The sequence below is a fragment of the Kaistia sp. MMO-174 genome (assembly GCF_037147815.1).
Taxonomy (GTDB): Bacteria; Pseudomonadota; Alphaproteobacteria; order Rhizobiales; family Kaistiaceae; genus Kaistia; species Kaistia nematophila.
Genome location: NZ_JBBCUO010000001.1, coordinates 115,343 through 346,028, shown reverse-complemented (window position 1 = coordinate 346,028; position 230,686 = coordinate 115,343). Strand labels below are relative to the sequence as shown.

The 230,686-nt window shown below is 66.7% G+C and carries 200 protein-coding genes and 4 pseudogenes (2 of these 204 cut by a window edge); 124 read left to right on the top strand and 80 right to left on the bottom strand.

Going from position 1 to position 230,686, the window contains the following annotated elements:
- On the top strand, positions 1 to 1,327 hold the 3' portion of the coding sequence (locus tag WFK98_RS01455) for a M81 family metallopeptidase (protein WP_336799029.1). Its footprint begins 164 nt before the window's first position; only the last 1,327 of its 1,491 coding nucleotides appear in the window; its start codon lies off the left edge, out of view; the stop codon is at positions 1,325 to 1,327.
- A gap of 60 nt (positions 1,328 to 1,387) precedes the next feature.
- The gene (locus WFK98_RS01450; protein WP_336799028.1) at positions 1,388 to 1,789 is read left to right on the top strand and encodes a RidA family protein; all 402 of its coding nucleotides are present in this window, start codon (positions 1,388 to 1,390) and stop codon (positions 1,787 to 1,789) included.
- 74 nt (positions 1,790 to 1,863) lie between these two features.
- On the opposite strand, the gene WFK98_RS01445 is transcribed toward WFK98_RS01450, so the two are convergent.
- From WFK98_RS01445 to WFK98_RS01410, 8 genes are all read right to left on the bottom strand, one after another.
- A complete protein-coding gene (locus tag WFK98_RS01445) occupies positions 1,864 to 2,877 on the bottom strand; it encodes an aldose epimerase family protein (RefSeq protein ID WP_336799027.1) in 1,014 nt (337 codons plus the stop codon).
- A 55-nt stretch (positions 2,878 to 2,932) separates the two neighbouring features.
- Entirely contained in the window at positions 2,933 to 3,715 is a 783-nt protein-coding gene (locus tag WFK98_RS01440) for an SDR family NAD(P)-dependent oxidoreductase (protein ID WP_336799026.1), read from the bottom strand.
- An 80-nt stretch (positions 3,716 to 3,795) separates the two neighbouring features.
- Positions 3,796 to 4,626 carry a carbohydrate ABC transporter permease gene (locus tag WFK98_RS01435; RefSeq protein ID WP_336799025.1) on the bottom strand — a complete coding sequence of 277 codons (831 nt, stop codon included), beginning with the start codon at positions 4,624 to 4,626 and terminating at the stop codon, positions 3,796 to 3,798.
- Positions 4,626 to 5,501, bottom strand: coding sequence for a carbohydrate ABC transporter permease (locus WFK98_RS01430; RefSeq protein ID WP_336799585.1), 876 nt, complete (start codon positions 5,499 to 5,501; stop codon positions 4,626 to 4,628). The genes WFK98_RS01435 and WFK98_RS01430 overlap by 1 nt, the downstream gene beginning before the upstream one ends.
- Positions 5,502 to 5,571: 70 nt before the next feature.
- Entirely contained in the window at positions 5,572 to 6,810 is a 1,239-nt protein-coding gene (locus WFK98_RS01425; RefSeq protein WP_266340939.1) for an ABC transporter substrate-binding protein, read from the bottom strand.
- Between the two features lie 521 nt (positions 6,811 to 7,331).
- Positions 7,332 to 8,468 (bottom strand): amidohydrolase/deacetylase family metallohydrolase, encoded by a 1,137-nt coding sequence (locus WFK98_RS01420; protein ID WP_266340938.1) that lies wholly within the window; start codon positions 8,466 to 8,468, stop codon positions 7,332 to 7,334.
- A gap of 434 nt (positions 8,469 to 8,902) precedes the next feature.
- Complete coding sequence (locus WFK98_RS01415) at positions 8,903 to 9,868, bottom strand: GntR family transcriptional regulator (RefSeq protein ID WP_266340937.1); 966 nt, start codon at positions 9,866 to 9,868, stop codon at positions 8,903 to 8,905.
- Positions 9,869 to 9,906: 38 nt separating this feature from the next.
- Positions 9,907 to 11,439: a UxaA family hydrolase gene (locus WFK98_RS01410; protein WP_420909671.1), complete on the bottom strand. Its 1,533-nt coding sequence runs from the start codon at positions 11,437 to 11,439 to the stop codon at positions 9,907 to 9,909.
- Between the two features lie 243 nt (positions 11,440 to 11,682).
- On the opposite strand from WFK98_RS01410, the gene WFK98_RS01405 reads away from it, so the two are divergent.
- From WFK98_RS01405 to WFK98_RS01385, 5 genes are all read left to right on the top strand, one after another.
- Positions 11,683 to 12,366: an amino acid ABC transporter permease gene (locus WFK98_RS01405; protein WP_266340935.1), complete on the top strand. Its 684-nt coding sequence runs from the start codon at positions 11,683 to 11,685 to the stop codon at positions 12,364 to 12,366.
- 47 nt (positions 12,367 to 12,413) lie between these two features.
- Positions 12,414 to 13,058, top strand: coding sequence for an amino acid ABC transporter permease (locus tag WFK98_RS01400; protein WP_336799024.1), 645 nt, complete (start codon positions 12,414 to 12,416; stop codon positions 13,056 to 13,058).
- Between the two features lie 58 nt (positions 13,059 to 13,116).
- Positions 13,117 to 13,857 carry an amino acid ABC transporter ATP-binding protein gene (locus tag WFK98_RS01395; RefSeq protein WP_266340980.1) on the top strand — a complete coding sequence of 247 codons (741 nt, stop codon included), beginning with the start codon at positions 13,117 to 13,119 and terminating at the stop codon, positions 13,855 to 13,857.
- A gap of 53 nt (positions 13,858 to 13,910) precedes the next feature.
- Complete coding sequence (locus tag WFK98_RS01390; protein WP_336799023.1) at positions 13,911 to 14,705, top strand: transporter substrate-binding domain-containing protein; 795 nt, start codon at positions 13,911 to 13,913, stop codon at positions 14,703 to 14,705.
- A gap of 103 nt (positions 14,706 to 14,808) precedes the next feature.
- Positions 14,809 to 15,609, top strand: coding sequence for a shikimate dehydrogenase family protein (locus WFK98_RS01385; protein ID WP_266340932.1), 801 nt, complete (start codon positions 14,809 to 14,811; stop codon positions 15,607 to 15,609).
- 20 nt (positions 15,610 to 15,629) lie between these two features.
- Here WFK98_RS01385 and WFK98_RS01380 read toward each other — a convergent pair whose 3' ends face one another.
- Positions 15,630 to 16,376: a GntR family transcriptional regulator gene (locus tag WFK98_RS01380; RefSeq protein ID WP_266340931.1), complete on the bottom strand. Its 747-nt coding sequence runs from the start codon at positions 16,374 to 16,376 to the stop codon at positions 15,630 to 15,632.
- A gap of 644 nt (positions 16,377 to 17,020) precedes the next feature.
- Here WFK98_RS01380 and WFK98_RS01375 point away from each other — a divergent pair.
- From WFK98_RS01375 to WFK98_RS01360, 4 genes are read left to right on the top strand one after another with little or no spacing between them, the layout of a single operon-like run.
- Complete coding sequence (locus WFK98_RS01375; RefSeq protein WP_266340979.1) at positions 17,021 to 17,698, top strand: ABC transporter permease subunit; 678 nt, start codon at positions 17,021 to 17,023, stop codon at positions 17,696 to 17,698.
- 14 nt (positions 17,699 to 17,712) lie between these two features.
- The gene (locus tag WFK98_RS01370) at positions 17,713 to 18,360 is read left to right on the top strand and encodes an amino acid ABC transporter permease (protein WP_266340930.1); all 648 of its coding nucleotides are present in this window, start codon (positions 17,713 to 17,715) and stop codon (positions 18,358 to 18,360) included.
- Positions 18,347 to 19,135 (top strand): amino acid ABC transporter ATP-binding protein, encoded by a 789-nt coding sequence (locus WFK98_RS01365; protein WP_277614375.1) that lies wholly within the window; start codon positions 18,347 to 18,349, stop codon positions 19,133 to 19,135. The genes WFK98_RS01370 and WFK98_RS01365 overlap by 14 nt, the downstream gene beginning before the upstream one ends.
- Before the next feature lie 21 nt (positions 19,136 to 19,156).
- The gene (locus WFK98_RS01360; protein WP_266340929.1) at positions 19,157 to 19,951 is read left to right on the top strand and encodes a transporter substrate-binding domain-containing protein; all 795 of its coding nucleotides are present in this window, start codon (positions 19,157 to 19,159) and stop codon (positions 19,949 to 19,951) included.
- A gap of 170 nt (positions 19,952 to 20,121) precedes the next feature.
- Here WFK98_RS01360 and WFK98_RS01355 read toward each other — a convergent pair whose 3' ends face one another.
- Positions 20,122 to 20,382, bottom strand: coding sequence for a helix-turn-helix transcriptional regulator (locus WFK98_RS01355; protein ID WP_266340928.1), 261 nt, complete (start codon positions 20,380 to 20,382; stop codon positions 20,122 to 20,124).
- Between the two features lie 90 nt (positions 20,383 to 20,472).
- On the opposite strand from WFK98_RS01355, the gene WFK98_RS01350 reads away from it, so the two are divergent.
- The 7 genes from WFK98_RS01350 (at position 20,473) to WFK98_RS01320 (ending at position 27,717) form a co-directional block, all read left to right on the top strand.
- The gene (locus tag WFK98_RS01350) at positions 20,473 to 23,391 is read left to right on the top strand and encodes a monovalent cation/H+ antiporter subunit A (RefSeq protein ID WP_336799022.1); all 2,919 of its coding nucleotides are present in this window, start codon (positions 20,473 to 20,475) and stop codon (positions 23,389 to 23,391) included.
- Positions 23,391 to 23,732 (top strand): Na+/H+ antiporter subunit C, encoded by a 342-nt coding sequence (locus tag WFK98_RS01345; protein WP_266340926.1) that lies wholly within the window; start codon positions 23,391 to 23,393, stop codon positions 23,730 to 23,732. The genes WFK98_RS01350 and WFK98_RS01345 overlap by 1 nt, the downstream gene beginning before the upstream one ends.
- Positions 23,732 to 25,372, top strand: a complete 1,641-nt coding sequence (locus tag WFK98_RS01340; RefSeq protein ID WP_266340925.1) for a monovalent cation/H+ antiporter subunit D — start codon at positions 23,732 to 23,734, stop codon at positions 25,370 to 25,372. The genes WFK98_RS01345 and WFK98_RS01340 overlap by 1 nt, the downstream gene beginning before the upstream one ends.
- Positions 25,369 to 25,854 (top strand): Na+/H+ antiporter subunit E, encoded by a 486-nt coding sequence (locus WFK98_RS01335; RefSeq protein ID WP_336799021.1) that lies wholly within the window; start codon positions 25,369 to 25,371, stop codon positions 25,852 to 25,854. The genes WFK98_RS01340 and WFK98_RS01335 overlap by 4 nt, the downstream gene beginning before the upstream one ends.
- Positions 25,851 to 26,132, top strand: a complete 282-nt coding sequence (locus WFK98_RS01330; RefSeq protein ID WP_266340923.1) for a K+/H+ antiporter subunit F — start codon at positions 25,851 to 25,853, stop codon at positions 26,130 to 26,132. The genes WFK98_RS01335 and WFK98_RS01330 overlap by 4 nt, the downstream gene beginning before the upstream one ends.
- Positions 26,129 to 26,515 carry a monovalent cation/H(+) antiporter subunit G gene (gene mnhG / locus WFK98_RS01325; RefSeq protein WP_266340922.1) on the top strand — a complete coding sequence of 129 codons (387 nt, stop codon included), beginning with the start codon at positions 26,129 to 26,131 and terminating at the stop codon, positions 26,513 to 26,515. The genes WFK98_RS01330 and mnhG overlap by 4 nt, the downstream gene beginning before the upstream one ends.
- Positions 26,516 to 26,643: 128 nt before the next feature.
- Complete coding sequence (locus WFK98_RS01320) at positions 26,644 to 27,717, top strand: NAD(P)-dependent alcohol dehydrogenase (protein WP_336799020.1); 1,074 nt, start codon at positions 26,644 to 26,646, stop codon at positions 27,715 to 27,717.
- A 45-nt stretch (positions 27,718 to 27,762) separates the two neighbouring features.
- On the opposite strand, the gene WFK98_RS01315 is transcribed toward WFK98_RS01320, so the two are convergent.
- The 3 genes from WFK98_RS01315 to WFK98_RS01305 form a co-directional block, all read right to left on the bottom strand.
- Positions 27,763 to 29,193, bottom strand: coding sequence for an arabinose isomerase (locus WFK98_RS01315; protein WP_336799019.1), 1,431 nt, complete (start codon positions 29,191 to 29,193; stop codon positions 27,763 to 27,765).
- Positions 29,194 to 29,203: 10 nt separating this feature from the next.
- Complete coding sequence (locus WFK98_RS01310; RefSeq protein WP_336799018.1) at positions 29,204 to 29,848, bottom strand: SGNH/GDSL hydrolase family protein; 645 nt, start codon at positions 29,846 to 29,848, stop codon at positions 29,204 to 29,206.
- Positions 29,849 to 30,256: 408 nt separating this feature from the next.
- A complete protein-coding gene (locus tag WFK98_RS01305; RefSeq protein WP_336799017.1) occupies positions 30,257 to 31,351 on the bottom strand; it encodes a mandelate racemase/muconate lactonizing enzyme family protein in 1,095 nt (364 codons plus the stop codon).
- Between the two features lie 226 nt (positions 31,352 to 31,577).
- On the opposite strand from WFK98_RS01305, the gene WFK98_RS01300 reads away from it, so the two are divergent.
- The 18 genes from WFK98_RS01300 (at position 31,578) to WFK98_RS01215 (ending at position 48,223) form a co-directional block, all read left to right on the top strand.
- Entirely contained in the window at positions 31,578 to 32,777 is a 1,200-nt protein-coding gene (locus tag WFK98_RS01300) for a sugar ABC transporter substrate-binding protein (protein WP_336799016.1), read from the top strand.
- A 59-nt stretch (positions 32,778 to 32,836) separates the two neighbouring features.
- Positions 32,837 to 34,363 carry a sugar ABC transporter ATP-binding protein gene (locus WFK98_RS01295; RefSeq protein WP_336799015.1) on the top strand — a complete coding sequence of 509 codons (1,527 nt, stop codon included), beginning with the start codon at positions 32,837 to 32,839 and terminating at the stop codon, positions 34,361 to 34,363.
- Between the two features lie 12 nt (positions 34,364 to 34,375).
- Positions 34,376 to 35,371, top strand: a complete 996-nt coding sequence (locus WFK98_RS01290; RefSeq protein ID WP_336799014.1) for an ABC transporter permease — start codon at positions 34,376 to 34,378, stop codon at positions 35,369 to 35,371.
- Between the two features lie 10 nt (positions 35,372 to 35,381).
- Entirely contained in the window at positions 35,382 to 36,095 is a 714-nt protein-coding gene (locus WFK98_RS01285) for a FadR/GntR family transcriptional regulator (RefSeq protein WP_266340914.1), read from the top strand.
- 13 nt (positions 36,096 to 36,108) lie between these two features.
- Positions 36,109 to 37,152 (top strand): Gfo/Idh/MocA family protein, encoded by a 1,044-nt coding sequence (locus tag WFK98_RS01280; protein WP_336799013.1) that lies wholly within the window; start codon positions 36,109 to 36,111, stop codon positions 37,150 to 37,152.
- Positions 37,153 to 37,157: 5 nt separating this feature from the next.
- Entirely contained in the window at positions 37,158 to 37,970 is an 813-nt protein-coding gene (locus WFK98_RS01275) for a sugar phosphate isomerase/epimerase family protein (RefSeq protein WP_336799012.1), read from the top strand.
- Positions 37,967 to 38,770 (top strand): SDR family NAD(P)-dependent oxidoreductase, encoded by an 804-nt coding sequence (locus WFK98_RS01270; RefSeq protein WP_336799011.1) that lies wholly within the window; start codon positions 37,967 to 37,969, stop codon positions 38,768 to 38,770. The genes WFK98_RS01275 and WFK98_RS01270 overlap by 4 nt, the downstream gene beginning before the upstream one ends.
- Positions 38,770 to 39,549, top strand: a complete 780-nt coding sequence (locus WFK98_RS01265; protein ID WP_266340910.1) for an acetoacetate decarboxylase — start codon at positions 38,770 to 38,772, stop codon at positions 39,547 to 39,549. The genes WFK98_RS01270 and WFK98_RS01265 overlap by 1 nt, the downstream gene beginning before the upstream one ends.
- A 9-nt stretch (positions 39,550 to 39,558) precedes the next feature.
- Entirely contained in the window at positions 39,559 to 39,873 is a 315-nt protein-coding gene (locus WFK98_RS01260) for an L-rhamnose mutarotase (protein ID WP_336799010.1), read from the top strand.
- Positions 39,874 to 39,884: 11 nt separating this feature from the next.
- A complete protein-coding gene (locus tag WFK98_RS01255; RefSeq protein ID WP_336799009.1) occupies positions 39,885 to 40,649 on the top strand; it encodes an SDR family NAD(P)-dependent oxidoreductase in 765 nt (254 codons plus the stop codon).
- A 111-nt stretch (positions 40,650 to 40,760) separates the two neighbouring features.
- Entirely contained in the window at positions 40,761 to 41,033 is a 273-nt protein-coding gene (locus WFK98_RS01250; protein WP_266340907.1) for a helix-turn-helix domain-containing protein, read from the top strand.
- Positions 41,034 to 41,136: 103 nt separating this feature from the next.
- Entirely contained in the window at positions 41,137 to 41,337 is a 201-nt protein-coding gene (locus WFK98_RS01245; RefSeq protein ID WP_266340906.1) for a hypothetical protein, read from the top strand.
- Between the two features lie 219 nt (positions 41,338 to 41,556).
- On the top strand, positions 41,557 to 41,970 hold the full coding sequence (locus WFK98_RS01240; RefSeq protein ID WP_336799008.1) for a DoxX family protein: 414 nt from the start codon (positions 41,557 to 41,559) through the stop codon (positions 41,968 to 41,970).
- Positions 41,971 to 42,054: 84 nt separating this feature from the next.
- Positions 42,055 to 42,606, top strand: a complete 552-nt coding sequence (locus WFK98_RS01235) for a sorbitol dehydrogenase family protein (protein WP_336799007.1) — start codon at positions 42,055 to 42,057, stop codon at positions 42,604 to 42,606.
- Positions 42,599 to 44,245 (top strand): GMC family oxidoreductase, encoded by a 1,647-nt coding sequence (locus WFK98_RS01230; RefSeq protein WP_266340903.1) that lies wholly within the window; start codon positions 42,599 to 42,601, stop codon positions 44,243 to 44,245. The genes WFK98_RS01235 and WFK98_RS01230 overlap by 8 nt, the downstream gene beginning before the upstream one ends.
- Positions 44,242 to 45,660 (top strand): c-type cytochrome, encoded by a 1,419-nt coding sequence (locus WFK98_RS01225; RefSeq protein WP_336799006.1) that lies wholly within the window; start codon positions 44,242 to 44,244, stop codon positions 45,658 to 45,660. The genes WFK98_RS01230 and WFK98_RS01225 overlap by 4 nt, the downstream gene beginning before the upstream one ends.
- 92 nt (positions 45,661 to 45,752) lie before the next feature.
- Positions 45,753 to 47,618 (top strand): FUSC family protein, encoded by a 1,866-nt coding sequence (locus tag WFK98_RS01220; RefSeq protein ID WP_336799005.1) that lies wholly within the window; start codon positions 45,753 to 45,755, stop codon positions 47,616 to 47,618.
- Positions 47,619 to 47,836: 218 nt separating this feature from the next.
- Complete coding sequence (locus tag WFK98_RS01215; RefSeq protein WP_266340900.1) at positions 47,837 to 48,223, top strand: DUF983 domain-containing protein; 387 nt, start codon at positions 47,837 to 47,839, stop codon at positions 48,221 to 48,223.
- A gap of 87 nt (positions 48,224 to 48,310) precedes the next feature.
- Here WFK98_RS01215 and WFK98_RS01210 read toward each other — a convergent pair whose 3' ends face one another.
- Positions 48,311 to 49,702: an aspartate aminotransferase family protein gene (locus WFK98_RS01210; RefSeq protein WP_336799004.1), complete on the bottom strand. Its 1,392-nt coding sequence runs from the start codon at positions 49,700 to 49,702 to the stop codon at positions 48,311 to 48,313.
- 82 nt (positions 49,703 to 49,784) lie between these two features.
- Positions 49,785 to 50,474, bottom strand: coding sequence for a cysteine hydrolase family protein (locus WFK98_RS01205; protein WP_266340898.1), 690 nt, complete (start codon positions 50,472 to 50,474; stop codon positions 49,785 to 49,787).
- Between the two features lie 116 nt (positions 50,475 to 50,590).
- On the opposite strand from WFK98_RS01205, the gene WFK98_RS01200 reads away from it, so the two are divergent.
- The 11 genes from WFK98_RS01200 (at position 50,591) to WFK98_RS01150 (ending at position 61,231) form a co-directional block, all read left to right on the top strand.
- Positions 50,591 to 51,472, top strand: a complete 882-nt coding sequence (locus tag WFK98_RS01200; protein WP_336799003.1) for a MurR/RpiR family transcriptional regulator — start codon at positions 50,591 to 50,593, stop codon at positions 51,470 to 51,472.
- A 146-nt stretch (positions 51,473 to 51,618) separates the two neighbouring features.
- Complete coding sequence (locus tag WFK98_RS01195; protein WP_336799002.1) at positions 51,619 to 52,938, top strand: glutamine synthetase family protein; 1,320 nt, start codon at positions 51,619 to 51,621, stop codon at positions 52,936 to 52,938.
- 1 nt (position 52,939) lies between these two features.
- A complete protein-coding gene (locus WFK98_RS01190; protein WP_336799001.1) occupies positions 52,940 to 53,743 on the top strand; it encodes an N-formylglutamate amidohydrolase in 804 nt (267 codons plus the stop codon).
- Positions 53,740 to 54,384: a cysteine hydrolase family protein gene (locus tag WFK98_RS01185; RefSeq protein WP_266340894.1), complete on the top strand. Its 645-nt coding sequence runs from the start codon at positions 53,740 to 53,742 to the stop codon at positions 54,382 to 54,384. Before WFK98_RS01190 ends, WFK98_RS01185 begins: the two co-directional genes overlap by 4 nt.
- 176 nt (positions 54,385 to 54,560) lie before the next feature.
- Positions 54,561 to 55,346, top strand: a complete 786-nt coding sequence (locus WFK98_RS01180; RefSeq protein WP_266340893.1) for an ABC transporter ATP-binding protein — start codon at positions 54,561 to 54,563, stop codon at positions 55,344 to 55,346.
- Entirely contained in the window at positions 55,333 to 56,061 is a 729-nt protein-coding gene (locus tag WFK98_RS01175) for an ABC transporter ATP-binding protein (protein WP_336799000.1), read from the top strand. Before WFK98_RS01180 ends, WFK98_RS01175 begins: the two co-directional genes overlap by 14 nt.
- A complete protein-coding gene (locus tag WFK98_RS01170; RefSeq protein ID WP_336798999.1) occupies positions 56,058 to 56,960 on the top strand; it encodes a branched-chain amino acid ABC transporter permease in 903 nt (300 codons plus the stop codon). Before WFK98_RS01175 ends, WFK98_RS01170 begins: the two co-directional genes overlap by 4 nt.
- The gene (locus tag WFK98_RS01165; RefSeq protein WP_266340890.1) at positions 56,957 to 58,006 is read left to right on the top strand and encodes a branched-chain amino acid ABC transporter permease; all 1,050 of its coding nucleotides are present in this window, start codon (positions 56,957 to 56,959) and stop codon (positions 58,004 to 58,006) included. Before WFK98_RS01170 ends, WFK98_RS01165 begins: the two co-directional genes overlap by 4 nt.
- Positions 58,003 to 59,178 carry an ABC transporter substrate-binding protein gene (locus tag WFK98_RS01160; protein ID WP_266340889.1) on the top strand — a complete coding sequence of 392 codons (1,176 nt, stop codon included), beginning with the start codon at positions 58,003 to 58,005 and terminating at the stop codon, positions 59,176 to 59,178. Before WFK98_RS01165 ends, WFK98_RS01160 begins: the two co-directional genes overlap by 4 nt.
- Positions 59,179 to 59,183: 5 nt before the next feature.
- Positions 59,184 to 59,930, top strand: a complete 747-nt coding sequence (locus WFK98_RS01155) for a cyclase family protein (RefSeq protein WP_266340888.1) — start codon at positions 59,184 to 59,186, stop codon at positions 59,928 to 59,930.
- 32 nt (positions 59,931 to 59,962) lie between these two features.
- Positions 59,963 to 61,231, top strand: coding sequence for a cysteine desulfurase-like protein (locus WFK98_RS01150; RefSeq protein WP_336798998.1), 1,269 nt, complete (start codon positions 59,963 to 59,965; stop codon positions 61,229 to 61,231).
- Between the two features lie 282 nt (positions 61,232 to 61,513).
- Here the strand turns inward: WFK98_RS01150 and WFK98_RS01145 are convergent, their stop codons facing one another.
- Positions 61,514 to 64,978 (bottom strand): ATP-binding protein, encoded by a 3,465-nt coding sequence (locus tag WFK98_RS01145; protein WP_336798997.1) that lies wholly within the window; start codon positions 64,976 to 64,978, stop codon positions 61,514 to 61,516.
- The gene (locus tag WFK98_RS01140) at positions 64,975 to 66,237 is read right to left on the bottom strand and encodes a metallophosphoesterase family protein (RefSeq protein ID WP_336798996.1); all 1,263 of its coding nucleotides are present in this window, start codon (positions 66,235 to 66,237) and stop codon (positions 64,975 to 64,977) included. The genes WFK98_RS01145 and WFK98_RS01140 overlap by 4 nt, the downstream gene beginning before the upstream one ends.
- Positions 66,238 to 66,587: 350 nt before the next feature.
- Here WFK98_RS01140 and uxuA point away from each other — a divergent pair, with 350 nt between their 5' ends.
- From uxuA to WFK98_RS01090, 10 genes and pseudogenes are all read left to right on the top strand, one after another.
- On the top strand, positions 66,588 to 67,784 hold the full coding sequence (uxuA, locus tag WFK98_RS01135; RefSeq protein WP_266340884.1) for a mannonate dehydratase: 1,197 nt from the start codon (positions 66,588 to 66,590) through the stop codon (positions 67,782 to 67,784).
- Entirely contained in the window at positions 67,785 to 68,702 is a 918-nt protein-coding gene (locus WFK98_RS01130; RefSeq protein ID WP_336798995.1) for a sugar kinase, read from the top strand.
- Positions 68,702 to 69,331, top strand: a complete 630-nt coding sequence (gene eda, locus WFK98_RS01125) for a bifunctional 4-hydroxy-2-oxoglutarate aldolase/2-dehydro-3-deoxy-phosphogluconate aldolase (protein WP_336798994.1) — start codon at positions 68,702 to 68,704, stop codon at positions 69,329 to 69,331. Before WFK98_RS01130 ends, eda begins: the two co-directional genes overlap by 1 nt.
- 106 nt (positions 69,332 to 69,437) lie before the next feature.
- Positions 69,438 to 70,223 (top strand): annotated as a pseudogene (locus WFK98_RS01120) (SDR family NAD(P)-dependent oxidoreductase).
- A gap of 4 nt (positions 70,224 to 70,227) precedes the next feature.
- Positions 70,228 to 71,331, top strand: a complete 1,104-nt coding sequence (locus WFK98_RS01115) for an ABC transporter ATP-binding protein (RefSeq protein WP_336798993.1) — start codon at positions 70,228 to 70,230, stop codon at positions 71,329 to 71,331.
- A 34-nt stretch (positions 71,332 to 71,365) separates the two neighbouring features.
- A complete protein-coding gene (locus WFK98_RS01110; RefSeq protein WP_336798992.1) occupies positions 71,366 to 72,604 on the top strand; it encodes an ABC transporter substrate-binding protein in 1,239 nt (412 codons plus the stop codon).
- 62 nt (positions 72,605 to 72,666) lie between these two features.
- Positions 72,667 to 73,614, top strand: coding sequence for a carbohydrate ABC transporter permease (locus WFK98_RS01105; protein ID WP_266340878.1), 948 nt, complete (start codon positions 72,667 to 72,669; stop codon positions 73,612 to 73,614).
- Positions 73,615 to 73,623: 9 nt separating this feature from the next.
- Positions 73,624 to 74,514, top strand: a complete 891-nt coding sequence (locus WFK98_RS01100; protein WP_336798991.1) for a carbohydrate ABC transporter permease — start codon at positions 73,624 to 73,626, stop codon at positions 74,512 to 74,514.
- Between the two features lie 10 nt (positions 74,515 to 74,524).
- On the top strand, positions 74,525 to 75,313 hold the full coding sequence (locus WFK98_RS01095) for a GntR family transcriptional regulator (RefSeq protein ID WP_277614374.1): 789 nt from the start codon (positions 74,525 to 74,527) through the stop codon (positions 75,311 to 75,313).
- A 109-nt stretch (positions 75,314 to 75,422) separates the two neighbouring features.
- Complete coding sequence (locus WFK98_RS01090) at positions 75,423 to 75,995, top strand: NADPH-dependent FMN reductase (RefSeq protein WP_266340875.1); 573 nt, start codon at positions 75,423 to 75,425, stop codon at positions 75,993 to 75,995.
- Positions 75,996 to 76,023: 28 nt separating this feature from the next.
- Here WFK98_RS01090 and WFK98_RS01085 read toward each other — a convergent pair whose 3' ends face one another.
- From WFK98_RS01085 to WFK98_RS01060, 6 genes are all read right to left on the bottom strand, one after another.
- A complete protein-coding gene (locus WFK98_RS01085) occupies positions 76,024 to 77,280 on the bottom strand; it encodes a Xaa-Pro peptidase family protein (RefSeq protein WP_336798990.1) in 1,257 nt (418 codons plus the stop codon).
- Between the two features lie 2 nt (positions 77,281 to 77,282).
- Positions 77,283 to 78,962, bottom strand: a complete 1,680-nt coding sequence (locus tag WFK98_RS01080) for a hydantoinase B/oxoprolinase family protein (protein WP_336798989.1) — start codon at positions 78,960 to 78,962, stop codon at positions 77,283 to 77,285.
- Positions 78,959 to 81,052 carry a hydantoinase/oxoprolinase family protein gene (locus WFK98_RS01075; RefSeq protein WP_336798988.1) on the bottom strand — a complete coding sequence of 698 codons (2,094 nt, stop codon included), beginning with the start codon at positions 81,050 to 81,052 and terminating at the stop codon, positions 78,959 to 78,961. Before WFK98_RS01075 ends, WFK98_RS01080 begins: the two co-directional genes overlap by 4 nt.
- A 94-nt stretch (positions 81,053 to 81,146) precedes the next feature.
- On the bottom strand, positions 81,147 to 82,892 hold the full coding sequence (locus tag WFK98_RS01070; RefSeq protein ID WP_266340871.1) for a hydantoinase B/oxoprolinase family protein: 1,746 nt from the start codon (positions 82,890 to 82,892) through the stop codon (positions 81,147 to 81,149).
- Positions 82,885 to 84,360, bottom strand: coding sequence for a hydantoinase B/oxoprolinase family protein (locus WFK98_RS01065; protein WP_336798987.1), 1,476 nt, complete (start codon positions 84,358 to 84,360; stop codon positions 82,885 to 82,887). Before WFK98_RS01065 ends, WFK98_RS01070 begins: the two co-directional genes overlap by 8 nt.
- Positions 84,360 to 86,450, bottom strand: a complete 2,091-nt coding sequence (locus tag WFK98_RS01060) for a hydantoinase/oxoprolinase family protein (protein WP_336798986.1) — start codon at positions 86,448 to 86,450, stop codon at positions 84,360 to 84,362. The genes WFK98_RS01065 and WFK98_RS01060 overlap by 1 nt, the downstream gene beginning before the upstream one ends.
- A 317-nt stretch (positions 86,451 to 86,767) precedes the next feature.
- Here WFK98_RS01060 and WFK98_RS01055 point away from each other — a divergent pair, with 317 nt between their 5' ends.
- From WFK98_RS01055 to WFK98_RS01035, 5 genes are all read left to right on the top strand, one after another.
- A complete protein-coding gene (locus WFK98_RS01055; protein WP_336798985.1) occupies positions 86,768 to 88,357 on the top strand; it encodes an ABC transporter substrate-binding protein in 1,590 nt (529 codons plus the stop codon).
- 97 nt (positions 88,358 to 88,454) lie between these two features.
- Entirely contained in the window at positions 88,455 to 89,315 is an 861-nt protein-coding gene (locus WFK98_RS01050; RefSeq protein WP_336798984.1) for an ABC transporter permease, read from the top strand.
- 1 nt (position 89,316) lies between these two features.
- Positions 89,317 to 90,342 carry an ABC transporter permease gene (locus WFK98_RS01045; protein WP_336798983.1) on the top strand — a complete coding sequence of 342 codons (1,026 nt, stop codon included), beginning with the start codon at positions 89,317 to 89,319 and terminating at the stop codon, positions 90,340 to 90,342.
- On the top strand, positions 90,339 to 91,373 hold the full coding sequence (locus WFK98_RS01040; protein ID WP_336798982.1) for an ABC transporter ATP-binding protein: 1,035 nt from the start codon (positions 90,339 to 90,341) through the stop codon (positions 91,371 to 91,373). The genes WFK98_RS01045 and WFK98_RS01040 overlap by 4 nt, the downstream gene beginning before the upstream one ends.
- The gene (locus WFK98_RS01035; protein ID WP_336798981.1) at positions 91,370 to 92,380 is read left to right on the top strand and encodes an ABC transporter ATP-binding protein; all 1,011 of its coding nucleotides are present in this window, start codon (positions 91,370 to 91,372) and stop codon (positions 92,378 to 92,380) included. The genes WFK98_RS01040 and WFK98_RS01035 overlap by 4 nt, the downstream gene beginning before the upstream one ends.
- A 51-nt stretch (positions 92,381 to 92,431) precedes the next feature.
- On the opposite strand, the gene WFK98_RS01030 is transcribed toward WFK98_RS01035, so the two are convergent.
- Positions 92,432 to 93,265 carry an MBL fold metallo-hydrolase gene (locus WFK98_RS01030; protein WP_336798980.1) on the bottom strand — a complete coding sequence of 278 codons (834 nt, stop codon included), beginning with the start codon at positions 93,263 to 93,265 and terminating at the stop codon, positions 92,432 to 92,434.
- A 390-nt stretch (positions 93,266 to 93,655) separates the two neighbouring features.
- On the opposite strand from WFK98_RS01030, the gene WFK98_RS01025 reads away from it, so the two are divergent.
- The gene (locus WFK98_RS01025) at positions 93,656 to 94,474 is read left to right on the top strand and encodes an IclR family transcriptional regulator (RefSeq protein WP_266340862.1); all 819 of its coding nucleotides are present in this window, start codon (positions 93,656 to 93,658) and stop codon (positions 94,472 to 94,474) included.
- An 11-nt stretch (positions 94,475 to 94,485) separates the two neighbouring features.
- On the opposite strand, the gene WFK98_RS01020 is transcribed toward WFK98_RS01025, so the two are convergent.
- Positions 94,486 to 94,986, bottom strand: a complete 501-nt coding sequence (locus WFK98_RS01020; RefSeq protein WP_266340861.1) for a RidA family protein — start codon at positions 94,984 to 94,986, stop codon at positions 94,486 to 94,488.
- A 231-nt stretch (positions 94,987 to 95,217) separates the two neighbouring features.
- On the opposite strand from WFK98_RS01020, the gene WFK98_RS01015 reads away from it, so the two are divergent.
- Positions 95,218 to 96,006 (top strand): SDR family NAD(P)-dependent oxidoreductase, encoded by a 789-nt coding sequence (locus WFK98_RS01015; RefSeq protein WP_336798979.1) that lies wholly within the window; start codon positions 95,218 to 95,220, stop codon positions 96,004 to 96,006.
- A 119-nt stretch (positions 96,007 to 96,125) separates the two neighbouring features.
- Here the strand turns inward: WFK98_RS01015 and WFK98_RS01010 are convergent, their stop codons facing one another.
- Positions 96,126 to 96,773, bottom strand: a complete 648-nt coding sequence (locus WFK98_RS01010) for an MBL fold metallo-hydrolase (protein ID WP_336798978.1) — start codon at positions 96,771 to 96,773, stop codon at positions 96,126 to 96,128.
- A 136-nt stretch (positions 96,774 to 96,909) separates the two neighbouring features.
- On the opposite strand from WFK98_RS01010, the gene WFK98_RS01005 reads away from it, so the two are divergent.
- The 5 genes from WFK98_RS01005 to WFK98_RS00985 all read left to right on the top strand — a co-directional run bounded on the left by WFK98_RS01005 (position 96,910) and on the right by WFK98_RS00985 (position 102,300).
- Positions 96,910 to 97,914 (top strand): succinylglutamate desuccinylase/aspartoacylase family protein, encoded by a 1,005-nt coding sequence (locus tag WFK98_RS01005; protein WP_336798977.1) that lies wholly within the window; start codon positions 96,910 to 96,912, stop codon positions 97,912 to 97,914.
- Positions 97,915 to 98,196: 282 nt separating this feature from the next.
- On the top strand, positions 98,197 to 99,531 hold the full coding sequence (locus WFK98_RS01000) for an extracellular solute-binding protein (protein WP_266340857.1): 1,335 nt from the start codon (positions 98,197 to 98,199) through the stop codon (positions 99,529 to 99,531).
- A gap of 65 nt (positions 99,532 to 99,596) precedes the next feature.
- Positions 99,597 to 100,469, top strand: a complete 873-nt coding sequence (locus tag WFK98_RS00995) for a carbohydrate ABC transporter permease (protein WP_336798976.1) — start codon at positions 99,597 to 99,599, stop codon at positions 100,467 to 100,469.
- Between the two features lies 1 nt (position 100,470).
- The gene (locus WFK98_RS00990; RefSeq protein ID WP_336798975.1) at positions 100,471 to 101,316 is read left to right on the top strand and encodes a carbohydrate ABC transporter permease; all 846 of its coding nucleotides are present in this window, start codon (positions 100,471 to 100,473) and stop codon (positions 101,314 to 101,316) included.
- Between the two features lie 39 nt (positions 101,317 to 101,355).
- Positions 101,356 to 102,300, top strand: a complete 945-nt coding sequence (locus WFK98_RS00985; RefSeq protein WP_336798974.1) for a threonine ammonia-lyase — start codon at positions 101,356 to 101,358, stop codon at positions 102,298 to 102,300.
- 99 nt (positions 102,301 to 102,399) lie between these two features.
- On the opposite strand, the gene WFK98_RS00980 is transcribed toward WFK98_RS00985, so the two are convergent.
- The 4 genes from WFK98_RS00980 to WFK98_RS00965 all read right to left on the bottom strand — a co-directional run bounded on the left by WFK98_RS00980 (position 102,400) and on the right by WFK98_RS00965 (position 106,686).
- Entirely contained in the window at positions 102,400 to 103,290 is an 891-nt protein-coding gene (locus WFK98_RS00980) for a carbohydrate ABC transporter permease (RefSeq protein ID WP_336798973.1), read from the bottom strand.
- Between the two features lie 140 nt (positions 103,291 to 103,430).
- Positions 103,431 to 104,705, bottom strand: coding sequence for an extracellular solute-binding protein (locus tag WFK98_RS00975; protein WP_336798972.1), 1,275 nt, complete (start codon positions 104,703 to 104,705; stop codon positions 103,431 to 103,433).
- A 40-nt stretch (positions 104,706 to 104,745) separates the two neighbouring features.
- Positions 104,746 to 105,543: a carbohydrate ABC transporter permease gene (locus tag WFK98_RS00970; RefSeq protein ID WP_266340851.1), complete on the bottom strand. Its 798-nt coding sequence runs from the start codon at positions 105,541 to 105,543 to the stop codon at positions 104,746 to 104,748.
- Between the two features lie 12 nt (positions 105,544 to 105,555).
- Positions 105,556 to 106,686: an ABC transporter ATP-binding protein gene (locus WFK98_RS00965; protein WP_266340850.1), complete on the bottom strand. Its 1,131-nt coding sequence runs from the start codon at positions 106,684 to 106,686 to the stop codon at positions 105,556 to 105,558.
- Between the two features lie 469 nt (positions 106,687 to 107,155).
- Here WFK98_RS00965 and WFK98_RS00960 point away from each other — a divergent pair, with 469 nt between their 5' ends.
- From WFK98_RS00960 to WFK98_RS00950, 3 genes are all read left to right on the top strand, one after another.
- Positions 107,156 to 107,920, top strand: coding sequence for a DeoR/GlpR family DNA-binding transcription regulator (locus tag WFK98_RS00960; protein WP_266340977.1), 765 nt, complete (start codon positions 107,156 to 107,158; stop codon positions 107,918 to 107,920).
- Positions 107,921 to 107,960: 40 nt separating this feature from the next.
- Complete coding sequence (locus tag WFK98_RS00955) at positions 107,961 to 108,761, top strand: BtpA/SgcQ family protein (protein ID WP_266340849.1); 801 nt, start codon at positions 107,961 to 107,963, stop codon at positions 108,759 to 108,761.
- A 308-nt stretch (positions 108,762 to 109,069) separates the two neighbouring features.
- The gene (locus tag WFK98_RS00950; RefSeq protein ID WP_266340848.1) at positions 109,070 to 110,158 is read left to right on the top strand and encodes an Ldh family oxidoreductase; all 1,089 of its coding nucleotides are present in this window, start codon (positions 109,070 to 109,072) and stop codon (positions 110,156 to 110,158) included.
- A gap of 225 nt (positions 110,159 to 110,383) precedes the next feature.
- Here the strand turns inward: WFK98_RS00950 and WFK98_RS00945 are convergent, their stop codons facing one another.
- Positions 110,384 to 111,421 carry a C-terminal binding protein gene (locus tag WFK98_RS00945; protein ID WP_336798971.1) on the bottom strand — a complete coding sequence of 346 codons (1,038 nt, stop codon included), beginning with the start codon at positions 111,419 to 111,421 and terminating at the stop codon, positions 110,384 to 110,386.
- A gap of 84 nt (positions 111,422 to 111,505) precedes the next feature.
- On the opposite strand from WFK98_RS00945, the gene WFK98_RS00940 reads away from it, so the two are divergent.
- The 14 genes from WFK98_RS00940 (at position 111,506) to WFK98_RS00875 (ending at position 125,445) form a co-directional block, all read left to right on the top strand.
- Positions 111,506 to 112,195, top strand: a complete 690-nt coding sequence (locus WFK98_RS00940; protein WP_266340565.1) for a GntR family transcriptional regulator — start codon at positions 111,506 to 111,508, stop codon at positions 112,193 to 112,195.
- Between the two features lie 133 nt (positions 112,196 to 112,328).
- Positions 112,329 to 113,642 (top strand): ABC transporter substrate-binding protein, encoded by a 1,314-nt coding sequence (locus WFK98_RS00935; RefSeq protein ID WP_336798970.1) that lies wholly within the window; start codon positions 112,329 to 112,331, stop codon positions 113,640 to 113,642.
- 319 nt (positions 113,643 to 113,961) lie between these two features.
- Positions 113,962 to 114,882: a carbohydrate ABC transporter permease gene (locus WFK98_RS00930; protein ID WP_266340567.1), complete on the top strand. Its 921-nt coding sequence runs from the start codon at positions 113,962 to 113,964 to the stop codon at positions 114,880 to 114,882.
- Positions 114,879 to 115,718, top strand: a complete 840-nt coding sequence (locus WFK98_RS00925) for a carbohydrate ABC transporter permease (protein WP_336798969.1) — start codon at positions 114,879 to 114,881, stop codon at positions 115,716 to 115,718. The genes WFK98_RS00930 and WFK98_RS00925 overlap by 4 nt, the downstream gene beginning before the upstream one ends.
- Positions 115,719 to 115,747: 29 nt before the next feature.
- Positions 115,748 to 117,019 (top strand): mandelate racemase/muconate lactonizing enzyme family protein, encoded by a 1,272-nt coding sequence (locus WFK98_RS00920; protein ID WP_336798968.1) that lies wholly within the window; start codon positions 115,748 to 115,750, stop codon positions 117,017 to 117,019.
- Positions 117,013 to 118,131, top strand: coding sequence for an NAD(P)-dependent oxidoreductase (locus WFK98_RS00915; RefSeq protein ID WP_336798967.1), 1,119 nt, complete (start codon positions 117,013 to 117,015; stop codon positions 118,129 to 118,131). Before WFK98_RS00920 ends, WFK98_RS00915 begins: the two co-directional genes overlap by 7 nt.
- Complete coding sequence (locus WFK98_RS00910; RefSeq protein ID WP_336798966.1) at positions 118,128 to 118,922, top strand: HpcH/HpaI aldolase family protein; 795 nt, start codon at positions 118,128 to 118,130, stop codon at positions 118,920 to 118,922. Before WFK98_RS00915 ends, WFK98_RS00910 begins: the two co-directional genes overlap by 4 nt.
- Positions 118,923 to 119,260: 338 nt before the next feature.
- A complete protein-coding gene (locus tag WFK98_RS00905; RefSeq protein WP_336798965.1) occupies positions 119,261 to 120,040 on the top strand; it encodes an SDR family NAD(P)-dependent oxidoreductase in 780 nt (259 codons plus the stop codon).
- 2 nt (positions 120,041 to 120,042) lie between these two features.
- Entirely contained in the window at positions 120,043 to 120,894 is an 852-nt protein-coding gene (locus WFK98_RS00900) for a transketolase (RefSeq protein WP_336798964.1), read from the top strand.
- On the top strand, positions 120,887 to 121,867 hold the full coding sequence (locus WFK98_RS00895) for a transketolase family protein (protein WP_336798963.1): 981 nt from the start codon (positions 120,887 to 120,889) through the stop codon (positions 121,865 to 121,867). Before WFK98_RS00900 ends, WFK98_RS00895 begins: the two co-directional genes overlap by 8 nt.
- Positions 121,864 to 123,036, top strand: a complete 1,173-nt coding sequence (locus WFK98_RS00890) for a mandelate racemase/muconate lactonizing enzyme family protein (RefSeq protein ID WP_336798962.1) — start codon at positions 121,864 to 121,866, stop codon at positions 123,034 to 123,036. Before WFK98_RS00895 ends, WFK98_RS00890 begins: the two co-directional genes overlap by 4 nt.
- A 166-nt stretch (positions 123,037 to 123,202) precedes the next feature.
- Positions 123,203 to 124,021 carry a transporter substrate-binding domain-containing protein gene (locus tag WFK98_RS00885; protein ID WP_266340576.1) on the top strand — a complete coding sequence of 273 codons (819 nt, stop codon included), beginning with the start codon at positions 123,203 to 123,205 and terminating at the stop codon, positions 124,019 to 124,021.
- 67 nt (positions 124,022 to 124,088) lie between these two features.
- Positions 124,089 to 124,757 (top strand): amino acid ABC transporter permease, encoded by a 669-nt coding sequence (locus WFK98_RS00880; RefSeq protein ID WP_336798961.1) that lies wholly within the window; start codon positions 124,089 to 124,091, stop codon positions 124,755 to 124,757.
- 13 nt (positions 124,758 to 124,770) lie between these two features.
- On the top strand, positions 124,771 to 125,445 hold the full coding sequence (locus WFK98_RS00875) for an amino acid ABC transporter permease (protein ID WP_266340578.1): 675 nt from the start codon (positions 124,771 to 124,773) through the stop codon (positions 125,443 to 125,445).
- A gap of 4 nt (positions 125,446 to 125,449) precedes the next feature.
- Here WFK98_RS00875 and WFK98_RS00870 read toward each other — a convergent pair whose 3' ends face one another.
- From WFK98_RS00870 to WFK98_RS00835, 8 genes are all read right to left on the bottom strand, one after another.
- On the bottom strand, positions 125,450 to 126,487 hold the full coding sequence (locus tag WFK98_RS00870) for a substrate-binding domain-containing protein (RefSeq protein WP_336798960.1): 1,038 nt from the start codon (positions 126,485 to 126,487) through the stop codon (positions 125,450 to 125,452).
- Between the two features lie 195 nt (positions 126,488 to 126,682).
- On the bottom strand, positions 126,683 to 127,822 hold the full coding sequence (locus WFK98_RS00865) for an extracellular solute-binding protein (protein WP_336798959.1): 1,140 nt from the start codon (positions 127,820 to 127,822) through the stop codon (positions 126,683 to 126,685).
- Positions 127,823 to 127,965: 143 nt separating this feature from the next.
- Positions 127,966 to 129,123 (bottom strand): CaiB/BaiF CoA transferase family protein, encoded by a 1,158-nt coding sequence (locus tag WFK98_RS00860; RefSeq protein WP_336798958.1) that lies wholly within the window; start codon positions 129,121 to 129,123, stop codon positions 127,966 to 127,968.
- A 7-nt stretch (positions 129,124 to 129,130) separates the two neighbouring features.
- Positions 129,131 to 129,691 carry a MaoC family dehydratase gene (locus WFK98_RS00855; RefSeq protein ID WP_266340582.1) on the bottom strand — a complete coding sequence of 187 codons (561 nt, stop codon included), beginning with the start codon at positions 129,689 to 129,691 and terminating at the stop codon, positions 129,131 to 129,133.
- A gap of 102 nt (positions 129,692 to 129,793) precedes the next feature.
- On the bottom strand, positions 129,794 to 130,873 hold the full coding sequence (locus tag WFK98_RS00850; RefSeq protein ID WP_336798957.1) for a Gfo/Idh/MocA family protein: 1,080 nt from the start codon (positions 130,871 to 130,873) through the stop codon (positions 129,794 to 129,796).
- Positions 130,874 to 130,954: 81 nt separating this feature from the next.
- Positions 130,955 to 131,284, bottom strand: a complete 330-nt coding sequence (locus tag WFK98_RS00845; protein ID WP_266340584.1) for an L-rhamnose mutarotase — start codon at positions 131,282 to 131,284, stop codon at positions 130,955 to 130,957.
- A gap of 161 nt (positions 131,285 to 131,445) precedes the next feature.
- Positions 131,446 to 132,276 (bottom strand): amidohydrolase family protein, encoded by an 831-nt coding sequence (locus WFK98_RS00840; RefSeq protein WP_336798956.1) that lies wholly within the window; start codon positions 132,274 to 132,276, stop codon positions 131,446 to 131,448.
- A 101-nt stretch (positions 132,277 to 132,377) separates the two neighbouring features.
- Positions 132,378 to 133,169, bottom strand: coding sequence for an IclR family transcriptional regulator (locus WFK98_RS00835; protein WP_266340586.1), 792 nt, complete (start codon positions 133,167 to 133,169; stop codon positions 132,378 to 132,380).
- Positions 133,170 to 133,337: 168 nt separating this feature from the next.
- Here WFK98_RS00835 and WFK98_RS00830 point away from each other — a divergent pair, with 168 nt between their 5' ends.
- The 8 genes and pseudogenes from WFK98_RS00830 to WFK98_RS00795 all read left to right on the top strand — a co-directional run bounded on the left by WFK98_RS00830 (position 133,338) and on the right by WFK98_RS00795 (position 140,643).
- Positions 133,338 to 134,666: an extracellular solute-binding protein gene (locus WFK98_RS00830; protein ID WP_266340695.1), complete on the top strand. Its 1,329-nt coding sequence runs from the start codon at positions 133,338 to 133,340 to the stop codon at positions 134,664 to 134,666.
- Positions 134,667 to 134,830: 164 nt separating this feature from the next.
- On the top strand, positions 134,831 to 135,733 hold the full coding sequence (locus WFK98_RS00825) for a carbohydrate ABC transporter permease (RefSeq protein ID WP_336798955.1): 903 nt from the start codon (positions 134,831 to 134,833) through the stop codon (positions 135,731 to 135,733).
- Between the two features lies 1 nt (position 135,734).
- A complete protein-coding gene (locus tag WFK98_RS00820) occupies positions 135,735 to 136,580 on the top strand; it encodes a carbohydrate ABC transporter permease (RefSeq protein ID WP_266340588.1) in 846 nt (281 codons plus the stop codon).
- Between the two features lie 6 nt (positions 136,581 to 136,586).
- Positions 136,587 to 137,690 carry an ABC transporter ATP-binding protein gene (locus WFK98_RS00815; RefSeq protein WP_266340589.1) on the top strand — a complete coding sequence of 368 codons (1,104 nt, stop codon included), beginning with the start codon at positions 136,587 to 136,589 and terminating at the stop codon, positions 137,688 to 137,690.
- Between the two features lie 22 nt (positions 137,691 to 137,712).
- A pseudogene (locus WFK98_RS00810) lies at positions 137,713 to 138,819 on the top strand (mandelate racemase/muconate lactonizing enzyme family protein).
- A gap of 30 nt (positions 138,820 to 138,849) precedes the next feature.
- On the top strand, positions 138,850 to 139,584 hold the full coding sequence (locus WFK98_RS00805; RefSeq protein ID WP_266340591.1) for an SDR family oxidoreductase: 735 nt from the start codon (positions 138,850 to 138,852) through the stop codon (positions 139,582 to 139,584).
- 156 nt (positions 139,585 to 139,740) lie between these two features.
- The gene (locus tag WFK98_RS00800; RefSeq protein WP_336798954.1) at positions 139,741 to 140,193 is read left to right on the top strand and encodes a MaoC family dehydratase; all 453 of its coding nucleotides are present in this window, start codon (positions 139,741 to 139,743) and stop codon (positions 140,191 to 140,193) included.
- 81 nt (positions 140,194 to 140,274) lie between these two features.
- On the top strand, positions 140,275 to 140,643 hold the full coding sequence (locus WFK98_RS00795; protein WP_266340593.1) for a PRC-barrel domain-containing protein: 369 nt from the start codon (positions 140,275 to 140,277) through the stop codon (positions 140,641 to 140,643).
- Positions 140,644 to 140,729: 86 nt separating this feature from the next.
- Here WFK98_RS00795 and WFK98_RS00790 read toward each other — a convergent pair whose 3' ends face one another.
- The 5 genes from WFK98_RS00790 to tal form a co-directional block, all read right to left on the bottom strand.
- Positions 140,730 to 141,761: an NAD(P)-dependent alcohol dehydrogenase gene (locus WFK98_RS00790; protein WP_336798953.1), complete on the bottom strand. Its 1,032-nt coding sequence runs from the start codon at positions 141,759 to 141,761 to the stop codon at positions 140,730 to 140,732.
- A 108-nt stretch (positions 141,762 to 141,869) separates the two neighbouring features.
- Positions 141,870 to 142,886 (bottom strand): 4-hydroxyproline epimerase, encoded by a 1,017-nt coding sequence (locus tag WFK98_RS00785; RefSeq protein ID WP_336798952.1) that lies wholly within the window; start codon positions 142,884 to 142,886, stop codon positions 141,870 to 141,872.
- Positions 142,887 to 142,888: 2 nt separating this feature from the next.
- Positions 142,889 to 144,133: an NAD(P)/FAD-dependent oxidoreductase gene (locus WFK98_RS00780; protein WP_336798951.1), complete on the bottom strand. Its 1,245-nt coding sequence runs from the start codon at positions 144,131 to 144,133 to the stop codon at positions 142,889 to 142,891.
- A 112-nt stretch (positions 144,134 to 144,245) separates the two neighbouring features.
- The gene (locus WFK98_RS00775; RefSeq protein ID WP_336798950.1) at positions 144,246 to 146,171 is read right to left on the bottom strand and encodes a glycoside hydrolase family 127 protein; all 1,926 of its coding nucleotides are present in this window, start codon (positions 146,169 to 146,171) and stop codon (positions 144,246 to 144,248) included.
- Positions 146,172 to 146,402: 231 nt separating this feature from the next.
- Complete coding sequence (gene tal / locus WFK98_RS00770) at positions 146,403 to 147,374, bottom strand: transaldolase (protein WP_336798949.1); 972 nt, start codon at positions 147,372 to 147,374, stop codon at positions 146,403 to 146,405.
- A 205-nt stretch (positions 147,375 to 147,579) separates the two neighbouring features.
- Here tal and WFK98_RS00765 point away from each other — a divergent pair, with 205 nt between their 5' ends.
- Entirely contained in the window at positions 147,580 to 150,018 is a 2,439-nt protein-coding gene (locus WFK98_RS00765) for a beta-mannosidase (protein ID WP_336798948.1), read from the top strand.
- Positions 150,019 to 150,086: 68 nt separating this feature from the next.
- Here WFK98_RS00765 and WFK98_RS00760 read toward each other — a convergent pair whose 3' ends face one another.
- Complete coding sequence (locus tag WFK98_RS00760) at positions 150,087 to 150,410, bottom strand: twin-arginine translocation signal domain-containing protein (RefSeq protein ID WP_336798947.1); 324 nt, start codon at positions 150,408 to 150,410, stop codon at positions 150,087 to 150,089.
- Between the two features lie 105 nt (positions 150,411 to 150,515).
- Entirely contained in the window at positions 150,516 to 151,403 is an 888-nt protein-coding gene (locus WFK98_RS00755; protein WP_336798946.1) for a hypothetical protein, read from the bottom strand.
- A gap of 191 nt (positions 151,404 to 151,594) precedes the next feature.
- Here WFK98_RS00755 and WFK98_RS00750 point away from each other — a divergent pair, with 191 nt between their 5' ends.
- The gene (locus WFK98_RS00750; RefSeq protein WP_336798945.1) at positions 151,595 to 153,271 is read left to right on the top strand and encodes a thiamine pyrophosphate-binding protein; all 1,677 of its coding nucleotides are present in this window, start codon (positions 151,595 to 151,597) and stop codon (positions 153,269 to 153,271) included.
- Between the two features lie 14 nt (positions 153,272 to 153,285).
- Here the strand turns inward: WFK98_RS00750 and WFK98_RS00745 are convergent, their stop codons facing one another.
- From WFK98_RS00745 to WFK98_RS00735, 3 genes are all read right to left on the bottom strand, one after another.
- A complete protein-coding gene (locus WFK98_RS00745; protein ID WP_336798944.1) occupies positions 153,286 to 154,971 on the bottom strand; it encodes an ABC transporter permease in 1,686 nt (561 codons plus the stop codon).
- A 64-nt stretch (positions 154,972 to 155,035) separates the two neighbouring features.
- Positions 155,036 to 156,076 carry a Fe(3+) ABC transporter substrate-binding protein gene (locus WFK98_RS00740; RefSeq protein WP_442907354.1) on the bottom strand — a complete coding sequence of 347 codons (1,041 nt, stop codon included), beginning with the start codon at positions 156,074 to 156,076 and terminating at the stop codon, positions 155,036 to 155,038.
- Between the two features lie 246 nt (positions 156,077 to 156,322).
- On the bottom strand, positions 156,323 to 157,096 hold the full coding sequence (locus WFK98_RS00735) for a 16S rRNA (uracil(1498)-N(3))-methyltransferase (protein WP_266340605.1): 774 nt from the start codon (positions 157,094 to 157,096) through the stop codon (positions 156,323 to 156,325).
- 135 nt (positions 157,097 to 157,231) lie between these two features.
- Here WFK98_RS00735 and xseA point away from each other — a divergent pair, with 135 nt between their 5' ends.
- A complete protein-coding gene (xseA, locus tag WFK98_RS00730) occupies positions 157,232 to 158,782 on the top strand; it encodes an exodeoxyribonuclease VII large subunit (protein WP_336798943.1) in 1,551 nt (516 codons plus the stop codon).
- 223 nt (positions 158,783 to 159,005) lie between these two features.
- Here the strand turns inward: xseA and WFK98_RS00725 are convergent, their stop codons facing one another.
- On the bottom strand, positions 159,006 to 160,982 hold the full coding sequence (locus WFK98_RS00725) for an acetoacetate--CoA ligase (protein WP_336798942.1): 1,977 nt from the start codon (positions 160,980 to 160,982) through the stop codon (positions 159,006 to 159,008).
- A 205-nt stretch (positions 160,983 to 161,187) separates the two neighbouring features.
- Between WFK98_RS00725 and WFK98_RS00720 the strand changes: the two genes are divergently transcribed.
- Positions 161,188 to 163,008, top strand: a complete 1,821-nt coding sequence (locus WFK98_RS00720; protein ID WP_266340608.1) for an AsmA family protein — start codon at positions 161,188 to 161,190, stop codon at positions 163,006 to 163,008.
- A 39-nt stretch (positions 163,009 to 163,047) separates the two neighbouring features.
- Here the strand turns inward: WFK98_RS00720 and WFK98_RS00715 are convergent, their stop codons facing one another.
- From WFK98_RS00715 to WFK98_RS00690, 6 genes are all read right to left on the bottom strand, one after another.
- Positions 163,048 to 164,406, bottom strand: coding sequence for an MATE family efflux transporter (locus WFK98_RS00715; protein WP_336798941.1), 1,359 nt, complete (start codon positions 164,404 to 164,406; stop codon positions 163,048 to 163,050).
- Between the two features lie 6 nt (positions 164,407 to 164,412).
- Positions 164,413 to 165,015, bottom strand: a complete 603-nt coding sequence (locus WFK98_RS00710) for a DUF2239 family protein (protein ID WP_266340610.1) — start codon at positions 165,013 to 165,015, stop codon at positions 164,413 to 164,415.
- A gap of 81 nt (positions 165,016 to 165,096) precedes the next feature.
- A complete protein-coding gene (locus tag WFK98_RS00705) occupies positions 165,097 to 165,918 on the bottom strand; it encodes an ABC transporter permease (protein WP_266340611.1) in 822 nt (273 codons plus the stop codon).
- A 63-nt stretch (positions 165,919 to 165,981) separates the two neighbouring features.
- Entirely contained in the window at positions 165,982 to 166,890 is a 909-nt protein-coding gene (locus WFK98_RS00700; RefSeq protein ID WP_336798940.1) for an ABC transporter permease subunit, read from the bottom strand.
- Between the two features lie 4 nt (positions 166,891 to 166,894).
- Positions 166,895 to 168,064 carry an ABC transporter ATP-binding protein gene (locus WFK98_RS00695; protein ID WP_336798939.1) on the bottom strand — a complete coding sequence of 390 codons (1,170 nt, stop codon included), beginning with the start codon at positions 168,062 to 168,064 and terminating at the stop codon, positions 166,895 to 166,897.
- 73 nt (positions 168,065 to 168,137) lie between these two features.
- The gene (locus WFK98_RS00690) at positions 168,138 to 169,199 is read right to left on the bottom strand and encodes a polyamine ABC transporter substrate-binding protein (RefSeq protein WP_277614356.1); all 1,062 of its coding nucleotides are present in this window, start codon (positions 169,197 to 169,199) and stop codon (positions 168,138 to 168,140) included.
- 250 nt (positions 169,200 to 169,449) lie between these two features.
- Between WFK98_RS00690 and WFK98_RS00685 the strand changes: the two genes are divergently transcribed.
- From WFK98_RS00685 to WFK98_RS00635, 11 genes are all read left to right on the top strand, one after another.
- Positions 169,450 to 170,850: a glutamine synthetase family protein gene (locus WFK98_RS00685; protein WP_266340615.1), complete on the top strand. Its 1,401-nt coding sequence runs from the start codon at positions 169,450 to 169,452 to the stop codon at positions 170,848 to 170,850.
- An 84-nt stretch (positions 170,851 to 170,934) separates the two neighbouring features.
- Complete coding sequence (locus tag WFK98_RS00680; protein WP_336798938.1) at positions 170,935 to 172,317, top strand: aspartate aminotransferase family protein; 1,383 nt, start codon at positions 170,935 to 170,937, stop codon at positions 172,315 to 172,317.
- 8 nt (positions 172,318 to 172,325) lie between these two features.
- Positions 172,326 to 173,600, top strand: a complete 1,275-nt coding sequence (locus WFK98_RS00675; RefSeq protein WP_336798937.1) for an NAD(P)/FAD-dependent oxidoreductase — start codon at positions 172,326 to 172,328, stop codon at positions 173,598 to 173,600.
- 233 nt (positions 173,601 to 173,833) lie between these two features.
- On the top strand, positions 173,834 to 174,766 hold the full coding sequence (locus WFK98_RS00670) for a substrate-binding domain-containing protein (protein WP_266340618.1): 933 nt from the start codon (positions 173,834 to 173,836) through the stop codon (positions 174,764 to 174,766).
- Positions 174,767 to 174,879: 113 nt separating this feature from the next.
- On the top strand, positions 174,880 to 175,866 hold the full coding sequence (locus tag WFK98_RS00665; RefSeq protein WP_266340619.1) for an ABC transporter permease: 987 nt from the start codon (positions 174,880 to 174,882) through the stop codon (positions 175,864 to 175,866).
- A gap of 2 nt (positions 175,867 to 175,868) precedes the next feature.
- The gene (locus WFK98_RS00660; protein WP_266340620.1) at positions 175,869 to 176,651 is read left to right on the top strand and encodes an ATP-binding cassette domain-containing protein; all 783 of its coding nucleotides are present in this window, start codon (positions 175,869 to 175,871) and stop codon (positions 176,649 to 176,651) included.
- Between the two features lie 367 nt (positions 176,652 to 177,018).
- Positions 177,019 to 177,978, top strand: coding sequence for an NAD-dependent epimerase/dehydratase family protein (locus WFK98_RS00655; protein WP_266340621.1), 960 nt, complete (start codon positions 177,019 to 177,021; stop codon positions 177,976 to 177,978).
- Between the two features lie 267 nt (positions 177,979 to 178,245).
- Positions 178,246 to 179,025, top strand: a complete 780-nt coding sequence (locus WFK98_RS00650; RefSeq protein ID WP_266340622.1) for a CerR family C-terminal domain-containing protein — start codon at positions 178,246 to 178,248, stop codon at positions 179,023 to 179,025.
- Between the two features lies 1 nt (position 179,026).
- Positions 179,027 to 179,986 (top strand): HlyD family secretion protein, encoded by a 960-nt coding sequence (locus WFK98_RS00645; protein ID WP_336798936.1) that lies wholly within the window; start codon positions 179,027 to 179,029, stop codon positions 179,984 to 179,986.
- A 2-nt stretch (positions 179,987 to 179,988) separates the two neighbouring features.
- Positions 179,989 to 180,954: an ABC transporter ATP-binding protein gene (locus WFK98_RS00640; RefSeq protein WP_266340624.1), complete on the top strand. Its 966-nt coding sequence runs from the start codon at positions 179,989 to 179,991 to the stop codon at positions 180,952 to 180,954.
- Positions 180,951 to 182,087: an ABC transporter permease gene (locus tag WFK98_RS00635; RefSeq protein ID WP_266340625.1), complete on the top strand. Its 1,137-nt coding sequence runs from the start codon at positions 180,951 to 180,953 to the stop codon at positions 182,085 to 182,087. The genes WFK98_RS00640 and WFK98_RS00635 overlap by 4 nt, the downstream gene beginning before the upstream one ends.
- A gap of 19 nt (positions 182,088 to 182,106) precedes the next feature.
- On the opposite strand, the gene WFK98_RS00630 is transcribed toward WFK98_RS00635, so the two are convergent.
- From WFK98_RS00630 to zwf, 8 genes are all read right to left on the bottom strand, one after another.
- Positions 182,107 to 182,439 carry a 2Fe-2S iron-sulfur cluster-binding protein gene (locus WFK98_RS00630; RefSeq protein ID WP_266340626.1) on the bottom strand — a complete coding sequence of 111 codons (333 nt, stop codon included), beginning with the start codon at positions 182,437 to 182,439 and terminating at the stop codon, positions 182,107 to 182,109.
- Between the two features lie 11 nt (positions 182,440 to 182,450).
- A complete protein-coding gene (locus tag WFK98_RS00625) occupies positions 182,451 to 182,972 on the bottom strand; it encodes a DUF934 domain-containing protein (RefSeq protein WP_266340627.1) in 522 nt (173 codons plus the stop codon).
- 1 nt (position 182,973) lies between these two features.
- Positions 182,974 to 183,726 carry a phosphoadenylyl-sulfate reductase gene (locus tag WFK98_RS00620; RefSeq protein ID WP_336798935.1) on the bottom strand — a complete coding sequence of 251 codons (753 nt, stop codon included), beginning with the start codon at positions 183,724 to 183,726 and terminating at the stop codon, positions 182,974 to 182,976.
- On the bottom strand, positions 183,713 to 185,371 hold the full coding sequence (locus WFK98_RS00615; RefSeq protein ID WP_336798934.1) for a nitrite/sulfite reductase: 1,659 nt from the start codon (positions 185,369 to 185,371) through the stop codon (positions 183,713 to 183,715). Before WFK98_RS00615 ends, WFK98_RS00620 begins: the two co-directional genes overlap by 14 nt.
- Positions 185,372 to 185,374: 3 nt before the next feature.
- On the bottom strand, positions 185,375 to 185,695 hold the full coding sequence (locus WFK98_RS00610) for a DUF2849 domain-containing protein (RefSeq protein WP_266340630.1): 321 nt from the start codon (positions 185,693 to 185,695) through the stop codon (positions 185,375 to 185,377).
- Between the two features lie 22 nt (positions 185,696 to 185,717).
- Positions 185,718 to 187,154 (bottom strand): siroheme synthase CysG, encoded by a 1,437-nt coding sequence (gene cysG / locus WFK98_RS00605; protein WP_336798933.1) that lies wholly within the window; start codon positions 187,152 to 187,154, stop codon positions 185,718 to 185,720.
- 300 nt (positions 187,155 to 187,454) lie between these two features.
- Positions 187,455 to 189,269, bottom strand: a complete 1,815-nt coding sequence (gene edd, locus WFK98_RS00600) for a phosphogluconate dehydratase (protein ID WP_266340632.1) — start codon at positions 189,267 to 189,269, stop codon at positions 187,455 to 187,457.
- 162 nt (positions 189,270 to 189,431) lie between these two features.
- The gene (gene zwf, locus WFK98_RS00595) at positions 189,432 to 190,913 is read right to left on the bottom strand and encodes a glucose-6-phosphate dehydrogenase (RefSeq protein ID WP_266340633.1); all 1,482 of its coding nucleotides are present in this window, start codon (positions 190,911 to 190,913) and stop codon (positions 189,432 to 189,434) included.
- 205 nt (positions 190,914 to 191,118) lie between these two features.
- On the opposite strand from zwf, the gene WFK98_RS00590 reads away from it, so the two are divergent.
- Positions 191,119 to 192,015, top strand: coding sequence for an SMP-30/gluconolactonase/LRE family protein (locus WFK98_RS00590; protein WP_336798932.1), 897 nt, complete (start codon positions 191,119 to 191,121; stop codon positions 192,013 to 192,015).
- Between the two features lie 112 nt (positions 192,016 to 192,127).
- Complete coding sequence (locus WFK98_RS00585) at positions 192,128 to 192,682, top strand: cysteine rich repeat-containing protein (RefSeq protein ID WP_336798931.1); 555 nt, start codon at positions 192,128 to 192,130, stop codon at positions 192,680 to 192,682.
- 73 nt (positions 192,683 to 192,755) lie between these two features.
- Here the strand turns inward: WFK98_RS00585 and WFK98_RS00580 are convergent, their stop codons facing one another.
- The 6 genes from WFK98_RS00580 to WFK98_RS00555 all read right to left on the bottom strand — a co-directional run bounded on the left by WFK98_RS00580 (position 192,756) and on the right by WFK98_RS00555 (position 199,555).
- Positions 192,756 to 193,403, bottom strand: a complete 648-nt coding sequence (locus WFK98_RS00580; protein ID WP_336798930.1) for a glutathione S-transferase family protein — start codon at positions 193,401 to 193,403, stop codon at positions 192,756 to 192,758.
- Between the two features lie 180 nt (positions 193,404 to 193,583).
- Positions 193,584 to 194,672, bottom strand: a complete 1,089-nt coding sequence (locus WFK98_RS00575) for an ABC transporter ATP-binding protein (protein ID WP_336798929.1) — start codon at positions 194,670 to 194,672, stop codon at positions 193,584 to 193,586.
- 30 nt (positions 194,673 to 194,702) lie between these two features.
- Positions 194,703 to 196,367 (bottom strand): beta-galactosidase BglA, encoded by a 1,665-nt coding sequence (gene bglA / locus WFK98_RS00570; RefSeq protein ID WP_336798928.1) that lies wholly within the window; start codon positions 196,365 to 196,367, stop codon positions 194,703 to 194,705.
- A 4-nt stretch (positions 196,368 to 196,371) separates the two neighbouring features.
- Positions 196,372 to 197,202 carry a carbohydrate ABC transporter permease gene (locus WFK98_RS00565; RefSeq protein ID WP_266340639.1) on the bottom strand — a complete coding sequence of 277 codons (831 nt, stop codon included), beginning with the start codon at positions 197,200 to 197,202 and terminating at the stop codon, positions 196,372 to 196,374.
- Positions 197,202 to 198,170, bottom strand: coding sequence for a carbohydrate ABC transporter permease (locus tag WFK98_RS00560; protein ID WP_266340640.1), 969 nt, complete (start codon positions 198,168 to 198,170; stop codon positions 197,202 to 197,204). The genes WFK98_RS00565 and WFK98_RS00560 overlap by 1 nt, the downstream gene beginning before the upstream one ends.
- A gap of 137 nt (positions 198,171 to 198,307) precedes the next feature.
- The gene (locus WFK98_RS00555; protein WP_420909664.1) at positions 198,308 to 199,555 is read right to left on the bottom strand and encodes an ABC transporter substrate-binding protein; all 1,248 of its coding nucleotides are present in this window, start codon (positions 199,553 to 199,555) and stop codon (positions 198,308 to 198,310) included.
- A gap of 421 nt (positions 199,556 to 199,976) precedes the next feature.
- Between WFK98_RS00555 and WFK98_RS00550 the strand changes: the two genes are divergently transcribed.
- From WFK98_RS00550 to WFK98_RS00525, 6 genes are all read left to right on the top strand, one after another.
- Positions 199,977 to 201,002: a substrate-binding domain-containing protein gene (locus tag WFK98_RS00550; RefSeq protein WP_266340642.1), complete on the top strand. Its 1,026-nt coding sequence runs from the start codon at positions 199,977 to 199,979 to the stop codon at positions 201,000 to 201,002.
- A gap of 64 nt (positions 201,003 to 201,066) precedes the next feature.
- Entirely contained in the window at positions 201,067 to 201,486 is a 420-nt protein-coding gene (locus WFK98_RS00545) for a lysozyme inhibitor LprI family protein (RefSeq protein ID WP_336798927.1), read from the top strand.
- A gap of 84 nt (positions 201,487 to 201,570) precedes the next feature.
- Positions 201,571 to 202,506 carry a 2-dehydro-3-deoxygalactonokinase gene (locus WFK98_RS00540; protein WP_336798926.1) on the top strand — a complete coding sequence of 312 codons (936 nt, stop codon included), beginning with the start codon at positions 201,571 to 201,573 and terminating at the stop codon, positions 202,504 to 202,506.
- A gap of 10 nt (positions 202,507 to 202,516) precedes the next feature.
- Positions 202,517 to 203,149, top strand: coding sequence for a 2-dehydro-3-deoxy-6-phosphogalactonate aldolase (locus WFK98_RS00535; protein WP_336798925.1), 633 nt, complete (start codon positions 202,517 to 202,519; stop codon positions 203,147 to 203,149).
- Positions 203,150 to 203,288: 139 nt separating this feature from the next.
- Positions 203,289 to 205,475: a right-handed parallel beta-helix repeat-containing protein gene (locus tag WFK98_RS00530; protein WP_336798924.1), complete on the top strand. Its 2,187-nt coding sequence runs from the start codon at positions 203,289 to 203,291 to the stop codon at positions 205,473 to 205,475.
- Positions 205,476 to 205,615: 140 nt separating this feature from the next.
- Positions 205,616 to 205,819 (top strand): hypothetical protein, encoded by a 204-nt coding sequence (locus WFK98_RS00525; RefSeq protein ID WP_266340647.1) that lies wholly within the window; start codon positions 205,616 to 205,618, stop codon positions 205,817 to 205,819.
- Here the strand turns inward: WFK98_RS00525 and urtE are convergent.
- The 6 genes from urtE to urtA all read right to left on the bottom strand — a co-directional run bounded on the left by urtE (position 205,809) and on the right by urtA (position 211,890).
- A complete protein-coding gene (urtE, locus tag WFK98_RS00520; RefSeq protein ID WP_266340648.1) occupies positions 205,809 to 206,504 on the bottom strand; it encodes an urea ABC transporter ATP-binding subunit UrtE in 696 nt (231 codons plus the stop codon). The two genes, WFK98_RS00525 and urtE, sit on opposite strands and share 11 nt — an antisense overlap.
- A 3-nt stretch (positions 206,505 to 206,507) precedes the next feature.
- A complete protein-coding gene (locus WFK98_RS00515) occupies positions 206,508 to 206,666 on the bottom strand; it encodes a hypothetical protein (RefSeq protein ID WP_336798923.1) in 159 nt (52 codons plus the stop codon).
- Between the two features lie 3 nt (positions 206,667 to 206,669).
- The gene (gene urtD / locus WFK98_RS00510; protein ID WP_336798922.1) at positions 206,670 to 207,452 is read right to left on the bottom strand and encodes an urea ABC transporter ATP-binding protein UrtD; all 783 of its coding nucleotides are present in this window, start codon (positions 207,450 to 207,452) and stop codon (positions 206,670 to 206,672) included.
- 4 nt (positions 207,453 to 207,456) lie between these two features.
- The gene (urtC, locus tag WFK98_RS00505) at positions 207,457 to 208,617 is read right to left on the bottom strand and encodes an urea ABC transporter permease subunit UrtC (protein WP_266340651.1); all 1,161 of its coding nucleotides are present in this window, start codon (positions 208,615 to 208,617) and stop codon (positions 207,457 to 207,459) included.
- A gap of 172 nt (positions 208,618 to 208,789) precedes the next feature.
- Positions 208,790 to 210,415: an urea ABC transporter permease subunit UrtB gene (gene urtB / locus WFK98_RS00500; RefSeq protein ID WP_336798921.1), complete on the bottom strand. Its 1,626-nt coding sequence runs from the start codon at positions 210,413 to 210,415 to the stop codon at positions 208,790 to 208,792.
- A gap of 185 nt (positions 210,416 to 210,600) precedes the next feature.
- Positions 210,601 to 211,890 (bottom strand): urea ABC transporter substrate-binding protein, encoded by a 1,290-nt coding sequence (gene urtA / locus WFK98_RS00495; protein WP_420909665.1) that lies wholly within the window; start codon positions 211,888 to 211,890, stop codon positions 210,601 to 210,603.
- A gap of 514 nt (positions 211,891 to 212,404) precedes the next feature.
- Here urtA and WFK98_RS00490 point away from each other — a divergent pair.
- The 5 genes from WFK98_RS00490 (at position 212,405) to WFK98_RS00470 (ending at position 225,377) form a co-directional block, all read left to right on the top strand.
- Complete coding sequence (locus WFK98_RS00490; protein WP_336798920.1) at positions 212,405 to 215,761, top strand: hybrid sensor histidine kinase/response regulator; 3,357 nt, start codon at positions 212,405 to 212,407, stop codon at positions 215,759 to 215,761.
- The gene (locus WFK98_RS00485) at positions 215,754 to 216,677 is read left to right on the top strand and encodes a response regulator transcription factor (RefSeq protein WP_266340655.1); all 924 of its coding nucleotides are present in this window, start codon (positions 215,754 to 215,756) and stop codon (positions 216,675 to 216,677) included. The genes WFK98_RS00490 and WFK98_RS00485 overlap by 8 nt, the downstream gene beginning before the upstream one ends.
- Positions 216,678 to 216,854: 177 nt before the next feature.
- Positions 216,855 to 222,377, top strand: coding sequence for an alpha-2-macroglobulin family protein (locus tag WFK98_RS00480; RefSeq protein ID WP_336798919.1), 5,523 nt, complete (start codon positions 216,855 to 216,857; stop codon positions 222,375 to 222,377).
- Positions 222,378 to 222,524: 147 nt separating this feature from the next.
- Positions 222,525 to 224,693, top strand: coding sequence for a penicillin-binding protein 1C (gene pbpC / locus WFK98_RS00475; RefSeq protein WP_336798918.1), 2,169 nt, complete (start codon positions 222,525 to 222,527; stop codon positions 224,691 to 224,693).
- 21 nt (positions 224,694 to 224,714) lie between these two features.
- Positions 224,715 to 225,377, top strand: coding sequence for a DUF1345 domain-containing protein (locus WFK98_RS00470; protein ID WP_336799583.1), 663 nt, complete (start codon positions 224,715 to 224,717; stop codon positions 225,375 to 225,377).
- A gap of 40 nt (positions 225,378 to 225,417) precedes the next feature.
- Here the strand turns inward: WFK98_RS00470 and WFK98_RS00465 are convergent.
- Positions 225,418 to 225,552: pseudogene (locus WFK98_RS00465) on the bottom strand (IS5/IS1182 family transposase); the annotation flags it as partial.
- A 93-nt stretch (positions 225,553 to 225,645) separates the two neighbouring features.
- Complete coding sequence (locus tag WFK98_RS00460) at positions 225,646 to 228,024, bottom strand: arylsulfatase (protein ID WP_336798917.1); 2,379 nt, start codon at positions 228,022 to 228,024, stop codon at positions 225,646 to 225,648.
- A 401-nt stretch (positions 228,025 to 228,425) separates the two neighbouring features.
- Here WFK98_RS00460 and WFK98_RS27320 point away from each other — a divergent pair.
- Positions 228,426 to 228,557: pseudogene (locus WFK98_RS27320) on the top strand (TrbI/VirB10 family protein); the annotation flags it as partial.
- Here WFK98_RS27320 and WFK98_RS00455 read toward each other — a convergent pair.
- Positions 228,557 to 229,096 carry an MgtC/SapB family protein gene (locus tag WFK98_RS00455; protein ID WP_336798916.1) on the bottom strand — a complete coding sequence of 180 codons (540 nt, stop codon included), beginning with the start codon at positions 229,094 to 229,096 and terminating at the stop codon, positions 228,557 to 228,559. The pseudogene WFK98_RS27320 and the gene WFK98_RS00455 sit on opposite strands and share 1 nt — an antisense overlap.
- Before the next feature lie 126 nt (positions 229,097 to 229,222).
- The gene (locus WFK98_RS00450) at positions 229,223 to 229,612 is read right to left on the bottom strand and encodes a response regulator (RefSeq protein WP_266340660.1); all 390 of its coding nucleotides are present in this window, start codon (positions 229,610 to 229,612) and stop codon (positions 229,223 to 229,225) included.
- Positions 229,613 to 230,050: 438 nt separating this feature from the next.
- On the opposite strand from WFK98_RS00450, the gene WFK98_RS00445 reads away from it, so the two are divergent.
- A protein-coding gene (locus tag WFK98_RS00445) for a polysaccharide deacetylase family protein (RefSeq protein WP_336798915.1) crosses the window boundary here: on the top strand, positions 230,051 to 230,686 show its 5' portion. The gene runs 105 nt beyond the window's last position; 636 of the gene's 741 nt are visible here — the first part of the coding sequence; it begins with the start codon at positions 230,051 to 230,053; the stop codon falls past the right edge of the window.

Below are 230,686 nucleotides of genomic sequence, written 5' to 3'. Positions count from 1 at the left end.
GGAGACCGAGGGCTGGGATGTCGTGCCGGTCGTCGAATATTCGGCGCTTCCCTCCGGCACCACCGACCAAGCCGTGTTCGAGCAGTTCTGGCGCGAGCTTGAGGCGGGCCTCCGCGCCGCGCTCGACAATGGCGGCCTCGACGGCATCTGGCTGGCGCTGCACGGTGCCATGGTGACGACGGAGAGCGTCGATCCGGAGGGCGAACTGCTCGCCCGCATCCGCGCCATCCCCGGCGCCGAGACGCTGCCGCTCTATGCCGTGTTCGACCTGCACGCGACCTTCACCGCCGCCATGGCCAAGAACGCTAACGGCCTCGTCGCCTACCGCGAGAACCCGCATACCGACGCGCGCGATTCCGCCGTCCGCTCCGCCGAACTACTGGCGCGCGCGCTGCGCGAGCATACCAGCCCGATCATGCATGCCCGCAACGCCGCCATCGTCTGGGCGCCGCCCGGCACCGGCACGGCCGACCGGCCGATGCGCGATCTCGAAGCGCTTGCCCGAGAGATCGAGGCCGAGGACGCCGAGATCTGGGCCGTCAACATCATCGGCGGCTATTCCTTCTCCGACGTGCCGGATGCCGGCGTCGCCTTCTCGCTGATCACCACCGGCAGCGCCGAGCGGGCGGAAGCCGCGCTCGACCGGCTGGAAGCGCTGGCGGTCGAGTTGCGCGAGCTCGGCCAACCGAAGGAATGGGACCTCGACACCGCGCTCGCCGAGATCCGGACGCTGGAAGGCGGGCCCTATATCGTCGTCGAACCGGCCGACAATATCGGCGGTGGCGCGCCCGGTGATGACACGGCGATCCTGCGCGGCTTCCTGCGCCACGGCATCCGCAATGCCGCCGTCGCCATCGCTGACGCCGAGACCGTCAAGGCGTTCGCCGACGCGGTTCCCGGCGAGGTGCGCACCGTGCGCCTCGGCGGCAAGGCCAGCCGCCTCGGCGCCGGCCCGCTCGAAATCGAGGCCGCCTTCGTCAGCCGCAGCGACGGCGAATTCACGCTCGAGGACCGCAACAGCCACCTCGCCGCCATGCAGGGCATCCATATCAGCATGGGCCCCTCGGTCGTGCTGGAGGCGGACGGCGTCAGGATCCTCGTCAACAGCCGCAAGACGCCCCCCTTCGACCTCGGCCAGTTGCGGTCGCAGGGCATCGTTCCGGAGGAACTGACGGCGATCGGCGTCAAGGCGGCCGTCGCCCATCGCCGCGCCTACGACCCGATCGCGGTCCGGAGCTACACGGTCGCGACGCCGGGTCCCTGCACCAGCGTGCTGACCTCCCTGCCCTATCGCCGCCTGCGCCAGCCGGTCTTCCCGCTCGGCTGAGCACGGAGGGAAATCCAGCCTCCCTCACCTCTCCCCGGGGGAGAGGTGAGCACATCCGCCATGATCACGGAGACCCGCATGATCGAATATCCGAGCGAGCCCGATACCCCGCGTTCGCACCTGCCCTTCAGCCCGTCGACCAAGTTCGGCGATTTGATCTTCGTGTCTGGCCAGGCCTCGGTCGACGCCACCGGCCAGATCATCTCCGACACGTTCGAGGGCGAGATGCGCCGCTCGATGGAGAACATGCGCAAGGTGCTGGAGACGGCCGGCAGCGACTTCAAGCACGTGCTGCAGACGCGCAACTACGTGCAGGATCCGGCCGACATCCCGCTGTTCAACAAGCTCTATCGCGAATATTTCAGCGAGCCGTTCCCGGCCCGCACGACGATCACCAACTGCCTCGGCGCGGCGTTGCGCTACGAGGTCGAGTGTATCGCCATCGCCAGGCCGAAGGCCTGATCGGTCCGAGTTGCCGAGAACGAAAAAGGGCGGCCTCTTCCGGGGCCGCCCTTTTCGCATTTGCTGCTGAAAACTTACCCGAAGCGGTATTCCGTCACCTGCCGGTAGATCTCGCCCGGGCGCAGGATGGCGGAGGGGAAGGTCGGCTGGTTGGGGCTGTCGGGGAAGCGCATCGGCTCCAGGCAGAGCCCGGCATGCGCCTGGTGGCCGACGCCGTCGAGGCCGCGCCAGTCCGGCGCCAGGCCGGCGCCGTCATAGAAAACGATGCAGGGTTCCGTGGTGTGGACCTCCATGGCCAGGCTGCCGTCCGGCGCCTCCAGCCGCGCGGCGCGGACAAGCCCCTCGCCGTCGCGGTCGACCACCAGACAGCAATCATAATCGAAACCGGCGTCGCCGGCCGGATCGGCGATCGGGCGGATCGTCCGGAAATCATAAGGCGTGCCGGCGACGTCGGCGATCTCGCCGCTCGGCACCAGCGCCGGGCTGAACGGCGTATAGCCGGAAGCGGCGAACTGCAGCTTGTGCTCGCGGCTGGTCGCGCCCGGAAGCAGCGAGAAATAGGAGTGGTTGGCGAGGCTGACGACGGTCGGCGCGTCGGTGGTGGCCGTCAGCGTGATGTGGATCGTGCCCGGCGCCAGCAGGCGGTAGGTGCAGCGCACGTCGAGCTCGCCCGGATAGCCGTCGTCGCCATCCGGCGAGATCAGGCCGAGCGTGACGGATTCCTCGTCCGATTCAAGGATATGCCAGGGCTTGCGCGAGAAGCCGGTGACGCCACCATGCAGGTGGACGCCGCCCTCGTTCAGCGACAGCTGGTATTCCTTGCCGTCGATCGCGAGGTGGCCGTCGCCGATGCGGCTGGCGTGGCGGCCGGCGGTGACGCCGAGATAGCGGTTGTTTTCGAGATAGCCGTCCAGCGTCTCGAAGCCGAGCACGACGCGGCGCGGCTCGCCGCCCTCGACCGGGACGACGAGGTCGCGCAGCGCCGCGCCGAAGGTCAGCACCGAGGCGGTGGCGCCGCTGGCATTCGCCAGCCGGATCTCGGAAATGGCGGTGCCGTCGGGCAGCCGGCCGAAGAAATGGATCGACACGATGTCTCCGTGAAGCGCGATGTTGCCGTATGGTAAGCCGGCTCAGGGATTGAGACTACCAGAGGGTGTAGCCGCCATCTATGACATAGGCGGCGCCGGTGACATAGGAGGCGGCGGGGCTGGCGAGATAGACGGCGAGCGGCGCGATCTCCGGCGGATTGCCGGGCCGGCCCATCGGGATATGGGCGACGATCGCCTCGATCACGTCCGGCCGGCGCTCGTTCCAGCTCCGGTTGGTGTCGGTCATGAACAGGCCGGGGCAGATCGCGTTGACGGTAACGCCATGCGGCGCCCAGTCGGCGGCGGCGCAGCGGGTGAAATGGATCACCGCCGCCTTGCCGGTCTCGTAGTCGCGCCCGCCGATGCCGCGATTGGCGATCAGGCCGCTCATCGAGGCGATGTTGATGATGCGCCTGCCCTGCCCGCGCTCCAGCATGGCGGCGCCGAAGATCCTGGTGCCGAGGAAGCAGCTCGTCAGGTTCATGTCGAGCGACTGCTGCCAGGTCTCGAGCGTCTCCTCGACGATCGGCATGCTGGCGATGCGGTTGCCGACATTGTTGATCAGGATGTCGACCGGGCCGTACTCCCGAAGGATCGCCTTGCAGGCGGCCTCGCATTGCACGGCCTCCGACATGTCGGCCATCACGCCCCAGGCCTGTCGGCCGAGCGCGCGAATGTCGGCTACCGTCGCGTCGAGCGTTTCCTGCGTGCGGCCGGTGATGATGATGTCGGCGCCCGCCTCCGCCAGCGCCAGCGCCATTTCGCGGCCCAAGCCGCGGCTCGCGCCGGTCACCAGCGCGCGCTTGCCTTCCAGCCCGAACCAGTCCTTCAGTCCCATCTCGGCCTCCGGTTTTCTCTTGGCATGGTGGAAGCGGCGGGCTGGCGCCCGCCGCGAGATCGCAGCCCTTCACGGGAACTCTACTTCACGGCGCCGACCGTCAGCCCGCTGACCAGCGAGCGTTGCAGCAGCGCGAAGATCACGGCGACCGGCACGCTGGCGACGAGCGTCGCCGCCATGACATGGTCCCACTCGACCTGGTAGCGCCCGCCGACCAGCGAGAAGGTCTGCAGCGTCAGCGTGCTTTTCTCCGGCGTCCGCAGCAGCGTCATCGCCAGCACGAACTCGTTCCAGCAATAGATGAAGATGAACACGGCGGTGATGCCGATCGCCGGGATCGCCAGCGGCAGGAATATCCGCCAGAGCCGCTGGATCGCCGAGGCGCCGTCGAGGGTCGCCGCCTCCTCCAGCTCGCGCGGGATGGTCTGGAAATAGGCCTGCAGCATCCAGACCGAGAAGGCGAGGTTGAAGGCGACATAGGCGAGCACCAGCGCCGGCAGCTGGTCGACGAAGCCCATCTTCGCCATCAGGCGGAAGATGCCGAGAACCAGCACGATCGGCGACAGCATCTGCGTGACCAGCAGGAACTGGCGGAACAGCTTGCGCCCCGTGAACTCCATGCGCGCCGCCGCATAGGCGGCCGGTATCGCGACCAGCAGGCAGAGGACCGTGGCGGCGATGCTGACGATCAGGCTGTTCAGAACCGCCGGGCCGAGACGCGTCGCCTGCCACATGTCGACGAAGTTCTGCAGCCGGATCTCCGACGGGAACCAGCTCGGCGGATACATCAGCACCTCGACCCTCGGCTTCACGGCCGTCGAGATCATGACGGCGAACGGGAAGAGGATCAGGATCACCAGCGGCGACAGGCAGAGCCACATCAGGATGGATTTGCGGACCGGATTCTCCATCAGACGGTGCTCCGCTCGTTGCGCATGGCCAGCGCCGCGTAAGTGATGGTCAGCGCCAGCAGGATCAGGAACATGACGATCGACAGCGCCGAGGCGATGCCCAACTCGCCATAGCGGAAGGCGAGCTTGTAGAGCCAGGTCACCAGGATGTCGGTGCTGTTGGCCGGATCGCCCTGCGTCATCACCCAGATCAGCGGGAAGGAGTTGAAGACGTAGATGAAGTTCAGCACCAGCACGATGTTGAGGAACGGCCGGATCAGCGGCAGCGTCAGGTAGCGGAAGCGCTGCCAGCCGCTGGCGCCGTCGATCTTCGCCGCCTCGAAGACATCCGCCTGCAGCGAGGCGAGGCCGCCGAGGATGACCGTCACCGTGAACGGGATCGAGACGAGGATGCCGATGGCGATCAGGAACGGGAAGGCCGTCGTCGAGGTCGCGAGCCATTCGACCGGCGCGCTCAACACGCCGATCTCGCTCAGCGTCGCGTTGACCATGCCGAACTGGCCGTTCAGCGACCAGCGCCAGACGATGCCGGTCATGGTCAGCGACACCGCCCAGGGCAGCATGATGATGATGCGCGCCAAGGTCCGGCCGTAGAACTTCTCGTTCAGGATCAGCGCGATCGGCACCGAGAGCAGCACCGTGCCGCCGACGACGAACACCGTCCACACAAGTGTGCGGATCAGGCAGCCGATGAAGAGCTGGTGTGAGAACAGCCGCTGGTAGTTGGCGAAATCGTTGAAAGCCGCCGTCTTGCCGAACCGATTGACCGCGTGAACCGACATGTTGGCCATGTCGTAGATCGGATAACCGATGATCCAGAAGGCGAACAGGATGGAAGGGAGGATGAGAAGATAGGGCGCGCTGGCGCGCCCTATCTTGCCGTTGGAGGACGCCGAGACGCGGCTTTTCGCGCGTCCGACGCCCGCCTCGGGTGCCTTGCCGGCGTTACTGCTGGATAAGGCCATCGATCGTCGCCGCGGCTTCCTGCAGGGCGGCTTCCGGCTGGGCCTGACCGATATAGACCTTCTGCAGCGAAGCGATCACCGCGTCGACCATCTGCTCCCAGTTCGCCACCGGCGGGGCGAAGCGGGCATAGGGCAGCATGTCGGTGAAGGCCTTGAGCTGCGGGTCATTGGCGAAGACGGGCGCAGCGGCCTCTTCCTTCATGACCGGCAGGAAGCCTTCCTTGGTCGAGAACTCGATGCGCCATTTCGGGCTGAAGGCCGTTTCCGTCAGGAACTTCATGGCGAGTTCCTTGTTCTTGCTCGACTTGAAGACCATCAGCGTGTCGGTGACGCCATAGGTCGCCTTGGTGGTGCCCTCGGGGATCGACGACAGGCCGTAGTTCAGCGTCGGGGCGTCGGTCTTGATCTGGCCGCGCAGCCACGGGCCGGTCAGGATCATGCCGATGCGGCCCTGCTTGAACAGGCGCTCGATGTCCTGGCGGTTCAAGCCGCTCGGATCGGGCTCGGTCAGGCCCTCGTCGATCATCGACTTGTAGAGGGTCAGCGCCTTCACCGCCTCGGGGCTGGCGACGCCGGACTTGCCGTCCTTGATGATGTCGCCGCCATGGCTCCAGAGCGAATAGTACCAGTAGGCGTCGGTCTCGATTTCCTTGCCCTGCAGCGCGAAGCCATAAGCGTCCGAACCGAGCGCCTTGATCTTCTTCGCCGTGTCGACGACGCCGTCCCAGGTGGTCGGCGGCTCGTTGACGCCAGCCTTGGCCAGCAGGTCCTTGTTGTAATACATGGCGCGCGCCGAAGCGGCGACCGGCAGGCCGTACATCTTGCCGTCGAAGGTCGAGGGCGAGAGGAAGGCGTCGATGAAGCCGCCCTTGAATTCCGGCGTCATGTAGCCGTCGAGCGGCTCGGCGATGTCGTTCTTGACGTAATCGACCAGCCAGCGCGTGCCGATCATCGAGATGTCCGGCTCGGTGCCGCCGGCGATGTCGGTGGTCAGGCGCTGCTGGAGGTTATCCCACTGGATGACCTCGATCTTGACCTCGTCGCCCGGATGCTTGGCCATGAAATCCTTGGCCATGCCTTCGAACAATTCCTGGGTCGCGGCGCTGTAATAGCCGAGCACGACGCGGATGGTCTCTGCCTGCGCGCCAGTCGACGCGCCGAGCATGACGGCTGCGCCCGCCAGAAGACCGAGAACCCTGCTTTTCTTGATTTGGTACATTCAGCTGATCCTGCCGTATTCACGTTGTGAATCTTGAACGAACTAGGTAGAGGCTCATGTAACCTTGCATTCCACAGCGGCTGGCCGGCGCTATTGTTTTGTTTCCCCGCGCTACCGTCCCTGCAGAATGAAACGTCATCCCCTCGGGATGACCTCGCGGCGAAGTCCCGCTTCGCCGACGATTGACGAGCCGAAGATGCGGCCCGTGCGGTAGCCCACCCCTCCTCTGCTTCCCCCGGACGAGCCGGGCATGCACTTACCGGCGCGGGAAAGAACGTGTCCCTGGGGCCTCCAAGGCATCCGCCGAAGGCCGCTCCCGCGTCTGGTTCTCGATCATGTGTCGCCCGGACGGTTTCTGCCAAGCGATTTCTTTCTTCTTGGCAGAGACGATGAAAAATGCCCGATAGACCGGCGCTCGCTGAGAATTATTTGTTCAGCAAAACTAAATCCGGGCAGCGTCTGCCGTTGATCTAGCCGCCCGCGGCCGGCGCGGCCGGAAGGCGCGCCGGCGGTCCGCCCGCTCAGTTCGAATGCCACCAGCGGCCGGCGACGACGACGCCATCGGCCACGATTCGCTCCTTCGCAGCGATGATCCCGCCGCGCGAATCCTCGAGCGGGAAGCTGCCCTCGCGGATCGAGAGGATGCTGGCGTCGCCGGGGCTGCCCGGCTTCAGCGTGCCGAGCTCGGGCCGGCCGAGCGCCCTGGCGGCATTGAGGGTCGAGGCGGCGATCACCTCGCCGAGCGGCATGCCGAGATGGAGGAATTTCGACAGCGTCGTCACCTGGTCGAACGCCGGCCCGTTGATGCAGAGCGCATGGACGTCGGAGGAAATCGTGTCCGGCGCGAAGCCCTGGTCGAGCATGGCGCGCGCCGTCTTCCACGAGAACGAGCCCATGCCGTGGCCGATGTCGAAGATCACGCCGCGCTCGCGCGCCGCGATCACTTCCGGCTTGATCGCGCCCCTGCCGGTGATCGGCGCGTTCGGGAACGGACGGAAGCAGTGGGTCAGCACGTCGCCCGGCCGGAGCCGGTCGACGACGGCTTCATAGGAAGGCGGTGGCTCGTCGATATGCACCATCATCGGCATGCCGAGTTCGTCGGAGACCTGCAGCGCGATGTCGAGCGGCGCGATGCCGCTGTCGCCGCTGGCATGACGGCCGATTCGCACCTTGATGCCGACGACGACGTCGCGATTGGCGTCCGCCACCTCGACCGCGTCCTGCGCCGCCATCAGGCGCATGTCGTGGCTCTCGCCGACCATGATGCGGTTGGAGAAGGCATAGATGCCGGCAAAGGAAACATGCAGGTAGGCGAGGATGCGCACCGCGCTCGGCTCGATCACATGCTTGCGGAAGCCCGGGAAGTTGCCTGGCCCGGCGCTGCCGGTGTCGACGGACGTCGTCACCGCGCTCCGCCGCGCGTAGTCCTCGGCATCGACGCCGAGCGAGGTGCCGCCCCAGTAGACATGGGTGTGCAGGTCGATCAGGCCTGGTGTGACGATCTTGCCGGCGACATCGCGCCGGTCGACGCCGACAGCGGCGAGATTGTCGCCGATCGCCGCCACCTTGCCGTCGGCGAAGGCGACGTCGGTGATGCGGTCGATCCCCTGCGACGGGTCGATGACGCGGCCATTCGCCAGGATGAGATCAAACGCCACGGCGTGCACCCTCCGCAAGCGCCATCTCCCCGCCTGTCGCCGCCGACTGCCTGGCCGTCATGATCCGGATTCCCCGATTGCCCCGATGCACTGACGATTGCACAGCCGATGCGGATGCGGAAGCCTCGTCGAACAGGCGGCGCAGGCCTGCCGGTGTCGCCCGAGGGCGGGGCGAGCGTCAGACGCTGCCCCGGCCCCCGATCCGGCATCTCCCCCCGAAAACACCGGAACAGCGCGCCTTTTCAGGGGCGCGCGGGCTTGGCCGGCTACGGACGCTCACAAAGAAGGAACTGTCCCGCACCGGCGGATCGCGAACACATCGTCGACCCGGGCGACGGCGCGCGCAGAATGGTCGGAGTTGGCCACGCGTGCAACATCATTCCTTCGTAAGGCATTTAATCCATGCCGTGACGGAATGACCGGCCGCCGGTTGTTCACACGAAATAGGAAGTCGGCGAAACGACATGGGTGGCGCGGAAGGCAGCGAGACGCTCGGCCGCCTTCTCGCTCGAGGCCAGCAGATGCGCCTTCAGGAGATGCTTGGCGGCGGCGACATCGCGCCGGCCGATCGCCTGCATGATCTCCAGATGCTCCTCCATGAACGAATCAAAGAAGGGCTGGCGCTGCAGCGCCACCTGGAAATGCTTGCCGGAAACGAGGATGCAGCGGGTGCGCTTCAGCGCCTCGACGATCTCGGGATTGCGGCCATAGGAGAGGCAGCCGATATGCAGTTCCTCCTCCAGCACGTCGAGTTCGGCGATGCCGGCGTCGCCGGCGTGATGGATGCCGTCCTCGAGCCGGCCGGCCATCGCCGAAAGCACCGAAGGCGGGATCGCGCCGACCGCGGTTTCGAGCGCCGCCGGTTCGAGCAGGATGCGCAGGTCGTAGAGGTCCTGGAAGCGCGCCTCGTCGAGCGGGATGATCCACCAGTGCGATTTCTCGCCCTTGGCGACGATGCCGACCTGCTGCGCATGGATCAGCAGGTCGCGCGCCACCGTGCGGCCGACGTCGAAATGGCGCGCCAGCGCCAGCTCGTTGACGCGGAAGCGGCCGAAGACGGAGCGCAGGATCACCTCGCGCTCGAAATCGTAATAGAGCGACTGCCAGGCGAAATGCTTGGCGGCCGGCATGGCGGCGGCGTCGAGATCGAACATCTCGGCCGTGATCTTCAGCCGCTTCGGTTCGCCCGTCGCGCCGACCAGCAGGCCGCGACCATCGAAGCGGCGAAGCAGCCCCTCCTCCTCCAGTTGGGCCAGCGCCTGCTTCACCGGCGAGCGGCTGGACCCAAAGATCGACGCGAGCGGCCCTTCGAGCAGCACCGCCCCTTGCGGCAGGCTGCCGCTCTCGATGCCGAGCCTGAGCCGCTCGGCGATCGAGGCATAGGCGGGGGTGCGGTCCACGCCGCCCCCGCCCGCATTCCGTCCGTTTCGCGCGACCTTCAGGTCACCGCGCCGATTTGCCATGGCACGAACTCATTGTCCCCAAACCCGAAATCTTCGCTGAGGGTATACTGGCCCGACGCGGTGGCGATGACGGCTTCGAAGATGCGCTGACCGGCCGCCTCGATCGTATCCTCGCCCGTGACGATGCCGCCGCAGTTGACGTCCATGTCATCCTGCATGTGCTCGTACATCTCGCTGTTGGTGGCAACCTTGATGCACGGCGCAGGCTTGAACCCGGAGACGGAACCGCGACCCGTCGTGAAGACGATGACGTTGCAGCCGCCCGCGACCTGCCCCGTCACCGCGACGGGATCGTAGCCGGGCGTATCCATAAAGACAAACCCGCTCTGGTTGATCGGCTCGGCATATTCATAGACCGCCTCGAGCGGCATGGTGCCGCCCTTGGCGACGGCGCCGAGCGACTTTTCCAGGATGGTGGTCAGGCCGCCCGCCTTGTTGCCATGCGAGGGATTGTTGTTGAGTTCGGCGCCGTTGCGCTCGGTGTAGTCGCGCCACCAGTCGATCCGGTCCATCAGCTTCTGGGCCACGGCCGGGGTGACGGCGCGGCGGGTCAAGAGGTGCTCGGCGCCGTAGATCTCCGGCGTCTCGCTCAGCACGGCGGTGCCGCCGTGGCGGACGATCAGGTCGGCCGCGTAGCCGAGCGCCGGATTGGCCGAAATGCCGGAATAACCGTCCGAGCCACCGCATTGCAGCGCCAGCTTCAGCCCCGAAAGCGGCACGGTGGTGCGCCTGGCGGCGTTGGCGATCGGCAGCATCTCGCGGATGATCTCGGAGGCGATCTCGACCGTCTTGCGCGCGCCGCCGAGGCGCTGGATCGTCATGGTGCGCAGCAGCGGCCCCTCCTCCAGACCAAAGCGCTCGAGGATCGGCTCGATCTGGTTGGTCTCGCAGCCGAGCCCGATCATCAGGATGCCGGCGAAGTTCGGGTGCTTGGCGTAGCCGCTCAGCGTGCGGGTCAGGTAGGTGTAGCCCTCGGCCTTGGTCGAGATGGCGCAGCCCGTGCCGTGCGTCAGCGCGACGACGCCATCGACATTCTCGAACGCGTCGAGCGCGCCGCCGCGATTGAAGGCGTCGGCGATGGCGCGCGACACGGTCGCCGAGCAGTTCACCGAGGTGATGATGCCGATATAGTTGCGGGTGCCGACCTGGCCGTCGGCGCGGACATAGCCCTCGAACGTCCGCCGCTCCGCTTCCGGCAGCAGCGGCGTCGGCCGCGCGTCGGCGGCGAAATCATGCGTCACGTCGCTGTCCTGCATGGCGAGATTGTGCAGGTGCACGTGGTCGCCCGGCTGGATGGCGGCGCTCGCCGTGCCGATCACCTGGCCATATTTCAGCACCGGGTCGCCGGCCTCGATCGGCTGGGTGGCGATCTTGTGGCCGGAGGGAATCTCGTCCCGCGCCACGACATTGCTGCCGGCGAGCACGGTGCCGGCGGGAATGACCGCGCGCGCCACACTCACATTGTCTTGCGGATTGAGCTGGATCGCAGGGGATGACGGCGTCGGCAGCGACATGATCATTTCCGTTAAAATGGTTATTGCGTGCATCAATCAATCATGTTAGACCTGCTCTAGTCAACAGAAAAACAACAATAATATTCCGGATATGGGAGCACTGTCGGCACGCCTGTGCCGCCAGAGATCGGATCTTCACGTAGATCTCGATCCAGGACGCACCAGTTCCAAACTTAAATTCCAGATATACGGGTCCGTTTCGATGCCTCATCGTTACGGAATGTGCGGGGTTGCGCCTTGTCATATGAGTTCGATTTCTCGTTCCTGAACGACTATCTGCCGGATCTGTGGCATGGAATCTGGCTGACGCTGGGAATGACCGTCGTTTCGATCGTTCCCGGCTTCGCGCTCGGCACCGGCTGCGCCATCGGCCGGCTTTATGGGCCGCCCTGGGTGCAGCGGATCGTGACCATCTATGTCGAGGGCATCCGCAACACGCCGCTGATCATCCAGGTGTTCTGGCTGTTCTTCGGCCTCGCCGTGCTGCAGGTGCGGGTCGGGCCGTTCCCGGCCGCCGTGATCGCGCTCGTCATCAATGTCGGCGCCTATACGGCCGAGATCATGCGCGCCGGCTTCCAGAGCATTCCGAAGGGCCAGATCGAGGCGGCGGCCTGCCTGGCGCTGAAGCCGAGCCAGAGCCTGTGGTCGGTGCAGCTGCCGCAGGCGGTCGAGCGGGTCTACCCGGCGCTCGTCAGCCAGTTCGTGCTGATGATGCTCGCCACCTCGATCATGTCGCAGATCTCGGCCGAGGAACTGACCGGCGTCGCCTACATGATCCAGTCCTTCACCTTCCGCGGCTTCGAGGTCTACCTCGTCATCGCCGGCGTCTACCTGGTGATGGCCTGCCTGCTGCGGCTGACGCTGCTCGGCGTCGCCCAGGTCTCGTTCCCGCGCCGCCGGCGCCTCGGCACGCCGCTCTAGCAGCGGCCGAACCCGCCCGCCCCCTCCTCGACGCACGGATCCCGCCCATGTTCGGACTGACCATCGAGCAGATCGCCTTCCTCTTCCGCGGCGCCGGCTGGACCATCGTCCTGTCGCTACTCGGCTTCTTCGGCGGCACCATCGTCGGCCTGCCGGTGGCGCTGGCGCGCGCCTCGCGCCGCCGTGGCCCCAGGCTCGCCTCGGCCGCCTTCGTCCAGCTGGTACAGGGCATCCCGCTGCCGGTCATCATGTTCGTCGTTTATTTCGGCATCTCGATCGGTGGCTATGACGTGCCGGCGCTGATCGCCGCCGGCGCGGCGATGACGCTCTATTCCAGCGCCTATCTCGGCGAGATCTGGCGCGGCTGCATCCAGGCGGTGCCGAAGACGCAATGGGAAGCGGGCGAGTGCCTGGCGCTGACCAACACGCAGCGCTTCGTCTACGTGATCCTGCCGCAGGCGATGCGGATCGCCGTGCCGCCGACGGTCGGCTTCCTGGTCCAGATCGTCAAGAACACGTCCTACGCGGTGGTGATCGGCTTCTTCGACCTCACCTACTCGGCCAAGGTCATCAACAACTCGACCTTCATGCCGTTCACCGTCTTCACCATCGCCGCGCTGATCTATTTCGCCATCTGCTTCCCGATGTCGGTCATGGCGCGCCGGTTCGAGCGCCGGCTGAACCGGAGCTGAGGAGAACCTCATGAACATCGCCGCCCCTTCGACGAAACATGCGACCGAGATCCCGAGCATGACCCGATCCAACGTCCCCCTCGTGCGCTTCCACGGCGTGCGCAAGAGCTTCGGCGAACTGGAAGTGCTGAAGGGGATCGACCTGGAAGTCGCCCCCGGCGAGGTGGTGGCGCTGATCGGCCGCTCCGGCTCCGGCAAGAGCACGGCGCTGCGCTGCGTCAACGGGCTGGAGCGGATCAATGCCGGCGAACTGACGGTCTGCGGCCGCGAGCTGCATGGCGGTAAGGTCGACCTGCGCGAACTGCGTCAGGACGTCGGCATCGTATTCCAGAGCTACAATCTGTTCCCGCACCTGACCGTCGAGCAGAACGTCACGCTCGCCCCGCGCAAGGTGCACAAGATCGGCGCCGGCGAGGCGCGCGACCTCGCCGCCCGCGTGCTGGCGCAGGTCGGCCTCTCCGACAAGGCGCAGAACTATCCCGAGCAGCTTTCGGGCGGCCAGCAGCAGCGCGTCGCCATCGCCCGCTCGCTCGCCATGCGTCCCAAGCTGATCCTGTTCGACGAGGTGACGTCCGCCCTCGACCCGGAGCTGACCGGCGAGGTGCTCAGGGTGATCGAGCAGTTGGCCTCCGAGGGCATGACGATGATGCTCGTCACCCACGAGATGGCCTTCGCCCGTTCGGTCGCCGACCAGGTGGTGTTCATGCACCAGGGCCGGGTCTGGGAGACCGGAACCGGCGACATGCTCGCCAATCCGCAAACGCCGGAGCTGCGCCAGTTCGTCGGCAACGGTCTCTGACCGGCGCCCCGGCGCCGGCACGATTTCTACCCAGTGGAGGAAGACCTATGAACATGAAACGTCTCGTCGGCGGCGTCGCCCTGACCTTCGCGCTCTGCGCCGGCGCGGTCTCGGCCCATGCCGACACGCCCGAGCAGATCAAGACGCGCGGCACGCTGCGCGTTGCGGTCGACATCAGCCACCCGCCCTACGGCATGCTCGACCCGCAGGCGAAGGCGACCGGCTCGGACATCGAGACGGCGCAGCTGCTCGCCGACGATCTCGGCGTGAAGCTCGAAGTCGTGCCGGTCTCGGGCGCCAACCGCGTGCCGTTCCTGCTCGCCAACAAGGCGGACATCGTCATCGCCTCCTTCTCGATCACCGAGGAGCGCAAGAAGGTCGTCAATTATTCCAAGCCGTACGGCGTGGTTCCGGTCGTCGTCTCGGCGCCGAAATCGGCCACGCTCGCCTCGACCGCCGACCTCGCCGGCAAGAACGTCGCCGTGGCGCGCGGCACCACCGCCGACATCGAGCTGACGCGCGCCGTCAAGGAAGCCGGCGCCGCCGCCAACATCGTCCGCTACGAGGACGAGGCGACCGCCAACACCGCCATCGCCACCGGCCAGCAGGACGTCCTCGCCGCCGCGCTCTCGACCGCCAATTCGGTCGCCGAGCAGAGCCCCGACAAGAACCTCGAGATCAAGCTGACGCTCGCCGCCTACCCGATGGCGGTCGGCCTGCGCAAGAACGATCCCGAGCTCAAGGCCTGGATCGACGAATGGGTCGGCGCCAATCTGAAGAACGGCAAGCTGAACCAGATCTACGTCAAGTACTTCAACCAGAACCTGCCGGAATCCATCCCGGAATAAAGAGGCGATGCGGAGGGGCAAGCGCCCCTCCGCATTGATCCGGAGCGCAGCCGGCCGCCCGCGTCGCCGGCTGCCCACAGCAAGACAAACAGAGACAGCGACCATGACCCAGACCGGAGAGATCACCGGCACGACCCGCGTGCTCGGCATCCTTGCCGACCCGATCGCGCATGTGAAGGCGCCGCCCGGCATCAACCGCATCGCCCGCGCGCGCGGCCGCGACGCCGTCATGGTCCCCTTCCAGGTCGCCCCCGGCGATCTCGCGGCCTTCGCCGACGCGCTGCGCACGCTGAAGAGCTTCGACGGCGCCATCGTCACCGTGCCGCACAAGGGACCGATGGCCGCGCTCTGCGACGCGATCAGCCCGAGCGCGCGCGCCATCGGCGCCATCAACGTGATCCGCCGCGAGCCGGACGGCCGGCTGGTCGGCGACATGCTCGACGGCCACGGCTTCGTCGCCGGGCTGGCGGTCGCCGGCATTTCGATCGAGGGCCGCCGCGCCTATCTGGCCGGCGCGGGCGGCGCCGCCAACGCCATCGCTTTCGCACTCGTCGCCGGCGGCGTCGCGAGGCTGACGATCGCCAACCGCACCCGCGCCAAGGCCGAGGCGCTGCGCGAGCGCATCCTGACGCTGCACCCGCAGGCGACCATCGTCGTCGGCGACGACGACCCGAGCGGCCATGACCTTGTCGTCAACGGCACCTCGCTCGGCATGAGGCCGGACGATGCCGCGCCGCTCGACACGACACGGCTGACCGCGGACATGATCGTCGCCGAAGTGATCATGCAGCCGGTGATGACGCCGCTCCTGCAGTCGGCCGAGGCGGCCGGCAGCCGGATCCATCTCGGCAAGCCGATGCTCGACCAGCAGCTCGAGCTGATGGCCGATTTCCTGGGGCTGTGAGGCGCGGGCTGGCTGGGACGCTAGCGGGCGGGCGAGCGCCGGACGATCGGCGGCCGCTCCTCGAAATAATCGGGATATTGCTCGCGTATGCTGTCGAGGCGCGGCAGCAGGTCGCGAACATGCACGCGCATCGCCTCGCGCGCGTCCTCCGGGCGATGCTCGCAGATCGCCTCGACCACCGTCGTATGCTGGGCGACGACCCGCCGCGACGTGTCGAGCTCGGGCAGCGTCAGGTAGCGCACGCGGTCGAGATGGCCGCGCGCCTGCTCGACCGGACGGCCGAGACCGCGCAGGCCAGCCATCTCGCAGATCAGCCGGTGGGTCTCCTCGTCGAGCAAGTGGAATTCCGGCCATTTCTCCGCCTGCAGCGACGCGGCATGGCGCGCCAGCACGGCGCGCAGGCGGATGATGCCGTCCTCGTCGATGATGCGCGCCGCCCGTTCCGCCGTGGCGCATTCGATCGCCTCGCGAAGGAACTGCGCTTCCAGCAGCGCCTCCATCCGGATCGGCGCGATCACGGTGGTAAGCTGCGGATAGCTGATCAGCAGCCCCTCCTCCGCCAGGCGGATGAACGCTTCGCGCACTGGCGTCCGGCTGATCGAGAGCCGGTTGGCCACATCCTGCTCGGATATGGGCCGATTGGGCTTCAGCTCGAGCGAGATGATCGCCCGTCGCAAAAGTGCATAGACCTGAAGTGATGCCCGCCGTTCCCGACTGAGACTGGCGTCATCGAGAATCGCTCCGAGCGACTGGTTTGCCAATTCCATCTGCGTCCCGCCCTAATTTTTTTATTCGGCTTTTCGCGTCCCCGCCTGGCTGGATACGACGAATCTTAGAATGAAACCAAACGTTTCCGCCGTTCCTGCCGCAGAGGCATGCCGATTGTGCCCGCATATTGTCAATGTCAGTGGACTAGAATACTAGTGCCGAGACGCACAAAGAGGCAAACAGCGGCCCAATTGGCAGCCGGATCCGAGCGGTCCGGAGGTCATGGCAGAGGTCAGGCTGCGCGAAAATTCGCGGCGGCCGATCCGGTGGCTCTTCAACGCCCGCGCGCACCGGTCCCGGCCGGAGCATCCAACTCATGCCTCCGGGAGGAGGTCTTTGACCAAGGCGATGGAATGAACACCACACATCCTATGGCTCTCGCGACGGAGCGCCCGGTCCAGAACCGGGCATCGATCGGGACCCTTACGAACCCGACCATGTCGGATTGCCACAGCCAGGTGGTGTTGCGGTCGCGGCCGGAGGGGAATATGCCGCCTTCGACCGACCCGGCCGCTGCCGTGCCATGACGCGCCTCGCCATGACGCGCCACGCCGCCTCGACGATCCGCGCCCCGTAGCTGCCAGCCGCCGCTCCGCGCGATCTCGCCCTCCTACAGAGCCCACCAACAGCAGGCGACGGGATGATCTCATACTCGTTTGACTTCTCATTTCTCCTGGACACCTGGCCCGCCTTCCTGCGCGGCGCCTGGCAGACGATCCTGCTCGCGGGAGCGTCGATCGCCATCGGCTTCGTCGTCGCCCTGGTCTGCGCCATCATCCGTTCCGGCAAGAACAAGTGGGCGTCTGCGCTCGTCGGCGCCTATGTCGAGGTGATCCGCAACACGCCCCTGCTGGTCCAGATCTTCATCGTCTATTTCGGCCTGCCCAGCCTCGGGCTGCGGCTTTCGGCCGAGACCGCCGCCGTGATCGCGCTGGTGATCAACACCGGCGCCTATGGCAGCGAGATCATCCGCGCCGGCATCGAGTCGATCGCCAAGGGCCAGCTCGAGGCGGCGGAATGCCTCGGCCTCAACAAGCTGCAGGTCTACTGGCACATCATCCTGATCCCGGCCGTCGAGCGCGTCTATCCGGCGCTGTCGAGCCAGTTCGTGCTGCTGATGCTGTCCTCCTCGATCACCTCGCAGATCTCCGCGCAGGAGCTGACCGCCGAGGCGAACATGATCCAGTCGGAGACGTTCCGCTCGTTCGAGGTCTACCTGATCGTCGCGGCGGTCTATCTCGCCCTCTCCGTCCTCTTCCGCGTCGTCCTCTGGGCCATCGGCGAAGTCGCCTTCGTCCGCCGCCGCAAGCTGCGCACATGAGGTGAGGTGAAGTCATGATCACGTTCTCCACCACCCATCTCATCTACCTCATCGAGGCGGCGCGCTGGACGCTGCTGCTGTCGGTGATCGCCTTCATCGGCGGCGGCATCGTCGGCCTGGCGCTGGCGCTCGGCCGCGTCTCGCAGTTGAAGTGGCTGCGCTGGATCTCGGCCGCCTACATCCAGATCATCCAGGGCACGCCGCTGCTGGTGGTGCTGTTCCTGGCCTATTTCGGCCTGTCGATCCTCGGCCTCGACATCCCGCCGATCGTCGCCGCCGGCCTGTCGCTGACGCTCTACACCTCCGCCTTCCTCGGCGAGATCTGGCGCGGCTGCATCCTGTCGGTGCCGAAGACGCAGTGGGAAGCCTCGAACTGCATCGGCCTCAACCGCATGCAGCAGTATCGCTACGTGATCCTGCCGCAGGCCTCGCGTATCGCCATCCCGCCGACCGTCGGCTTCATGGTGCAGATCATCAAGAACACGTCGATCACCTCGATCATCGGCTTCGTCGAACTCGCGCGCGCCGGACAGATCGTCAACAACTCGACGTTCGAGCCGTTCATCACCTTCGTCTTCGTGGCGATCATCTATTTCGCCATGTGCTACCCCCTCTCCCTCGCCAGCAGACATTTCGAAAGGAAGCTCAATGTCGGTAAGTGAAGCAGCCGGCACGCGTCCCCGGAACGAAGCCGTTCCGGTCGCCGAGCCGATCATCGTCGTCGACAACGTCTCCAAGAGCTTCGGCCCGCTCCAGGTGCTGCATGGCGTCTCGCTCACCATCGAGCGCGGCACCATGGTCGCCATCGTCGGCCGCTCCGGCTCGGGCAAGAGCACGCTCCTGCGCTGCATGAACGCGCTGGAAGAGATCAATGGCGGCACCATCCAAGTATGCGGCAACCGCGTCGCCATGGAAGACCGCGCCTCGGTCAAGCGCCTGCGCTCCGAAGTCGGCATGGTGTTCCAGAGCTACAACCTGTTCCCGCACCTGACCGTGCTGCGGAACATCACGCTGGCGCTGACGGTCGTGCAGAAGAAGTCGCGCGCCGACGCCGACGCGATCGCCCACAAGGTGCTCGGCCTGGTCGGCCTCGCCGACAAGGCGGAAGCCTATCCGGAACAGCTCTCCGGCGGCCAGGCGCAGCGCGTCGCCATCGCCCGCTCGCTGGCGCTCTCGCCCAAGGTGCTGCTGTTCGACGAAGTGACCTCGGCGCTCGACCCGGAACTCACCGGCGAAGTGCTGAAGGTGATGGAGGACCTCGCCCGCGACGGCATGACCATGGTCCTCGTCACCCACGAAATGGCCTTTGCCCGCCGCGTCGCCGACATCGTCGTCTTCATGCACCAGGGCAAGGTCTGGGAGGCTGGCCCGCCCGCAGAGATTTTCGCGGATCCGAAGACACCGGAACTGCGGCAATTCCTGAGCAGCGGTCTCTGAGTTCTAACTGGAGGTAACAGAATGAAGTTCCTGACCCGCGTCGCGCTCGCCGCGACCATGGCGCTCGGCGTTGCCGGCGTCGCCAAGGCCGATCTCCTGGCCGACATCAAGGCCAAGGGCGAGATCGCCATCGCGATCGACCTCGGCGCGCCGCCATGGGGCATGACCGACGCCAACCTGAAGCCGGCAGGCGCCGACGTCGAAGTCGCGAACAAGCTGGCCGCCGACCTCGGCGTCAAGATGAAGCTCGTCGAAGTGACCGGCCCGAACCGCGTGCCGTTCCTGCTGACGAACAAGACCGACATCGTCATCTCGTCCTTCGCGATCACCCCCGAGCGCGCCAAGGTCGTCGACTTCGTCCCCTACTCGGTCAACCGCCTGATCGTGTTCGGACCGAAGGGCGTCGAGATCAAGTCGCTCGAGGACCTCTCCGGCAAGCGCGTCGGCGTCGTCCGCGGCAATTTGCAGGACACCGAGCTGACCAAGAAGGCCCCGGCCGACACCAAGCTCGTCCGCTTCGACGATGACGCGACCACCATCACCGCGCTGATGTCCGGCCAGGTCGACGCCATGTGCGCGCCCTACGGCATGTACCTGACGCTCGCCGAGCGCTACCCGGCCAAGGAGCTGGAGCCGAAGGCGGACGTCGTCCAGCAGCCGCTCGGCATCGGCCTGCGCCAGAACGAGCCGGAGCTGAAGGCCTGGCTGCAGGACTGGGTCAAGAAGGGCGCCGCCGATGGTTCGCTCTCGACCATCTTCGAGAAGTACATGGGCGCCAAGCTCGACCTGACCCCGTACCTCGCGGAAGCCAAGTAAGCGCGCCAGCGCCGCTAGGCACGAATCAAGAGGCCGCCGCGCATCCGCGTGGCGGCCTTTTTTTTTCATTTGGGACCGCCCCTGCCATCCTCGATCCGCATCATCCTGAGGCGCCGCCGCAAGGCGGCCTCGAAGGACGCAGAAAACCGGCTGCCGTCAGAGGCAAAAGCTCAGTTGACCAGGCCAGATCCCGGGCCGCAACGGCAGGCGAGGCGGACGCCGGGGCCCTCCCCCTCGGCGGGAATGAGGCGCACGCCGCCCCCCTCGAAGGCCCGCACCAGCAGGGCCTCGGTGGCGCGGTGAATCGCATGGCGATTGCACTCGAAGTCCTTGATTGTGCTGCGCGACACACCCGCGACATTCGCGAGATGCTCCTGGGTCCAGTTAAGCAGTCCCCGCGCCGCCCGACATTGCTCCGGAAGCAAATTCATCGTTTCAAAGCCTTGCCTAACCTCCCCCAAGTCAACCATAATGGGTGAGATCAGGCAATGGGGCCTGTGTAGGCGCGGGCCACGGCAGGTATGACGGACGACACATCGCTCATCTTGATGGTCGGCCTGCCATTTGCCGGAAGCTTGCTAGCGGCCCTGCTGCCCACCCATGCCCGCACCGCAGCGGCGGGACTGGCCGGGCTGGTCACGCTGATCTGCCTCGCCTCCGTGCTGATGCTCTATCCGCACGTCGCCTCGGTCAGCGCGGTCCGCAACGAGATCGAGTGGATCCCGGCGCTCGGCCTCAATTTCTCGCTCCGGATGGATGGCTTCGCCTGGATGTTCGCGCTGCTCGTCAGCGCCATCGGCCTGCTCGTGGTCATCTACGCGCGCTACTACATGTCGCCGGAAGACCCGGTGCCGCGCTTCTTCTCGTTCTTCCTTGCCTTCATGGGCTCGATGCTCGGGATCGTGCTCTCCGGCAACCTGATCCTGCTCGTCGTGTTCTGGGAACTGACGAGCATCTTCTCCTTCCTGCTGATCGGCTACTGGCACCACAATGCCGGCGCCCGTGACGGCGCGCGCATGGCGCTGACGATCACCGGCATAGGCGGCCTCGGCCTGCTCACCGGCGTGCTTCTGATCGGCCACATCGTCGGCAGCTACCAGCTCGACACGGTGCTCGCCTCCGGCGACCTGATCCGCTCGCACCCGCTCTATGTGCCGACGCTCTGCCTGATCCTGCTCGGCGCGCTGACCAAGAGCGCGCAGTTCCCGTTCCATTTCTGGCTGCCCAACGCCATGGCGGCGCCGACGCCGGTTTCGGCCTTCCTGCATTCGGCCACCATGGTGAAGGCAGGCGTCTTTCTGCTGGCGCGGTTCTGGCCCGTGCTCGCCGGAACCTATGAATGGTTCTGGATCGTCGGCTTCGCCGGCATGATGTCGTTCCTGCTCGGCTCCTATTTCGCGATCTTCCAGCAGGACATCAAAGGCCTGCTCGCCTATTCGACCATCAGCCATCTCGGCCTGATCACCCTGCTGCTGAGCCTCGGCAGCCCGCTCGGCGCCGTCGCGGCCATCTTCCACATGATGAACCACGCCACCTTCAAGGCGTCGTTGTTCATGGCCGCCGGCATCATCGACCACGAGACGGGCACGCGTGACATGCGCCGGCTGAGCGGGCTGTTCCGCTTCATGCCATTCACGGCGACGCTCGCCATGGTGGCGAGCGCGGCGATGGCGGGCGTTCCGCTCCTGAACGGCTTCATCTCGAAGGAAATGTTCTTCGCCGAGACGATCGAGACACATGCCAACTCGATCCTCGATACCGTCGCGCCCTATGCCGCCTTCGTCGGCAGCGCCTTCGCGGTCGCCTATTCGGTCCGCTTCATCCACTCGACCTTCTTCGGCCCGCCACCGACGGACCTGCCGCGCACGCCGCACGAGCCGCCATTCTGGATGCGCTTCCCGATCCTGCTGCTGGTGCTCGCCTGCCTCGTCGTCGGCGTCATTCCGGGCATCACGATCGGTCCATATCTGCACACGGCCGTCACCTCGGTGCTCGGCGCGCGCACGCCGGTATACAGCCTCGCCGTCTGGCACGGCTTCAACCTGCCGCTGATCATGAGCCTCGGCGCGCTCGCCGTCGGCCTCGTCCTGTTCGCGCTGCTGAAGAACTACCTCGCGACCTCGGAGGAAGGCCCGCCCTATTTCCGCCGCCTCAAGGGACAGCGCATCTTCGAGCGCGCCATGGTCACGGTTTCCTGGCGCTGGGCCCGCTTCCTCGAAGGCTGGCTCGGCACCCGCCGCCTGCAGCCGCAGCTTCGCTGGCTGGTGCTGGTGGCGCTGTTCGCTGCGATCTGGCCCCTCACCGTGCTCGGCTTCAACCGGGACAAGCTGACGCTCGCCGGCGCGGACCCGGCCTTTGTCGGCCTCTGGACGATCGCCATCGCCTGCGCCATCGGCGCGGCATGGCAGGCCAAGTTCCATCGCCTCGTCGCGCTGACGCTGATGGGCGGCGCCGGCCTCGTCACCTGCCTGACCTTCCTGTGGTTCTCGGCGCCCGATCTCGCGGTCACCCAATTGCTGGTCGAGGTGGTGACGACGGTGCTGATTCTGCTCGGCCTGCGCTGGCTGCCGAAGCGCTCGCAGGAGATCGTCAACGGCGACGTCACGCTCGGCGCCAAGCTCCGCCGCTATCGTGACCTCATCGTCGCCGTCGCCGCCGGCGTGGGCATGATGCTCGTCTCCTATGCGATCATGACGCGCGCCGCGCCCGACACGATCTCCGACTTCTTCCTGCAGAAGGCCTATTCGGAAGGCGGCGGCCGCAACGTCGTCAATGTCATCCTGGTCGATTTCCGCGGCTTCGACACGATGGGCGAGATGACGGTTCTCGGCGTCGTGGCGCTCACCGTCTATGCGCTGCTGCGCCGCTTCCGCCCGGCCGCCGACAGCGTCGAATCGCCGGAACAGCAACGCATCCAGAACGCCGATGACGACGCGCGGCCCGACCGCAAGCTCGGCGACACCGTCAGCGACTACCTGCTGGTGCCCGCCGTCATCATGAAGTGGCTGTTCCCGGTGATCATCGTCTTCGCCGCCTACCTGTTCATGCGCGGCCATGACCTGCCCGGCGGCGGCTTCGCGGCCGGCATCGCGATGGCGGCCGCGTTCATCCTGCAATACATGGCCGCCGGAACGGTGTGGGTCGAGGACCGGCTGCGCGTGCTGCCGGTGCGCTGGATCGCGATCGGCCTCCTCCTCGCTGCCGTCGTCGGCTGCGGGTCCTGGGTGTTCGGCTATCCGTTCCTGACCTCGCATTCGCAATATGTCGATCTGCCGCTGATCGGCGCGGTTCCGTTCGCCAGCGCCCTGTTCTTCGATCTCGGCGTGTTCTCCCTCGTTCTCGGCGCCACCACCCTCATGCTGATCGCCCTCGCCCACCAGTCGATCCGCCGCCTGCGCGCGCCGCGGACGGCCCCGGCCACCAGCGAGGAGGCCGCCTGATGGAGCTCGTTCTCGCCATCGGAATCGGGGTCCTGATCGGCTCGGGCGTATGGCTGCTGTTCCGGCCGCGCACCTACCAGCTCATCATCGGGCTGTCGCTGATCGCCTATGGCGTCAATCTCTTCATCTTCTCGATGGGCCGGCTGAAGGTCGCCGCGCCGCCCGTGCTCGCCTCGGGAGCGCCCGTGAATCCTGCCGACTATGCCGACCCCATCCCGCAGGCACTCGTGCTGACCGCCATCGTCATCGGCTTCGCCACCGCCGCGCTGTTCCTCGTCGTGCTGCTGGTTTCGCGCGGCCTGACGGGCAGCGACCATGTCGACGGCCGGGAGCCCAACTGATGACGTGGCTCGATCATCTCGTCATCGTCCCGATCCTGCTGCCGCTCTTCACCGGCGCGCTGCTGCTGATGTTCGACGAACGGCGCCACCAGGTGAAGGCGGCGATCAACATCGTCTCCACCATCTGCCTCGGGCTGGTGGCGCTGACGCTGCTCGAAATGGCCGACACACCGACCGCCACGAACCAGGCGGCCGCCAGCGTCTACCTGCTCGGCAACTGGCCGGCGCCGTTCGGCATCGTGCTGGTGCTCGACCGGCTTTCCGCGCTGATGCTGGTGCTGACCGCGCTGCTGGCGCTGCCGGCGCTGATCTATTCGCTGGCGCGCTGGCACAAGAGCGGCCCACACTTCCACACCCTGTTCCAATTGCTGCTGATGGGGCTGAACGGCGCGTTCCTGACCGGCGACCTGTTCAACCTGTTCGTCTTCTTCGAGGTACTGCTCGCCTCGTCCTATGGGTTGATGCTGCACGGCTCCGGCCAGGCGCGCGTCAAGGCGGGCCTGCACTATATCGTCATCAACCTCGCCGCCTCGTCGTTGTTCCTGATCGGCGTTGCCATGATCTACGGCGTCACCGGCACGCTCAACATGGCGGATCTGGCCCTTCGCGTCGCCGCCGTGCCGTCCTCCGACCGGATGCTGCTCGATGCCGGCGCCGGCATTCTCGGCATCGCCTTCCTGGTCAAGGCCGGCATGTGGCCGCTCGGCTTCTGGCTGCCGACCGCCTACAACGCCGCCGCAGCGCCGGTCGCCGCCATCTTCGCCATCCTCTCCAAGGTCGGCATCTATGTGCTGATGCGGCTGTCGCCACTGCTCTTCGGAGCCGGCGCCGGCGATTCGACCGGCGTCGGCGACAACTGGCTTCTCGTCGGCGGCATGGTGACCATGGCCTTCGGCATCATCGGCGTGCTGGCCTCGCAGGCGAAGGGGCGGCTCGCGGGCTATTATATCCTGGTCTCGTCCGGCACGCTGCTCGCCGCGATCGGCATGGCCAATGCGCCGACCACGGCCGGCGCGCTCTACTATCTCGTCAGCTCGACCCTCTCGGTCAGCGCCTTCTTCCTGCTGATCGAGCTGGTCGACCGCGTGCAGGATCCGGCCGCCAACGTGCTCGCCGTCACCATGGACGCCTATGGCGACGACATGGAAGAGGAAGAGGCGGAGGAGGAGATCGGCGTCGCCATTCCCGCCACGCTCGTCATCCTCGGCATCTGCTTCGCGAGCTGCGGCCTGCTGCTCGCCGGCCTGCCGCCGCTCTCCGGCTTCATCGGCAAGTTCGCCATCCTGACGGCGGTGTTCAACCCGAACGGCCTCACCCAGGGCAGCACGCTTTCGCTCGCGAGCTGGGTCTTCGCCGGCCTGCTGGTGATCTCCGGCCTCGCGGCGATGATCTCGATCACCCGCTCGGGCATCCAGACCTTCTGGGCGCCGATCGAGGGCCGCGTGCCGCGCGTGCTGCTGATGGAAATCGCGCCGGTCGCCTTCCTGCTGGCGCTCTGCGCCGGCCTCACCATCTATGGCGGCCCGGTGATGACCTACATGGAGCAGACGGCGCAGTCCCTGCATTCGCCGCAGACCTATATCGAGGGCGTGATGCGCGCGCCGCGCGTCTTGCCGCCGGCGGCGGAGGTCGCGCCATGAGAAAGGTCCTGCCCTATCCGCTGCTGACGGCGTCGCTGCTGCTGATGTGGCTGCTGCTCAACAAGTTCTCACTCGGCCACCTGCTGCTCGGCGCGGCAATCGCCTATGGCGCCTCCTGGGCAATGACGGCCCTGCAGCCCTCAAAGCCGCGCATCCGGCGCTGGGACCTGATCCCTCGCCTCTTCTTCCTGGTGCTCGGCGACATCTTCCGCTCCAATATCGCGGTTGCCACCATCATCCTCAATGGCAAGCGCCGGCCGCGCAATCCGGGCTTCCTCACCATTCCGCTGCAACTGCGCGACCCGACCGCGCTGGCGGTGCTCTCCTGCATCCTGACCGCAACGCCCGGCACCGCCTGGATCGAGTACCATGCCGACACCGGCCGACTGATGATCCATGTGCTCGACCTGGTCGACGAACAGGCCTGGGTCGACCTGATCCGCAACCGCTACGCCCGGATGCTGTCGGAGATTTTCGAATGAGCGCGACGATCCTCCTCTGGTCCGTGACGCTGTCGCAGTGGATGCTGGTGGCGGCGATGGGCTGCGCCGCATTCCGCGTCATCCGCGGCCCGCGCGCGCAGGACCGCGTGCTCGGCCTCGACGCGCTCTATGTCGCCGCCATGCTGCTGATCCTCACTCTCGGCATCCGTTCCGCCAGCACGATCTATTTCGAGGCCGCCCTGGTGATCGCGCTGCTCGCCTTCGTCTCGACGGCGGCGCTCGCCAAGTTCCTGATGCGCGGCGAGGTGATCGAATGACCGGCCTCGACGATTTCCCGCTCTGGGCGGCGATCCTCGTTTCGCTGCTGCTGCTGCTCGGGTCCGGGCTGACGCTGCTCGGCACCATCGGCCTCGTGCAGTTCAAGAGCTTCTACGAGCGCATCCACGCGCCGACGCTCGGCACCACCTGCGGCGCCGGCGGCGTGCTGATCGCCTCGATCCTGTTCTTCTCGGTGCTGCAGTCACGCCTCGCCCTGCACGAACTGCTGATCACCGTCTTCGTGACCGTGACGACGCCGGTGACGCTGATGCTGCTCGGCCGCGCCGCGATCTACCGCGACCGCATCGAGGGCAAGGCGGGCATGCCGGAATTCGACACCGGCGCGCCGCCGCCCCGCGACGAGGCGGTCGAGAAGGGCTGAGCGCGCGGCACAGCCGACACCCGGCCTGGTAGCAGGGTTCAACTCTGCGTCATCTTGACGTGCATCAATGCCGACTGACGGCGCTTGCCGTTAGCCTTGGCCCGTCCATCGGGTAGCAGGAGGTCCAGATGCCACGCATGAAAGCCGCCATCTTCGTCGAACCGGGGCGCATCGTCCTCGACGAGAAGCCCATTCCCGACGTCGGCCCGCGCGACGCGCTGATGCGCATCACCACGACGACGATCTGCGGCACCGACATCCACATCCTGAAGGGCGAATATCCCGTCGCCAAGGGCCTGACCATCGGCCACGAGCCGGTCGGCGTGATCGAGAAGCTCGGCTCCGCCGTGGAGGGCTACACCGAGGGCCAGCGCGTCATCGCCGGCGCGATCACGCCGAGCGGCCACAGCTATGCGTGCCTCTGCGGCTGCGGCTCGCAGGACGGCCCCGGCACCAAGCACGGCTTCAAGGCCACCGGCGGCTGGAAGTTCGGCAACATCATCGATGGCTGCCAGGCGGAATACGTGCTGGTTCCGGACGCCGCCGCCAATCTGAGCCCGGTCGCCGAGGGGCTTTCGGACGAAGAGATCCTGATGTGCCCCGACATCATGTCGACGGGTTTCGCCGGCGCCGAGAGCGGCGGCGTCAGGATCGGCGACACGGTCGTCGTGTTCGCGCTCGGCCCGATCGGCCTCTGCGCCGTCGCCGGCGCCAAGCTGATGGGCGCCACCACGATCATCGGCGTCGACACCGTGCCGGAGCGGCTCGCCGTCGCGAAGAAGCTCGGCGCCGACATCGTCGTCGATTTCAAGAAGGGCGACCCGGTCGAGCAGATCATGGCGCTGACCGATGGACGCGGCGTCGACGTGGCGATCGAGGCCCTCGGCACCCAGGGCACCTTCGAATCGGCGCTCCGCGTGCTGCGCCCCGGCGGCACGCTTTCCAGCCTCGGCGTCTATTCGAGCGACCTGAAGATCCCGCTCAGCGCCTTTTCGGCCGGTCTCGGCGACAACAAGATCATCACCTCGCTCTGCCCGGGCGGCAAGGAACGCATGCGCCGGCTGATGAACGTCGTCGCCTCCGGCCGCGTCGACCTGAAGTCGCTGGTCACCCACCGCTTCAAGCTCGACGACATCGAGGCGGCCTACGACCTGTTCGGCCACCAGCGCGACGGCGTGCTGAAGGTGGCGATCACGCCCTGAGCCCTGAGGCGGGCGTCCCCTCCGTCTCGGGTCGCCCGTCCCTTTTTAGCAGACCTTGACGGTGCGGATGCCGAGCAGCTGGCCGAGCTTCTCGATCCGGTCGGCGATGTGGCCGACGCCGATCGCGCAGTGATGCGCCGGGCATTCGGCGTTCCACGTCTCGACGAACTTCCGTGCGCCGATCGAGAAGCGGTAGCGGCTGTTGGTGTTGCCGATCTCGAGGATCGGGCCCGGCACCGATTCGGCTTCGGCCACCACCAGCTTCAGCCCGCCGGCGCCGTCCTCGGCGACCGAAAGCAACGTCACCGGGCCATGCTTCACCGACATCTCGACGCTGACGCCCGAGCCGACCTTGCCGTGATAGACCTTGAGCGGCCGGACCTTGGTCTTGCCCTCGGCGATCCTCGTATGGCCGGGGCCGTCATGGCCCATCAGCACGATGTCGTCGTTGAAATCGATGCCGTAGTACTCGGTGAACGAACCGCCGATGCCGAACGTATCGAGGATCTTCATCGCCTGGGCGTTCTTCACCTCATACTCGCCCGCCACCGGCACGCCCCGCGCCGTCAGGTAGGAGCAGCCGAGGATGACCGAGGAGATGACGTCCTCGTGGTCATGGCCGGGCGTCGATTCGTAGTAATAGGCGAGCGAGCCGAGCTTGTGCTTCGCCACCAGCCGATCGAGCGCGACAGACGTCCGCGCCGCGCGAAGAAGCTCGGCCGGGTCGCAATCGGGCTGGATGTCGAATTCGGCGCGGAACGCGTCGACGCGGGCGGCCGCCTCCAGCTCCGTCACCGATTTCCGCAACGCCGCCAGTTCGTCGATCTCGACGATTTCGAGATGGCCGCCGAAGGTCGCGACCTGCGCCGTCGTGTCGGAATAGATGTCGAGCATGCCGTTATAGTAGCGGCCCATCAGGCCGAGGCGGTTGTGCGACATGACATAGGCGACGCGCGCCGCCTCGATCCAGGCCTCGATCTCGCGGTCGACATGCGGGTCGCCGTCGAGCACGCCGGTCACCTGGTGGAAATCGATGCCGGCGCGGCGGAAGACGTTGGCGATCTCCGGCACCGGGCAGGCCGCGCAGAAGGCGAGCCACTCGCCGGTCATCTTGGTGCGGTCGTCGAGCGCGTTGAAGCTCGCATAGTCGATCGCCGCCTCCGGCTGCAGGTTCAGGATGACGACCGGCACCTTGGCCCGCTGTACCACGGGCAGCACGGTCGAGGAGACGGCATAGGTCGTCACATGCAGGAAGATCAGGTCGACATCGGCGGCCCGCAGCTGGTGGCCGGCATCCATCGCCTTTTCCGGATCGTCGATCAGGCCGAGATTGACGATCTCGACGCCGGGACGCGCCAGCTTTTCCGCCACCCGCTCGATATAGCCGCGCAGGCGCGGCTCAAGGCCGGCGAATTGCGGCCAGTAGGCGTTGAGGCCGATGCCGAACAGGCCGACCTTGAGCGTGTCATGCGCCATTTCTTCTTCCTCAATCCGCCAGCAGGGACTGGACGCGGCCGGCAAGCGCCTCGCCCAGGATGCGATGCGCTTCTGCATCGAGATGAATGCCGTCGACCTCGCTCGAGGTGATCACCGAGCCGGCGTCGAACAGCGGGACATCGCGGGCCGCCGCAGCGCGGGCGAACTCGCCGGCGAGCTTCCGCGACTTTTCCGTGCCGCCCTCGAACATTTCCTTGAGCCAGCCGAGTTTCGAGATCGGCGCCGGCACGACGAGCAGCACCCTGGGCGCCCTGCCCTGCGGCCCCGTCGCCGAACCGAGCACGATATCGGCGAGGCGGCCCGCGCCGTCGGCGATGTCGCCGGCCTGCATCGAAAGCCGCGTCTTCAGGTCGTTGGTGCCGAGCTTGATGATGACGAGGTCGAGCGGCATGTGCGTCTCGATCGCCACCTGCAGGAAGCGGGCGCCGTTCTTGTGGTGTCCCTCGACGGGGTCGTCGACGCAGGTGGTGCGGCCGTTCAGCCCCTCGGCGATCACCTGCACGTCCGCGCCAAGCGCCTTCTGCAGCACGCCCGGCCAGCGCACGTCTGGCGCGAAGCGGCCGCCGACGCCGCGCTCGGGCTGCGGCTCGGCGCCCCAGCTGTTGGAATCGCCATAGACGAGAACGGATTTCATGGGGGTTTCCTCGGCACCAGCCATCTCAATTCTCACCTTCAATTCTCAAGAGGGAGACTCAATAAATCTGCGAAACCGGGCCTGAATGGATGCCTCGGGCCCTGCCTCCGACCCCTCCCCACCCTCGCGTCATCCCTGCGAAAGCAGGGATCCAGACGGCCGGAAACCAGGAACCCTATCGTCGGAGGCTTCCGCTGCATGGATCCCTGCTTTCGCAGGGATGACGGAGCATTGGCGCCCCACGTTCAGTCTCTCCGGCGGTGAAGAAAGCTCAAGCAAGCCCCTCACCCCACCCTCTCCCGCCGGCGGGCGAGGGCTTTTCCGGCGGCGCGGCGGAGGCGGCGAGACCGGCTCGACCTGCCCCCTCTCCCGCTCGCGGGAGAGGGTTGGGGTGAGAGTCTTTTCACATCAGTTCGCCCGATACCGCGCCAGCACGTCGGCGCGCGGCTCGGCGCCGTGGCCGGGACGGTCCGGCGCGAAAATCAGGCCGCCTTCGTGCCAGAACGGCTCGTCGATCAGCTCGAACTGCATCGGCCCCGGCAGTGGCTTCAATTCGAACAGTTCCGCCGTCTTCGATGCGAGCGAGAGATGCAGGCTGGCGCCGGTCAGAACCGCCGTGCTCCAGGCATGGGCGTTGACCACCTTGCCGGCCGCCTCGATGACAGCGGCCGCCTTGCGGAAGCCGGTGACGCCCTCGATGCGGGCCGGATCGAGGCCGAGCACGTCCGCGGCGCCCGTGTCGAGCCAGCGCTGGTAGCCGGCGACCGTGAATTCGCGCTCGCCGACTGCGACCGGCGTCGAGATCGCCGCCTTCAGCGCGACATGATCGGCGACCCGGCTCGGCAGGAACGGCTCCTCGATCCAGGCGATGCCAGACTCTTCCATGCGCCGGACGGTGCGGATCGCGGTGTCGAGGTCCCATTTCGTGCCGTTGCCGGCATCGACCATGATGCCGGCTTCCGGCCCGATCGCCGCGCGCAGGCTTGCTACCAGCGCGACGTCGTAGTCAGGATCGCGCCCGGCCCTCGACAGGCCGCGCTTGGCAAGGCCGAGCTTGGTGGAGCGGAAGCCGCCGGCGATGTGGCCGGCGATATCGCGCACGCTTTCCTCGATCGTCGCCTGGTTGACGTGCAGGCTGGCGCAGACCGGCAGCGACTGGTGATGGCGGCCGAAGAGATCGACCAGCGGCTTGCCGGCTTCCTTGGCCTTGATGTCCCAGAGCGCCATGTCGAGCGCCGAGATTGCCATCGAGGCAATGCCGCCCTCGCCGTACCACCAGCAATGGTCCTTCATGGCCTGCCAGCAGCCCTCGACGTCGGCAAGATCGCGCTCGGCGAGCAGCGGCAGCAGCCCGTCGCGGATCACCGTCTCGGTGGCCCGCAAGGCTTCCGGCCACATGGCGATCGCCTCGCCCCAGCCGGAAATCCCGGCCGTGGTGTCGAGGCGGACCAGCAAGGTCATCCGGTCGTGATTGAAGTCGTTCGGCTCTGGCCAACGCAGCACAAAGCACTCAGCCCCGCCGAGGCGCATGCGATTTCCTCCCATGGTCGCGCTTGCCGCGCGATCGATTGCAGCAAGGCTAAATTCAAAACCGGGAGGCCGTCAATCGAATTGGTCAGGCCAATTATTGCAAAGTGACCCTTGCGTGATCCGGAATGTCGTGCCAGTTTTGCCGCCAAGAAATTGGCCTTACCAATTCAAAACGCTCTTTGAGGGAGGAGACTTTTCAATGCACGCTCGGACTCCGTTCCACGCCATGCGCCGCGTCGCCAGCTTCGCGGTCATGTCGCTTTTGCTCGGCAGCGCGGCTTATGCCGAGGATTTCCACGGCTTCGACCCGGCGAAATTCGACGGCGCCATGCTGAGCGCCGACCAGCTCAAGGCGATGGTCGCCGACGCCACCGCCGCCCATAAGCCCAACAACGGCAAGAACCTCGTCCTCGGCTTCGCCAATCTGCAGCGCGACGTGTCGTTCTGCCTGAAGGTCGAGAACGGCATGGTCGAGAACGCCAAGGCCGCCGGCGTCGACCTGCAGATCACCGACAACCGTCTCGACGGCGCCACAGCGCTCGCCAATGCGCAGAGCTTCCTGCAGCGCCAGGTCGACCACGTCACCGAATTCCAGACCGACGCCAATTTCGGCGCCACCATCATGCAGCAGATGAACGAGGCCAACACCAAGGTGGTGGCGATCGACATCCCGATGCCGGGCGCCACCTTCTTCGGCGCCAACAACCCGCGTTCGGGCTTCATGGGCGGCGCCTATCTCGGCCAGGCGGCGATCGCCAAGTTCGGCGCCGACAAGGTCAAGGAAGGCTTCTTCGTCGTCGGCGAACTGCCGCAGTCGGGCGCGATCCCGGCCATGCGCACCGGCGGCCAGGTCGCCGGCTTCAAGGCCGCCGTCGAAGGCTTCTCGGACGATCACGTCATCAAGATCGACACCAAGAACACGCTCGAAGAGAGCTTCACCCAGATGAACAACGTCATCGGGCGCATTCCCGAAGGCGCGCCGATCATGGTGACGGCGATCAACGACCAGGCAGCGACCGGTATGCTGCGCGCCGTCAAGCAGGCCGGCCGCGAGGCGGACCTGATCGTGGTCGGCATGGGCGCCGACGAAATCCAGACCATGATTGACGAACCGGCCTTCGTCTCGTCGGTAGGCTACTTCCCCGAGCGCTATGGCAACTACCTGATCCCGCTCGCGCTGATGCAGCTGGCCGGCAAGGAAGTGCCGGACACCGTCCTGGTCAACCACGTCATGGTCACCAAGGACAATGTCTGCAAGTTCTACGACAAGTTCGCCTGCGCCGATGGCAAGGACCCGATCCAGTTCACCTTCCCGCAGGAAGCCTTCGAGAAGCATCTGGCCGAGATCCGCACGCTGCCGGACCTCGCCGACTACCAGAACCTGATCCCGACCAACTGATCGGCTGGCGGGCGCCCCCGGGCGCCCGCCTTCTTCTCACCCTCTGCAGGAAGGGCCGCATGGCGACCACCGTTCCCCGCCTCGGCATGCATGGCATCGGCAAGTCCTTCGGACGCGTTCCGGTGCTGACGGATGTCGATCTGACCGTCGACCCCGGCGAAGTCGTCGCGCTGCTCGGCTCCAACGGCGCCGGTAAATCGACGCTGATGAAGATCCTGACCGGCCTCTACACTCGCGACGGCGGCTCGGTCCGCATCGATGGCAGCGAGGTCGACTTCAAGGATCCGGCCGCCGCCGTCGCCGCGGGCGTCAAGCTGCTGCCGCAGGAAATCTCCGTCATGCCGGACATGACGGTGGCCGAGAATATTTTCTTGGGCGACATGCCGCTGAAACGCCGCTTCGGCATCCTGCAGGTCGACAAGGACACGATGCGGACGCGGTCGCGCGAACTGCTCGACCAGCTCGGTTTCGCCAACATCCTGCCCGACATGCTGGTGAAACACCTTTCCGTCGCCGAGCAGCGCATCGTCGAGATCGCCCGCGCGCTCGCCGGCAAGGCCAGCATCCTCGTCATGGACGAGCCGACAGCGGCGCTGACCGAGCAGGAAGCGAAGATGATCTTCAGGATCATCCGCCGCCTGAAGGAAAACCGCGTCTCCGTCATCTACATCTCGCACTACCTGTCGGAAGTGTTCGAGATCTCCGATCGCATCGTCGTGCTGCGCGACGGCCGCAATGCCGGCACCTTCAACACCGCCGACACCAAGCGAGGCGAGGTCCTCGCCGCCATGCTCGGCAACACGGTCGACGATCTCTACGATGTCGGCGCGCCGGGCGTCGCCGGCGCCGAGATCCTCGCCGTCGAGAAGCTTACCATCCCGCGCAAGCTCGAAGACGTCGCCTTCAGCCTGCACCAGAACGAGATCCTCGGCATTTTCGGCCTGGTCGGCTCCGGCGTCGAGGTGCTCGGCCGCGCGCTCTATGGCGCGCTCGGTCCCCTCAAGACGGCCGAGGTCCGGCTGGGCGGCCAGAGCTACCGGCCGATGAGCGCCCGCGACGGCAAGCTCGCCGGCATCGGCTTCGTCGCCGCCGAGCGCAAGAAGGAAGGCATCATCGCCGACCTGACCGTGCGCGAGAACATCGCCCTCCCCTTCGAGGAGCGCTTCGAGCGTGGCCTGTTCATGTCGCAGGCCGAGGAGGCGCAGCACGCCATCCGCTGGATCGGCGAGCTCGGCATCCGCACCCGCGGCCCCGAGCAGAAGATCCGCACCCTTTCCGGCGGCAACCAGCAGAAGGTCTGCATCGCGCGCTGGCTGGTCGAGGGCGTCAAGCTGCTGATCCTCGAGGAACCCACGCGCGGCGTCGATGTCGGCGCAAGGCGCGAGATCTACGGCAAGCTGCGCGAACTCGCGAACCGCGGCTATGCCGTGCTGATCCTCTCCTCCGACGTCGAGGAAGTCGCGGGGATCAGCGACCGCTCGCTGGTGCTCGACCGCGGCCGCGTCGTCGGAACCTTCGAACGGGGCGCCAAGCCCGCCGAACTCATGGCCGCAACCGGCAACGATCCTGCCTTTTCGGCACCCTGAAGGACCCATTCCATGGCCCAATCCATCGAAACCCACTCCGCCGGCGGCGCCAGGGAACAGATGCTCTCGCTGTTCGGCAAGCCTTGGTCGGGCGTCGCCATGCTCGGGATCTTCTATCTGATCCTGATTGCGGTCTTCTCCGTCCTGTCGCCCTATTTCCTGACGCTCAGGAACATGCTGCAGATCGGCGGCAACGTCGCCTATATCGGCCTGATGGCCGCGGCCGGCACGCCGCTGATCATCGCCGGCGGACTCGACCTCTCGGTCGCGGCCATCGCCGGCCTGACCGGCGTCGTCATCTCGATGCTGCACGGCATGGGCTTCCCGATCTGGATCGGCGTGCTGCTCGCGATTGCTGTAGCTGGCGCCATCGGCGTGGTTAACGGACTGTTTACGACCCGTCTGCGCCTGAACCCGCTGATCGTGACCCTCGGCATGATGAGCATCATCTCCGGCATCGCCCTGGTGTTGACCGGCGGCCTGACCCGGCCGCTGATGGTGCCGGGCTTCAACTGGGTCGGTTCGGGCCGCGTCGCGGGCATCCCGATCCCGTTCCTGATCATGATGGTCACTTTCGTCGGCCTCTGGGTTGTCATGACGAAGATGCGCTTCGGCCGCTACATCTACGCCGCCGGCGGCAATGCCGAGGCGTCGCGCCTGATCGGCATTCCGCTCGAGAAGACCGTCATCATCCTCTACGTGATCTCGGCCGTCTCCGGCGCCGTCGCCGGCACCATCCTCGGCGCCATGCTGGGCGCGGCCGGCCCGACCGCCGCCGGTTCGCAACTCCTGACCGTCATCGCCGCCATCATCCTCGGCGGCACCAGCCTCAACGGCGGTCGCGGCAGCGTCTGGGGTACGCTGCTGGCCGTGCTGATCCTCGGCACGCTCAATAACGGCCTGACTTTGCTCAATGTTTCCAGCTTCTGGCAGGACGTGACGCGCGGCGTCGTGTTGATGCTTGCCGTCAGCCTCGACCAGATCCGAACCCGCGCGCTGGGGGAATAGGATGGCGGAAATGATCCCGGCCGACTTCGAACCGATCGAGCGCAGCTCGGTAGCCGAACAGGTTGCCAAGAAGCTGCTCGACCTGGTGCGGACGAAGAACCTTCGGCCGGGCGACCAGCTTCCGCCCGAGCGCGAGCTGGCGGCCGCCATGCAGGTGAGCCGGCCGAGTGTGCGCGAAGCCCTGCGCGGCCTGCAGATCCTTGGCGTGCTCAAGGTCCGGCAGGGCGGCGGCATCTATGTGTCGTCGCTCGAAGCCTCCGACCTGCTCGGGCCGCTGCAGCTCCTGATCACGCTCAACGAGCACAACGTCAATGCGCTCTACGAGTCGCGGAAGCTGATCGACGGCGGCATCGGGCGCATGGCGGCCGAGCGGATCACGGCGGAAGACCTGACGCGGATGAAAAACATGCTGATCGTCCAGCGCGGATTGATCAACGATCCCATCGGCTTCCGCGTCTCCGACGTCGAGTTCCACCGCGTCCTCTCCGACGCGACGGGCAACCCGTTCCTCGTGCGCGTCTCGACCTCGCTCTACGTCCTCGGCATGGAATACCGGCGGATCGCCGCCGAGACGCCGGGCGTCCTCGGCCAGTCCTTCAGGGATCACGAACTGATCGTCGCGGCGCTGGCGGCGCGCGACCCGGACGCCGCCGAGGCCGCGATGGTCCAGCACATGACCAACGTGCACCTTTCGACGGTCAACGCCATGGATATCACTCCCTGATGGAACGAAACTCATGAAGCGCGCCAGGATTGGCATCATCGGGACCGGATGGTGGGCGGTCGAGAACCACATTCCGGCGCTCAGGGACAACCCGCATTGCGAACTGGTCGCCGTCAACCGGCTCGGCAAGGCGGAGCTCGGGCAGATCCAGAGCCGCTTCGGCATCGAGCACGGCTATGAGGACTATGCCGCGATGCTGCGCGAGGTGCCGCTCGACGGCGTCATCGTCGCCTCGCCGCATGTGCTGCACCACGAACATGCGCTGGCCGCGATCAAGGCCGGCTGCCATGTCCTGGTCGAGAAGCCGCTCGCCACGACCGCGTCCGATGCGCGCGAGATCGTCGCCGCGGCGGCGGAGCACGGTCGCGAGATCGTCGTGCCCTATGGCTGGAACTTCAAGCCTTTCAGCGCGCGGGCGGCCGAGCTGATCGCCTCGGGCGCGATCGGCCGGGTCGAGCACGTCGTGCTGCAGATGGCCTCGGCGCTCGGCGACCTGATGGCCGGCGAGCCGATGAAGGAGACCGAGGGCGCGATGTTCCGCCCGCCGGCCTCGACCTGGGCGGATCCGAAGCGTGCCGGCGGCTATGGCTGGGGCCAGCTCGTCCATGCGCTCGGCCTGCTGTTCAAGATCGCCGATATCGCGCCGGAAGAGGTCTTCGCCATGGTCGGCCGCTCGCCGGCGGGCGTCGACTACTACGATGCCGCCGTCGTCCGCTTCGCCAATGGCGCCACCGGCTCGCTTTCCGGCTCGTCCACCGTGCCGAAGCATCGCGGCTTCCAGATCGACCTGCGCATCTTCGGCTCGGAAGGCATGCTGCTGCTCGACATCGAGCGCGAGCGGCTGGAAGTGAGCCGCCGCAACGGCACGGACGAGATCGTGCCGATCGCCGCCGGCGCCGGCGCCTATAGCTGCATCGAGCCGGTCACCCTGCTGGTCGATATCTGCCGCGGCCTGCATCCGCGCAACGAGTCGCCGGGCGTCGTCGGCATGCGCGCGGTCGAAGTGCTCGACGCGCTCTACCGCTCGGCCGAGAGCGGCCGCGTCGAGAAGGTCTGACGCGGATGAAGCTCTCGCTCACCACCTGGTCGCTGCGCGGCCTGACGCTGGACGAGGCGGCCGGGCTCTCGCGCGTGCTCGGAATCGGCGCGCTCGACCTCGGCTATTTCTACAAGCCCGGCCTCGACAGGGAAGCGCTGATCGCCGATCCCGACGGCATGGCCGAGCGCGTGCTGAAGCTCGGCGTCGCGCTGCCCAATCTCTACCACCTGTTCGGCGGCTCGCTGTCGGACCGGAACCTGGCCGATCCCCGCCATCGCGCGCAGAACGAGGCGGATTTCCGCCGGGTCGTCCGCTTCGCCAGGCGCGCCGGCCTCGGCAGCGTCTTCGTGCTGCCCGGCGTGGTCAATCCCGGCCAGGACCGGGCCGCGGCACTCGTGGAATCGGCGGAGAGCCTGCGCCGGCTTGTGGCGATCGCAGCGCCGGAAGGCATCCAGCTCACCATCGAGCCGCATGTCCATTCCTATCTCGAAAGCCCGACGCTGGTGCTCGACCTGCTCGATCGCGTGCCCGGGCTGAAGCTCGTGCTCGACTACGCGCATTTCGTCTGCCTCGGCTACCGGCAGGAAGAGATCGACGTGCTGGCGCCGCATGCCGCGCACGTGCATCTGCGCCAGGCACGCATGGGCGTGCTGCAATGCAAGCTGTCGCTCGGCACGCTCAATTTCCCGGCGATGCTGGGAACGCTCAGGGCGGCCGGCTATGACGGCTATCTGGCGATCGAATATGTGCATCAGGACTACATGGACGGGCTGCACGACGACGTGCTGACCGAAACCATCGACATGCGCGACTGCGTGAGGGAGTGGCTGGCGTGACGGAAAAAGGGATTGCGCTCGTGACGGGCGGCGCGGGCGGCATCGGCGCGGAGATCGTGCGCCGGCTGGCTGGGGACGGCTACCACGTCGTCGCCGCCGATCACAACGAGGCGCTGGCGGCCGAGGTCGCTAATGGCGTCGGCGGCAGCGCGGTCGGTATCGACATCACCGACGCGAACTCGGTCGACCAGGCATTCGAGACGGTCCTCGACCAGCATGGCCGCCTCGACATCCTCGTCAACGCCGCCGGCATCCACCTGCAGAAGCTGGTCGTCGACACGACGCCGGAGGAATGGGACCGGATCCAGAGCGTCAATGCGCGCGGGCCGTTCCTGACCTGCCGCGCCGCGGCGCGGGCGATGATGCGGGCCGAGCGCGGCCGCATCGTCAACATCATCACCCGGCTCAACTTCGGCAATCCCTATTCCAGCGCCTACATCTCGTCGAAGAACGCGCTCTGGGGCCTGACCCAGTGCCTCGCCGTCGAGCTCGCCTCCTACGGCATCACCGTCAACGGCGTCGCGCCCGGCCATGTCGGCCCCGGCACCGGGATGGAGAAGCAGTTCCGCGAGAAGGCGGAAAAGCTCGGCCTCAGCTGGGAGGCGTTCGAGGCGCAGGTCTTGAAGACGATCCCCGTCGGCCGCTGGTGCCGGCCGGCCGACGTCGCCGCCGCCGTCTCCTATGTCGTCTCGCCGGAAGCCTCGTTCGTCACCGGCGAACTGATCAACGTCACCGGCGGCTTCGTCGGCTACGGCATCGCACCGCCGAAGGAAGAACGCTTCGGAAGGGATGCCGGCTGATGAGCAAGGATCTGCGCAATGGCGGCCTCGACCGCCTGTCGGTCGACGACATCCTGAAGCCCGGTTTCTCGACCCCCTGGGACGCGCCGATGGTGCCGCCCTATCCGTTCACCTTCCGCAATGTCGACGTGCTGACGCTGGTCTGGCGCACGACGGAGGCGGCCGTCGCCCGGCTGCTGCCGCCGCCGCTGGAGCCGACCAGCGACATCGTCATGGCGCATATCTACAAGATGAACGACACGGAGTGGCTCGGCCCCTATGGCGAGAGCAACGTCTCGCTTGGCTGCCGCCTGCCGGGCGTCGCCGAAGGGTCCTACTCGCCCTATCTGTTCCTCTCCTCCGACGCGGGCGTCGTGCATGGCCGCGAGTTGCACGGCCAGCCGAAGAAATATGGCGAGCCGAAACTGGAGCTGCGCGGCGATCTCGTCGTCGGCACGGTGGCGCGGAACGGCATCGACGTTCTGACCGGGACGCTGCCCTACAAGCAGCGCACCGACACGCTCGCCAGCCTCAACAAGCATTTCGACTTCGCCGAGAACATCAATCTGAAGGTGATCGACCACATCGACCAGCGCCCGGCCATCCGGCAGCTGACGGCGCGGCGGCTCGCCAATGTCGTCGTGCATGAATGCTGGGGCGGTCCCTGCACCGTCGAGCTGCGGCCCAACGCGCAGGCGCCGATCCACCGCCTGCCGGTGGTCGACATGCTGGACGGGCTGCACTGGAAGGCCGATTTCACGCTGGTGCCCGGCCGCATCGTTCACGACTATCTCGCCTGAGAGGAAATCATGGGGCACTACGCCTGGGTTCTGGAAGTCCGTCCGGGATGCGAAGAGGAATACAAGAAGGCGCATGACGAGATCTGGCCGGAGATGCTGGAGACGCTGAAGGCGGCCGGCATCCGCAACTATTCGATCTTCCGGCTCGGCCTGAAGCTGATCGGCTATTTCGAGACCGATGACCTGCAGAAGACGATCGCCTATCTCAAGGATGATCCGGTCAACAAGCGCTGGGGCGAGGCGATGGCGCCGATCATGAAGCTCGAGGGCGACCCGCGCACCGGCTTTGCCTATATGCTTCCCCTGCAATGGCACATGGATTGATCGGACCCACCATGCTCGACGGAGAAATCGCCCTCGTCACCGGCGCCAAGGGCGGCATCGGGGCGGCCGCCGCCAAGGCGCTCGCCGAAGCTGGCGCCCGCGTCATCGTCACGGCGCGGCGGCTTGCCGACGCCGAGGCGGTCGCAGGGCAATGCGCAGAGGGCCGAGCGCTCGGCCTCGCCTGCGATGTGGCGGACCCGGAAGCGGTCCGCGCCGCCGTCCGCGAGGCGACCGCCCTGGTCGGCGCGCCGACCCTCCTCGTCAACAACGCCGGCACGGTGCAGCCGATCGGCCTGCTGCACGAGACCGACGCCGACGCCTGGGCCGCCAACATCAACGCGACGCTGATCGGCGCGGCGGCGATGGCGCGGGCGGTCCTGCCCGCCATGCTCGACCGGGGCGGCGGCGCCATCGTCAACCTGTCCTCCGGTGCGGCGCACCGCGCGATGGAGGGCTGGAGCGCCTATTGCGCCGCCAAGGCCGGGCTCGCCATGGTGACGAAGTCGCTGGCGCTCGAATATGGGGCACGCGGCATCCGCGCCTTCGGCTTCGCGCCGGGGATCGTCGATACCGGCATGCAGGTCGAGATCCGCGCCTCCGGCATCAATCCGGTCAGCAAGCTGCCGCGCGAGGGGCTCGCCTCGGTCGATGATCCGGCGAAGGCGATCGTCTTTCTCTGCACCTCGGCGGCGGGCGATCTCGCCGGGCTCGAGGTCGACATCCGCGAAGCCTCGTTCCGTGAACGGGCCGGGCTGCCGGCGCTGCCCGCCGCCTGATCAACTTCGCAAAACGGGTCCTTCCGGCGCACGAAGGTCTGGAACATTTCAGATTTTCGTGCGTTCCTTCTGAGAGGCGGCAGGGGGAGTGCCGCCGGTTGGGAGGGTAAGATGGAGCTTCGTCACTTCCGTCAGCAGCCCAATATAGGGCCGCGCGATACCGCCGGGCTGCCGAACCATGTCCTCGAGAAGATTGCGGCCGGCGAGCAGCCGTTGAAAGCCATTCGTGAATGGCGCTGCATCAGCCAGACCGACCTGGCCGACCGGACCGGCGTCGCCGTGACGCAAATCATGCGCTGTGAATCCGGCTGGCTGATTTCCAAGGAAGCGCTGCGCCTGTTGGCGCGTGGATTGCGCGTGCACGACGAGTTGCTCGTCGACTAGCACTGGCTGGTTCGCTGAACGCGACCGAACATCGGAGCCCTGCCCGCCCGTCGCCGCCTTGGGCGGCACGGGGAGCGTTGCCTGTCGCATAAGGAGAAAAACGATGGATCCGAAGAAGCCGATCCCCGATCCGCTGCAGCCCGACCCCTCGGACCTTCACCGGGTGCCCGATGTCGATGACCGCGCCAACCAGGCTTTTCTCGACGCGCTGATCGATACGGATGGCCGGCCGATGCGCGACGCGATCGACATGCCGGAAGACGACGAGGAAGACGAAGACGAAACCGACGAGGACGAGCCCTAGCGTCTCGGGGCCTCTCGAAGCCAGGCGACGGATGCACCGCCGCCCGGCAAGCGGCCGAATTATCCTCTTTACACCTTGCCGCCCAAGGCGCTGAATCGATCGACTGGAAGCGTGAAGGCGTAGCGATCTTGATCGCGATCATCCCTTTTCCGTCAACCCAGAGGCCTGTATTCGCGGCCCGTCGTTGTTTCACCGACGCCTTCCTCGCGGTGGCCCGGCATGATTGATCTCGTCAATGCCCCCTACGCCATTCTTCTTCTGCGGATCAGCCTCGGCATCCTTTTCATCGCACATGCCCTGCTGAAGTGGCGCGTCTATACGATCCCCGGCACGATGGCCTTCTTCCGGTCGCTCGGCCTGCCCGGCTGGTTCGCCTATGTCACGATCACGGTCGAGCTCGGCGGCGCCGCCTGCCTGATCCTCGGCATCTGGCCGCGCATCGTGGCGCTGCTTTTGATGCCGCTGATGATCGGCACCATCGTGACGGTCCACGGCAAGAAGGGCTGGCTGTTCAGCAATCCGGACGGCGGCTGGGAATATCCCGCTTTCTGGACCGCGACGCTCTTCATCCTCTTCCTGCTCGGCGATGGCGCCGCCGTCCTGCTGCACTCGCCTTCGCTCTTCGGTTCGTGATGAGCGCGGCAAGGCGACATCGCTAGAATAGCCTCGACACAAGTTCGTCTCCGCCGTCGAGCCGTCGCAGGCTGGAGTTTCGACATGGGACCACACCACATCCCGCCGACTTCCCCGCCCCTTGCGATCGATGCTCCGCCCGATCGGCTTCGGCGGGCGCTTCTGGTCGGCTTCGGAGCGACCTATGTTCTCTCGCTCCTTCCCTTTGCCCTAGCGCAGGAGGTGCCCGACGCGGCGATGGCGCCGTTCATGGCGCTTTCGGCGCTACTGGTCGGACGTACGTCGCTCGATACGGGACAGGCCAGGCGCCTGCATGACGCGCTCGCCGCCAACGATGCCGGCTTCGCGGACAGGACCCGGCAGCTGCTCCAGTTGATCGAGCAGCGCAAGATCGACCCGATGCAGTTGCAGCAAACGTTGAATGACGAGAATTCGCCGTTGAAGGACCTGCCCGGGCAGATCGTGACGGCCTGGTATCTCGGCATCGTCGGCAGCGGCGTGCGCGCGCGCTGCATCGCCTTCGAGACGGCGCTCAACGCCCAAATCGTCGCCGATGTCCTGAAGCCGCCGACCTATGCCTATGGCGGCTACGGCAGCTGGTCCCGCCATCCGGCCGAGGGTCCCGACCATGGCTGACACCCTGTCTGCGGACTATGTCGTCATCGGCTCCGGCATCATCGGCTCGCAGGTGGCGCGCAAGCTGGCGTTGGCCGGTGCCTCGGTGATCATCCTCGAGGCCGGGCCGCGGGTCACGCGCGGCGAGATCGTGGCGCGCTTTCGCAACTCGCCGCGCCGCAGCGACTGGATGTCCCCCTATCCGCCGGTCGACTGGGCGCCGCATCCCGTCTACCAGCCGACGGACAATGGCTATCTGATACAGGGTGGTCCCTATCCCTACCCTGCGGAATATATCCGCCAGGTGGGCGGAACGACCTGGCACTGGGCGGCGCAGGCGTGGCGCAACGTTCCCAACGACTTCCAGATCAAGAGCCTGTACGGCGTCGGCGTCGACTGGCCGATCCGCTACGAGGATCTCGAGCCCTTCTACCAGGAGGCCGAGGAGATCATGGGAGTCTCGGGCGCGCCGAACACCGGCTCGCCACGGCAAAAGCCCTTTCCGATGGAGCCGGTCGCCGAAGTCTACGCGATGCGCCGGCTGCGCGAGCGGCTCGCCTCCGACTTTCCGGTGGTCTCCAACACGACGGCGCGCAACAGCCGGCCCTATGACGACCGCCCGGCCTGCGTCGGTAACAACAGCTGCCAGCCGATCTGTCCGGTCGACGCGCAATATCATGGCGGCCTCGCCGCCGCCGCGGCCGAAGCGGCGGGCGTACAGCTGATCCCAAACGCCAATGTCTACAAGCTGGAGCATGACGAGCGCGGCCGGGTCGCCGCCGCGCTCTACTACGATCCGGACAAGGCCTCGCATCGCGTCACCGGCAAGACCTTCGTCGTCGCCGCCAACGGCATCGAGAGCCCGCGGCTGCTGCTGCTATCGACCAGCGACAAGTTTCCCAAGGGCCTCGCCAACGGCTTCGACATGGTCGGCCGCCATCTGATGGACCATCCGAGCACATCGCTGACCTTCGACGCGGACGAGGATGTCTGGCTCGGGCGCGGACCGCAAAGCCCGAGCTCGATCAACACGATGCGCGACGGCGCCTTCCGCAGCGAGCATGCGCCCTATCGGCTCGACTTCACCAATATCTCGCGCGTCGACGGCGCCACCACCTCGCTCATCAAGCAGGGCGTCTTTGGGCCCGAACTGGAAAAGCGCCTGCGCCACAGCGCGGCCCGCGAGATGAGCGTCAAGAACGTGCTGGAGGTGCTGCCCAACCCCGATCACCGGATCATGCTGAGTTCGGAAAAGGATGCGATGGGCATCCCCAAGCCGGAAACGCACTACTCGATCGAGGACTATACCCGTCGCGGCGCGGAGCGGTCGCAGCAGGACTTCCGCCGCATCGCCGAGCTGATGGGCGGCACCAACCTGCGCTTCAGCAAGGATGGCGACTTCGCCAACAACCAGCATATCTGCGGCACGCTGAGCATGGGCAGCGACCCCAAGGTCTCGGTCTGCGACGAGTGGGGCCGCACGCATGACCACGAGAACCTGTATCTCGCCGGAACCGGCGTCCTGCCGACCTCGGCGACCTGCAACTCGACCGAGAATGCGCTTGCCGTCGCCCTGCGCGCCGTGCCGCACATGCTGGCGCAGCAGGGGGCGGCCTCCACCCCGCCGCCGCGCGACGCCGCCGAGCGGGTGCCATCGTGAGACGGCCGCGTCGCCGCGCGGCCGCGCCTGCCTGGCTGGCGCTGGCGCTTTCGGGCCTGATCGGCGCCGCCGCTCCCGGGCCGGGCCACGCCGCCGACGCCGACACCATCGCGCGCGGCAAATATCTCGCCATCGCCTCGGACTGCACGGCCTGCCACACCCTTCCCGGCGGCAAGCCGATGGCGGGCGGCCTGCCGATCGAGACGCCGATCGGGGCGATCATCGCCACCAACATCACCCCGTCCAAGACGGCCGGCATCGGCAATTACACGCTCGACCAGTTCAGCGCCGCCCTTCGCAGGGGCGTGCGACGTGACGGCCAGCTGCTCTACCCGGCCATGCCCTACACCGCCTATGCGAAGCTCTCGGACGAGGACGTCGCCGCGCTCTACGCCTATTTCATGAACAGCGTCGAACCGGTGGACCAGAAGCCGGCCGAGACCAAGCTGCCGCTGCCGTTCAACATCCGCCTGTCGATGGCGGCGTGGAATCTCCTGTTCCTCGACGGCAAGCCGTTTTCATCGGACCCGTCGCAGAGCGCCGAATGGAATCGCGGCGCCTATCTGGTCCGCGGGCCGGCGCATTGCGGCACCTGCCATACCCCGCGCAACCTGCTGATGGCGGAGCAATCCTCGCGTGAGATGGCCGGCGGCGATGTCGGCTTCTGGCACGCTCCCAACGTGACCTCCGACGCGAACAGCGGCATCGGCGGCTGGAGCGTCGACGAACTCGTCGCCTACATGCGCGACGGTCATGCTAGCGCCAAGGCGCAGGCGGGCGGCCCGATGGCGGAAGCGGTCGAGAACAGCCTGCGCTTCCTGACCAACGCGGATCTTCGCGCCATCGCCGTCTACCTGAAATCCGTGCCGGCGATCCACGATCCCGCCGACACCAGGCCGACCTATCTCTGGGGCAACCCGACGGACGATCTCGCCAAAATCCGGGGCGTGCCCTTGCCCGGGGATCACGACCAGTGGAGCGGCGCGCAGATCTATGACGCCTATTGCGCGAGCTGCCATCAGGACAAGGGCCAGGGCAGCTTCGACGGCAGGCTGCCGTCGCTACTGCACAACACGGCTCTCGGCACGACGAACACCAACAATGTCGTGGCGGTCATCCTGCAGGGCCTCCGCCGGCAGCCGGACGTGCTGATGCCGGCCTTTGCCGATGCGCTCTCCGACCAGCAGGTGGCCACGCTCGGCGCCTACCTGATCGAGAATTTCGGCAATCCGGCCGCCAAGGTGACGGCCGATCAGGTCAAGGCCATCCGCGCCGGGGCGGCCGCCCCGAACTCAACGCTCATCCTCGGCGCGCAGATCGCGACGGTCGCCGCCCCTCTGGTCGTGATCGCCCTGCTGCTCGGCTGGATCGGCCGGCGGCGGAGCCGGGGGGAAAACGCCTCCGACATGGGATAGGCCCCGACGCCAAGGGCCGGGCGGTGCCTTTCCATCCTTCCGCTGCTACCCTGCGGACCAGCCCTCCCCGCCACGCACGAAACGCCCGCGACATGCCCTCGACGCAGCCCACATCGGTCCTTCCCATACCGCCGCCGCCGCCGCGCAGCACGCTGAGCCTCGGCATGATGTTCCGGCTGCGCGATGCCAAGCGGCGATGGCCCTTCGCGATGCGCGCCGCGCTCTGCATGGGCATACCGGTGGTGGCGGGCTGGGCTCTCGGCGACACATCGGCCGGGCTGATGGCGACGACGGGCGCCTTCACCGCCCTCTATGGCAGCGACCGGCCTTATCTCAACCGCGCTTATTATCTCGCCCTGATCGCGCTGGCATTCACGATCGCCGTCAGCCTCGGCGTCTGGGCGCAGGCGACGCCCTGGATGGTGGTGCCCGCCATCGCGCTGATGGCCATGGTCGCCACCTTCCTCTGCAACGCGCTGCGCGTATCGCCGCCCGGCGCCTACATGTTCACGCTCGCCTGCGCCGCGGGCACCGCGATCCACGCACCGCACCTAACCGTCGGCCACACCGCGCTGCTGGTCTCGGCCGGCGGCGTCGTCGCCTGGATCGCGCACATGATCGGCGCCTTCTTCTGGCCGCGCGGGCCGGAGCGAAAGGCGGTCGCCGCCTCCGCCGAGGCCGTAGCCCGGTTCATCGAAGCGATCGGAACCCCGGCTCAGGACGCGGCCCGCCACAATGCGGCGCAGTCGATGCAGGAATCCTGGACGACGCTCGTCAGCTTCCAGCCGCCGCGGCCGCGACCGGACGGCACGCTGAGCCGGTTGCGGGCGATCGGGCGCGAGCTTAACCAGCTTTTCGCCGAAGCGATGAGCGCGACCGGACCGCTGCCGGCCGCCGCCATCGACCAGGCGCGAGGTCTCGGCGCGGAGGCGCTGAGCCCTCAGCCCGGCGCCGAGCGGACGGATCCGGGCCATGTTCCGCTCGGCCATCATGGCGTCGTCGACTCGCTGCGTGAAAGCCTTGCGCCCTGGTCGCCGGCGCTGCTCGTGACCGCGCGCGTCGGCGTCGCCACCGCGGTCGCCGGAACGCTCGGCGCCATGCTCGGTCTCGAACGCGCCTATTGGTGCATCGCCGCCGCCATGCTCATCCTGCACCAGGGTCTCGACTGGGCCCGCACACTACAGCGCGGCGTCGAGCGCATGGCCGGGACCATGGTCGGCCTGCTGCTGGCCGGTTCGATCCTGGCCCTGCAGCCGGGCGGCCTCTGGCTTGCCGTGACGCTCATGTGCCTGCAGTTCGTCATCGAGATGATCGTCATCCGCAACTACGCGCTGGCGGTCGTCTTCATCACGGCGGCGGCCCTCACCATCGCCTCGGGCGGCCATCCGGTGCCCGATGTCGGCCATCTGCTCTGGGTGCGCGGCATCGATACCGTCATCGGCTGCGTCGTCGGCCTCGGCGTGTTCGCGCTCTCCAATCCGCGCGTCGCCACGGCGCGGATTTCGGCCGAACTCGCCCGCACGCTCGAAGCCGTCGCCGCAACGATCCGCCACATGGCGAAGGGCGACGTTTTGACGGCGGAAGCGCGCGAAGCGCGGCGCGACCTGCAGCATCGCGCCCTCACGCTGCTCGGAGCCTATGACCGCAGCGCCGGCTCATCGCCCCGCTACGGCGCCGAAGCAGAGCGGATGTGGCCGGCCGTGGTCACGACCCAGCGGCTTTGCTACCGTGTGCTCTCGACCTGCTGGGCGATGGAGAACAGCGACCCGGCGGCGACAGCCGAGACGACCCGCACGCTGTTCGGGCCTGGCGGGGAGCGGGCAATTCTCGCCGCGCTGGCCGATCTCGAATGGGCCGTCCTGCACGACGACAGGCCGCAGCAGACGGCGCCGCTGCCGGCCTTCGTCGCGACCGAGCTTCAGAACCTGCGGGATTCGCTGGTTCCGGAAAGCACTTGAACGGCACAGGGGGCCCGGACTGCGACAAAAGTTGCCGGCTACATTTCGTCACCTCGTTCGCGGCAAGGAGAACGGCTAGATTTTGACCACGAAGATCGAAAGCTAGGCATTGGCGACCCGGGAACTCTGCTTTCCCGCGCGCAGGCGAAGTCTTTCGGAAGGCAAGCCGTTGCCATTCCCGGCCGCCGGCCTGCTGCGAACCAGACCAGAGGATCGCCATGAGCGAAACCGAATCCAGATACCACCTCGCCTTCAAGCTCGGCGTCGCCGGCCGCTGCCCGCGCTGCCAGTCCGGTCACATCTTCAGCGGCTGGCTGAAGCTTGCGCCGCGCTGCGAGGTCTGCGGACTGGACTTCTCTTTCGCCGACCCGGCCGACGGCCCCGCCTTCTTCGCCCAGTTCGTCGGCTGTATCCCGGCCGTGATCCTGGCGCTCTGGCTGCAGGTCAAGTTCGAGGCGCCGCTCTGGGTCCACCTCTTCACGACGCTGCCCATGCTGCTGCTGCCGACGCTGCTGCTACTGAGGCCGATCAAGGGATGGCTGGTCTGCTCGCAGTACCTGCACCGGGCCGATGGCGGCGCGGAACTGACCCGGATCGACAAGTAGCGAATTCCAGACTGTATCGCAGAGATGAAAAAGGGCCGGGTCATCCACCATGACCCGGCCCTTTTTTGCATTCTGGCTCGCGAGCCCCTACAGCGTGGCAGCGACCTCGTCGACGGCCTTGACGGTGGCGGCGACGACGATATCCGCCTCCTCGCGCGTCAGGCAGAGCGGCGGTGCGAATCCGAGGATGTCACCCTGCGGCATCGCGCGACCGATCACCCCCTGCCCTAGCAGCGCGGTCGCGATGCGCGGGCCAACCTTTTCCGACGCCTCGAAGAAGGCGCGGTCGTCGCGGTCCCTGACGAATTCCACCGCCGCCAGCAGCCCCTCGCCGCGCACGTCGCCGACAATCCGATGACCGCCGACCGCCTCGGCCAGGCTGTTGCGGAAATAGGCGCCGACATCGCGCGCATTGTTGACAAGATCAAGCTCGTCGACGACTTCGAGATTGGCGACGCCGGCCGCCGTGCAGAGCGGATGGGACGAGTAGGTCCAGCCATGGCCGATCGGCCCGAACGTATCGGAGCCCTGCTCCAGGATCCGCCACAGCTTTTCCGAGACGATGACGCCGGAAAGCGGCGCATAGGCCGAGGTCAGCCCCTTGGCGATGGTGATCAGGTCCGGCTTCATGCCGTAGTGATCGGAACCGAACATCGAGCCGAGGCGACCAAACGCCGTCACGACCTCGTCGGCGATCAGGATGATGTCGTATTTGTCGAGGATCGCCTGGATCTTCGGCCAGTAGCCGGCCGGCGGCGGCACGATGCCGCCCGTGCCCAGAACCGGCTCGCCGATGAAGGCGGCGATGGTCTCGGGCCCTTCGGCCAGGATCATCTCCTCCAACTTGTCGGCGCAGAACTGCGAGAACTGCTCCTCGGTCAGGCTGCGGTCCTCGCGGCGATAGAAATACGGCGATTCCGTATGCAGCACCGGCGCGCGCGGCAGGTCGAACAGGTTGTGGAACGCAGCAAGGCCGGTCAGGCTGCCGGTCATGACGCCGGAGCCGTGATAGCCGCGCCAGCGCGAGATGATCTTCTTCTTCTCCGGACGGCCGAGCACGTTGTTGACGTACCAGACCAGCTTGATGTTGGTCTCGTTGGCGTCGGAGCCGGACAGGCCGAAGAAGACACGGCTCATATGCGCCGGCGCACGGTCGATCACCATCTTGGCGAGCCGGATCGACGGCTCCGAGGCGTGGCCGACATAGGCATGGTAATAGGGCAACTGCGATGCCTGGTGGGCGATCGCGTCGCTGATCTTGGTACGGCCGTAGCCGACATTGACGCAATAGAGACCGGCGAACGCGTCGAGGCTGCGCTTGCCGTCGACATCGGTGATGTAGACGCCCTCTCCGCCGGCGATGATGCGGTTCGGCGTCTCGCCACGGGCATGCTGGGCCATATGCGTCGAGGGATGGAAGAAGTGATCCCGGTCCCAGGCGTGGAGTTCATTGTGCGAGAGCGTCGGCTGTTCTGACATGTCGATCTTTCGAAACCTGCGGGTCGAGCCCGGCATCCAGGGTGGGGGCGAGACGAAATCGGACCGCCTCGCCCGAAACGGTTCAGGCGGCGGCGACCGCTCGGGCGGCGGCGATCTCGGCGATCACCTCGTCGGTGGTGCGGGTCCGGCAGTAATGGCCGCGCATCGACTCGATCGACGTGGCGTGGTTTTCCGGCGTGTCGGCCGCGCAGCAATCCTCGACCTGGGTGACCAGGAAGCCGCGGTCGGCGGCGTCGCGGATCGCCGATTCGACGCACTGGTCGGTGACGACGCCGTAGATCACCAGATATTCGATGCCGAGATTGCGCAGCACATATTCGATGTTGGTGCAGTTGAAGATGCCGGAGGCCGTCTTCGGGATGACGATCTCGTCACCGCGCGGGCCGACCGCCTCGATCGGCAGCGCTTCCCAGGAGCCCTTCGGCACGTTCAGGCCGGAGATCTTGTGATCCAGGCTGCGGTCGCGACCATCCTGCGTCAGGCTCTCGATGACGGTGAAGATCACCTCGATACCGGCGGCGCGGGCGGCTTCCTGCAGGCGCGCCTGGTTGGGGATCAGCGTGTCGGCGATCCGCTCGTAGAAGGCGCGCTTCTTCGATTCCGGCGTGCCGTCGACGCGGGCCAGCGCCAGCAGTTCGGCGTTGAACTCGCCGTTCTGCATGTCGACATTGAGAAGCGCCGTGCGCGCCGGCACGAAATTGCGTTCACGATAGGCGCCATGCGGGGCGTCGATTGGCGGTAGTGTGGTCATCTGGCATCTCCGGCGAAGCATCTGAATGCGCGCCGACACTGTAATGAGAATTACGGTTCTGGGAATATGCTGCCAGAATGTTATTGAAATATTCAATCTCGAAAACAGGAGAAGACATGATCGACGAGACTGAGCCGACCGAAGGAGCCGCCCCCCGCTCCGGCAAGCCGACCCTCGCCGATCGCGTCACGGCCAGCATGGCCTCGTTGAGCGAGGCCGAGCGGAGGGCAGCGCGGGCCCTGCTCGCCCGCTATCCCACCACCGGCATGGAGACTGTGGCACTCTTCGCCGAGCGCGCCAAGGTCAGCGCACCGACCATCCTGCGCTTCGTCGCCAAGCTCGGCTTCACCGGCTACGCCGATTTCCGCCGCGCGCTGCGCGAGGAGATGGAGGCGCAGGCGGAATATCCGCTGACCCGGCCGCATGCCGACGGCACCACGACCGCGGTTTCCGCCTTCACCCGCAGCCTCGTCACCACGGTCGAGAACTCGCTCGCCATGGTGAGCCAGGCGGATCTCGAGGCGCAGACCGACCTGCTGATCGACGAACGCCGGGAAATCTTCCTGCTCGGCGGCGATTTCACCGACCCGGCCGCGCGCCATCTGGAATTCCACCTGCGCAAGATGCGCAGCCGCGTCCGCCTGTTCTCGCAGGCGCTGCCGCGCCGCGCCGACGAGCTTGCCGACATCCGCAAACGCGACGTCGTCATCCTGTTCGATATCCGCCGCTACCAACTCGACACTATCCGAACCGCCGAAATCGCCAAGCAGCGCGGCGCGGTCGTCGCCCTCTTCACCGACCGCTGGATGTCGGACGTCGCGCAGGTGGCGGACATCGTCATCCGCGCCCAGGTCGACCTGCCCTCACCCTGGGATAGCCTGATCGGCCTGATCGCACTGGTCGAGACGCTGGCGCTGTCCATCGACGCCCGGCAGTGGCCGATCGCCCGCACGCGCTTCGAGGCGATCGAGACGGTCCGCGCCAAGCTGATCCCCTGACATCCGACTGCGTGCCATAAATTACAGCTTCGCTGCCTATTTGGGCGGCTTGTAAAATTTTCGTCACGCATGCTAGCGTCAAGCCCTGCCGGACGAAGGCGCGGAACGCGGGCGCCGGCACGCAGTCGTGGTACATCGGGGGAAGAATGGCGATCGAGCGTGAAACGATCGTCACAGTCTGCTGCAGCGACATTGCTGGGCAGGTTCGTGGCAAGGGCTTTCCGGCCCGCGAACTCGAAAATCGGCGCCGCTTCGGCGTCGGCTGGACGCCAACCAACATCATGATCAACTGCTTCGGTCGCATTCCGGCGACGCCGTTCGGCGCCGAAGGCGACCTGATGCTCGTGCCGAGCCCGGAGGGCGACATCACGCTCGATTATGGCGACGGCTCGCCGGTCGAGCGGATCGTGCTCGGCGACATCCTGACCATGGCCGGCGAACGCTGGGAATGCTGCCTGCGCGGCTTCCTGAAGAACGCGCTCGACCGGCTGGAGGCCGAGACCGGGCTGCGCGTGCTCGCCAGCTTCGAGCACGAATTCTGGATCGACGGCGGCGAGGAACGGCCGGGCGATTCCTACGCCGCCAGCACGCTGCGCGGCCTCGAGCCCTTCATCGGCGATTATGTCGGCGCGCTGCGCGCCAACGGCCTGCAGCCGGACACCTTCCTGCCGGAATACGGCCCGCGCCAGTACGAGATCACCGTCGACCCGGCGCTGGCGCTCCAGGCGGCGGACGAGGCAGTCAAGCTGCGCGAGATCGGCCGCTCGGTCGCGAAGAAGCACGGCTACCACCTCACCTTCTCGCCGGTGGTGACGCGCGGCATTGTCGGCAATGGCGTCCACATCCATTTCAGCCTGATCGACAAGGACGGCAATCCCGTCATGTACGATCCGGCCGGCCCAGGGAAGCTCAGCCCGGTCGGCGCATCCTTCGCCGCCGGCATCCTGAAGCATGGCCGCGCGATCTCGGCGATCGCCGCGCCGAGCGCCATCTCCTATGAGCGGCTGAAGCCGCATTCCTGGTCGGCCTATTACCTCAACCTCGCCGATCGCGACCGCGAGGCGCTGCTGCGCATCTGCCCCTACCCGGAAGTCGAGGGGGTGAATGTCGCCAAGCGCTACAACATCGAGTTCCGCGGCGCCGACGCCACGGCCAGCCCCTATCTTCAGCTCGCCATGCTGATCCACGCAGGCCTCGAAGGCATCCGCGCCAGCCTGCCGGCACCCTATCTCTCCAGCGGCGACCCCGGCACGCTGTCGCAGGCCGAGCGCGACGCGCGCGGCATTGGCGACCTGCCCCGCAGCCTGCCGGAGGCGCTTCAGGCGCTGGAGGAAGACAGCGTCGCGATGGGCTGGCTCGGCCCGGTTCTTTCCAAGGCCTACCTGATCCACAAGCGCGGCGAGATCTCGATGTCGGAAGGCATCGACATCGACGAACTCTGCCGCATCTATGCGCGAGCCTATTGAGATGAGCCAAGCCCTCGGCAAACCGAACGGACTGCTCGGCCCCGACGATCCCGAGCCGGTCGGCATCATCGACAGGGGCGATGCCTCGCCCTTCGTGCTGATCTGCGACCATGCCGGCAATGCCGTTCCGGCCGTGCTCGACGGCCTCGGCCTCGAGCCCGCCGAACTCAACCGTCACATCGGCATCGACATCGGCATCCTCGGCGTATCCGAGCGGCTGGCCGAGCAACTCGGCGCCTCGCTCGTGTTCCAGCGCTATTCGCGCCTCGTCGTCGAATGCAACCGCCGCGTCACCTCGCCGGACAGCATCGCGCTCGTCTCCGACGGCACCGTCGTGCCGGGGAATGCCGATCTTACGCCGGCTCAGCGTTCGTTGCGCCTCGACGAGATCGTCGTGCCCTATCACCGGCAGATCGAGACGATCCTCGACCGGCGCGCCGAAGCCGGCATCCCGACGATCCTCGTCTCGATGCATTCCTTCACACCGTCGCTGCGGGCAAGGCCATTCCAGCGTCCGTGGCAGATCGGCCTCTGCTACGGCGCCGACACGCGCTTCACCACGCCGGTGCTGGAGGCGCTCGACGACGAGACGGATCTCGTCGTCGGCCGCAACGAGCCCTATGGCGTCGACCTGAACAAGGACTACTCCATCCCGGTCCATGGCGAGGAACGCGGCCTTCCCTATGTCGAGTTCGAGATCCGCCAGGATCTGATCGGCGAGGCGAGCGGCCAGGCGGAATGGGCAACGCGCCTCGGCCGCGTGCTGCCCGCCGCCCATCGCCGCTTCACGGTCGCCGCATCATGACCCGGGCCGCCCCGCTCGACCGACATTCGCCCATCGACCCGTCACGGACCGCCATCCTGTTCATCGACACGCAGGACGGCATCTTCCATGCCGGCGCCGAGACAGCGCGGCCGTATTTCTTCAGGAGCGCGCGCGACGTCGCCATCCCCGGCATGGCCCGCCTGCTCGAAGCCGGCCGCAGCGCGGGGGCGGAGATCGTCTTCACCGTCATCGAGAGCCTGACGCGCGACGGCCGCGACCGCAGCCTCGACTACAAGCAGACGAACTTCCATTTCGCGCCCGGTTCGCCGGAGACACGCGTCATCGAGGCGCTGAAGCCGGGCGACGACGAGATCATCCTGCCGAAGACGTCATCGAGCCTCTTCAACTCGACGATCTTCGAATACCTATTGCGCAACATCGGCATCGACACCGTCATCGTCACGGGGTTCCTGACCGACCAGTGCGTCGACCATACCGTCCGCGACGGCGCCGACCGGGGCTTTCGCATGATCTGCCCGACCGATGCCTGCACGACGGATAGCCGCGAACGACATGACGGCGCCCTGTCCGCCTTCAAGGGTTACTGCCGGCTGACCGATTCCGATACGCTGATCGAAGAACTCAAGGCCGCGCAACGATCGAAACTTGAACAAATTTGATCGCAAACGCTTGACACTCCGACTATCAGCTCCTTGAATACGGTCGATATGCGAAATATCGATCTTAGAACGACAAGATGCGACGAAAAGTCGTCAAATAAAAACGGGAATTCCGCAGATACAACTCTACGGAAACAGAGACTACGCGAGCATCTCTTGAGGGGTCGAGTTTGGCATTGCGGGAAGGCAGATCGGACGAGCAGGTTCTGCTCAAGACAACGGGGCTGACCAAGTCGTTCCGTGGCCTCGTCGCTTTGCGCGACCAGGCCATCACGCTCCGGGCGCGGGAAATCGTGGGGGTCATTGGCCCCAACGGTTCCGGCAAGAGCACCTTCTTCAACCTGATCACCGGCTTTTCGCAGCCGAATTCCGGCCAGATCGAATTCAAGGGCCGTTCGATCGTCGGCATGCGCACGTCGCGCATCGTCGCGCTCGGCATCGCCCGAACCTTCCAGGGCTCCCGCCTGTTCGGCACGCTGACCGTGGCCGAGAACGTGCTGGCGGCGGCGCAGTTGCGCCAGCCGATCGGCCCGATCGCCTCGGTGGTGCGCGGCTCGCTCTATCAGCGCCGGGTCGCCGCCGCGCAGGAAGTGGCGACCGAACTCCTCGACCTGATGGGGCTGACCAGCCAGGCCCACCGCCTTGCCGCCGACCTGCCCTACGGCGACCAGCGCCGCCTCGAGATCGCCCGCGCGCTGGCTACCAAGCCGGAGCTGCTGCTGCTCGACGAGCCGGCGGCGGGCCTCGATTCCCACGAAACCAAAGTGCTCGCGAGCCTCATCCGCACGATCCGCGACCGATATGGCGTCGCCGTTGTCGTCGTCGAGCACGACATGGACCTGATCATGGGGCTCTGCGAACGCATCCAGGTGCTCGCCACCGGCGAGGTCATATGCGTCGGCACGCCGGAAGAAGTCCGCAATCATCCGCGCGTGCGGGAGGCGTATCTTGGCCACAGCTGATCCGCTCCTGCGCATCGACAATCTCGAAGTGAGCTTCGGCGCCGTGCGCGCGCTGAAGGGCATATCGCTCGACGTCCGCGAAGGCGAGGTGATCGCCCTGGTCGGCGCGAACGGCGCCGGCAAGAGCACGACGCTGCGCAGCATATCCGGCCTCGCCCGCGCCAAATCGGGCACGATCACCTTCGCCGGCACGGTCATCAACAAGCGGACCGCGCCGCAGATCGTCCGGCTCGGCATCGCGCATAGCCCGGAAGGAAGGCGCCTGTTCGGCGGTCTTTCGGTTGCGGAAAACCTGCGCCTCGGCGCCTGCACGCGCACGGATCCCGATGGCGTCGCGCGCGACACGGAACGGATGTTCGCGCTGTTCCCGATCCTGCGCGAGCGCTGGCGCCAGCTCGCCGGCACGCTTTCCGGCGGCGAGCAGCAACAGCTGGCGCTCGCCCGGGCGCTGATGGCGGCGCCGAAGCTGCTGCTGCTCGACGAGCCGTCGCTCGGCGTCGCTCCACTCCTGGTGCGCCACATCTTCGACGCGCTCGCCGAACTGAAACGCCAGGGCATGACCATGCTTCTGGTCGAACAGAACATTGCCTTGGCGCTGGAACTCGCCGACCGCGCCTATGTCCTGCGCACCGGCAAGGTGGCGCTTTCGGGCATCGCCTCCGAGCTTCGGAGCGATGACCGCGTGGCTCAGGCCTATCTGGGGGCGGCGGAATGAGCCAGCTTGAATACATCATCCAGCAGGTGATCAACGCCATCAGCCTGGGCAGTCTCTACGCCCTGGTGGCTGTCGGCCTCTCGATCGTCTTCGGCGTGCTGAAGCTGACCAACTTCGCCCATGGCGACGTCATGATGGTGGGCGCTTTCACCACGGTCCTGCTGATCGCCGCCGGCATGCCCTTCGTTCCGGCGATGATCTGCGGCATCGCCGCCTCGGCGATCGCCGGCTTCCTAATCGAGCGCATCGCCTACCGGCCGATCCGCAACGCTCCCGATGTAACGCGGCTGCTGACCAGCCTCGCGGTCACCTACATCCTGGAAAACCTCGGCATCCTGCTGTTCACCTCATCGCCGCGCAATTTCCCGCTGCCCGATCTCCTGAACAGTTCCTGGCAGCTCGCCGGCGGCGCCATAACCTTCACCAACATCAACGTGCTGACGGTGGCGCTCACCTTCGTGTCGCTGATCGGGCTCGGCTGGTTCATAACCCGAACCACCATCGGCCTCGGCATGCGGGCGGCGGCCGAGGACATGGCGGCGGCGCAGCTCGTCGGCCTCAACGTCAACAAGGTCATCGTCGTCGCCTTCGTGGTCGCCTCGGCCTATGCCGGCCTCGCCGGCGTGCTCTGGGCGGCGCAGGCCGGCGTCGTGCAGCCGCAGATGGGCTTCACGCCCCTGCTGAAAGCGTTCGTCGCGGCCATCATCGGTGGCTTCGGCTCGATCTCGGGGGCCCTGCTCGGCGGCTACATGCTGGGCGCGCTGGAGATCTTCATCATCGCCTTCCTGCCCGACACGGTCGTCCCGTATCGCGATGCCATCGTCTTTGCGCTCCTGATCGCCTTCCTGCTGTTCCGGCCGGGCGGTCTTCTGCAGCCGAACCGGGAGATCAAGCTGTGAAGACCGATCCGCGTATTCCGCTCGTCGTCGGCGCAGCGCTCGTACTGGCCGCCGTGGTCGCCTTCGGCGCACCGCATGTGGTCGGCGATTATTTCGTCCGCATCCTGCTCCTGATCGCGCTCAACAGCATCCTGGTGCTGTCGCTGTCGCTCTCGAACGGTTTCACCGGCGTGTTCTCGCTCGGCCATGTCGGCTTCATAGGCGCCGGCGCCTATGCCGCCGGCATCCTTTCGCTGACAGTGCAGCAGAAGAAGGCGCTACTGCCGCACCTGCCGGACCTGTTGAACTGGTTCAGCCTGCCCTTCCTCCCGGCGACACTTGCCGCCGGCCTGTTCGCGGCGATCCTCGCCGTCATCGTCGGCTATCCGCTGATGCGGCTCTCCGGCTATTTCGTCTCGGTCGCGACGATGGGCTTCCTCATCATCGTCAACGTCGTCCTGATCAACGCCTCCGACTTCACCCGCGGCGCCCGGACCTTCACCGGCGTGCCGCTGGCGACGACCCTGCCATGGGTGCTCGGCTGGCTTGCAATCACCCTGCTGGTGCTGGCACGGCTGGTCTATTCGCCCTTCGGGCGAAGAATGAAGGCGGTGCGCGACGACACCATCGCCGCCAGCGCCGTCGGCATCAGCGTGCTGCGGGCGCGCCTGCTCGCCTTCGTCATCGGCGCCTTCTTCGCCGGCGTAGGCGGCTCGCTCTACGCCCACTATCTCGGCTCCTTCTCGCCCAACACCTTCTACTTCGCGATGACGATGAACCTGATCGCCATGCTGGTCCTCGGCGGCATGGGCTCGCTTTCCGGCGCGATCATCGGCGTCATCTGCGTGTCGATCCTGTCGGAACTGCTGCGCTCGGTCGAGCGCGGCTTCACGATCGGCGACATCACCGTGCCTGCTCTCTTCGGAGCCAGCCAGATCGTGCTCGGCTTCCTGTTCATCCTGATCATGATCTTCCGGCCGAAGGGGATCATGGGAGACCGCGAGCTGACATTCGGTCTCTCCGGAAGATCGGCGACCAATAATCATAAAGAGGGAAAAGACAGATGATGAAGCTCTCACGACGGGCGGCCATCGGCCTCGGGCTTGGCGCCGCCTTTGCCTTCTCGACCTCGGCCGCCTACGCCGCCGATCCGATCAAGATCGGCTTCCCGGCCAATGTCACCGGCATCCAGGCCTCGCTCGACGGCCCGATGCTGAACGGCGCCAAGCTGGCCGTCGCCGAGATCAACGCCGCCGGCGGCGTGCTCGGCAGCCCGATCGAACTCATCACCTATGACTCGAAGAGCGACGCCACCGTCATCTCGACCGTCGCCTCGCAGCTGATCGACAGCGACAAGGTTGTCGGCATCATCGGCTTCGCCGACTCCGACAGCGTGCTGTCGATCGGTCCGCAGGTCGACAAGGCCAAGATCCCCTTCATCACGCCGGGCGCCACCTCGCCCAAGCTGCCGAGCCAGCTCGGTGATCAGGTCTTCCTCGCCGCCTTCGGCGACAACGTCCAGGCCGCCGTCGGCGCCGAATTCGCGCTGAACAAGCTCAATGCCAAGACCGGCTACCTGCTGACCGACATCGGTTCCGAATACACGACCCTTCTGGCCGACTATTTCGTCTCCGCCTACGAGCATGGTGGCGGCAAGCTGCTCGGCAAGGACACCTACAAGATCGGTGACAAGAACTTCACCGCCCAGATCGCCAAGATCAAGGCGCTGCCCGAGCAGCCCGCCTTCATCTATGCCTCGTCCAACGCCGAGGAAATCGGCCTGATCCTGAAGCAGCTGCGCCAGGCCGGCATCAATCTGCCGGTTGTCGGCGGCGACGGCTACGATACGCCGCTGCTGCTCGAAGTGGGCGGCGCCGCCGCGAACGACGCCTACTTCACCACCCACGCCTTCATGGGCGAAGGTGGCAGCCCGGCCGTCGTGGCCTTCAGCGAGGCCTACAAGAAGGCGACCGGCAACGCTCCCGAGAACTCCTTCGCGGCGCTCGGCTACGACGCCACCAAGCTGATGGCCGACGCCATCAAGCGCGCCGGCTCGCCCGATCCGGCCAAGATCCGCGACGCCCTTGCCGCGACCCAGGGTCTCGCCGGCGTCACCGGCACGATCAGCTACCGCCCGGGCGTCGCCGTTCCGGACAAGTCCGTCTCGGTCATCGGCGTCAAGGACGGCAAGCTCGTGCTCGCCGGCGAAGCCGCTCCGACCTTCGTTCCGGAGCCGTAGGAACCATGAACGGCAGCAGCAGCCTCTGGGATCTCTATCGCACCCTTGCCGATGCGACCTTCACGGACCTCACTCACGCCTTTCATCCGGGCCAGCCGCATTTCGCGTCATTCCCGGACGAGGAACGTGAACTCCTGTTCGATTTTGCCAAGGGTCATGGATTTCAAGTCCATCGCTACAGCATTCCCGGGCAGTGGGGGACCCATGTCGATCCGCCCGTCCACTTCATCGAAGGTGGAAGGACGCTCGACGAGATCCCGGTCTCGGAGATGCTGCTGCCGCTCGTCGTCCTCGACATCAGCGAACGCGTGGCGGCGGATGCCGACGCCACGCCGACGCTCGATGACGTGGCAGAATGGGAGGCGCGCAACGGCCGCATCCCCGAGAAGGCATTCGTGGCGCTCCGCACCGACTGGTACAAGCGCTGGCCGGATTCCGACCGCTTCTACAACCGCTCGACCGATGGCATCGTCCATACGCCCGGCTGGAGCCGCGAGGTTCTCGAGCATCTGTTCACCGAACGCGGAATCACCGCGGTCGGCCATGAGCAGATCGACACGGATCCCGGTCTCTCCACCTCGGCCGGCATCTACGCGCTCGAACACTACATTCTCTCGCTCGACCGCTGGCAGATCGAGCTGATGAACAATCTCGACAAGGTGCCCGAGGCCGGCGCGCTGATCCTCGCGAGCTGGCCCAAGGCCCGCGGCGGTTCCGGCTTCCCGGCCCGCGTCGTCGCCATTCATCGCTGAACCAACAAGAACAAGAGAACGGGAGAGCGGCCATGGCCGATTCACGCCTGGATATCGACGCCATACGCCATGAGTTTCCGGCGATCGCCAATCGCGGCGACGCCGCCCCCGTCTTCTTCGACAATCCGGCCGGCACCCAGGTGCCGCGCCGCGTCATCGACCGGATGATGCAGGCGCTGGTCGAGGACAACGCCAATCTCGGCGGCTATTTCGACACGTCGCAGCGCGCCATCGCGCAGGCACAAGAAGCCCACAAGGCGATGGGCGACCTCTTCAACGCCAATGACTGGCACGAGGTGATCTTCGGCCAGAACATGACCACCCTCACCTTCTCGATGTCGCGGGCCATCGGCCGCACTCTGAAGGAAGGCGACGAGATCCTGCTGACCCGCATGGATCACGACGCCAATGTCGCACCCTGGCTGATGCTGGCCGAGGACAAGGGCCTCGTCGTCCACTGGATCGACTTCGACCCCGAGGCCTTCGAATTCGACCTGACCCAACTCGACGATGTGATCACCGACAGGCTCAAGGTGGCGGCGATCGGCTATGCCTCGAACGTCACCGGCACCATCCACGACGTCAAGGCGATCACCAAGGCTGCAAAGGCCGTCGGCGCGCTCGTCTATGTCGACGCCGTGCAGTTCGCCCCGCATGGCGTCATCGACGTGCAGGATCTCGGCTGCGACATCCTCGTCTGCTCCGCCTACAAGTTCTACGGACCGCATCATGGCGTGCTCTGGGGACGGCGCGACGTGCTCGACCGGCTCGAGGCCTACAAGGTGCGCGCCTCGTCGACGATCCCGCCGGGCAAGTTCGAAACCGGCACCACCAATCGCGAGTCGCTGGCCGGCGTGCTCGGCGCGATCGAGCATTTCGAATGGATCGGCACCACTTTCGGCGGCGCCTCCAACGCTGCGACACGGCGCGAACGCTTCGTCGCCGGCATGCACGCCGTCGACGCGCATGAGCGCGTGCTGACGGCGCGCCTGATCGAAGGGCTGCAATCCTTCCCGAAGCTCAAGATCCAGGGCCTGACGGAGAAGCAGGCGCTGTCTCGCCGCGTGCCGACGGTCTCCTTCACCTATGAGGGCACCGACCCGGCCGATATCTGCATGGCGATGGCCAGGAAGAACATCTCGCTCTGGCACGGCCACAACTACGGCATCGAGCCCACGACCCGCCTGGGCCTGATGAACAAGGGCGGCGTGGTCCGCGTCGGCCTCGCCCAATACAACACGGCAGAAGAGGTCGACCGCTTCATCCGCAGCTTTGGAGAATGGACGGCGGCAGCAGGTTAGGTCTGCTGAGCCTCGTTGCCCGCCCATTGTCCCGGGACGGGCAGCGAGATTCACGCCTGGTTCGGGGCCTGCCAGACACAGGAACCGCCCACGCCTGGCCGTCATCCCTGCAAAGGCAGGGAGCCATGCATCCGCAACCCTGATTTCGCTTGGCCCCTGCCCCTTGCTTACCCCGACGGCGGCTGCATGGATCCCGGCTCGGTGGCCACGATGACGGAGGGCGGGCGGCAAAGGGCAGAGCAAGGCGCCCCTTCCCCTCAAGCGGAGAAGGGAAAAACACCCTCAAAGTTCGATCACCGCCGCCTGCTTGCCCAGCACGGCGACGGCTTGTTCGGCGACGTGAAGGTGGTGCGAGAACACGATCACCTGCGTCACCGCGCCGAGCTCGGCCAGAAGCCGGAAGCCTGCTGCCGTGCGCTTCTCATCGAAGGTGATGAAGAGGTCGTCGGCGATGAAGGGCAGCGGCGAGGCGCGGCGGGCATGCTCCTCGATCGCCGCGATGCGCAGCGCCAGGAAAAGCTGGTCGCGCGTCCCCTCGGAAAGCGTCTCCGGCGAGAAATGACCGCCGTCGCGCATGGCCGCAAGGCGCGGCGGATCCTCGTCATAGTCGATGCCAATTCCGCTCCACTGCCCGTCCGTCAGCATCTGGAAGGCGGTGGAGGCGCGTTCGACGATGGGGTTCTGGTGTTCGGCCCGGTAGCGCTCGATCGCCGCCGACAACAGGCGCGCCGCGACATGATCGCGACTGAAGCGCTCGACCGCCTCGGCGATCTCGGCCACCGCATCCTGTTCGTCCTGTGCCGCCGCAGCCGCGCCCTCGCGCCCGTCCAGCGCGGCGAGCGCCGACCGGGCCTGCGTGTCCGACTCAATCGCCGCGTCGCGGGCGATTCGCGCCTCGGCATGCGCCGCCTCGGTCTCGGCCGCCGCCATCGCCAGCCCCGCGTCGTCGCGGCCGTCGATCGCGGCGCGGATCTCGTCCTCGCTCCGCCCATCGCCGAGGCCGGCAAGCCGCTCGCGCGCCTCCGCGATGCGTCCGGCACGGATTTCCGCCTGGTCGAGCCGGTCGAGCAGCGGCGCCAGCATCGCCTCGTCGGCGCAGCCCGCGGCTGCGAGCAACTCGGCCATGGCCGCCTCGGCCGCCTCAAGCGCCTCGGCCGCGACCGCGAGGGCGCGCCGCCGGGCCTCGACCGCCTCATCTACGGCGTCGGCCCGCGAACGAAGCTGCCGCGACCTGTCGAGACGGCCGCGCAGCTGTCTGGCCGCCGCAAAGGGATCGTCCTCGGCCGCGGCGCCCAGTTCTTCCAGCAGCGCCGCGACGCGTGACGCGAACTGATCGCGGTCGCGCTCGATGCCGGCGATGCGGCGCTCGGCCATCTCAAGTTTGACATAGAGCTGCAGCGCGTCCCGCCAGAGATCGATCGCCGCGCGCGCCTCGCCGGCCGAGGCCTCGGCGCGGATCGCGAGACGCGGAAAGACCTCGTCCGCCTCGGCGACAAGTCCCGCCAGCACGGCGGCGGCAGCCTGTTCGCGTGCCGCCAGATCGACCTGCCCCTCGTCCAGCTGCCGCAGGTCACGTTCATGATCACGCGCCTTGAGGAAGCGCGCCTCGGCGACAGCGATTGCGTCGCGCAGATCCGCCATCCGCAGCGGCGCCTCGCCGAGCGCCGGCAGGTCGAGCTGGGCGCGCAAGCGGTCGGTCTCGGCCCGCTCGAAAGCGATCGAATCGCGCTGCGCCGCGGCTTGCGCCGCCTCTTGACGCAGCTGATCGCGCGCCTGGCGGATGCTCTCGACCTCGCGCAACAGCGCAAGCGCGCGGTCATCGGCCGAAAGCTGCAGCCCCGACAGCGCCCACAGCCCCGACCAGTCGCGCAAGACGGCCCCATGCTGCGCCGTCGCCTCGGCCAGGCGCTTGCGCGCCGCGTCCTGGCGCACGGCGAGATCGGCAAGGTCGCGCTCGGCCTGGGCCAGTTCGGCAAGGCGTTGCGTCTCGACCTGCCGCTCGTCGGCGAGCTGATCGGCCGCGACCAGCGCCCGGTCCAGATTGACGACGCTTTCGACATCGCCATCGCGGCGCCCCCGCTCGCCGAGCGCCAGCGGCCGGAGCGCCGACCAGGCGATATCCCGGTCGCGGCGGGCCGCCGAGATCGCCGCATCGGTCGGGGCCGGACGCCCGGACTTCAGCAGCGCCAGTCGCGCCTCGGCCTGGCCGGCCTGCTCCTCTAGCGCGGAGAGGGCCTCATGCAGCCGGCCGAGGGCATCGTCGACCAGGCGGAGATCCCGCAAGGTCGCCTCGGCGGCGCCGAGCGACGGCAGCGGCAAGGCGGCGAGCGCATCGGCGTCGGCAAGCCCATGACCAAGCCGGGCCACCCGCTCGCCGAGTTGCGCCCGCTGCGCATCGAGCCGGTGCTCCAGCTGACGAAGCGCCCGCTCACGTTCCTCGGCGCCGTCGAGCAGCGCCAGGCGCCGCTGCAGCGGCGTCGGGTCGGCGACATGGCCGAGCCCCGCCCGCGCCGTCTCGGCAAGCTGCCGGTCCGCGAGTTGCCGCGACCGTTCGCGCGAAAGTGCCTCCGTCGTCGCGGCGGCCATCCGTTTGCGGTCGGCGAGATCCTCGGCCCGTGCCAGGAGTGGCAGGTCCGGCAGCGCGGCGAGCAAGCGCGCCACGTCGGAGAGGCCGAGTGACTGGGCGATGCGTTCGAGCGCGGCACGGGCCTCGCCCGCCTCCACCCGCCGGTTGGGCAGGCTGAGCAGTTCCTTGGCGACGGCAGTGCGCTCGCCATCGACGGCCTCCACCGTCTCGGCAAAAGGCAGGATCCCGTCATCGAGACCGATGCCCGCGCGCTCCGCGTCAACACGCTCCACCTCGTCGGAGGCGAAGCGATGCCGCTCACGCGCCGAGGCGAGATGCTGCAACGCATCGCGCGCGCCGGCGACAAAACCGGCGGCGACGACCGGGAGCTCCCCCAAGGCCGCGAGCGCCAACGCCTGGCCATCAAGAAGGCGAAGCTCGCGCGCCGCCTGCACCAACGCGCGCGCCCGCGCCAGCGCCGCGTCGGCTGCCCGCTCGGCCATCTCCGTATCGCGCCGCGCTCCAGCCGCCCGCTCCGCCGCCTCGCGCAGCTTCTTCACCTCGTCGACGCGAAGTTCCTGCTCGCGGACGGCCTTCTGCGCCTGGGTCCTCTTGTCGACCGCGACGTGGAAGGTGTGGCTGGCCGTCCTGCGGGCCGGGTTGAAGATTTTTGCCGCACTCTCCTGGAAGCGGTCGCGCAACGCGGCCACCTGTCCGAGGCCTGGCGCCGCCGCCAGCAGCGTCTCGGCGAGATCGCCGCCGCCGGCGAGCAGCTTTTCGCCGCCCTCGCGCAAGCGCCGCTGGTTCAATCCGAAAATGTCGAGAAAGGCCTGTCGGTCATGCGCGCCCAAAAAGGCCGCCAGAGAGTCGTCGGCGAGCGGCGTCTCGCTCGCCGGATCGATCAATGTCGCGTTCTGCCGCTTCAGCCGGGCGAAGGAGAGCGAGCGCCCATCCGGCGCCTCGACCGTGGCGGCGAGCCGCATCGCCTTGTAGTCATGCAGGAAGTTGTAGCGCGAGCGCGTCTCGATGCCATAGAGCGCGTCGGCGACCGCCGCCAGCGCGGTCGTCTTGCCGGCCTCGTTGGCGCCGACGATCACCGTGACGCGCGCCTCGGGATCGAATTCGAGAACGCGGCCGGTGAAGCGGCCATAGCGCTCGAGGCCCAGCGAACGGAGCTTCATCGCGTCCCCTCCGTCTCGCCGCCGACCTGGCCGAGGCCGGCGAGGATCGCCTCAGCCGCCATGTCGATCGTCGCGCCGGCCAGGGCGTCGGGATCCGAGTTCTCCGCGTCGATGAGCGCCAAGGCATCGGCCGGGGTGCGGGCGCGAAGATCGCCCAGCGTCCTGGCGATCTCGGCGCGAAAGGCCGGATCGGCCGCCACCTCGGCCAGGATGGCGTCGAAGCCGAGCAGGGTCGACAGCCGGGACCCGTCGCTTTTCGCCACCGTCTTGTCGCGCACCTTCTCGATCAGGACGTCGGCGCCGGCCTCCCAGGCCAGCGCCTGCATCTCCTCGCGGACCTGCTCGGCCTGGACCGACAGATAGTCGTGCAGCGCGGTCTCGCCGACGAGCGTCAGCCGCAGCGCCAGCGGACGACCGTCGGCGCCGTCGCGCGCCGCGGCGATGACTCGGCGGGCCTCGGCCAGCAAGGCCGCCGGCTCGGTCATCCCGGAAGCATCGATCTCGACCGCCCCGAACCGCGCCGCGTCGAGCGTCAGGGGCTCCAGGCTTTCGATCCGGCCATCGGTGACGGTGACCAGCGTCGCGCCTTTCGGGCCGGTCTCGCGCGCATGCCGCCCCTGCAGATTGCCGGGGAAGACGATCGCCGGATCCTGCGAAACGACCTCGCGCTTGTGGATGTGGCCAAGCGCCCAATAGTCGTAGCCGGCGGCTTTCAGGTCCTCGACCGAACAGGGCGCATAGACGTCGTGGCCATCGTGGCCGGTCAGCGAGGTGTGCAGCACGCCGATGTTGAAATGGCCGGGCACGGCCGGCGGATAGGTGCGCGCGACGTTTTCCGGCACATGGCGGTTGGCGAAACCACGCCCGTGCAAGGCGACGTCGAGTTCTGCGATCACTTCGGTCTGCACCGCGCGGACCGAGAAGCTGAAGACGTTGGGCGGCAGCGTCAGGCTCTTGCTGATCACGGAATCGGCGTCGTGGTTGCCGCGGATCAGGAAGACGCGGATGTTCTCGCGATGGAGCCGTCCCATCTCGCGAACGAAGAACTGGCCGGTCGCATAGTCCTTCCAGTCGCCGTCATAGACGTCGCCGGCAATGACGAGAAAGGCGACCTTCGCATCGATCGCCGCCTGCACGAGGTTTTCCAGCGCGCGGCGCGAGGCCTCGCGGAAGACGCCGGCCAGTTCACCGCGCCGCGCCAGGCCGCGCAGCGGGCTGTCGAGATGGATGTCGGCGGCGTGAATGAAGCGAAACGTCATGGATCCCCGTGGCCTTGTCGCCGGCCCGGCGATCCGGTCGGGCACGAGAAGATCGGCGCGACTCAGGCGCGTTTGGCCAGCTTCCGCCGCCAGCATAGGGCCCGGACCGAGGCTTGTCGCCATCCGGCCCCGCGGCACGCTCCCGCGCCCGGTTCGAGACGCTTCGCCGTACCGGCTGCCGCCCCTTCGCGCCGCCCCCAGACCGATCGTGAAAAGACTCAGTTGACTACCATGGTAGCCTACCGTTAGATGCCACGGCTCGCGAGCAAGCGCCCGAAAGCGGCGCAACGCGACCGCCACCCCAGGGGCGCGCCAAGCGCCGGACAGACACGCAGAGACGGATGGATTCCATGGAACAGACCTGGCGCTGGTTCGGCCCCAACGATGCCGCCACGCTCGCCCATGCGCGCCAGGCAGGGGCCACCGGCATCGTCACCGCGCTGCACGACATTCCCTATGGCGAGGTCTGGCCGCTGGAGGCGATCCTCGAGCGCAAGGCGATGATCGAGGCCGACCCGTCGCTCGGCCTCACCTGGAGCGTCGTCGAGAGCGTGCCGATGCATGACGACATCAAGCTCGGCCGCGGCGATCTCGACCGGCTCTACGGGAATTTCCGCCAGACATTGCGCAATCTCGGCCAGGCCGGCGTGCGCACCGTCTGCTACAACTTCATGACCGTGCTGGACTGGACCCGCACCGATCTCGCCGTGCCGCTGCCGGGCGGTGCGCGGGCGCTGAAGTGCAACATCCACGAGGTCGCCGCCTTCGATTGCCATGTGCTGCAACGCCCCGGCGCCGAGCGCGACTATGGCCAGGACGTGCTGCAGCGGGCCAGCGAATGGATGGACACGACGCCGCCCGAGGCGAAGACGAAGCTGCTCGCCAACATCATGGCCGGCCTGCCGGGCGCCTTCAAACGCTACGGCATCGAGGAACTGCGGGACGTGCTCGCCGAGCAGGCCGAGATGAACCACCCGAAGCTGCGCGCCAACCTGGTGCGGTTCCTGGAAAACGTCCTGCCGGCGGCGGAAGAGGCCGGCGTGGTGATGTCGATCCATCCGGACGACCCGCCGCGCGACCTCATGGGCCTGTCGCGCATCGTCAAGAACGCCGACGACATCGATTTCATCCTGAACGCCGTGCCGTCGTCCTCGAACGGCCTGACGCTCTGCACCGGCTCGCTTGGCGCCAATCCGCAGAACGATGTCGCGGCGATCGCCAAGCGCTTCGCCAGCAAGATCTTCTTCGTCCACCTGCGCAACGTGACCAAATATCCGGACGGCTCGTTCATGGAGGCCGAGCATCTCGGCGGCGATGTCGACATGGTCGCCGTCTGCGACGTGCTTCTCGCTGAACAACAGCGTCGACGCGATGCCGGGCTGCCGAATTCTCTGCTACCGTTCCGGCCCGACCATGGCCACGAGCTCATCGACGATGTCACCCGTCCCACCCATCCCGGCTATCCCGTCATCGGCCGCCTGCGCGGCCTCGCCGAACTGCGCGGCGTCATGGCGGCCCTCGCCCACCAGCGCGGCTATGTCCTCTAGATGAGCCGCCCTCCCCGCATCCTCTCCGTCGGCGCGCTGACGCAGGACACGATCTACCGGCTGGACGACCTGCCGCGCGGGCCGGGCAAGTTCATTCCGATCGAAGCCGTGCAGAACGCAGCCGGCATGGCGTCGAGCGCCGCCACCGCCGCCAAGCGTCAGGGCGCCGAGGTGGCGCTCTGGGCCAGCGTCGGCGACGACATGCTGGGCCAGGAACTGATCGCCGAACTGTCGGCCGAGGGCATCGACTGCTCCGGCGTCCGCCGCGTCGCCGGCGCGCGCTCGGCGATCGCCACCATCCTGGTCGACGCCCGCGGCGAGCGGATGATCGTGCCCTTCTACGACCCACGCGCCACCACGGCGCCGGAATCGCTACCCTTCGACATCGCCGGCTTCGACGCCGTTCTGGCGGATGTCCGCTGGCCGGCCGCCGCCGCGATGGCGCTGCGGGCTGCCCGGGAGGCCGGCGTTCCCGCCATCCTCGATGCCGATGTGGCGGCAAGGCCGGTTCTGGAGAGCCTGCTGCCCTTCGCCAGCCACATCGTCGCCTCGGAACCCGCCGCCGCGATCCTCTGCGGCGACGAGATCTCCGCGCCGGAGGCGGTGCAGGCGCTGCATACCCGAACCGGCGTGTTCGTGGCCGTGACAGCCGGCGGCGACGGCACCTTCTGGCGCGATACCGAAGCCGGACGCATTCGCCATACGCCCGCGCCGAAGATCACGCCGGTCGATACGCTCGCCGCCGGCGACGTCTTCCATGGCAGCTTCGCCGTCGGCCTCGCCGAAGGCTGGGACATGGAGCGAACCATCCGCTTCGCCAGCGCCGCGGCGGCGCTCAAATGCCTGAAGTTCGGTGGCCGCCTCGGCGCCCCGAACCGGGCCGAAACGCTCGCCATGCTGGAAGGACAGGTCGCCTGATGACCCCGGATATCCTCGAACCGAAGCTGCGCCGCGCCGCGATCATGCCGATCGTGCAGCCCCGCTCGGTCGATTTCGTGCTGTCGCTGGTGGCGGAACTCGCTGCAGGCGGGGCCGAGGCGATCGAGATCGTCATGCGCAGCGAAGCGGCACTGCCGGCGATCGAAGCCTGCCGTCGCGACTTCCCGGAGCTGCTGATCGGCGCCGGCACCATCCTGACCAACGAACACTACGACGCCGCCGTCCAGGCCGGTGCGCAGTTCGGCATCAGCCCCGGCTTCCTGCCGTCCGTCTGCGCGCATGCCAGGAAGGGGCCGATCACCCTGGTCCCCGGCGTGCAGACGGCGAGCGAGGTGATGGCCGCACAGGCCGCGGGCTTCGATCTCCTGAAGTTCTACCCGTCGGAGCCGGCCGGCGGCACCGTGGTGCTGGCCGACTTCGCCAACATCTTCACCACCGCCACCTTCATGCCGAGCGGCAAGATCCAGCTTTCGCACCTCGCCGGCTACGCCAAGCTCCGCAACATCACCTCGGTCGGCGGCTCCTGGATGTATGCCGAGGGCTCGACCGAAAGCGTGCGGGACCGGATGGCGGCGTCGCTCGCCGCCATGCGCAGCGTCCGCGGCTAACACGACATCCGGCCGGCCAGCGATGGCCGGCCGCTTCCAATGCCAGAATCCGCCCATCTGACTACCATGGTAGTCGAATGAAGCGAACGAATGAGGGGAACGCCGCATGACGGCAGCACAGCAACAACGAGCCCTGGTCACGGGCGCCGCCATGGGCATCGGCCGCGCCGTCGCCGAAAGGCTGGCGCGCGACAAGGCGTCCATGGTCCTGCTCGATCTCGCCGCCGAGCCGCTGCAGGCGCTGGCTGGCGAGCTGCGCGAGCAGGGATGCGACGTGCACGCCGTCATTGGCTCCGTCGCCGACCGCGACGCCTGCGAACAGGCGGCTTCCGTCGCCAGGGAGGCATTCGGCGGGCTGGACCTGCTCTCCCACAATGCCGGCATCCAGCGCTATGGCACGGTCGAGACGACGGACGATGCGCTCTGGGACGAGGTGATGAACGTCAACCTCAAGGCGGCCTAGCTGATCTCGCGCGCCTCAATGCCGATGCTGCGCGAGAGCCATGGCGCCATCGTGCTGATGTCGTCGGCGCAGGGCCTCGCCAGCCAGGAGGGCGTGCTCGCCTACTCCGTCGCCAAGCACGGCCTGATCGGCATGACGAAATCCATGGCCGTCGACTACGCGCCGCTCGGCGTTCGGGTCAACGCCGTCGCGCCCGGCGCCGTCAACACGCCTATGCTGCGCGACGCGGTGGCGCTGAACGACGACCCGAAGGCGCTCTGGCGCGTGCTCGACGGCATGCATCCGCTCGGGCGCACGGCGCGGCCGGAAGAAATCGCCGAGGTGGTCGCCTTCCTCGGTTCGAACGCCGCCTCCTTCGTGACGGGCGAAGTCGTCCGCGTCGATGGCGGCCTGCTGTCCCGCATCGGCGGCTCCCCGCGCAAGGATTAAGCCCGTGTCCAACGTCACCCTTCGCGAACTGGTCAAGGTCTATGGCCGCCAGGTGGCCGTCAAAGGCATCGACCTCGAGATCGAGGCCGGCAGCTTCGTCGCCTTCGTCGGCCCTTCCGGCTGCGGCAAGTCGACGACGCTCCGGATGATCGCCGGACTCGAAAGCGTCTCGCATGGCGACATCGTCATCGGCGGACGACGCGTCAACGACGTGCCCTCGCGCGACCGCGGCATCGCCATGGTGTTCCAGTCCTATGCGCTCTACCCGCACATGACCGTCTACGAGAACATGGCCTTCGCCCTCAAGGTGGCGAAAGTCCCGCGGGAGGAAATCGACCGCCGCGTCCGCCACGCCGCCGACATCCTGCGCCTGACGGACTACCTCGACCGCCGCACGACGGCGCTCTCCGGCGGCCAGCGCCAGCGTGTCGCGATGGGCCGCGCCATCATCCGCGAGCCGCAGGTCTTCCTGTTCGACGAACCGCTCTCCAATCTCGACGCCCAGTTGCGCTCGGCGATGCGGGTCGAGATCAAGCGGCTGCACCAGCGCCTCGGCACGACGGCGATCTACGTGACGCATGACCAGATCGAGGCCATGACCATGGCCGACAAGATCGTCATCATGCGCGATGGACTGATCGAGCAGGCCGGCGCGCCCCTCGACGTCTTCGAGCGCCCGGCGACCCAGTTCGTCGGCCAGTTCATCGGCTCTCCCGCCATGAACATCCTCGCCGGCCGGATCGCCCGCGATGCCGACGGCAAGGTCGCCGTCGCCGTCGACAGCGGTCCGGTGATCGCGATCGACCCGGACGGCTTCGCGCCGCTCGAGCCCGGCCGCCGGGTCTCGCTGGGCATCCGCTCCGAGGACATCGTGCCGGAAGGGCACGGCATGCCGCCCGACAGGGCGCACCGCTTCGACGCGCGCGTCACGCTGACCGAGTCGCTCGGCAACGAAACCCTGATCTTCGCCGAATTCGGCGGCACGGACGTGACCAGCCGGATGCAGCGGCCGAGGCCGGTCTCCGAGGGGGAGACCCTGACCTTCCTGCTGAACACGGAACGATTGCACCTCTTCGAGGCGGATACAGGCCGCTCGTTGCGCAGATAACAGAACGAAAACGCAAACGCTCTGGAGGAGAGCCATGCAGAAGAAACTGACCAAGCTCCTGGCCGCGGCGGCCCTGGGCCTCGCCTTCACGGCGACGGCCGCTTCGGCCGATCCCGTCACGGTCTTCCACGACAAGCCGTTCTACCAGTCCGGCTGGGACAGCCTGACCGCCGCCGCCAAGAAGGACGGCATCGACCTCAACTTCAGCGCCTACGCCACCGACCAGTTCCAGGCTTATATCCAGTCGAGCCTGATGTCGGGCGAGGCGCCGCAGGCCTTCACATGGTGGAACGGCACCAAGCTGAAGGAAATCGTCGACAGCGGCCAGTTGGCGCCGCTCGACGACCTCTGGGCCAAGAAGATCGCATCCGGCGAATATGACGCCTCGAGCGCCGCGCCGTTCACCGTCGACGGCCATATCTACGGCATGCCGACCGGCCTGAACCGCTGGGTGGTGCTCTACAACAAGGCGCTGTTCGAGAAGGCCGGCATCGCCAAGCCGCCGGCGACCTGGGAGGAACTGATCGCCGCCGCCGACAAGCTGAAGGCCGCCGGCATCACGCCCTTCAACGCCACCATCCAGGACGGCTGGCGCGGCTTCGTCTGGTTCCAGGAGCTCCTGATCCGCACCAATCCGGAAGCCTATGCAGCCCTCAACCAGGGCAAGCTCAAATACACGGACGAGCCGGTCAAGAACGTCTTCAAGATCTGGACCGACTTCTACCAGAAGGGCTACTTCACCGACCCGACCAGCCAGGAGGAGCCGCTCGACTTCGCCCGCGGCAAGGCTGGCATGTACCTGTTCGGCGACTGGGTCATCGGCCTCGTCGAAAAGGGCGGCGTGAAGGCCGGCACCGATTTCGGCGCCTTCATCATGCCGAACGTCGATCCGTCGCTGCCCAACTCCGTCATCGTCGAAGGCGCGCCGATCGTCATCACCAAGGCCGGCATGGAGAACCCCGACGTCGTCAAGTTCGCCGACTGGTACATGGGCGAGAACGCCATGAACAGCTGGGCGACCGATCCCGGCCTCTACGCGGGCAACCTCAAGGCCAAGACGCCGAACCCCATCATCACCGACCTCGCCAAGATCGCGACCGACGGCAAGTACAACTCGATCACCCGCTACTGGGAGGCCTCGCCGTCCGAGATCGTCCTGCCGGCGGTCGAGGAGTTCAACCGCTTCATGACCAACCCGTCGCCGGAACAGGCGGAGAAGGCCATGGCGAACATCGAGGCGATCGCCTCGCAATACTGGGCCAGCCACCAGTAACCGACGATCCCCGGCAGGACCGCCCCGCGCGGCCCTGCCGGCACCTGCAGGGGAGACACGACGTGACGCGAGATCCAAGAGCCTTTGTCCTGCCGCCCGGCGCACCGTCGATCGACACGATGATCGCCGCCGAACGCCGCCGCGCCCGCAAGAGGCTCTGGACGGCGCTCGCCTTCATGGCGCCGGCGATCGGCTTCGTCGCGATCTTCCTGCTGCTGCCGGTCGTCTTCAATCTCTACGCGTCGCTGACGCAATGGGCGAAATTCTCCGGCCTCAACCAGTTCGCGGGGCTCGCCAACTACCAGCGCCTCGCCTCCAACCCAAAATTCTTCGACGCCACCTGGAACACGATGATCTGGGTCGCCGTGTCCTTCGTGCTGCCGGCCACCATCGGCCTGTCGCTGGCCATGCTGGTGCGCGGCGTGAAGGGCGAGGAGACGTTCAAGTCGATCTTCTTCCTGCCGCGCATGTTCTCGGCCACCGCCGTCGGCGTCGTCTGGTATTACGTCTATGCCAATGAGGGCATCATCAATTCCGGCCTGCGCGCCGTCGGCCTCGGCGGGCTCGCCAATCGCTGGCTCTACGAGAGCCACCTCGCCACCCCGGCGATGATCGTCACCCATATCTGGCAGCAGGTCGGCCTGATGATGGTGCTGCTCCTGATCGGCCTCAACGCACTGCCGAGCGAGCCAATGGAGGCGGCGAAGGTCGATGGCGCCTCGCGCGGCCAGATCTTCCGCCACATCATCCTGCCGCTGCTGATGCCGACGCTGATCATGGTCACCACCGTCTCGGTGCTCGCCGGCTTCACGTCCTTCGACCTGGTCTGGGTGATGGGCCGCGACTTCCCCAACCGCTCGACGCTGACGCTTTCCGTCAACCAGTACTGGGAATCGTTCCGCGCCGGTTACTGGGCCTATGGCTCGGCCATCGCCGTCGTCCTGGGCATCATCGCGATGAGCATTTCCTGGTCGCTCGGCGCGCTCCAGCACCGTCTCGACAAGCGCTGAGGTTTCTCCATGTCCGCAACGACCTTCGACCTCGCCAGCCTCGACTTCGACGCCATCGCCCGCCGCAGCGACCAGGCGCGCACCCAGCGCGTCGTGATGTTCGCGATCACCGCCATCCTGGCGCTCGCCTGGGTGACGCCGTTCTATTACCTCGCCATCTCGATCTTCAAATCGAACGCCGAATACGGCATGGGCAGCCCGCTCGCGCTGCCGACCTCGTTCGCGCCGGTGCTGGAGAATGTCGCCGAGGCCTGGACCAAGGCCAAGATGGGCTCGGGCATGCTGAACTCGCTGATCTACGGCGTGGTCGGCGGCGCGGCGGCGATCTTCATCGCGGCGCTCGCCTCCTACGGGCTGACCCGGATCGATTTCCGCGGCAAGGGCTTCTGGTTCATGCTGATCTTCTCGGGCACCATCTTCCCGCTGCAGATGTACCTGATCCCGCTTTTCATGGGCTACAACAAGCTCGGGCTGACCAATTCGCGCCTCGGCATGATGCTGTTCTACACCGCCGTCTGCATCCCCTTCCCCGTGCTGGTGCTCCGCAACTACATGGCCGGCCTGCCGCGCGAGATGGACGAGGCGGCGCGCATCGACGGCTGCTCGGAATTCCGCATCTTCCGCTCGATCATCCTGCCGAATTGCTGGGCGCCGATGGCGACCCTGTTCCTGATCCAGTTCACCTGGATCTGGAACGACCTGATCTTTTCCATGGTTCTCACCAACCGCGAGGATGCACGCTCGCTCATGAACGGGCTGATGGTGCTACAAGGCAGCTATGCCAACACCACGCCGAACGTCGTGATGACGGCGACCCTGCTCGCCAGCCTGCCCAGCGTCCTGCTGTTCCTGCTGCTGCGCAGACACTTCATGAATGGTCTGAAACTGCAGAGCCTGTAGGATCCCGGAAATGGCGCGAGACAGCGTGGCCCGACCCAGTTCGGTCTTCTATCCCGAGACGACGGCTGCCGGATCCGTGGCGCAACGGACCTTCGACATCCTGCTCGACGAGATCATGGCGTTCCGCCTGAAGCCGTTCGAGCTGATCTCGGAAAAAGGCCTGTCAGAGGCGCTGGGGGTCAGCCGCACGCCGGTGCGCGAGGCGCTCGCCCGGCTGGCGAGCCTCGGCCTGATCGACATCTACGCCCAGCGCGGCAGCGTCGTAGCGCCGCTGCGCCTGGCCAACCTGCGCAAGTCGCAGTTCCTGCGCGAGGCACTGGAGGTCGGCCTGATCGCCCGCGCCATCGAAAGCCCGGAGCGCGACGAACTGGTCCGCAAGCTCCGGAACGAGCTGGCGATCCAGGACACGCTGCTGCAGATATCCGACGACCAGCGCTTCTTTCGCTCCGACGAACTGTTCCACCAGCACATCGCCGCCTATGCCGGCTTCCCCGGCATCTGGGCCGATATCAGCGCCGCCAAGCTGCATATGGACCGCTTCCGCCATCTGAGCTTCCCGCGCATGGACAGCGTGGCCGAGGTCATCGAGCAGCACCGGACCATCGCCGCCGCCATCGAGCGCGGCGACCAGCAGGCCGCCGAGGCGGCGATGCGCCACCATCTGCGCCGCGTCTTCTCCGTGCTCGGCCGGGTCCAGGAACGCTACCCGGAGTATTTCTCGGCCTCGAACCAGCCCGAACCGTCGCGCATCCAGCGCTTCGAGGGCGAGATCCGGGTCGGCGAACCCGTGACGTCCTGACGTTCCTTCCGTCCCGAGGCCGCCTTGAAACGGCGCCCCGGCGCTCTCTTTAAGGAGAAGCCGGGCCACGTTCCGGCGTGCAGCAACACGTCTTCCATCGGGATGGATCATGAAAACCTACAAGGTCGGCTACTTCATCGGCAGCCTCGCCAAGGGCTCGATCAACCGCAAGCTCGCCGGCGCGCTGATCAAGCTGGCGCCGCCGAACCTGCAGTTCACCGAGATCTCGTTCAAGGACCTGCCGCTTTACAGCTATGATTACGACGCCGATTTCCCCCCGGTCGCCAAGGCGTTCAAGGCGGCGATCGCCGAGAACGACGCGCTGCTGTTCGTCACGCCGGAATACAATCGCTCGATCCCCGGCGGCCTGAAGAACGCCATCGACTGGGCAAGCCGGCCCTATGGCACCAACTCCTTCGCCCGCAAGCCCTCGGCGGTGATCGGCACCTCGCCGGGAGCCATCGGCACCGCCGTCGCGCAGCAGAGCCTGCGCAGCGTGCTCTCCTTCTGCAACGCGCCGCAGATGAACGCGCCGGAGGCCTATATCCAATTCAAGCCGGGCCTGATCGATGACCAGGGCGAGGTCACGGACGAATCGACCGAGACCTTCCTGCGCGGCTACATGGAATCCTTCCACATCTTCATCGCGCGGGTAATGCAGGTTCTGCCGCGCGACGCCTGATCGCCCCCTGCCGCACCGCGCGACCGGCCTACCCAAGCCGGACGAGGTGGCGCGGCAAATCGTTCAGGATCTCGATGCCGGTCTCCGTGACGAGGAGGCTGTCCTCGATCGTCAGCGCGCCGATGCCCTTGCCGTAGAACGGCGTCTCGAAGGCGAGCGTCATGCCGGGTTCGAGGACGACATCGCTGTCGGCGGCGAAGAACGGCCATTCCTCGGAACCGACGCTGGCGCCGATCGAATGGCCGTAATGGCCGCGCCGATAGCCAGGGTAGCCGGCGGCGCGCATGGCGCCGACCGTCGCCTCGAAGACGTCACGCATCAGCGCGCCCGGGCGGATCGCCGAAAGCCCGGCCTCGTAGGCGGTTTCCAGCGCGGCATGGACGTCGCGCGCGATCCGGTCCGGCTCGCCGTACACGAAGCTGCGCGCCGTATCCGAATTATAGCCCTCGACGATGCAGCCGACATCCGCCTTGAGGATGGCGCCGGGGACCACCGCTCCGCCGCCGCTCCATGGATCGGGGCCGACCGACATGTAGTCCCAAAGGCCGGTCAGGCCGGGCTCGCCACGCGCCAGGACGGCCGCGGCGACGCCATCGCGCCAGAGCCGGGTCATGTCCTTCGGCGTATGGCCGGCCTCGATCCCGGCGGCAAGCGCCTGGAAGCCCGCGTCCGACAACGCGCAGGCGCGGCGGACGCAATCGATCTCCCGCGCCGACTTCACCGTCAGCAACCGGCGCAGCACCTCCGAGCCATCGACCCATTCGATCTCCGGCAGCGCTTCCTTCAGAATGGCAAAATCGGCGGCCGGCATGAATTCGAGATCGACGCCGATCCGCGCCCGGTCGAGCCCGTTTTCGCGCAGCAGGTCGCCCAGAACGGCGAAGGCCCCGGAAGCGGAATAGGTGGTCGGACGCGGCGGGAAGCTCGCTTCGCCGCCATTCTCGCGGCGATAGGCTTCCGTCACCAGCGCAGCCGTATCGACGCCGGCCGGATCCAGCCCTTCGATATCCACCAGATCAATCCAGAGCGGATGGGTCCGCAGGTCTATCTCCGGCGCACGGCGCGCCAGCACGTCGGCATTGAGATCGCCGACCACGACGCCGATCCGCGCCGCCGGATCGGACGGCACCAGCGCCGTCGCACCACCGGCTCGCCGCCACATGGCGGGTACCCCGGCCGGCAAGCCGGTCGCATAGGTGAAATTCTCCGGCTGGGTCAGCACCAAGGCGTCCAGCCGGCGCTCGTTCAGGAGGCGCCGGGCGCGTTGCCGGTCAAGGTCAGCCATGATCAGCCCTCCCCCTCATAGCCATAATCGGCGCGCGCCGCCTCGGCCGAGATGAAGCCATCGCGAAGATCGTCGCGGATCTTGGCGGGATCGCGGCCGGCGGGATCGCCATGGCCGCCGCCACCCGGCATTTCCAGGATCAGCCGGCGGCCGGCCGGGATCGTCTGGTTGCCCTTCGAGCGCAGCACCGTGCCGTCGTCGAGACGGAGCAGGCCGCGCCGCCCCTCCGCGCCGCCGTCGCGGCCGCGCGGACCATAGACGGTGCGGTCATAGGCGGCGTTGATGGCGAAGGGCTTGCCCTCGCCGTTCTCGATCTCGATCACCTGGCCGAGCCCGCCGCGCTGGCGGCCGGCGCCGCCGCTGTCGACCAGATACTCCTTGCGGCGGAACACCACCGGCGTGATCGTCTCGGTGATCTCGACCGGCACGTTGCGCACGCCGCTCGGAAACGCCGTCGCCGAAAGCCCGTCGGCGCGCGGCCGCGCGCCCGTGCCGCCATTGTGGAAGCTCGCGACGATGAAGCTGGTCGCACCGCGCAGTTCCTCGGCCGTGGCGTCGACGCGGCCGGGGCCACCGCTGAGCACGATCGGCCAGAGCGGCGAGGCGCTCTCGGCCGGCACGGCGAGGCCGGGCACCTGCGCGAGGCAGCCGATGACGAGATCGGGCAAGAGCTGCCCCAGTATGTGGCGCGACACCACGGGCGCGGGGCGCTGCACGTTCAGGATACTGTCGGCCGGCGCCGTGACGCGGATGGTCGCGAGCGAGGCGGCATTGTTCGGCACGGTCGGCGCGACGATGCACTTCACGCCGAAGGAGGCATAGGCCTCGGTGTAGCAGATCGGCACGTTGACGGCGTAGGGCGATGGCCCGTCCGTGCCGGCGAAGTCGACCAGGATCGCGTCCTCGGTGACGGTCAGCGCCGCCTCCAGCCGGATCGGCCTGTCGACGCCGTCGGCGGTGAGGCTGTGCCGCCACGTTCCCTTCGGCAGCGCCGCGATCGCGGCGAGGCTCGCCTCGTGGCTGCGCGCGAAGATGAAGCCGCCGATCTCGTCGAGGTTCGCAAGGCCGTATTCCCGCATCAGGCCCAGCAATTGCCGGCCGCCGGCCTCGTTCGAGGCGATCAGCGAATAGAGGTCGCCACGCACCGCGACGGGATCGCGGACATTGACCGAGATCAGCTCGAACAGCGGCTCGACGATCGCGCCGCCGTCGACGATCCGCGAGATCGGGATGTTCAGCCCCTCCTCATAGACCTGCCGGCTCTCGATGGCCGTGTTGCGGCCGCCGATGTCGACGATGTGCACGGTCGCCGCGAAATGCGCGACCGGACGCCCGTCGAAGAACACCGGCGTCACCACCACGACGTCGTTCAGGTGTCCCGTGCCCATCCAGGGATCGTTGGTGATGAAGACGTCGCCGGGCTTCATCGTCGCGGCCGGGAAGCGCGCCAGGAAATGCGACACCGACTTCGCCATCGAATTGACGTGGCCGGGCGTGCCGGTGACGGCCTGGGCGAGCATCCGGCCCTCGACGTCGAACACGCCGGCCGAGAGGTCGCCGGCCTCGCGCGTCGCGGTGCTGAAGGCGGTGCGGATCAGCGTCTGCGCCTGCTCCTCGACGACCGAGATCAGGCGGCTCCACATCACCTGAAGCTGGATTTCGGAATGCACGGCCCGGCTCATGCTGCGGCTCCCGCTTGCTGCTTCGCCTTGAGGCGGATGTGGCCCGCGGCGTCGATCACCGCGTCGAAGCTGCGCGGCACGATCGTCGTCGTCTGCGCCTCGGTGATGACGGCCGGACCGGCGACCCGGTGGCCCGGCGCCAGCGCCGTGCGGTCATGCGCCGGCATGGCGACGCAGGCCTCGACGGCCGGGTCGAACACGTCGCGCGTGGCGGCCGGCGGCGGCGCTTCGCGCGTCGCGCCGATCGCAACCGGCGTCACCGCGCCCGGCTCGGTCGAGACGGTCACGGTCCAGGTCAGGATCTCGACGTCGAGGCCCGGAATGACCCGGCCATACAGCGCCTGGTAGTTACGCTCGAACTCGGCGCGCAGCGCCGCCGCGTCATCGGGTCCGAAATCGCGCACCGGCATGGCGACGACGACCTCGTGGCCCTGGCCGCGATAGCGCATGTCGGCGCTGCGCAGCTCGACCAGCCGCGCGTCAGGGGCGCCCTTCTGCACCTCGGCCCGCGCCCGCGCCGCCATGTCGGCGAGCGTGGCGTTGATCGGCGCGGCGTCGAAGGCGGAAAGCCGCGTGAACAGGCTCTGAACCAGTTCGAAGGCAATCGGCGCGCGCAGGAACCCGACGGCCGAGCCAACGCCGGCCGAGGCCGGGATGATGACCTCGCTGATGCCGAGCTTCTCCGCGACGCGGCCGGCATGCAGCGGCGCCGCGCCACCGAAGGCGATCATGGTGCGCGCCTCGAGGCTCTTGCCGCGCTCGACGGCGTGCACGCGGGCGGCGCTCGCCATGTTCTCCTCGACGACCTCGCTGACGCCATAGGCGGCGATTTCCGTCGAAAGCGAGAGCGGCGCGCCGACCGCGCGATCGAGCGCCGTACCGGCCAGCGCGGCGTCGAGCGTCAGCCGGCCGCCGGCGAAGCCCTTTGGCGCGATGCGACCTAGCAGCACGTCGCAATCGGTGACCGTCGGCTCCGCGCCGCCGAGGCCGTAGGAGGCCGGACCCGGCGAGGAGCCGGCGCTTTCCGGGCCCACAGTAATGCGCCGCGCCGTGTCGACCGCCGCGATCGAGCCGCCGCCGGCGCCGATCTCGACCATCTCGATCACAGGGATGCGCACCGGCAGGCCACTGCCCTTGGCGAAGCGGTAGCGCCGGTCGACCTCAAAGAACCTGGACTTCTGCGGCAGGTGATCGTCGATCAGGCAGATCTTGGCGGTGGTGCCGCCCATGTCGAAGGAGAGTATTTCGGAGAGGCCGCATTCGGCCGCGAGCTGCGCCGCGAGGATGGCGCCGCCGGCAGGGCCGGATTCGACCAGCCGGATCGGGAAACGGCCGGCCGTCTCGAAGGTGGTGAGCCCGCCGCCCGAGGTCATCAGGAATTTCGGGCAGGTCGCGCCGGCGTCGTCCAGAAGCGCCTCCAGCCGCACCAGGTAGGACGCCATCAGCGGCTGCACATAGGCGTTGGCGCTCGCGGTCGAAAAGCGCTCATATTCGCGGATCTCGGGGCAGACCTCGGCCGACAGCGTGATGCGCAGCTCCGGCAGGCTTTCGGCGAGGATCTCGGCGGCGCGGATCTCGTGCCGGGCATCGACATAGGAATGCAGGAAGCCGATGGCGACGCTCTCGATGCGCTCGGCCCGGAGCACCGGCACAAGCGCCGCGACGGCCGCCTCGTCGAGCGGCTCCAGCGTCTCGCCGCGCGCGTTGATGCGTTCCGGCACGGTGAAGCGCAGGCGGCGCGGCACCAGCGGCTGCGGCTTGTCGATGAACACGTCGTACTGGTCGAAGCGGTTCTCGTAGGCGATCTCGACGCTGTCGCGGAAGCCGCCCGTCGTGATCAGCGCGGTGCGCGCGCCCTTGCGCTCGATGATCGCGTTGGTGGCGAGCGTGGTGCCGTGCACGATCAGCGTCAGCTCGGATGCCGCGATGCCGGCCTCGCCGAGCAGGAAGGAAATGCCCTCCATCGCGCCGCGCTCGGGCGCGTCGGGCGTGGTCAGCACCTTGGTCGAGAGCGCGCCCTCCGGTCTTTCGAGGACGACATCGGTGAAGGTTCCGCCGATATCGAAGGCCAGCCGGGCAAAGCGTGTCATGGCAACCGATTCCAGCCGCGACCGCGGCGCATGATGGGAGCCCGGACGGATCCGGGAGCCATGCCCGGACCGGGGCCCGGGCATGGACGATCGATCAGGCGGCGCGCGACAGCCGTTCCGCACGGGCGGCGCGGGTCGCCGCCTCGTCGATGGCGAAGTCCTCGCCGATCACCACGCCGTAGTCCGCGAACGCGCCATCCCGCGTGACATAGCCGTCGATGACGTCCTCGCGGACCGCCTCGGGCGGGCGCTCCATGGCCTCGCCCCAGCCGCCGCCGCCGCCGCGAATGGTGCGGATGGCGCCGCCGGCCTCGAGCGGGTGCATGAAGGCGTATTCGGGGATCTCGGTCTCGACGCCGTCGGGCGTCGCCAGGTAGACGCGGTTCGAGGCGCCGTGTTCGCCGCCGACCATGCCCTTGGCCGTATGGCGCACGCCCTCCATCATCACGCTGGTCTGGTTGGGAACCAGGTGCTGCGTGATCGTCTCGAGGCCGGGCGCGCCGCGCCAACGGCCGGCGCCGGTCGCGTCGGACACATATTCGTGCTTCAGGATCCGGGTCGGGTACTGGATCTCCGTCATCTCGATCGAAGGCAGGATCACGCCCGTCATCAGCGGCGGATAGAGGCCCCAGCCGTCGGTCTCGTAGGCGGCGCCCGCACCGCCGGTGAAGCCGATGAAGTTCAGGAACACCCACATGCGCTCGTCGTCATAGCTGCCATAGGACATGGCGAGCGGCATCTTGTGCGCATTGACGCCGACGCGCTTGGGGGCGCATTGCGCCAGCGCCAGCAGCACCGCCTCGGTCACCTCGGCGCCGGCCGAGCAGGTGCAGGTGCCGACCGGAGCGGGCCGGTTCGGGTTGATCACCGTTCCCTCGGGCGCGATCACCGTCACCGGCGCCATGCAGCCCTCGTTGATCGGGATGTCCTCGTCGCAGCAGGTCGTCAGCCCGATGAAGATGAACGACATCGTGTTGGCGATCGGGCTGTTGATGAAGCCCTTCACCTGCGGATCGGTGCCGGTGAAATCGAGCGTCAGGTCCGATCCCTTGACGATCGCCTTGCAGGCGACCTTGACGTCGCGCTGGCCCTGGTAGTCGTGGTCGACGAAGGTCTCGGCGTAATATTCGCCGTCGGCCCAGCTCTCGATCTCGGCCCGCACGCGGCGCTCGGAATAATCGACATTCGACTGGATGGCGGTGCGCACGGTGTCGAGGCCGTAGCGGTCGAACAGCTCGCCGATGCGCCGGCTCGCCAGCTGGCAGGCGCCGATCATCGAATCGAGATCGCCGTTGATCCAGTGCGCGATGCGGTTGTTGGCGACGATGAGGTCGAACATGTCGGCCCGCTTCTCGCCGCGCTCGACGATCTTGACCGGCGGCATGACCAGCCCGTCCTGCCAGACGTCGCGGGCATGCGGATTATAGCCGCCCGCGACCGGCCCGCCGACATCGCCCATATGGGCGCGCACCGCCGGGAACAGGATCGGCTTGCGGTCGTGGAACACCGGCGTGACGATCACGAGATCCGGGATATGCGTGCCGCCATTGTAGGGGTCGGAGGCGAGGATGACGTCGCCCGGCTGCAGATCGTACTTGAACGCGTCGATCGCGCGGTCGACCGCCATGGCCACGGCGTAGAGATGCAGCGTGCAGCCCGGCGACTGGGCGACGAGACGGGACTTCATGTCCTTCATCTCGAAGATGGCGGTGGTGAAGTCGTGCGCCTCGTTGAACACCGGCGACCGCGCCGTACGCGTTACGGTGGCGCTCATCTCGTCGGCGATCGTGTTCAGCGAGCCGGCGACGACCTGCGACAGAACAAAGCTTCTCTTATCCATCGACGCGCTCCGCATAGGCCGGATAGACGAATTCGATCAGGCCGCCCGGCGGGATCACCACCAGCACGGCACTCTCCAGGACCCGGCGCACGCCTTCGACGACCAATGTCAGCCGGCCGCGCGGGCCGCCCTGGTCGCGCGGCACGAAGAAATTGCCCTCGAGCTCCGGCCCGTCATTGCGGATGACCGCGTGGATCAGGCCGTCATCACCGATCTCGCGGCTGACGAGGTTGAAGTGCTCGCGCGCCTCCAGCACCTCGGCCGACGGCATCTGCCGGCGACCGGCGAGCACCGGCGGTCCCCAGCCCTGGGCGGAGAGCGCGAAGCCGGGATCGAGGCTGATCGGCGGGTTGTCCTCGGCGCCGATCGGCAGGAAGGCGAGCACGGCCGGCTGCACGCCGTCGAGCCGAGCCTCGTCAGGGGCCACGCCGCCATGCAGCGCCGCGCGCACCAGCCGCACCAGATGATGCGCCGTCACCGCGTCCGAGAGCCCGGTCGCAGCCGGCATCACCGGATCGACCAGCGAACCCTTCGGAGCCGTCATGCTGACGAGCTGCAGATGGCCGTCGTTCAGCGTCGTCGTGTCGAGCGTCTCGGCGAGCGCCGCGACCAGCGCATAGCCCTTCGCCTGGCCGGGCGTCATGTTGTAGGGGCCGGAGCGGTTGGCGCCCGTCCCGGCGAAATCGAGCGCGAGCTGCCCGTCCGTCGTCCGGACATTCACGGCGAGATCGACCGCCTGGTCGGCGGAAATGGAGATCGGAGCCGTCTCGGTCCGGTCGACGGCGCCGTAGCGCTCGGTGATCTCCGCGGCGCCGAGCGCGCGGCTGTGCGTGATCGTGTAGGCGATGGCCGCCTCGGTCGCCTTGCGGCCCTTCTCGTCCATCAGCGCGACGAGCGAGGCCGAGGCGGCGCGGAGCGCCGAGACGATTGCCTCGATGTCGGCGCGGACCTGGCTCTCGGCGCGGCTGTTGCGCAGCATGAAGCGCAGCGCGTCGCGCTGCAGCAGGCCGTGTCGATAGAGCTTCAGCGGCGTGAAGCGCACCGCCTCCTGCCAGGTCTCGGACGCGAAGGGATGCAGCGATCCCGGGAACTCGCCGGCGAGATCCGCCATCTCGGCGCGGACGGCCGGGAAGAGCACCAATTCGCCCTCGTAGAACAGCGGCGCCGCGATGGTGAGCGCCTGCGGCGTCGAGCCGCCGCTATAGGGATCGCCGACAAGGACGATGTCGCCCTCGCCGAGATTGAAGGCGAAGCGGTCGAGCAGGGCCGCGACGCTGTCGCGGATCAGGAAGACGTGGCTGGCGTCGTACTGCGCCTGGGCTACGAGCTGCGGCTCGCCGGTCAGGAGGGCCGCGGCATAGCGCCGGCCCTCGGTCAGGCCCGGCGAGCGGGCGGTCCGGCCGACCGTCTCGGCCAGCTCCCGGGCGATCGCCGCGATGCGGCTGTAGATGATCTGGGAGCGGATCATCAGGCCGCGCGCTCCGTCACGGAGCGGGCCTGGCCGATCTCGATGATCACGTTGCCATAGGCGTCGATCAGGCATTCATGGCCCGGATAGACGGCGATCGTCGTGCCCCATTGCTCGATGATGGCGGGGCCCGGAATGAAGCTGCCGGCCCTGAGCTTGCCGCCGTCATAGACCGGCACGGTGGTCGGCTCGATGTCGAAATGAACCGGCCGCTCGCCCTTCTTCGCCGCCGAGGCGTCCTCGTCGCCGAACTCCTGCGGGATCATGCGCGGCCGCTCGCGCACGCCGATCAGGTCGAGGCGCAGCGTCAGGATCTCCACCGGCTGGCTCGGATCCTTGTGCGCGAACAGCCGCTCATGCAGCTCGTGGAAATCGCCGAGCGTGGCGTCGAGGTTGAGCTTGGTGATGCGGCGGGTGCGCGAGCGGATCGGCACCGTCACCTCATGCACCTCGCCGACATAGTGCATGTCGAGGCTGCGCTTGATCTCGAAATTGCCGGCGACCGCCTGGCCGGCGAGGCGGCCGCGCGCCCGCTGCTCCATCTCCTGGAACAGCGCGTTCAGCGCCTCGAAATCGAGCTCGTCGACGCGGCCGATATGGGTGCGGCTCTCGCTGATCTTCAGATCCGCGACATTGTCGCCGAGCGCGCAGAACACCGGCGCCAGGCCCGGCACGATCACCGTGCGAATGCCGAGCTCCTCGGCCTGCTTGCCGGCATGGATGCCGCCGGCGCCGCCCGCCGCGACGAGCGCGAACTGCTGCGGGTCGCGGCCGCGCTTGGTGGTCACCAGGCGGGTGGCGTTGGCCATGTTGGAATTGACCAGCTCGATGATGGCGGACGCTGCCTCGATCACCGAGAGGCCGAGCGGCTCGGCCACCTCGCGGCGCACCGCATCGACCGCCTTCGCGCGGTCGAGGACCATCTCGCCGCCGAGGAAGAAATCGGGATTGAGCAGGCCGAGCACGACATTGGCGTCGGTGACGGTCGGGCGCGTGCCACCACGGCTGTAGCAGGCCGGGCCCGGATAGGAGCCGGCGCTGGCGGGACCGACCTGCAGCGCGCCGCCGGCATCGACCCAGGCAATCGAGCCGCCGCCGGCGCCGATCGTGTGGATGTCGAGCATCGGCAGCGCGATGCGGTAGCGGCCGATCCAGCTTTCGGTGGTCACCGCCGGCTGCAGGTTCTCGATCAGCGCGATGTCGTAGCTGGTTCCGCCCATGTCGACGGTGATCAGGTTGTCATAGCCGGCCATCTCGCCGAGATAGGAGCCGGCGGTGACGCCGCCGGCCGGCCCCGACAGGAGCGTGTTGACGGCATAGCGGCCGGCCTCCTCGGCCGAGAGCACGCCGCCATTCGACTGGATGATGAAGAGCTCGCCCTTGAAGCCCTGGCTGCGCAGGCGCTCTTCCAGATGGGTCAGATAGGCGTTGACGCGCGGGCCGACGAAGGCGTTGACCGTGGTGGTCGAGACGCGCTCGAACTCGCGGATCTCCGGCAGCACGTCGCAGGAGAGCGAGATGAAGGCATCCGGCAGCATCTCGCGCACGATCTCGGCGGTGCGGCGCTCATGCGCGGGATTGACGAAGGAGAACAGGTAGCAGATCGCCACCGCATCGACGCCCTGGCGGCGGAATTCCTCGCAGGCGGCGCGCACCTCGGCCTCGTCGAGCGGCGTCAGCACATTGCCCAGATGGTCGACGCGCTCGGCAACGCCGATGCGCGAACGGCGCGGCACGATGGCGTGGGGCGGCTTCAGGCGCGGGTCGAACACGCTCTCCTTGTAGGAACGGCGGAACTCGATCTCGTCGCGAAAGCCCTTGGTGGTGATCAGCCCGACCTTGGCGCCGTTATATTCGAGCAACGAGTTGGTCGCGACCGTCGTGCCATGCACGATCAGAGGCAGGTCGCCGAGCAACTCGGTGAGCGAGCGGCCCAACTCGCCTGCAAGTCGTTCCAGCGCGTTCAGTACACCGTCAGATTGATCCGGCGTCGAAGGGGTCTTTGTCGATCGGAACTCACCATTGGGGCCGATGGCGACAAGGTCCGTAAAGGTTCCACCAACGTCAATACCGACATTCCAATTCGACATCACGACTTCCTGACCGCTTTATAGGCATCGAGTGGTTAAATAATAAGTTCGATGCATAGAAATTATCGCCGCAGCGATAGCGCGGCCGTTCTACCAGAGGCACGCTAGCAACATAAGGAATTTCGTTTCAACAAAAATTGTGATTTCGATATGAACTTCTACAATTGACGTTTGTTTTGAAACGATAGACGGTGTCAGCCGTCCTTTGTGAGCCTATTGTGCCCTAAACTCGCATATATTCGCCCCGACCAGGCTACGCACCCGGGCTGGCGACGGATGTGGCGATCGAGATCCGCAAGCCAATCGAGGATTGACTCATGTCTGGAATTTCCGCGCGCGTCCGGGCCGGTGCCCTGGCTCTCGCGCTCGCCGCGACGGCCGCCGCGCCGCTCGCCGCGAACGCCGCCGAGGGCCCGTTCGTCATCAACTACTCCCTGCCGCCGCCGACGCTCGATCCCACCATCGTCTGCGACATCGCCGATGACGGCTTCATCGCACCACTCTACACGCCGCTGCTGCGCTACGAGGCGAAGCCGGTTGCCAACGCGCCGGAAGGCGTGAAGGTCACAACCGAGGACACGACCAAGATCGTCGGCTACCTCGCCGAGAGCTACAAGGTCTCGGACGACGGCAAGGAACTCACCTTCAAGCTGCGCGACGGTCTGAAATTCCCGAGTGGCAACCCGCTCGACGCGGCCGCGGTCAAGGCATCGCTCGAATTCACACTGAAGAGCGGCACCTGCGGCACCTACTTCTTCGAGGCGGCCCAGTTCGGCAACACCGAGGCGATCGAAGCCCCGGACGCCACGACGCTGGTGATCAAGCTGAAGCGCGGCGAGCCGCTGCTGCCGCATGCACTGACCCAGCCCAATACGGGCATCATCGACATCAAGGCCGTGGAAGCGAATGGCGGCAAGGCCTGGCTCGCCGGTCATGCGGCCGGCAGCGGCCCCTACCTGCTCGCCGACTACCAGCCCGGCGTCCGCGCCGTCTTCAAGGCCAATCCGGACTTCTTCGGCGAGGCGCCGCGCGAGAAGGACGTGATCGTCAACTTCATCACCGACAACGCCACGCTGCTGCTGCAGGCCCGCAACAAGCAGGCCGACGTGACGCTCGGCCTGTCGAAGGCCTCGGTCGAGAGCCTGAAGGGCGCCGATGGCCTCAAGATCATCGAGGTCCCGACCGCGCGCTGGCAGCTGATCGGCCTGCCGAACCAGACGGCGCCGTTCGACAACGCCAAGTTCCGCGAGGCGCTCTCTTACGCCCTGCCCTATGAGGCGATCCTGAAGAACGTCGCGCATGGCTATGGCGAACTGTTCTACGGCCCGTACCCGCCGCAGTTCCCGGCCTTCAAGGCCGAGCTCGGCGCGCCGCGCGCCTATGACCTCGAAAAGGCCAAGGCGCTGCTCGCCGAATCCGGCGTGAAGACCCCGGTCAAGGCCGAGATCATCATCCGCGAAGGCCAGAACGACCAGGAGCAGATCGCCACCATCGCCCAAGGCGCGTGGTCGCAGATCGGCGTCAACCTGACGATCCGCAAGTTGCCGGCCTCCGGCTACCAGGAAGCCGTCGGCGCCAAGACCAAGACCGCGGCGATCGTCCGCTTCGACGGCCCCTCGGTCGACGATCCGGCCTGGCTGCTCGACTACGACATGCGCTGCGCGTCGCTCTACAACACGAGCAATTACTGCAGCAAGGAAGCGGAAGCCCTTCTCGACACCCGTCATGACCTGAAGACGGATGCCGAGCGGCAGGCGCTCTGGGACAAGATCGCCAAGATCTGGCTGGCCGACAGCCCGCGCATTCCGGTCTATGCCGACGTCTACACCGCCGTCGTCTCGGACGGCGTCAAGGACTGGCACTTCGCCCAGGACGGTCCGTTCGACCTGAACCTCTGGGGTCGCTAGCGTCAGCTTGCCGGCCGGGCACGCCCCGGCCGGCGTCTTCGAATACGGGCGCGCGGTCCACAGGCCGCGCGCCGTCCTTTGCATGCGGAGCACATTCTTGAAACGAGCCTGGGTTGGCACCGCGCTGCGGCGGATCGGCGACGACAAGGCGTTCGCGCTCGCCATCCTGATTGCCGCCCTCCTGGTGCTCGGCGCCCTGCTAGGCCCCTGGCTCTGGCCGCTCGGCCCGCTCGACATGGATTTCGGCGCCCCGCTCGCCGCCCCATCCCTCGCCCATCCCATGGGCACGGACAGCAATGGCCGCGACGTGCTCGCCCGTTTCCTGTCCGGCGCCCGCATCTCGCTCGCTGTCGGCGCCGTCGTGGTGTTGGCCGGCCTCATCGTCGGCGGCGCGATCGGCGTCGCGGCGGGTATCGGCGGCCGCGCCGTCGATACCGTCCTGATGCGCATCATCGACGCGCTCGCCGCCTTCCCGCCCCTGATCCTCGCCATGGCGGTGACGGTCGGCCTCGGCGTCGGCCTGGAGACGGCGGCGATCGGCATCGCACTCTCCTCCGTGCCCTTCTTCGCCCGCCTGATGCGCGGCGACATCCTGAAGATCCGCACCATGCCCTTCGTCGAGGCGAGCGTGGCCATGGGCGCGAAGCGCGGCCGCATCATCGGCCGCCACCTGCTGCCGCACACCGCGCCGACCATGCTGGTGCAATGCGCCTCGGTCTTCGGCTACGCCATCCTGACGCTGGCGGGCCTCGGCTTCATCGGCCTCGGCGCCCAGATCCCCGAGCCGGAATGGGGAGCGATGATCACCGACGGCATGCAATATGCGCTGACCGGGCAATGGTGGCTGGCGCTCTTCCCCGGCCTTGGCGTGCTGCTGGCGGTGATCGCTGCAAACCTCCTCGCCGACCGGCTCGAGGAAGCCTTGAACCCGCGCTCCGCGCGCAACCAGGTGCGCTGACATGCTGCGATTGATCTCGGGCCGCGTCGTCACCTCGCTGATCTCGCTCGTCGGCGCGTCGCTGATCGCCTTCGTGCTGCTGCGCCTGACGCCCGGCGATCCGGCGCGGCTCTTCCTCGGCCAGTTCGCCGGCGAGGAAGCGGTGCAGGCGCTGCGCGCCGAACTCGGCCTGAACGGCTCGATCCTGAGCCAGTACCTGATCTACATGCAGCGCTTCCTCATGGGCGACTGGGGCTTTTCCTATTCGACCGGCCAGTCGGTCGCCGGCCTGCTCCTCGCCCGCTTCCCGGCCACCGTCGAACTCGGCCTCTTCGCCTTCCTGTTCGCCTTCGTCGCGGCGGTCGCCTGCGCGCTCGTCGCCGTCTACCGACGCGGCCCGATATCCGACGCCGGCGCCCGGGCGGCCTCCTTCTTCGCCCAGGGCGTGCCGCCCTTCTGGTTCGGCCTGATGATGCTGTTGATCTTCTTCGAGGGCTTCGGCTGGCTGCCGGGCCCGGAGGGACGGCTCGGGCTGCGCATCATCCCGCCGCCTACCGTCACCGGGCTGCTCACGGTCGATTCGCTCCTCGCCGGCGACTGGGCCGCGTTCCGGGACGCGATCCGCCACCTGATCCTGCCGGCGATCACGCTCGGCCTGATGCCGTTCGGCTTCCTCTACCGGCTGCTCCGCGCCAATCTCGAAGGGGTGACGCGCGAGCCCTTCATCACCGTCGCGCGCGGCCGCGGGCTGACACGCTGGGCCGCCTATGTCCGCCACGCGCTGCCCAATGCCTTCCTGCCGACGCTGACCGCCGCCGGCCTGCTGTTCGGCCAATTGCTCGCCGGCAGCGTGCTGGTCGAACGGGTCTTCGTCTGGCCGGGCGCCGGCGCGCTCGTCACCGACGGCGTGCTGAAGCAGGATTTTTCCGTGGTGCAGGCCTTCATCCTGCTCTCCGCCTTCATCTATGTGATCACCAGCCTGATCGTGGACATTCTGGCGGCCATGCTCGACCCGCGCATCGCCCAGAGCCAGGGAGGCGGCCGATGAGCACACCCGCCAACGGCGCGCCACTGCTGGACGTGCGCGGCCTCACCACCGAATTCGCCACCCGCACCGGCGCGGTCGCGGCCGTCCGCGACGTCTCGCTCATGGTCCGGCGCGGCGAGAAGGTGGCGATCGTCGGCGAATCCGGCTGCGGCAAGTCCACCCTGGCGCTCTCGATCCTCGGCCTGATCGACAAGCCCGGCCGCATCGCCGCCGGCGAGATCGTGCTCGACGGCCGGAACCTCGTCGGCCTCCGCGAAAGCGCCATGAAGTCGATCCGCGGCAAGGTCGTGTCGCTGATCTTCCAGGACCCGATGGGGGCGCTCGATCCGATCCAGACGATCGGCGCGCAGATGATCGACACACTGCGCCGCCACCAGCCCGGCCTCTCCCGCAAGGCGGCGCGCGCCCGCGCGGTCGAGCTGCTGCGCGAGGTCGAGGTGCCGGCAGCCGAGCGTCGGCTAGACGACTATCCGCACCACTATTCCGGCGGCATGCGCCAGCGCGTCATGATCGCCATCGCGCTCGCCAATTCGCCCGACCTGATCATCGCCGACGAGCCGACGACGGCGCTCGACGTGACGACGCAGGCGCAGGTGCTGTCGCTGCTGGAGCGCGTCGTCGCCGACCATGGCGTGGCGGTGCTTTTGATCACCCACAATCTCGGCGTCGTCGCCGAATTCTGCGACGTGGTGCAGGTCATGTACGCCGGTCGCATCGTCGAGCGCGGCCCGACCGAGGCGATCCTCGCCAAGCCGACCCATCCCTATACGCAGGCGCTGCTCGAGAGCATTCCGGATCCGGCCCGGATCGGCACCCGGCTCCGCGCCATTCCCGGCATGCCGCCGGATCTCTCGGCCATGCCGACCGGCTGCGCCTTCGAGCCCCGCTGCTTCTTCGGTAACGGCCGCGAGATCTGCCGCAACCGCCAGCCCGCGCCGGTCGCGATCGAAACCTCGGCCGGGCCGTCGCTGGTCGAATGCCATTTCGCCGCCGAACGGGCCGCGCGTACGAACGAGGTCGTCGCATCATGACCGGACGCGACACACCCCTCCTCGTCGTCGACAGGCTGGAAAAGAGCTTCGCCGCCCGGAGCGCCAACCCGTTCAAGCCGAGCCACGAGAAACTGCGCGCCGTCGACGGCATCTCGTTTTCGGTCGGGCGTGGCGAGACCTTCGGCCTCGTCGGCGAATCCGGCTGCGGCAAGTCGACGGCGGCGCGCGCCATCCTGCGCCTCGTCGAGCCGACCGGCGGCCGCGTCACCTTCGACGGCATCGATGTCGCCGCCCTCGCGCCGGAGCCGATGCGGCAGTTGCGCCGGCGCATGCAGATGGTGTTCCAGGACAGCACCGGCACGCTCGACCCGCGCATGAGCGTGCGCGACCTCGTCGAGGAACCGCTGATCGTGCACGGCATCGGCGACGGCAAAGAACGCGGCGCCAAGGTCGACGCCATGCTGGAACTGGTCGGCATCCGGCCGGAATTCGCCGATCGCCGGCCGCATCAGTTTTCCGGCGGCCAGCGCCAGCGCATCGGCATCGCCCGCGCGCTCGTGCTGGAGCCGGAGCTGGTCGTGCTCGACGAGCCGATCTCGGCGCTCGACGTCTCGGTGCAGGCGCAGATCCTGAACCTTCTCAAGGACCTGCAGGACAAGCTCGGCCTCTCCTACGTCTTCATCGTGCACGACCTGACGATCGCCGAGTTCTTCTGCGACCACCTCGCCGTGCTCTATCTCGGCCAGGTGATGGAGAGCGGCAGCGCGAAGACGCTCTTCGCCGATCCGCAGCACCCCTATACCGTCAGCCTGCTCTCCGCCGTGCCGCGCGTCGGCGCCAAGGTGGGTAGCCGCATCGTGCTGGAGGGCGAGGTTTCGCCGCTCGGCAGCGGCGCCAGCCAGGGCTGCGTGTTTCGCGCCCGCTGCCCGGTCGGCAGGAACCGCCCGATCTGCGCCGAGGAACGGCCCGCACTCCGGCCACACGGCGCGGAGGATCACACGGTCGCCTGCCATTTCCCGGGCGAACTCAGCCTGGCCTCGGCCTGAAGGCACCAGGCCCGCCGAAGGAGCCCGCGCCGGAGCGCGGGCCCAGAAAGGTCAGGCCTTGGCGGCGTGATCGGCGAAATAGTGGATCGCCCGGTCCAGCGGCGCGATAGCCGCGGCGTCGAGCACCAGCCGTGGCCCGTCGACCGGCCGCTTCTCGCCTTTCTGCGCCGCGACCCAGCCATCGGCATCCTGCAAGGTGCTCAAGGTCGAGGATGTGCCCTTGGCGAGGTAGTGGATCGGGATGACGATCTTCGGCTTCAGCCGGTCGACGATCGCCGTCGCCTGCGCGTCGCTCAGGATGTGCTGTGAACCGTCCACCGGCAAAGTCAGCACATCGACCCGGCCCCAGCGCTGCCAGACGTCCTCCGGTGGATTGTGCCGGTTATCGCCCCAGACCAGGATCCGTACCCCGCCGGTCTCGACCAGATAGGTGACATTGTCGAGATGACCGGGATTGTTCGGCGGATAGGGGTCCTGCCCGCCCTCCTTCACCGCGTTGATCCACTTGTACCAGCCGGGCTGGTCCGTCGCGTGCTTGTCCGCGATGCCCGTGACCGTCACGTCGGCAAAGGCCCAGGTGCCGACCAGCCGATCCAGGATCGCGGTGGCGTCGAGACGGTCGAGCGCGTCATGATCGAAATGAGTATGGGTCGACAGGCCGACATCGACGGTGATGCGCGGGAATTCGCCCGGGAACCAGATGCCCCATGCGCCCGAGGGGTCGTTGCGCCACGGATCGAAGGCAAGCGTCAACCCGGACGGGCTGGTGATGCGAAACGCGCTGTGACCGAAATAGTCGAAGATCACCGGACCGGCCTTGCCGGCTGCGCTCGCGTTCTGCAGGTCGATGACGTGGTTGTTGTTGCCGGCCTGCTTCCAGGCCACGGACTGGGCCGCTGCCCCGGATGGCCGCAGCACGCCGCCAACCGCCACCGTCGCCAATGCAGCTGAAGTAATAAAGCTTCGCCGTCGCAATCCGCGCGCCGGACCCTTTTCAGTATTATTTTCCTCTTCGTCAAATTCTTCCGACATATTTGTTTTCCATGCCAATAATGTGCTTCAACGCAGACCATGATTGGCGCGGATTGGCGGAATAACTAACATCTTCGGTTTCAAATACGCGCGAATGCGTGACAAATATTTCCGCCCCGATGCCGTTTCCTGCATCGGGAAGCGATGCCGGCGGCCGCTCCGGCGTCGAGGCATTGACGCCGGACAGACGGCCTCCTATTCCACATATATGCAATAGCGCTCAGTGTAGCGAAGGATCCCGCAATGAAGTCCGGACCGCGAACGAAGGCCACCGACGCCAGTCCGGAGGAGACCAGCGCTCCGCGCCGCTCGCGCGTCAGCGGGATGGATCGCGCGCTGCAGGTCCTCGACCATCTCTACACCTCCGGCGAACCGGCCGGCAGCTACGCCATCGCCAAAGCCGTCGGCGCACCGCTCTCGACCGCCTATGTCATCATCGACGAACTGGTCGAACGCGATCTGCTGTCGCGGCGTCCGGACGGCCTCGTCTGGCTCGGGCCCCGGCTCTACCACTACGGACTGGCCTATGCGCGGACGCTCGATTTCCTCGGCGAAGCCAGCCATGTCATGCATGAACTCGGCCGCGAAATCGGCGAAACCGTGCAGATCTGCGGCCGCGACGGCGACCACATGGTGGTGCTGGCGATGGCGGACGGACCCGGCCATTTCCGCGTCATGTCGGAGGTCGGCACGCGGGTTCCCCTGAACTGGACCGCGTCGGGCCGGCTGCTGATCGGCCACCTGCCGGATGCCGAGCGGATCGCCGTCTTCAAGCGCAGCGCCAAGGCCTCCCCGACGGAGCGGGCCATGACCGACGCCGCAGCGCTCTCCGAACTTGCGGAAGAAGCGTTCAAGAAGCGCCTCTCGATCCAGATCAGCGAGACGGATTTTCTCGTCTCCTGCGTCGCGTCGCCCATCTGCGACGCGTCGGGCGCCTGCGTGGCGACGATCTCGATCGTGCTGCCGGAACACAAGGTCGTCGCCAACCCCGAGCTCTACGGCAAGGCGGTCTGCGACGCCTCCGAGGCGATCGAGCGCAAGCTGGGCTGGCGCAAGCGCTGAGGCGCCGGCCTTCAGTCGACGGCGATCACTGCCTCGATCTCGACGGTGATCCGGTTCGGCAGCGACCCCATGCCGACGGCGGAGCGGGCATGACGCCCCCTCGCCTCGCCGAACACGTCGAGGAAGAGGTCCGAGCAGCCGTTGATCACCTGCGGATGCTGGGTGAAATCCGGCACGGCGTTCACCATGCCGAGCAGCTTGACCACCCGCCGCACCCGATCGAGCGAGCCGAGCGCATCCTGCATGACCGCGAGCAGATTGATGCCGGTGATGCGGGCGTGCTGATAGGCCTGCTCGACCGTGACGTCCTCGCCGACGCGGCCATGATGCTCGAAGCCGTCTGGCTGCATCGGACCTTGCCCGGACAGGAACAGCAGATTTCCCTCGCGCACATGGGTGACGAAATTCGCGACCGGCGGCGGCGGGCTCGGCAGTTCGATGCCCAGACTGCGCAGGCGGGCAGACGCAGAGCCCTCCCCGGCAAGGAGGACGGCAGAGAGATTGTCGCTCATTCCATGACCCGTTTCCTGCCCCGCGTCGGAGCTTGACCCGCACCGCGCCACCAACACCTGACGACGCCGGAGACCGACCGCCAGCCACCCGTCCGATCGCGATGCAATTCCATAACTACGTAATTGCGCTCATTAAAGCGGAACGTTAGCATCCTCTTCGACGAGGTCAAGCCCGGCGACCGGATGCTCCGGCAACGCCGATCGCCGACCGGACGGACGGGGACGAAGAAGATGCACGAACAATCTGCGCCCGCCGGCCGCCTGGCCGGCAAGGCCGCCATCGTGACCGGCGCCGCAGGCGGCATCGGCCGCGCGACGGTGGAAGCCTTCCATCGCGAAGGCGCGATGGTCGTCGCGATGGACCTCGCCGCCCCGCTGGCCGCGGCGCGGTTCGACGCATCCGGCATCATCAAGATCGCCTGCGACCTCGCCGACCGCGACGCGATCCGCGCCGCAACCGACGAAGCGGTGGCCAAGCTCGGCGGCCTCGACATTCTCGTGGCCGGCGGCGCGCTGAAGGGCGGCACCGGCAATTTCGTCGATCTCGGCGACGCGGACTGGGATCGCTACATCGACGTCAACCTGACCGGCACTTTCCTCGCCTGCCGCGCCGCCGCGCGCGCCATGGTCGCAGGCGGCAAGGGCGGCCGGATCATAACCATCGGCTCGGTCAACTCGTTCCTGTCGGAACCGGAGGCCGCCGCCTATGTCGCCGCCAAGGGCGGCGTCGCGATGCTGACCCGCGCCATGGCGGTCGACCTCGCCAGATACGGCATCCTCGCCAACATGATCGCGCCCGGCCCCGTCGACGTGACCGGCAACAATACCGGCTACAGCGAACCGAAACTGGCGGGCGAAGTGCGCGACGAGGTGGCGCTCGGCCGCCCTGGCCTGCCGGATGAAGTCGCCACCGCCGCCGTCTTCCTGGCCGAAGGCGGATCGAGCTTCATTACCGGTTCGACCATCACCATCGACGGCGGCATGTCGGCGATGATCTTCGGCGGCATGCGGGGAAGCTGACACAACGAGCCTCGCTAAGCGGGGCATCAGATGATGGAGGGCGGGATTTGCATACGGTTCACACACTGGAGCGCGAGATCGGCATGCCGCCGCGCATCCTTCAGCGTGAAGCCGTGATGTCACGGCAGCAGCGTATCGAACTCGACCGTCGCGAGCCTGCGGACCGTCTCGCAGATCGCGCCGACGTCGCAGTCGGAGATGTCCTGGATCGCGACCTTGCCGCCATGGAACAGCGCGTCGCCCGCCACCAGCATCTTTCGGCGCGGCGTCGTGACGAGGTAGGAGACGTGGTCGCGGCTATGGCCGGGCGTCTCGATCAGCTGGACCGAAACATCGCCGAAGTGCCGCACCTCGTCCGCCTGCCAGACGCCGTCGACCGGGCATGCGCGATAGGCGTAGTCGGGCGGATAGACACCGCCACGCTTTGCCTTGCCGAGGCTGATGCCCTCTTCGTCACCCTTGGCGACCATCGCCGCCGTCGCCGCTCCCGCGTGGACCGCCAGCCCGAGCCGCTCGCGCAGCGCCGCCGCGCCGCCGGAGTGGTCGGCATGGCCATGGGTGAGGAGCAGATGCCGGATGCTGGCCGGATCGATGCCGTCACCGGCGAGGACATCGAAGACAAGATCCGGATCGCGGCCGGCGCCGGCGTCGAACATCAACCAGCCGTCCTCCGCCCCGACCAGAAACACATTGCAGTCGAAAGCGTCGGTCAGGTCGAACCCGCCGCCGCCACTCATCACCAGGTGCAGTCCCTCTTCGATGCGCACGTCCGTCTCGGCTCTCGCTCAGGGTTGAAGGAGCGATGGCAGCGGCCACCGCGGGCTTACGAATTTCTGGAAATCGCGACGGAACGGGCGCGTGCCCGCAACGTCGCCAAGGCTTGAATCACGAAGGATCTAGAGAATGCATACGGGTGCCTTTTCCGACATATCCTGGGACCAGGACGGCAAGCAGGTCGGCTTCTTCAGCTTCCCCTATTCGATCGACCGCTCGCCCTACTACCAGATCAAGATGCCGGTCTGCCGGATCCGGAACGGCGATGGGCCGAGCCTGGTGCTGATGGCGGGCAACCATGGCGACGAGTACGAAGGCGAACTGACGCTGCTGAAGGCGACGCGGCTGATCGAGGCTGCCGACATCCGCGGTTCGCTCACCATCCTCACCGCCGCGAATACGCCGGCCGTGATGGCTGCCAAGCGCTGCTCCCCCTTCGACGGCGGCAACATGAACCGCGCCTTTCCCGGCAATCCGTTCGGCGGCCCGACGCAGCGCATGGCGCATTTCATCGAGCACGAGATCTTCCCGCGCCATGACGTCGTGCTCGACCTGCATTCGGGCGGCACCAGCATGGATCACCTGATCTGCAGCCTGATCGAGCGGCTCGGCGACGGCGAGCGCTACGCGCGCGGGCTGGAGCTGATGCGGTCGATGCGACTGCCCTACGGCATGATCGCCGACAACGGCCCGGATTCGCCGACCTCGATGGCGGCGGCGCTGCGGGCCGGCTGCATCGCGCTGTCGGGCGAATTCGGCGGCGGCGCCACCGCCACCAAGGCGAGCATGGCCGTCACCCAGCGCGCCGTCGACAACCTGCTGCAGGCGCTCGGCATCACCAGCCGGCCGATCCTCTATCTCGACGACGATCGCGGTCCCGAGACCGTGGTGCTCTCGACCGGCGGACAGTCGCTGTTCGTCTATGCCGAGCGCGAAGGCTGGTTCGAGCCCGCGGTCGACATCGGCGACACGGTCGCGGCCGGCGACATCTGCGGCTGGCTGCACGACCTGGAACGGCCGCTGGAGGAGCCGCAGGTGCTGCGCTTCCAGGAAGGCGGCATCGTGCTGACCCGGCGCCTGCACACGCACAGCCAATCGGGCGACTGCCTGATGAACCTCGCCCGCTTCGAATGAGCCGCGACGGCACATGAAGGGCTGCCGGGTCGGGAGGCGCGGAAGACGGCGGGGCATCGCGGAGGCCTCTGCGGTGACAGTTCGTGCATCCCGGGCCTTGACCCGGCAGGTCACAATGGTAGGCTTCTGTTGTAATGAATTCAATTCTATAACTATAGAATAATCAATTCCACCGCCGGGCCAGAACGGCCCCACCGGCAGACCGGCTCGCAGAAGACCGGCACGCCGGATCCGGGGTCGGCACGGCGCATGCAAGTCCAGAGACCAGCAACGGGGAACGACATGTTGAGATCCAGATTCCTGACGGCCGGCGCCGCGATGCTCGCGACCGCTCTCTCCGCAACCACGGCGCTCGCCGACATCACCATCCTGGCATGGCCGGGCGAACCGGCCGAGTCCGCCTTCCGCAAGGTGCTCGACCTCTACAATTCGACCGAGGGCGCCAAGAACAATTCGAAGGCCTCGGTCATTTATTTCAGCCAGCAGGGCTTCAAGGAGAAGATGCTGGCCGACGTCGCCGCCGGCTCGAAGGAATTCGACGTCATGCTGACGGCGACCTATGACGTCGGCCTCTATGCGCCGTTCATGACGCCGATCGACGATCTCGTCACCGATGACGTCTACAAGGTCGTCTCGAAGAACTCGATCGAGACGCAGAAATATGAAGGCAAGACCTACGGCATCCCGACGGACCTGAGCCTGCATTTCCTCTATTACCGGAACGACCTGATCGACCAGCTCAACACCGATCCGGCCTGGAAGGCGAAGTATGAGGAGATCTCGGAGAAGATACTCGGCAAGAAGCTTTCGCCGAAGCCGGCTGACCAGTGGGACTGGGACGATTTCATCGCCTCGGCCCTGTTTTTCACCAAGTCGATCAATCCCGACAGCCCGACGCGCTACGGCACCGTTCTTCAGATGAAGAACCTGCTCTACAACATCATGCTGTGGCAGGGCACTGTCGCCTCGAACGGCGGCAACTGGCGCGACAAGGACGGCAACATCACAGTCGACTCGCCCGCCTACAAGCGCGGCCTCGAGATCTACAAGATCATCACCGACAACGAGGCGACGCCGGGCGACAGCTCGACCTATGAATATGGCGAGGCCAACAGCGTCTTCGGCGCCGGCCAGGTAGCCTTCATGCTGCAGTGGAATGCTGCCGTCCCGGAATTCAAGGACGCCACCAAGTATCCGGCAGTGGCCGGCAAGCTCGGCCTCAGCCACGAGCCCGCCGGTTCGGAGGGGCCCAAGACCCACTTCCACAGCCTCGGCCTCGGCATCAACAAGAACTCGGCCAAGCAGGACGAGGCCAAGGCGTTCCTTGCCTGGCTTGCGACGGCCGAGCCGATGAAGCTCTATGCCAAGGAAGGCGGCTCGCCGCCGCTCGCCGAGGGGCTGATGGCCGAGATCGCCGGCGACCGGCCGGAAATGCTGCTGATGGGCGAGCATGCGGCCAAGTACGGCTTCGTCATGGACGGCGCCACCAGCGCCAAGGCGCTGGCGATCTACACCAACATGGCCGAGAACTTCACCGGCTACTGGACCGGCGAGATCGAGCAGGACGAAGCGATCGCCAATGTCGTCGCCGACATGAAGAAGGCCTTCGCCCCGTAATTCCCGCCCGGTGAACACAGACTGTCGCGGGCGTTCCGCGACAGTCTCCGCGCCCAGGAGCCCGCATGTCCTACGCCAGTTTCGAGACCAAGGAGCAAGCCTCGGCGCGTGCCCTGCTCGTCCCCCTCTGTCTGTTTCTGGGCGCGCTGCTCGGCTTCCCGACGCTGATCAATCTCTGGTATTCGTTCAGCGACGTCTCATTCCAGAACATGCTCGGCAGCTTCGTCGGCGTGGAGAACTACGTCTCCGCCGTCACCAATCCGAAGATGTGGCAGGCGCTGCGCTTTTCGCTGCAATTCGCGGTCATCTGCACGGCGCTGGAAGTCGCCGCCGCGCTGATCCTTGTGTTCATCCTGCATCCGCTGCTGGTCAAGCGGCCCTGGATGACCGCCATCCTGATGCTTCCGATGATGGTGTCGCCGGCGCTGATGGGCGTCATGTACCGCCTGATCCTCAACGAATTCACCGGCGCCGTGCCCGTCTATCTCGAAATGATGGGCTATGCCGTGAACTTCCTCGGCCGCGGCAACATCTACAAGACCGTGATCGCCATCGAAGCGCTGCAGTGGACGCCCTTCGCCTTCCTGATCCTGCTGACGGCGCGCCAGACGGTTTCCTACGAACTGGAAGAGGCTGCCGCCGTCGACGGCGCCACGGGCTTCCGTTCGACCTTTCACATCCTGCTGCCGATGATGAAGCCGGCGCTGGTGATCGTCCTGTTCGTGCGCTTCATCGACAGCTTTCGCGTGTTCGACCACATCTACGTGCTCACGGGCGGCGGCCCCGGCAACCTCACCACCTCGATCAGCATCTACATCTACAAGCTGTTCTTCGTGCAGAACACGCTGGGCGAGGCGGTCGCCGTCTCGATCCTGCTGCTCCTGATGTCGCTGACCCTGATCGTGGTGGCGATGCGTCTCGTGGTCCGGAGGAGCTGACATGATCGTCTCGCGTCGCAGCCGGTTCGACAGTATCATCCACGCCCTGCGCTGGGTGGTGTTCGTCGCCGTCGCCTTGCTGGTCAATTTTCCGATCCTGTCGACCGTCCTGACCTCGTTCAAGACCAATGCCGACATCAACGCCTATCCGCCGAAGTGGATCTTCTCGCCGTCGCTCGAGCACTACCGGACCGTACTTGCCTCGCCGAATGTCGACTACGTCCACTACATCATGAACAGCGTCTTCATCGCGACCGTCGGCACGCTCTTCGCCATCATGCTGACGCTGCCGGCCGCCTACGCCATGGTGCGCCAGGGCGTAGGTCGCAATTGGCTGCTGCCCGTCATCACCAATCTGCGCGCGCTGCCGCTCATCATCTTCGCGATTCCGTTCTACTTCATGTACAAGCAGGCCGGCTTGCTCGACACCCGCATCGGCCTCGCGCTGATCAGCTGCATCATCAACATCCCGATCGCGCTGGTAATGTTCGTCGGCTTCGTTCAGGACGTGCCGCGCGAGCTCGATGACGCGGCCAAGATCGACGGCGCATCGATGTGGAAGACGCTCTGGCATGTCGTGCTGCCGTTGAGCCGGCCGGTCATGCTCGCCGTCTTCCTGCTCTCCTTCATCTACAGCTGGAACGAGTTCCTGTTCGGCCTGATCCTGACGACCAAGAGCGCCGTTCCCGTCACGGTGGGCGCCACCTTCTTCGTCACCTCGCGCGGCATCGAATGGGGGCCGACTGCGGCGGCCATGACCATCGGCATCTTGCCGCCGCTGATCCTCGGCCTGTTCGCCTATCCCTATATCGGCAAGTCGATGCTTGCCGGGGCGGTCAAGGGCTGACCGAGCCCTCCGCCCTTCGCACTCTGGAACGGGAATCCCATGCAACCCTCCGCCTATGCCGACGCCGCCGCCCGCATCCACGGCCATGTCCGCCGCACCCCGCTGGTGCCGGCGGCTCCGTCCCCGCGCCAGGGCGACGCGGCCGAGCTCTGGTTCAAGCCGGAATGCCTTCAGGTTTCGGGCTCGTTCAAGGCGCGCGGCGCCTTCAACGCGGTGCTTTCATTGCCGGAGGAGGTGCGGAAGCGCGGCGTCGTCACGGCGTCGGGCGGCAATTTCGGTGCGGCGATCGCCTATGCCGGACAGCAGCTCGACATTCCCGCCAGTGTCTGCGTCATGACTACCTCGACGGAGCTGGCGCGCCAGCGCATCGCCTCCTACGGCGCGGAACTGCACATCGTCGGCGCCTTCTGGGACCTCTCCTGGGAGGCGGGACGCGAGCTGGCGGAGGAACGTGGCGGCGCCCTCCTCCACCCCTTCGCCGACGAGGCGACGATCGCCGGCCAGGGCACGATCGGGCTCGAGATCCTCGAGGACATGCCGGATGTCGACACGGTGGTGATCTCCATCGGCGGCGGCGGGCTGATCGCCGGCATCGCCGAGGCGATCAAGCAGCGCAAGCCCGGCGTCCGCATCGTCGGCGTCGAGGCGGCCGGATGCCCGACGCTGTACGAATCCCGCAAGGCCGGCAAGCCGGTGATGATCGAGAACGTCGTCACCAACGTGCCGATCCTGGCGGCGCGCGCCACGGCGCCGATCAATTTCGAGATCATCGAGCGCTGCGTCGACGAACTGGTGCTGGTGCCGGAGGAGGAACCCATCCTGGCGGCGCAGTGGATGTGGAAGAATACCGGCCTCGCCGTCGAACTCGGCGCCGCGACGGCGGCCGCTGCCGTCCTCAACGGCCATGTGAAGGTCGCGCCGGGCGAGAAGACGGTCGTCGTCCTCTGCGGCAGCGGCAATGACGGGCTGGGGCTGAAGGGCTGAGCCAGCCCTCGCCTAAAACGAAAATCGACGCGCCCCGTGCCTCCGGGAGCGCGTCGATATCTGCGGCCTTCCGCCGGAATCAGCGAAGTCGTCTCCGACCTATGCCTTGGCGCGGCGCTCCAGCAGGGAGAAGAAGATGACGGTCATCGCCAGCACGATCACCAGCAGCACGAAGGCGGCGGCGGCGCCCTCATTGATCGACAGGCCCAGGAACGCCTGCCTGTAGGCGAAGAAGCTCAGCACTTCGGTCGAGGTGCCCGGGCCGCCCTTGGTCAGCACATAGGGCAGGTCGTAGGTGCGGAATTCATTGATCAGCTGGATGATCACCGTGATCGCCGCGACCGGGCGCAGCATCGGCAGGGTGATGAACCAGAACTGCTGCCAGCCGAGCGCGCCATCGACTTCGGCCGCCTCATAGGGCTCGCGCGGCAGCGATGCCAGGCCCGCCGCCAGGATCAGCACGACGAAGGACATCTGCTGCCAGATATCGATGCCGGCCATGGTCCAAAGCGCCAGATCGGGCGAGCCGAGCCAATCGAGCCGCGGCAGGCCGAGGGTTTCCATGACGTGATTGACGATGCCGAGATTGGGCTGCAGCAGCATGCGCCAGATCAGCGCGACACTGACTGGCGACATCGCCATCGGGATGGTCAGGATGGCGAAATAGATCGGCTTGGTACGGACGACGCGGTTCAGCATCAGCGCAATGCCGAGGCCGATGACGAACTCGCCGGTGACGGTGATGACCGAGTACTTCACCGTCAGCCAGGTCGCGTTCCAGAAGCGCTCGCTCGCCATCATCTTGGCGAAGTTGTCGACGCCGACGATCGGCAGGATCGCCGGCTTCAGCAGCGTATAGGACGAGACGGAGAGCACGCAGGCATAGACCAGCGGAAAGCCCATGACGACGGCAAGAAGGATCAGGCCGGGCGAGGCAAAGGCCCACCCCGTCCGCGCTTCGCGATGCGCCCAGTTCATCCAGCCTGTCATGAGGATCCGTCCGATGTTTGCCTGTCGAGCGCCGCAGCGCAGCCTACCGGTTGCCCGGGAACGGGAGCGCGCCGGACGCGCTCCCGCATTCGCATGAGGTCGCCGGACGGTTCCGGCGACCAGACCATTTGCCTGGCCCGTTACTTGGCGAGAAGCTCTTCGAGGCCCTTGGCCGCGCCCTTCAGCGCATCTTCCGTGGTCGCCTCGCCGCCGCCGGCCTGCGAGACATGCGTGCCGAGCACGTCCTCATACTGGGCGGAATAGGCGAAGATCGGGAACGACTTGCCGGTCGCGACGATCTCTTCGGCCGCCTTGTAGTAGGGATACTTCTCGAGCACCTTCGGGTCGCTGTAGACGTCGGAGCGAACCGGCGCGTGGCCCTGCAGGGCGCGGGCGACCGAGATGTCCTTGCTCTGCACCCACTGGATGAACTTCCAGGCCGCTTCCTGCTCTTCCGGGCTGACGTTCTTCGGAATGCCCCAGCCCCAGCCGCCGCTTTCGCCATGGCCGCCCGGCATGGTGGCCAGGGCAACCTTGCCGGCAACGTCCGGGCACTTCTCGGCATTGTCGATCTGCGGCAGCATCCACCAGTAGGTGACCATGCTGAACGCCTTGCCGCTGCACATCAGGCGCAGCGTATCGTCGAGATTGGCGGAGAGAGCGCCCTGCTGCGCGCCGTTCTTGATGTTGTCGACATAGAGGTCGAGCGCGACCTTGCCCTCGGGGCTGTCGAGCACGACCTTCTTGCCGTCGCCGAGATAGGCGCCGCCCGAAGCGAACAGGTAGTTGGAGAATTCCATGCTGTTCGGGTCGCCGCGCTGGCCCTGCATGGCCGCGCCCGCCACGCCGGCATTCGCCTTCATGAACTTCGAGATCTCGACATAGTCGGCGAGCGTCTTCGGCGGCGCCAGTTCCTTGCCGGTCGCCTTCTTGAAGGCTTCCTGCAGCTTCGGATCGGCGAGCAGGTCGGTGCGGTAGATCAGACCCATCGAGTAATTGTACATCGGCAGGATCTGGAGGCTGTCCTCGGTGCGGCCGAGCAGGTCGAGCGTCGAGGGGATGAACGGCTTCAGATCGTAGTTCGACTTCTCGATGAAGGGCTTCAGGTCGGCGAGCCAGCCGGCGGCCGGGAACTCGCCGGCCCAGAGGAAATCGACCTCGAGGAGGTTGTAGTAGCTCTGCGGCGAGACCAGCTGCGACACGAGCTTGTCGTGCATGTCGGGGTAGCCGATCTTCTCGAACTCGACCTTGATGCCGGTCTCCTTCTCGAAATCGGGCAGCAGCGTCTCGATGATCTGCGTCTCCGGCACATCCTCCATGAGGGCGCGCAGGACGATGTCGTCGGCGTAGGCGGGAGCCGTCGCCATCAGCGCGCCAGCACCGGCGGCCGCGAGTAGAATCCGTTTCAGCGTCATAACTATCTCCTCATTGTGCCGGTGGTGGGTGCCTTGCGGCTTATTTGACACCGCCGAACGTCAATCCCTGAATGATGAAGCGCTGGATGAAACGCGACGCGATCACGAGCGGCAGGATGGCCAGCACCACACCCGCCGAAACCTTGGCGATCTGCACGCCATTCGATGTCTGCAAGGCAGCCAGCGAAACCGGGATCGTGGCGGTCTGCGGCCCGCTCAACACGAGGGCGAACAGGAACTCGTTCCACGACAGAATGAAGCCGAGCACGCCGGCGGCGGCAAGGCCCGGCAGCGAGATCGGGATGACGATCCGCCAGAAGGCGCCCCAGGCGGTGGCGCCATCCGTCATCGCCGCCCATTCCATGTCGACCGGCACGCCCTCGAAGAAGCCCATCAGGATCCAGGTCAGGAACGGCAGGTTGAGCGCGGAATAGACGAGGATCAGGCCGGGCAGCGAATTGGTGAGGCCGGCGCCGCGCAGAAGCGCGAAGGCGGGAAGGACCAGCGCCACGGGCGGCAGCATCTGCGTCGCCAGGACGACGAAGCGGGCGAAGCGCCCGCCGGTGCGGAACCGGGCGAAGGCGTAGCCGGTGCAGGCGGCGAAGGGCAGCGCCACGATGACCGAGCCAAGCGCCACGATCAGACTGTTCACATAGAAGGTGCCAAACCGGTTCTTGGCGAAGAGGCCGGCGTAGTTGTCCAGCGTGAAGGCCGGGAGGATCTCCGTGCTGTAGGACATCGATTCCGGCACGAAGCTGGTGCGCAGCGCCCAGAGTGGCGGCAGAAGCACGACCACGCATGCCAGAATCAAACCGAAATGCAGGCCGAACTTGCGCATGGAACCCTCGCCTTAGCGACCGACCGGCAGAGGCGGCCGCGCGACCGCCTTGCCGGTTTCGGAATCGAAGAGATGCATCGGCTCGGCGTCGACATAGAGGTCGATCATCGAGTCCACCGGCGCGAACACATGCCGGCCCAGTCGCGCCTGGATTTCAATCGGCTTGTCGCGACCCAGCTGGCCGATCAGGATGTTTTCCGCCCCGAGCGCCTCGACGGCCACCACCTTGACGGTGATGCGCTGCCATTCCGGCCGCAGCTGGGCTTCGTAGATGTCCTCGGCGCGAATACCGGCCGTTATCGGGCCGCCCGCCTTCTGGACATAGGGCAGATAGTGCTTGTCGGGGACGGTGATCTTGGTCTCGGAATCGATCCGCACGACCAGCTTCTCGCCCTCGTGATCGAGCTCGGCCGGGATCAGATTCATCGGCGGCGTCGCCAGGAAGCGCGCCACGAAGGTGTCGGCCGGATTGGCGTAGACGTCGAGCGGACGGCCGGACTGGATCATCCGCCCTTCCTTCATGATGCAGATGCGGTCGCCCATCGTCATCGCCTCGACCTGATCATGCGTGACATGCACGATGGTGCGGCCGAGGCGGCGATGCAGCTTGACCAGTTCGAGCCGCATCTCGGCGCGCAGCTGCGCGTCCAGATTGGAGAGCGGCTCGTCGAGCAGGAAGGCTTCCGGTTCGCGCACGATGGCGCGGCCGAGCGCCACGCGCTGGCGCTGGCCGCCGGAAAGCGCGCCGGGCTTGCGCTGCAAGAGATGCTTGAGGCCGAGCAGTTCGGCGGCATTGGCCACCTTGCTGTCGATCTCGGCGAGGCCGACGCCGCGCATCTTCAGGCCGAAGGCCATGTTGTGCCAGACCGACATATGCGGATAGAGCGCATAGCTCTGGAACACGACGGCGACATTGCGGTCGCGCGGGGCGACGTTGTTGACGCTGCGACCGCCGATGCGGAGATCGCCCGACGATATGCTTTCAAGGCCGGCGATCATGCGGAGCGTGGTGGACTTTCCGCAACCGGACGGGCCCAGGAAAATCACGAATTCGCCGTCCTCGATCTTCAGATCAACGTCGCGCACACCGTAGGCGCCGTTGGCGTAGATCTTGGATACTTGATCGAGCTCGATGGATGCCATCTTCGTCCCTCGTAGGGTGAGAACCTCTCGGCTCCCGTTCTGCCCTCCGCAATTTGCCGGCCCATGGCCGACACCTTCCAGCGCAAGCGAGCCGATTGTATGCGCACAAATTCAAACGCCTCAAGAATGATTTTTGGGCGATCGTGTTTATTTTTTACCCGAACTAACGGAACGGCATCGCCAGCCACAATCCAACCCATTGTACAATATAAGAAAATTATGGAGCGACGGTTTGTGACAATTCTGTTCAAATTTCCGACGCCCGCCAACATCAACACGTTCGAACAAGAAAACATGAATCGTGTTTGAATTTGTTTATATACCTGCTATGCATGAAGCGACTCCACCGCGGCCTCGTCCGCCGCCGCAAGGCAGCGGAAACATGCAGGGAAGTTGAGTGACCCAGTCGCCGATCACCAGCCGGAAACCCGATCCAAGCGCCGCGGCGCGCGCCCGCATCCTGCCGGAAATGCGCCATGCCGCCATCCTCGACGCGCTCCGCTCGACCGGAGCCGTGCTGGTCGCCGATATTGCGGCGCAGCTGCAGGTCTCCGACATGACCGTGCGGCGCGACCTGGTCGAACTCGAGCGCGCCGGCCGGCTCATCCGCACCCATGGCGGCGCTGTCAGCGCCGTCGGCACCACCACCGTGTCGATGGACAGCGAGGAGCCGAGCTTCGATGCCAGGCTCCGCCGCCAGCATGAAGCCAAGGAACGCATCGCCGCCGCGGCCGCCGCCCTTTCCATGGCGCATCGTACCATCGCGCTCGATGTCGGCACCACGACCTATCTGATCGCCGACCATCTGCGCGAGCGGGCTCATGCCAAGGTCTTCACCAACAGCGTGCGCGTCGCCGCCCTGCTCGGCTCGAGCCAGGCCGAGGTCTATCTCGCCGGCGGCCGGGTCCGGCGCGACGAACTTTCCGTCGGCGGCGCCGAGGCGGTCGCCCAGTTCGAGAAGCTCTGGTTCGACATCTGCTTCATCGGCCTGTCCGGCCTGACGGAAAGCGGGCTGTTCGACTACTCGTTCGAGGATGTCGACCTGAAGCAGGTCTATCTCAACCGGTCCGGCCTGAAGGTTGCATTGTGCGACTCGTCCAAGTTCCAGCGCATGTCGCTGGTGCATGTCGCCCCGCTAACCGAGATCGATGTTCTGATCACAGACGCGCCGCCGCCCCCCGAAATCGCCGCGGCGCTCAAGGCCGCCAGGGTCGACGTCCACGTCGCCCCCTGAGGTTCACCCTTCCCCCGTTTCTCTCGCAATGGAGCAGACCATGGTTTTTGACTTTTTCGGCGACAAGAAGAAGGTCGTCATCTCGATGTCGCATATCGGCGCCCTGCCGGGTGCGCCGCTTTATGACGCCAAGGGTGGCCTGAACAAGCTCATCGACGACGCCCTCGCCGACGTGGAAAAGCTGCAGGCCGGCGGCGTCGACGCCATCATGTTCGGCAACGAGAACGACCGCCCCTATGTCTTCAAGGGCTCGCCTGAATCGATCGCCGCCATGTCGGCCATCGTCCAGGCGATCAAGCCGGAGCTGAAGGTGCCGTTCGGCGTCAACTACCTCTGGGATCCGATCGCCTCGGTCTCGATCGGCGCCGTCACCGGCGCGTCCTTCGTGCGCGAGATCTTCACGGGCGTGTTCGCCTCCGACATGGGCATCTGGGAGCCGAACTGCGCCGAGGCCTCGCGGCTGCGCCACAATCTCGGCCGCGATGACATGAAGCTGCTCTTCAACATCAACGCCGAGTTCGCCCACTCGCTCGACCAGCGCCCGATCGAGCTGCGCGCCAAGAGCGCCGTCTTCTCGTCGCTCGCCGACGCCATCCTGGTCTCCGGCCCGATCACCGGCGAGCCGGCCGACGCGTCGAACCTGCGCAAGGTCGCCGAGACGGTCAAGAACGTGCCGATCTTCGCCAATACCGGCGTTAACATCGACAACGTCACCGACATCTTCAACTTCGCCTCGGGCGTCGTCATCGGCACGCACTTCAAGGTCGACGGCTACACCTGGAACGCCGTCGACGGCGACCGCGTCAAGCGCTTCATGGACAAGGTCAACTCGCTGCGCTGATCCCTTGAATGCCCCTTCCGGCCGGACGCCTCCGGCCGGAAGGACCCTGCCCCACCCGGATGCGCCGCGCCATATGTGGGCGAATTGTCATACAATCAGACCACCGCGCAAAATTCTCGCACCTTCCCCAGCGTCGGCCATACCTTCCCTGCCAATCATCGTTTGAATGCAAAGCGGATTCGCCTTAGACGAGGGTGCGCGGTTGCGCGGGCCCGCGAAGGCATGCGCGCATCCCGAGGATTGTCATCTGGCGAACCCTGACGCCGACCCGGCGCCTACCGGTTCTGCGCTTGCTCGAGGAAGAGAAAATGGCCCTGGAAAAGATCGCGGGCGTTCGCGCCGCAGCCCGTGACGTCGAACCGTTCGTCGCTGAGCTGTTCACCGCAGCCGGCGTGAACCGCGAGAGCGCCGAAGCCTGCGCCCGCGCCGTGGTCGACGCCTCGGCCCGCGCCTACGACACGCATGGCGTCCGCCTGATCCCGTTCTACATGCAGGGCCTCGCCGGCGGCCGCATCAACAAGACGCCCTCGCTCACCGTCACCGAAAAGGCGGCTTCCGCCGTCCACGTCGACGCCGATGACGGCCTCGGCCACTATGCCAGCTACCGCGCGATCGACGAGGCAGCCAAGCTTGCCGAGAAGACCGGCGTGGCGGTCGCGACCGTCGGCCGCTCGACCCATCACGGCGCCACCGGCGTCTACACGCGCTATGCCGCGACCAAGGGCTTCGTCGCCATCGGCATGACCCATGCCGACGCGATGGTGATCCCGCATGGCGGCGCCTCGGCCTTCTTCGGCACCAACCCGCTTTCCTTCGCCGTTCCGGTCGAGGGCGAGGATCCGATGGTGCTGGACATGGCCACCAGTTCGATCCCGTTCAACCGCGTCGGCCTGCGCCGCGCCACCGGCCAGCCGCTGCCGGAAGAGGTCGCGGTCGACGACAAGGGCGAGTTCACCACCGATGCCAACGCGGCGGTCTGGGTCGCCCCGGTCGGCGGCGCCGATTACGGCTACAAGGGCTCGGGCCTCGCCGGCATGGTCGACCTGCTCTGCTCGGCCTTCACCGGCATGGGCCATGGCAAGACGATGGCCTCGTTCAACGGCCCGGACTTCTCCAAGCCGATCCAGATCGGCCATTTCTTCATCGTGCTGTCGCCGGCCGTGTTCCAGGCGCTCTCCGCCTTCGACGCGCGCATCAGCGACTTCCTCGCCGACCTCCGCGCCCAGCCGGCCAAGCCCGGCCAGAAGGTCTATGCGCCGTCCGACATCGAGAAGGGCGAAGCCAAGAAGCGCGCTGTCGAAGGCATCCCGGTCGATAACGTCACCTGGGGCGCGCTCGAGGGCTTCGCCGCCCAGTATGGCGTGAAGGTGCCGGCCGCGACCGCCGACGCCGGCTGAGCTTCCGGTTGCCTGAATTGAAGAAGGGCGGCGATCGCGCGATCGCCGCCCTTCTTTTTTGTCCTGTTCCGGCCGGACTTTGCCCTATGGAGCTTCTGGCAAGCCCACGCTCTCCGTCATCCTTGCGAAAGCAAGGATCCATGCCGCCGCGCGCACCTCCCGATGTCCCGGCTGGATGGATCCCGGATCTCCGCTCCGCTGCGTCCGGGATGACGACGGAGGCGCTCAGGAAGCCCTGCGCACCTTGGCCGGCGTCACCAGGAACTCGCGATTGACGCAGTTGGTGAGGCGACCCTCGTTCAGATAGGTGAGGATGCACTCGACCGCCTTGCGCTGCATGTCCTTCATCGCCGCCGGGCTGTAGAAGGCGGCGTGCGGAGAAAGCACCAGGCGACCCTGGATCCAGGGCTCGTTGGCGGCCCAGGCGGCGATCAGCTTCTGGCTGCGATCGGCCGGCTCCTGCGGCAGCACGTCGAGACCGGCGCCGGCGACGCGCCCGTCCTTCATCGCGTCGTAAAGCGCGTCGATGTCGACGATCGGCCCGCGCGCCGTGTTGACCAGGACAAGGCCTGGCTTGGCCGCAGCGAGAGCGTCGGCGTTGATCATGCCAGTCGTCTCGGCGCTGCGCGGCGCGTGCAGGCTGAGCACGTCGCTGATGGACATTAGCTCCTTGAGGCTGTGCACCCGCTCATAGCCGGTCGACAGTTCGACGCCGTTGGAAAGATGCGGATCGTAGAAGACGACGCGCATGTCGAAGGCGGCGGCGCGACGGGCGGCGGCAAGGCCGATCCGGCCAAGGCCGACAATGCCGAAGGTGGCGCCACGCAGGCGGCGAACCAGCGGCGCCCGCGAAAAGCTCCAGCCATTGACGGGATCGCTGTTGAGCAGACGGTCATAGGTATCGGTGCCGCGCGTCAGCGCCAGCATCAGCGCGATGGCGTGATCCGCCACCTCCGTCGTGCCGTAGTCCGGCACGTTGCAGACGGGCACGCCGCGCGCGCCCCAGCCCTCGAGGTCGAGATTGTCGTAACCGACGCCCTCGCGCACGACGATCTTCACCTTCTCGAAGTCGTCGAGATCGGCCGGCAGCAGATGGGTGGCCGAGCAGTTGATCACGGCGTCGGCAGCGGCGCTGCGCGCCCGCGCCAAGCGATAGGCCGGGTCGGCAGGAATGGGATCGATGTCGAATTCCGCCTTCGAACCGAAGAGCTCGAGAAGCTCCGGATTCTCGGGCGGATACCAATTGGCCTTCAGAATGCGCATAGTGTTTCCTGCCGTTCCTCGCCACTTTCGTGCTGGCGCTATGCAGATTGTTAACAGTAGACTGTATCGATGAGCAAGAGCCCAATGACCCCACCCCTGCAGCGCCGCGAACGGCGCGTGCTGACCGACGACGTCGCGGACGCACTCCGCGAGGCGATCCTCAGCGGTCGCTTCAAGCGCGGCGAGCGCCTGATCGAGGACGAACTGGCGGAGAGCCTGAATGTCAGCCGCGGTCCGATCCGCCAGGCAATCTTCCGCCTGCAGCAGGAAGGGCTGGTGGTGCATGAGACGCATCGCGGCGCCACCGTGGCGCAGATCTCGCTGCATGACGCCAACGAGATCTACAGCCTGCGCAAAGCGCTGGAGAAACTCGCGGTCACGGAAGCCTGCACCCATGCGACGGAAAGCGACCTCGCGCCGCTCGAAGCAATTCTTCTGTTATTTCAATCAATTCCGCGCTCTACGATGACGCGCCGCCGGGTCGCGGAGCTCGATATCGACTTTCATGACGCACTGTTCCGCGCGGCCCATCACGCCCGCCTCTATCGCGCCTGGGAGGCGCTGCGCTCGCAGATCTTCGTCTTCCTGCTGCTTCGGGACGGCCTGCCGGAAGATTATCTCACCTCGTGGTACCACGCCCATGCCGGCCTGCTTCAGGTCGTGCGCAGCCGCGACGCGGCCGCGGCTCTTGCATGCATCGAAGAGCATCTCGACGCCGCCTATGGCCGCCTGAAAGAACATCTCTTGGCGACAGAGCCGACCCCGGCCGACTGACACAGGCATGGCGCCTCGCCTTGACAGCCCGCCCCCTCATGCTATCGTCTCATTGTTAACAATTAACAATGGCGGATAAAGCCGCCTTGCAGCGTGCGCGCGTCCCGCCGCATGCCGAGGGAGGAGAACGAGCATGACGAAGCTGTACAGGCCGTCTTCCACGCTGTCGGGCATCCGCCCGACGCGACGCCAGCTGCTGGCGGGCGCGGCCGCGATGGGCGGCGCGATCGCCACCACGCCCCTCATCAGCCGGCCGGCGCGCGCGGCGGACCGCACCAAGCTCAAGCTGATGAGCTGGGAGCAGTTCCAGCCGGGCGAGAAGGACGGCTGGAACGCCGTCATCGAGAAGTTCAACCAGTCGCAGAACAAGTACCAGGTCGAATGGACCGGCTGGCCCGCCAGCCAGTATGTGTCGAACGTCGTCATCCAGGCCCAGGCCGGCGGCATCGACGCGGACATCCTGATGGCGATGCCCGACCTCTCCGCCCAGGTGATCCGCAAGTTCCAGCTCGCCGAGCCGCTCGACGACGTCGTCAAGGCGCTCGGCATCACGCCCTCCGGCGGCCACGAATTCCTGCGCAAGGACGGCAAGCTCTACGGCCTCTCGGCCATCGATGTGAACTTCGCCCTCGTCTACAACAAGGCGCTGTTCGAGAAGGCTGGCGCAAAGCCGGCAACGACGCCGGAAGAGTGGATCGAGACGACGGCCAAGCTGACCAAGCGGCCCGACCAGTTCGGCATCGCGCTCACCAACGTCATCGCCGATTCCGGCGAGTGGTGGTTCCAGCTGCAGAATTTCTGCCTGCCCTTCGACGGCAAATGGGCGGAGGGCAAGACGCCGCTCGCCAATTCGCCCGAGGTGGTCAAGGGTCTCGAGCTCTGGAAGAGCCTCTACGAGGCCGGCGTGCCGCAGGGCACGGCGCAAAGCGCAATCATGAAGCTCGCCGCCGACGGACGCGTCGCCCAGGCCTTCGGCGTCAATCCGACCGTCGTCGTGCTGCGCGCCACCAACCCGGACATCTACCCGGACCTGCTTTCGGCCGCGCCGCCCTGGGCGAGCCGCCGCTCGCTCGACCGCATCCATCCGCTGATCGCGCTCAAGGGCAAGAATTCGGAAGGCGCCAAGGAGTTCATCCAGTTCGTCATGACGCCCGACGTCATGGCCGATCTGATGATCACCAACCTCTACGTCATGCCGCCCTACGACCTCGCCGCGAAATCGGAGAAGTTCCGCGCCTTCCTCGCCGACAAGCCGTGGGTGACCGGCTTCAACGAGGCCAAGCAGGTCTCTCCGATCGACGTGATGGGCGATTTCGCCTTCGCCGACGATCAGTTCGGCCGCATCATCATGCAGAACTTCCAGAGCGCGCTGCGCCCCGGCGGTTCGGTGAAGACGGCGATGGACGGCGCCCAGCGCCAGCTCGAAGCGCTGGCGACAAGGCTTTAGCCGCCATCCGGATGAAGGCCGAGGCCTCTTCACCTCTCCCTGAGGGAGAGGTCGATGGCCGAAGACCGGCGGGTGAGGGTTCTACGGCCTCTCCGGATGGTTCCTTACCCCCTCACCCGGAGCTTCGTTCCGACCCCTCCCTAAGGGAGAGGTAAAGAACTGTTCCGCCTCCCCCGTCATCTCCGCGCAAGCGGGGATCCATGCCGTCCCTCCCGTTCCTGGCGGGATGGATCCCGGGCCCGGCCCGGGATGACGGCGAGCGGACCGCACTTCGCCCCGGTATCGGGCGCGCATCGCATACAAGGACCGCGTATCGGCAATGGCTTCGGTGCTCACCCAGACGACGGATCGCCCAAGCCGGACCAAGCCCGCGCGACGCGCCGGCGTGGTCGGCAGCCGAGCCTTCCCCTATCTCCTGATCCTGCCGATGCTGGCGCTCGAAGGGGCGCTGGTGATCTATCCGATCATCCGCGGCGCCCTGTTCAGCCTCGATACGCCGGCCGGCCTCGGGCTCGACAATTACCGCTATATGCTCGTCGATCCCGACTTCTGGCGGATGATCCAGCACACGCTGGTCTTCACCTTTTCCGTCGTCGTCATCATCCTTGCGATCGGGCTCGCCCTGTCCCTGCTGATGAACTGGAGCTTTCGCGGCCGCGGCGTGGTGCGAAGCCTCCTGACCGTGCCCTGGGCCATTCCCGAGGTGCCCGTCGCCATCACCTTCGTGCTGATGCTCGATCCGAGCTTCGGCGTGTTCAACGCCTTCCTGCGGCTCGTTCCTGGCGTCACCGAGAACCCGCAATGGCTGCTCGACCCGACGCTCGCCATGCTGGTGGTGATCGGCGCGACGGTCTGGAAGGGCTTTCCGTTCTATTCGCTGGTGCTGCTCTCGGCGCTGCAGAACGTACCGGCCGAGCTTTATGAGGCGGCGAAGATCGACCGCGCCGGCCGCTTCGCCCAGTTCCGCTACATCACCCTTCCCGGCATTCGCGGCACCGTCGCGCTGCTCGCCGTGCTCGCCTTCATCTATTCGACGCAGCAATTCACGCTGATCTGGCTGATCACCGGCGGCGGCCCGGTCGACGCCACGACGACGCTGGCGCCGGCGATCTACATGCAGGCCTTCCGCTTCTATAATTTCAGCTATGCCGGCGCGATCGCCGTCGTCGGCTTCCTGATCTCGGCAATCGCGACGACCTGCTTCGTCGTCCTGCAGCGCCGGCTGGAGGGAGACGCATGAGAGCCTCCCGCCTCCCCTCGCTCGAGGATCTGCTGCGCGGCGCTGCGATCCTTCTCGTCTCGGCGATCATCTTCTTCCCGGTCTACTGGATGATCGTCTCGTCGATCCGGCCCTCGGCGGAATCGCTCTCCTTCCCGCCGCCGCTCCTGCCCGGCAGCATCGACATCTCCTCCTACTGGCAGCTCTTCACCGACAAGCCGATCGCCCGCTGGCTGATGCTCTCGACGCTGGTCGCCTCGTTGACGGTGATCGGCACGCTGATCCTGGTGATTCCAGGCGCCTATGCGCTGTCGCGGCTCTACTGGCCGGGCCGCTCGGCCTTCGGGTTGCTGCTGCTCTTCACCCAGATGATGCCGGCGGCCGTGGTCGTCGCGCCGGTGTTGGCGCTCTACCGGAATCTCGGCTGGACCGACAATCTCTGGGCGCTCGCGCTCCTCCACACCGCCTTCGTCGTGCCGCTCTGCGCCTGGGTGCTGAAGGCGTCGTTCGACGCCGTGCCGAAGGAGATCGTCGAGGCGGCGCTGATCGATGGCTGCGACCGCTGGAAGGTGCTGTGGCTGGTGGTGCTGCCGCTGACCCGGCCCGGCCTCGTCGCCGTCAGCGTCATCGCCTTCTTCGCCAGCTGGAACGAATATCTCTTCGCCTCGACGCTGATCACCCGCAACGAGCTCTACACCGCCTCGCTCGGCCTCGCGACGCTGATGACCCAGCTCGACACGCCGCTCTTCGTGCTGATGGCGGCGGGCGTCACATTCTCTGTGCTGCCGGTGCTCTTCTACATGGCGATCCAGCGCCACCTGCTGCGCGGCCTCACCGCCGGAGCGGTCAAGGGATAACGACAACCACGGCCTTCAGGGGGCATGCGATGAAGATCACGAAGATCGAGACGGTCTGGTTCGAGGCGCTGCCGCAGGCCGAATGGGCCAAGCTTAATCCGAAGGCACGGCAGGCGCTGCCCAACAATCTCTGGGTCCGCGTTCACACCGACAAGGGCCTGATCGGCCTCGGCGAGACCTACTATCTGCCCCGCGCGGTCGCCGCGATCGTCCACGACATCTTCGCGCCGCTGCTGATCGGCCGCGACGCGCGCGACATCGAGAACCACTGGTCGAACATGGCCGCGCTGGTGAATTTCTGCGGCGCCAACGGCGCCGAGATGCGGGCGATCTCGGCCATCGACGTGGCGCTCTGGGACCTCGCCGGCCAGAACGCGGGCGAGCCGATCTACACCATGCTCGGCGGTCGCAGCCGCGACCGCATCGAGGTCTACAACACCTGCGTCGGCTACGGGAAATACGACGACCTGAACGCCTGGCTGAAGGGACGCGCCGGCGAACTGGCGCAGAGCCTCGTCGACCAGGGCATCACGGCGATGAAGATCTGGCCGTTCGACCAGTTCGGCCCCACCCTCTCCGGCCCGGTCGACACGCGGAAGCCGATGGTGATCTGGGGCGCCGAGACCGCCGCCGGCCCGCTCGGCCACAACATCTCCAACGAAGACCTCGCGGCGGGGATAAAGATCGTCGCCGACATCCGCGCCGCCGTCGGCGACAGGATGGCGATCGCGATCGAGGGCCATGCGCGCTGGGACCTCCCCGCCTCGACGAAAATCGCCCGCGCCCTAGAACCTTATGACATCCTGTGGCTGGAAGAGATCATGCCGCCCGACAATGTCGAGAGCTATGTCCGGCTGAAGCAGGCGACCACCATCCCGATCTGCCAGAGCGAGCGCGTGTTCACGCGCTTCGGCTACCGGCCCTGGATCGAGCGCGGCGCCGCCGACATCATCATGCCCGACCTCTCCTGGGGCGGCGGCCTGACAGAGGGCCGCAAGATCGCCGCCATGGCCGACACCTACATGCTGCCTGTCACCTGCCACGACACCATCGGCCCGGTGGCGCTCTGGGCGGCGACGCATCTGATGCACCACATCCCGAATGGGCTGATCATGGAGACGGTGCGCGGCTATATCGACGGCTGGTACGACGACGTCGTCACCGACCGGATCGAAGTGCGCGACGGTCATCTGCACCTGCCCGACCGGCCGGGCCTCGGCACGAAGCTGCGCGAGGATCTGTTCACCCGCCCGGGCGCGCGGATCGAGACCACCACCGAGGAAAGCCTGAAGCGATGGTAGACACCCCTCGTTTCACCATCGCCTATACGGGCGATTATCTCGGCCCGGATGGCCAGCTCGCCATCCCCGACATCGCGCTCGACCGCTATGACGGCCATCCCGCGATCACCGTCGATTTCCTGCGCGATCAGTCGCCGAGCCCGGGCGACCCGACCTATCAGGACCGGCTCTACTCGCTTGAGATCACGCCCCGGCATGTCGCCAGCGCCGACGGCATCGTCATCTTCCGGCCCTGGGTGAAGGCGTCGGCCTTTGCCGAGGGCGCCGAGCGGCTGACGGTGATCGGCCGCGCCGGCGCCGGCATCGACAAGATCGACCTCGACGCCTGCACGCAGAATGACGTCGCCGTCTACAACGCGCCGGACACGCTGACCCACGCCACCGCCTCTTCCGCCTTCCTGCTGATGCTGGCGCTGGCGAAGCGGTTGCCGGAGCAGGAGCGCATGGTCCGCGACGGACGCTGGGACCTCCAGCCCGTCACCATGGGCCTCGACCTGCCGGGCAAGGTGCTCGGCATCGTCGGCCTCGGGGCCTCGGGCCGCGAGCTCGCCCGCCTCGCCGCGCCCTGGGGCATGGAGATCCTCGCCTTTTCGCCGCACGCCTCCGAGATCGAGGCGGCGCATCTCGGCGTCACCCTCGTCGACAGCCTCGACGAACTGTTCGCAGGCGCCGATTTCGTCTCGCTGCACAACCGCCTCGACGCCCATACGCGCGGGCTGGTCACGGCGGCGCATTTCCGCCGCATGAAGCCGACCGCCTATTTCGTCAATGTCGCGCGCGGCGAGATCGTCGACCAGGCGGCGCTCGTCACGGCGCTGCGCGATGGCTGGATCGCCGGCGCGGGACTCGACGTGTTCGAGCACGAGCCGCTGCCCAAGGACGATCCGCTCACCGCGCTTCCAAACGTCATCCTGACGCCGCACTGGCTGCCTTCGACCCGCGACGCCGCCCGGCTCACCATGACGCTGATCGCCGACGGCATGATCGGCGTGGCGGAGGGGCGTGTTCCCGCGACCATCGTCAATCCCGCCGTTCTCGAGCGCCCCGGCTTCCAGGCCAAGCTCGCCCGCTTCGCTCCATCCGCAGATCCCGCAGAACCGAGACCAACATGATCCGCAAGAACCGTCTGAAGGCCAATCTGAAAGCCGGCCAAAAATCCTTCGGCATGTGGCTGCAGAGCCCCGACCCGACCTTCGCCGAGATCACGGCGCTGACCGGCTTCGACTTCTTCATCCTCGATCTCGAGCACGGCACCGGCGACGTGCTGACGGCCGTCGACGTCATGCGAGCGGCCGCCTGCACGAATTCGACCGCGATGATCCGCGTGCCGTCCTCCGATCCGATCACGCTGCGCCGCATCGCCGATGCCGGCGCCGAGGCGCTGCTGGTGCCGATGGTCGAGACGGCGGAGGAGGCGAAGCGGATCGTCGACGCCTGCCGCTTCCCGCCGCTCGGCAAGCGCGGCAACGCCTGGGACATCACCCGCGCCGCCGGCTACGGCATCGCCAAGGACTACATGGAGCGCGTGCATGACGAACTGCTCATCGTCGTGCAGATCGAGACCGAGCTGGGGGTGAAGAACGCCCGCGCCATCGCCGATGTCGACGGCGTCGACGTGGTGTTCATCGGCCCGACCGACCTCTCCGGCAGCATCGGCATGCCCGGCCAGACCGGCGCGCCGGAAGTCGAGGCGCTGATTGCCGAGTGTATCGCCGCGGTCGAGCCGACCGGCAAGCCGCTGGCCACCGTGCCGCGCCGCGGCAAGACCTGGCAGCAGGCTTTCGACGACGGCTTCCTGTTCGTCGCCGCCGGCAGCGACCTCCATTATTTCCGCGTCGCCGCCGAGGCCCAGTTCCGCGACTGGCAGGCCTACGCCGCAAAGACAAGGGTGGCGGCGGAGTAGGTTTCGCCGCCAGATCCCGCTTCGCGGGCTTGCCTCTCGATTTCCGTCTACAGAGGCCAGCCCGCGAGACCTAGCCGCCGCCGTCATCCCTGCGAAAGCAGGGATCCAGGCCGGGCCTTCAGAGATATCTGTCGTCGAAAGGAAGCTGGATCCCTGCTTTCGCAGGGATGACGCCTCAGCGTGTCAGTCGGGTCAGCGCTTGAATTGCCGTGGTCGGCAAATCATCGCCCCCGACACACGCAGACAAGCGGCCATCCGCCACTCGAAATCCCGCCCGATCCTGATTGACACTTCAAATGGTAGCGTTACCATAAATGCAAATTGGGGAGGAGATCCAATTGGCCCTTGAGGGAAAACGTGCCGCCGTCACCGGCGCCGCGGCCGGGCTCGGCCGTGAACTCGCCGTCGAACTCGCGCGCCGCGGCGTCGCCGTGGCGCTGATCGACATCGACGCCAAGGGGCTCGAACAGACGCGTGCGCTCGTCGGCGACGCGGCGGCCGCGCCGCTCGTCATCGCCGCCGACCTGACCGCGCCGGACGCGCCGGACGCGATCATCGGCCAGGTCGAGCGCGAATGGGGCGGGCTCGACATCCTGATCAACAATGCGGGCTTCGGCCGCATCGAGCCCTTCCTAGAGATGAAGGCCGCTACCTGGCAGAAGACGCTCGCCGTCAACGTCACCGCCGTGGCGATGCTGACGATCGCCGCCGGCGAGCTGATGAAACGCCAGGGCGAAGGCCGGATCGTCAACCTGACCTCGCCGGCCTCGCGCATGGCGCTGCCGAACTACGCCGCCTATGCCGCCTCGAAAGCCGGCGTCGATTCCATCACCCGCGCGGCGGCGATCGCGCTCGCGCCCTTCGGCGTGCGCGTCAACAGCGTCGCCCCCGGCATGATGGACACCGAGATGCAGCGCTCGACCGAGGCCGATCTCGCCCGCATCGAGGGCCGTCCCGACGTGCAGGCCTTTCTCGACGAGCGCACCAGGCGCGTGCCGATCGGCCGCCGCGCCGAGATCGCCGAGGTCGCCGCCGCTGTGATCTGGCTCGCCCTCGACGCCCCCTCCTACATCACCGCCGAGCGCCTCAACGCCTCCGGCGGCCTCGACAGGGACTAGCCATGGCACTCGCCAACCACCCACCCGCAACGGCCGACATCGCCGCGTTGAGAGCGCGGGCGAAATCGATGCGCCGGCATGTGCTCACCATGGCGCGCGGGCCCGGCCAGGGCTATGTCGGCCAGGGGCTCGGCATCAGCGACGTGCTCGCCGCGCTCTATTTCCACGAGATGCGCTGGGACCCGGCAGACCTCAAGGCGGCCGACCGCGACCGCTTCCTGCTCTCGACCGGACACTATTCCATCGCGCTCTGGGCGACGCTGGCCGAGGCCGGCGTCATCCCGCTCGACGAACTCGTCACCTATGGCGCCGACGACAGCCGGCTGGAGATGTCGACGCTCGACACCACGCCGGGCGTCGAGATGATCGGCGGCTCACTCGGCCATGGCCTTGGCCAGGCGATCGGCATGGCGCTGGGGCTGCGACTGGGGAAGTCGCCGGCACGGATCTTCTGCGAACTCTCCGATGGCGAGATGCAGGAAGGCTCGACCTGGGAGGCGGCGATGGCCGCCGGCCATTTCTCCCTCGACAACCTCGTCGCCCTGATCGACTGCAACGGCATCCAGGCGGACGGGCCGGTCGTGCTCGACATGGAGCCCGTCGCCGACAAGTGGCGCGCCTTCGGTTTTGCCACGCAGGAAATCGACGGCAACGACATGGCGGCGGTGGTCGCGGCGCTGGAGAAGGCGCGCGCCACCGGCGGCAAGCCGCACGCGATCGTGCTGCGCACCCGGCCGGGCCAGGGTGTGCCCACGCTTGTGGCGCGTGAAAAAGCGCATTTCGTCCGAGTCGAACCGGACGAATGGGATGCGCTGATCGATGAACTGGAACGGACGGAGGCGGATCATGGCTGAGCGCGCTTTTACGCAGGCCATGGGACGCGACGAGGCGACGGGTGGCCGCGCCACGGTCGATGCGCCCTTCGGCCATGCGCTGGTCGAAATCGCCAAGTCTCGCGACGACATCGTCGGCCTGACTGCGGATCTCGGCAAATACACCGACATCCTGCCGTTCCGCGACGCCCATCCGGACCGCTTCTTCAATGTCGGCATGGCCGAGCAGAACCTCGTCGCCATCGCGGCCGGGCTGGCGCGCACCGGCCTCGTGCCGTTCGCGACCACCTATGGCGTCTTCGCCTCGCGCCGGGCGTTCGATTTCATCGCCATCGCCTGCGCCCATTCGAACCTGCCGGTGAAGATCGTCGCCGGCCTGCCGGGGCTGACAACCGGCTATGGCGGCACGCATCAGGCGATCGAGGATACCGGGCTGATGCGGCTGATCCCCGATCTGGTCGTCATCGACCCCTGCGACGCCACCGAGATCGCCGCCGCGACCCGGGCGGCGGCCGCCCATCCCGGCCCCGTCTACATGCGGCTCTTGCGCGGCAAGGTGCCGGTCGTGTTCGAGCCGGATGGCTTCGAATTCACGATCGGCAAGGCGCGGCTGGCGCGCAACGGCACGGATGTCGGCTTCGTCGCCACCGGCTTCATGACCGAGCGGGCGCTCGACGCGGCGGCGGCGCTGGAGAGACGCGGGATTTCCGCCGGCGTGCTGCATGTGCCGACGCTGAAACCCTTCGACGCCGAGGCGGTGATCCAGTTTGCGGGAAGCGTCGAGCATCTGGTGACGGCCGAGAACCACGTCGTCCGGGGTGGCCTCGCCTCGCTGGTGGCGGAAACCCTGTTCGACGCCGGCATGACCAGGCGACTGACACGTATCGGCCTGCCCGACCGCTATATCGAATGCGGCTCCGTGCCGACGCTGCAGAAGCGCTACGGGCTGATGATCGACGATCTGGTCGCCGCAGCCGCGGGGGAGAGAGCATGAAGATCACGGAGATCGAGACCTTCGCCGTCGGCGCCGGCTGGAAGAACTGGCTGTTCGTCCGCGTCCACACCGACGCCGGCATCACCGGTCTCGGCGAAGGCACGCTGAACGGCTTCATCCGCACCACCGAGGCCGCGATCCGCGAGCTCGAGCATTTCGTCATCGGCGCGGATCCGCGCCGCGTCACGGCGCTGGCCCGCAAGATGCTCGACAGCGTCTCGCTCGATGGCGGCCACATCCACCGCACGGCGATCGCCGCGATCGAGGTCGCCTGCTGGGACATTCTGGGCAAATCGCTCGGCGTGCCGGTGCACCAGCTGCTTGGCGGGCGAGTGCGCGACAGCGTGCTCGGCTACGCCAATGGCTGGTATCGCGCCGAGCGCACGCCGGAGGCCTTCCTCGAAGCGGCAAAGGCCGTGATCGCCAAGGGCTTCAAGGCGATGAAACTCGATCCGTTCGGCACGGCGCAGGGCTTCATCTCCGAGCCGGAGCTGGATCTGGCCCATGACATTCTCGCCGCGCTGCGCGAAGGCCTACCGGCGCACACGCTGCTCCTGATCGACGTGCATGCCCGCTTCACCGAGGCCGAGGCGATCCGCGCCGCCAACCGGCTGGCGCATCTCGACCTCTATTGGTGGGAGGAGCCGACGACCCGCGACCGGCAGGAGACCGTGCATGCGGTCGGACATGCGAGCCCGATCCGCGTCGCCACCGGCGAGATGTACGACACGGTCGGCCAGTTCTTCACGCTCGCCGAAGGTGGCGGCGTCAACATCTTCCAGCCCGAGCCGATGTCGCTCGGCGGCATCGGCAATTCGATGGCCGTCGCCCATCTTGCGCAGGCACATGGCAGCTACATCGCCCCGCACCAGAGCGGTGGCCCGGTCGCCACCGCCGTCTGCCTGCAGCTTGCCGCCTGCGTCGAAAATTTCCTGATCCAGGAGCACTTCGACGCCTTCAACGAGCCTTGGACGCGCGACCTCGTCAGTTGGCACCCGACCATTGATCCTTCGAACGGCCATCTGTCGCTGCCCGACGCGCCGGGCCTCGGCATCGAGCTCAACGACGAGGTGGCGAAGGCCCATCCCTACGATCCCAAGGCGTTCCTCACCATCCACGCCGAGGGCTGGGAGAAGCGGCTCGGCCAGCGCAAGGAAACGGGCGCGTAGGCCTGATCTGCACCTTGATATGATTATAATAGTATGTTCACACTGACGGCCAAGGCGCGCGCGGTCTGATCGACCGGAAGACGGGCCATCCAGAAGCTACCGAGAGGAAATGTCGGCGCGGCGACGCGCATCCGCGGACCTCGTCCGCGCATCAGGGAGGGAATCGATGCTCAAGGCTCGCTTGAAGACGGTCATCGCCGGCTGCGCCGCGATGGTCCTGTCCACGCTGCTTCTCGCCACGGCGCCGCGCGAGGCCGCCGCCGAGACGATCGACGACATCATCTCGCGCGGCAAGGTGGTAATCGCCATCGACACGACGACGCCGCCCTATGGCATGATCGACGAGCAGTTTCAGCCGGCCGGCTTCGACATCGAATTCGCCAAGAAGATCGGCGAAGGGCTCGGCGTGCCGGTCGAGTTCGTCACCGTCACCTCGCCCGGCCGCATCCCGGCGCTCCTGACCAACCGCGCCGACATGGTGGTGTCGATCTTCTCGATCACCGCGCCGCGCGCCCTGCAGGTCGCCTTCTCGATCCCCTATGCCGGACAATCGGCGGTGGTGATCGCGCCGAAATCGACCCCGATCAAGAGCGCGGCCGACCTCGTCGGCAAGAAGGTCGGGCTGACGCGCGGCACCGGCGAGGACGGATTGCTGACCGAGGCGGCCAAGGCCAATCCCGGCATCGAGATCCTGCGCTTCGACGATTATGCCTCGCTGCTGCAGGCCATGGTCTCGGGCCAGATCGACGCCATGGGCGGCGGCGACTATGGCGACATCTACCTGAAGAAGAGCGCCAAGGGCGACGACTTCGAGATGAAGTACATCCTGAAGACGTTCTATTTCGGCGTCGGCGTCCGGCGCGACAATCCCGACCTTCTGCGCTGGCTGAACACCTTCATCTTCACGCTGAAGCAGGACGGCACGCTGGAACAGCTGTCGCAGAAGTACCGCAACACCCCGCTGCCGCCGCTGCCGGTATTCTGAGTCTCTCCCGGGCGGGACCGTTCGCGGCTCCCGTCCGGATCTCCCGGCATGCGATCGGACGGCCCTCATGCAGAGCTACGTCTTCCAGTTCGGCCCGATCCTGATCCGCTCGGAGGAGTTGATCCACGGCGCCTGGCTGACCGTCTGGTTCGCCGCGACCTCGATGGTTCTCGGCCTCGCCATCGGACTGCTCGGCGCGGTGGCGCGCAGCTTCGGGCCGCGCTGGCTCTCCGCCGTGGTCGCCGCCTATGTCGAGCTGATCCGCAACACGCCGCTGCTGATCCAGCTCTATTTCGTCTTCTTCACCCTGCCCTTCCTGGGATTGAAGCTCTCCAGCAGCCAGGCGGCCATCCTGGCGCTGTCGATCCATCTCGGCGCCTATGCGACCGAGATCCTGCGCGCCGGCATCCAGTCGATCCCGGCCGGGCAGATCGAGGCGGCGAAGTCGCTCGGCCTCAGGCCGATCCAGATCATCCGCCGCGTCGTGCTGCTGCAGGCGCTGCGCGCCGTCTATCCCGCGCTCTGCGGCCAGTTCATCCTGCAATTGCTCGGCACCAGCATCATCTCGGCAATCGCTGCCGAGGAACTGACTGCGATCGCGAACAACATGGTGATGCAGACCTTTCGCTCCTTCGAGGTCTATATCGCCGTCGCCATCATCTACTTCGTCCTGGTGCAGGCGTTCGGCCTGCTTTTCCAGGGTTTCTCGCGCATCTTCTTCCGCTGGAAGATCTAGGGAGGGCCGGGCGATGAACCTGCGCGAATTCGGCTTCGGCGAATTCAGCTTCCTGCTGTTCTCGGCCCGCTGGACCATCCTGCTGTCGCTGATCGCCTTTGCCGGCGGCGGCGCGCTCGGCCTCGTCGTCGCGGCGCTTCGCATCAGCGCGAGGCGGCCGGTGCGGATGCTGGCGGCGGGCTATATCCGCTTCTTCCAGAGCACGCCGATCCTGATCCAATTGTTCATGGCCTATTACGGCACCGCCTTCATCGGCCTCAGCCCCGATCCCTGGACGGCGGCGGCGATCACCTTCTCGCTCAACGCGGCCGCCTTTTTCGGCGATATCTTCCGCGGCTCGATCGAGGCGATCCCGCGCGGCCAGTGGGAGGCGGCGAAGGCGCTCAGCCTGCGCCATCTGGCGACCCTGCGCCTCGTCATCCTGCCGCAGGCGCTGAAGCTGATGCTGCCGCCGACGGTCGGCTTCATGGTGCAGATCGTGAAGACCACCTCGGTCGCGTCGCTGATCGGCCTGACCGAGCTCGCCCGCACGGCGACGATGATCAACACCGTCACCTTCGAGCCGATGCTGGTGTTCGGTTCGGTGGCGCTGATCTACTTTGCGCTCTGCTGGCCTATGTCGCTGATCGCGCGCCGCCTCGAACGGCGGCTCGAAGTGGAAGGACGCGGCCGCGCGGCGCTCGCCTGAGCGCTCAGGCGCTCTCGCGCTCGACGATCTCGAATTCCATCGGAACGATGCGCGGCAGCTCCGGCTCCCCCTTCAACCGGCGCAGCATCTGCTCGACGGCGCGCCGCCCCATCTGGTAGCGCGGGATCCGGAGCGTGGTGAGGCGCGGATAGAGCTCGGCCGCAAGGTCCATGTCGCCATAGCCGGCGATCGCCATCCGCCCGGGTATCTTCCAGCCGCGCCGGTGGCACTCCTGCACGGCGCCGATGGCGAGCGTGTCCGACGAACAGAACAGCACATCCAGTTCCGGATCGCGGGCCGACAAGGCGACGAGCGCCGCGGCGCCGCCCTGCGCGGTGATCGGCACCTCGATCTCCAGGCCGCCGGGATAGACATGGCCGTGATCGACCAGCGCCTGGCGATAGCCGATGCGGCGCTGCTGCAGGCGGTCATTGCCGTGCACCGGCGTCGAGGCGAAGCCGATGCGGCGATAGCCCTTGCCGATCAGATGGCGGGTCATGGCATAGGCGGTGTCGAAATTCGAGACGCCGACCGCCATGTCGATCGGCTCGTGGCCGCGAATCTCGCTGATCTCGACCACGGCCACCTCGCCGACGGCGAGCAGGTGGCGGGCGGAATCCGAGGTGACGAAGGCCTGCAGGATCAGTCCGGCCGGCTGCCAGCCGAGCAGCGCGCGGATCGCCTTCTCCTCGGCCTCGGGATCGAAGGCGCCCTGGATCAGCAAAAGCTGGTAGCCCGCCTCGTGGCAGGCGTCCGACATGCCCTGAACCTGCTCGGCGATGCCGGAATTGATCAGCGGTGGCACCATGGTGCCCAGCATGCGGCGGCGGCTCGGCGTCGACGACATGGCCGAGGCGATCTGGTTGCGGATGAAGCCCTCGCGCTCGATCACCGCCAGCACGCGGGCGCGCGTATCGGGCGACACCTTGTCGGGATCGGCCAGCGCCCGCGAAACGGTCATCGGCGCGACGCCGGCCCGGCGGGCGATTTCCTTCATGCTGATGCGCGGCTTGCTGGGATTGCGCCTGCTGGAATCCGCCATCGAAACTCGCTCCCCTCGCCGGCCGCAGACTCGGCACAAGTTTCGATCTTAAAGCGTTTTACGGCGTTTCGGAATCGGATGACTTGGCAATGGCCGCGAGGGTCGGCGAGACGGCCATCGAGAGGTGTTGCCGCCTCCCGATATCCCTGGACCGTCGATGGCGGGCCCGGCCAGGGCCGGCCCCGCCATTCGATATCAGGCGTTGGCGAAGCTCTGGCGGAACAGCAGGTTGAGCTCGGCGATCAGCGCGGCGCCGGGCTCGCCGGCCTGGAGCGCGACATTGATGCGCTTCGACGCCGCGTCCTGGAACGCCATGTAGCCATTGTGGCGCGGACGCAGCCAGGCGCCCTCCAGCGTCGGCCGGGTGTTCTCGTAGAAGCCGTGCGTCGGGGCGTTGACCTCCGGGGCCTCCCAGGCCGTGGCATGGCCGGGCTGGCCGCCATTCGACGCATAGGGACCGCGCTGCACGTCGGCGCTGGCGAGCCAGTAGGCGAGATCGATCGCGGCGTCACGGTTCTGCGAATAGGCGGAGACGGCGATGCCGGTGCCGCCGAGCGCCGAGCCGACCGGGCCGTTCGCACCCAGCACCGGCATGTCGGCGAAGGCGAGCCGATTGGGACGGAAGCCGTCGGTCGCGTAGCTGACATAGCCATAGAGCAGCGGCGCCACGGCGATTTCAGAGCCTTCCGCCGCCAGCTTCTCGAACACCTGGATCGGATCGCTGTCGAAATCGGCCATGCCGTTGGCGGCAAGGCTCTGCAACAGCTCGTAGACGCGGACGCCGGTCGCCGGGTCGATCAGGTCGCCCTCGCCGCTGACGTCGCAGGGATGGCCGAGATTGGCGGCGAGCGAATAGAAGCTCATCAGCGAGTGCGGCGCGCGGAAGGGCACCAGCACCTTGCCGGCGCCGAGCGCCAGGACCTCGTCCCAGGTCGTCGGCGGCGTGTCGATCAGGTCGGGGCGATAGGCGAGCACCGGCGTCGCGGCATCGATCGGGAAGGCCCACTGATGGCCCTGCCAGGTGTAGCTGCGATAGGACGCGCCGACGGAACCGGCGGCGAGCGCCTCGCGCTCGGCCTCGCGGCCGGCGACGTCGAGCGGCGCCAGGCAGCCTTCCTTGGTGATCTGGCCGACATGCGGATGATCGATGACGATCAGGTCATAGGCGCGCGCCAGCTCCTCGACCGGGAAGCTCTCGAAATCCTGCAGCGAGCGCTTGGCCCATTCGACCTGGACGCCCGTTTCCTTCAGATACAGCTCGGCGCAGGCGACGACCGGGTCGTAGCCGCGCGGATGGCTCCAGGTCATGCCCTTGAGCGTGATCGGCTTGGTCATATCTCTTCCCCCTCGAACCGGATCGGCGGCGTGGCGCGGGATCCCGGCTGGCATTGAAATGGCGGCCGGCGAACCGGCCCGTCTTCCTCAAATTCCTGCGACGGCCTGCGATCCCTCAGGCTCGGAAGGCCGCCAATCTCCCGTCACAGGCCGAATTCGGCCCGGATGTCCTCGGTGTGCTCGCCGATGCGCGGCGCGGCGCGCGACAGCGGCGGGCGCTTGCCGTCGACGCGGATCGGCGAGCGCGTGGTGACGACGCGGACATTGTCGGCGCGCTCGACCGTCTGCAGCATGTCGAGCGAGGTGAAGCCCTCGCTCTGCAGCAGTTCCGGCCACTCCAAGACCTTGGCGCACCAGATGTCGGCCGGCTCCAGGATCGACAGCCAATGCTCGGTCGTTTCGGTGGCGAGGCGGTTGGCGATCAGCCGCTTGATCGCATCGCGTTCCGAGAACCAGCTCTTCGGCGTGTCGCGATAGAGATCGAGTTCCGGCATCTCGAGCAGGTCGGCGAGCTTGGGGATCGGCGTCATGGCGACGGCGAGGAAGCCGTTCTGGGTCGGATAGATGCCGTAGGGCGCCGAAAGATAGGCATGGGCGCTGCGGAAGCTGGCGCGGGTCGGCTTGCGGCCGCCGTCATTCAGGTGCGTCGTCAGCACCTCGAACTGGAAGTCGACCAGCGCCTCGATCAGGCTGGTCTCGACATGCGAGCCCTGGCCGGAAATGCCGCGCCGGACCAGCGCCGCCAGGATGCCCTGGCACAGCGCGGCGCCCGCCAGCATGTCGGCGATGGCGAGACCGAACGGCACGGGCCCCTGCCCTTCGTCGCCGTTCAGCCAGGTGACGCCGGAACGCGCCTGCGCCAGCAGGTCCTGGCCGGGGCGGGTCACCCACGGACCCTCGTCGCCATAGCCGGTGATCGAGCCATAGACGACGTCGGGATTGATCTCCTTGATCGTCTCGTAGCCGAGGCCGAGGCGGTTGATCACGCCGGGGCGGAAATTCTGCATGACGACGTCGGCCTTCGCGAGCAGCTTCTTCAGGCTCTCCAGCTCGACCGGGTTCTTCATGTCGACGGCATAGCTCTCCTTGTTGCGGTTGATCGCATGGAAGAGCGTGGAGTCGCCGCCGATCTCGGTGTCGGTCAGATACAGGCGACGGCAGAGATCGCCGCCGTCCGGGCGCTCGATCTTGATGACGCGGGCGCCGAGATCGAGCAGCCGCAGCGCGCAATAGGGACCGGACAGGAACTGGCTGAGATCGACGACGAGCAGGCCGTCGAGCGGCAAATCGGACTTGGACATTCTTGGCCTATTTCTTCTCGACCTGATCGGCGAAGGCGGTTGCGTCACGGTAGCGAACGGTCTGCAGATGCTCGCAATAGAGCACCAGCTCGCCCTCGCCCTTGAACACTTCATAGGAAGCGCGGATCAGGCCCATTTCCTGGTATTTCGGGCGCTTATCCAGATTGGTGCGGATCGTGTAGATCGTGTCGCCGATGAACACCGGCTTGATGAAGCGGAGCTTGTCGTAGCCATAGGAAAAGGCGTTGACGCAGTTCGTCGCGACGAGGCCGAGGCCGGCCGAGAAGACGAAGGCGCCGGCGACCAGCCGGCGGCCGAACACGCCCTCGGTCTCGGCGAACATCTGGTCCTGGACGTAGGGATGGATGTCCGTGACCAGCGTGTTGAAGAGATGCGACTCGCCCTCGCCGATCGTGCGGCGCAGCGAGCGGATCTTCTGGCCTACCGGCCAATCCTCATAGAGCCAGTTCTCCGCATTCCAGACCGGAAGGTCGGCGTGATCCTTCGGCATGTCCTTGGGATGCGTCGAACTCACGCCGACGGTCGGCGCGAATTCCTCTGATGTCATAGTCGTCTCCGTCCCTCAGTCACTTCATATATCAATCGATCGCTCATCTGCAAATAAAGTTTCCGCCCGCAGATGGATTGATTGATTTGATCGCGCGCCGCCCTATCCGGGCTGCTGCGGCACCGGCGTTGCCGGCTCGGCAGCCGAGCGGAACGCCGCCTCGACCAGCGCCATAGTGTGCCAGGCATCCTCGACCGAGGTGACGAGGCTGTCGTCCTCGCCGGCCGAGAAGCGCTGCAGGTTCGACATCACGCCGGCGAAGGCATTCGGGAACCAGCCGCCGGCGAGCGGCACCTGCCGCCAGTCGGCGTCGGCTCCGCGCGCGGCCGTGATCCAGAGTTCGTCCGGCTCCCCCGCCGGATAGTTCAGGAGCAGGCCGAGCTTGACCGACGCCGCGCCCTGGTCGCCCTCGAAGCGGAAGGTCGCGTCCTGGAACTTCCGGCCGAAATCATGGTCGTGGTTGACCGACAGCGTGCAGCGGACATCGGGACCGAAATCGAGCATGGCCGAGGTGCGCGTCTGCGCCAGTTCGTTGCCGGGATGGCCGAGCGTGCGCGCATGGATGCCGGTCGGATTGCCGAGCATGCCGCGGATCAGGTCGAGGTAGTGGATCGAGTGCACGGCGATCTCGACGCGCGACATCCCCTTCAGGAACGGGAACAGGTGCCAGGGCGTGACGAGGTTCAGATGCATCTCGACATCGACCAGCCGGCCGAGCAGGCCGCGCTGCAGCGCGTCGCGCACCGCCAGCATCATCGGCGAGAAGCGGAGCTGGAAATTGACCGCGGCCTTGAACTGGCGCTCGCGGCAGAGATTGAGGATCGCCGTCGCCTCGTCGAGGTCGCGTCCCATCGGCTTCTGGATCAGGACCGTCGCGCCCTTGGGCAGGCGGCGCATGATCTCGAGATGCGCCGCCGGCGGCGTGGCGAGATCGAAGATCGCGTCGCGCGCCGCCACCGCCTCGTCGAGCGTGCGGAAGAACGGCACGCCCCACTGCTCGGCCAGCGCCTTGGCACGGCCGACGTCGCGATCGAAGATGCCGGCGACGGGAAAGCCCGCCAGCGCATAGGCCGGCAGATGGGCGTCATTGACGATGCCACCGGCACCGATGATCACGATGGGCCGGGGCGCCGTCGGCAGCGGCCAGGCCTGAACGAGCGATGCGGGGTCGAACGACGTCATGGATGGATCCTCGATTGGCGCGGCGGCGCGCCGTTCTGTCCCCCTCCCGCTGGCGGGAGAGGGTCGGGGTGAGGGTGTTCCTCAATCGATATGGAAGACTTCTTCCATGCCGGCCCACCACTCGCCTTCCTTGCGGGTCTCGAGCGGCTTCTGCAGCGGCATGCAGACCGACCACCATTCCTGCGTCGTCGGATCCTCGGCCATCTTGGCGCTGTCGGCGGCGAAGTCGGTGCCGTGATATTCGAAATAGGCGAAGAGCAGGTTTTCCGGCTCCTTCAGGTAGATCGAATAGTTCCTGATGTTGCAGTCGGCGATCTTGGCGAGCACGCCCGGCCAGACGGCGGCGTGCAGGCGCTTGTATTCCTCGATCGCCCCGTCCTGCAGGCCGATGACATTTCCCATGCGCTGCATGTGATCTTCTCCCCTGTCCGTTGTTTTAAGCTCGGCTGCCAAGCTTCTCCGATCGTCATCCCTGCGCAAGCGAGGATCCGTTCCAGCCCCGGCAGACGGCGGCTGCATGGATCCCGGATCTACGCTTCGCTTCGCCCGGGATGACGGCGGAGGGCTCGAAATCAATCCAGCCGATAGATCCGCTCGGCGTTGCGGTGCAGCAGGCCGGCCTTCTCGTCGTCGCTGGCGCCCTTGATGATCTCATGCGTTGCGGCGACCCAGCGGCCGAGATCGGCCGTCAGCGTGCAGACAGGCCAGTCCGAGCCCCAGACCACGCGGTTCCAGCCGAAGGCGCCGATCGTGTGCTCGACGAAGGGACGCAGGTCGTCCACGGTCCAGTTGACCGGGTCGCCATAGGCGATGACGCCGGAGATCTTGGCGGCGACGTTCGGCAGTTCCGCGATCGCCGACATGTTCGTGCGCCAGGGCTCGAACGCCTTGTCCTTGACGTTGGGGACGCCGCAATGATCGACGACGAACTGCACGTCCGGCGCCGCTTTGGCGATGGCGATCGCGATCGGGATCTGGTGCGGCAGCACACAGAAATCGAAGGTCAGCTGGTGCGCGGCGAGCCGCTTGATGTTGTCGGCGAAGATCGGGCGCTGACCCAGTTCGTCCGGCGACTGGTGCAGGATCCGGCGCAGGCCCTTGACCTTAGGGTTGGCGGCAAGGCGCTCCAGTTGGGCGGCGAACTCAGCGCTCTCTGGGCGGCAGGCGGCGATCGCGCCAATCACGCCCTGGCCGAGGCCGGTCACGAATGCAGTCTCCGGCTCGATATCCGCCTCGGCGACGTCGACCTCCATGTGGATCATGTCGGTGATGCCGGCGGCCTTCGCCTGCGGCAGGTAGTCCTCGATGGTGAAATTGCGGTTGAGCTTCGGTGCGCCGCCAAGCCAGGGGTAGGAAAACCGCTCCTGGTAGACCAGGTGCAGGTGGGTATCGATCATCCGCATGCGCATCTCCTCCGGCCGGACTTCTCGGATTCCGGTCCATTCATATGTGGGCTCATCATTCACGCCAAGCCGGCGCGTGGCAAGCTCGCCTGCCGGTCCCGCTACGGCGATCCTGCCTCGACGGCGCCGCGCCCCAGCACATGCGACAGGTCGCGGCTGGCGGCGAGCAGGATATCCATGGCCTCCTGCATGTTCGGCGCGTTCGGCCGATCGATGCGGGGCAGGAACGGACAGGTCAGCGCCGCCAGCGCGGTGTCGTTGGCGCCGAGCACGGGCACCGACAGGTTGTAGACCGACTGCGACTGGGCGCTCGGCGTCGATTCGAAGCCGCGCCGGCGGATCTGCGCCAGCCGCTCGTCGAGATTGTCCGGCCGCCCCTTGTCCTCGGCCTGCTCCTCGCGCTCGGCCTCCATCATCGTCCGCTCCTCGGGCGTCGCGAAGGCGAGCAGCACATGGCCGGAGCCGGTGTTGTAGAGACTGACCCGCGCGCCGACGCGAATCGAATAACTCCAATAGCTTGGCGCATCCATCTGGGCGACGACGACGACCCGGCCGCGGTCGTAGATGGCGAGGTGGCAGGCCTGCTCCGAATCGCGCGAGAACTGCCGCATCACCGGCAGCGCCTGGCTGACGAGCCGGCGCACGGGGGCGTGCTGATGGGCGAGCGCGAACAGCCGCAGCGTCAGTTCATAGCGGTCGCCATGCACGCGCGCGACGTAGCTGCGCCGCACGAGACGGTCGAGCATGCGGTAGATCTCGTTCGGCGAACGGTTCAACGCCTTGGCGATTTCGGCCTGCGTCATGCTCTCGTCGGTGGCCGCGAGCAGTTCAAGAATGTCGAGCCCCTTGTCGAGGGCGGGTGCGCGATATCGGTCGTTCGCGTCGTCGAGCATGGTTCGCCTCCCCATGGGCCAGCGGCCCGGCCCCGACAAGTTAGACATTGACTCGATCCAGTCAATTTCGCTTATATACGAATGCTCCATTCAGTAGTGGAGAATGCGACAGGCCTCAAACCAAAGCGGTTCGGGCGCCTTCTGGGAGGAATTCGACACATGAATTTTATGCGCGGCATCAAGGCCGCTCTTTTTTCGTGCGCGGCTCTTGGCGCGCTGACCGCAGTCGCTTCGGCTGAAGACGCTGCCAATTGGGGCTCCTTCCCCGGCTATACGCTGAAGGTGAAGCTCGTCGGCGGCACGCAGTACGAGAAGCTCTACACGCGCATTCCCGAATGGGAGAAGGCGACCGGCGCCAAGGTCGAGATCGTCTCGTCGAAGAACCATTTCGAGCTCGACCGCGAGATCAAGCAGGACATCGCTTCCGGCACGATCACCTGGTGCGTCGGCTCCAACCACACCAGCTTCGCGCCGCAGTACGGTGATCTCTACGTCGACCTGAAGACGCTGATCCCGCAGGCGACGCTGGACGAATACGTCCCCGGCACGCTGGCTGCCTCGATGGTCGACGGCCGCCTCGTGCAGCTGCCCCGCGTCACCGACGTCTCGAACCTCTACTATCAGAAAGAGCTGTACGAGAACGCCGACAACAAGGCGAAGTACAAGGAGAAGTTCGGCACCGAGCTCGCTCCGCCGAAGACCTTCGACGAGCTGAAGCAGCAGATCATCTTCTTCGCCAGCCCGCCGAACCTCTACGGCACGGCTTTCGCCGGCAAGGACGAGGGCATGACCGGCCGGTTCATGGAGATCGTGCGCGCCAATGGCGGCGACATGTTCGACGAGAACTGGAAGCCGATCTTCAACTCGCAGGCCGGCGTCGACGCCCTGCAGTGGTTCATCGACATCTACAACGCCAAGGCCGTCCCGGCCGGCACGGTGAACTATACCTGGGACGACATCGGCCAGGCCTTCGCCGCCGGCACCCTCGCCGTCGACCTCGACTGGCCCGGCTTCGCCGCCTTCTACAACGACCCGGCCAAGTCCAAGGTCGCCGGCAAGGTCGGCTTCGCCCTGTCGCCGGTCGGCACCGCCGGCAAGCGCGGCGGCTGGTCCGGCTCGCACTCCTTCTCGATCACCCAGGCCTGCGACAACAAGGAAGCCGCGGCCAGCCTGATCACCTTCCTGACCGACTACGATTCGGAAATGCTCGAAGCCCGCGCCGGCAACCTGCCGACCCGGACCAAGGCGTTCACCGACGTCGTCGAGGAGTTCAAGAAGGGCGACACGCCTTACATGGCCGAGATGTTCGCGGTCTGGGAAAAGTCCCTCGCCGAAGCCCGCACGCCGCCGCTGATCCCCCAGTGGATCGAAGTGTCGAACGTGATCTGGCCGGAACTGCAGGCCGCCATCGTCGGCCAGAAGACCGCCCAGGAGGCGCTCGATACCGCCGCCAAGAAGGCGACGCAGATCATGGAAGACGCCGGCGTCCTCCAGTAGACCCTGACTGACCCAAATGAACCTCGCCCGCTCGCGGGCGAGGTTTTGTTTCAGGGCGCGCCGTCGTGGCTGCTCCCGCCGCCCAGAACTCCCCGAGCGGAGAGCGGGCACAGAAGACCCGGACCTCGCGGTCCCGCCCGTTCAACGGCTCACGGAATCCTTCCATGCGTTTCTTCCGAAGCCGGCTCTCGCCTCCTCTCCTGCTGTTGATGCCGGCCTTCGTCATCATCGCGCTGGTGGTGGCGCTGCCGCTCCTGTTCTCGCTCTATACGAGCTTCACGGGCTACCGCCTGGTGCAGCCCGCCTCGCTCTGGCAGTGGGTCGGCTGGCGCAACTACCAGCGCCTGCTCACCGACGTCGACTTCTGGTGGGCCTTCGGCCGCACGGTGGTGTTCCTGACGGTCGCGCTCAATCTGGAACTGGTGATCGGCCTCGGCATCGCTCTCCTGATCGACAAGCTGACCGCCGGCCAGCGCATCATCCGGACCATCATGATGTTCCCGATGATGTTCTCGCCGATCCTCGTCGGCTTCCAGTTCAAGTACATCTTCAACGACAATGTCGGCCTGGTGAACAACGCCATCCAGTCGCTCGGCTGGTCGGACGTGACGATCCCGTGGCTGGTCAATCCGGTCACCGCCAACCTCGCCATCCTGATGGCCGAGGTCTGGATGTCGACGCCAATTTTCGCGATCCTGCTGCTGGCGGGCCTGATGGCCATGCCGCGCGATCCGATCGAGGCGGCCAAGGTGGACGGCTGCAATCCGTGGCAGGTCTTCCGCCACATCACGCTGCCCTACCTGATGCCCTTCGTCTACATCGCCATGGCCATCCGCTCGCTCGACGTGGCGCGCGCCTATGACATGGTCAAGATCATTACCAATGGCGGCCCGGCCGGACGCACGGAGCTGCTGTGGACGCTGATCGCCCGCACCGGCTACCAGGACGCCCGCATGGGCATGGCCAACGCCATGTCCTACGCCTCAATCCTGCTGTCGGTCTATTTCACCGTCTATTTCTTCCGCAAGCTCGCCGCCGCGCGACGCACCATGGGCGGGGTGGCTTGATATGGAACGCTCCTGGCAGCGCTGGCTGATCCGTTTCGCCGTGTTCATCGTCATGGCGATCATCTGCATCCCTGGTCTATGGATCGTGATGACGGCCTTCCGCGACAACGTCGAGGTGATGGCCCGTCCCCCGGTCTGGATCCCCGAACGCTGGACGCTCGACAATTTCCGCGCGATCCTCGGCCTGTCCGAGAACCAGCAGGGCATTCCCGTCGCCCGCTACTTCCTGAACTCGGTCATCATCTCGGTGACGAGCACCGTGCTCGCCGTGCTGATCGGCATGATGGGCGGCTACGCCTTCGCCCGCTACCGCTTCAAGGGCAAGAACGTCGCCTTCCTGTGGCTGATGCTGTCGCGCACGGTGCCGGGCATCTCGCTGTCGCTGCCGGTCTTCATGATCTGGAGCCGCGTCGGCCTGATCGACACCGATTTCGGCGTCATCCTGGTCTATCTGGCGCTCAACATCCCGTTCACGATCTGGCTGATCGACGGCTTCTTCCGGCAGATCCCGCTGTCTCTCTCGGAGGCCGCCCAGGTTGACGGCTGCACCCGCTGGCAGGCGTTCTGGAAGATCGAGTTCCCGCTCGCCAAGTCGGGCATCGCCTCGGCCGGCATCTTCGCCTTCCTCACCTCCTGGAACGAGTTCGCCCTCGCTTCCCAGCTCACCCGGACCACGGCGTCGAAGACGCTGCCGGTCGGGCTGATGGATTTCACCGCACAGTTCACGGTCGACTGGACCGGCATGTGCGCCATGGCCGTGATCATCATCGTGCCGGCGCTCCTGCTGACCTTCATCGTGCAGAAACATCTGATCGCCGGTCTCACCTTCGGCGGCGTCAAGGGATAATTTGATATGGCCGAGGTCAAGCTTCAGAAGCTCGTCAAGAAATACGGCAATGTCGGCGTCGTGCACGGCATTGACCTGACGATCGCCCACAATGAGTTCGTCGTGCTGGTCGGCCCGTCCGGCTGCGGCAAGTCGACCACGCTGCGCATGATCGCCGGCCTGGAGGACATCTCCGGCGGCACGATCTCGATCGGCGACCGCGTCGTGAACGACCTGCCGCCGCGCGCGCGCAACATCTCGATGGTGTTCCAGAACTACGCGCTCTATCCGCACATGACGGTCAAGGAGAACCTCGGGTTCTCGCTGAAGATCGCCAAGCAGGATCCGGCGACGATCGAGCAGCGCGTGGCGGAAGCCGCCGAGATCCTCGGCCTGACGCCGCTGCTGGCGCGCACGCCGGGCGAGCTCTCGGGCGGCCAGCGCCAGCGAGTCGCCATGGGCCGCGCCATCGTGCGCCACCCGGACGTCTTCCTGTTCGACGAGCCGCTTTCCAACCTCGACGCCAAGCTGCGCGGCCAGATGCGCGTCGAGATCAAGAAGCTGCACCAGAAGGTCAAGACGACCATCGTCTACGTCACGCACGACCAGGTCGAGGCGATGACGCTGGCCGACCGCATCGTCATCATGAAGGATGGCCACATCGAGCAGGTCGGCACGCCGGCCGAGGTGTTCGAGCAGCCGAAGAACACCTTCGTCGCCTCCTTCATCGGCTCGCCGCCGATGAACCTGCTCGACGCGACCACCGCGACCGAAGGCGGCCGCAAGGTGGCGAAGCTCTCCGACGGCGTGACGCTGGCCCTGCCCGCCGCCGCCGCGGCGAAGGTCACGGACGGCCAGGCGATCACCGTCGGCTTCCGCGCCGAGGCGTTCTCGCCGGTCGGCTACGGCCTTTATGGCGACAATGAAGTGGCGACGATCGAGCGCACGGTCATCCTGCCGGAGCCGCTCGGCACCGAGACCTTGCTTTACACCGAGCTCGGCGGCAAGGAAGTCCAGGGCAAGATGCTCAACCCCCGCTTCGTCAAGCCGGGCGAGCAGCTGACCTTCAATCTCGACCTCTCGCGCCTGCATGTCTTCGACAAGGCATCGGGCAAGAGCGTGCTGGTCTGAAAAGAGAGTTCAGGGGGAGACAATGGCAAAGATCGTTCGCGTCGAAGGACTGATGGTCGACCTGAAGCCGAAGGTGAAGCGGGTCGATGCGATCCAGTCCTTCGTCAGCCAGGAAACGCCGATCATCCGCATCACCGATGCCGATGGCGCGGTCGGCACCGGCTACAGCTACACGATCGGCACCGGCGGCCCGGCGATCATGTCGCTGATCGAGAAGACGCTGGCTCCTGCCCTGATCGGCCGCGAGGCCGGCATGATCGAGCAGATCTGGCGCGACCTGCTGTTCCTCACGCACGCCACCTCCGTCGGCGCCATCACCTCGCTGGCGCTCGCCGCCATCGACACGGCGCTCTGGGACCTGAAGGCGCGCAAGGCCGACCTGCCGGTGCATATCCTCGCCGGCGGCGCGCAGGAGAAGATCCGCCTCTACACCACCGAAGGCGGCTGGCTGCATCTGCCGGTCGAGTCGATCATCGAGGACACGCTGCGCGCCAAGGCGAACGGCTTCGGCGGCGCCAAGATGAAGGTCGGCCGGCCGATCCATGAGGACGTCGCCCGCTTGAACGCCGTGCGCGAGGCCGTCGGCCCCGGCTTCGAGCTCTTCACCGACGCCAACCAGGCCTTCTCGGTCGACGAGGCGATCCGCCGCGCGCGCCACTACGAGGCGGCCGACATCGGCTGGCTCGAGGAGCCGCTGACCGCCGACGACGTCGACGGCCATATCCGCCTGTCGGAATCGACCTCGATCCCGATCGCGGTCGGCGAGAGCCTCTATTCGAGCCTGCATTTCCGCGACTACCTGCAGCGCCGCGCCTGCTCGGTCGTCCAGGTCGACGTCGCCCGCATCGGCGGCATCACGCCCTGACTCAAGGTCGCGCACCTGGCGGAGACGTTCAACGTCGTCGTCTGCCCGCACTTCCTTATGGAACTGCATGTTGCGCTCTGCGCCGCCGTGCCGAATGCGCGCTGGGTCGAATACATCCCGCAATTGGACAGCCTGACGACAAAGGGCATGACGATCGCGGACGGATATGCCATTCCGAGCGCCGAGGCCGGTCTCGGCATCGCCTGGGATTTCGACGCCATCGGCCGCCAGACGGTCGAAGGATCGAATTTCCAGACCACCTGATCTGAAGACGAACCAAAGGGACGGACGACAATGGGCGGCAAGCTCGCAGGCAAGGTCGCGCTGGTCACGGCAGCGGCACAGGGTATCGGACGCGCGATCGCGGAACAGGCTGCGGCCGAAGGCGCCACCGTCTGGGCCACCGATATCAACGAGACGGCGCTGGCGGAACTGAACGGCGTCGACGGCATTACCACGCGCAAGCTGAACGTGCTGTCGAACGACGACGTCAAGGCGCTGATCGCCGAGATCGGCACCATCGACGTGCTGTTCAACTGCGCCGGCATCGTGCATGCGGGCGCGCTGGAGCAGGCGACGGAAGCCGATCTCGACTTCGCCTACGACCTCAACGTCAAGTCGATGTGGCGCACCATCTCGGCCGCCCTGCCCGGCATGCTGGCGCAGAAGGACGGCTCGATCGTCAACATCTGCTCCGTCGCCGGCTCGATCAAGGGCGTGCCGAACCGCTTCGCCTATGGCGTCACCAAGGCGGCCACCGTCGGCCTGACCAAGTCGATCGCCGCCGACTACGTCACCAAGGGCATCCGCTGCAACGGCATCTGCCCCGGCACGGTCGAGAGCCCGTCGCTGCAGCAGCGCCTGCGCGACCAGGGCGACTACGAGGCCGCCCGCGCCGCCTTCATCGCCCGCCAGCCGATCGGCCGCATCGGCCAGCCGAGCGAGATCGCCGACCTCGCCATCTACCTGGCGACGGCGACCTACACCACCGGCCAGATGCACATCATCGACGGCGGCTGGGTCAACTAAGACCCAAGTCCCTCACCCTACCCTCTCCCGCAAGCGGGAGAGGGACGCTATCGACCAGCACTGCGGTCCGTTGATACGCCGGCCGAAAAGCCCTCGCCCGCTTGCGGGAGAGGGTTGGGTGAGGGTCTTCCTCAACCCGCGATGCGCAGGATCATCATGATCGTCGAGCAGTACTTCGAAGACTACGAAATCGGCTTTACCCGCCGCACCATGGGCCGCACGATCACCGAGGCCGATATCGTCATCCACGCCGGCCAGACGGGCGATTTCTTCCCGCACCACATGGACGCGGAATGGTGCGCGACGCAGGACTTCAAGCAGCGCGTCGCCCATGGCACGCTGATCCTGTCGGTGGCGGTCGGCATGACGGCGACGACGATCAACCCGCACGCCATGTCCTATGGCTATGACAAGGTGCGGTTCGTGAAGCCCGTCTTCATCAACGACACCATCACCGTCGAGGCGAAGATCGTCGACAAGCGCGACCATCCGAAGCGCGCCAGCCACGGCATCGTCTCCGAGCTCGTCACCGTCACCAAGCAGACCGGCGAGACGGTTCTTGCCTGCGAGCACATCTATCTCGTCGCCCGCAAGACCATGACGGCCTGACACAAACCGACGATCCCTTTGGGAACCAGAGTCCGCTCACCACGTTGACCCTCCATCAATTCGAGATCATGGAGGAAAACGATGGAACATACCCACGTTAGCAGCTCGCTGATCGGCGCCGCCAAGGTTGATGGCACCGCCGTCTACAATACCGCCGGCGATCGTCTCGGCGATATTCATGACATCATGATCGACAAGCAGACCGGACGGGTCGCCTATGCGATCATGTCCTTTGGCGGGTTCCTCGGCCTGGGCGAGAAATACCATCCGCTGCCGTGGAATACGCTGAAATACGATACGCGACAGGGCGGCTATGTCGTCGGCCTGACCAAGGAACAGCTGGAGGGCGGCCCCGCCTATGACGAAGGCGACGAACCGGCCTGGGGCGACCGCGACTATGAAAAGCGGGTCCACGACTATTACGGCATCCCGCCCTACTGGATGATGTGACCGGCCTTCCTTAGCCGGAATAGGAAAGGCCCCGGATCGCTCCGGGGCCCTTTTTTTTGCCTACACCTTCGATGAGGCGCGAAGCCTCAGAGGGTGATCTGCAGCTTCACGTCGTTCGGGTTGGCCGAGGCGGCGCGCTCGAAGGCAGCGATCGACTGCTCGAAGTCATAGGTGCCAGTGATCAGCGGCACCAGGTTGACCTTGCCCGACGCGATCAGCGCCAGGGCACGGTCGAAGACATTGGCGTAGCGGAACACTGTCTCCATCTTCACTTCCTTGGCCGAGGCCGAGACGATGTCGAGCGCGATCGGCTCGACCGGCAGGCCGACGAAGACGATGGTGCCGCCGGGACGGACATAGTTGAAGATGCCGTCATAGGCGCGCGGGCTGCCCGAGGCCTCGAACACGATGTCGACGCCCCAGTTCTCCGTCTCCTCGGCGATCTTCGCCTTCAGGTCCGTCTCGCGGATGTTGACCGGGATGACGCCGTCATATTGGCCGGCGATGGCGAGCTTCTCGTTCACCAGGTCGGAGATGTAGACGCGGCTGCAGCCGCCCGCGAGGGCGGCGAGCGCTGCCATGATGCCGATCGGACCGGCGCCGATCACCAGCGCCGTGTCGCCGGGAATGATCTTGGCCTTGGTCGCCGCCTGCATGCCGATGGCGAACGGCTCGACCATGGCCCCTTCCGCAAACGAGACATTGTCCGGCAGCTTGTAGGTGAAGGCGGCGGGGAAGACGACTTCCGGCGTCAGGCAGCCATGCACCGGCGGCGTCGCCCAGAAGGTGACGCTCGGATCGACATTGTAAATGCCGAGCTTCGAGGCCTTCGACGTCAGGTCGGGAATGCCGGGCTCCATGCAGACGCGGTCGCCGACCTTAAGGTTCTTCACCTCGGAGCCGATCTCGAGAACCGTACCCGAGGCCTCGTGGCCGAGCACCATCGGCTCCTTGACGATGAACGGGCCAATCGCGCCATGGGTATAATAGTGCACGTCCGAGCCGCAGACGCCGACCGTGTGGATGGCGATGCGAACGTCGCGCGGACCGACCTCGAGCGGGAGGTCGATATCGCGGAGCGAGAGCTTCAGCTTTTCTTCAAGAACGAGGGCACGCATGGCGGCGGATCCAGATTGGCGTCGGGATTGTCGTTTTAGCCGAGGGGCGCCCCTCACGCTACGAGTCCGATGTCGCGGACATCACACTTCTTTGCAGGCCGGCCGCGCCTAGCCCTCTCCGTCCACCACCTGGAAACCGGCCCAGAACGGATCGCGGTCGTCGACGAAGATGGTGTTGTAGCCGGTGACGCGCGCCCAGCCCTCGATCGTCGGAATGATCGCCGGCTTGCCGCCGACGGTGGTCTGGCGGGCAACGCGGCCGGTGAAGGTCGACCCGATGATGCTCTCATGCACGAAGGCCTCGCCCTCCTGCAGCCGGCCGGTCGCGAAGAGTTGTGCGACCCTCGCCGACGTGCCGGTGCCGCAGGGCGAGCGGTCGATCGCCTTGTCGCCATAGAAGACGGCGTTGCGCGCCGATGAGCCCGGGTTCTTCGGCTTGCCCGTCCAGAGCACGTGCGTGAGCCTGTTCAGCGCCGGGTTTTCCGGATGCACGATCTGGTGCCGCGCATTGAATGCGGCGCGAAGCTTCGGCGACAGCCGCACGATGTCGGAGGGTTCGAGATCGGACAGGTCGGCGTAGTTCGATTGCGCCTCGACGATCGCATAGAAATTGCCGCCATAGGCGACGTCGACGGTCAACGCGCCGATGCCCTCGACATCGACCTCATAGCCGCGGCCAAGCAGGAAGGACGGAACATTGGTCAGCGTCACGCTGTCGACATAGGGACCGTTCTGGACATAACGCGCCTCGACCAGGCCGGCCGGCGTCTCGAGCCGGAGCAGGCCGGGCGTCTTCGGCGTCACGAGCCCATGCTCGATGATCGTCGTCACCGTGCCGATCGTGCCATGGCCGCACATGGGCAGGCAGCCAGAGGTCTCGATGAACAGGATCGCGACGTCGTAATCGTCGCTCGACGGCGGATAGAGGATCGAGCCCGACATCATGTCGTGGCCGCGCGGTTCGAAGCAGAGCGACTTCCGGATCCAGTCGAACTCGGCCAGGAAATGCTGGCGCTTGTCGAACATGGTGGCGCCCTTGAGCACCGGGATCGAGCCGCCGGTGACGACGCGGACGGGATTGCCGCAGGTGTGGCCGTCGATGCAGACGAAGGTATGGCGAGCCATGCTCAGAACCTCTTGGCGAAGCGCTCGGGTGAATAGGGAGTGAGGTCGATATCCGGCCGCCGATCGGCCAGGAGAGCGGCGACCAGTTCGGCCGTCGCCGCCGCCTGGGTCAGGCCATGATGGGCGTGGCCGAAGGCGTAGACGATGCGAGGATCGCGCGGCGCGCGGCCGATGACCGGCAGCGAATCCGGGGTCGACGGCCGAAACCCCATCCAGCGGGTGCCGCCGGAAAGATCCGCCTCCGGCAGGAAGCGCCGCAACCGGCCGAGAATGGCATCGACGCGCCTGAAATTGGGCGCCGCCGCGAGCCCCGCGAACTCGACGCTGCCACCGACGCGGTCGCCGGTGTCGAGCGGCGTGGTGACGAAGCCCTCGCCCTCGAACATTACAGGCCGGGTCAGGCCGAGCCGTCCCGAGGGCAGCGTGACGTTGTAGCCGCGCTCCGTGTCGAGCGGGACGCTGTCGCCGAGCGAGGCGGCCAGCGGCTTCGACCAGGCGCCGGTCGCGACGACGATGCGATCATACTCCGCCAGCGTGTCGAAAGAGGTACGGAGGGTGACTTTGTCGCCGCCGGCGCGCACATCGACGACCTCGAACCTGCGCAATTCGGCGCCGCGATCCAGCGCCGCCTGCGCCAGTGCGCGGGTGAAATCGAGCGGATCGGAGACATGGCAGCCGGTCGGATAGAGCGCTCCGGCGACGGCGCGCGGTCCGAGCGCCGGCTCCAGCCTGCGCAGGTCTGCCGCGTCGAGCGTCTCGACCGCGATGCCGAGGCCGCGCTGGCGCTCGAAGAGGGGCTGCGCCGCGCGATAGCCGCCGGCATCGGCCCAGACCGAGAGCAGCCCCCTTTCGCGCAGATGATGGCCGAGGCCGACCGCCTGCAACCGCTTCCGCCAGGCCGGCAGGGCCAGGCCGTTCAGGGTGGCGATCGCCTGGGTCGAGGCCTCGATGCGGGACGGGCGGCTCGCGCTGACGAAGCGGGCGAGCCAGGGCGTCAGCGCCGGCAGGTAGGACGGCCGGATCGCCAGCGGCCCGAGCGGGTCGAGCGCCCAGCGCGGCAAATGGCGCCAGGCCTTGGGCGAGGCGAGCGGCAGGATGTCGAGATGCGCGATCCAGCCGGCATTGCCGGCCGAGGTGCCCGCCGCGATGCCCTCGCGGTCGATCAGGTCGACGACATGGCCGTCGTCGAGCAGCGCATGGGCGGTGGCGACCCCGACGATCCCCGCCCCGACAATTCCAACCCGCATGCGCTCCCCGCCCTTTCCAGTCCGCAACGATCCTTCATGCCCCGCCGGGCAAAGCCGAGGCAAGGCCCGCGGCTCGCCCTCTCCTGCCCGCGGCAGAGGGCGGCCGACGATGTCAGCGCCCGTCGCGCAGCCAGACCAGCATCGCGCCCGGTTCGCGATTGGCCCAGGCGAAATAGGGAATGGCGGTGATGGTGCCCGCTACCGTCTCGGCCGGCCTCGGCCGGTAGAGCGTATCCTGCCAGTCGGCCGTCCGGTCGATCGTCGCGGGGACGGCCAGGGTCACCACGCCGCCGAGCTTGCCGGCGTCGAAGGCGGCCTTCGCTTCGCCGGCGGCGAGCCGCATATGCTGCGGCGGCGCGGCGTTGTCGGCCTCCTCGACGCAATAGAGCACGGGCCCGCGCTTGAGCGCGACCCGGTCGGCATCCATGCCGACATCGGGGTGGGCATGCAGCGCCTCGACCGGCATGGCGAGATGCAGGCGGATCTCGTCGCCCGCCGCCCAGTCGCGACGGATGCCGAGATAGCCCTTTCGGGTCAGGGCGGCGACATCGACCGGAACGCCGTTGACGCTTGCCGTCGCGTCGCGGCACCAGCCGGGAATGCGCAGCCAGAGCGTCGCCGGCACCGGCGCGTCGGCCTCGACCGTGATGCGGATGTCGCCGTCCCAGGGATAGGCGGTCTGCTGGATCAGCCGCAGTGCCCTCCCCGCCACCTCGAGGTCGATGGTCGAGGCGGCGTAGAGGTGGATGGCGACGTTCTCGTCGTCATGGCTCGCCACATAGCCGCCGAGCGAGGCGACGAGGCGGGCGAGATTGGTCGGGCAGCAGGGGCAATAATGCCAGCGCCAGCGGCGATGCTGGCCGTGGCTCTCCAGCGGGTTCTCGTAGAAATAGGCATCGCCCGCCAGCGACACGCCCGACAGGGCGCCGTTGTGCAGCACCAGTTCCATATGGTCGGCGAAGCGCCCGTCGAGATCGATTCCGGCCATGCGATGGCCCCAGAACACCAGCGAGACGGCGGCGCAGGTCTCGGCATAGGCCGTCTCGTTCGGCAGGTCGAACGAGCGGGTAAAACCCTCGTTCTCGACCGCCGGCCCCATGCCGCCGGTGACGTAGAGCTGGCGACTGGTCAGGTGGCGCCAGAGCTTGTCGAGGGCCGCCTTGAGGCTCGCATCATCGTCCTCGGCGGCGAGATCGGCCATGGCGCTGTAGAGATACATCGCGCGCACGGCGTGGCCGACGACCTCGTCCTGCTCGCGTACCGGCTTGTGCGACTGGCTGTATTCGTACGTGCCGAAGTTGAACGGTTTGCCGCCCGGAAACTCCTTCGCTTCCTCGTCGAAGTAGTGCGGGTTCTGCGCACCGCGCTCGTCGATGAAATAGCGGGCGAGGTCGAGGAAACGGCTCTCTCCCGTGGCGCGAAAAAGCTTCACCAGCGCCAGCTCGATCTCCTCATGCGCGTCATAGCCGCGGCGCTTGCCCGGCTCGCGGCCGAAGACGGTGGCGATGTGGTCGACGCAGCGGATCATCACGTCGAGAAAGCGGCGCTTGCCCGTCGCCTGATAGTAGGCGACGGCGCCCTCGAGGAGATGGCCCATCGAGTACATCTCGTGCCAGTCGCGCAGATTGGTCCAGCGCTTTTCGGGATCGCGGCGGATGAACCAGGTATTGAGATAGCCATCCGCCAGTTGGGCGTGGTCGAGCTTGTCGACGAGGAAATCGATCTTCGCCTCGATTTCGGGATCGGGATGGGTGGCGAGGCTGTAGCTCGCCGCCTCGATCCATTTGCCGAAATCGGAATCGAAGAACATCTGCATCGACAGGCCGTATTCGTTGATCGGCCGGACCAGCGGCTTCGGCGGCTGGTCGACGTCGAGCACCTCGATGAAGCCCTCCTCCTCCAGGCGCTGGAACTGGGTCGGGATTGTCGTCTCGCGGTTGATCCGCGTGCGCTCGGCCCAGAAGCCGTCCGTGAAGGCGACGCTCGTGTGCGGAACGGGCTTGAGGCGGCGGAAATGGGTGGTTTCGGTCGTCTGCATCGGGCGTTTCCATGCGCGCTTGGCGGGATCGATGGATCGCGTCGGCCCTTGTCGGCGAGCCGCAGCCATTTGAGAAAACCTTTGCGCAATCCTGTCGCATGCAATCTGGCCGATTTGTCGACATTCTGCACGCAGAAAATATTCGACGCGGTGCGGCGGCCCGGAAGGCGGGCCAAAAAGAAAGGCCGGCGCCCCGGAGGGCACCGGCCTTTCCAATTGAGCCGAAGGTGATCAGGCGGGGACGCCGGCCTCCAGGCGCTTGGCGATCAGGGCGCGCAGCGCGCGCAGGTCCTTGGCGAACAGGCGGATGCCTTCCGAGAGCTTCTCGGTCGCCATCTGGTCCTCGTTCATCGCCCAGCGGAAGCTCTTCTCGTCGGCGGCGACGGTGGCGATCTTCTCGCCGGTGTTGCTCGGGTCGAGCTTGCGCACCAGCGTGCCGTTGTCGGCGGCGAGCTTCTCGAGCAGAGCCGGCGCGATGGTCAGGCGGTCACAGCCGGCCAGCGCCTCGATCTCGCCGGTCGAGCGGAACGACGCGCCCATGACGACGGTCGAGATGCCGTGCTGCTTGTAGTAGCTGTAGATCTGGCGGACCGAGAGGACGCCCGGATCCTCTTCCGGCTCGAACGTCTTGCCGGAGGCCTTGACGTGCCAGTCGAGGATGCGGCCGACGAAGGGCGAGATCAGGAACACGCCGGCCTCGGCGCAGGCGACGGCCTGGGCGAGCGAGAACAGCAGCGTCAGGTTGCAGTCGATACCTTCCTTCTGGAGGATCGCGGCGGCGCGGATGCCTTCCCAGGTCGAGGCGAGCTTGACGAGGATCTTCTCGCGCGGAACGCCCATGGTATCATAGGTCGCGATGATGTCGCGGGCGCGCTTCACCGAAGCCTCGGTGTCGAAGGAAAGGTCGGCGTCGACCTCGGTCGAGATGCGGCCGGGCACCAGCTTCGACATCTCGGCGCCGAAGGCGACGGCGAGACGGTCGGCGACATGCGCGGCGACCGCGTCCTTGGTGCCGCCCTGCTTGCGGCCCCAGGAGATGGCATTCTCGATGACGTCCTGGTAGGCGGGCAGTTCGGCTGCCTTGAGGACGAGCGAGGGGTTGGTCGTGCAGTCGACCGGACGATAGGTCTTGATGGCCTCGAGATCGCCGGTGTCTGCGACGACAACGGTCATGGCTTTGAGCTGATCAAGTTTCGAGGTCATCGGACGCTCCTCCAAGGCTGGCATGCGCGCATGCGCACGTATTTGTTTGGCATATGAGCATCCCGCCGGACAAATGGAAGCTCGAAAATTTCTTCGCCACTCGAAAACAAACACGGTAACCAGTTATCCGCGGTCCGTCGCGCAATCGCCGCCGGTTGCCGGACGAGCCGCCAATGAAACAGCACCGCATTGAGGAAACGCGTTGATGTCGAAACTCTCCCTGGCCGGCCCTTGGCAGCTTTTCAACTCCGCTGGCGAAGCGCTCGGCCCCTGCCCGATCCCCGGCGACGTCCATTCGGCGCTGGTGGCGCAGGGGCGGATCCCCTCCCCCTATGTCGGCACCAACGAGGCCGCCATGCAGTGGGTCGGCGAGGCGAGCTGGGAGATCGCCCGCCAGTTCGACGTCGCCGCATCCGACCTTGCCGGAAGCTGGGCCGTGCTCGAGCTTGAGTTCGTCGACACCTTCGCCGAGGTCTTCCTGAACGACCGGCCGGTGGCGACGCTCGGCTCCAGCTTCATCCGCCACCGGATCGACGTGACCGACGCGCTCCGGCCAGGCGCCAACGCGCTTCGCGTCCGCTTCTCGCCGGCCGGCGCCGAGGCGATAGCGCGCGCGAAGAAGCAGCCCTTCCCGATTCCGTGGAGCGTCTCGAACAACCGGGTTCCCGACCTCAACATGATCCGCAAGGCGCAGTGCCATGGCGGCTGGGACTGGGGGCCCTGCCTGATGGTGACCGGCATCTACGCCGAGCCGATCCTGCATCTCTACGACACGGCGCGGATCGAGGCGGTGCAGATCCGCCAGCGCCACCACGCCGACGGCACGGTGACGGCGATCGCCGAGATCGAGCTGCTGGCGCAGGCCGACGCGACGGTTCCGCTCACCGTGGAGCTGGCCGGCAAGACGGCGCGCGCCGACGTGAAGGTCTCGGCCGAGCATGGCGGCAAGGCAAGGCTCTCGCTCGACGTCGGCAAGCCGGATCTCTGGTGGCCGGCCGGCCACGGGGCGCAGCCGCTCTATCCGGCGGTCGTCTCGATCCCCGGCGACACGGTCCGTCGCAACATCGGCTTCCGCACGCTCGAGGTCGTCACCGAGAAGGACGAGGTCGGCGCCTCGATGTTCTTCCGCGTCAACGGCATCGACATTTTCGCCAAGGGCGCCAACTGGATCCCGGCCGACTCGCTGCCTGCCGCGATCACGCCGGAGCGCATCGACGCGCTGCTCTCCGCCGCCGTCGAGGCCAACATGAACATGGTCCGGCTCTGGGGCGGCGGCTTCTACGAGTTCGACGCCTTCTACGACGCCTGCGACCGGCTCGGCCTGCTGATCTGGCAGGACATGATGTTCTCCTGCTCGCAATATCCCTCGACGCCCGAATTCCTCACCGAGGTCGACGCCGAGCTGCGCTACCAGATCAAGCGCCTGTCCAGCCGGCCGTCGATCGCGATCTGGTGCGGCGACAACGAGGTGATCGGCTCGCTCACCTGGTTCGAGATCTCGCGCAACAACCGCGACCGCTACCTGGTCAACTACGACCGGCTGAACCGGGTGATCGACAAGGCGGTGCAGGATAGCGATCCCGACCGCCGCTTCTGGCCGTCCAGCCCTTGCAACGGCGACATGGACTATGGCGACGCCTGGCACGACGACCGTTCGGGCGACCTGCATTTCTGGGACGTCTGGCACTCGAACAAGAACTTCGAGCACTACTACACCGTGCAGCCGCGCTTCTGCTCCGAGTTCGGCTTCCAGTCCTTCCCGTCGATGACCGGCATCCGCGCCTTCGCCGGCGGTCGCGAGAACTGGAACGCGACCTCGCCGGTGATGGAGTTCCACCAGCGCGACGGCGCCGGCAATTCGCGCATCATCGATACAATGGCGCGCTATTTCCGCGTGCCTTCCGGCTTCGAGAGCTTCGTCTATCTGTCGCAATTGCAGCAGGCGATGGCGATCGAGACGGCGGTGCGCTACTGGCGCAGCCTGAAGCCGCATTCGATGGGCGCGCTATACTGGCAGCTGAACGATGTCTGGCCGGCGGTGTCCTGGTCGTCGATCGACCATTCGCTGGCCTGGAAGACGCTGCACTATCACGCCAAGCGCTTCTTCGCGCCGGTGGCGCTCGCCGCCCGCATGCTCGACGGTAAGCTCGTCGTCCGCGCCATCAACGACCGGCATGCTCCGGTGGTGCTGGAGACGCGGCTGCGCAGCTTCGACCTCGAGGGAACGCTGATCGACGAGCGCCATGCCAAGGGCCATGTGCCGCCGGACCGCGCCATCGAAGTCATGGCGATCGGCGCGCCGGTGGCGCAGGACCGGTTCTACGTGATCGACGCCAAGGTCGACGGCGTCGCCTCGCCGGAACACCAGGTCGTCGTCTTCCCCGACGTGCCGAAGCGCTTCGAGCTGCCGGAGGCGACGGTCTCGGTGCGCGAGCTCGGCCCCGGTCGCTTCCAGCTATCGGCCGATGCGCCGGCCTTCCATGTCCGCGCCGAGGCGGAAGGCATCCCCGGCCATTTCGACGATGCGAGCTTCCTGCTCCTGCCCGGCGAACCGCGGATCGTGACCTTCAAGGCGGAGGCGGGCCATTCCGTCCCGACGGCCGCCGAGCTGACGGTGCATCATCTGGGCGCAACCTATCGCTGACGGCCGCCACCCGCAAAAACAGAAACGGCGCGGAAATTCCGCGCCGTTTCCAATTCAACCCGCCGAGATCAGCGGTACCAGCCGCCCGGCGCATAGACCCAGCGACCATTGCGCCAGACCCAGTCCGACCGGCGATAGCGATAGCCCGGCCGCGCCGGGATCCAGCCGCCGCTCATCCACACATAGCGACCGCGGCGCCATTCCCAGTGACCCGGACGCCAGTAATAGCCACGGCGCGGCGGCGGGACGCGTTCACGGCGCGGCGGCGGCGGCCGGCGGTCGGGGCCCGGGCCCCACTGCTGCGCCTCTGCATCGCCTGGGGCCATCGTCGCCAGAGGCGCCGCAACGGCCGCGGCCAGAAGCCCGGTCAACAGAGAACGTCGAGAAAGCATGATCTTCCATCCCATACGATAGGGGACGCGCGCACGCGTCCAAAGCCACCCGCATAGGCTTCAACGCGCGAGACCCCGCTTTCCGTTGCCTCGCCGGCGAAAAAATCAGAAGCGGTAGCCGTTATGGTCGAGAAATAGCTTCAGACGCTCGGGAAACTTCAGTGTCTTGCGGTCCTTGGCGGCGCAGGTATCGATGTCGCCGCCGGTGACGCAGGTCTCCTCGCCGGGGTCGGTGGCGAGGTTCCAGTGCTTCTGCAGCTGCTTGAAGGCCTGCTCGCCCTCGCCGGCGCGAATGCTGGCGGCGACCCACCCGGCGAGGAAGCCGGGCGACTTCCAGCGCTCGACCGGATCGGAATCGTCTTCGAGCTGCCGCAGCCAATCGCGATGCGCCTTGGCGAAACGCGGCTCCGTCGTGATGTCGACCAGCTTGCCGTCGCGCACCGACTTGATGACGAGCGGCGCCGCGCTGCAGGCATAGCAATCGAAGGTGTAGAGGAAATTGTTGTCGACCGTGACGATCTCGGCCTCGCCGTCGTCGTTCAGGTCCTGCAGGTAGTCGCCGTCGCCGTCGAAGGCGCCGACCGGGACGGCCACCCAGCCCTTGTCGGTCTCGGTCGCCACCACGACCTCGGAGCAGCAATGGGCGCCGCCGGTATAGCTGCTGAAATAGACTTCCTTGCTCTTGTTGGTCGGGTCGATATCGACGATCGAGGCGCTCATCGACGGCACGGACATTCCCGACGCGGTGCCGACATGCTCCAGCACCATCTTGCCGTTCACGATGACCTGCAGCACCGGCACGTCGTCATCCGGATCGATCTGCGGCCGACGCTCCTGGAACACCCGCGCGGTGATGCCGGAATTGGTCACGGTCGCCTCCTTGGCGCCCTCCGCGAATTCGGCGGTCGGATAGGCCGGCTTGTCCTCTTCGGCATCTTCCGCCGAGGCCGCCGGGGCCGGAAACGACGCCATCATCAGCGCCGCCATGGCCATGCCTGCCAGGCTGCTCCGCCGGAGAAATGATCCGCTACGCACTTTCGACGTCCCTCGTCTGGCCCCGTGCCGGCCAGTCTAGCGACACCGGCTTTCGCCGAACAGAAGTTGATGCCACCATCCCCTTCTAAGCGATCCCCCGGTTCGAGCCTGGGGGTCGGATAAACCCGCCTCTCGCAAGGATCTCCTTCATGCCCGACGTCATCCCCTCCCGTACCGGCGGCCGCCTCATCGTCGAGGCGCTGGAGGCCAATGGCGTCGAACGCGTCTTCTGCGTGCCCGGCGAGAGCTACCTGGCCGTGCTCGACGCGCTGCATGATTCGGCGATCCCCGTGACGGTGGCGCGGCACGAAGGCGGCGCGGCCATGATGGCCGAGGCCTGGGGCAAGCTCGCCGGCAAGCCGGGCATCTGTTTTGTCACGCGCGGACCGGGAGCGACCAACGCCGCTGCCGGCCTGCATGTGGCGATGCAGGATTCGACGCCGATGGTCCTGTTCGTCGGCCAGGTCGGCCGTTCGATGCGCGAGCGCGAGGCGTTCCAGGAGATCGACTATCGCCGCATGTTCGGCGACGTCGTCAAATGGGTGGCGGAGATCGACGAGGCGGCGCGGATCCCCGAATTCCTGTCGCGCGCCTTCCAGGTGGCGACGTCGGGCCGGCCCGGCCCCGTCGTGCTGGCGCTGCCGGAGGACATGCTGCGCGAGAAGACCGCCGTCGCCTCCGTCGGCGCCTCGGAGCCGATCGAGACCTATCCCGGCCTGACCCAGACGGCGCAATTGCAGAAGCTGCTCTGGAAGGCCGAACGGCCGCTGCTGGTGCTCGGCGGCTCGCGCTGGAGCGACGCGGCCATCGCCTCGATGCAGCGCTTCGCCGAACGCTTCGACCTGCCGGTCGGCGTCTCGCTGCGCCGCCAGGGCCTGTTCGACCACGAGCATCCGAATTTCGCCGGCGAGGTCGGCATCGCCATCAACCCGGCGCTCGCCAAAAGGGTCAGGGAGGCCGACCTGCTGATTCTGGTCGGCGGGCGGATGAGCGAGATGCCTTCCTCCGGCTATACGCTGCTCGACATCCCGCAGCCGAAGCAGACGCTGGTGCATGTGCATGGCGGCTCGGACGAGCTCGGCCGGGTCTACCGGCCGGCGCTCGCCGTCAACGCCACGCCGAACGGCTTCGCAGCCCAGCTCGAGGCGGTGCATCCGCCGGCGACCATTCCCTGGGGCGCCGAGACGCGCGCCGCCAACAAGGCCTATCGCGACTGGTCGGACCCGAAGCCGCGCAATGTCGGCGGCGTCGAGATGGGCGCGGTGATGCGGACGCTGCGCGAAAGGCTCGGCAAGGACGCCATCCTCACCAACGGCGCCGGCAACTATGCCAACTGGGTGCACCGCTATCACCGCTTCCGCGGCCCCAATACGCAGCTGGCGCCGACCTCAGGCTCGATGGGCTATGGCGTGCCGGCCGCGGTCGCCGCCAAGCTGCGCTATCCAGAGCGCACGGTGATCGCCTTTGCCGGCGACGGCTGCTTCCAGATGACGAACAACGAATTCGGCACCGCCGCGCAGGAGGGCGCCGCCATCCTCGTGATCGTCGTCGACAACAGCATGTACGGCACCATCCGCGCCCACCAGGAGCGCAGCTATCCGGACCGGATCGAGGCGACGAAGCTCGTCAATCCGGATTTCGCCGCGCTGGCCCGCGCCTATGGCGGCCATGGCGAGACGGTGGAGACGACGGAGGAATTCCTGCCGGCGTTCGAGCGCGCCGCCGCGAGCGGCAAGCCCGCCATCCTGCATGTGAAGGTCGACCCGCAGGCGATTTCGCCCTCGGCGACAATCGACGAGATCCGGGGCAAAAGCCTGAAAGGCTAGCCAGTTCCGGCGACTCAGGCGAGCGGCCTTCGCCGCTCGCGGGTGCCGGCGCGGGCCAGCAGCGCCACTGGCAGCATGCCGGCGAAGACGATGACCAGCGCCGCGATCGCGCCGTCCTCATAGGTGCCGCGCGCCGCCTCACCATAGACGTAGGTGGCGAGCGTCTCGAAATTGAACGGCCGGAGCAGCAGCGTCGCCGGCAGTTCCTTCATGCAGTCGACGAAGACGAGCAGGCCGGCGGCGGCGATCGCCGGTGACAGCAGCGGCATGTGGATGCCGCCGGAAAGCCTCGCCGTGCCGGCGCCGAGGCTGCGCGCCGCCATGTCGATCGACGGGCTGATGCGGCTGAAGCCCGATTCGATGCCGCCGATCGTGATCGCCTGGAAGCGCAGGCAATAGGCCAGCACCAGCGCCGCGCCGGAACTCATCAGGATCAGGCCCGGCGATCGGCCCCAGACACCCTTCACCGCATTGGCGATCCAGTTGTCGAGGCCGGCGATCGGCACCAGCAGGCCGACGGCGAGCACCGTGCCGGGAATGGCATAGCCGATGCCGGCGAGGCGGATCATGCCGTGCAGCGACTTCCGCCGCGACATCCGCCCCGCCGTGGCAAGGAACAGGCCGATGGCGATGGTGAGCGCCGCGGCGATGGCGGCGAAGAGGACGCTGTTGCCGGTCCAGATCCAGAGATCGGCCGGCAGGCCGCCGAGCGCGATGCGCCGCGCCGCCGAGACGACGAGATAGCTCGCCGGCACGATGAAGCCGAGCAGGATCGGCAGCGCGCAGGCGACGACGGCAAGGAGCGCCGCGCCGCCCGAGAGCGGCTGCGCCATCGGCTGGGCGTTGCCGCGCGGGGCGGAATAATTCATGCCGCGCCGGCCGAGGCGTTCGAGCAGCACGAGGGCGAAGACGATCGCCAGCATGACCAGCGCGATCTGCGCCGCGCCCTCGATCGACGAACGGGTGACCCAGGTCGTGTAGATCGCGACCGTCAGCGTGCGGACGCCGAGGAATTCCGACGCGCCGATGTCGTTCAACGCCTCCATCAGCGCCAGGCTGACGCCGACGGCGACGGCGGGACGGGCCAGCGGCAGCGCTACGGTGCGGAAGGCGCGGAAGCGCCCGGCGCCGAGCGTGCGCGAGGCTTCCAGCAGCGAGGCCGACTGCATGACGAACAGCGCCCGCACCGGCAGGTAGACATAGGGATAGAGGATCAGGCCGAGCAGCAGGATGGCGCCGCCCAGCGAGCGGATCTCGGGAAACCGCAGGCCGCGCGGATCCGCGATGCCGAAGAGATGGCGCAGCCCGGTCTGCAGCGGCCCGACCGGATGCACCACGTCGAGATAGGCGAAGGCCATGACGTAGCTTGGCACCGAGAGCGGCAGGAGCAGCGCCCATTCGAACAGGCGTCGGCCGGGAAAGCGATAGGCCGTGACCAGCCATGCCGTACCAATGCCGAGGACGGTGACCAGGATGCCCACGCCGAGGAGGAGCAGCGCCGTCGTGCGCGCCGCAACCGGCAGGACGTTGGCGATCAGGTGCGGCCAGAGCTCGCCCGAGCCGCGCGAGGCGAAGAAGGCGAGGCCGCCGATCGGCGCCAGCGCCAGCAGGACGAGGATGGCGGAGCCGATCCGCCAGGGCCGGTCCGACCGGGCCGGCGCTGGCCGCGGCGGCTGCATCGCGATGGCGGAATCGCTCATGCCCCGGGGGTTCCGGGGCATGAGGTATCGCGGCAGAGGCCGATATTTCGGCGCATGCAGGGGATCAGCCGTCGAAGCCGACCACGTCGACCAGTTCGCTCGCCTGCTTGCGGTCCTTGGCGACCGCCGTCAGCGGCAGCGGATCGACGGTCAGCGTGCCGAGCTCGGCGATGATCGGATCGGGCGCGACGCCGGCGCGAACCGGATATTCGAAATTCGCCTTGGCGTAGATCTCCTGCGCCGCCGGCGAGACGAGGTATTCCAGCAGCTTGACGGCGTTTTCCTTGTTCGGCGCGTTCTTGGCGACCGCGGCGCCGGAGACGTTCACATGCGTGCCGGCCTTGTCCTTGAAGGTCGGCAGGATGACGCGGATGGCGTTGCCCCACTCGACCTGCTCGGGGCCGCCCTTGCCGGAGCGCATCAGACCGACATAGTAGGAATTGGCCACGCCGACGTCGCAGAGATTGGCGAGGATGTCGCGGGCGACGTCGCGGTCGCCGCCGCCGGCCTTGCGGGCGAGGTTGTCCTTGACGCCGGTGAGCCATTCCTTGGCGGTATCGGCGCCGTCCTTGGCGATCACGGCGGCGATCAGCGAGGTGTTGTAGGGGTGCTGGCCCGAGCGGATGCAGACCTTGCCCTTGAAGCGCGGGTCGGCGAGATCCTCATAGGTCAGCGTCTCGTCCTGGACGCGGTCCTTCGAGGCATAAATCACGCGGGCGCGCATCGAGAGGCCGTACCACTGACCGTCGGCGTCGCGCAGATTGGCGGGGATCGCCTCCTCCAGCACGGTCGACTTGACCGGCTGCGTCAGGCCACGGTCGCTGAGCTCGATCAGGTTGCCGAAATCGACGACGGAGAGCAGGTCGGCCGGAGAGTTCTCGCCTTCGGTGGCGACGCGCTCGGCGAGGCCTTCCTTGACGAAGATCACATTCGCCTTGATGCCGGTCTCTTTGCTGAAGCTGTCCAGCAGCGGCTGGATCAGGCCCGGCTCGCGGGTGGTATAGACGTTCACTTCGCCCGCCGCATGGGCGGAAAGCGTGGTCGTCGCAAGCAGCGCGGCGGCGGCGGCGGCGGCGCCCTGGATCAGGCGGGTCAGGCTAGGCATAGTGAACTCCGTTCATTGAGGGGGCGGAACCCTGGTCGCCGTCGTTGTTCGGCGACTTCTGCCGGCTGCATCTCATCATCGCGAATAGAGGTCAACCGGCCGTATCGCTTTTGTTCTTCAGTTTAGACGAGTTCTAATATGGAATGAATCCAGACGGCGCGCGTTTCTCTTGGCGGAGCAAGACGACGCTTCGATGCACTGCTGAAAAGCATCGCGGTCACGATTTCGTGAGCTGTGTATTGCGACTTATACAGCGGGACCCGATCCGCCCTCGACCCAGTCGCCGGCGACGGCCTGGACCAGCGCCAGCGCGGCGACGGCGGCCGTGTCGGCCCTGAGGATGCGCGGCCCAAGCGGGATCGCGGTGACGAAGGGGAGCGCGTGCAGCGTCTCGCGCTCTTCCGGCGAGAATCCGCCCTCGGGACCGATCAGCACGGCGAGCGGCCCCTTTGGCAGCGCGCGCAGGATGGAGACCGGATCGGCGCCGGTCTCGTCCTCGTCGCAAAAGATGATCCGCCGCTCCGGCTCGTCCTTCGGCCAGCGCGCCAGCAAGGCGCTCAACGGCTCCGGGGCGGCGATCTCGGGGATCGACAGCACGCCGCATTGCTCCGCCGCCTCGATCGCGTTGGCGACGAGCCTGTCATCGTTCAGACGGGTCACCTGAGTGCGGCGGGTGATGACGGGGCGGATCAGTCCCGCCCCCATCTCGACCGCCTTCTGCACCATGTAGTCGAGCCGCGCCTGCTTGATCGGCGCGAAGAGGTAGTGGAGCGAAGAGGCGGGCGTCTGTTCACGCGCCTGTTCGTCCGCCCGCAGCACGGCCCCCTTGCGGCCGGCCTCGGCCAGCGTCGCGCGCCATTCGCCGTCGCGACCGTTGAAGATCAGGACCGGGTCGCCCTCGCGCATGCGGAGCACATTGACGAGATAATTGGTCTGGCCCTTGTCCAGCACGACGCGGGCGCCAGCGTCGAGCGGCGCATCGAGGAACAGGCGTTGGGTGGTGAAATCATAGCGCGACATACGCTTCGATTACGCAATGCCCCGCCGCGCCGCAAGGTGGCGCGGCTGCCGGCTTGACCGGGGCGGACGGCGGAGGCATTCAGGGCCGACAGCTACCCGCCGTCCCTGCGGGAATCATGGAAGGCCGCGACCGACTTGCCCGATCCCGTCCATAACGCCGGCGAGTATTCCGTCTCCGAAATCTCGATGGCGCTGAAGCGCACCGTCGAGGACGCCTTCGGCTTCGTGCGCGTGCGCGGCGAGATCTCGGGCTATCGCGGGCCGCACTCTTCGGGCCATGCCTATTTCGCCCTGAAGGACGACCGCGCCAAGATCGAGGCGGTGATCTGGAAGGGCAATTTCGGCAAGCTGCGCTTCCGCCCGGAAGAAGGCATGGAGGTCATCGCCACCGGCAAGCTGACCACCTTCCCCGGCTCGTCGAAATACCAGATCGTCATCGAGTCGCTGGAGCCGGCCGGCGTCGGCGCGCTGATGGCGCTGCTCGAGGAGCGCCGGCGCAAGCTCGCCGCCGAGGGCCTGTTCGATTCCGGGCGCAAGAAGCCGATCCCCTATCTGCCGCGCGTGATCGGCGTCGTGACCTCGCCGACCGGCGCGGTCATCCGCGACATCCTGCATCGCCTTGCAGACCGCTTCCCCGTCCGGGTGCTGGTCTGGCCGGTGCGGGTGCAGGGCGAGACCTCGGCGGCGGAAGTGGCAGCCGCCATCGCCGGCTTCAACGCGTTGGCGCCGGGCGGCGCGATCCCCCGGCCGGACGTGCTGATCGTCGCGCGCGGCGGCGGCAGCCTCGAGGACCTCTGGGGCTTCAACGAAGAGATCGTGGTGCGCGCGGCGGCGGCCTCGCAGATCCCGCTGATCTCCGCCGTCGGCCACGAGACCGACACGACGCTGATCGATTTCGCCTCCGACCTGCGCGCCCCGACGCCGACGGGCGCCGCCGAAATGGCCGTGCCGGTGCGTTCGGAACTGGTCGGAACGGTCGGCGATCTCGACCGCCGGCTCGATGGCGCCATGCTCCGCCTGATCGAGGGCAGAAAGCGCGAACTGCGGGCAGCGACCCGCGCCCTGCCCCGGCTCGACGACCTGCTCGCCATTCCGCGCCGCGCCTTCGACGAGCTCGCCGCCCGCATCGGCCGCGCGCTCGGCGCCAACACGCTCGCCCATCGCGGCCGGCTGGAACGCACCGCCGGGCGGCTTTCGCCCGCCTCGCTCGATCGCCTGACGATCCGCGCCCGCGACCGCCTGACGTCGCTCGGCGAGCGGCAGGGCCGCGCGCTGGAAGTCCATGCCGAGCGCAAGCGCGCCGGCTTCGCCCGCATCGCCGGACGCCTCCGCGTCGAGCCTCTATCGCAGCGCCTGGCGCGCGGCGCCGTGCAGATCGCCGAACTCGACCAGCGCGGCAATCGCGCCTTCATCCGCATCGTCGAGAAGAACCGCGACCGGCTCGACCGCGCCTGGCGACTGGCCGAGACACTCTCCTATCGCAGCGTGCTGGCGCGCGGCTTCGCGCTGGTGACCGATGCCGAGGGCAGGACGGTGCGCATGGCGTCGAAGGTCACGAGCGGCGAGGCGCTGACGATCGAGTTCCAGGACGGCAAGATCGGCGCCGTGGCCGCCGGTGGGGCCGCCGAGCCCCGTCCGAAGAAGGCCGCCAAGCCGAAGCCGCCGACGCAGGAGAGCCTGTTCTAGAAAGCAGCGCCCCCCGTCGCACTTTCAGGCTCCAGTTCTGGAAAGCGCCAAGAAAGCCCCTCACCCCCCCCTCTGCCGCGAGCGGGCGAGGGAGTCCGATCGTGCTTGTATAGCGTTCGCAATCGATGGGGATCGCCGGCCGCAAAGCCCTCGCCCGCTCGCGGGAGAGGGTGGGGTGAGGGCCTTGCTATCCTTCACCCGGTCCCTACCGCCTTCCGCCGACTCAGGCCAGTTCCGGCAGATCGCGATAGAGCGCCAGCGCCTCGGGATTGGCGAGGGCTTCCTGGTTCTTGACCGGCCGGCCATGCACGATCTCGCGCACGGCGAGCTCGACGATCTTGCCGGACTTGGTGCGGGGAATGTCGGCGACGGCGATGATCTTGGCCGGTACGTGGCGCGGCGAGGCGCCGGTGCGGATCCTGTCGCGGATCGTCCTGGCAAGCGCCTCGTCGAGCACGGCGCCGTCCCGCAGGCGCACGAACAGCACGACGCGAACGTCGTTGTCCCAATCCTGGCCGATCGCCAGCGCTTCCTGCACCTCGGGAATCTGCTCGACCTGGTTATAGATCTCTGCCGTGCCGATGCGCACGCCGCCGGGATTGAGCGTCGCGTCCGATCGGCCATGGATGATCAGCCCGCCATGCGCCGTCCATTCGGCGAAGTCGCCATGGCACCAGACATTGTCGAAGCGGTCGAAATAGGCGGCGTGATAACGGCTGCCATCGGCATCGTTCCAGAAGCCGATCGGCATGGAGGGAAACGCCTTGCGGCAGACCAGTTCGCCCTTGCCGCGCGCCAGCGGCGTACCGTCCTCGTCCCAGACGTCGACGGCGAGGCCGAGGCCCGGCCCCTGGATCTCGCCCTTCCAGACCGGCTTTTCGGGAATGCCGAGCACGAAGCAGGAAACGATGTCGGTGCCGCCCGAGATCGACGCGAGCTGGATGTCCTTCTTGATGCCCTCATAGACGAAGGAAAAGCTCTCCGGCGCCAATGGCGACCCGGTCGAGGTCATCGTCTTCAGGGTCGAGAGATCATGCGTCTCGATCGGCCGCGCGCCGGATTTGTGGACCGCATCGATGAACTTGGCCGAGGTGCCGAAGAAGGTCATCTGCTCGGCATCGACATAATCGAACAGGATCTCGGGGCCGGGATGGAACGGCGAGCCGTCATAAAGCAGCAACGTCGCGCCCGCGGCGAGGCCGGATACGAGCCAGTTCCACATCATCCAGCCGCAGGTGGTGAAATAGAACATCCGGTCGCCGTCACCGACGCCCGAATGGAGATGGATCTCCTTCAGGTGCTGCAGCAGCGTGCCGCCGGCCGAATGGACGATGCATTTCGGCACGCCGGTCGTGCCGGACGAGAACATGATGTAGAGCGGATGGGCAAAGGGCATAGCGGCGAAGGCGACCGGCGCGACCGGGAACGGCGCCAGGAAGGCGTCGAGCGAGACACCGTTCGCCAGCGTCGCGGCGGTCGCCTCCGCCGTGCCGATATAGGGAACGACGACGGTTTTTCGCACGGTCGGCAGGCTTGGCACGATCTCGGCCAGCTTCGGCGCGATGTCGATGGTCTTGCCGGCATAGTAGTAGCCGTCGCAGGCGATGAAGACGGTCGGCTCGATCTGGCCAAAGCGATCGAGCACGCCGCGCGGGCCGAAATCCGGCGAGCAGGACGACCAAACCGCGCCGATCGAGGCGGTCGCCAGCATGGCGGCGATCGTTTCCGGCATGTTCGGCATCATGGCGGCGACGCGATCGCCGACCTTGACGCCGGCGGCGACAAGCGCCTGCTGCAGCCGCGACACCAGCGCATGCAGATCGTCCCAAGATAGCCGCCGCTTCACCCGGTCCTCGCCCCAGAAGACGAGCGCGTCGTCATCGCCCGATACCCTGAGCAGGTTCTCGGCGAAGTTCAGTGTCGCATCGGGGAAGAAGCGCGCGCCGGGCATGCGGTCGCCATCGACCAACAGCCGCTCGCCCTTGTCGCCCTCGACGCCGCAGAAATCCCAGACGAGGTCCCAGAACGCCGCACGGTCGTCGATCGACCACTGGTGCAACGCGTCATGATCGGGCAGCGGCAGGCCGGTCCACTCCGCCGCTGCGGCGCGAAAATGCGTCATCGGATGGTCGGCGAGGCGCGCCGCCGATGGCACCCACAGGGGCTGTTCGGAACTGGCCGGGATATTCGCGGACGTCATGGGGAGGAATCCTATCCGGCTAGGTTGCAGTGCGGCAAAAATTCGCTGTCCTGCCATGGATATCCGCAGCCTGCCGCCAAGTCACGTCAGAAACCAAGCCGGGACAGGCGAGAAAAGCCTTGCGAAATCACGGAATTCTGCCTATCCGGGTGCCATTCGGTCGTGGCACCTACCGAAACGTTAGGGGCAATCGTCACCGGGTGACATGAAAAAAATCCTATTCGCCCTCGCAGCGATTCTGATTCTTTGCGGCGCATTCGTCCTTCTGGCGCCCAAGCTGGTCACGATCGAAGCCGTCCGTCGTTCCCTGACGCGCGAAGTCGCGGGGTGGAGCGGCCGTGCGCTCACCTATGAGGGCGCGCCGACCGTCGCCTTCAATCCCTATCCGACCGTCACCTTCGCAAAGGTGCGGATCAGCTCGGACCGCGATCCGAAGCCGCTCGTCGAGATGGATTCGCTTTCGGCCGAGTTGAGCTTCCTGCCGCTCCTGATCGGCCGCGTTCGCCCGTCCGTGCTGGAACTCGACAATCCGGTGTTCCGCTTCGGCGTCGACGACAAGGGCCTGCCGAACTGGAACCTGCCGCGGGCGCTGCGCGGTGATTCCGAGCTCGGCCGCCTCGTCATCCATGGCGGCACGCTGCACTATGTCGGCAGCGACAAGAAGGAACTGCTGCTGACCGGCGTCGACGCCCGGATCGACTGGCCAGACCCTGCCGCGACCGCAAGCCTCAAGGGCAGCGCCACCTGGAAGAACGAGGCGTTCGACTTCAACGGGTCGATCGGCACGCCGCTCGACCTCGTCAGCGGCCGCCAGACGGCGCTCCGCTTCGCCATCGCCTCAACGCCGCTGCGCGCCAATTTCACCGGCACGGTCGCCAATCTCGCCGACCCCGAGGGCGAGGGCGAACTTTCGGTCACCACGCCGTCGATCCGCCGCCTTGCGGGCATATTCAACATGCCGATGGGCGAGGGTTCGACGCTCGGCAGCGCCTCGATCGAATCCCATGCCAGCCTGGCGGCCCGCACGCTGACCTTCGCCAACGCCAAGATCAGCGTCGACGGCAATGACAGCGAGGGCGCGCTTTCGATCGACTTCGCCCGCTCCCGGCCTTCCGTGCAGGGCACGCTGGCATTCGAGAGCCTTGACCTTTCCGCCTATGCCGAGGCGCTCTCGAGCCTGGTCGCCTCGGCGCGGGCGACGCCCGACGAGCCGCTGCCGCTCGCCGCGCTCGACAGCAACGACCTCGACCTCCGGATCTCTGCGGCGCAGGTGCTGCTCGGCAGCGCCCGGCTCGGCCGCACCGCCGCCTCGGCGACGATCCGCGACGACCGGCTGAACCTCTCGATCGGCGAGGCGCTGCTCTATGGCGGCCGGCTCTCCGCCAGCCTCTCGGCCTCGCTGCAGGACCAGGCCGCCTCGGGCTCGCTGCAGGCGCGCATCGACGGCCTGCCGGTCCGCGCCGCGCTCTCCGACCTGTTCGGCATCGGCCATCTCGACGGCATCGGCTCCGGCACGCTCAGCCTGTCGGCGCACGGCACCAACTGGAACGGCCTGATGACCTCGCTCACCGGCAGCGGCAAGGCGACCGTCGCCGACGGCAGCTTCGATGGCGTGAACGTCTCGGCACTGTCGCAGCAGATCACCGCCGACGGCACGATGAGCGGCAACCTGCTCGGCGGCTCGACCAAGTTCACCGAAGCCGAGGGGACCTTCACCATCGACGCCGACCAGGTGGCGACGCCGGGGATCCAGGTGACGGGAAGCGGCTACCAGATCAACCTCACCGGCGAGGCGCCGCTGCAGGCGACCTCGCTGAGCGCCCGCGGCGACCTCACAATCCAGCGCGCCACCGGCGGCGCCGCCAGCGGCCCGGTCCGCGTTCCCTTCGTCATCGGCGGCAATTGGGGGCACCCGACGCTGGTGCCGGACTTCAGCGGCCTTTCCCGCCGCAGCGACAACGGCGCCGAGCCCCCGGTCGGACCGGTCCGCCGCTTCGCCCGCGCCCTGCTTCCGGCGATGCGCTAGGACGGACGCCGGCGCGGCGACCGAGGCGGCGACGCCGCCTCAGACCATCCTCTGGATCGACTTCCTGCGCCAGACGAACTGGTAATAGCTCGCCTGCATGGCCAGCATGGCGATATAGGCGATCGGATAAGCGGCCCAGACGCCGTTGATGCCGAAATGGCCGGACAGGCCATAGGCGACCGGCACCTCGATGGCGACAATCGCGACGATCGAGATCAGGGTCGGCACCAGCACCGTGCCGCTCGCCCGCATGACGCCGGCCAGCACGCTCGACATGCCGAAGATGATGTAGCCCCAGAGCACGATGTGCAGCAGCGTCTGGGCGAGTTCGATCACCGGCTCGGAAGTGATGAAGAATCCGATCAGGGTTCGCGAGAACAGGTAACAGAGGGTTACCAGACCGCCCGTGATGATGAGGCTCAGCAGGATGCCGGTGCGGGTGATGACGCCGAGGGCTGCGGCGCGGCCGGCGCCGATCGCCTGCGCGCCGAGGATCGACACGGTGATGGCGATCGAGATCGCCGGGAATTGCACGTAGTTGATCACCATGTTGACGGTGCCATAGGCGGCCGTCGCATCCGAGCCGAACGAATTCACCAGCGCCAGCACGGCGATTTCCGCCAGCGAGACCAGCACGAGCTGCACGCCCGAAGGAATGCCGATCCTGAGCACGGCGAGCAGCAGCTTGCCGTCGATGCGCAGGTGGCGGATCAGCACGGCATCGGGCGCGAGCGGATGCTTGCGCCGGCGCATGTGGAAGAACAGCCAGGCGAGCGCGACCAGGAACGACACGATCGACGCATAGGCGCCGCTGGCGATGCCGAACTGCGGCAGGCCAAACCAGCCGCGGATCAGCGCCGGCGTCACCAGCAGGCCAGTCACCGTCGAAACCGTCAGCGCATAGAGTGGCGTTACCGTGTCGCCGACTCCGCGCATCATCGAGGTCATCAGCAGGAAGACGAACAGCCCCGGCATCGCGATCAGCATGATACGCGCATATCGGGTGGCGTCGGGCAGGATGTCGGCCGGCGTACCGACCGCCTGCAGGATCGGACCCGTGAACGCGCCGCCGAAGATCGCCACGACCACGCCGAACAGAATCGCCACCGTCAGCGTCGTGCCGGCGACCGCCTTTACCGTCTCCAGCTTCTGCGCGCCATACGCCTGGCCGATCATCACCGAGGCGCCGGCGCCGAGGCCGATGGTGAAGGAGATGAACAGGAACAGGATCGGGAAGAAGGCGGCGACGGCGGCGAGCGCGCCGACGCCCAGCATCTGCCCGAGATAGATGTTGTTGAGCGTGCCCGACAGGGCCTGCAGGATGTTGCTCAGGATCATCGGCCCGAGGAAGACGAGAAAGGTCTTCCAGAGCGGCGGCAGCGACAGCGAAAGCCTCATTTCGGATCAGGCGTCTTCGAAGGCCGGGCCGGCCAGCTTGCCGGCATGGTCGCGGATGTCGACCGGCCAGGCGGCCGTCATCTGGCGGAAGCGCTCACGGTCGCCGGCGAACAGCGCCCGGCTCGCCTCCTCATATCCGGGCTGGTCGCCCGCCATCGCCGTCATGAAGCGCTGCGTCGCCTCCTGCGCGCGCCGAGCCCGATCGCGCCCCTCGCCGCTGCGGCGCGCCTCGTCGACCAGCTTGCGCAGCGCCACCGAGGCGCCGCCGGGCTGGCTGCCGAGCCACTCCCAATGGCGCGGCAGCAGCGTCACCTCGCGCGCGACGACGCCGAGCTTCGGACGGCCGGGACCGCGCGGCGGCGCCGTTTCCACCGGCGCCTTCGGAGCCACCGGCCGGTCATCGGTCAGCCGGGCGAGGACTTCGCCGGCCGAGCCGCGAAAATCGACCTCGATCAGCCGGCTGGTGTCATCATCGAAGAGCAGCACCGGCTCGCCGCCCTGGTCGACAGCCTCCTTGCTCTTCAGCGCCACGTCGGGCAGCAGCCCCGACGCAATGCGCCGGAGGCCCTGAAACGCCGTGCAGTAGACCTGCTGTGGAATGCTCATCATCACGCCCTTCCTGAACAGACGGCGTTTTACCCGGGCAAAATCAACACGTCAATATTACCCGGGTAATTCCTGAGCCTGTTCTCAAACGCCCTGAATCGCCAGCCGCTCCGCGCGCTGCCGCTCAACCTCGCGGCGCTTGGTCACGACCGAAGCAATGATGACGCCCGTCGCCACAATGGCGATCAGGATCGAGCAGATGGCGTTAATTTCCGGCGTCACGCCAAGGCGGACCTGGCTGTAGATCTTCATCGGCAGAGTGGTCGCGCCGGGGCCGGTCGTGAAGCTCGAAATGACGAGATCGTCGAGCGACAGGGTGAAGGCCAGCATCCAGCCAGCCACCACCGCCGGCAGGATCAGCGGCAGCGTGATGGTGAAGAAGGTGCGGAGCGGCGGGCAGCCAAGATCCAGCGCCGCCTCCTCCAGGCTGCGGTCGAAGGTGATCAGCCGCGACTGCACCACTACCGCGACGAAGCACATCGAGAAGGTGATATGGGCCAGCGTCAGGGTCCAGAAGCCGCGCGCGAAGCCGATAGCGACGAAGAGCAGCAGCATCGCGAGGCCGGTGATGACCTCGGGCATGACGAGCGGCGCGTAGACCATGCCGGAAAACAGCGTGCCACCCGGGAAGCGGCCAAAGCGCACCAGTGCGATCGCCGCCAGCGTGCCGAGAATGGTGGCGAAGGTCGCCGACAGCAGCGCGACGCGGATAGTCACCCAGGCAGCGTCGAGCAGGCCCTGATTGCTCAGGAGCGACACATACCATTTGGTCGAGAAGCCGCCCCATACCGTCACAAGCTTGGAGGCGTTGAACGAATAGACGACGAGCAGGACAATCGGCAGATAGAGGAAGGCGAAGCCGACCGTGATCGAAGTGACGTTGAACCAGGAAGCGCCGCGTCTCATCGTGCCCCTCCCCATCGGACCGCCGCGATATCGCGCGAAGAAAGCGAACCTGTCCGCATGGGCCTACTCCGACGCTTTCTTCTGGGCATTCTGGAACAGCATGATGGGAATCACCAGGATCGCCAGCAGCACGACGGCGACCGCCGACGAGACCGGCCAGTCACGGTTCGAGAAGAACTCGGCCCACAGCGTCTTGCCGATCATCAGCGTGTCGGAACCACCGAGAAGATCGGGGATCACGAACTCGCCGACCGCCGGAATGAAGACGAGGAAGCAGCCGGCGATGACGCCGGGGATCGACAGCGGGAAGGTGATCTTCCAGAACGCCTGGATCGGCGGGCAGCCGAGATCGGCGGCCGCCTCGAGCAGCGTCTCGTCGAGCTTCTCCAGCGTCGCGTAGAGCGGCAGGATCATGAAGGGCAGGTAGGAATAGACGATGCCGATATAGACGGCGAGCGTCGACGGCAGGATGTTGAGCGGCTCGCTGATCACGCCGAGGCTGAGCAGCAGCTGGTTGAGCAGCCCTTCGGGCTTCAGGATGCCGATCCAGGCGTAAACGCGGATCAGGAACGACGTCCAGAACGGCAGGATCACCAGCATCAGGAGCGTTGTCCGCCACTCCTTGCGGGAGCGCGCCATGCCATAGGCGATCGGATAGCCGATCAAAAGGATCAGGAAGGTCGAGATCACCGCGATCTTCAGGCTCGACAGGTAGGATTCCCAGTAGAGCGCGTCCTTGGTCAGGAAGACGTAGTTGTCGAAGCTGAATTCCTTGATCTGCTCCCAGAGCGCGCCGATGCCGCCGGAGACATCCAACGCCGGCGAGTAGGGCGGCATGGAGATCGCCGTCGTCGACAGCGAGATCTTCACCACGATCAGGAACGGGACCAAAAACAGCACGATCAGCCACAGATAGGGGATCGCGACGACCAGCCATCGAAGGGGCGAATGTCCGGAGGAACGATTGGCCATCGGACTACCTCGTGAGCACGACGCCGCCGTCCCGCGACCAGGTCAGCCAGACCTTGTCGTCCCAGGTGATCGGCCGCTCGACGAGACGGGTGGTGTTGGTGATGGTGGCCTTGACGGTGGCGCCAGTGGCGAGCCGCACATGGTAGATCGAGACGTCGCCGAGATAGGCGATGTCCCAGACCTCGCCGGAGACGGCATTGACGCCCGGATCCGCGGGAGGCGTCAGCGAGATCGCGACCTTTTCCGGCCGGACCGCGAACCAGGCCTTGTCACCGAGCTTGGCGCCGCCGTCCTGGCTGACCTGCACCTTCGCGCCGGTGCCGTCGCAATCGAGCGTCGCCACACCACCCTCGACGGAGGATACGTGGCCTTCGAGCAGGTTGATGTCGCCGATGAAGTCCGCGACATAGCGCGAATTCGGCTGCTCGTAGATTTCCGCCGGAGTCGCTATCTGGACGATCTTGCCCTGGTCCATCACGGCGATCCGGTCGGCGACCGTCATCGCCTCCTCCTGGTCGTGCGTGACGATGACGAAGGTCATGCCGAGCTTGACCTGCAGGTCGATCAGCTCGAACTGGGTATCCTCGCGCAGCTTCTTGTCGAGCGCACCGAGAGGTTCGTCGAGCAGCAGCACTTTCGGCTTCTTGGCGAGCGAGCGGGCCAGCGCGACGCGCTGCCGCTGGCCGCCGGAAAGCTGGTGCGGCTTGCGTTTGGAGAATTTCTCGAGCTTGACCAGCGCCAGCATCTCGTCGACGCGGGTGGCGATTTCCGGCTTCGGCATGCCGTCCTGCTTCAGGCCGAAGGCAATGTTATCCCAGACCGACATGTGCGGAAACAGCGCATAGGACTGGAACATCATGTTCGTCGGGCGCCGGTAGGGCGGCACGCCGACGAGATCCTGCCCGTCGAGCATGACATGGCCGCTGGTCGGCTCCTCGAAGCCGGCGATCATGCGCATCAGCGTGGTCTTGCCGCAGCCGGACGGACCGAGCAGGGCGAAGAACTCGCGCTCGTAGATGTTCAAAGAGAGATCGTCGACGGCGGTGAAATCGCCGAACGTCTTGGTGACGTTCTGGAACTGGATAAAGGGCTTCGCGGCCGGATCGTTCCAGGGCGCGAAGGCCCTGCGGATCGGTCCGAGCGATTTGCCCGCTGAAAGCGACTTACCTGCCATGGGGCCTCCACCCGCGTTCCATGCCCGTCGTGAAGAGGCCCGGTACTAGACCGGGCCTCTTTTGTCCATCGGATCAGGTGCCGCTCTTGATCTTCGTCCAGAGCCGCGTCACGACGCGCTGAACCTTCGGGTCGTTCGGCGTCGTCGTGTAGAGCTTCTTCATCACGTCCGCCGGCGGGTAGATCGTCGGATCGTCAAGGATCTCCTTGTTGATGAAGGCCTGCGAATCCTTGTTGCCGTTGGCGTAGGCGACGTAGTCGGTCGCCTTGGCGATCACTTCCGGCTGCTGGATGTAGTTGATGAAGGCGAGCGCTGCCTCCGGGTTCGGCGCGTCCTTCGGGATCGCCATCGAATCCATCCACAGCAACGCGCCTTCCTTCGGGATCGCGTAGCCGACTTCGACCTTGTTGTTGGCTTCCGTGGCGCGCGTGCGCGCCTGGATCACATCACCCGAATAGCCGAAGGCCAGGCAGATGTCGCCATTGGCCAGCGCCTGGATATATTCCGACGAATGGAACTTGCGGATATACGGACGGATCTTCTCGAGCAACTCGCCCGCCTTGGCGATCTCGTCCGGGTTCTTGGAATCCGGCGGCAGGCCGAGATAGTTGAGCGCGGCCGGGATCACGTCATCCGGCGAATCCAGCATGTAAACGCCGCAGTCCTTGAACTTCGACACGACTTCCGGCTTGAAGAACATGTCCATCGAGTCGACCGGCGCGTCCGGCATGGCCGCCTTGATCTTCTCGACATTGTAGCCGATGCCGGTGGTGCCCCACATGTAGTTCACGGCGATCTTGTTGCCGGGATCATAGGTGGCGAGACGGGTCGTGATCTCGTCCCACATATGGGAGAGGTTCGGGATCTTCGACTTGTCGAGGTCCTGGAACACGCCAACGTCGATCATGCGCTTCAGATTGCGGTCCGTCGGCACGACGATGTCGTAGCCCGACCCACCGGCCAGCATCTTCGTTTCCAGGATTTCCATGGAATCGTAGACGTCATAAACGACCTTGATGCCGGTCTGCTTGGTGAAGTCCTCGATGATCGAGGTATCGATGTAGTCCGACCAGTTGAAGATGTGCAGTTCCTTGTCGGCGGCGGCGGCGCCGCTGATCGAACCGACGGCCAGCATCGCGCCGAGCGCAACGCCGCTGAAGATATGCTTGATCATATAGTTCCCCTAGATACAGCCGCATCGACCCTCGCGGGCCGGCCACAATTCTGTTCCCGAATTTAGACGTTAGAAGGCTTTTTGGCCTACCTCAACCGTTTCCTGCGACCACTGGCAGGGACCCGACGCCGCATGGACAACGCATCCAAGTTGACTTCGGTCCAGCCGTGGCGACACTTCAGGACAGTCGCGTGAAAGCCGAGGGGAAATCGTGGCAAAACGGAAGAAGGGCGCCAAGGCCATCGAGGGTGATGTCCGTGGCGTCAAGTCGCTGGATGAGGCCAGGGACTGGCTGAAGGCGCGCGGCATCGAGGACATCGAATGCGTCGTGCCAGACCAGGCCGGCGTCGCCCGCGGCAAGATGATGCCGGTGCAGAAATTCCTCGCGGGACCGACCATGTCGATGCCCGGTTCGATCCTGACCCAGACCATCACGGGCGACTATCCCGACGACGATGCCCGCTTCGTCAGCGACGCCGCCGACCAGGACGTGATGTTCGAGCCCGACCTGTCGACGCTCTGCGTCGTGCCGTGGGAAGCAGACCCGACCGCGCAGGTCATCCACGACGCCTATCACCGCGACGGGCGCTCGGTGGAAACCGCGCCGCGCCAGGTGCTGCGCCGCGTCATCGAGCTCTATTCGCACCAGGGCTGGCAGCCCGTGGTGGCGCCCGAGCTCGAGTTCTACCTGGTCAAGCCGAACACCGATCCCGACTACCAGCTGGAGCCGCCCACCGGGCGCTCCGGCCGCCCGGAGGCGGCGCGCCAGTCCTATTCGATCGCGGCGATCAACGAGTTCGACGACCTGTTCGACGACATCTACGACTTTTCCGAGCAGCAGGGCCTCGAGATCGACACGCTGATCCACGAGGAAGGCGCCGCGCAGATGGAGATCAACCTGCTGCACGGCGACCCGCTGGCGCTCGCCGATCAGGTGTTCCTGTTCAAGCGCACCATCCGCGAGGCGGCGCTGCGGCACGACATGTACGCCACCTTCATGGCGAAGCCGATGTCGCGCGAGCCGGGCTCGGCCATGCACATCCACCAGTCGGTCGTCGACGTCGAGACTGGCAGGAACATCTTCTCCGACGAGGACGGCGACCCGACCTCGAAGTTCTTCGCCTTCATCGGCGGCTCGCAGAAATACCTGCCCGCCGTGCTCTGCATGCTGGCCCCCTATGTGAACTCCTATCGCCGGCTGGTGCGCTCGTCCTCGGCGCCAGTCAACACGCAGTGGGGCTACGACAACCGCACGGTCGGCCTGCGCGTACCGAACTCCAATCCGGCCGGGCGGCGGCTGGAAAACCGACTGCCCTCCTCCGACGCCAACCCCTATCTCGCCATGGCCGCGTCGCTCGCCTGCGGCTATCTTGGCCTGATGGAGGGACTGAAGGTCGGCGACCCCGTCTCCGGCTCGGCCAATTCGAACGAGATCGACCTGCCGCGCGGGCTGCTGGAAGCCGTCGCGCTGTTCGAGGAACAGGAAGAACTGGCCGAAATCTTCGGCGAGCGCTTCGTCGCCACCTATGGCGCCATCAAGCGAGCCGAATACGAGACGTTCATGCAGGTGATCAGCCCGTGGGAGCGGGAATTCCTGCTGCTGAACGTCTAGGCCGCCGGCCGACCCTATAAGGCGCATTCTCGTCGGGCCCGCGGCCCGGCGAGGATCCATGCAAGACCGCAACCGGACCTGCCCATGACGAAGCCATCCAACGTCACCGCCGACTATCGCGCCCGCGACGCGGCGCACCACATCCATGCCTTCTCCGACATGAAGAGCCTTAACGCGGAGGGCAGCCGCGTCGTCGTCCGGGCCGAGGGCTCGTGGATCTGGGATTCCGAGGGCAACCGCATCCTCGACGGCATGTCGGGCCTTTGGTGCGTCAATATCGGCCATGGCCGCAAGGAGATCGCCGAGGCCGTGCAGCGGCAGATGGCGGATCTCTCCTTCTACAACACCTTCTTCAAGTCGACCCATCCGCCGGCGATCGAACTGGCCGAGACGCTCGCGCGGCTGACGCCGCCGCAGTTCAACCGCGTCTTCTTCGCCGGCTCGGGCTCGGAGGCGAACGACACCGTCATCCGCATGGTGCGCCACTACTGGGCGAGCCTCGGCAAGCCGGAAAAGTCGGTCCTGATCGCGCGCAAGAACGCCTATCACGGCTCGACGCTTGGCGGCGGCAGCCTCGGCGGCATGACGTCGATCCACAGCCAGGGCGGCCTGCCGATCCCCGGCATCCACCACATCGCCCAGCCCTACTGGTTCGGCGAGGGCGGAGAGATGGGCCCTGACGAATTCGGCGTCTACGCCGCGCGCGAACTGGAAAAGGCGATCGACGAGATCGGCGAGGACAGGATCGCCGCCTTCGTCGCCGAGCCGATCCAGGGCGCCGGCGGCGTCATCATCCCGCCCGCCACCTACTGGCCGGAAGTAAAGCGCATCCTCGCCGAGCGCGACATCCTGCTGGTCGCCGACGAGGTCATCACCGGCTTCGGCCGCACCGGCAACTGGTTCGGTTCCGAGACCTTCGAAATCGAGCCCGACCTGATGGCCTTCGCCAAGGGCGTCTCCTCCGGCTATCTGCCGATCGGCGGCGTCATGGTTTCCGACAAGGTCGCCGACGTCCTCTACGGCGCGGGCGAATTCCATCACGGCTTCACCTATTCGGCCCATCCCGTCGCCGCCGCCGCGGCGGTCGAGAACCTGCGCATTCTCGAATCCGAAAAGCTGGTCGAGCGGGTACGCGACGATATCGGCCCCTATCTGCAGGCGCGCTGGCGCGCTCTCGCCGACCATCCGCTGGTCGGCGAGGCACGCATGACTGGCCTGATGGGCGCCATTGAACTGGTGCCGAACAAGCCGTCGCGGACGGAGAAGTTCGCCGATACCGGCAAGGTCGGCACGATCGCACGCGACATCTCGCTCCGGAACAACCTCGTCATGCGCGCCGTGCGCGACAGCCTGATCATCGCGCCGCCGCTGACGCTCAGCCATGACGAGGCCGACCAGCTGATCGCCTCCGCCCGCAAGACGCTCGACGACACCCAGGCCGAGCTGAAGCGGCTCGGCCTCCTGTGAGGCGCGCGATGAAGCCGCACGCCCCTTCCTGGTATGCCGCGACAGCAGACAAGGACCTCGCCTTCGCCCCGCTCGACGGCGATACGCGCGCCGACGTCGTCATCGTCGGCGGCGGCTACACCGGGTTGTCGGCGGCGCTGCACCTCGCCGAAGCCGGCATCGACGTGGTGCTGATCGAGGCGGAGAAGGTCGGCTGGGGCGCTTCCGGGCGCAATGGCGGCCAACTCCATACAGGCCAACGCCGCGACCAGGAATGGCTGGAAAAGCGGCTCGGCAAGCCGGCCGCCCTGGAACTGTTCCGCCTGGCCGAGGAAGCCAAGGCGCTCGTCCACCACTTGATCGACAAGCACCAGATCGACGCCGAGTGGCGACCCGGCCTGATCGAGGCCGTGCACAAGGAGCGCCTCGTCGCAGAGGAGCGCCACTATGTCGAGGTGCTGAACCGCGACTATGGCTACACACCGGCCGAATGGATCGACCGCGACCGGCTGGCGCCGATGATCGGCAGCGACAGCTATTTCGGCGGCCGGCTCGATCGCACCGCCGGCCACCTGCATCCGTTGAAATTCGCGCAGGGACTGGCGCGCGCCGCCCAGAAGGCCGGGGCGCGGATCCATGAGGGCACGGCAGCCAGGAAGCTCGTCGACGGCGAGACGCCGATGATCGAGACGCTACGTGGCCGGATCAAGGCGGATATCGTCGTGCTCGCCGGCAACGGCCTGCTCGACGGCATCGACCCAGAAACCGAAACCCGCGCCATGCCGATCAAGAACTTCATCCTGACGACGGAGCCGATCGGCGCCGGTGGTCCTGGCGGCCTGATCCCTGGCGGCGAGGCGGTCTCCGATTCGCGCTTCGTCGTCTATTACTGGCGGCCGACGCCGGACGGACGCATCCTGTTCGGCGGCGGCGAGACCTATTCGCGCAGCGACCCCGCCGACATATTCGCCTTCGTGCGGCGCCATCTCCTGAAGATCTATCCTGGGCTCGATGGCACGAGGATCGACTACGCATGGGGCGGCACGCTCGCGGTCACGGTCAACCGCCTGCCCTTCCTGCGCAAGCTTCGCAGCGGCGTCTTTGCCGCCTCCGGCTATTCCGGCCAGGGCGTGGCGCTGGCCCCCTTCGGCGGCAAGATCCTGGCCGAGGCCATCCTCGGCAATCCCGGCAAGCTCGACGCCTTTGCCGCGCTCCCCTGCCCCCGCTTCCCCGGCGGCAAGCTGCTGCGCTGGCCGGCGCTCGTCGCCGGCATGAGCTGGTACGCGCTGCGCGACCGGCTCTGATGCCATCCGGCAGAGCCGAGGCGTTGCGCCAATGACAGCGGTGTCATTTTTTTGGACAATCTGTCGCAGCGTCAGTTGACGCACGCGGCAATTGTGTCAGTCTCCCCCCGAGACCGCTGCTGCCAACGGCGTAGAGGCACCTCTCGACCGGGCAGCAAGCGCGCCGCGAAAAGCGGCGAAGCGGCAGCCATAGCCGTGGTCGCATGAACGAAACGTTCAATGGGAGGATGCCAATGTTCAAGAAGCTCGCGGTACTCTTGTCCGGCGCAATGATAGCGCTGGCAATGCCGGTCGCGGCCCAGGCCAAGACCTTCTACTGGATCTCGCACGGCACGTCGGCCGACCCGGTCTGGACCTACTTCCTTGCCGGTGCCCAGCAGTGGGCGAAGGATACCGGCAACACGGTCAACACCTCGTTCCACCAGGGCAACGTCGCCTCGCACCAGGAGGCCGTACGCGCCGCCATCGCCGCCAAGGCCGACGGCATCGTCACGACCAGCCCGGATCCCGGCAGCCTGGTCGAGGTCGCGAAGGAAGCCAACGCCGCCAAGATCCCGATCATCAACTTCAACACCCCCGACCCGAAGGCGTCGTTCAACGCCTATGTCGGCGGCAACAACGTCGTGTTCGGCCGTGGCTGGGCGCAGTATCTGGTCGACAAGGGCCTGGTGAAGAAGGGCGATTTCGTCTGGATGCCGGTCGAGATCCCGGGCGCCACCTATGGCGTGCAGGAAGAGGAAGGCATCAAGAGCGTGTTCGAGCCGCTCGGCATCACCTATGAGGTGACCGAGGCGACGCTCGACCAGGCCGAGGTCATCACCCGCATGGTCGATTACCTCACCGCCAACCGGACCAAGGTGAAAGCGATCATCGGCCTCGGCGATCTCGTCACCGGTTCGATCAAGCGCGTCTTCGACCAGGTCGGCGTCAAGCCGGGCGAAATCCCGGTCGTCGGCTGGGGCAACTCGCTCGACACCACGCAGGAAGTGCTGAACGGCTATGTCAACGCCGCGCAGTGGCAGGACCCGCAAGCGACCAGCTACGTCGCCCTGTCGCTCGCCAACATGGCGGCCAGCGGCATTCCTCCGGGCTTCAACGTAATCACCGGCGCCCTGTACGAGAAGGACACGGCGCAGCTCTACGACAACATCCTTTCGGGCAAGTAGTCCCGCAGGAGCGGGCATCCGCGACGGCGTCGCGGATGCCCCGTCGATCGACGGCCGCATGACCGCGTCCAAGCGGCGGCGACCTGCCTGCCCTCACGCCATTCGGTCTGCCCGTGGAAAACCGCTCCTTCATCCAGCGCTTCATCGCGAAGCCGGAGTTCGGCCCGCTCGTTCTGCTGATCGTGGAAATCGCGATCTTCTGGTCGATCAATCCGGACTTCCTGTCGCCGCTCAACATCTCCAACACCCTGTCCTTCACCGTCGAGCTCGGCCTGATCGCGCTGGCCATGACGCTCCTGATGACGGCCGGCGAGTTCGACCTCTCGGTCGGCTCGGTGTTCGGCTTCGCGCCGGTGCTGATGTGGACCCTCTTCAACTCCGGCATCACCTCGCTCGAGGTCGCGTTCCTGATCGCGCTCGCCGTCGCGGCTCTGATCGGGCTCGCCAACGGCCTGTTCGTGACGCGGATCAAGATCTCGTCCTTCCTGGTCACGCTCGGCATGCTGCTCGTCGTGCGCGGCGTCGCGCTGTTCATCTCCGACGGCTTCCCGCAGCGGACCTGGAGCGCGGGACAGCACTGGCTGGCGCATGTGCTGGTCGGCGATTTCTATGTCGGCCCCTTCCGCATCTACATGTCGCTGTTCTGGTTCATCGGCTTCGCGCTGCTGCTCGGCTATGTGCTGACCCAGACCAAGGCCGGCAACTGGATCCAGGCGACCGGCGGCAATCCCGGCGCGGCACGGGCGCGCGGCGTCAACGTCAACCGCACCAAGGTGCTGCTCTTCATGCTGTCGGCGACGATGGCCTCCTTCGCCGGCGTGATCAGCTCGATCCGGACCTCCGCCGCCAATCCGAACAGCGGCGCCGGCTACGAGCTCGAGGTCATCGCCATGGTGGTGATCGGCGGCACCGCGCTGATGGGCGGCCGCGGCACCATCATCGGCACCGTGCTCGGCGTGTTCATCCTGCGCGTCATGCGCAACGGCATCGTGCTGATCGGCGTGCCCGGCCTCGCCTACAACATCTTCATCGGCGCGATCATCCTCGGCATGATGACGCTGCACTCCGTCCTCGAGCGCCGGCACCAGGCGGGTACCTAACCATGACCGATTTGATCCGGATGGAGCGCGTCTCCAAGGCCTACGGCAAGGTGCAGGCGCTCAAGGACGTCGATTTCAGCGTCCGCGAAAACGAGATCGTCGGACTGCTCGGCGACAATGGCGCCGGCAAGTCGACGCTGATCAAGGTGCTCTCCGGCGCCGTGCCCTCGACCAGCGGCGACATCTATGTGCGCGGCAAGAAGGTGAGTATCCGTTCGACGACGGACGCGATCGCCAACGGCATAGAGACGATCTACCAGGACTCGGCGCTGGTCACCCAACTCTCGATCGCGCGCAACCTCTTCCTCGGTCGCGAGCCGGTGAAGGGCCCGCGCTTCATGAACCGGCTCGATCACCAGGCCATGGACGCGGTCGCCCGCGACCTGCTGAAGCGCGTCGGCATCAGCAAGAACATCCCGCCCTCGACGCCAGTCGGCGCACTTTCCGGCGGCGAGCGCCAGGCGGTCGCGATTGCCCGCGCCATGTATTTCGAGAGCGACCTGATCATCCTCGACGAGCCGACCAACAATCTCGGCGTCGCCGAGACGCAGGGCGTGCTGCGCTTCGTGCGCAATGCGCGCAAGTCCGGCCACTCCTGCATCTTCATCGCCCACAACATCCACCATGTGTTCCAGGTGGTCGACCGGATCGTGGTGATGCGCGGCGGCCGGGTTGTCGCCGACGACATCAACCCGAAGCAGTCCAGCGTCGAGGATGTCGAGCGCATCATCACCGGCATGTCGGACGAGGAACTGGAGCACGCCCTCGGCCCGAACAGCCACTGAGGGGCCAAGCGCTGAGGGGGCAAGCGCCAACGGTTCCGCGCGCCTCGCGAAATCGCCGCCCCTTCCTGCCGAGACGGCGACGCAGGGGCGGCGGATTTCATTCTCCGCGACCAGGGGGCGCTTGGCGGATGCGGATGCGGCAGCGTGCCTCCCGATAGTCCGCGCGGCAGCCGGCCGAACATGAGCGCCATGGCATCCATGGACGGGACATTTCGGCGTTCGGGTCGCCCGTTCGCCGAACGGTTTCGACGATTTTGCGTCGCCGCAACATAAAGATGCTCGCAACTGTTCCGGGGCTTGCCGGCCCTCTGGCGAAGCGCATGGCTTGCGATAACATTATCGTGATGCGGAACGGGAGGACGGCACCATGACACGTGTGATCGTGATCGGTGGGAGTGGCCATGTCGGTACCTATCTGGTGCCGAGACTGGTAGAGGCGGGCTTCGAGGTCGTCAACGTCGCGCGTGGCCAGCGCAGCGCCTACCAGCCGCATGCGGCCTGGTCGAAGGTCGAGACGGTGGTGCTCGACCGTGAGGCGGAAGACAGGGCCGGCACCTTCGGCGCCAAGATCAGCGATCTGCGGCCCGACATCGTCATCGACATGATCTGCTTCACGCTCCCGAGCGCGCAGCTCCTGGTCGATGCGCTACGCGGCCGGGTCGAGCATTTCCTTCACACCGGCACGATCTGGGTGCATGGCCCGAGCGTCGCCGTGCCGACGCCGGAAACCGTGGCGCGCCGCCCCTTCGGCGAGTACGGCACCCAGAAGGCGGCGATCGAAGCCTATCTGATGCACGAAGCGCAGCGGAACGCCTTCCCCGCGACCATCGTGCATCCCGGCCATATCGTCGGGCCCGGCTGGGCGCCACTCAATCCGGCCGGCCATTTCGATCCCTCCGTGTTCTCGACGCTGGCGCAGGGCAAGGAACTGGTGCTGCCGAATTTCGGCCTCGAGACCGTGCATCACGTCCATGCCGACGACGTCGCGCAGATGTTCATGAAGGCGATCGGCAACTGGAGCATGGCGGTCGGCGAGGCCTTCCACACCGTCTCCGCCCAGGCGGTGTCGCTGCGCGGCTATGCCGAGGCCGTGTCATCCTGGTTCGGACAGGAGGCGAAGCTCTCCTACCTGCCGTGGGAGCAGTGGAAGCAGCAGCACAGCCCCGAGATCGTCGAACAGACGCTCGACCACATCGCCCGCAGCCCGAACTGCAGCATCGACAAGGCCAGGCGACATCTCGACTACCAGCCGCGTTACTCATCGTTCGAAGCGGTGCGCGAGGCGGTCGACTGGCTCGTCGCCCAGGGGATCGTCGCAACCGGCTAAGGCATTCGCGCTCCGCTCGCCCCGGCGCCGGACGACCGGCGCGCGGGCGATCTCGGTTGCCGTTTCCCTTGGATTCCACCCAGACTCTGTCACCGCCAATGGCGCAAATCTGCCGTAACGGCATGAACCGTCATGGGAATTCGACACGCGCCTTGCAAGGGCTTCGTAGAAATTTATAGCGTCGCATAAATTCAATCATTCGATTGACCTCGTTTCGCAATTGCACAATCTTGGCGGGCGGGGCGGAGCGAATCGGAGTGACGCTGGATGAATTCGGAAGCAACCTCGGTCGGGCGGGCTGATTTCGACATGGCCTTCGAAAGGGCCGACGACGTCGAGACGGTCGAGGCGCAGGACGCGCTTCCGGCCTCTCGCCACTATCGCCGCGCCCGCCAGGATCGCGGTGCGGAAACTCGCCAGAAGCTGCTGCTCGCCGCCCTCGACGTCTTCGGGCGCTATGGCTTCGAGGGCGCGGCGACGCGCGACATCGCCAAGCGCGCCGGCGCCAATCTGGCGGCGATCGTCTACCATTTTGGCAGCAAGGACTCGCTACATCGCGCCGTCGCCGAATATGTCGTCGAGCAGATGCAGATGCGGATCGGCGACAGCATCAACGCCGCTGCCCGGGCCTTGACCGGCGATGTCGACCGGCCGACGGCCCGTCGCCTGCTGCAGAACATCATCGACGTCCATATCGATTGCATGCTCGGCGAGGCCGAGGCCGAACTCTGGGGCCGCTTCATCATGCGCGAACAGATGGAGCCCTCGTCCGCCTTCGACGTCATCTACGACTACATGATGTCCTGCCAGACCACGACGACGACGCTGGTGGCGATCCTGCTCAACCTTGATCCGCGCTCGGAAGAAGCGACGTTGCGCTCCTTCGCCATCTCCGGCCAGTTCGTCATCTTCTGCGTCGGCCGTCCGATGGTGCTGAAGAAGCTCGGCCGCGATACGCTGAGCAACAAGGACCGCGACGAGATCCGGCGCATCGTTGCCGAACAGATCGACCTGTTGGTCGGAGAGACACTGGCAGACGAGGGGTAGCATGCGGACGGGCCGTGCGCTTTCGCTGGTCCTACTGCTTCTTCTGGCGGGTTGCGGCGACAGCGCGCGCGATCCGCTCCTGCACGGCTATGTCGACGCCGACTACGTCCTGGTCGGGGCGGAAGTCACCGGCCGGCTCGCCACCCTCAATGTGAAGCGCGGCGATCCGGTCAAGGCCGGCGCCGTGCTCTTCACCCTAGACGACCGCGACGAGACGGCGGCACTCGCGCAGGCCCAGGCCCAGCTGGCGCAGGCGAAGGCCAGCCTCGCCGACCTCCTGACCGGCAAGCGGCCGGAGGAAATCCGCGTACTCGACGCCCAGCTCGCGGATGCCGAGGCGGCGCTGACGGTGGCGCAGAAGACCTATGACCGCAATCGCGACCTCTCGACCCGCGCCGTCGTCGCGGTTGCGACGCTCGACCAGTCGAAGGCGGATCTCGATTCAGCCGCGGCCCGCGTCCAGGCGGCGCGGGAGAACCGCGCCGTCGCCAACCTGCCGGCGCGACCCGACCAGATCGCGGCGGCGCAACAGCAGGTCTCCGCGCTCGCCGCCGCCGTCACCGCGGCCGAGGCGAAGCTCGCGCGGCGCACCCAAAGCGCCGTCGCCCCCGGCCGCATCGAGGAGGTGTTCTACCAGGTCGGCGAGATCGTCCCGGCAGGGCAGGCCGTCACGTCGCTGCTGCCGGAGGGGGCGCGCAAGATCCTGTTCTTCGTGCCGGAGGCGATGCGCTCCACGGTCCGGCCCGGCCAGCGCGCGTCGATCCTCTGCGATGGCTGCGCCAGCGGCCTGACGGCGACCATCGCCAGCATCGCGACCGATGCGGAATTCACGCCGCCGGTGATCTATTCGAAGGAGAGCCGCGCCAAGCTGGTGTTCCGCGTCGAGGCCAGGCCGGAAGGCGACGCCCGGAAGCTCGATCCCGGCCAGCCTGTCGACATCCGGCTCGGGACGGAGCAATAGGCATGGCGGCGGACAGGCCCGAGGAAGTCGTCATCGACATTCATGGCCTGACCAAGCGCTTCGGCGAGAAGACCGTCGTCGATCACGTCTCGCTTGATGTCCGCCGCGGCGAGATCGTCGGTTTCCTCGGCCCGAACGGCTCCGGCAAGACCACGACGATCCGCATGATCTGCGGCCTGCTGCGTCCGGACGATGGCAGCGGCACCTGCCTCGGCCTGGACATCCTTAGGGATGCCGATCGCATCAAGCGCCAGGTCGGCTACATGACGCAGCGCTTCTCCTATTACGAAGACCTGACGATCCGCGAGAACCTCGATTTCGTCGCGCGTATCTACGATCTCAAGAACCGGGCGGAGACCGTGAAGGCGACGCTGCAGCGGCTTGGCCTGTACGAGCGGCGCGACCAACTCGCCGGCTCGCTGTCCGGCGGCTGGAAGCAACGCCTGGCGCTCGCCGCCTCCGTGATGCACCAGCCGAAGCTGCTACTGCTCGACGAGCCGACCGCCGGTGTCGATCCGCAGGCGCGGCGCGAATTCTGGGACGAGATCCACGACCTCGCCAGCGACGGGCTGACCGTGCTGGTCTCGACCCACTACATGGACGAAGCCGAACGCTGCCACCGCATCATCTACATCGCCTATGGCAAGATCGTCGCCCGCGGCACGGTGGCCGAAGTGATCGAGAGCTCCGGCCTCTCGACCATCGTGGTCAGCGGCAAGGACGTCGGCGCGATCGCCAAGACCGTGCGGGAAATGCCGGGCGTCGAGCAGGCGGCGCCGTTCGGCAACGACCTGCATGTCGTCGGCCCGGACCCGGCCGCGCTGAAGCGCGCCGTCGACGCGGCCCTCGCCGAGACCGGATCCGACGCCGTCGCCGAGCCCGGCGAGACGAGCCTCGAGGACGTGTTCATTCGCCTGATGCAGCAGGCGCAGGCGCGCGACCGCTCGACGAACGGCAAGGCATCATGAGCGCCGGATTCTCGCTGTCCCGCATCCTCGCCCTGATGATGAAGGAATTCATCCAGATGCGGCGTGACCGGCTGACCTTCGCCATGATCATCGGCATCCCGATCATCCAGCTGGTCCTGTTCGGCTATGCCATCAATCTCGACCCGAAGCGCCTGCCGACGCTGATCGTCTCCGCCGATAGCGGCCCCGCCACGCGCACGATCGTCGCCGCGATGGAGGCATCGGGCTATTTCAGCGTCGCGCCCGGCCTCGCGAGCGAGGCGCAGGCGAACGAGGCACTGGTCGACGGCTCCGCCAGCTATGTCATCACCATCCCGCCCGGCTTCGAGCGCGACCTCGTGCGCGGCACCCGCCCGCAATTGCTGGTCGAGGCCGATGCCACCGATCCGGCGGCCACGTCGAACGCGCTGGGTGCCCTGCCCCAGATCCTGTCGAGCGCGCTCGCCCGCGAGTTGACCGGGCCGCTGTCGACGCAGGCGAGCCGCGCCACGGCCGTCGATCTCGTGATCCAGCGCCGCTACAATCCGGAGGGGATCACCGCCTACAACATCGTGCCCGGCCTGCTCGGCACCATCCTGACGATGACGACGATCCTGATGACCGCGCTGGCGCTGACCCGCGAGATCGAGCGCGGCACGATGGAAAACCTGATGGCGATGCCGGCGACGCCGTTCGAGATCATGATCGGCAAGATCGTGCCCTATATCGGCTTCGGGCTCGTCCAGGTGGCGGTGATCCTGGTCTGCGCGCAGATCCTGTTCCACGTGCCGATGATGGGCTCGTTCGTCGTGCTGCTCGGCGTTACCTTCCTGTTCATCGGCTGCAACGTGACGCTCGGCTACACGTTCTCGACGATCGCCCGCAACCAGATGCAGGCGATGCAGATGACCTTCTTCTGGTTCCTGCCGTCGATCCTGCTTTCGGGCTTCATGTTCCCGTTTCGCGGCATGCCGGACTGGGCGCAGGTCATCGGCAGCGCGCTGCCGATCACCCACTACATCCGCTCGGTCCGGGGCATCATGCTGAAGGGCAGCGGCCCTTCCGACCTCGTCAACGAGATCTGGCCGCTCGTCACCTTCTGGCTCGCCGTCGGCGCCCTGGCGCTGTTCCGCTATCGCCGGACGCTGGACTGACGGTCACCAGGGCCGGCGCTCAGGCCGCCAGCTCTTCGGGTTCGCTGCCCGGGGCGAGACGGACGCGCAGGCCGTCGAGCTCGTCCGACATCAGGAGCTGGCACGACAGGCGCGAGTTCGACTTGACCGCCATGGCATCGTCCAGGCGCTCTTCCTCTTCGTCCGTCATCGGGATCAGCCGGTCGACCCATTCCGGATCGACATAGACATGGCAGGTCGCGCAGGCGCAGGCTCCGCCGCACTCGGCCTTGATGCCGATGTTCCAGTCGCGGATGACTTCCATCACCCGCCAGCCCTCCAGGGCTTCCAGCTCATGCTCCTCGCCGGCGTGGTCGGTGACGAAGATCTTCATAAACCCTATCCTTACTCGACTGCCCTTGCCGTGGGCCTGCGCGCCCAGGGGCGCGTTCCGGCCGGCACCTCGCCACGATCGGCGACGGGCTGCAAATATTCGGTCACTTCGGGCCAGCGGCCCTCGCGAAGACCCTTTATCACAATCGGGTCCTCGGTCGAAAACGCATCGAAGCCGACCCGCTTCAGGAACGGGATCTGATCGAGGAAGAAGGCGCCGACGGCGCGCAACTCACCCTCGAAGCCGTCGCGATCGCGCAGCAGGCGGCCGATCGAAAAGGCGCGTCCGTCGGCAAACTTCGGCAGATCCGCCGCGACCACCGCGAGACGCGGCAGGTCCGCGACGATATCCGACCAGTCCGCGCCCGGCTCGATCACCACGCCGAGCGGTGCGGAGCGCGCCAGCAACCCATCCCGCTCGGCGCGGAACCGCGCCAGCGAGACGATCACGGCGTCCTCGGCGCCAATCGCCTCGTCATCCGCCACGCGCCGAAACGCATCGGCGACGAAGGATCCATTCTTCCAGAGGCTCATGTCAGATGCCGCTTCCGTCGTTCTCGAGACCTAGATGGATGCCGCATTCGGTCTTGTCCAGACCCCGCCAGCGGCCGGCCCGCGCGTCTTCGCCCGGCTTGACCTTCGACGTGCAGGGCTGGCAGCCGATCGAAGGATAGCCCTGCGCGACCAGCGGATGCGGCGGCAATTCATGTCGGGCGATATAGGCCTTCAGGTCCTCCGCGGACCAGCTCGCCAGCGGATTGACCTTGATGCGCGCGCCGTCCTGCTCAAAGGCCTGGATCGCCGCGCGCGTCGCCGCCTGGAACCGCTTGCGTCCGGTGAACCAGGCGTCGAAGCCTTCCATGGCGCGCGCCAGCGGCTCGGTCTTGCGAATGCGGCAGCAGGCGTCGGCATCGGTCATCCAGAGCGCCTTGTAAGGGTCGGCCTTGGCGAGCACCGCCGGCTCCGGCGTGATGGTGCGGATATCGGTCAGTCCCAGCCGCTCGACCAGCATGTCCCGGTAGGCCAGCGTCTCGGGGAAGAGGCGCAGCGTATCCATGAACACGACCGGCACGCCGCGATCGATCGAGGCGACGAGATGCAGCAGCACCGACGACTCAGCGCCGAAGCTGGAGACGAGCGCGATGCGGCCCGGGAAGATCTCCGTCAGCGCTCGCTCGATCAGCCGCTCCGCCGTCAGGCCGGAGAAGCGCGCATTGAGGATCGCGGCCTCCTGCAGGCCGGCGCTCTCATGGTCGAAGCCGGATGCGATCGGTTCAAGCCGTCCCATAGAGTGCTTCCTTGAAGGGTGCCTGGCCAAGGCGGCGATAGGCGGCAAGGAAGGTTTCGTCCGGGCTCTCGCGCCGCGCGATATAGGTATCGACCAGCGTCTCGACGGCGTCGACGATCTCTTCCGTCGAGAAGCCGCGGCCGATGATCTCGCCGATCGAGGAATTCTCGTCGCCCGAACCGCCGAGCGAGATCTGGTAGAATTCCTCGCCCTTCTTCTCGACCCCCAGGATGCCGATGTGGCCGACATGGTGATGGCCGCAGGCATTGATGCAGCCCGAGATCTTGATCTTCAGGTCGCCGATATCGCGCTGGCGCGCGGTGTCGCCGAAGCGCTGCGAGATGCGCTGGGCCACCGGAATGGAGCGGGCATTGGCGAGCGCGCAGTAATCGAGGCCGGGGCAGGCGATGATGTCGGTGACGAGGCCAGCATTCGCCGTGGCGAGACCCGAAACCAGAAGCGTGTCGTAGATCGCCTTCAGATTGACGACCTCGACATGCGGCAAGATCAGGTTCTGCTCATGGCTGACGCGGATTTCGTCAAAGGCGAGCCGCTCGGCCAGGTCGGCGACGATGTCCATCTGCTCGGCCGTCGCGTCGCCCGGCGTGCCGCCGATCGGCTTCAGCGAGATTGTCACCGAGACATGGCCGGGAACGCGGTGCGGATGGGTGTTGCGCTCGACCCAGGCGTCGAACTCCGGATCGCGTGCCCGCTCGATCGCGAGCGCCGGGCTCGGCGGCAACGCCTTCAGGCTGTCCGGCGCGGCGAAATATTCGCGGATGCGCTCGACTTCGCCCTGCGGCAGCTTGAGCGCGCCGTGGCGGATGCGCTCCCACTCCTCCTCGACCTGGCGCGAGATCTCGTCGGCACCGGTCTCGTGGACGAGGATCTTGATGCGGGCCTTGTACTTGTTGTCACGACGGCCGTTCAGATTGTAGACGCGCAGGATTGCCTCCGAATAGGAGAGCAGATCCTCCTCGGGGAGGAAATCGCGGATCTTTTTCGCCACCATCGGCGTGCGGCCCTGGCCGCCGCCGATATAGACGGCGAAGCCGAGCCGGCCGTTCTCGTCCTGCTTCAGGTGCAGGCCGATGTCGTGCACCTGGATCGCGGCGCGGTCGCGCTCGGCGCCGGTCACGGCGACCTTGAACTTGCGCGGCAAGAAGACGAATTCCGGATGCAGCGACGACCACTGCCGCAGGATCTCGGCATAGGGGCGCGGATCGGCGACCTCGTCCTCGGCGGCGCCGGCGAAATGATCGGCCGTGACATTGCGGATGCAATTGCCCGAGGTCTGGATCGCGTGCATCTCGACCGAGGCGAGATCGGCCAGCGCATCCGGGATCTCGGAAAGCTTCGGCCAGTTGAACTGGATGTTCTGCCGCGTGGTGAAGTGGCCGTAGCCGCGGTCATACTTGCGGGCGACATGCGCCAGCATCCGCATCTGGGCGCTGTTCATCGTGCCATAGGGCACGGCGACACGCAGCATGTAGGCATGCAGCTGCAGGTAGACGCCGTTCATCAGCCGGAGCGGCTTGAACTGGTCCTCGGTCAACTCGCCGGAGACGCGGCGGCCGACCTGATCGCGAAACTGCGCGACGCGGGCGGTCACGAACTCATGGTCGAACTCGTCGTAGCGATACATCACTCAACCTGCCTGATTCAGAAGGGCGGCGCGCTCGGCCAGCTCGGCTTCGCCATAGGTGACGGTCGGGCCGCCGGCGGCGCGGATCCGCTCGCGCAGGCGAACCGGCACCGGCACGCCATCCTCGACGGTCGCCTCGATTTCATAGGGATCGACGACGATCAGCGCCTCGTGCTGGGCCTTGGCATGGCGGAGCGCCGCCTCGAGCTCGGCATCGGAGATGACGCGAGCATCGGCCAGGCGGTAGGACCAGCCGCCATCGGCGGTGAGGAACACGACGAGCCCGTCGGCGAGATGATTGGCGGTGATGAGCTTGGCGGTCATGCGAGGATCCGGATTTCCAACTTCAGGCGGCCAATGCCACGAGCGGCAGCGGCGTGGCGCCGAGCGCGCTCTCGGCGACGACGCGGCCAACGATGATGACGACGGGACCGTCGAGCTCTGGCCGATCGGCGATGCCGGCCAGTTCGTCGAGCCTTCCGGCATAGGCGCGCCGCTCGGGACGCGAGGCGTTTTCGATGACGGCGACCGGCGTCGACGGCGCCAAGCCGTTCTCGATCAGCTTGCCGGCGACCTTGGTGGCGACACTGCGGCCCATATAGACGGCGACGGTCGCGCCGGAGAGCGCGAGGCCGGCCCAGTCCGGCAGCGTGTCGCCGCGCATGTCATGGCCCGTGGCGACGACGAGGCTCGACGCCACGTCGCGCAAGGTCAGCGGGATCTCGTTCTCGGCGGCGGCGGCAAAGGCCGCGGTGATGCCCGGCACGATATCGAACGGGATGCCGGCTTCGCGCAGCGCCGCCATCTCCTCGCCCGCCCGTCCGAAGATCAGCGGATCGCCCGACTTCAGCCGCACGACGCGGCGTCCATCGCGTGCCTCGCGCACGAGAATGGCGTTGATCTCGTCCTGGCTGGCGGCATGCGCGCCCTTGGCCTTGCCGACATAGATGCGCAGCGCGTCGCGCCGGCCCATGGCGACGATCGCCTCCGGCACCAGCTTGTCATAGACGATGACGTCGGCTTCCTGCAGCAGCCGCTGGGCGCGGAGCGTCAGCAGGTCCTCGGCGCCCGGACCGGCACCGACCAGGCTGACATGGCCGACGGCGGCGCCGTTCCCGGCCGCCTGCTCGATATCGGCGACGGCAGCCGTCTCGCCCGCCTCAAGCTGGCCGGCCAGCACCTTGGCTGCGGTCGGGCCGGTGAAGAAATGCGCCCAGAAACGGCGGCGGCCCTCGCCCGTTACGATCGTCTCGGCGACGCGCGCACGGAGCCGCTCGGCAAGGTCGGCGAGATCGCCGAGGCGTGGCGACAGCATCGCCTCGATGCGCGCCCGAACGTGGCGCGCCAACACCGGCGCGGCACCCTCGGTCGAGATGGCGATCGAGAGCGGCGCGCGGTTGACGAGCGCAGGGGTGAAGAAGTCGCAGAGCTCGGGACGGTCGACGACATTGACCGGCACGCCTGCCGACCTCGCGAGATCGCGCACCGCGCGATCGGCCTCGAACTCGCCGGTCGCAGCGAAGACCAAGGCGGCGTCGGCGAGATCGGCGGCCGCGAGGGCGCGGGTCTCGAGCTTGGCGCCCGCCGCCTCGAGATCGCGCCGGGCGCCCTCCTCCAACTCGGTGGCGAAGACGACCAGGCGCGCGCTCGTCTCGGCGAGCAGGCGGATCTTGGCGGCCGCCTCGTCTCCCCCGCCGACGATCACGACGCGGCGACCCTCGACCTTGTGAAAGGCGGGGAACGTGCCGAGCTGGCGCTGAACCGTGCGATGGACCGGGGCCATCCGTCTCTCCCTGAACGCCACCCGAACCGGATCGCGCGAAGTCTGGAACGATTGCAGACTTTGTAGAGAGTTGGCGCAGGGAAGACGACGACGGCCGTTCCAAACTCAGGAAGAGGCTTGGAAAAACATTCCACATCTGGCCGAAGCCACGACGAGACGCCGCGTATTTCCGGCACGCGCCCCGGAGTTGTTCTGGTTTCGCCTGAAGTCTAGCGATCGATGTCTTGACCCCGCCACACCGAGATCAAGACATCAATCCTAAATACACGACTTACTTTGTAGCCTTTAGCGAGTAAGCTATCAGAACACGCCGGCGCCCAGTTCGGCCGGCGCCGCATTGGCGCGGAACATGGCGAAGAGCTCGCGGCCGAGGCCGAATTCATTGCCGGCGAGATCGGCTTCCGCCTGCTCCCGCGCCGCGAAGGTGGCGGCGTCGACCAGCACTTCCAGCGTCCCCGTCACGGCGTCGAGGCGAACACGATCGCCGTCGCGCACCTTGCCGATGGCTCCGCCGGCGGCGGCTTCCGGCGTCACGTGGATCGCCGCCGGAACCTTGCCGGAGGCGCCGGACATGCGGCCGTCGGTGACCAGCGCCACCTTGAGGCCGCGATCCTGCAGCACCGCCAGCGTCGGCGTCAGCTTGTGCAGCTCCGGCATGCCGTTGGCGCGCGGGCCCTGGAAGCGGATGACGGCAATGAAGTCCTCGGTCAGTTCGCCCGCCTTGAAGGCGGCCAGCAGGGCGTCCTGGGTGTGGAACACGCGGGCCGGCGCCTCGATGACGTGGCGATCGGCCTTCACAGCCGAGACCTTGATGACGGAGCGGCCGAGATTGCCCTCCAGCACCTTGAGGCCGCCGGTCGCCTGGAACGGCTGCGACACCGGGGCCAGCACCTTCTCGTCGAGACTGGTCTTCGCGCCTTCCTTCCAGCGGATGGCGCCCGCTTCGTCGATCTCGGGCTCGACGGTGTAGCCGGAGAGACCGGCGCCCCAGACCGTCTTGACGTCCTCGTGCAGCAGGCCGGCCTGCAGCAGCTCGCGGATCAGGAAGCTCATGCCGCCGGCGGCATGGAAATGATTCACGTCGGCGAGGCCGTTCGGATAGACGCGCGTCAGCAGCGGCACGACGTCGGAAAGATCCGAGAAATCGTCCCAGGTCAGCTGGATGCCGGCCGCCTTGGCCATGGCGACGAGGTGCAGCGTGTGGTTGGTCGAGCCACCCGTGGCATTGAGGCCGACGACGCCGTTCACCACCGCCTTCTCGTCGATGATCTCGCCAATCGGCGTGAACTCGTTGCCGAGCGCGGTGATCGCCAGCGCCCGCTTGGCAGCGGCCTTGGTCAAGGCGTCGCGCAGCGGCGTGTTCGGATTGACGAAGGAGGCGCCGGGCAGATGCAGACCCATGATCTCCATCAGCATCTGGTTGGTATTGGCGGTGCCGTAGAAGGTGCAGGTGCCGGGGCCGTGATAGGAGGCGCTCTCAGCCTCGAGCAGGTCGGCGCGGCTCGCCTTGCCTTCGGCATAGAGCTGGCGGACGCGCGCCTTCTCGCTGTTCGGCAGGCCGGAGGTCATCGGACCGGCCGGCACGAACACCGCCGGCAGATGGCCGAAGGTCAGCGCCGCGATCAACAGGCCGGGGACGATCTTGTCGCAGATGCCGAGATAGACGGCCGCGTCATAGGTGTTGTGCGAGAGGCCGATCGCGGCGGCCATGGCGATGGCGTCGCGCGAGAACAGCGACAGCTCCATGCCGGTCTGGCCCTGGGTGACGCCGTCGCACATGGCGGGCACGCCGCCGGCGACCTGCGCCACGCCGCCCACTTCGCGCGCCGCCTGGCGGATCAGCTCGGGATAGGTCTCGTAGGGCTGATGCGCCGACAGCATGTCGTTGTAGGCGGTGATGATGCCGAGATTGGGCGCGATGTCGCCCTTCAGCACGGCCTTGTCGGCCGGCCCGCAGGCGGCGAAGCCGTGGGCCTGGTTACCGCAGGCGAGCGACGCGCGGCGCGGCCCGGCATCCTTGGCGGCCGCGAGGCGATCGAGATAGAGGCCGCGCGTCTTGGCGCTGCGGGCCCGGATCCGATCGGTCACTTCGAGGACCTTGGGGTGAATGGACATGACTGTGTCTCCTGGACGTCCGGAGCTGGGCGAGGAGCAGGGTGGCGCCTGCCCGCACAATACCCCTCACCCAGACCCCTCCGTGGGCGGGAGAGGGTATCCCGCCCGGTCGATTTTCGGCACGCGCCCCTCGCCTTCGTCGAAGGCGGGCGAGGTTGATCCTCAGGCGCCTTCTTCGTGCCAGGTGCGGCCGTCGCGCTCGATCAGGGCGATCGAGGAGGACGGCCCCCAGGTGCCGGCCGTATAGGCCTTGGGCGCCTCGCGCGAATTCGCCCAGCCCTCGAGGATCGGGTCGATCCACTTCCAGGCCGCCTCTACCTCGTCGCGACGCATGAACAGCGTGGCGTTGCCACGGATGACGTCCATGATCAGCCGCTCATAGGCTTCGGGGCTGCGGACCTTGAAGGTCTGGGCGAAGCTCATGTCGAGCGGCACGTGGCGCAGGCGCATGCCGCCCGGGCCCGGGTCCTTGATCATCAGCCAGAGCCGGACGCCCTCGTCCGGCTGCAGCCGCATGATGAGCTGGTTGGACGCGAGCTGGCCGGCTGCGCCCTCGAAGATCGAGTGCGGAACCGCCTTGAAGTTGACGACGATCTCGGAGAGGCGCGACGGCAGGCGCTTGCCGGTGCGGATGTAGAAGGGAACGCCGGCCCAGCGCCAGTTCTCGATCTCCGCCTTCACGGCGACGAAGGTCTCGGTGTTGGATTCGTCGTTGCCGAGTTCCTCGAGATAGCCCGGCACCGGACCGCCGGCCGAAGCGCCGGCCTTGTACTGGCCGCGCACGGTGACGCTGTCGACGTCGCCATCGACGATCGGCTTCAGCGCGCGCAGCACCTTGAGCTTCTCGTCACGCAGCGCATCGGCATCGAAGCGGCCGGGCGGCTCCATCGCGACGAGGCAGACGAGCTGCAGGATGTGGTTCTGCACCATGTCGCGCAGCGCGCCGGCCGTGTCGTAGTAGCCGGCGCGACCTTCGACGCCGAGGCTCTCGGCGACGGTGATCTGCACATGGTCGATGTGATTGGCGTTCCAGACCGGCTCGAACAGCGCGTTGGCGAAGCGCAGCGCCATCAGGTTCTGCACCGTTTCCTTACCGAGGTAATGGTCGATGCGGTAGATCTGGCTTTCCTTGAACACCTTGCCGATCGAATCGTTCAGCGCGTTGGCGGAGGCGAGGCTCTTGCCGATCGGCTTCTCGATGATGACGCGGGTCTTCGGCGTCACGAGATGATGCGCGCCCAGGCCCTCGCAGATGATGCCGAAGAGGTCCGGCGCAACGGCGAGATAGAAGGCGCGGATGCGATCCTTGCCGCCTTCCAGCGCCTTGGCGAGTTCGGGCCAGCCGGCCTTCTCGGCGGTCGCGTCGATGGCGACATAGGAAATGCGCTTCAGGAACGAGGCGACCTGCTCCGGCTCGCGCTCGTCGGCGGGCACGAACTTCTCCAGCGCCGCCTCTGTCAGCTTCTGGTAGGCCTCGTCGCTCATCGGGCGACGCGAGCAGCCGATGATGCGGGCAACCTCGGGGATCTGACCGTCGCGATGGCGATGATAGAGCGCCGGCAGAAGCTTGCGATAGGCGAGATCGCCGGTAGCGCCGAAGACGACGAGATCGAAGGGGTCGACGGCGATGATGCGACTGGTCATGAAATCCCTCTTTCCGGTGTCAGCCGGAGCTTCCCTGGTCCGCTGAGTGTCCTAATCAAATCCGCTTCATATGTTGAGCGAAAAAATTAGAGCACCGAAATAAAATCCTTGCGACAAGAATTGCGTGTGATGGCGGCGGCGTCACGCTATGCGATTTTGGAAGCGTGGACGATACCCGCATCCTGCGGGCAAAGGGGAAAAATCAATGGCGGATCCGGTTTGCGTTGTGCCTGCGGGCGATCGTTGCGGCGAAGGCGTGGTGTGGCACGCCGCCGAGCAGGCCGTGTACTGGACGGACATCAACCGCTTCCTCGTGCATCGATACGACCCCGCGACGAAGTCGACGCAGAACTGGCTGTTCGACGAGCCCGTCACCACCATCGGCCTGACCGACCGGCCCGGCACGCTGATTCTGGCGCTCGGCTCCAAGGTGATCCTCTGGCAACCCGGAACCGACGCGCGCACCGACTTCGCCCGTCCCGAGAAGAACACGCCCAAGGCCCGTCTGAATGACGGCCGGCCGGATCCGTTCGGCAATCTGCTCGTCGGCTCGATGTTCAACAATGTCGCTCCCGACGGCTCGGGCGTCGACATCACCGGCCCGGCTCTCGGCGGCCTCTATCGCGTGAACCAGGGCGGCGGCAGCGAGACGATCCGCTCCGAGATCGGCATTTCCAACACCATGTGCTGGGACGTCGGCCGCCGCCGCTTCTATACCGGCGACACGCTCAAGAACGAGATCTGGGCCTTCGACTATGATCCGACGACAGGCGCCGTCTCCAACCCCTCGACCTGGTTCTCGGGCTTCGAGCGCGGTTCGCCCGACGGCTCGCAGATCGACGGCGAAGGCCATGTCTGGAACTGCCGCTATCACGGCGGCTGCATCGTCCGTGTCTCGCCGGAAGGCAAGGTCTCGGGCGTTCTCGACATGCCGGTCTCGAACATCACCAACTGCACCTTCGGCGGCGCCGACCTGAAGACGCTCTACATCACCACGGCGCAGGGCGGGAACGGCCCGCTCGAGCGGCTGGCCGGCGGCCTGTTCGCCGTCGAGCTCGACGTCGCCGGCATCGCCGAGAACGTGTTCAAGTTGGGGGCCTGAAAGAGATCCGGGCTGCATGGCGCATCCCGGATGCACTCCCGGGAGCAGCGCGCCGCCAAATTGCCGTTGCGGAAGGCTCATGATAAGAAATCCCCCTTTTCGGGAGGACGTCATGAGCCGGCCAATTCTCCATTTCCTTGAGATCGCCGCTTCGGCGGCGGTCGCTGTCATACTCGTCTTCGCCATCCCGCCCGCCATGGCGCAGGCGCCGAGCAAGGCGCAGCAATCGGCCATCCGCTCCGCCTGTCCAGGCGACTACAAGACCTATTGCGCCAGCGTTCCGCCGGGCGGAATGCCGGCGCTGAATTGCCTGCAGCAGAATGCCGCCAAGCTCTCCGACGCCTGCCGCACGGCGGTTCAGGCGGTCGGTGGCAGCGCGGCGGCCACGCCGCCTGCCGCCAGCGGAAAATCAGGAGCGGCCACGACCGGTACGGGCAAGACAACAGGCGCAGCCACCACGAACAAGGCGCCGGCAGCGGCAGCGCCGCCCGCTGGCGACATGGCGCCGCGCGAGGCCGGGCTGATCCGCCAGGCCTGCCGCCGCGATTTCCGCACCCATTGCCGCGGCGTGCCGATCGGCGGCGGCAACGTCATCGCCTGCCTGCGCGAGAACGCGGCCTCGCTGTCGCCGGGCTGCAAGAGCGCCCTCGCCCCGCTTATGCAGTAAGCGGGAACCCGCGATCCCATGATTGGCAGCCAGACATCAACAGGTCGCGCGGGATGCGCGATCTGACAGGCGGCTAGCCCGGGAACATGTCGAAATAGGGCTGCGCCTCGGCGAGAACGCGGGCAAAGGACGGCCGGTCCATCAGCCGGCCGAAATAGCCGGCGAGCGCCGGATGCGTCTCACCGAAGGGCTGCACCTCATTGGCATAGAAGAGCGCCGGCGCCGCCGCACAATCGGCGAGCGTAAAGGCCTCGCCCATCGCCCAGAAGCGCGAGCCCATCTCGCTTTCCAGCATGTCATAGGATGTGCGGAGCGTCGCCCGCGCCTCCCCCACCCCATACGGGTCGCCCTGCCCTTCCGGGCGGAGCTTGTCGACGACGATCTTCTGCATCGGGACGTGCACGTAGTTGTCGTAGAAGCGGTCGGCGAGCCGGGTCTGCCACGCCAGTTCGGCATCGTCCGGAATGAAGCGCGTCGGCCCCGGATAATAGGTCGCCAGATATTCGATGATAATCGTCGACTCGGCCACCTGCTGGCCGCGCGCCTGGTCCAGCAGCAGCGGCATCTTGCCGATCGGCCAGAGCGTGTTGAACTCGGCCCGAACGGTCGGATCACCGAGGTCGAGGAAATGCGCCTTGAACGGCGTGTCGTTCTCGTAGAATGCGATCAGCGCCTTCTGGCAGAAGGACGCAAGCGGATGCGTATAGAGCGTGAGCGTCATGGCCGGCCTCGCTTTTCGACACTTCCCGGTTCGCCCAGCCCGGCGACGGCATGGCCGGACGCGCGAACAGGACGGCGGACGCAGCCTGGCGGCTGCGCCGCGGGATAGATCAGCAAAGGCCTCGCTATCCCGCAAGATCCAGCGTGACGAACCAGCGCCGTCGTGCTTCCGCGCGGCTACTCAGGTACGGCGATAGGCGACGCCCTTTTCGTCGAAGACCTGCAGGTGCTTCAACGGCGAGGTCAGCGCGATCTGCTCGCCCTTGGCGAACGGAATGTCGTTTTCGAGCTTGGCGACGATCGGTTCGTCGGTGCCAATATCGACATAGACCAGCGTCACTTCGCCGAGTTGCTCGACGATATCGATGGTGCCGCGGAAGATGGCGTCGTCGCCGGTGGTGATCTCGAGATCCTCCGGACGCACGCCGAAGGTGGCCTTGACGCCCTTGGCTCCCTCGGGAATTGCCGCCTGCACGCGGATCGCCTCGCAGCCATTCGGGCGGACGGCGGCGTTTGCGCCGCCCGATTCGATCACGCAGGGAATGGTATTCATCGACGGCGAGCCGAGGAACTTCGCCACGAAAAGATTGTCCGGATGGTGGTAGAGCTCCATCGGCGCGCCGACCTGCTCGACCCGGCCCGCGTTCAGCACGACGATGCGGTCGGCGAGCGTCATCGCCTCGACCTGGTCGTGCGTGACGTAGATCATCGTGACGCCCGACATGCGCTCATGCAGCTTGTTGATCTCGATGCGGGTCTGCACGCGCAGCGCCGCGTCGAGGTTGGAAAGCGGCTCGTCGAACAGGAACACCTTCGGATCGCGCACGATGGCGCGGCCAATGGCGACGCGCTGGCGCTGGCCGCCCGAAAGCTGCTTCGGCAGGCGGTCGAGATAGGGCGTGATCTGCAGGATATCGGCCGCCTCGCGCACGCGCCGGTCGATCTCTTCCTTGCCGCCGCCGCCGAGCTTCATGCCGAAGGCCATGTTGTCGTAGACGGTCATGTGCGGATAGAGCGCGTAGCTCTGGAACACCATGGCGATGCCGCGCTTCGAGGGCGCGAGCTGGTTCACCACCTTGCCGTCGATCTGCAGCGTGCCGGACGTGATGTCCTCCAGCCCCGCGATCAGACGCAGAAGCGTGGACTTGCCGCAGCCGGACGGCCCGACGAACACGATGAACTCGCCCGACTTGATGTCGAGATCGATGCCGTGCAGGACCTTGACGGTGCCATAGGCTTTCTTGATGTCGCGTAGCAGCAAGCCGGCCATGTCTGTTTCCTTCCCGTGCCCGTTTCTTGTTCAGGCGATCTTGCCGAAGAATGCGCCGCGGCCGCCAAGGCCGACGGTCCCGGCCGCATCGAGCGTGGCGGCGAAGCCGTGCCCTTCGAGCGGGGTCACCTTCAGGTCGGACGGCAGCTTGAAGCTGGCGCCCTTGGCCGCGAGGTTGAAGACGCAGAGGATCTTCTCGCCGCCGCCTTCGCGGACGAACGCCAGCACATCGTCCGGCGAATCGACGAAGGCGATCGAACCGTCGCGCAGCGCCGGATGGGCGTGGCGGAACGCGATCAGCTTGCGGTAATGCGCCAGCACCGACGCACGGTCGGTGGTCTCGCGATTGACCGCGCGGGCGATGTGATCGGGCGAGACCGGCAGCCACGGCTTCGCGGACGAGAAGCCGGCATTGGCGCCGTTCGATTCCCACACCATCGGCGTGCGGCAGCCGTCGCGACCCTTGTATTCCGGCCAGAAGCGGATGCCGTAGGGATCCTGCAGGTCTTCGAAGGCGATGTCGGCCTCGGTCAGGCCGAGTTCCTCGCCCTGGTACAGGCAGACCGAACCGCGCAGCGACAGCAGGATGCCGGCGGCGAGCTTGGCCACGCCGTCGAAATCGCCGTCATGGGTCCAGCGCGAGACATGGCGGACGATGTCGTGATTGGAGAAGGCCCAGCACGGCCAGCCATCGCCGACGATCGCCTCGAACGCCTTGATCCGGTTGACGAAGTGCTCCTTCGTGAAGATCGGGCTCAGGAAGTCGAAGGTGTAGCACATGTGCAGCTTGTCGCCGCCGGCGGTATAGGCCGCCATCGTCTTCAGCGACCGCGGACCATCGCCGATCTCGCCGACCGTGGTCTGGCCGGGATAGCGGTCGAGCAGCGCGCGCAGCCGCTTCAGGAACTCGAGGTTCTCCGGCTGGCTCTTGTCGTGGATATGGTCCTGCCAGTTATAGGGATTGACCGCCGGCGCCTCGGGCGAATTGCGGTCTTCCGGCTTCGAGGGCGGGTTGTTTTCGAGGCCCTGCGAGTGGACGTAGAAATTCACCGTGTCGAGGCGGAAGCCGTCGACGCCGCGCTTCAGCCAGAACTCGACGCTGTCGAGCAGCGCATCCTGCGCCGCCATGCAGTGGAAATTGATATCCGGCTGCGAGGTCAGGAAGTTGTGCAGGTAGTACTGGCAGCGGGTCGTGTCCCACTCCCACGCCGAGCCGCCGAAGATCGACAGCCAGTTGTTGGGCGGGTTGCCGTCCGGCTTGGCGTCGGCCCAGACGAACCAGTCTGCCTTCGGGTTGGTCTTCGAAGAACGGCTTTCCTTGAACCAGGCGTGCTGGTCGGAGGTGTGCGACAGCACCTGGTCGATCGTGACCTTGATGTTGCGCGCATGCGCCTCCGCGATCAGGTCATCGAAGTCCGCGAGCGTGCCGAACAGGGGATCGACAGCGCAATAGTCCGAGACGTCGTAACCGAAATCCTTCATCGGTGACTTGAAGAAGGGCGAGATCCAGATCGCATCGACGCCGAGCGAGGCGATATGGTCGAGCCGGGCGGTGATGCCTTTCAGATCGCCAACGCCGTCGCCATCCGTGTCCTGAAAAGAGCGCGGATAGATCTGGTAGAGGACCGCGCCGCGCCACCAGTCGGCATCGGCGGCGCGCGAGGCGATCACGCCACCGGAAACAACGTCATTCATCGGATCAGCCCTTTACGCCGCCGGCGGTCAGGCCGGAAATGATCTTGCGTTGGAAGATGAGCACCAGGACGATCAGCGGCACCGTGACGATCACCGACGCGGCCATGATGTTGCCCCAGGGGATCTCGTACTGGCTGCTGCCCGAGAGCAGCGCGATCGCCACCGGCACCGTGCGGGTCGCGTTCGACGAGGTGAAGGTCAGCGCGAACAGGAATTCGTTCCAGGCGGCGATGAAGGCGAGCAGGCCCGTCGTCACCAGCGCCGGCCACATCAGCGGCATGAACACCTTGGTGATGATCACCCAGGGCGAGGCGCCGTCGACGATCGCCGCTTCCTCGATCTCGATCGGCAGATCACGCATGAATGTGGTGAGCACCCAGACGGTGAACGGCAGGGTGAAGATCATGTAGGCGAAGATCAGCGCCAGCGGCGTGTTGAAGATGCCGAAGAAGCGGACGATCTCGAACAGGCCGGCGAGCACGGCGATCTGCGGGAACATCGACACCGACAGGATGGTGAAGAGCAACAGCGAGCGGCCGCGGAAACGGACGCGAGCGAGCGCGAACGATGCCGTCACAGCCAGCAACAGCGAGATCGCCACCACCACGGTCGACACCAGCAGCGAATTGCCGAGGTTGCGGACGAAGCTGCCAGTGGTCAGCACCGAGACGTAGTTGTCAAGCGCGAAGGAGGTCGGCCAGTAGTCGACCCGGAACAGGTCCGTGCCCGATTTGAACGAGGTCAGCACCGCGTAATAGAACGGGAAGACCGAAATGAAGACGATGAGGACGACCAGCGCGTAGAAGGCCGTCCGCTTGGCCAGGGTCCAGAGCATTATCGGCCTCCATCGAAGTTGACGCGTCCGACAACGATGTAGACCACCGTGATGACCGCAAGGATCAGGAACAGGAAGGTCGCGGCGGCCGAGCCATAGGCGAACTTGTCGAAATCGAACAGGTTCTCTCGGGCATAGACCGACATCGTCTTGGTCTGGGAATTGTTCGGCGTCAGCACGTAGATCAGGTCGAAGATCCTGAGCGCGTCGAGCATGCGGAAGATCACCGCGACCATCAGGGCCGGCCGGATCAGCGGCAGGGTGACCTTGAAGAAGACCTTGACCGGATGCACGCCGTCGATCTTGGCGGCCTCGTAGATGTCGCCCGGGACCATCTGCAGGCCCGCGAGGATCAAGAGCGCCATGAACGGCGTCGTCTTCCAGATGTCGACGAGCAGGACCGCGAACATCGCCGTGTCGGGATTGGCGGTCCAGGCGATCTTGCTCGAGATGATGCCGAGATGCATCAGCGCGTCGTTGATGATGCCGAACTGGTCGTTGAGCATCCAGCTCCACATCTTGGCGGAGACGACGGTGGGGATCGCCCACGGCACTAGGATGGCGGCGCGGACGATGCCACGGCCGCGGAATTCAGCGTTGAGCACGAGCGCCACGATGGTGCCGAAGATCGTCTCCAGCGTCACCGAGACGATGGTGAACTTGACCGTGTTCCAGACGGCGCGCCACCAGATCGGGTCGACGAGCAGGCCGTCATAGATCACCTTGCCGCTCTTCAGCGTGGTGGCCGAGAAATAGTTCTCGAAACCGATCCACTGCGCCGCGCTGATATTGGAAAGCGACGCATCGGTGAACGAGAAATAGATGCTTCGCACCAGCGGCCAGCCGGCGACGAGGGCCAGCACCGCGAGCATCGGGGCCAGGAATATCCAGGCCGAACGCACCCTCTGGCGCATTAGGTCGGAGCGCATGCCCGCGACGGGCGCAGCAATGGTCTCGGCTACCGCCATGTTCTCGGCTTTCGCTGTTGGGGCCGATAGCTCGGCATGAACGGAACGGCGTGGCGAACCCGAGGGTATCCGCCACGCCGATTGGGTCAACGGGCGATGCCGGCATTCGCGTGAATGCCGGCATGCAGGGGGCTGGACTACCAGCCGCCGCCCTTGAGCTTGGTCAGCTTGGCCTCGAGCTGCTCGAGGTTGTCAGCCGCCGAACCGTTGCCGCTCAGCGTGTCATGCGTGGCGGTCCAGAAGTTGGACGACACTTCGTTGTACTTGACCTTGGCCGGAGCCGACGGACGCGGCACGGCGTTCTGGAACACTTCCTTCCAGCGCGGGATGATCGACTGCTCCTTGGCGATGTCGGCATCGTCATAGAGGGCTTGGATCGTCGGCAGGTTGGAAGCCTTCAGGGCCTTCAGCTTCTGCATTTCCGGCGAGGCGATGAACTTGACCAGCTCGATCGCTTCCTTCGGGTTCTTCGTGTACTTCGAGACGGCCAGGTTCCAGCCGCCCAGCGTGGCGGCGGACTTGGCGCCCTCACCCGAGCCGGCCGGCAGCGGCACGACGTCGAACTTGTCCTTCACGGCCGAGTCGGCGCCATTGCCGAGACCGTAGGCGTAGGGCCAGTTGCGCATGAAGACGGCATTGCCGGTTTGCCAGACGCCGCGGGCTTCCTCTTCCTGGTAGGCGAGCACGCCCGGCGGGGAGATGGTGTTGACCCAGCCCTTGGCGCGGTCGATGGCAGCCGCTGCCTGCGGGTTGTTGATCGAGATCTCGCCGTCGGCCTCGATGATCTGGCCGCCGCCGTTCGACTTGACCCACTCGAGCGCGTTGCAGGTCAGGCCCTCATAGGAGTTGCCCTGCCAGACAAAGCCCCAGATGTCCTTGTTGCCGGCCTCGCGCTCCTTGTCCTGAATCTCCTTCGCGGTCGCCGCGAGCTCGTCCCAGGTCTTCGGCGGCTGCTTGCCGTACTTCTCAAGCAGGTCCTTGCGGTAATAGAGCGCCGGCGCGTCGGTGAAGATTGGCAGCGCGACGAGCTTGCCGTTCACGGTCTGCGATTCGATGATCGACGGGAAATGCGCGCCGACCACGTCCTTGGTGGCGTCGGTCAGGTCGAGCAGCTGGTCCGACAGCTGCGGCGCCCAGATGACGTCGGTCTGGTAGACGTCGATGTCCGAGTTGCCAGCCGCAAGCCACAGCTTGTACTGACCGAACTGGTCGCTCGTCGAGGACGGCATCGGCACGATCGTGACCTTGTTGCCGGTGTTCTTCTCGAAGATGTCGAGCTGCTCGCGCAGCACGGCGAGGCCGTTGCCGGTGTCACCCGACACGATCGACAGATTGGCGGCGTTGGCGACATTGCCCATGAGGACGATGCCGGCGCCGAAAGCCATAAGCGCGGAGCGCAACTTCATTTGTAAGAACCTCCCTGAGAGACATTCCGTGACAGGAGCCTCGAAGCCGTCGCGACCGCTGGTGTCCATCACCCCCGGCGCGCCACCCCTTCTCCCCCTAAGCGCCTCGGCAAAGGCCGACGACCCCGCTTTCCTCAAAGCGCTTTGAGGTCATTCAAAGCGGCAACAAACGCCCCTGTCAACCCCGCGACGGCCGCCTGCCACCGTGCGCCGCAACAGAAATCGGTTCAAAATTCATATGATAAAACATAGCACTTAGTTGATTTATTGCAGTTTTCTGGAATAGGACACCGATGGTGCATCGCAGCATCGAACACGAACGCCCTCCGCAACCCGCCAGCCCGCTTGCGCCGTGGATTGAAAGCGCTTTGAATGCCCTTCGGGGAGGATGATTTTTCTGATGAGACTTAAGGAACTGGCGCTGCATCTCGGCCTGTCGCAGACGACCGTGAGTCGCGCGCTGAACGGCTATCCCGAGGTCAACGAGGAGACGCGGCAACGCGTGCTCGACGCGGCGCGCCGCTATGACTACCGCCCCAACGCCAGCGCCCGCCGTCTCGCCACCGGCCGGGCCGGCGCCATCGGCATCGTGCTGCCGACCGACCGCAACATGCTGCTCGATCCGCACTATATCGAATTCCAGGCCGGCCTCGGCGAAAGGCTGATGAAGGACGAGATCGATATCGTGCTGTCGCCGTCCAAGGCCGGCGACGAGATGGCGACCTACCGGCGCATGGCGATCAGCTCGCGCGTCGACGCCGTCATCGTGTCCAGCCCGACCGTCGACGATCCGCGCGTCGCGCTGCTGAACGAGCTGGGCCTGCCCTTCGTCGTGCATGGCCGGACGAACAGCCCGCTCGACTATGCCTGGCTCGACATCGACAACGAAGGCGCCTTCCGGCACGCGGCCAAGCACCTGCTCGACCTCGGCCATCGCCGCATCGGCCTGATCAACGGCGAGACCCGCCACAATTTCGCGCTCGACCGCGACCGCGGCTTCCGTCGGGCGCTTGCCGCCCATGGCGTCGAGGTCGACGAGAACCTGGTGGCGGAAGGCATCATGTCGGACGAGACCGGCTACCGCATCACGGCGCGCTTCCTGGCGCAGCGGCCGCGCCCGACCGCCCTGCTCGTCTCCTCGATGATGATGTCGCTCGGCGCCCTGCGCGCCATCCGTTCGGCAGGGCTCGAGCTCGGCCGTGACATCTCGATGATCGCGCATGACGACGTGATCCCCTTCCTCAACCCGGACGCCATGGTGCCGACCATGTCGACGACACGCTCGTCGATCCGCGCCGCCGGAACGCGGGTGGCGGAACTCCTGATGGAACTCATCGTCGAAGGCCGCTCGCCTGCCAGCATCCACGAACTCTGGCCGGTCGACCTCGTCGTCCGCGCATCCACGGGACCGGCCCCGCGGGATTGACCGCGCCACCGGTTCGGGACGAAATCCGGTTGGTTGATTTGCCTGGTGGAATGGAGCGGAACGCATGCGTCCGAGTCTGGCTGGCCTGCTGCTGATGGCGGCAGGCATCCTTTCGACCCCGGCCGTGGCGCTGGAAAGCGCCGCCGACCCGATCGACGCGGCGCTTGCCTCGTGCCTCGCCACGCCGGAAGCCGGCGAAACGGTCGGCAAGGCCGCCTGCTTCACCAGCGCTCGCGGCGCCTGGGAAAAAGAAATGACGAGCGCCTATTTCGCGCTGGCGGCGACCCTCGACGCCCGCTCGCGCGGCATCCTGCGCGGCGCGCAAAAGCAGTGGGAAGCCTATGTCGCGGCCGAACGCCGCTTCCAGGCGACATCCCGGACCCGGGCGCAGGGCGCCAACCTCGCGGCGAGCCTCGCCGCGCAGGACGCCGACCTGTTCAAGGCACGCGCCCTCACCCTGCGCAGCTACCGATCGGACGGCTAGCGGCCTGCTGTCGCCTTGACACGACGCCCCGATCCGCGAACAACCGTTCCATTCTCACCCGATTTAGAACTTACGGACCGAAAGATGCCCTCCGATCGCTTTGCCGACGCCGCTCTCATCGCCGTTGACTGGGGCACGACGCGCTGCCGCGCCATGCTGCTCGATCGCGACGGCGCCCTGCTGGCCGAGGCCGACAGCGCGGACGGCATCGGCGCGCTCGGCGGCGCCGGCCACGAGGAAGCCTTCGAGACGCTCGTCGCCAGCTGGCCGAAGCTGCCGGCGATCATGGCCGGCATGGTAGGCAGCCGACAGGGCTGGCACGAGGCCGCCTATGTCGGCGTCCCCACTTCACCGGATGCGCTGGCCGAAGGACTGCTGAAGTTCGAAACGTCCGACCATCGCCCCGTGGCGATCGTGCCGGGCCTGGTGCTCCGGTCGGAAGCGCGCGATGGCGACGTCATCCGCGGCGAAGAAACCCAGCTGATCGGCCTGATGGAAGAGGAGCCCGATTTCGAGGGCATCGCCATCCTGCCCGGCACCCATTCCAAATGGGCCGCGATCTCGAACGGCGAGATCACCACCTTCCAGACCTTCCTGACCGGCGAGATGTTCGACCTGCTGGCGCGCAAGTCGTTCCTGCGCCACTCGGTGGCGGAGGATGCCGACGACATCGCCGGCTCGCCGCATTTCGCCCTCGCCGTGAAGCGCACTATCGCGGAGGGTCTGCCCTTCCTCGGCGCCATCTTCTCCGTCCGCGTCCGCCAGCTGCTGGACGGCGTTTCCGGCGACGACAACCTCGCCTATCTGTCGGGCCTGGTCATCGGCGGCGAGATCGCTGCCGCCCGCCAGATCGGCCTGCTCGACGCCTCCCGGCCGATCCGCATCATCGGCTCGCGTACGCTCGCCCGCTCCTATCACGCCGCCTTCGCGGTCGCCGGCCACCCGGCCGACACGCGCGACGGCTCCGCCCTCGTCCGCCGCGGCCTCGTCCGCCTCGCCCGCGCCAACGGCCTCCTTTGAGATTCGGATCATGACCCATCCCCTGTTCGGCTCCCATCTTCCCATCGTCGCCATCCTGCGCGGCATCACGCCCGCCGAGGCGGACGCGGCCTTCGACGCGCTGACCTCGGCCGGGATCACGCTGATCGAGGTGCCGCTCAATTCGCCCGATCCGTTCGTCTCGATCGAGAAGATGGCGAAGCGTTCGGCCGGCCTCGCCAAGGTCGGCGCCGGCACGGTGCTGACCGAAGAGCAGGTCGCGGCGGTCAAGGATGTCGGCGGCGAGATCATCGTCTCGCCCAATGCCGACGCCGCCGTGATCCGCAAGACCAAGGCGCTCCGGATGGACTCCTATCCGGGCGTCTTCACCCCGACCGAGGCCTTCGCGGCGCTTGCCGCCGGCGCCGACGCCCTGAAGTTCTTCCCGGCCGAGCTGATCGGCGCGTCCGGCATCAAGGCCATGAAGGCGGTGCTGCCCAAGCATGTGCCGGTGCTCGCAGTCGGTGGCGCCAACGAGAACAATTTCGGCGATTACCTGCAGGCCGGCTGCGCCGGCTTCGGCATCGGCTCGAACATCTACAAGCCGGGCATGACGGCGGCCGATATCGGCGAGCGCGCGAGCAAGCTGGTCGCGGCCTTCAAGGCGGCCGCAGGCATTGCGTAACGGAATGCTACTTTTACATTAGTCAAGATCGAAAACATAAATGTTTTCAATAACTTGATTCAACCCTATACCGCCCGGCAGTCATTGCCGGGCGTTTTGTTTCAAATCCCGGCGCATTCCAGAACCGGGACCTGCAACCATGCGATCCTCCGCCATCGCCGCGCTGCTCTGCGCCGCCTCGACCCTTGCCATCACGGCCTCCGCCAAGGCCGACGCGGTTGGACCGACCGTCGAAGTCACGCTGGGCGGCGGCCAGGAAAATGGCGCCATCGGCGGCTTCGACATCTTCCTGCCGTTCGGCTTCGGCGATCGCTCCATCGGCTTCGGCGACATCCGCGGCCACATGAACAACGACCAGATGGACCAGCTCTCTGCCGGCCTCGGCTGGCGGATGAAGCTGGACGGCGTCTGGACCGTCGGCGCCTATGGCTACTACGACTATCTCCGCACCGACCGGAAGAACGAGTTCCACCAGATCTCCGCCGGCGCCGAGCTGATCTCGCGCGACATGGTGTTCCGCCTGAACGGCTACCTGCCCTTCGGCGACAAGTACGGCTCGGCCGCAGACGCCAATGCCGCGCTGATCGAGGCGGGCCGGCTGGTCTTCCGCGCCGGCCAGGAACAGGCGATGCGCGGCATCGATGGCGAGGCAGGCTTCCGCCTGCCGATGTTCGACGCCAAGTCGTCGGCGCAGATGATGCTCTATGGCGGCGGCTACTGGTATGACGGTGACCGCCTCGACGATATCACCGGCGTCAGCGCGCGCGCGGAACTGTCCTTCTCCGACCTGCCCGGCTTCAACCAGGGCTCGACCTTCAGCCTGTCGGCCGGCTTCACCTATGACAACGAGGACAAAGCCGAGGGCCTGTTCCTCGCCCGCCTGCGCATCCCGCTCGGCAAGGCGGGCCCGGCGCTCGCCGACCGCGACCCGCTGATGCAGCGCGTCGAGCGCGCCAATTTCATCCGCACCGCCGTCGGCGCCACCGGCGACGCGGAAGCGGCGATCTATGCCGATACCGGCAATATCGTTGGCAATGTCCGTACCGTTTCCGCCGCCACCGGCGACGCGGCGGCGATCAATGCGGCGATCACGGCTGCGGGCGAGAACGCCCTGATCCTCGCCGACGGCGTGATCCAGCTCGACCAGACGCTGCTGCTCTCCTCCGGCCAGTTCATCGTCGGCGGCCAGGGCGGCCTGGAAATCATCGGCGCCCGCAGCGGCGGCAAGGCGACCTTCACGCGCTCCGGCGCCGAGACGAAGCTGGTCGGCACGACGACGACGGAAGATGTGCTCGCCATGGCCGACGAGAGCGGCGCGGTCGGGCTGTCGATCCGCGGCGGCCGCGACGGCATCCTCGCGGACGGCGTCGAGACCATCTTCCTGCGCAGTCTCGACATTGCCGAGACGGCGGGCAACGGCATCCTGCTGAGCGAAGTCGACGGCGCGCTGATCGAAGGCAGCAAGATCCACGACCTGACGATCTGCACCGACAATACCGAGTGCGAGTTCTCGATCTACGATCCGGAACGCAGCGTCCCCAACACGGCGATCTCGCTGTTCTCGGCCAAGGACGTCACCATCCGCGACGTCGAGATCCGGGACGTCACCTACGGCATCTTCGCCAACGCGGCCTTCGACGAGATCGACGACTGGGAGAACGACATCTACGGCCTGCGCGCGCCGAACCCGACGACCGGCCTGACGATCGAGAACGTCTCCATCACCAATACCCGCCGCGAAGCCCTGCAGCTCGTCGGTGCCTCCGACATCGCGATCCGCAACCTTTCCATCGACAATACGGCCATGGACCGGACGATGGACCTGATCGTGATCATGTCGAGCTCCGGCATCAGCATGGACGGCCTGACGCTGGCCGGCGGCGTCAACGCGCTGCAGTTCATCGGCCCGTCGTCCTTCGCGGACCCGGCCAGCGACATCACGGTGTCCAACGTCACTATCCGCGACACCAGCCGCGCCGGCATCATGATGAACATGGGGTCCTCCAACGTGGCCTTCTCGAACATCGAGATCACCAACGCCGGAACGCACGGCGTCTACCTGTACGGCCCGTCCTTCTTCGGCGGCGCCCTCAGCGATGTCAGCTTCACCAATGTGAAGGTCGTCAGCTCGACCGACGAAGCGGTTCACCTCGCCGGCGAACTCAGCAACCTGTCCGGCAGCATCGCGGTCGGCCAGGCGCCGGCGAACTGCGTGGCAGACACCGGCACGTGGACGTCGACCACGCTATCGCAGAACAATGGCGAGACCTTCTCGGTCGGCGGCACCGTCATCCTGCCGGGCACGCTGCCGGCCGGCTGCCGCTAAGCTACGGCGGCAAAACAAAAAGCTGGGTTCACGCGCTGGAGCCTCAAGCGATTGTGAACCCAGCGTGTGACATCCGTCATAAAAACCGCACATGGTTCTGGTTAGTATCCGAACACCGAAGCGAGATCAGGAGAACCGTCATGGACGTTTCCACCGCCTGCTTCCCACGGGAGGCTTCCCTCAACGAACTGCTGCACGATCCGATCATCGGGCTCGTCATGGCCAGCGACGGCGTGCGTTCAGAGGACATTCGCGCGCTCTACAACAAGCTGGAGCGCCGCAACGAGGCAAAGCGTCAGCGCGCCCGCGACCTGGGCGCCATGGAGCGTTGCTTCATACGGTAAGATGGGCGCGGACGAGTTCCGAGCCCATTTCGGATTGCGGACCCGAGACGACGATCTCCCCGCGGTCCATCACGGCAAAATCATCGGCGAGCTCATGTGCGAAGTCAAAATATTGCTCCACCAGCAGAATGGCCATCGTGCCTTGCTGGCGGAGCCATTGGATCGCGCGGCCGATATCCTTGATGATCGACGGCTGGATGCCCTCCGTCGGCTCATCGAGGACGAGCAGTCGCGGCCGCATCACCAGCGCACGCCCGATGGCGAGCTGCTGCTGCTGGCCGCCTGACAAATCGCCGCCTCGACGGCGAAGCATATCCTTCAGCACCGGAAACAGATCGAACACATAGTCGGGAATGTTGCGTTCGCGACGCGCGAGCGGCGCATAGCCCGTCTCCAGATTCTCCTTTACCGACAGGAGCGGGAAGATCTCCCGCCCCTGCGGTACATAGGCGATGCCGGCCTTGGCCCGCTCATGCGGCGCCATGCGGCCGAGCGGCTTGCCCTCCCACAGGATCTCGCCGCCGGCGATCGGCTTCTGGCCGACGATGGCGCGGAGCAGGCTCGTCTTGCCGACGCCGTTACGCCCCATCAGGCATGTCACCTTGCCGGTCTCGGCCGAGAGCGAGACATGGCGCAGCGCCTGGGCGGCGCCATAAAAGAGATCGACATTCTTCGCTTCGAGCATCGCTCAGCCCTTCCCGCCATCCGGCAGACTTGTCGCTTTCATCCCACTCGCCGAGGCGAGCTTCCACGCCGCCGAGCGGCTCAGCTTCACCGCGCGCTCGCGCTTCGGCGGCCGCTTGTCCGGCCCCGCCTTGTCGCCGTCGCCGCGCGGATCGTCAGCCATCGCCTAGCGCCCCAGATAGACCTCGATCACCTTCGGATCGGCCGAGACCGCGTCGAGCGATCCCTCGGAAAGCACCGAGCCCTCGTGCAGAACCGTCACCTTGACGCCGAGATCGCGCACGAAGGTCATGTCGTGCTCGACCACGACGACCGATTTGGTCCTGGCGATCTCCTTCAGCAGGATCGCCGTCTGCGCCGTCTCGGCATCGGTCATGCCGGCCGCCGGCTCGTCGACGAGGAGCAGCTTCGGCTCCTGCGCCAGCAGCATGCCGATCTCCAGCCACTGCTTCTGGCCGTGCGAGAGATTGGCGGCGAACCAATGGCGCTTGTCGGCAAGGCGGATGATCTCGAGGATCTCCTCCACCCGCGCGATCTCGGCCTTCGAAGTGCGGTGGAACAGGGTGGCAAAGGGCTTGCGGACACCGGCGAGCGCCAGGTCGATATTGTCCCAGACCGTGTGACTCTCGAACACCGTCGGCTTCTGAAACTTGCGACCGATGCCGAGCGAGGCGATCGACGCCTCGTCCATGCGGGTCAGGTCGGTATCGCCGGAGAAATAGACGTCGCCGGAATCCGGCCTGGTCTTGCCGGTGATGACATCCATCATCGTCGTCTTGCCGGCGCCGTTCGGGCCGATGATGGCCCGCATCTCGCCCGGCTCGATCACCAGCGACAGACCGCGCAGGGCCTTGAAGCCGTCGAAGGAGACGCTGACGCCGTCGAGATAGAGCAGCGAATCCTTGGCTTTCGCATGCGCGACGCGGGAAGGTTCGGTGGTCACGGTCATGGCTTCACTCCGCTGCCTGGCCAGCGGCGACGCCCGGCGCCACCACATCCTCGATCGGCTTTTCAACCGGCTTCTTCTTCGCGCCCATCGCCAGCAGCGAGCCGACGACGCCCCTGGGCAGGAACAGCGTGACGAGGACGAACAGGCCGCCGAGCACGAACAGCCAGTATTCGGCGAGAATGCCGGAGGTGAACCAGGTCTTGCCGAAATTGACGAGCAGCGCGCCGACGATCGGGCCGATCAGCGTGCCGCGGCCGCCGACCGCCACCCAGATCACCGCCTCGATCGAATTGGCCGGGGCGAATTCGCCGGGATTGATGATGCCGATCTGCGGCACGTAGAGCGCGCCGGCGACGCCCGCCATCATGGCCGACAGCGTCCAGACGACGAGCTTGTAGCCCTCGACCCGGTAGCCGATGAAGCGGGTGCGGCTCTCGGCGTCGCGGACGGCGACCAGCACCTTGCCGAACTTCGAGGCGATCACCGCGCGACAGATCCAGAAGCCGATGGCGAGCGCCAGCGCCGAGGCGAAGAACAGCGCGCCGCGCGTGGCGTCGGCCTGGATGTCGAAGCCCAGGATGTCCTTGAAATCCGTTAACCCGTTGTTACCCCCGAAGCCCATGTCGTTGCGGAAGAAGGCGAGCAGCAGCGCATAGGTCATCGCCTGGGTGATGATCGACAGATAGACGCCGGTGACGCGGGAGCGGAAGGCGAACCAGCCGAACACGAAGGCGAGCAGGCCGGGCACCAGCAGCACCATGATCGCGGCGACCCAGAAATGCTCGAAGCCGGTCCAGAACCAGGGCAGCTCCTTCCAGTTCAGGAACACCATGAAATCCGGCAGCACCGGATTGCCGTAGACGCCGCGGTCGCCGATCTGGCGCATCAGATACATACCCATGGCATAGCCGCCGAGGGCGAAGAAGGCGCCGTGGCCGAGCGAGAGGATGCCGCAGAAGCCCCAGACCAGATCGACCGACAGCGCCAACAGCGCATAGGTCAGGTACTTGCCGAGCAGGGTCAGGACATAGGTGGGCACATGGAACGGGCTCGACGGGTCCGTCGCGAGGTTCAGCACGGGCAGAAGGATGCCGACGCCGAGGATGACGAGCAGGACGATCGAGGTGCGGCGGTCGAGCGCGCGCAGGACGAAGGCGGTCAGCATGGGGCAAGCCCTTTCTTCGCCTCTCCCGGAGGGAGAAGCCGGCCGAGCAGGCCGGATGAGAGTTTCCGGAACCATCCGGCGAGGCTCCTGCGCCTCGCCCGCCGGCCGTTCGCCGCCGAGTTCCTCTGCGAGGCGGAGCGAAGGACTTCCGCCGTCGCCATCATCCGGGCGATCACGCTTCCACCGCCCGGCCCTTCAGCGCGAACAGGCCGCGCGGGCGCTTCTGGATGAACAGGATGATGAAGACGAGGACCAGGATCTTGCCGAGCACCGCGCCGGCATAGGGCTCGAGGAACTTGTTGGCGATGCCGAGCGTGAAGGCGCCGACCAGCGTGCCCCAGAGATTGCCGACGCCGCCGAACACCACCACCATGAACGAGTCGATGATGTAGCCCTGGCCAAGATTGGGGCTGACATTGTCGATCTGCGAGAGCGCGACGCCGGCGATGCCCGCGATACCCGAACCGAGGCCGAAGGTGAGCGCGTCGACCCAGGGCGTGCGGATGCCCATCGACGACGCCATCGGCCGGTTCTGCGTCACGGCGCGGGTCTGCAGGCCGAAGGCGGTCCGCTTCAAGACCAGCATCAGCGCCGCGAACACGACCAGCGCGAAGACAACGATCCACATGCGGTTATAGGTGATGGTGAGGTTGCCGAGCTCGAAGGCGCCCGACATCCAGGACGGATTGCCGACCTCGCGGTTGTTGGGGCCGAACCAGGTGCGCACCGCCTGCTGCAGGATCAGCGACACGCCCCAGGTGGCGAGCAACGTTTCCAGCGGCCGGCCGTAGAGATAGCGGATCACCAGGCGCTCGATCAGCACGCCGACGAGGCCCGCGACGAGGAAGGCGAGCGGCAGCGCGATTGCCAGCGACCAGTCGAACAGGAAGGGCGCATTGTTGCGGATCAGTTCCTGCACGACGAACGTGGTGTAGGCGCCGAGCATCACCATCTCGCCATGCGCCATGTTGATGACGCCCATGACGCCGAACGTGATGGCAAGGCCGATCGCGGCGAGCAGCAGCACCGAGCCGAGCGAGACGCCATAGAGGATGTTCTGCGCGCCGTCCCAGAGCGCCAGCGTGCCGCGGATCGAGGTGAGCGCACTCGTCGCCGCCGCCTTGACCGCGCCGTCCGGCGACGAAGCCTCGATCGCCGTCAATTGCGCCAGCACGTCGCGACCGCCCTTCGCCTGCAGCACGTTGATCGCGGCGATCTTGTCGGCATCGGGTTCGTCCGACTTCAGCACCGCCGCGGCGCGCGCGAGTTGCAGCGTGGTGGCGACGCGCGGGTCGCTTTCCTTTGATATCGCCTGGTCGATCAGCGGGATCTGCGCCGGGTCGGCGCTCTTGAACAGGTCGGCGGCGGAGGCCAGGCGCCGGGCCGGATCCGGGCTCATCAGCGTCAGCGAGCCGAGCGCCGCCGTCACCGCCTCGCGAACGGCGTTGTTGACCTTGATCTTCTCGACCTCGCCGGAGGATGCGGTGCCGGCGTCCGCGCCGCTCGCGGGATCGGCGAGCTTGAAGCCGCCGTCAGCCTTGCTGGCGGCGAATACGGCGCGGTCCGACTTGCGGACATAGAGGTCGCCGGCCGTGAGCGATTGCAGGACGGGCGCCACCGCCGGATCGCCCGTCGCGGCGAGCGCGCCGACGGCGTCCTTCAGGGCGGCGTAACCGGGCTTGCCGAGCCCGTCTACCAGCGGCTTCAGATCGTCGGCGCGGGCCGCCGGAATGGCGGCGAGAACGACGAGAGCCAGGATGGCGAGAAGGGCCTTGCAGTGGGAAATGATGTCGACCACGGGTCTATCCTCAGGCTCGAAGCCTCAGTTGTCTTGAAACGGTGCGTGGTGCGAGGCGCCCGCCGGGCGGGCTCCTCTTTCTCAAAGACGGAGCGTTCCGGGAGAGCCTGGCGGCCTCCGCCCCGATCGAAGACGGGAGGCGGACGCGCCGCCTCCCGCTACCGGGTCTGGGTGGGCAGAGGAGGTCAGGAACCCTTGCCGCCACACTTGCCGGTCGCGACATTGAAGTTGCCGCAGGACATCGGGGCCCGCCAATCGGAGATCAGGTCCTTCGAGTCCGGCAGGTAGTCGGACCATTCGTCGCCAACGACCAGGCCCGGGGTCTGCCACACGACGTCGATCTGGCCGTCGTCCTGGATCTCGCCGATATAGACGGGCTTGGTGATGTGGTGGTTCGGCATGATGGTGGAGAAGCCGCCGGTCAGGTTCGGCACCGAGACGCCGATCAGGGCGTCGATGACGCTATCCGGCGAGGTTGTGCCGGCCTTCTCGACCGCCTTAACCCAGGCGTTGAAGCCGATGACGGTCGCTTCCATCGGGTCGTTGGTGGTACGCTTGTCGTTCTTGATGAACGCGCGCCACTTCTTGATGAACTCCTCGTTCTCCGGCGTATCGATCGACTGGAAGTAGTTCCAGGCGGCGAGATGGCCGACGAGCGGCTTGGTGTCGATGCCAGCCAGCTCTTCTTCGCCGACCGAGAAGGCCACGACCGGGATGTCGGTCGCCTTGATGCCCTGGTTGCCGAGTTCCTTGTAGAACGGCACGTTGGCATCGCCGTTGACGGTCGAGACGACGGCGGTCTTCTTGCCGGCCGAGCCGAACTTCTTGATCGCGGCGACTTCGGTCTGCCAGTCGGAGAAGCCGAACGGCGTGTAGTTGACCAGGATGTCTTCCTCGGCGACGCCCTTCGACTTCAGGTACGCCTCGAGGATCTTGTTGGTGGTGCGCGGATAGACGTAGTCGGTGCCTTCCAGCACCCAGCGCTTCACGGCGCCGCCTTCCTCGCTCATCAGGTAGTCGACGGCCGGGATCGCCTGCTGGTTCGGCGCGGCGCCGGTGTAGAAGACGTTGCGCTCGCTCTCCTCGCCCTCGTACTGGACGGGGTAGAACAGGATCGAGTCGAGCTCCTTGAAGACCGGCAGCACCGACTTGCGGGAAACCGAGGTCCAGCAGCCGAACACGACCGAGACCTTGTCCTGGCTGATTAGCTCGCGCGCCTTCTCGGCGAAGAGCGGCCAGTTCGACGCCGGGTCGACGACGACGGCCTCGAGCTTCTTGCCGAGCACGCCGCCCTTCTTGTTCTGCTCGTCGATCAGGAAGAGGACGGTGTCCTTCAGCGTGGTCTCGGAAATCGCCATCGTGCCCGACAGCGAATGGAGGACGCCGACCTTGATCGTGTCCTCCGCGGCGATGGCGCCGACCGTTCCGGCGCCAATCATGGCTGCCGTCGCGATCGCGCCGAACATGCGGCTCATATAGCTCATCGGTCTCAATTCCCCCTGCTCTGCCCCTTCTCCGGCCAGGGCCGGAGCGGAGCGGTTGGTTTGCGACTGCGCGAGACGAAACCGGCTCCTCGGGCGCTTCCGGCTTGGGATCCGGACCGGCGACCCGGCTCGTTCGTGGGGGAACTGTCGGACAGTTGTGGCAGTGCAGCATATACGTCGATTGACGTATGTGGATCACGACTGCCGGAGCGGGACGGGAGCGGAGGCTCGAGGAAGCCCGTCGCTCTCGGGCAGGGAAGAGCCCCGTCATTCCTGCGAAAGCAGGAATCCATGTTAGCCAGCCGAAGAGCCTCAGGCTCCGGCCACGAACCACGCCGCGCCATGGATCCCGCCTCGGGGGACGGGATGACGATCGAGCCCGGGACAAGCCTGTCTCGCCCGTTCCTGCGAATGCCCGGAGCCGTCAATGCCCCTTGCGCGACCGGGCCCGATCCCGCATCATCGCTCAAATCATAGGCAGGCCCAGAAGATAAGCAGACGCGCGATGACGGGACGACAGCGGATCCTTCCCGTCCGCCGGGACTATAACCGCTGGGTCGCCAACCAGACGCTGGAAGACTATGCGCTGCGCTTCACCGCCAAGAGCGCCCGGCGCTGGACGACACCGCGCGTCGCGCAGACCGCGATCGGCGCCATCTCCTTCCTGGCGCTGGAGGCGATCGGCGGCGCCATCACCCTGTCGCACGGCACCGCCAACACCTTCGCGGCGACGCTCGTCGTCGGCCTCGTGCTGCTCCTGACCGGACTGCCGATCGCCCGCTACGCCTCGCGCTACGGCGTCGACATCGACCTGCTCACCCGCGGCGCCGGCTTCGGCTATATCGGCTCGACGGTGACGTCGCTGATCTACGCCACCTTCACCTTCATCCTGTTCGCGATCGAAGCCTCGATCATGACGACGGCGCTGGAGATCGCCTTCGGCATCCCGCCCTGGCTCGGCTACATCCTGAGCGCGGCGGCCGTAATCCCGCTGGTGACGCACGGCATCACCTGGATCAGCCGCTTCCAGATCTTCACCCAGCCGCTCTGGATCATTTTGAACATCCTGCCGGTCGGCTTCATCCTCTGGCAGGATTCGGGCTCGATCGCCGACTGGTTCGCCTTCGAGGGCCTGGCGCCGGCGCCCGGCCATCACGGCCTCGACCTCGTCTCGCTCGGCGCGGCCAGCTCGGTCATCCTCGGCCTGATGCCGCAGATCGGCGAACAGGTCGACATATTGCGCTTCCTGCCGGCTTCCGGCCTGGAGGGTAGGCGCGGCCGCATCGCGACGCTGCTCGCCGGCGCCGGCTGGATCCTCGTCGGCGCGCCGAAGCTGCTGTTCGGCTCGTTCCTCGCCGTGCTGGCGCTGCGCCACGGCGTGCCGGCCGAGCATGCGGCCGAGCCGGCGCGGATGTATGTCGTCGCCTTCGGCTACGTGCTGCCCTGGCAGGACGCGGCTTTGTTCCTCACCGCCGCCTTCGTCGTCGTCTCGCAGCTGAAGATCAACGTGATGAACGCCTATGCGGGCTCACTCGCCTGGTCGAACTTCTTCTCGCGCCTGACCCACAGCCACCCCGGCCGCGTCGTCTGGCTCGTCTTCAACGTGGCGATCGCGCTGCTCCTGATGGAGCTCGGTATCTACAAGGCGCTGGAGCAGACGCTGGGGCTGTTCTCCGTCGTCGCCGTCGCCTGGCTCGGCACCATCGTCGCCGACCTCGCCATCAACAAGCCGCTCGGCCTGTCGCCGCCCGGCATCGAGTTCAAGCGCGCCCATCTCTACGACATCAACCCGGTTGGCGTCGGCTCGATGGCGATCGCCGCCATGCTGGGACTGATCGGCGCCGTCGGCCTGTTCGGAGAGATCGCCAGGGCCTTCGCCCCCTTCATTGCGCTCGGCGTCGCGCTCGTCGCCGCTCCCGCCATCGCCTGGGCGACCGGCGGGCGATACTATCTCGCCCGCAAGCCGCGCGCCCACTGGCACCAAATGAAGGAGATCCAGTGCACGGTCTGCGAGCATTATTTCGAGCCGGAGGACAGCGCCTATTGCCCGGCCTATTCCGGCCCGATCTGTTCGCTCTGCTGCTCGCTCGACGCCCGCTGCCACGACCTCTGCAAGCCGCACGCGCGGCTGCAGGCGCAGGTGAGCGAGGCCGCCTCGACGCTGCTGCCGGCGGGGATCGCCGCGCGGATCAGCCCGCGCATCGTGCAATATGCGGGGATCCTGACCCTGTTCATGGCGGTGATCAGCCTGGTGCTGCTGCTGATCCACGTGCAGGCGACGGCCTATGGCGGGCCGCATGGCGACGTCATCCGCCAGACGCTCTGGGCGGCCTTCTTCATCCTTCTCATTGTTTCCGGCATCGCCGCCTGGTTCCTGGTGCTGGCGAATGAGAGCCGGCACGTGGCGCAGGAGGAATCGGCGCGACAGACGACGCTGCTGCTCCGCGAAATCGAGGCGCACCGGAAGACCGACGCCGAACTGCAGCGCGCCAAGGAGGCGGCCGAATCCGCCAACCAGGCCAAGAGCCGCTACCTGGTCGGCCTCAGCCATGAATTGCGCACGCCGCTCAACGCCGTATTCGGCTATGCGCAGATCCTCGAGCGCGACGATAGCATTCCCCCGGCGCGACAGAACAATATCAGCGTCATCCGCCGCAGCGCCGAGCATCTCTCCGGCCTGATCGACGGCCTGCTGGAAATCTCGCGCATCGAGACGGGCCGGCTGCGGTTGCAGCGCAACGAGATCCGGCTCGGCGATTTCCTCGACCAGGTGGTGGAGATGTTCCGTTTCCAGGCCGAGGCAAAGGGGCTGGCGTTCCGCTTCGAGCGGCCGGATAAGCTGCCCGAGATGGTGGCGACCGACGAGAAGCGACTGCGCCAGATCCTCGTCAATCTGCTCTCCAACGCCATAAAATTCACCGAGCGCGGCGGCGTGACGCTGCGCGTAGGCTATCGAAGCCAGATCGCCACGCTCTGGGTCGAGGACACCGGGCCCGGCATCGCGGCCGAGGATGTCGAGCGCATCTTCGAGCCTTTCGAGCGGGGCGCCGGGCCGCAGGTAAACGCCGTGCCGGGCACCGGCCTCGGGCTGACCATCACCAAGATGCTGGCGCAGCTGATGGGCGGCGACATCCGCCTGCGCAGCACGCCGGGCGTCGGCAGCACCTTCGAGGTGCGCGTGATGTTGGCGGCGATCGAGCGGCCGGCGCCGCCGCCGCCCGCGCGGCGCATCTTCGGCTACCAGGGAGCGCGGCGCACCATCCTCGTCGCCGACGACGACCAGGACCATCGCGAGCTGGTGCGCCAGATCCTGGAGCCGCTCGGCTTCGTCGTGCTCGCCGTGCCGGACGGCACGGCATGCCTGGCGCTGACCACCGACATCCGCCCAGACCTCTTCCTGCTCGACATCTCCATGCCCGGCATGACCGGCTTCGAACTGGCGCGGCGCCTGCGCGAAGGCGGCCATGCGGCGCCGATCGTCATGCTGTCTGCGAGCCTCGGCGAAATGCAGCCGGAGCCGGCCGAGGACGCCGCCCACGACGCGGCGCTGCCGAAGCCGTTCGACATGCGGCAGCTGCTCGACCGCATCCAGGCGCTGCTCGAGCTCGACTGGAACGACGAGCCGAACGCGCCGCCGCCGGCCGAGCCTTCCGCGCCGCTGAAGAACCCCGGCGCCGAGCATGTGCGCGAGCTTCTCGACCTCGGCCAGATCGGCTATGTCCGCGGCATCGAGGCGAAGCTCGACGAACTGGCGTCGGAAAGCGGCAACCAGCCGCTGGTCGCGGCGCTGCGGACGCATCTGCGCAATTTCGACTTCGACCTCTATCAATCGACGCTCGAGGGGGTGGGCGAGCATGACTGAGACGGCGCATGCCCGCGACATCGTCCTCGTTGTCGACGATTCGCCCGAGACGCTGAGCTTTCTCACCGAGGCGCTGGAGCGCTCCGGCGCCACGGTGCTGGTGGCGACCTCCGGCGCGCGGGCGCTGGCGCTCGTCGAGCGAATCACGCCCGACATCGTGCTGATGGACGCGGTCATGCCAGGCATGGACGGCTTCGAGGCCTGCCGAAGGCTGAAGGCGAACACGGCGCTCGCGCATGTGCCCGTCATCTTCATGACCGGCCTCTCCGAGACCGAGCACATCCTCGAGGGCCTGGAGGCCGGCGGCGTCGACTACGTCACCAAGCCGATCGTGCTCGACGTGCTGCTCGCGCGCATCCGCGTCCACCTCGCCAATGCCCGCACGGCGCAGAGCGCCCGCATGGCGCTCGATACCGCCGGGCGCTACCTGCTCGCCGCCAATCGCGACGGCGAGATCCGCTGGTGCACGCCGCAGGCGGTGAAGCTGCTGGAGGCGACGCTGCCCGGCCGCGACGGCGCCATCCACCTGCCGGAGAGCGTCAAGCTCTGGCTCCGCATCTCGGCCGGCCAGCGCGGCGGCGGCGCCTCGCCCGGCCCGATCACCGTCGAGGGCGGCCGGCAGCTGCAGCTCGCCTTCGTCGGCAAGACCGGCGAGGACGAGTTCCTGTTCCGCCTGTCGAGCGATGACGACAGCGGCCAGGAGGCGCTGCTGCGCAAGCAGTTCACCGTCACCCAGCGCGAGGCGGAAGTGCTGCTCTGGATCGCGCGCGGAAAGTCGAACCGCGACATCGCCGAGATCCTGGGCCTGTCACCGCGCACGGTGAACAAGCACCTCGAGCAGGTCTACCAGAAGCTCGGCGTCGAGAACCGCGCCTCGGCCGCGATCACCGCGCTCGCGGCGCTCGGCGAGCGCTAGCGTGACTGTGATGGCTGTCACAGAGCCAGGCCATACGACGAATTTGCATTTGTTCCAAAATACTTAGCTGCACAACCAAACGACCGCGCCAGCTTTACCTCCCGCCTCCGGCCCCGTAAAATGCGGCGCCTGACAAGACCTTGGCGGAGGGAACACATGCGCGGCATTGGCGGAATCATGGGACGCGTCACGAACGTGATCTCGGGCGTGGTCCTCGGCGCGGCGCTCCTTGCCGGCGGCATGAGCGCGCCGGTGCAGGCCGAGGATAGCGGCGCCCGCCGCGTCATCGTCAGCCGCGATGCCGACTATCCAGGCTTCGACCTGCAGACGCTGAAGGACGTCGACCAGAAGGCCTGCGCGAGCGCCTGCGTCGACGACCAGGCCTGCAAGGCCTTCACCTACAACACCAAGGCGAAGTGGTGCTTCCTGAAGAGCGATTTCGGCAGCCTCGCCGTCGCCCCGGGCGCCAATGCCGGCCGTGTCGTCGTCGCCAGGGCGATCGACAAGAGCACCCAGGAGACCCGCATCGAGGAGCTCGCCTTCCTCGGGCCCTCGCCCTTCGACGAGGCGAAGCGCCAGCTCGGATCGCTCTCGACGCTCTATCCGTCGAACGGCATCGGCCATGACACCATCCGCCAGGGCGCCGAGCGCGCGCGAGAGAGCGGCGACGCCAAGGAGCTGTCGCGCGACCTCGGCGCGATGCTGGCGATCGCGCCGGAGGATTCGTCGATCTGGCGCCAGTTCGCGCTGGCCCAGATGCAGCGCAATCCCAACGACTACAGCGAGCGCCAGGACGCGCTGACCGCCGCCTCCTCGGCCGCCCTCAACGCCTATCTGCGCGCCGACGGCGCGGCCGAGCAGGCGCTTTCCCTCGCCCTGCTCGGACAGGCGCTGGAAAAGCGCGAGATGTGGAAGGCGGCGATCAAGACCTATCGCCTCAGCCTCGAATACAAGGCGGATTCGGCCATCCGCACCGCCTATGAAAAGCTGCTCGCCGAGCGCGGCTTCCGCATCGTCTCCAACACGGTCGACGCCGATGCCGCCTCGCCGCGCATGTGCGTCGTCTTCTCCGATTCGCTGCCGGTCGCCGATGCGACGCTCTCCGACTACGTGGTCGTCGAGGGCGGCAAGGGCCTCGCCATCGAGCCGCAGGACAACCAGATCTGTATCGACGGGCTGAAGCACGGCCAGCGCTACACGCTGCGCTTCCGCGCCGGCCTGCCCTCCGCCGATGGCGAGAAGCTGGCGCAGACGGCCTCCGTCTCCAGCTATATCCGTGACCGCGCCCCCTGGGTCGGCTTCGCCGGCAACGCCTATGTGCTGCCCGCCGGCCAGGGCGCCTCGATCCCGATCGACTCGATCAACACCGACCTGATCGACGCCGAGGTCTACCGCATCGGCGACCGCTCGATCGCCATCGCCGTGCGCGACGGCAATTTCCTGCGCCAGCTCGACAGCTATTCGGCCAGCCAGATCGCCAGCCAGTCGGGCGTCTCTGTCTGGAAGGGCCAGATCGAGGTCGGCGCCAACAAGCTGAACGAGAACATCACCACCGCGATCCCGATCGGCGACGCGGTCAAGACGATCGAGCCGGGCGTCTACGTCATCACCGCCAAGGCGGCGACCAAGGGCTCCAACAACGATGGCGGCTACGATTCCTCGCTCGCCACGCAGTGGTTCATCGTCTCCGACCTCGGTCTGTCAGCGCTGTCCGGCAATGACGGCGTCCATGCCGTCATCCGCTCGCTCAACACGGCGCAGGCGCTCGCCGGCGTGAAGGTCAAGCTCGTCGCCACCAATGACGAGGTGCTGGGCGAAGCGACCACCAACGCCGACGGCTACGTCCATTTCGAGCCGGGCCTGGCGCGCGGCACGGGCGGCATGGCGCCGCAACTGCTCGTCGCCCAGACCGCAGCCGGCGATTATGCCTTTCTCGACATGAAGAAGACCGCCTTCGACCTGACCGACCGCGGCGTCGACGGACGCCCCGCCCCCGGCCCGCTCGACACTTTCTTCACCTCCGAACGCGGCATCTATCGCCCCGGCGAGACGGTGCACCTGACGGCGCTGCTGCGCGACGCGCAGGCGAAGGCCGTCAACGGCCTGCCGCTGACGCTGGTCGTCGACCGCCCGGACGGCGTCGAGTTCCTGCGCACCAAGCTGACCGAAGAGGGCCAGGGCGGCTACAGCCATGACGTGGCGATCCCGGACGGCGCCCAGCGCGGCGCCTGGCGCTTCCAGCTCTATGCCGATCCCGACGGCGCGGCGCTGACGGAGATCTCGGCGCTGATCGACGATTTCGAGCCGGAGCGGATCGCCTTCGAGCTCAAGACCTCGGCCGAGCGGCTCACCTCGGGCGGCACCTTCCCGATCGAGCTCACCGCAAAGTATCTCTATGGCGCCAAGGCGATCGGCCTCGGCGTCGATGGCGACATCATCGCCACGCCGACCAGCACCAGCCCCGATTATCCCGGCTTCTCCTTCGGCCTCGCCGACGACCCGGTCGAAAGCGTCAGGGATTCCCTCGGCGCCAGCGCCATCACCGATGACGAAGGCCAGGCCAATTTCGACGCCACGGTGCCGACGCTGCCGGACACGACCCGGCTCTTCAACGCCGAGATCGTCGTGCGCGTCACCGACACCAATGGCCGCGCCGTCGAGCGCCGGATGTCGCTGCCGGCGGACGGCAGCAAGCCGCATATCGGCATCAAGCCGAACTTCGAGGGCAGCGTCTCGGAAGGCGCGACGGCCGGCTTCGAGCTGATCGCCATCGGCCCGGACGGCAAGCGCATCGACGCCAAGGGCGCGACCTGGCAGATCGAGAAGCTCGACACGAACTACCAGTGGTATCGCCGCGACGGCGCCTGGAAATACGAGGCGATCACCACGGCGACACGCGTCGCCAACGGCACGGTCGACCTCGACGCCGTCAAGCCCGCCAGCATCGAAGGCAAGGTCGACTGGGGCCGGTTCCGCCTGACGGTGGCGCTCGCCGGCGACGCGCCGACCTCGGCCAGCACCAATTTCGACGCCGGCTGGTATGTCGACGCCAGCGTCGCCTCCGAGACGCCGGACATGCTGACCGTCTCGCTCGACCAGAAGAACTACAAGCCTGGCGACACCGCCAAGCTCAGGCTCGACCCGCGCTTCCCCGGCATCGCCCAGATCATGGTGATCGACGACCGCGTCATCGACATGAAGACGGTGGAAGTGCCGGAAGGCGGCACCACGGTCGACCTGCCGGTGACGGCGAACTGGGGTCCCGGCGCCTATGTGACGGCCACCCTGTTCCGGCCGATGGACGTCGAGGCCAAGCGGATGCCGACGCGCGCGCTCGGCCTCGCCTGGGTGCCGGTAGACCCGGCCGACCGGCGGATCGACGTCCAGCTCGATACCGAGGACCAGATCCGTCCGCGCGGGGCCCTCACCATCCCGGTCACGCTCGCCAATTTGAAGAAGGGCGAGGAAGCCTATGTCACGGTCGCGGCCGTCGATATCGGCATCCTCAACCTGACCCAGTTCAAGACGCCGGACCCGGACGGCTGGTATTTCAGCCAGCGCCGGCTCGGCATGGAGATCCGCGACCTCTACGGCCTGCTGATCGACCGCATGCAGGGCGTTCCCGGCCGTCTCCGCTCCGGCGGCGACGGCGGCGCGCCCGGCCTGAAGTCGGTGCCGCCGACCGAGAAGCTGATCGCCTTCTATTCCGGCGTGGTGAAGGTCGACGAGAACGGCAAGGCGACGATCACCTTCGACGTGCCCGACTTCAACGGCTCGGTCCGCGTCATGGCGATGGCCTGGTCGAAGGAAGGCATCGGCCATGCCGAGAAGGAAGTCATCATCCGCGATCCCGTCGTGGTGATGGGCAGCCTGCCGCGCTTCATGACCCCGGACGACCAGAGCCGCATCCTCGTCGAGATCAACAATGTCGAGGGCCCTGCCGGCGACTACCAGCTGACCGTCGACGCCCCCGGCGTGGCGATGGATCCCAGCGACGCCGACAAGCAGATCCGCCTGGAAAAGGCCGGCCGCACCACGATCGCGCTGCCGATCAAGGCGGTCGACATCGGCGACCACCAGATCACCGTCAGCCTGGCGAGCCCGGAGAACGGCCAGACATTCGACCGGACCTACATGCTGGGCATCCGCCCGGCAGGCCAGCCGGTCTCGCGCCGCTCGCTGATCTCGCTGGCTCCCGGCAACAAGCTGACCGTCGACGAATATGCCTTCGCGGAGTTCGTGCCGGGCACGACCAGCGCGACGCTCGCCATCGGCGGCTCGGCCAAGCTCGACGTGGCGGCGATCCTCGCCTCGCTCGACCGCTACCCCTATGGCTGCACCGAGCAGATCACCTCCAAGGCGATGCCGCTGCTCTACCTGAACCAGGTGGCGGCGACGATCGGCATCGCGCAGGACAGCGAGCTGCGCAAGCGGATCCAGGATGCGATCGGCAAGGTGCTCGACAACCAGTCTTCGGCCGGCTCGTTCGGCCTCTGGGGGCCGGGCTATGAGGATCTCTGGCTCGATGCCTATGTCACCGACTTCCTGACCCGCGCCAAGGCGGCCGGCTATCTGGTGCCGGAGGTGGCGTTCAACAACGCGCTCGACAACCTCTCCAACAAGGTCGGCTACGCCTCCGACTTCGACAGGGGTGGCGAGGCGATCGCCTATTCGCTCTACGTGCTCGCGCGCAACGGCAAGGCGGCGATCGGCGACCTGCGCTACTACGCGGAATCGAAGCTGAACAACTTCGCAACCCCGCTGGCGCAGGCGCAGATCGGCGCGGCGCTCGCGCTATATGGCGACAAGGCCCGTTCCGGCTCGGTGCTCAAGGTGGCGATCGACAATCTCCGCAGCGCGGTAGCCCCGCAACTGGCCGGCCGCGAGGACTATGGCTCGGCCCTGCGCGACCAGGCGGCGGTGCTAACCCTCGTCGCTGAGAGCGGCGACAGGGACGCCAACATCAAGAAGCTGGTCGACGACGTCGTCACGACGCGCGAGACCCGCCGCACTCTCTCCACCCAGGAGCAGGGCTGGATGCTGATGGCGGCCGCCGCGATGATGTCGGACCTGAAGCAGGCCGCGATCGACGTCGACGGCAACAAGGCCGAGGTGCCGCTCTACCGCAAGCTGCTCGGCTCCGACGTGTCGCCGCGGCCGCTGGTGGTCGAAAACACCAGCAAAATTCCGCTCGACGCGGCGCTGACGCTGACCGGCATCCCCGCCTCGCCGGAACCGGCCGGCGGCGAAGGCTTCACCATCACGCGCAGCTACTTCAACACCGACGGCAGCGAGGCGGACCCGACGACGGTCGGCCAGAACGACCGCCTGGTGGTGGTGCTGACGGTGACGGCGGACCAGGCCCGCTTCGGCCGCCTGATGGTGGTCGACCCGCTGCCGGCAGGCTTCGAGATCGAGAACCCCAACATCTCGCGCTCCGGCGACACCGCCTCGTATGACTGGCTGAAGGTCGAGACCAATGTCGCCCATACCGAGGCCCGCACCGACCGCTTCGTCGCGGCGGTGACCCGCTCGGCCGGTGATCCGGTCGAGTTCTCGGTCGCCTATGGCGTGCGCGCCGTGTCGCCGGGCCAGTTCGTGCATCCGGCCGCGACGGTGGAAGACATGTACGACCCCGACCGCCAGGCCCACACCGACACCGGCTCGGTCGAGATCGTCGGCCCGACGACGACGAAGTGAGCGGGCGATGCGCATGACCAAGCTCGCCGTCATCCCGGGCGAAGACCCGGGATCCATGCAGCCGAAACCTCAGGCTGAATGGATCCCTGCTTCCGCAGGGATGACGGAGAGGGTGGGAGTCGCGCGGAGCCACGAGAGGCGGCTGCGATGAACGGCAAGCCGGATGCGGACTCGAATGGAAGCCCTCGCCCGCTTGCGGGCGAGGGAGACGACGCGCCGCGGCCGCCCTCGAGATGGCGGCGACGGGGGACCATTGCCGGCCTCTCGCTCGGCCTTGCCGCCTTCTTCGCCTATGCCTGGCTCGGCGGCGTGCTGGCCGAGATCGACAGGACCCTGCCGCCGGTGCCCGATCCCGCCCAGGTGCCGACCTCGCAGATCGTCGTCGACCGCAGCGACACGCTGCTGCGCCCCTACACCATCGCCGAGGGCCGCTGGCGCCTGCCGGTGACGCTGGCCGATGTCGACCCGATGTTCCTCACCATGCTCAAGGGCTATGAGGATCGGCGTTTCGACGAGCATCACGGCGTCGACTGGCGCGCGCTCGGCCGCGCCGCCGGGCAGATCCTGCGCAACGGCCATGTCGTTTCCGGCGGCTCGACGCTGACCATGCAGGTTGCGCGCCTCGTCCAGGGCGGCTCGACCCGGCAGGCCGAAAGCAAGCTGAAGCAGATCGTCCACGCGCGGGCGCTGGAGCAGAAGCTCGACAAGAACCAGATCCTGTCTCTCTACCTGGCCTTGGCACCCTATGGCGGCAATCTCGAAGGCATCCGCGCCGCGACGCTCGCCTATTTCGGCAAGGAGCCGCGCCGGCTGACCATTGCCGAGGCCGCCCTGCTCGTCGCGCTGCCGCAATCGCCCGAGGCGCGGCGGCCCGACCGCGACCCGAAGGCGGCGAAGGCTGCGCGCGACCGCGTGCTCGACCGGCTGGTGACGGCCGGCGTGCTCGACGAGGAGACCGCCGCCTCGGCCAAGACCGAGCGCATTCCGGAAGCCAGGAAGCCGTTCCCGATGCTCGCCGCCCATCTCGGCGACCAGGCGCGCAAGCGGCATCCGACCGATCCCGTCATCCGCCTCACCGTCGACGGCCGCCTGCAGGCGAAGCTGGAAGCCTTGGCCGGCACTCGCGCGGCAAAAGTCGGGGCGAAGGCGTCGGTCGCCATCCTCGTCGCCGACCAGGTCACCGGCGACATCCTCGCCTCGGTCGGTTCGGCCGGATTCATGGATGACGGCCGCAACGGCTATGTCGACATGACCGAGGCGGTGCGCTCGCCCGGCTCGACGCTGAAGCCGCTGATCTACGGCCTCGCCTTCGAGCAGGGCCTCGCCCATCCGCAGAGCCTGATCGAGGACAAGCCCTCGGCCTTCGCCGGCTATGCGCCGGTCAATTTCGACGGTTTCTATCGCGGCACGGTGACCATCCACGACGCGCTGACGCAATCGCTCAACGTACCGGCGGTGCAGGTGCTGGACGCGGTTGGGCCGGCGCGGCTGATCGCGCGGCTGAAGCGCGCCGCCGCCAGCCCGCGCCTGCCGGACATGTCGGCGGCCGGCCTCGCGGTCGGGCTCGGCGGCGTCGGCATCTCGCTCAAGGACCTCGTCTCGGTCTATGCCGCGATCGCGCGCGGCGGCCGGCCGGTGGCGCTGCATCCGGAGCCCCTGCCGGTCGTCGCCTCGGCCGATACCGCGCCCGTGCTCGAGCCGCTCGCCGCCTGGTATGTCTCAGACATCCTCGCCGACGTGCCGCCGCCGACCATCGGCGCGCGCGGCCGCATCGCCTACAAGACCGGCACCTCCTACGGCTATCGCGACGCCTGGTCGATCGGCTTCGACGGCCGCACGGTGATCGGCGTCTGGGCGGGACGGGCCGATGGCGCACCGGTCTCCGGCCTTTCCGGCATCGGCACGGCGGCGCCGGTGCTGTTCGAGGCCTTCGACAAGCTCGGCGGCGACCGCGCGCCGCTGCCGCCCGCCCCGCGCGGCGCCCTGATCGCCTCGAACGGCGACCTGCCGGCGCCGCTGAAGCGTTTTCGCGGCAGCGACATCCTCGCCAACAAGGCGCCCGACACGCCGGAGATCGCCTTCCCGCCGGATGGCGTCCAGGTCGATCTCGGCATCCGCGCCGGCGATCCGATGCCGCTGATGATCAAGATCCGCAACGGCCAGCCGCCCTTCACCTGGTTCGCCAACGGCGTGCCAATCGCGCAGACGCCGTTCGCGCGCGCTGAAAGCTGGGCGCCGGACGGACCAGGGTTTGTTACTCTATCGGTCGTCGATTCGGCCGGGCGGTCAGACCGGGTCACGGTATTCGTGGAATAGCCCGCAAGGCGGAGCAAGGCGATTTCTCTCATCGGGCGCCACTGGAACCAGCACCGGCACTTCTACGAGTCCATCCTCCTCGCGGTCGTCGCCTATTTCCTCATCCGGCTGGTCTTCGCCGAATTCGCGCTGATCGCGGCCGGCGACATCTTCTTCGTCGTCTACCTCTTCTTCCTGTTCCGGCTGGCGGCAAAGGCCAATCTCGACACGCTGCGCCGGCGCGCACGCAGCGCGGATGAGGGCATTGTCCTCATCATGTGCCTGACGGTCGGCGCCATCGCCTTCTCGTTCTATTCGATCTTCTCGATCCTGAACGGCGCCAACACCACGGCCACCCACCTCGCCACCGCCATCATCAGCATTCCGCTCGGCTGGATCGTCTTCAACACCCTGTTCGCGTTCCACTATGCCCGGCTCTACTACGCGCCGGCCGGGACCGACAGCAATGCCGACGGCAAGGAAGACGACAAGGGCGGGCTGATCTTCCCGGACACGCCGCAGCCGGTGATCTGGGACTTCTTCTATTTCTCGTTCTGCCTCGGCGCGACCTTCCAGACCTCCGACGTGAACGTCCGCACGACGGATTTCCGGATGGTGATGATGTTCCACTCGATCGCGTCGTTCGTGTTCAACACGACGCTGCTGGCGCTCGCGATCAATCTCGGCGCCAGCGTGCTGACCTAGACTAGGTCACAGACTCATTAAGACGCATCCAGATGCGGAGCACGCTGGAACTGTCGATCATCAGGATACCGCCACCGTGGGCCTTCGAGACCGCCGTCAGAAGCCGATCCCATAAGCCGGCCTTTCGCCGCCGGTTGAAGCGGTTCACACAGGTCGTGCGCGGCCCATAACGTTCCCAAAGCAGCTAGAGGCCGACCGCTGGAACGGACCAATGAGACCTCAGCCAATAAGCCGGGCGCCCACCGAATGGCAGAGCGCCCGGCCAATCTTACTTCTGGAGTTCCACGACCACTTTCTCAAGCTCGCCCTGAAAGTCGAACGGCGCCTTGTAGTCGCTGGTTACCGCCGTGCCGGTATCCGTCCCGACGTCCTGGTTCTCGGAGAGCGAATATTTGAACGGAGTGGTCTTCGCGATAGTGCCCGAACCGACCGCCTTGCCGTCGATGGACAGAGTTATGGACCCGCTTTTTCCCATTTCCTTGCCGCCCTCATAGGCGAACTCCATTTTCAGTTCATGCTCACCCGCAGGGACGGCGCTGTCGCTTTCGACGGAATAAACCGCGACGTCGATATAATTATGGACGGCCTTTAACTGGCCATCCTTAAGATAGAAGGCCCAGCCGCCGGTATTGCCACCTTGCGTGAAGATCATGCCATTGGCATTTTCCTTGATCTTGACTTTGGCGGTGACGCTGAAGGATTTGTTCTTCAGGTCGGGGGCGGAGGATTCCGGCAGGCCCGCTAGCACGCCCTCATAGGTGAAGCTATCACGCCCGGCTGCAAGGTTCGGCTTTCCGGTGCCTTCGGCGCTGAAGCGTTCGGCACCGCGCCAGTCAAGCGGCAACGCCTTGTTCTTCGATGCCTCTGCCCACCAGAGCGCCTTCAGTTCCTCCAGCTTGTCGGGATTCTTGGCCGCAAGATCCTTGGCCTGGCTGAAATCCTCATCAAGGTTGTAGAGCTCCCATTTCGCCTTCATCGGATCGAACTCGCCGCGAACCGGGTCCCAGGGCTCGAAGGCCAGCGACGCCGCCCACCAGCCTTTGTCATACATACCGCGGTTCACGAACATCTCGAAATACTGGCTGGTGCGGACCTCTTCGGCCTTGGCATCGTCCAGCACGCTCAGGAAGCTTTTGCCCTGGATCGGGGTCTGAGCCGTCCCATTGACGCTGCGCGGCTCGGGGATATGGGCCGCGTCAAGAATGGTCGGCGCAATATCGATGACATGCAGGAACTGGGTCCGCATCTCCCCGCCCTTCCGGAAGCGGGCCGGCCATTTGACGATCATCGGGTTGCGCACGCCGCCCAGGTGGCTCGCGACCTGCTTGGTCCATTGAAACGGGGTATCGACAGCCCAGGCCCAGCCGGCAGGGAAGTGGTTGAAATGCAGCTCGGTCCCGATCTCATCGATCCGGTCGATCATGTCCTCGGTCTTCATCAGATATTGATTGAAGAAGGCATTCTCGTTCAGCGTGCCGTCGAAGCCGCCCTCGGCGGAGGCACCGTTGTCGCCAACGATATAGATGATCATCGTATTGTCGGCATCGGGCAAGGTCTTGACATAGTCAAGCACGCGCCCGACCTCGTGGTCTACCTGCTCGCCATAGGCCGCGAAGACCTCCATCATGCGCGAGTACAGCCTCTTCTGGTCGGCGTTCAGGCTGTCCCAGGCCGGCAGGCTGGCGGGGCGCGGAGTCAACTCGGTATCGGCAGGAATGATCCCGCGCTCCTTCTGGCGCTTGAAGGTCTGCTCGCGATAGGCATCCCAGCCCATATCGAACTTGCCCTTGAACTTGGCGATCAACTCCTTCGGGGCCTGATGCGGGGCATGGGTCGCGGCGGGCGCGAGATAGGCGAACCAGGGCTTCTCGGGCTGGATCGCCTCGAGCCTCTTCAGCCAGTCGATCGTATGGTCGGCCAGATCGGTGCTGAGGTAATAGCCCTCCTTATCGGGAGTCCCAATAGGGGTCTGATTCTCAAAGAGATATGGACGGATCTGGTTTGTGTCGCCTGCCATGAAGCCGTAGAAATAATCGAAGCCCAGCCCGTTCGGCCAATGGTCGAAGGGCCCGGCGGCGCTGGTCTCGTAGATCGGAGTGTTGTGGTTCTTGCCGATCCAAGCCGTGACATAGCCGTTCTGGCGCAGGATCTCGGCGAACGAGGCGGTGTCCTTGGGAATGACTCCGGTATAGCCGTCATAGCCGGTGGCAAGTTCGGTGATGACACCGGTCCCGGCCACATTGTGGTTGCGCCCCGTCAGCAGAGCGGCGCGCGTCGGCGAGCAGAGCGCGGTGGTGTGGAAGCGCGTGAAGGTCAGACCCTCTTTGGCCAGTTCGTCTAGCGCGGGCGAGGGAACGCCGCCGCCGGTAACGTCGAACTGCCCGAAACCCACATCGTCGAGCAGCACCAGCAGGACGTTCGGTGCGCCTTCGGGGGCCTTGATTGGGGCGGGAAACTCTGCCGGGTCGGCATTCAGATAGGTGGTGCCCACATTGCCGCGGAACTTCTGCTCCGCATAAGGCAGCGTGACCTGTCCATCTCGTGCAGCGAGCGGCACATCGGCGGTTTGAGCATGGGCAGAAGCTCCACAGCTTGCGGCCAGAAAAGGCAACACCAGCAGGCTCCGAAATAGTTTGGACGACTTCATCAGAACGCTCCTTGATCTCACAGCAGTGGATAAAGAATCTTGATCAAGTTCCTCCGAACTCTACTTGGCCTCCTTAAGTCCGCAGGCCGGCCCGGATCGGATGAAGGTGAAACGTAGGGCGGATCGCTCCGGCACCGTTCGACTTAAATCGTTTACCGACATGCATCGGGCCGCCAGCATGAGAAGACCGGAGATTGCCCGAACTGTCAATCTGGGCAGGACCGACCAAGCCTCTTGCGGATCAGCTGGCTCTTTCAAGGCTTCCGAATGAAGAGGCGCTGACAAGTGAGCTGTTTCATCTGAGTAAGGCTCCGATGATGCGGATGGCGCCGCGTTTTCCGTTGGCTCACAGGTGCCGCGTATTGACGACCGACGCTCCCGATATCAAAGCCTAGCTTTGCCTGCGGCCCGAGCCATCGAACGTCACTCGGCTGTCGCGCAAGGTGCTGATCGCCTGCAGCGGCGTCAGCGCCGTCGCCGTCCTCGGCGCGCTCGTCTGGGCGCTCGATTCCAACCGTCGTGGCAACCAGTCCTAGACCGGCTTCGAGCGAGCCGCCGGTTCGGCGCCTTCCGCCGAGGCGGCAGCCGCGGCGGCCTCCTGCGCCTCTTCGCGAGCGCGCAGATAGTCCAGCCAGCGCCGCTCGATCGGCTTGGCGACGACAAGGACCAGGAAGACCAGCACCAGCGAGATGAGGACGACCGGCCAGTCGCCGAGACCGCAGGCGATGCCGAGCGCCGCCGAAACCCAGACGGTCGAGGCCGTCGTGACGCCATGCACGATCTCGCCGCGCTTGGACGGACGCAGAATGGCGCCGGCGCCGATGAAGCCGATGCCGGCGAGAACGCCCTGGATGACGCCCTGCAGCACCCGGCTCTGCGCGTCGGGATGGCCGGCGAAGGTGGCGATGTTGCCGACGCTGACCGCGACCAGCGCCGCGCCGAGCGAGACCATGGCCAGCGTGCGCATGCCGGCCGGCTTTTCCTTGGCGTCGCGGTTGATGCCGATCAACAGGCCGCAAAGCACGGCCATACCGAGACGCATGGCAACGTCGAGATAGTACTCCGTCGGCACGGGGCGGCCTCCTCCGGTCGGAACGTCGAGCGAGCGGGCATAGTCGCATATCTTCGACGGCGTACCAGCCGGGCGCCCAGCCGGACGCTGCCTTCTTCCACCAAAAGCTGTGCGACTGCGCGGACCTCAGGGCCTGCCGGCGATGACGCCGAGCGAGGCTAGAAGCTCGATCATGCCTCGGGCGCCATAGGGCTTGCTCAGGATGGCGATGCGCGCATTGCCGGCCAGCGCCGGATCGAGCTCGGAGGGATCGCCGCCGCTGGCGATGATGACCGGGATTTCGGCGAGATCGGACAGGATGTCCCTGGCGAGTTCGTCGCCGGGCCGGTCCGGCAGGCCGACATCGATGATGACCGCGTCATAGGGATGATCCGGCACGGCCAGAAGGGCCGAGGCTGCGCCAGCGGAAGCGGCCTGCTCGACGGAAAATCCGAGATCCTCCAGCATTTCAGCGACAGCGGCCCGCACCAGCGGTTCGTCCTCGACCAGCAGGATCACGGGCCAGCTGTCAGCCACCGGCATCCCCTTGCGTCGGAGCCCGTTCCGGGAGGCATGCGAAACGCTGAGAAACGCCGGATCCATTCCGCCAGCTTCGCGCGTCGCATGAGCCATGGCACTGCGCGGTACAAGACATCACGACGCGGCCCTCGCCCCGGGCGGAACGGTCCGTTCGCTTCAAGCCTGGGGAAAGTTAACGCTACCACCGTCGCCCGTCGCCTCCTAGACAACGGAAAAATGTTTGCGCGCAGATGGTTAATGTCCAAACATGCAAGACCTCCAAGAAGCGTTTGCAGGAATCGATGCCCCAGTTCGGCGGCGTCCTGCCGGCACGCCGCAATCGCGTCCGGCGCCGGTGCGAAAGAGAGGCGGAAAGCGCGAGATCTGTTGCCCGCCGCCTTATTTGAGTCGAAGTGCTGGATCTTTCTCCGCGCACGCCGCGTCCCGGAGTTCCGCATGTCCTGCAGTCGCCCCCTCCTCGCCACGATCCTCGCGCTTGGCGCCAGCCTCGTCGCCGCCCTGCCGGCGACGGCGAAGTCGCATGACATCGAACTGAAGCTGCGCATCGCCGCGCCGCCGCCGGGACCCCGAGTCGTGGCGCTGACCTTCGACGCGTGTTCCGGCGCCATCGACCAGCGCATCCTGAACCTGCTGGTCGAGAACCGGATTCCGGCGACCCTGTTCGTCACCCATCGCTGGATGAAGCGGAACGCCGCCACCATGTCCACCCTGATGGCGCACCCCGAATTGTTCCAGATCGAGAACCACGGCGACCAGCATGTGCCGGCGATCACCGACATTCCAAGCCTCTATGGCGTGAAGACGGCCGGCTCGCTGGAAGCGGTGCAGAAGGAGGTCGATGGCGGCGCCTCGGCCATCCAGCAGGCGACCGGCAAGCCGCCGCGCTGGTTCCGCGGCGCGACGGCCGTCTACAGCCGCGACGCGCTCGACCAGATCCGCGCCGACGGCTACGAGGTCGCCGGCTTCTCGCTGAACGCCGACATGGGCGCGTCGCTGCCGGCCGCCACGGTCGCCAGGCGTATCGCCGCGGCGAAATCCGGCGACGTTATCATCGCCCATATCAACCAGCCG

Coding starts and splice junctions, on each gene's coding strand:
- WFK98_RS01450 (WP_336799028.1), top strand. CDS start 1,388: ATGATCACGGAGACCCGCATGATCGAATATCCGAGCGAGCCCGATACC.
- WFK98_RS01440 (WP_336799026.1), bottom strand. CDS start 3,715: ATGGGACTGAAGGACTGGTTCGGGCTGGAAGGCAAGCGCGCGCTGGTG.
- WFK98_RS01435 (WP_336799025.1), bottom strand. CDS start 4,626: ATGGAGAATCCGGTCCGCAAATCCATCCTGATGTGGCTCTGCCTGTCG.
- WFK98_RS01425 (WP_266340939.1), bottom strand. CDS start 6,810: ATGTACCAAATCAAGAAAAGCAGGGTTCTCGGTCTTCTGGCGGGCGCA.
- WFK98_RS01400 (WP_336799024.1), top strand. CDS start 12,414: ATGTTCGGACTGACCATCGAGCAGATCGCCTTCCTCTTCCGCGGCGCC.
- WFK98_RS01395 (WP_266340980.1), top strand. CDS start 13,117: ATGACCCGATCCAACGTCCCCCTCGTGCGCTTCCACGGCGTGCGCAAG.
- WFK98_RS01390 (WP_336799023.1), top strand. CDS start 13,911: ATGAAACGTCTCGTCGGCGGCGTCGCCCTGACCTTCGCGCTCTGCGCC.
- WFK98_RS01385 (WP_266340932.1), top strand. CDS start 14,809: ATGACCCAGACCGGAGAGATCACCGGCACGACCCGCGTGCTCGGCATC.
- WFK98_RS01380 (WP_266340931.1), bottom strand. CDS start 16,376: ATGGAATTGGCAAACCAGTCGCTCGGAGCGATTCTCGATGACGCCAGT.
- WFK98_RS01370 (WP_266340930.1), top strand. CDS start 17,713: ATGATCACGTTCTCCACCACCCATCTCATCTACCTCATCGAGGCGGCG.
- WFK98_RS01365 (WP_277614375.1), top strand. CDS start 18,347: ATGTCGGTAAGTGAAGCAGCCGGCACGCGTCCCCGGAACGAAGCCGTT.
- WFK98_RS01360 (WP_266340929.1), top strand. CDS start 19,157: ATGAAGTTCCTGACCCGCGTCGCGCTCGCCGCGACCATGGCGCTCGGC.
- WFK98_RS01355 (WP_266340928.1), bottom strand. CDS start 20,382: ATGAATTTGCTTCCGGAGCAATGTCGGGCGGCGCGGGGACTGCTTAAC.
- WFK98_RS01350 (WP_336799022.1), top strand. CDS start 20,473: ATGACGGACGACACATCGCTCATCTTGATGGTCGGCCTGCCATTTGCC.
- WFK98_RS01345 (WP_266340926.1), top strand. CDS start 23,391: ATGGAGCTCGTTCTCGCCATCGGAATCGGGGTCCTGATCGGCTCGGGC.
- WFK98_RS01340 (WP_266340925.1), top strand. CDS start 23,732: ATGACGTGGCTCGATCATCTCGTCATCGTCCCGATCCTGCTGCCGCTC.
- WFK98_RS01335 (WP_336799021.1), top strand. CDS start 25,369: ATGAGAAAGGTCCTGCCCTATCCGCTGCTGACGGCGTCGCTGCTGCTG.
- WFK98_RS01330 (WP_266340923.1), top strand. CDS start 25,851: ATGAGCGCGACGATCCTCCTCTGGTCCGTGACGCTGTCGCAGTGGATG.
- mnhG (WP_266340922.1), top strand. CDS start 26,129: ATGACCGGCCTCGACGATTTCCCGCTCTGGGCGGCGATCCTCGTTTCG.
- WFK98_RS01320 (WP_336799020.1), top strand. CDS start 26,644: ATGCCACGCATGAAAGCCGCCATCTTCGTCGAACCGGGGCGCATCGTC.
- WFK98_RS01315 (WP_336799019.1), bottom strand. CDS start 29,193: ATGGCGCATGACACGCTCAAGGTCGGCCTGTTCGGCATCGGCCTCAAC.
- WFK98_RS01310 (WP_336799018.1), bottom strand. CDS start 29,848: ATGAAATCCGTTCTCGTCTATGGCGATTCCAACAGCTGGGGCGCCGAG.
- WFK98_RS01300 (WP_336799016.1), top strand. CDS start 31,578: ATGCACGCTCGGACTCCGTTCCACGCCATGCGCCGCGTCGCCAGCTTC.
- WFK98_RS01295 (WP_336799015.1), top strand. CDS start 32,837: ATGGCGACCACCGTTCCCCGCCTCGGCATGCATGGCATCGGCAAGTCC.
- WFK98_RS01290 (WP_336799014.1), top strand. CDS start 34,376: ATGGCCCAATCCATCGAAACCCACTCCGCCGGCGGCGCCAGGGAACAG.
- WFK98_RS01285 (WP_266340914.1), top strand. CDS start 35,382: ATGATCCCGGCCGACTTCGAACCGATCGAGCGCAGCTCGGTAGCCGAA.
- WFK98_RS01280 (WP_336799013.1), top strand. CDS start 36,109: ATGAAGCGCGCCAGGATTGGCATCATCGGGACCGGATGGTGGGCGGTC.
- WFK98_RS01275 (WP_336799012.1), top strand. CDS start 37,158: ATGAAGCTCTCGCTCACCACCTGGTCGCTGCGCGGCCTGACGCTGGAC.
- WFK98_RS01265 (WP_266340910.1), top strand. CDS start 38,770: ATGAGCAAGGATCTGCGCAATGGCGGCCTCGACCGCCTGTCGGTCGAC.
- WFK98_RS01260 (WP_336799010.1), top strand. CDS start 39,559: ATGGGGCACTACGCCTGGGTTCTGGAAGTCCGTCCGGGATGCGAAGAG.
- WFK98_RS01255 (WP_336799009.1), top strand. CDS start 39,885: ATGCTCGACGGAGAAATCGCCCTCGTCACCGGCGCCAAGGGCGGCATC.
- WFK98_RS01250 (WP_266340907.1), top strand. CDS start 40,761: ATGGAGCTTCGTCACTTCCGTCAGCAGCCCAATATAGGGCCGCGCGAT.
- WFK98_RS01245 (WP_266340906.1), top strand. CDS start 41,137: ATGGATCCGAAGAAGCCGATCCCCGATCCGCTGCAGCCCGACCCCTCG.
- WFK98_RS01240 (WP_336799008.1), top strand. CDS start 41,557: ATGATTGATCTCGTCAATGCCCCCTACGCCATTCTTCTTCTGCGGATC.
- WFK98_RS01235 (WP_336799007.1), top strand. CDS start 42,055: ATGGGACCACACCACATCCCGCCGACTTCCCCGCCCCTTGCGATCGAT.
- WFK98_RS01230 (WP_266340903.1), top strand. CDS start 42,599: ATGGCTGACACCCTGTCTGCGGACTATGTCGTCATCGGCTCCGGCATC.
- WFK98_RS01220 (WP_336799005.1), top strand. CDS start 45,753: ATGCCCTCGACGCAGCCCACATCGGTCCTTCCCATACCGCCGCCGCCG.
- WFK98_RS01215 (WP_266340900.1), top strand. CDS start 47,837: ATGAGCGAAACCGAATCCAGATACCACCTCGCCTTCAAGCTCGGCGTC.
- WFK98_RS01210 (WP_336799004.1), bottom strand. CDS start 49,702: ATGTCAGAACAGCCGACGCTCTCGCACAATGAACTCCACGCCTGGGAC.
- WFK98_RS01205 (WP_266340898.1), bottom strand. CDS start 50,474: ATGACCACACTACCGCCAATCGACGCCCCGCATGGCGCCTATCGTGAA.
- WFK98_RS01200 (WP_336799003.1), top strand. CDS start 50,591: ATGATCGACGAGACTGAGCCGACCGAAGGAGCCGCCCCCCGCTCCGGC.
- WFK98_RS01195 (WP_336799002.1), top strand. CDS start 51,619: ATGGCGATCGAGCGTGAAACGATCGTCACAGTCTGCTGCAGCGACATT.
- WFK98_RS01190 (WP_336799001.1), top strand. CDS start 52,940: ATGAGCCAAGCCCTCGGCAAACCGAACGGACTGCTCGGCCCCGACGAT.
- WFK98_RS01185 (WP_266340894.1), top strand. CDS start 53,740: ATGACCCGGGCCGCCCCGCTCGACCGACATTCGCCCATCGACCCGTCA.
- WFK98_RS01170 (WP_336798999.1), top strand. CDS start 56,058: ATGAGCCAGCTTGAATACATCATCCAGCAGGTGATCAACGCCATCAGC.
- WFK98_RS01160 (WP_266340889.1), top strand. CDS start 58,003: ATGATGAAGCTCTCACGACGGGCGGCCATCGGCCTCGGGCTTGGCGCC.
- WFK98_RS01155 (WP_266340888.1), top strand. CDS start 59,184: ATGAACGGCAGCAGCAGCCTCTGGGATCTCTATCGCACCCTTGCCGAT.
- WFK98_RS01150 (WP_336798998.1), top strand. CDS start 59,963: ATGGCCGATTCACGCCTGGATATCGACGCCATACGCCATGAGTTTCCG.
- WFK98_RS01145 (WP_336798997.1), bottom strand. CDS start 64,978: ATGAAGCTCCGTTCGCTGGGCCTCGAGCGCTATGGCCGCTTCACCGGC.
- WFK98_RS01140 (WP_336798996.1), bottom strand. CDS start 66,237: ATGACGTTTCGCTTCATTCACGCCGCCGACATCCATCTCGACAGCCCG.
- uxuA (WP_266340884.1), top strand. CDS start 66,588: ATGGAACAGACCTGGCGCTGGTTCGGCCCCAACGATGCCGCCACGCTC.
- WFK98_RS01130 (WP_336798995.1), top strand. CDS start 67,785: ATGAGCCGCCCTCCCCGCATCCTCTCCGTCGGCGCGCTGACGCAGGAC.
- eda (WP_336798994.1), top strand. CDS start 68,702: ATGACCCCGGATATCCTCGAACCGAAGCTGCGCCGCGCCGCGATCATG.
- WFK98_RS01110 (WP_336798992.1), top strand. CDS start 71,366: ATGCAGAAGAAACTGACCAAGCTCCTGGCCGCGGCGGCCCTGGGCCTC.
- WFK98_RS01100 (WP_336798991.1), top strand. CDS start 73,624: ATGTCCGCAACGACCTTCGACCTCGCCAGCCTCGACTTCGACGCCATC.
- WFK98_RS01095 (WP_277614374.1), top strand. CDS start 74,525: ATGGCGCGAGACAGCGTGGCCCGACCCAGTTCGGTCTTCTATCCCGAG.
- WFK98_RS01090 (WP_266340875.1), top strand. CDS start 75,423: ATGAAAACCTACAAGGTCGGCTACTTCATCGGCAGCCTCGCCAAGGGC.
- WFK98_RS01085 (WP_336798990.1), bottom strand. CDS start 77,280: ATGGCTGACCTTGACCGGCAACGCGCCCGGCGCCTCCTGAACGAGCGC.
- WFK98_RS01080 (WP_336798989.1), bottom strand. CDS start 78,962: ATGAGCCGGGCCGTGCATTCCGAAATCCAGCTTCAGGTGATGTGGAGC.
- WFK98_RS01075 (WP_336798988.1), bottom strand. CDS start 81,052: ATGACACGCTTTGCCCGGCTGGCCTTCGATATCGGCGGAACCTTCACC.
- WFK98_RS01070 (WP_266340871.1), bottom strand. CDS start 82,892: ATGGATAAGAGAAGCTTTGTTCTGTCGCAGGTCGTCGCCGGCTCGCTG.
- WFK98_RS01065 (WP_336798987.1), bottom strand. CDS start 84,360: ATGATCCGCTCCCAGATCATCTACAGCCGCATCGCGGCGATCGCCCGG.
- WFK98_RS01060 (WP_336798986.1), bottom strand. CDS start 86,450: ATGTCGAATTGGAATGTCGGTATTGACGTTGGTGGAACCTTTACGGAC.
- WFK98_RS01055 (WP_336798985.1), top strand. CDS start 86,768: ATGTCTGGAATTTCCGCGCGCGTCCGGGCCGGTGCCCTGGCTCTCGCG.
- WFK98_RS01045 (WP_336798983.1), top strand. CDS start 89,317: ATGCTGCGATTGATCTCGGGCCGCGTCGTCACCTCGCTGATCTCGCTC.
- WFK98_RS01040 (WP_336798982.1), top strand. CDS start 90,339: ATGAGCACACCCGCCAACGGCGCGCCACTGCTGGACGTGCGCGGCCTC.
- WFK98_RS01035 (WP_336798981.1), top strand. CDS start 91,370: ATGACCGGACGCGACACACCCCTCCTCGTCGTCGACAGGCTGGAAAAG.
- WFK98_RS01025 (WP_266340862.1), top strand. CDS start 93,656: ATGAAGTCCGGACCGCGAACGAAGGCCACCGACGCCAGTCCGGAGGAG.
- WFK98_RS01020 (WP_266340861.1), bottom strand. CDS start 94,986: ATGAGCGACAATCTCTCTGCCGTCCTCCTTGCCGGGGAGGGCTCTGCG.
- WFK98_RS01015 (WP_336798979.1), top strand. CDS start 95,218: ATGCACGAACAATCTGCGCCCGCCGGCCGCCTGGCCGGCAAGGCCGCC.
- WFK98_RS01005 (WP_336798977.1), top strand. CDS start 96,910: ATGCATACGGGTGCCTTTTCCGACATATCCTGGGACCAGGACGGCAAG.
- WFK98_RS01000 (WP_266340857.1), top strand. CDS start 98,197: ATGTTGAGATCCAGATTCCTGACGGCCGGCGCCGCGATGCTCGCGACC.
- WFK98_RS00995 (WP_336798976.1), top strand. CDS start 99,597: ATGTCCTACGCCAGTTTCGAGACCAAGGAGCAAGCCTCGGCGCGTGCC.
- WFK98_RS00990 (WP_336798975.1), top strand. CDS start 100,471: ATGATCGTCTCGCGTCGCAGCCGGTTCGACAGTATCATCCACGCCCTG.
- WFK98_RS00985 (WP_336798974.1), top strand. CDS start 101,356: ATGCAACCCTCCGCCTATGCCGACGCCGCCGCCCGCATCCACGGCCAT.
- WFK98_RS00980 (WP_336798973.1), bottom strand. CDS start 103,290: ATGACAGGCTGGATGAACTGGGCGCATCGCGAAGCGCGGACGGGGTGG.
- WFK98_RS00975 (WP_336798972.1), bottom strand. CDS start 104,705: ATGACGCTGAAACGGATTCTACTCGCGGCCGCCGGTGCTGGCGCGCTG.
- WFK98_RS00970 (WP_266340851.1), bottom strand. CDS start 105,543: ATGCGCAAGTTCGGCCTGCATTTCGGTTTGATTCTGGCATGCGTGGTC.
- WFK98_RS00965 (WP_266340850.1), bottom strand. CDS start 106,686: ATGGCATCCATCGAGCTCGATCAAGTATCCAAGATCTACGCCAACGGC.
- WFK98_RS00960 (WP_266340977.1), top strand. CDS start 107,156: ATGCGCCATGCCGCCATCCTCGACGCGCTCCGCTCGACCGGAGCCGTG.
- WFK98_RS00955 (WP_266340849.1), top strand. CDS start 107,961: ATGGTTTTTGACTTTTTCGGCGACAAGAAGAAGGTCGTCATCTCGATG.
- WFK98_RS00950 (WP_266340848.1), top strand. CDS start 109,070: ATGGCCCTGGAAAAGATCGCGGGCGTTCGCGCCGCAGCCCGTGACGTC.
- WFK98_RS00945 (WP_336798971.1), bottom strand. CDS start 111,421: ATGCGCATTCTGAAGGCCAATTGGTATCCGCCCGAGAATCCGGAGCTT.
- WFK98_RS00940 (WP_266340565.1), top strand. CDS start 111,506: ATGACCCCACCCCTGCAGCGCCGCGAACGGCGCGTGCTGACCGACGAC.
- WFK98_RS00935 (WP_336798970.1), top strand. CDS start 112,329: ATGACGAAGCTGTACAGGCCGTCTTCCACGCTGTCGGGCATCCGCCCG.
- WFK98_RS00930 (WP_266340567.1), top strand. CDS start 113,962: ATGGCTTCGGTGCTCACCCAGACGACGGATCGCCCAAGCCGGACCAAG.
- WFK98_RS00925 (WP_336798969.1), top strand. CDS start 114,879: ATGAGAGCCTCCCGCCTCCCCTCGCTCGAGGATCTGCTGCGCGGCGCT.
- WFK98_RS00920 (WP_336798968.1), top strand. CDS start 115,748: ATGAAGATCACGAAGATCGAGACGGTCTGGTTCGAGGCGCTGCCGCAG.
- WFK98_RS00915 (WP_336798967.1), top strand. CDS start 117,013: ATGGTAGACACCCCTCGTTTCACCATCGCCTATACGGGCGATTATCTC.
- WFK98_RS00910 (WP_336798966.1), top strand. CDS start 118,128: ATGATCCGCAAGAACCGTCTGAAGGCCAATCTGAAAGCCGGCCAAAAA.
- WFK98_RS00900 (WP_336798964.1), top strand. CDS start 120,043: ATGGCACTCGCCAACCACCCACCCGCAACGGCCGACATCGCCGCGTTG.
- WFK98_RS00895 (WP_336798963.1), top strand. CDS start 120,887: ATGGCTGAGCGCGCTTTTACGCAGGCCATGGGACGCGACGAGGCGACG.
- WFK98_RS00890 (WP_336798962.1), top strand. CDS start 121,864: ATGAAGATCACGGAGATCGAGACCTTCGCCGTCGGCGCCGGCTGGAAG.
- WFK98_RS00885 (WP_266340576.1), top strand. CDS start 123,203: ATGCTCAAGGCTCGCTTGAAGACGGTCATCGCCGGCTGCGCCGCGATG.
- WFK98_RS00880 (WP_336798961.1), top strand. CDS start 124,089: ATGCAGAGCTACGTCTTCCAGTTCGGCCCGATCCTGATCCGCTCGGAG.
- WFK98_RS00875 (WP_266340578.1), top strand. CDS start 124,771: ATGAACCTGCGCGAATTCGGCTTCGGCGAATTCAGCTTCCTGCTGTTC.
- WFK98_RS00870 (WP_336798960.1), bottom strand. CDS start 126,487: ATGGCGGATTCCAGCAGGCGCAATCCCAGCAAGCCGCGCATCAGCATG.
- WFK98_RS00865 (WP_336798959.1), bottom strand. CDS start 127,822: ATGACCAAGCCGATCACGCTCAAGGGCATGACCTGGAGCCATCCGCGC.
- WFK98_RS00860 (WP_336798958.1), bottom strand. CDS start 129,123: ATGTCCAAGTCCGATTTGCCGCTCGACGGCCTGCTCGTCGTCGATCTC.
- WFK98_RS00855 (WP_266340582.1), bottom strand. CDS start 129,691: ATGACATCAGAGGAATTCGCGCCGACCGTCGGCGTGAGTTCGACGCAT.
- WFK98_RS00850 (WP_336798957.1), bottom strand. CDS start 130,873: ATGACGTCGTTCGACCCCGCATCGCTCGTTCAGGCCTGGCCGCTGCCG.
- WFK98_RS00845 (WP_266340584.1), bottom strand. CDS start 131,284: ATGCAGCGCATGGGAAATGTCATCGGCCTGCAGGACGGGGCGATCGAG.
- WFK98_RS00840 (WP_336798956.1), bottom strand. CDS start 132,276: ATGCGGATGATCGATACCCACCTGCACCTGGTCTACCAGGAGCGGTTT.
- WFK98_RS00835 (WP_266340586.1), bottom strand. CDS start 133,169: ATGCTCGACGACGCGAACGACCGATATCGCGCACCCGCCCTCGACAAG.
- WFK98_RS00830 (WP_266340695.1), top strand. CDS start 133,338: ATGCGCGGCATCAAGGCCGCTCTTTTTTCGTGCGCGGCTCTTGGCGCG.
- WFK98_RS00825 (WP_336798955.1), top strand. CDS start 134,831: ATGCGTTTCTTCCGAAGCCGGCTCTCGCCTCCTCTCCTGCTGTTGATG.
- WFK98_RS00820 (WP_266340588.1), top strand. CDS start 135,735: ATGGAACGCTCCTGGCAGCGCTGGCTGATCCGTTTCGCCGTGTTCATC.
- WFK98_RS00815 (WP_266340589.1), top strand. CDS start 136,587: ATGGCCGAGGTCAAGCTTCAGAAGCTCGTCAAGAAATACGGCAATGTC.
- WFK98_RS00805 (WP_266340591.1), top strand. CDS start 138,850: ATGGGCGGCAAGCTCGCAGGCAAGGTCGCGCTGGTCACGGCAGCGGCA.
- WFK98_RS00800 (WP_336798954.1), top strand. CDS start 139,741: ATGATCGTCGAGCAGTACTTCGAAGACTACGAAATCGGCTTTACCCGC.
- WFK98_RS00795 (WP_266340593.1), top strand. CDS start 140,275: ATGGAACATACCCACGTTAGCAGCTCGCTGATCGGCGCCGCCAAGGTT.
- WFK98_RS00790 (WP_336798953.1), bottom strand. CDS start 141,761: ATGCGTGCCCTCGTTCTTGAAGAAAAGCTGAAGCTCTCGCTCCGCGAT.
- WFK98_RS00785 (WP_336798952.1), bottom strand. CDS start 142,886: ATGGCTCGCCATACCTTCGTCTGCATCGACGGCCACACCTGCGGCAAT.
- WFK98_RS00780 (WP_336798951.1), bottom strand. CDS start 144,133: ATGCGGGTTGGAATTGTCGGGGCGGGGATCGTCGGGGTCGCCACCGCC.
- WFK98_RS00775 (WP_336798950.1), bottom strand. CDS start 146,171: ATGCAGACGACCGAAACCACCCATTTCCGCCGCCTCAAGCCCGTTCCG.
- tal (WP_336798949.1), bottom strand. CDS start 147,374: ATGACCTCGAAACTTGATCAGCTCAAAGCCATGACCGTTGTCGTCGCA.
- WFK98_RS00765 (WP_336798948.1), top strand. CDS start 147,580: ATGTCGAAACTCTCCCTGGCCGGCCCTTGGCAGCTTTTCAACTCCGCT.
- WFK98_RS00760 (WP_336798947.1), bottom strand. CDS start 150,410: ATGCTTTCTCGACGTTCTCTGTTGACCGGGCTTCTGGCCGCGGCCGTT.
- WFK98_RS00755 (WP_336798946.1), bottom strand. CDS start 151,403: ATGGCCATGGCGGCGCTGATGATGGCGTCGTTTCCGGCCCCGGCGGCC.
- WFK98_RS00750 (WP_336798945.1), top strand. CDS start 151,595: ATGCCCGACGTCATCCCCTCCCGTACCGGCGGCCGCCTCATCGTCGAG.
- WFK98_RS00745 (WP_336798944.1), bottom strand. CDS start 154,971: ATGAGCGATTCCGCCATCGCGATGCAGCCGCCGCGGCCAGCGCCGGCC.
- WFK98_RS00740 (WP_442907354.1), bottom strand. CDS start 156,076: ATGCCTAGCCTGACCCGCCTGATCCAGGGCGCCGCCGCCGCCGCCGCC.
- WFK98_RS00735 (WP_266340605.1), bottom strand. CDS start 157,096: ATGTCGCGCTATGATTTCACCACCCAACGCCTGTTCCTCGATGCGCCG.
- WFK98_RS00725 (WP_336798942.1), bottom strand. CDS start 160,982: ATGACGTCCGCGAATATCCCGGCCAGTTCCGAACAGCCCCTGTGGGTG.
- WFK98_RS00720 (WP_266340608.1), top strand. CDS start 161,188: ATGAAAAAAATCCTATTCGCCCTCGCAGCGATTCTGATTCTTTGCGGC.
- WFK98_RS00715 (WP_336798941.1), bottom strand. CDS start 164,406: ATGAGGCTTTCGCTGTCGCTGCCGCCGCTCTGGAAGACCTTTCTCGTC.
- WFK98_RS00710 (WP_266340610.1), bottom strand. CDS start 165,015: ATGATGAGCATTCCACAGCAGGTCTACTGCACGGCGTTTCAGGGCCTC.
- WFK98_RS00705 (WP_266340611.1), bottom strand. CDS start 165,918: ATGAGACGCGGCGCTTCCTGGTTCAACGTCACTTCGATCACGGTCGGC.
- WFK98_RS00700 (WP_336798940.1), bottom strand. CDS start 166,890: ATGGCCAATCGTTCCTCCGGACATTCGCCCCTTCGATGGCTGGTCGTC.
- WFK98_RS00695 (WP_336798939.1), bottom strand. CDS start 168,064: ATGGCAGGTAAGTCGCTTTCAGCGGGCAAATCGCTCGGACCGATCCGC.
- WFK98_RS00690 (WP_277614356.1), bottom strand. CDS start 169,199: ATGCTGGCCGTCGGTTCGATCAGCGGCGCCGCCGCCGCCGACAAGGAA.
- WFK98_RS00680 (WP_336798938.1), top strand. CDS start 170,935: ATGACGAAGCCATCCAACGTCACCGCCGACTATCGCGCCCGCGACGCG.
- WFK98_RS00675 (WP_336798937.1), top strand. CDS start 172,326: ATGAAGCCGCACGCCCCTTCCTGGTATGCCGCGACAGCAGACAAGGAC.
- WFK98_RS00670 (WP_266340618.1), top strand. CDS start 173,834: ATGTTCAAGAAGCTCGCGGTACTCTTGTCCGGCGCAATGATAGCGCTG.
- WFK98_RS00660 (WP_266340620.1), top strand. CDS start 175,869: ATGACCGATTTGATCCGGATGGAGCGCGTCTCCAAGGCCTACGGCAAG.
- WFK98_RS00655 (WP_266340621.1), top strand. CDS start 177,019: ATGACACGTGTGATCGTGATCGGTGGGAGTGGCCATGTCGGTACCTAT.
- WFK98_RS00650 (WP_266340622.1), top strand. CDS start 178,246: ATGAATTCGGAAGCAACCTCGGTCGGGCGGGCTGATTTCGACATGGCC.
- WFK98_RS00645 (WP_336798936.1), top strand. CDS start 179,027: ATGCGGACGGGCCGTGCGCTTTCGCTGGTCCTACTGCTTCTTCTGGCG.
- WFK98_RS00640 (WP_266340624.1), top strand. CDS start 179,989: ATGGCGGCGGACAGGCCCGAGGAAGTCGTCATCGACATTCATGGCCTG.
- WFK98_RS00635 (WP_266340625.1), top strand. CDS start 180,951: ATGAGCGCCGGATTCTCGCTGTCCCGCATCCTCGCCCTGATGATGAAG.
- WFK98_RS00630 (WP_266340626.1), bottom strand. CDS start 182,439: ATGAAGATCTTCGTCACCGACCACGCCGGCGAGGAGCATGAGCTGGAA.
- WFK98_RS00625 (WP_266340627.1), bottom strand. CDS start 182,972: ATGAGCCTCTGGAAGAATGGATCCTTCGTCGCCGATGCGTTTCGGCGC.
- WFK98_RS00620 (WP_336798935.1), bottom strand. CDS start 183,726: ATGGGACGGCTTGAACCGATCGCATCCGGCTTCGACCATGAGAGCGCC.
- WFK98_RS00615 (WP_336798934.1), bottom strand. CDS start 185,371: ATGTATCGCTACGACGAGTTCGACCATGAGTTCGTGACCGCCCGCGTC.
- WFK98_RS00610 (WP_266340630.1), bottom strand. CDS start 185,695: ATGACCGCCAAGCTCATCACCGCCAATCATCTCGCCGACGGGCTCGTC.
- cysG (WP_336798933.1), bottom strand. CDS start 187,154: ATGGCCCCGGTCCATCGCACGGTTCAGCGCCAGCTCGGCACGTTCCCC.
- edd (WP_266340632.1), bottom strand. CDS start 189,269: ATGTCCATTCACCCCAAGGTCCTCGAAGTGACCGATCGGATCCGGGCC.
- zwf (WP_266340633.1), bottom strand. CDS start 190,913: ATGACCAGTCGCATCATCGCCGTCGACCCCTTCGATCTCGTCGTCTTC.
- WFK98_RS00590 (WP_336798932.1), top strand. CDS start 191,119: ATGGCGGATCCGGTTTGCGTTGTGCCTGCGGGCGATCGTTGCGGCGAA.
- WFK98_RS00585 (WP_336798931.1), top strand. CDS start 192,128: ATGAGCCGGCCAATTCTCCATTTCCTTGAGATCGCCGCTTCGGCGGCG.
- WFK98_RS00580 (WP_336798930.1), bottom strand. CDS start 193,403: ATGACGCTCACGCTCTATACGCATCCGCTTGCGTCCTTCTGCCAGAAG.
- WFK98_RS00575 (WP_336798929.1), bottom strand. CDS start 194,672: ATGGCCGGCTTGCTGCTACGCGACATCAAGAAAGCCTATGGCACCGTC.
- bglA (WP_336798928.1), bottom strand. CDS start 196,367: ATGAATGACGTTGTTTCCGGTGGCGTGATCGCCTCGCGCGCCGCCGAT.
- WFK98_RS00565 (WP_266340639.1), bottom strand. CDS start 197,202: ATGCTCTGGACCCTGGCCAAGCGGACGGCCTTCTACGCGCTGGTCGTC.
- WFK98_RS00560 (WP_266340640.1), bottom strand. CDS start 198,170: ATGGCGGTAGCCGAGACCATTGCTGCGCCCGTCGCGGGCATGCGCTCC.
- WFK98_RS00555 (WP_420909664.1), bottom strand. CDS start 199,555: ATGGCTTTCGGCGCCGGCATCGTCCTCATGGGCAATGTCGCCAACGCC.
- WFK98_RS00550 (WP_266340642.1), top strand. CDS start 199,977: ATGAGACTTAAGGAACTGGCGCTGCATCTCGGCCTGTCGCAGACGACC.
- WFK98_RS00545 (WP_336798927.1), top strand. CDS start 201,067: ATGCGTCCGAGTCTGGCTGGCCTGCTGCTGATGGCGGCAGGCATCCTT.
- WFK98_RS00540 (WP_336798926.1), top strand. CDS start 201,571: ATGCCCTCCGATCGCTTTGCCGACGCCGCTCTCATCGCCGTTGACTGG.
- WFK98_RS00535 (WP_336798925.1), top strand. CDS start 202,517: ATGACCCATCCCCTGTTCGGCTCCCATCTTCCCATCGTCGCCATCCTG.
- WFK98_RS00530 (WP_336798924.1), top strand. CDS start 203,289: ATGCGATCCTCCGCCATCGCCGCGCTGCTCTGCGCCGCCTCGACCCTT.
- WFK98_RS00525 (WP_266340647.1), top strand. CDS start 205,616: ATGGACGTTTCCACCGCCTGCTTCCCACGGGAGGCTTCCCTCAACGAA.
- urtE (WP_266340648.1), bottom strand. CDS start 206,504: ATGCTCGAAGCGAAGAATGTCGATCTCTTTTATGGCGCCGCCCAGGCG.
- WFK98_RS00515 (WP_336798923.1), bottom strand. CDS start 206,666: ATGGCTGACGATCCGCGCGGCGACGGCGACAAGGCGGGGCCGGACAAG.
- urtD (WP_336798922.1), bottom strand. CDS start 207,452: ATGACCGTGACCACCGAACCTTCCCGCGTCGCGCATGCGAAAGCCAAG.
- urtC (WP_266340651.1), bottom strand. CDS start 208,617: ATGCTGACCGCCTTCGTCCTGCGCGCGCTCGACCGCCGCACCTCGATC.
- urtA (WP_420909665.1), bottom strand. CDS start 211,890: ATGAGCCGCATGTTCGGCGCGATCGCGACGGCAGCCATGATTGGCGCC.
- WFK98_RS00490 (WP_336798920.1), top strand. CDS start 212,405: ATGACGGGACGACAGCGGATCCTTCCCGTCCGCCGGGACTATAACCGC.
- WFK98_RS00485 (WP_266340655.1), top strand. CDS start 215,754: ATGACTGAGACGGCGCATGCCCGCGACATCGTCCTCGTTGTCGACGAT.
- WFK98_RS00480 (WP_336798919.1), top strand. CDS start 216,855: ATGGGACGCGTCACGAACGTGATCTCGGGCGTGGTCCTCGGCGCGGCG.
- pbpC (WP_336798918.1), top strand. CDS start 222,525: ATGAACGGCAAGCCGGATGCGGACTCGAATGGAAGCCCTCGCCCGCTT.
- WFK98_RS00460 (WP_336798917.1), bottom strand. CDS start 228,024: ATGAAGTCGTCCAAACTATTTCGGAGCCTGCTGGTGTTGCCTTTTCTG.